This is a genomic window from Candidatus Zixiibacteriota bacterium (genome assembly GCA_035380245.1).
In the GTDB taxonomy this organism is placed as follows: domain Bacteria; phylum Zixibacteria; class MSB-5A5; order GN15; family FEB-12; genus DAOSXA01.
Genome location: DAOSXA010000001.1, coordinates 1 through 230,686, shown reverse-complemented (window position 1 = coordinate 230,686; position 230,686 = coordinate 1). Strand labels below are relative to the sequence as shown.

Annotated in this window: 186 protein-coding genes and 1 tRNA gene (1 of these 187 cut by a window edge); 131 read left to right on the top strand and 56 right to left on the bottom strand. The window is 52.4% G+C overall.

From position 1 onward, the window contains the following. The 3 genes from cmk to rpsA all read left to right on the top strand — a co-directional run. A protein-coding gene (cmk, locus tag PLF13_00935; protein HOP05832.1) for a (d)CMP kinase crosses the window boundary here: on the top strand, nucleotides 1-79 show its end. Its footprint begins 629 nt before the window's first position; only the last 79 of its 708 coding nucleotides appear in the window; its start codon lies off the left edge, out of view; it ends in the stop codon at nucleotides 77-79. Next, nucleotides 76-717 carry a lysophospholipid acyltransferase family protein gene (locus tag PLF13_00930; protein HOP05831.1) on the top strand — a complete coding sequence of 214 codons (642 nt, stop codon included), beginning with the start codon at nucleotides 76-78 and terminating at the stop codon, nucleotides 715-717. Before cmk ends, PLF13_00930 begins: the two co-directional genes overlap by 4 nt. Nucleotides 718-884: 167 nt before the next feature. Beyond that, a complete protein-coding gene (rpsA, locus tag PLF13_00925) occupies nucleotides 885-2,984 on the top strand; it encodes a 30S ribosomal protein S1 (GenBank protein HOP05830.1) in 2,100 nt (699 codons plus the stop codon). A gap of 85 nt (nucleotides 2,985-3,069) precedes the next feature. Here rpsA and PLF13_00920 read toward each other — a convergent pair whose 3' ends face one another. The 3 genes from PLF13_00920 to PLF13_00910 form a co-directional block, all read right to left on the bottom strand. Then, a complete protein-coding gene (locus PLF13_00920; GenBank protein HOP05829.1) occupies nucleotides 3,070-3,966 on the bottom strand; it encodes a DUF4097 family beta strand repeat-containing protein in 897 nt (298 codons plus the stop codon). A 272-nt stretch (nucleotides 3,967-4,238) separates the two neighbouring features. Further along, nucleotides 4,239-6,605 carry a penicillin acylase family protein gene (locus tag PLF13_00915; protein HOP05828.1) on the bottom strand — a complete coding sequence of 789 codons (2,367 nt, stop codon included), beginning with the start codon at nucleotides 6,603-6,605 and terminating at the stop codon, nucleotides 4,239-4,241. Between the two features lie 12 nt (nucleotides 6,606-6,617). Then, nucleotides 6,618-8,051 carry a sodium/proline symporter gene (locus PLF13_00910; GenBank protein ID HOP05827.1) on the bottom strand — a complete coding sequence of 478 codons (1,434 nt, stop codon included), beginning with the start codon at nucleotides 8,049-8,051 and terminating at the stop codon, nucleotides 6,618-6,620. Nucleotides 8,052-8,279: 228 nt separating this feature from the next. On the opposite strand from PLF13_00910, the gene PLF13_00905 reads away from it, so the two are divergent. Next, entirely contained in the window at nucleotides 8,280-8,918 is a 639-nt protein-coding gene (locus PLF13_00905; protein HOP05826.1) for a DUF3365 domain-containing protein, read from the top strand. 279 nt (nucleotides 8,919-9,197) lie between these two features. On the opposite strand, the gene PLF13_00900 is transcribed toward PLF13_00905, so the two are convergent. Continuing rightward, nucleotides 9,198-9,734: a hypothetical protein gene (locus PLF13_00900; GenBank protein ID HOP05825.1), complete on the bottom strand. Its 537-nt coding sequence runs from the start codon at nucleotides 9,732-9,734 to the stop codon at nucleotides 9,198-9,200. 154 nt (nucleotides 9,735-9,888) lie between these two features. On the opposite strand from PLF13_00900, the gene PLF13_00895 reads away from it, so the two are divergent. The 7 genes from PLF13_00895 to PLF13_00865 all read left to right on the top strand — a co-directional run bounded on the left by PLF13_00895 (nucleotide 9,889) and on the right by PLF13_00865 (nucleotide 17,012). Continuing rightward, nucleotides 9,889-10,512 carry a hypothetical protein gene (locus PLF13_00895; GenBank protein HOP05824.1) on the top strand — a complete coding sequence of 208 codons (624 nt, stop codon included), beginning with the start codon at nucleotides 9,889-9,891 and terminating at the stop codon, nucleotides 10,510-10,512. 594 nt (nucleotides 10,513-11,106) lie between these two features. Further along, nucleotides 11,107-11,400, top strand: a complete 294-nt coding sequence (groES, locus tag PLF13_00890; protein ID HOP05823.1) for a co-chaperone GroES — start codon at nucleotides 11,107-11,109, stop codon at nucleotides 11,398-11,400. Between the two features lie 20 nt (nucleotides 11,401-11,420). Further along, complete coding sequence (groL, locus tag PLF13_00885; protein HOP05822.1) at nucleotides 11,421-13,049, top strand: chaperonin GroEL; 1,629 nt, start codon at nucleotides 11,421-11,423, stop codon at nucleotides 13,047-13,049. A gap of 344 nt (nucleotides 13,050-13,393) precedes the next feature. Then, nucleotides 13,394-13,723, top strand: coding sequence for a DHCW motif cupin fold protein (locus PLF13_00880; GenBank protein ID HOP05821.1), 330 nt, complete (start codon nucleotides 13,394-13,396; stop codon nucleotides 13,721-13,723). 134 nt (nucleotides 13,724-13,857) lie between these two features. After that, nucleotides 13,858-15,459: a T9SS type A sorting domain-containing protein gene (locus tag PLF13_00875; GenBank protein HOP05820.1), complete on the top strand. Its 1,602-nt coding sequence runs from the start codon at nucleotides 13,858-13,860 to the stop codon at nucleotides 15,457-15,459. A 143-nt stretch (nucleotides 15,460-15,602) separates the two neighbouring features. Further along, nucleotides 15,603-16,358, top strand: a complete 756-nt coding sequence (locus PLF13_00870; protein ID HOP05819.1) for an FAD-binding oxidoreductase — start codon at nucleotides 15,603-15,605, stop codon at nucleotides 16,356-16,358. Nucleotides 16,359-16,628: 270 nt separating this feature from the next. Beyond that, complete coding sequence (locus PLF13_00865) at nucleotides 16,629-17,012, top strand: CoA-binding protein (protein ID HOP05818.1); 384 nt, start codon at nucleotides 16,629-16,631, stop codon at nucleotides 17,010-17,012. Nucleotides 17,013-17,019: 7 nt separating this feature from the next. Here PLF13_00865 and PLF13_00860 read toward each other — a convergent pair whose 3' ends face one another. Continuing rightward, nucleotides 17,020-17,730: a cytidylate kinase-like family protein gene (locus PLF13_00860; GenBank protein HOP05817.1), complete on the bottom strand. Its 711-nt coding sequence runs from the start codon at nucleotides 17,728-17,730 to the stop codon at nucleotides 17,020-17,022. Between the two features lie 179 nt (nucleotides 17,731-17,909). On the opposite strand from PLF13_00860, the gene PLF13_00855 reads away from it, so the two are divergent. After that, nucleotides 17,910-19,427 (top strand): T9SS type A sorting domain-containing protein, encoded by a 1,518-nt coding sequence (locus PLF13_00855; protein ID HOP05816.1) that lies wholly within the window; start codon nucleotides 17,910-17,912, stop codon nucleotides 19,425-19,427. Between the two features lie 74 nt (nucleotides 19,428-19,501). Here PLF13_00855 and PLF13_00850 read toward each other — a convergent pair whose 3' ends face one another. Further along, complete coding sequence (locus tag PLF13_00850; GenBank protein HOP05815.1) at nucleotides 19,502-19,921, bottom strand: Rieske (2Fe-2S) protein; 420 nt, start codon at nucleotides 19,919-19,921, stop codon at nucleotides 19,502-19,504. Between the two features lie 169 nt (nucleotides 19,922-20,090). Continuing rightward, entirely contained in the window at nucleotides 20,091-21,302 is a 1,212-nt protein-coding gene (locus PLF13_00845) for a glycosyltransferase family 4 protein (protein ID HOP05814.1), read from the bottom strand. A 238-nt stretch (nucleotides 21,303-21,540) separates the two neighbouring features. Between PLF13_00845 and PLF13_00840 the strand changes: the two genes are divergently transcribed. The 39 genes from PLF13_00840 to PLF13_00650 all read left to right on the top strand — a co-directional run bounded on the left by PLF13_00840 (nucleotide 21,541) and on the right by PLF13_00650 (nucleotide 59,494). Further along, entirely contained in the window at nucleotides 21,541-22,884 is a 1,344-nt protein-coding gene (locus tag PLF13_00840; protein HOP05813.1) for a DUF4139 domain-containing protein, read from the top strand. Nucleotides 22,885-22,975: 91 nt separating this feature from the next. Further along, the gene (locus tag PLF13_00835; GenBank protein ID HOP05812.1) at nucleotides 22,976-24,382 is read left to right on the top strand and encodes a tetratricopeptide repeat protein; all 1,407 of its coding nucleotides are present in this window, start codon (nucleotides 22,976-22,978) and stop codon (nucleotides 24,380-24,382) included. Between the two features lie 107 nt (nucleotides 24,383-24,489). Further along, nucleotides 24,490-26,877, top strand: a complete 2,388-nt coding sequence (priA, locus tag PLF13_00830) for a primosomal protein N' (protein ID HOP05811.1) — start codon at nucleotides 24,490-24,492, stop codon at nucleotides 26,875-26,877. Nucleotides 26,878-26,920: 43 nt separating this feature from the next. Then, nucleotides 26,921-28,228, top strand: coding sequence for a tRNA (N(6)-L-threonylcarbamoyladenosine(37)-C(2))-methylthiotransferase MtaB (mtaB, locus tag PLF13_00825; GenBank protein ID HOP05810.1), 1,308 nt, complete (start codon nucleotides 26,921-26,923; stop codon nucleotides 28,226-28,228). Between the two features lie 228 nt (nucleotides 28,229-28,456). Continuing rightward, nucleotides 28,457-29,251, top strand: a complete 795-nt coding sequence (locus tag PLF13_00820) for a hypothetical protein (GenBank protein HOP05809.1) — start codon at nucleotides 28,457-28,459, stop codon at nucleotides 29,249-29,251. Nucleotides 29,252-29,259: 8 nt separating this feature from the next. Continuing rightward, a complete protein-coding gene (locus tag PLF13_00815) occupies nucleotides 29,260-30,867 on the top strand; it encodes a flagellar hook-length control protein FliK (protein ID HOP05808.1) in 1,608 nt (535 codons plus the stop codon). A 9-nt stretch (nucleotides 30,868-30,876) separates the two neighbouring features. Continuing rightward, nucleotides 30,877-31,569 (top strand): flagellar hook capping FlgD N-terminal domain-containing protein, encoded by a 693-nt coding sequence (locus PLF13_00810; protein ID HOP05807.1) that lies wholly within the window; start codon nucleotides 30,877-30,879, stop codon nucleotides 31,567-31,569. A 6-nt stretch (nucleotides 31,570-31,575) separates the two neighbouring features. Beyond that, on the top strand, nucleotides 31,576-31,980 hold the full coding sequence (locus PLF13_00805; GenBank protein HOP05806.1) for a TIGR02530 family flagellar biosynthesis protein: 405 nt from the start codon (nucleotides 31,576-31,578) through the stop codon (nucleotides 31,978-31,980). Between the two features lie 107 nt (nucleotides 31,981-32,087). Further along, on the top strand, nucleotides 32,088-34,040 hold the full coding sequence (locus PLF13_00800; protein ID HOP05805.1) for a flagellar hook-basal body complex protein: 1,953 nt from the start codon (nucleotides 32,088-32,090) through the stop codon (nucleotides 34,038-34,040). Between the two features lie 6 nt (nucleotides 34,041-34,046). Continuing rightward, nucleotides 34,047-34,271 carry a flagellar FlbD family protein gene (locus tag PLF13_00795; GenBank protein ID HOP05804.1) on the top strand — a complete coding sequence of 75 codons (225 nt, stop codon included), beginning with the start codon at nucleotides 34,047-34,049 and terminating at the stop codon, nucleotides 34,269-34,271. Nucleotides 34,272-34,273: 2 nt separating this feature from the next. Beyond that, nucleotides 34,274-34,858 (top strand): flagellar basal body-associated FliL family protein, encoded by a 585-nt coding sequence (locus PLF13_00790; GenBank protein ID HOP05803.1) that lies wholly within the window; start codon nucleotides 34,274-34,276, stop codon nucleotides 34,856-34,858. Between the two features lie 12 nt (nucleotides 34,859-34,870). Beyond that, complete coding sequence (fliM, locus tag PLF13_00785) at nucleotides 34,871-35,866, top strand: flagellar motor switch protein FliM (protein HOP05802.1); 996 nt, start codon at nucleotides 34,871-34,873, stop codon at nucleotides 35,864-35,866. Nucleotides 35,867-35,869: 3 nt separating this feature from the next. Then, the gene (gene fliN / locus PLF13_00780; protein HOP05801.1) at nucleotides 35,870-36,493 is read left to right on the top strand and encodes a flagellar motor switch protein FliN; all 624 of its coding nucleotides are present in this window, start codon (nucleotides 35,870-35,872) and stop codon (nucleotides 36,491-36,493) included. Nucleotide 36,494: 1 nt separating this feature from the next. Further along, a complete protein-coding gene (locus PLF13_00775; GenBank protein HOP05800.1) occupies nucleotides 36,495-37,091 on the top strand; it encodes a flagellar biosynthetic protein FliO in 597 nt (198 codons plus the stop codon). Nucleotides 37,092-37,176: 85 nt separating this feature from the next. Beyond that, complete coding sequence (fliP, locus tag PLF13_00770; protein ID HOP05799.1) at nucleotides 37,177-37,929, top strand: flagellar type III secretion system pore protein FliP; 753 nt, start codon at nucleotides 37,177-37,179, stop codon at nucleotides 37,927-37,929. Nucleotides 37,930-37,948: 19 nt separating this feature from the next. Then, entirely contained in the window at nucleotides 37,949-38,218 is a 270-nt protein-coding gene (fliQ, locus tag PLF13_00765) for a flagellar biosynthesis protein FliQ (protein ID HOP05798.1), read from the top strand. Nucleotides 38,219-38,466: 248 nt separating this feature from the next. Beyond that, entirely contained in the window at nucleotides 38,467-39,255 is a 789-nt protein-coding gene (gene fliR / locus PLF13_00760; GenBank protein HOP05797.1) for a flagellar biosynthetic protein FliR, read from the top strand. Nucleotides 39,256-39,261: 6 nt separating this feature from the next. Beyond that, nucleotides 39,262-40,332 carry a flagellar biosynthesis protein FlhB gene (gene flhB, locus PLF13_00755; protein HOP05796.1) on the top strand — a complete coding sequence of 357 codons (1,071 nt, stop codon included), beginning with the start codon at nucleotides 39,262-39,264 and terminating at the stop codon, nucleotides 40,330-40,332. A 1-nt stretch (nucleotide 40,333) separates the two neighbouring features. Then, entirely contained in the window at nucleotides 40,334-42,424 is a 2,091-nt protein-coding gene (gene flhA, locus PLF13_00750) for a flagellar biosynthesis protein FlhA (protein HOP05795.1), read from the top strand. Next, a complete protein-coding gene (locus PLF13_00745; protein HOP05794.1) occupies nucleotides 42,414-43,610 on the top strand; it encodes a hypothetical protein in 1,197 nt (398 codons plus the stop codon). The genes flhA and PLF13_00745 overlap by 11 nt, the downstream gene beginning before the upstream one ends. Continuing rightward, the gene (locus PLF13_00740) at nucleotides 43,603-44,463 is read left to right on the top strand and encodes an AAA family ATPase (GenBank protein ID HOP05793.1); all 861 of its coding nucleotides are present in this window, start codon (nucleotides 43,603-43,605) and stop codon (nucleotides 44,461-44,463) included. Before PLF13_00745 ends, PLF13_00740 begins: the two co-directional genes overlap by 8 nt. A gap of 7 nt (nucleotides 44,464-44,470) precedes the next feature. Continuing rightward, a complete protein-coding gene (locus PLF13_00735) occupies nucleotides 44,471-45,343 on the top strand; it encodes a FliA/WhiG family RNA polymerase sigma factor (GenBank protein HOP05792.1) in 873 nt (290 codons plus the stop codon). A 33-nt stretch (nucleotides 45,344-45,376) separates the two neighbouring features. Beyond that, complete coding sequence (locus PLF13_00730; protein ID HOP05791.1) at nucleotides 45,377-45,694, top strand: hypothetical protein; 318 nt, start codon at nucleotides 45,377-45,379, stop codon at nucleotides 45,692-45,694. A 19-nt stretch (nucleotides 45,695-45,713) separates the two neighbouring features. Continuing rightward, nucleotides 45,714-46,127: a hypothetical protein gene (locus tag PLF13_00725; protein HOP05790.1), complete on the top strand. Its 414-nt coding sequence runs from the start codon at nucleotides 45,714-45,716 to the stop codon at nucleotides 46,125-46,127. 19 nt (nucleotides 46,128-46,146) lie between these two features. Beyond that, nucleotides 46,147-47,331 carry a DUF2225 domain-containing protein gene (locus tag PLF13_00720; GenBank protein HOP05789.1) on the top strand — a complete coding sequence of 395 codons (1,185 nt, stop codon included), beginning with the start codon at nucleotides 46,147-46,149 and terminating at the stop codon, nucleotides 47,329-47,331. A gap of 11 nt (nucleotides 47,332-47,342) precedes the next feature. Continuing rightward, the gene (locus PLF13_00715; protein ID HOP05788.1) at nucleotides 47,343-48,101 is read left to right on the top strand and encodes a PilZ domain-containing protein; all 759 of its coding nucleotides are present in this window, start codon (nucleotides 47,343-47,345) and stop codon (nucleotides 48,099-48,101) included. A gap of 2 nt (nucleotides 48,102-48,103) precedes the next feature. Beyond that, entirely contained in the window at nucleotides 48,104-48,865 is a 762-nt protein-coding gene (locus tag PLF13_00710) for a PilZ domain-containing protein (GenBank protein ID HOP05787.1), read from the top strand. A 21-nt stretch (nucleotides 48,866-48,886) separates the two neighbouring features. After that, nucleotides 48,887-49,369, top strand: coding sequence for a PilZ domain-containing protein (locus PLF13_00705; GenBank protein HOP05786.1), 483 nt, complete (start codon nucleotides 48,887-48,889; stop codon nucleotides 49,367-49,369). Nucleotides 49,370-49,371: 2 nt separating this feature from the next. After that, on the top strand, nucleotides 49,372-49,998 hold the full coding sequence (locus PLF13_00700; GenBank protein HOP05785.1) for a hypothetical protein: 627 nt from the start codon (nucleotides 49,372-49,374) through the stop codon (nucleotides 49,996-49,998). Next, nucleotides 49,995-50,840, top strand: a complete 846-nt coding sequence (locus PLF13_00695; GenBank protein ID HOP05784.1) for a GAF domain-containing protein — start codon at nucleotides 49,995-49,997, stop codon at nucleotides 50,838-50,840. The genes PLF13_00700 and PLF13_00695 overlap by 4 nt, the downstream gene beginning before the upstream one ends. A gap of 2 nt (nucleotides 50,841-50,842) precedes the next feature. Beyond that, nucleotides 50,843-52,624 (top strand): histidine kinase dimerization/phospho-acceptor domain-containing protein, encoded by a 1,782-nt coding sequence (locus PLF13_00690; protein ID HOP05783.1) that lies wholly within the window; start codon nucleotides 50,843-50,845, stop codon nucleotides 52,622-52,624. Beyond that, nucleotides 52,596-52,952: a response regulator gene (locus PLF13_00685; GenBank protein HOP05782.1), complete on the top strand. Its 357-nt coding sequence runs from the start codon at nucleotides 52,596-52,598 to the stop codon at nucleotides 52,950-52,952. Before PLF13_00690 ends, PLF13_00685 begins: the two co-directional genes overlap by 29 nt. Nucleotides 52,953-52,954: 2 nt before the next feature. After that, nucleotides 52,955-53,314, top strand: a complete 360-nt coding sequence (locus PLF13_00680) for a hypothetical protein (protein ID HOP05781.1) — start codon at nucleotides 52,955-52,957, stop codon at nucleotides 53,312-53,314. Nucleotides 53,315-53,544: 230 nt separating this feature from the next. Continuing rightward, nucleotides 53,545-53,964 carry a response regulator gene (locus PLF13_00675; protein HOP05780.1) on the top strand — a complete coding sequence of 140 codons (420 nt, stop codon included), beginning with the start codon at nucleotides 53,545-53,547 and terminating at the stop codon, nucleotides 53,962-53,964. Nucleotides 53,965-54,017: 53 nt separating this feature from the next. Next, complete coding sequence (locus PLF13_00670) at nucleotides 54,018-54,425, top strand: response regulator (protein HOP05779.1); 408 nt, start codon at nucleotides 54,018-54,020, stop codon at nucleotides 54,423-54,425. Nucleotides 54,426-54,435: 10 nt separating this feature from the next. Further along, the gene (locus tag PLF13_00665; GenBank protein HOP05778.1) at nucleotides 54,436-55,875 is read left to right on the top strand and encodes a FapA family protein; all 1,440 of its coding nucleotides are present in this window, start codon (nucleotides 54,436-54,438) and stop codon (nucleotides 55,873-55,875) included. A gap of 78 nt (nucleotides 55,876-55,953) precedes the next feature. Then, nucleotides 55,954-56,043, top strand: a tRNA-Ser gene (locus PLF13_00660). 696 nt (nucleotides 56,044-56,739) lie between these two features. Beyond that, nucleotides 56,740-58,557, top strand: coding sequence for an RHS repeat-associated core domain-containing protein (locus PLF13_00655; GenBank protein ID HOP05777.1), 1,818 nt, complete (start codon nucleotides 56,740-56,742; stop codon nucleotides 58,555-58,557). A 64-nt stretch (nucleotides 58,558-58,621) separates the two neighbouring features. Beyond that, on the top strand, nucleotides 58,622-59,494 hold the full coding sequence (locus PLF13_00650; protein ID HOP05776.1) for a hypothetical protein: 873 nt from the start codon (nucleotides 58,622-58,624) through the stop codon (nucleotides 59,492-59,494). Between the two features lie 392 nt (nucleotides 59,495-59,886). Here the strand turns inward: PLF13_00650 and PLF13_00645 are convergent, their stop codons facing one another. The 3 genes from PLF13_00645 to PLF13_00635 form a co-directional block, all read right to left on the bottom strand. Next, nucleotides 59,887-60,519, bottom strand: a complete 633-nt coding sequence (locus PLF13_00645) for a hypothetical protein (protein HOP05775.1) — start codon at nucleotides 60,517-60,519, stop codon at nucleotides 59,887-59,889. Between the two features lie 514 nt (nucleotides 60,520-61,033). Beyond that, nucleotides 61,034-61,255, bottom strand: a complete 222-nt coding sequence (locus PLF13_00640) for a hypothetical protein (GenBank protein HOP05774.1) — start codon at nucleotides 61,253-61,255, stop codon at nucleotides 61,034-61,036. Nucleotides 61,256-61,478: 223 nt separating this feature from the next. Further along, entirely contained in the window at nucleotides 61,479-62,207 is a 729-nt protein-coding gene (locus tag PLF13_00635) for a CPBP family intramembrane metalloprotease (protein HOP05773.1), read from the bottom strand. A 195-nt stretch (nucleotides 62,208-62,402) separates the two neighbouring features. On the opposite strand from PLF13_00635, the gene PLF13_00630 reads away from it, so the two are divergent. The 21 genes from PLF13_00630 to PLF13_00530 all read left to right on the top strand — a co-directional run bounded on the left by PLF13_00630 (nucleotide 62,403) and on the right by PLF13_00530 (nucleotide 85,299). Further along, nucleotides 62,403-63,380, top strand: a complete 978-nt coding sequence (locus tag PLF13_00630; GenBank protein ID HOP05772.1) for a D-glucuronyl C5-epimerase family protein — start codon at nucleotides 62,403-62,405, stop codon at nucleotides 63,378-63,380. 172 nt (nucleotides 63,381-63,552) lie between these two features. Then, complete coding sequence (locus tag PLF13_00625) at nucleotides 63,553-64,137, top strand: sigma-70 family RNA polymerase sigma factor (protein HOP05771.1); 585 nt, start codon at nucleotides 63,553-63,555, stop codon at nucleotides 64,135-64,137. Between the two features lie 62 nt (nucleotides 64,138-64,199). Next, complete coding sequence (locus tag PLF13_00620) at nucleotides 64,200-64,556, top strand: hypothetical protein (protein ID HOP05770.1); 357 nt, start codon at nucleotides 64,200-64,202, stop codon at nucleotides 64,554-64,556. Then, nucleotides 64,556-65,161 carry a periplasmic heavy metal sensor gene (locus tag PLF13_00615; protein ID HOP05769.1) on the top strand — a complete coding sequence of 202 codons (606 nt, stop codon included), beginning with the start codon at nucleotides 64,556-64,558 and terminating at the stop codon, nucleotides 65,159-65,161. The genes PLF13_00620 and PLF13_00615 overlap by 1 nt, the downstream gene beginning before the upstream one ends. Before the next feature lie 461 nt (nucleotides 65,162-65,622). Next, nucleotides 65,623-66,690: a hypothetical protein gene (locus PLF13_00610; GenBank protein ID HOP05768.1), complete on the top strand. Its 1,068-nt coding sequence runs from the start codon at nucleotides 65,623-65,625 to the stop codon at nucleotides 66,688-66,690. Continuing rightward, nucleotides 66,690-67,502: a polyphosphate polymerase domain-containing protein gene (locus PLF13_00605; protein HOP05767.1), complete on the top strand. Its 813-nt coding sequence runs from the start codon at nucleotides 66,690-66,692 to the stop codon at nucleotides 67,500-67,502. The genes PLF13_00610 and PLF13_00605 overlap by 1 nt, the downstream gene beginning before the upstream one ends. After that, nucleotides 67,495-68,169, top strand: coding sequence for a DUF4956 domain-containing protein (locus tag PLF13_00600; protein ID HOP05766.1), 675 nt, complete (start codon nucleotides 67,495-67,497; stop codon nucleotides 68,167-68,169). The genes PLF13_00605 and PLF13_00600 overlap by 8 nt, the downstream gene beginning before the upstream one ends. Before the next feature lie 41 nt (nucleotides 68,170-68,210). Then, nucleotides 68,211-71,960 carry a lamin tail domain-containing protein gene (locus PLF13_00595; protein ID HOP05765.1) on the top strand — a complete coding sequence of 1,250 codons (3,750 nt, stop codon included), beginning with the start codon at nucleotides 68,211-68,213 and terminating at the stop codon, nucleotides 71,958-71,960. 190 nt (nucleotides 71,961-72,150) lie between these two features. Beyond that, a complete protein-coding gene (locus PLF13_00590) occupies nucleotides 72,151-73,887 on the top strand; it encodes a carbohydrate-binding domain-containing protein (GenBank protein HOP05764.1) in 1,737 nt (578 codons plus the stop codon). 804 nt (nucleotides 73,888-74,691) lie between these two features. Further along, nucleotides 74,692-75,135 (top strand): DUF4430 domain-containing protein, encoded by a 444-nt coding sequence (locus tag PLF13_00585; protein HOP05763.1) that lies wholly within the window; start codon nucleotides 74,692-74,694, stop codon nucleotides 75,133-75,135. Between the two features lie 54 nt (nucleotides 75,136-75,189). Further along, the gene (kdsA, locus tag PLF13_00580; protein ID HOP05762.1) at nucleotides 75,190-75,978 is read left to right on the top strand and encodes a 3-deoxy-8-phosphooctulonate synthase; all 789 of its coding nucleotides are present in this window, start codon (nucleotides 75,190-75,192) and stop codon (nucleotides 75,976-75,978) included. After that, nucleotides 75,975-76,505: an HAD-IIIA family hydrolase gene (locus PLF13_00575; protein ID HOP05761.1), complete on the top strand. Its 531-nt coding sequence runs from the start codon at nucleotides 75,975-75,977 to the stop codon at nucleotides 76,503-76,505. The genes kdsA and PLF13_00575 overlap by 4 nt, the downstream gene beginning before the upstream one ends. After that, nucleotides 76,502-77,467: a KpsF/GutQ family sugar-phosphate isomerase gene (locus PLF13_00570; protein ID HOP05760.1), complete on the top strand. Its 966-nt coding sequence runs from the start codon at nucleotides 76,502-76,504 to the stop codon at nucleotides 77,465-77,467. The genes PLF13_00575 and PLF13_00570 overlap by 4 nt, the downstream gene beginning before the upstream one ends. A gap of 3 nt (nucleotides 77,468-77,470) precedes the next feature. Next, a complete protein-coding gene (locus PLF13_00565; GenBank protein ID HOP05759.1) occupies nucleotides 77,471-78,379 on the top strand; it encodes a lysophospholipid acyltransferase family protein in 909 nt (302 codons plus the stop codon). A gap of 50 nt (nucleotides 78,380-78,429) precedes the next feature. Further along, entirely contained in the window at nucleotides 78,430-78,984 is a 555-nt protein-coding gene (gene lptC / locus PLF13_00560) for an LPS export ABC transporter periplasmic protein LptC (GenBank protein ID HOP05758.1), read from the top strand. A gap of 168 nt (nucleotides 78,985-79,152) precedes the next feature. Next, nucleotides 79,153-79,584 carry a helix-hairpin-helix domain-containing protein gene (locus PLF13_00555; protein HOP05757.1) on the top strand — a complete coding sequence of 144 codons (432 nt, stop codon included), beginning with the start codon at nucleotides 79,153-79,155 and terminating at the stop codon, nucleotides 79,582-79,584. Next, on the top strand, nucleotides 79,581-80,441 hold the full coding sequence (locus PLF13_00550) for a hypothetical protein (protein HOP05756.1): 861 nt from the start codon (nucleotides 79,581-79,583) through the stop codon (nucleotides 80,439-80,441). The genes PLF13_00555 and PLF13_00550 overlap by 4 nt, the downstream gene beginning before the upstream one ends. 217 nt (nucleotides 80,442-80,658) lie before the next feature. Then, nucleotides 80,659-81,159, top strand: a complete 501-nt coding sequence (gene coaD, locus PLF13_00545) for a pantetheine-phosphate adenylyltransferase (protein HOP05755.1) — start codon at nucleotides 80,659-80,661, stop codon at nucleotides 81,157-81,159. A gap of 84 nt (nucleotides 81,160-81,243) precedes the next feature. Then, on the top strand, nucleotides 81,244-82,827 hold the full coding sequence (lysS, locus tag PLF13_00540) for a lysine--tRNA ligase (GenBank protein HOP05754.1): 1,584 nt from the start codon (nucleotides 81,244-81,246) through the stop codon (nucleotides 82,825-82,827). Nucleotides 82,828-83,399: 572 nt separating this feature from the next. Next, complete coding sequence (yidD, locus tag PLF13_00535; protein HOP05753.1) at nucleotides 83,400-84,695, top strand: membrane protein insertion efficiency factor YidD; 1,296 nt, start codon at nucleotides 83,400-83,402, stop codon at nucleotides 84,693-84,695. Nucleotides 84,696-84,762: 67 nt separating this feature from the next. Then, a complete protein-coding gene (locus PLF13_00530) occupies nucleotides 84,763-85,299 on the top strand; it encodes a hypothetical protein (protein ID HOP05752.1) in 537 nt (178 codons plus the stop codon). A gap of 126 nt (nucleotides 85,300-85,425) precedes the next feature. On the opposite strand, the gene PLF13_00525 is transcribed toward PLF13_00530, so the two are convergent. Further along, complete coding sequence (locus PLF13_00525; GenBank protein ID HOP05751.1) at nucleotides 85,426-86,352, bottom strand: hypothetical protein; 927 nt, start codon at nucleotides 86,350-86,352, stop codon at nucleotides 85,426-85,428. A gap of 278 nt (nucleotides 86,353-86,630) precedes the next feature. Here PLF13_00525 and fumC point away from each other — a divergent pair, with 278 nt between their 5' ends. The 5 genes from fumC (at nucleotide 86,631) to PLF13_00500 (ending at nucleotide 93,107) form a co-directional block, all read left to right on the top strand. Further along, complete coding sequence (fumC, locus tag PLF13_00520) at nucleotides 86,631-88,022, top strand: class II fumarate hydratase (GenBank protein ID HOP05750.1); 1,392 nt, start codon at nucleotides 86,631-86,633, stop codon at nucleotides 88,020-88,022. 291 nt (nucleotides 88,023-88,313) lie between these two features. Continuing rightward, nucleotides 88,314-89,990, top strand: a complete 1,677-nt coding sequence (locus tag PLF13_00515; protein HOP05749.1) for an NFACT RNA binding domain-containing protein — start codon at nucleotides 88,314-88,316, stop codon at nucleotides 89,988-89,990. A 149-nt stretch (nucleotides 89,991-90,139) separates the two neighbouring features. After that, entirely contained in the window at nucleotides 90,140-91,303 is a 1,164-nt protein-coding gene (locus PLF13_00510; GenBank protein ID HOP05748.1) for an ABC transporter substrate-binding protein, read from the top strand. A gap of 449 nt (nucleotides 91,304-91,752) precedes the next feature. Beyond that, on the top strand, nucleotides 91,753-92,292 hold the full coding sequence (locus tag PLF13_00505; GenBank protein HOP05747.1) for a hydrolase: 540 nt from the start codon (nucleotides 91,753-91,755) through the stop codon (nucleotides 92,290-92,292). Between the two features lie 140 nt (nucleotides 92,293-92,432). Further along, a complete protein-coding gene (locus tag PLF13_00500) occupies nucleotides 92,433-93,107 on the top strand; it encodes a hypothetical protein (protein HOP05746.1) in 675 nt (224 codons plus the stop codon). On the opposite strand, the gene PLF13_00495 is transcribed toward PLF13_00500, so the two are convergent. Continuing rightward, a complete protein-coding gene (locus tag PLF13_00495; protein ID HOP05745.1) occupies nucleotides 93,046-93,936 on the bottom strand; it encodes a site-specific DNA-methyltransferase in 891 nt (296 codons plus the stop codon). The genes PLF13_00500 and PLF13_00495 overlap by 62 nt on opposite strands. A gap of 79 nt (nucleotides 93,937-94,015) precedes the next feature. After that, nucleotides 94,016-94,594 (bottom strand): hypothetical protein, encoded by a 579-nt coding sequence (locus PLF13_00490; protein ID HOP05744.1) that lies wholly within the window; start codon nucleotides 94,592-94,594, stop codon nucleotides 94,016-94,018. A gap of 329 nt (nucleotides 94,595-94,923) precedes the next feature. On the opposite strand from PLF13_00490, the gene PLF13_00485 reads away from it, so the two are divergent. The 5 genes from PLF13_00485 to PLF13_00465 all read left to right on the top strand — a co-directional run bounded on the left by PLF13_00485 (nucleotide 94,924) and on the right by PLF13_00465 (nucleotide 103,290). Then, nucleotides 94,924-95,412 carry an HIT domain-containing protein gene (locus tag PLF13_00485; GenBank protein ID HOP05743.1) on the top strand — a complete coding sequence of 163 codons (489 nt, stop codon included), beginning with the start codon at nucleotides 94,924-94,926 and terminating at the stop codon, nucleotides 95,410-95,412. Continuing rightward, the gene (locus PLF13_00480) at nucleotides 95,409-97,025 is read left to right on the top strand and encodes an aconitase family protein (protein HOP05742.1); all 1,617 of its coding nucleotides are present in this window, start codon (nucleotides 95,409-95,411) and stop codon (nucleotides 97,023-97,025) included. The genes PLF13_00485 and PLF13_00480 overlap by 4 nt, the downstream gene beginning before the upstream one ends. Before the next feature lie 188 nt (nucleotides 97,026-97,213). Beyond that, nucleotides 97,214-97,942: a DUF4159 domain-containing protein gene (locus PLF13_00475; protein ID HOP05741.1), complete on the top strand. Its 729-nt coding sequence runs from the start codon at nucleotides 97,214-97,216 to the stop codon at nucleotides 97,940-97,942. 93 nt (nucleotides 97,943-98,035) lie between these two features. Then, nucleotides 98,036-101,455: a hypothetical protein gene (locus PLF13_00470; protein ID HOP05740.1), complete on the top strand. Its 3,420-nt coding sequence runs from the start codon at nucleotides 98,036-98,038 to the stop codon at nucleotides 101,453-101,455. Further along, nucleotides 101,452-103,290: a hypothetical protein gene (locus PLF13_00465; protein HOP05739.1), complete on the top strand. Its 1,839-nt coding sequence runs from the start codon at nucleotides 101,452-101,454 to the stop codon at nucleotides 103,288-103,290. The genes PLF13_00470 and PLF13_00465 overlap by 4 nt, the downstream gene beginning before the upstream one ends. A 2-nt stretch (nucleotides 103,291-103,292) precedes the next feature. Here PLF13_00465 and PLF13_00460 read toward each other — a convergent pair whose 3' ends face one another. Further along, nucleotides 103,293-103,541: a hypothetical protein gene (locus tag PLF13_00460; GenBank protein ID HOP05738.1), complete on the bottom strand. Its 249-nt coding sequence runs from the start codon at nucleotides 103,539-103,541 to the stop codon at nucleotides 103,293-103,295. Nucleotides 103,542-103,712: 171 nt separating this feature from the next. Between PLF13_00460 and PLF13_00455 the strand changes: the two genes are divergently transcribed. Continuing rightward, nucleotides 103,713-106,508 carry a DUF2723 domain-containing protein gene (locus PLF13_00455; GenBank protein HOP05737.1) on the top strand — a complete coding sequence of 932 codons (2,796 nt, stop codon included), beginning with the start codon at nucleotides 103,713-103,715 and terminating at the stop codon, nucleotides 106,506-106,508. 60 nt (nucleotides 106,509-106,568) lie between these two features. Here PLF13_00455 and PLF13_00450 read toward each other — a convergent pair whose 3' ends face one another. Further along, nucleotides 106,569-107,102 carry a DUF2087 domain-containing protein gene (locus PLF13_00450; GenBank protein HOP05736.1) on the bottom strand — a complete coding sequence of 178 codons (534 nt, stop codon included), beginning with the start codon at nucleotides 107,100-107,102 and terminating at the stop codon, nucleotides 106,569-106,571. Between the two features lie 181 nt (nucleotides 107,103-107,283). Here PLF13_00450 and PLF13_00445 point away from each other — a divergent pair, with 181 nt between their 5' ends. The 5 genes from PLF13_00445 to PLF13_00425 all read left to right on the top strand — a co-directional run bounded on the left by PLF13_00445 (nucleotide 107,284) and on the right by PLF13_00425 (nucleotide 111,337). After that, complete coding sequence (locus PLF13_00445; GenBank protein HOP05735.1) at nucleotides 107,284-108,138, top strand: EamA family transporter; 855 nt, start codon at nucleotides 107,284-107,286, stop codon at nucleotides 108,136-108,138. 8 nt (nucleotides 108,139-108,146) lie between these two features. Beyond that, a complete protein-coding gene (locus PLF13_00440) occupies nucleotides 108,147-108,893 on the top strand; it encodes an RsmE family RNA methyltransferase (GenBank protein HOP05734.1) in 747 nt (248 codons plus the stop codon). 102 nt (nucleotides 108,894-108,995) lie between these two features. Beyond that, nucleotides 108,996-109,148, top strand: a complete 153-nt coding sequence (locus PLF13_00435) for a hypothetical protein (protein HOP05733.1) — start codon at nucleotides 108,996-108,998, stop codon at nucleotides 109,146-109,148. Between the two features lie 396 nt (nucleotides 109,149-109,544). Next, entirely contained in the window at nucleotides 109,545-109,940 is a 396-nt protein-coding gene (locus PLF13_00430) for a BlaI/MecI/CopY family transcriptional regulator (GenBank protein HOP05732.1), read from the top strand. A gap of 2 nt (nucleotides 109,941-109,942) precedes the next feature. Further along, entirely contained in the window at nucleotides 109,943-111,337 is a 1,395-nt protein-coding gene (locus tag PLF13_00425; protein ID HOP05731.1) for a M56 family metallopeptidase, read from the top strand. A gap of 72 nt (nucleotides 111,338-111,409) precedes the next feature. Here PLF13_00425 and PLF13_00420 read toward each other — a convergent pair whose 3' ends face one another. After that, entirely contained in the window at nucleotides 111,410-112,204 is a 795-nt protein-coding gene (locus PLF13_00420) for a mechanosensitive ion channel (protein HOP05730.1), read from the bottom strand. 279 nt (nucleotides 112,205-112,483) lie between these two features. Here PLF13_00420 and PLF13_00415 point away from each other — a divergent pair, with 279 nt between their 5' ends. Beyond that, nucleotides 112,484-112,753: a hypothetical protein gene (locus PLF13_00415; protein ID HOP05729.1), complete on the top strand. Its 270-nt coding sequence runs from the start codon at nucleotides 112,484-112,486 to the stop codon at nucleotides 112,751-112,753. Between the two features lie 113 nt (nucleotides 112,754-112,866). Here the strand turns inward: PLF13_00415 and PLF13_00410 are convergent, their stop codons facing one another. The 8 genes from PLF13_00410 to PLF13_00375 form a co-directional block, all read right to left on the bottom strand. Beyond that, nucleotides 112,867-114,144, bottom strand: coding sequence for an outer membrane protein transport protein (locus PLF13_00410; GenBank protein ID HOP05728.1), 1,278 nt, complete (start codon nucleotides 114,142-114,144; stop codon nucleotides 112,867-112,869). A 36-nt stretch (nucleotides 114,145-114,180) separates the two neighbouring features. Then, the gene (locus PLF13_00405) at nucleotides 114,181-116,061 is read right to left on the bottom strand and encodes a hypothetical protein (GenBank protein ID HOP05727.1); all 1,881 of its coding nucleotides are present in this window, start codon (nucleotides 116,059-116,061) and stop codon (nucleotides 114,181-114,183) included. 212 nt (nucleotides 116,062-116,273) lie between these two features. Next, nucleotides 116,274-117,941, bottom strand: a complete 1,668-nt coding sequence (locus PLF13_00400; GenBank protein ID HOP05726.1) for a hypothetical protein — start codon at nucleotides 117,939-117,941, stop codon at nucleotides 116,274-116,276. Nucleotides 117,942-118,256: 315 nt separating this feature from the next. After that, a complete protein-coding gene (locus PLF13_00395; protein ID HOP05725.1) occupies nucleotides 118,257-121,985 on the bottom strand; it encodes a trypsin-like peptidase domain-containing protein in 3,729 nt (1,242 codons plus the stop codon). A gap of 343 nt (nucleotides 121,986-122,328) precedes the next feature. Beyond that, nucleotides 122,329-125,616, bottom strand: coding sequence for a hypothetical protein (locus PLF13_00390; GenBank protein HOP05724.1), 3,288 nt, complete (start codon nucleotides 125,614-125,616; stop codon nucleotides 122,329-122,331). Nucleotides 125,617-125,924: 308 nt separating this feature from the next. Next, nucleotides 125,925-128,807 (bottom strand): TonB-dependent receptor, encoded by a 2,883-nt coding sequence (locus PLF13_00385; protein HOP05723.1) that lies wholly within the window; start codon nucleotides 128,805-128,807, stop codon nucleotides 125,925-125,927. A 239-nt stretch (nucleotides 128,808-129,046) separates the two neighbouring features. After that, on the bottom strand, nucleotides 129,047-130,729 hold the full coding sequence (locus PLF13_00380; GenBank protein ID HOP05722.1) for a serine hydrolase domain-containing protein: 1,683 nt from the start codon (nucleotides 130,727-130,729) through the stop codon (nucleotides 129,047-129,049). A 17-nt stretch (nucleotides 130,730-130,746) separates the two neighbouring features. Further along, nucleotides 130,747-131,454: a response regulator transcription factor gene (locus tag PLF13_00375; protein ID HOP05721.1), complete on the bottom strand. Its 708-nt coding sequence runs from the start codon at nucleotides 131,452-131,454 to the stop codon at nucleotides 130,747-130,749. Nucleotides 131,455-131,818: 364 nt separating this feature from the next. On the opposite strand from PLF13_00375, the gene PLF13_00370 reads away from it, so the two are divergent. The 4 genes from PLF13_00370 to ablB are packed head-to-tail and all read left to right on the top strand — an operon-like array spanning nucleotide 131,819 to nucleotide 135,989. Next, the gene (locus tag PLF13_00370) at nucleotides 131,819-132,355 is read left to right on the top strand and encodes a MarR family transcriptional regulator (protein ID HOP05720.1); all 537 of its coding nucleotides are present in this window, start codon (nucleotides 131,819-131,821) and stop codon (nucleotides 132,353-132,355) included. Then, on the top strand, nucleotides 132,352-133,656 hold the full coding sequence (gene ablA, locus PLF13_00365; GenBank protein HOP05719.1) for a lysine 2,3-aminomutase: 1,305 nt from the start codon (nucleotides 132,352-132,354) through the stop codon (nucleotides 133,654-133,656). Before PLF13_00370 ends, ablA begins: the two co-directional genes overlap by 4 nt. 9 nt (nucleotides 133,657-133,665) lie before the next feature. Further along, a complete protein-coding gene (locus tag PLF13_00360) occupies nucleotides 133,666-135,114 on the top strand; it encodes a sodium:solute symporter family protein (GenBank protein ID HOP05718.1) in 1,449 nt (482 codons plus the stop codon). Nucleotides 135,115-135,131: 17 nt separating this feature from the next. Beyond that, complete coding sequence (gene ablB, locus PLF13_00355; GenBank protein HOP05717.1) at nucleotides 135,132-135,989, top strand: putative beta-lysine N-acetyltransferase; 858 nt, start codon at nucleotides 135,132-135,134, stop codon at nucleotides 135,987-135,989. 120 nt (nucleotides 135,990-136,109) lie between these two features. On the opposite strand, the gene PLF13_00350 is transcribed toward ablB, so the two are convergent. From PLF13_00350 to PLF13_00335, 4 genes are all read right to left on the bottom strand, one after another. Further along, nucleotides 136,110-136,862, bottom strand: a complete 753-nt coding sequence (locus PLF13_00350; protein ID HOP05716.1) for a hypothetical protein — start codon at nucleotides 136,860-136,862, stop codon at nucleotides 136,110-136,112. Between the two features lie 23 nt (nucleotides 136,863-136,885). Continuing rightward, nucleotides 136,886-138,091 carry an ammonium transporter gene (locus PLF13_00345; protein ID HOP05715.1) on the bottom strand — a complete coding sequence of 402 codons (1,206 nt, stop codon included), beginning with the start codon at nucleotides 138,089-138,091 and terminating at the stop codon, nucleotides 136,886-136,888. A gap of 126 nt (nucleotides 138,092-138,217) precedes the next feature. Further along, a complete protein-coding gene (locus PLF13_00340; protein HOP05714.1) occupies nucleotides 138,218-138,868 on the bottom strand; it encodes a response regulator transcription factor in 651 nt (216 codons plus the stop codon). Between the two features lie 4 nt (nucleotides 138,869-138,872). After that, nucleotides 138,873-139,844, bottom strand: a complete 972-nt coding sequence (locus PLF13_00335; protein ID HOP05713.1) for a sensor histidine kinase — start codon at nucleotides 139,842-139,844, stop codon at nucleotides 138,873-138,875. A 428-nt stretch (nucleotides 139,845-140,272) separates the two neighbouring features. On the opposite strand from PLF13_00335, the gene PLF13_00330 reads away from it, so the two are divergent. Next, nucleotides 140,273-141,115: a class I SAM-dependent methyltransferase gene (locus PLF13_00330; GenBank protein ID HOP05712.1), complete on the top strand. Its 843-nt coding sequence runs from the start codon at nucleotides 140,273-140,275 to the stop codon at nucleotides 141,113-141,115. 20 nt (nucleotides 141,116-141,135) lie between these two features. Here the strand turns inward: PLF13_00330 and PLF13_00325 are convergent, their stop codons facing one another. Continuing rightward, the gene (locus PLF13_00325) at nucleotides 141,136-144,552 is read right to left on the bottom strand and encodes a PAS domain S-box protein (GenBank protein ID HOP05711.1); all 3,417 of its coding nucleotides are present in this window, start codon (nucleotides 144,550-144,552) and stop codon (nucleotides 141,136-141,138) included. A 196-nt stretch (nucleotides 144,553-144,748) separates the two neighbouring features. On the opposite strand from PLF13_00325, the gene PLF13_00320 reads away from it, so the two are divergent. Both PLF13_00320 and prxU read left to right on the top strand, forming a co-directional pair. Continuing rightward, on the top strand, nucleotides 144,749-144,880 hold the full coding sequence (locus PLF13_00320) for a hypothetical protein (protein HOP05710.1): 132 nt from the start codon (nucleotides 144,749-144,751) through the stop codon (nucleotides 144,878-144,880). A 60-nt stretch (nucleotides 144,881-144,940) separates the two neighbouring features. Then, entirely contained in the window at nucleotides 144,941-145,651 is a 711-nt protein-coding gene (gene prxU / locus PLF13_00315) for a thioredoxin-dependent peroxiredoxin (protein ID HOP05709.1), read from the top strand. Between the two features lie 251 nt (nucleotides 145,652-145,902). On the opposite strand, the gene PLF13_00310 is transcribed toward prxU, so the two are convergent. The 6 genes from PLF13_00310 to PLF13_00285 all read right to left on the bottom strand — a co-directional run bounded on the left by PLF13_00310 (nucleotide 145,903) and on the right by PLF13_00285 (nucleotide 154,181). Then, entirely contained in the window at nucleotides 145,903-146,583 is a 681-nt protein-coding gene (locus tag PLF13_00310) for an outer membrane beta-barrel protein (GenBank protein ID HOP05708.1), read from the bottom strand. A 382-nt stretch (nucleotides 146,584-146,965) separates the two neighbouring features. After that, nucleotides 146,966-148,084 (bottom strand): hypothetical protein, encoded by a 1,119-nt coding sequence (locus tag PLF13_00305; protein ID HOP05707.1) that lies wholly within the window; start codon nucleotides 148,082-148,084, stop codon nucleotides 146,966-146,968. A gap of 46 nt (nucleotides 148,085-148,130) precedes the next feature. Beyond that, on the bottom strand, nucleotides 148,131-149,486 hold the full coding sequence (locus PLF13_00300) for a TolC family protein (protein HOP05706.1): 1,356 nt from the start codon (nucleotides 149,484-149,486) through the stop codon (nucleotides 148,131-148,133). An 11-nt stretch (nucleotides 149,487-149,497) separates the two neighbouring features. Beyond that, nucleotides 149,498-152,572 (bottom strand): efflux RND transporter permease subunit, encoded by a 3,075-nt coding sequence (locus PLF13_00295; protein HOP05705.1) that lies wholly within the window; start codon nucleotides 152,570-152,572, stop codon nucleotides 149,498-149,500. Between the two features lie 45 nt (nucleotides 152,573-152,617). Further along, on the bottom strand, nucleotides 152,618-153,688 hold the full coding sequence (locus tag PLF13_00290; protein ID HOP05704.1) for an efflux RND transporter periplasmic adaptor subunit: 1,071 nt from the start codon (nucleotides 153,686-153,688) through the stop codon (nucleotides 152,618-152,620). A 76-nt stretch (nucleotides 153,689-153,764) separates the two neighbouring features. Further along, nucleotides 153,765-154,181 (bottom strand): MarR family transcriptional regulator, encoded by a 417-nt coding sequence (locus PLF13_00285; GenBank protein HOP05703.1) that lies wholly within the window; start codon nucleotides 154,179-154,181, stop codon nucleotides 153,765-153,767. A 377-nt stretch (nucleotides 154,182-154,558) separates the two neighbouring features. On the opposite strand from PLF13_00285, the gene PLF13_00280 reads away from it, so the two are divergent. The 3 genes from PLF13_00280 to PLF13_00270 all read left to right on the top strand — a co-directional run bounded on the left by PLF13_00280 (nucleotide 154,559) and on the right by PLF13_00270 (nucleotide 155,953). Next, complete coding sequence (locus PLF13_00280; GenBank protein HOP05702.1) at nucleotides 154,559-154,957, top strand: Fur family transcriptional regulator; 399 nt, start codon at nucleotides 154,559-154,561, stop codon at nucleotides 154,955-154,957. A 100-nt stretch (nucleotides 154,958-155,057) separates the two neighbouring features. Continuing rightward, nucleotides 155,058-155,720: a peroxiredoxin gene (locus PLF13_00275; protein ID HOP05701.1), complete on the top strand. Its 663-nt coding sequence runs from the start codon at nucleotides 155,058-155,060 to the stop codon at nucleotides 155,718-155,720. 11 nt (nucleotides 155,721-155,731) lie between these two features. Continuing rightward, nucleotides 155,732-155,953, top strand: coding sequence for a hypothetical protein (locus PLF13_00270; GenBank protein ID HOP05700.1), 222 nt, complete (start codon nucleotides 155,732-155,734; stop codon nucleotides 155,951-155,953). Nucleotides 155,954-156,035: 82 nt separating this feature from the next. Here the strand turns inward: PLF13_00270 and PLF13_00265 are convergent, their stop codons facing one another. Together PLF13_00265 and PLF13_00260 are read right to left on the bottom strand one after the other, a co-directional pair. After that, the gene (locus PLF13_00265; protein HOP05699.1) at nucleotides 156,036-158,330 is read right to left on the bottom strand and encodes a tetratricopeptide repeat protein; all 2,295 of its coding nucleotides are present in this window, start codon (nucleotides 158,328-158,330) and stop codon (nucleotides 156,036-156,038) included. Beyond that, nucleotides 158,323-158,793: a sigma-70 family RNA polymerase sigma factor gene (locus PLF13_00260; GenBank protein HOP05698.1), complete on the bottom strand. Its 471-nt coding sequence runs from the start codon at nucleotides 158,791-158,793 to the stop codon at nucleotides 158,323-158,325. The genes PLF13_00265 and PLF13_00260 overlap by 8 nt, the downstream gene beginning before the upstream one ends. Before the next feature lie 428 nt (nucleotides 158,794-159,221). Here PLF13_00260 and PLF13_00255 point away from each other — a divergent pair, with 428 nt between their 5' ends. From PLF13_00255 to PLF13_00245, 3 genes are all read left to right on the top strand, one after another. Next, the gene (locus tag PLF13_00255; protein ID HOP05697.1) at nucleotides 159,222-161,243 is read left to right on the top strand and encodes a PKD domain-containing protein; all 2,022 of its coding nucleotides are present in this window, start codon (nucleotides 159,222-159,224) and stop codon (nucleotides 161,241-161,243) included. Between the two features lie 275 nt (nucleotides 161,244-161,518). Next, nucleotides 161,519-161,908 (top strand): hypothetical protein, encoded by a 390-nt coding sequence (locus tag PLF13_00250; GenBank protein HOP05696.1) that lies wholly within the window; start codon nucleotides 161,519-161,521, stop codon nucleotides 161,906-161,908. Between the two features lie 56 nt (nucleotides 161,909-161,964). Further along, nucleotides 161,965-164,346, top strand: coding sequence for a TonB-dependent receptor (locus tag PLF13_00245; GenBank protein ID HOP05695.1), 2,382 nt, complete (start codon nucleotides 161,965-161,967; stop codon nucleotides 164,344-164,346). A gap of 257 nt (nucleotides 164,347-164,603) precedes the next feature. Here PLF13_00245 and PLF13_00240 read toward each other — a convergent pair whose 3' ends face one another. Both PLF13_00240 and PLF13_00235 read right to left on the bottom strand, forming a co-directional pair. Then, the gene (locus PLF13_00240) at nucleotides 164,604-165,725 is read right to left on the bottom strand and encodes a hypothetical protein (GenBank protein HOP05694.1); all 1,122 of its coding nucleotides are present in this window, start codon (nucleotides 165,723-165,725) and stop codon (nucleotides 164,604-164,606) included. Between the two features lie 96 nt (nucleotides 165,726-165,821). Then, nucleotides 165,822-166,313 (bottom strand): hypothetical protein, encoded by a 492-nt coding sequence (locus PLF13_00235; protein HOP05693.1) that lies wholly within the window; start codon nucleotides 166,311-166,313, stop codon nucleotides 165,822-165,824. 281 nt (nucleotides 166,314-166,594) lie between these two features. Here PLF13_00235 and PLF13_00230 point away from each other — a divergent pair, with 281 nt between their 5' ends. Then, nucleotides 166,595-167,491, top strand: a complete 897-nt coding sequence (locus PLF13_00230; GenBank protein ID HOP05692.1) for a DUF4405 domain-containing protein — start codon at nucleotides 166,595-166,597, stop codon at nucleotides 167,489-167,491. A gap of 265 nt (nucleotides 167,492-167,756) precedes the next feature. On the opposite strand, the gene PLF13_00225 is transcribed toward PLF13_00230, so the two are convergent. From PLF13_00225 to PLF13_00215, 3 genes are all read right to left on the bottom strand, one after another. Then, entirely contained in the window at nucleotides 167,757-168,575 is an 819-nt protein-coding gene (locus PLF13_00225; GenBank protein HOP05691.1) for a response regulator, read from the bottom strand. Nucleotides 168,576-168,863: 288 nt separating this feature from the next. Further along, complete coding sequence (locus PLF13_00220) at nucleotides 168,864-170,246, bottom strand: sigma-54 dependent transcriptional regulator (GenBank protein ID HOP05690.1); 1,383 nt, start codon at nucleotides 170,244-170,246, stop codon at nucleotides 168,864-168,866. Further along, on the bottom strand, nucleotides 170,243-171,712 hold the full coding sequence (locus tag PLF13_00215) for an ATP-binding protein (protein ID HOP05689.1): 1,470 nt from the start codon (nucleotides 171,710-171,712) through the stop codon (nucleotides 170,243-170,245). The genes PLF13_00220 and PLF13_00215 overlap by 4 nt, the downstream gene beginning before the upstream one ends. 402 nt (nucleotides 171,713-172,114) lie before the next feature. Here PLF13_00215 and PLF13_00210 point away from each other — a divergent pair, with 402 nt between their 5' ends. The 7 genes from PLF13_00210 to PLF13_00180 are packed head-to-tail and all read left to right on the top strand — an operon-like array spanning nucleotide 172,115 to nucleotide 178,777. Continuing rightward, the gene (locus PLF13_00210; GenBank protein ID HOP05688.1) at nucleotides 172,115-172,741 is read left to right on the top strand and encodes a TetR/AcrR family transcriptional regulator; all 627 of its coding nucleotides are present in this window, start codon (nucleotides 172,115-172,117) and stop codon (nucleotides 172,739-172,741) included. Then, nucleotides 172,738-174,045: a TolC family protein gene (locus PLF13_00205; GenBank protein HOP05687.1), complete on the top strand. Its 1,308-nt coding sequence runs from the start codon at nucleotides 172,738-172,740 to the stop codon at nucleotides 174,043-174,045. The genes PLF13_00210 and PLF13_00205 overlap by 4 nt, the downstream gene beginning before the upstream one ends. Before the next feature lies 1 nt (nucleotide 174,046). Then, on the top strand, nucleotides 174,047-174,934 hold the full coding sequence (locus PLF13_00200) for an HlyD family efflux transporter periplasmic adaptor subunit (GenBank protein ID HOP05686.1): 888 nt from the start codon (nucleotides 174,047-174,049) through the stop codon (nucleotides 174,932-174,934). Beyond that, nucleotides 174,927-175,844 (top strand): ABC transporter ATP-binding protein, encoded by a 918-nt coding sequence (locus PLF13_00195; protein HOP05685.1) that lies wholly within the window; start codon nucleotides 174,927-174,929, stop codon nucleotides 175,842-175,844. The genes PLF13_00200 and PLF13_00195 overlap by 8 nt, the downstream gene beginning before the upstream one ends. After that, complete coding sequence (locus PLF13_00190) at nucleotides 175,841-176,587, top strand: ATP-binding cassette domain-containing protein (protein ID HOP05684.1); 747 nt, start codon at nucleotides 175,841-175,843, stop codon at nucleotides 176,585-176,587. Before PLF13_00195 ends, PLF13_00190 begins: the two co-directional genes overlap by 4 nt. Then, complete coding sequence (locus tag PLF13_00185) at nucleotides 176,574-177,680, top strand: ABC transporter permease (GenBank protein HOP05683.1); 1,107 nt, start codon at nucleotides 176,574-176,576, stop codon at nucleotides 177,678-177,680. The genes PLF13_00190 and PLF13_00185 overlap by 14 nt, the downstream gene beginning before the upstream one ends. Beyond that, nucleotides 177,680-178,777 (top strand): ABC transporter permease, encoded by a 1,098-nt coding sequence (locus PLF13_00180; protein ID HOP05682.1) that lies wholly within the window; start codon nucleotides 177,680-177,682, stop codon nucleotides 178,775-178,777. Before PLF13_00185 ends, PLF13_00180 begins: the two co-directional genes overlap by 1 nt. A 4-nt stretch (nucleotides 178,778-178,781) precedes the next feature. Here the strand turns inward: PLF13_00180 and PLF13_00175 are convergent, their stop codons facing one another. The 8 genes from PLF13_00175 to PLF13_00140 form a co-directional block, all read right to left on the bottom strand. Beyond that, nucleotides 178,782-179,570 (bottom strand): nitroreductase family protein, encoded by a 789-nt coding sequence (locus PLF13_00175; GenBank protein HOP05681.1) that lies wholly within the window; start codon nucleotides 179,568-179,570, stop codon nucleotides 178,782-178,784. An 11-nt stretch (nucleotides 179,571-179,581) separates the two neighbouring features. Then, nucleotides 179,582-180,970: a serine hydrolase gene (locus tag PLF13_00170; protein ID HOP05680.1), complete on the bottom strand. Its 1,389-nt coding sequence runs from the start codon at nucleotides 180,968-180,970 to the stop codon at nucleotides 179,582-179,584. Continuing rightward, nucleotides 180,967-181,419, bottom strand: coding sequence for a hypothetical protein (locus PLF13_00165; GenBank protein HOP05679.1), 453 nt, complete (start codon nucleotides 181,417-181,419; stop codon nucleotides 180,967-180,969). Before PLF13_00165 ends, PLF13_00170 begins: the two co-directional genes overlap by 4 nt. A gap of 4 nt (nucleotides 181,420-181,423) precedes the next feature. Further along, on the bottom strand, nucleotides 181,424-181,681 hold the full coding sequence (locus PLF13_00160; GenBank protein ID HOP05678.1) for a helix-turn-helix transcriptional regulator: 258 nt from the start codon (nucleotides 181,679-181,681) through the stop codon (nucleotides 181,424-181,426). Between the two features lie 154 nt (nucleotides 181,682-181,835). Then, nucleotides 181,836-182,237 carry a hypothetical protein gene (locus tag PLF13_00155; protein HOP05677.1) on the bottom strand — a complete coding sequence of 134 codons (402 nt, stop codon included), beginning with the start codon at nucleotides 182,235-182,237 and terminating at the stop codon, nucleotides 181,836-181,838. Nucleotides 182,238-182,350: 113 nt separating this feature from the next. Beyond that, the gene (locus PLF13_00150; protein ID HOP05676.1) at nucleotides 182,351-183,775 is read right to left on the bottom strand and encodes a hypothetical protein; all 1,425 of its coding nucleotides are present in this window, start codon (nucleotides 183,773-183,775) and stop codon (nucleotides 182,351-182,353) included. A 141-nt stretch (nucleotides 183,776-183,916) separates the two neighbouring features. Next, the gene (cydB, locus tag PLF13_00145) at nucleotides 183,917-184,939 is read right to left on the bottom strand and encodes a cytochrome d ubiquinol oxidase subunit II (GenBank protein ID HOP05675.1); all 1,023 of its coding nucleotides are present in this window, start codon (nucleotides 184,937-184,939) and stop codon (nucleotides 183,917-183,919) included. Beyond that, entirely contained in the window at nucleotides 184,936-186,303 is a 1,368-nt protein-coding gene (locus tag PLF13_00140) for a cytochrome ubiquinol oxidase subunit I (protein ID HOP05674.1), read from the bottom strand. Before PLF13_00140 ends, cydB begins: the two co-directional genes overlap by 4 nt. Nucleotides 186,304-186,828: 525 nt before the next feature. Here PLF13_00140 and PLF13_00135 point away from each other — a divergent pair. The 17 genes from PLF13_00135 (at nucleotide 186,829) to PLF13_00055 (ending at nucleotide 219,556) form a co-directional block, all read left to right on the top strand. Further along, the gene (locus PLF13_00135; protein HOP05673.1) at nucleotides 186,829-187,407 is read left to right on the top strand and encodes a TetR/AcrR family transcriptional regulator; all 579 of its coding nucleotides are present in this window, start codon (nucleotides 186,829-186,831) and stop codon (nucleotides 187,405-187,407) included. Then, nucleotides 187,400-189,289, top strand: coding sequence for a hypothetical protein (locus PLF13_00130; protein HOP05672.1), 1,890 nt, complete (start codon nucleotides 187,400-187,402; stop codon nucleotides 189,287-189,289). Before PLF13_00135 ends, PLF13_00130 begins: the two co-directional genes overlap by 8 nt. A gap of 149 nt (nucleotides 189,290-189,438) precedes the next feature. Next, the gene (locus tag PLF13_00125; protein ID HOP05671.1) at nucleotides 189,439-189,843 is read left to right on the top strand and encodes a hypothetical protein; all 405 of its coding nucleotides are present in this window, start codon (nucleotides 189,439-189,441) and stop codon (nucleotides 189,841-189,843) included. Between the two features lie 142 nt (nucleotides 189,844-189,985). After that, nucleotides 189,986-192,349 (top strand): TonB-dependent receptor, encoded by a 2,364-nt coding sequence (locus PLF13_00120; protein HOP05670.1) that lies wholly within the window; start codon nucleotides 189,986-189,988, stop codon nucleotides 192,347-192,349. Between the two features lie 187 nt (nucleotides 192,350-192,536). Continuing rightward, nucleotides 192,537-193,499, top strand: coding sequence for a glycoside hydrolase family 130 protein (locus tag PLF13_00115; GenBank protein ID HOP05669.1), 963 nt, complete (start codon nucleotides 192,537-192,539; stop codon nucleotides 193,497-193,499). Then, complete coding sequence (locus PLF13_00110) at nucleotides 193,489-194,616, top strand: carbohydrate-binding family 9-like protein (GenBank protein HOP05668.1); 1,128 nt, start codon at nucleotides 193,489-193,491, stop codon at nucleotides 194,614-194,616. Before PLF13_00115 ends, PLF13_00110 begins: the two co-directional genes overlap by 11 nt. Before the next feature lie 68 nt (nucleotides 194,617-194,684). After that, complete coding sequence (locus PLF13_00105) at nucleotides 194,685-196,646, top strand: sodium:solute symporter family protein (protein ID HOP05667.1); 1,962 nt, start codon at nucleotides 194,685-194,687, stop codon at nucleotides 196,644-196,646. Next, entirely contained in the window at nucleotides 196,643-199,723 is a 3,081-nt protein-coding gene (locus PLF13_00100; protein ID HOP05666.1) for a glycoside hydrolase family 38 C-terminal domain-containing protein, read from the top strand. Before PLF13_00105 ends, PLF13_00100 begins: the two co-directional genes overlap by 4 nt. Before the next feature lie 28 nt (nucleotides 199,724-199,751). Further along, nucleotides 199,752-201,263: a beta-N-acetylhexosaminidase gene (locus PLF13_00095; GenBank protein ID HOP05665.1), complete on the top strand. Its 1,512-nt coding sequence runs from the start codon at nucleotides 199,752-199,754 to the stop codon at nucleotides 201,261-201,263. 56 nt (nucleotides 201,264-201,319) lie between these two features. Then, entirely contained in the window at nucleotides 201,320-202,768 is a 1,449-nt protein-coding gene (locus PLF13_00090) for an alpha-L-fucosidase (GenBank protein ID HOP05664.1), read from the top strand. A gap of 3 nt (nucleotides 202,769-202,771) precedes the next feature. Further along, entirely contained in the window at nucleotides 202,772-205,021 is a 2,250-nt protein-coding gene (locus PLF13_00085) for a DUF4838 domain-containing protein (protein ID HOP05663.1), read from the top strand. Then, nucleotides 205,002-207,629: a glycoside hydrolase family 3 C-terminal domain-containing protein gene (locus PLF13_00080; GenBank protein ID HOP05662.1), complete on the top strand. Its 2,628-nt coding sequence runs from the start codon at nucleotides 205,002-205,004 to the stop codon at nucleotides 207,627-207,629. Before PLF13_00085 ends, PLF13_00080 begins: the two co-directional genes overlap by 20 nt. After that, a complete protein-coding gene (locus PLF13_00075) occupies nucleotides 207,626-208,027 on the top strand; it encodes a hypothetical protein (protein ID HOP05661.1) in 402 nt (133 codons plus the stop codon). Before PLF13_00080 ends, PLF13_00075 begins: the two co-directional genes overlap by 4 nt. Nucleotides 208,028-208,720: 693 nt before the next feature. After that, nucleotides 208,721-210,190 (top strand): aldehyde dehydrogenase family protein, encoded by a 1,470-nt coding sequence (locus PLF13_00070; protein HOP05660.1) that lies wholly within the window; start codon nucleotides 208,721-208,723, stop codon nucleotides 210,188-210,190. A gap of 159 nt (nucleotides 210,191-210,349) precedes the next feature. Further along, a complete protein-coding gene (locus tag PLF13_00065) occupies nucleotides 210,350-212,794 on the top strand; it encodes a glycoside hydrolase family 127 protein (protein HOP05659.1) in 2,445 nt (814 codons plus the stop codon). 328 nt (nucleotides 212,795-213,122) lie between these two features. Then, a complete protein-coding gene (locus PLF13_00060; GenBank protein HOP05658.1) occupies nucleotides 213,123-217,553 on the top strand; it encodes an FG-GAP-like repeat-containing protein in 4,431 nt (1,476 codons plus the stop codon). 656 nt (nucleotides 217,554-218,209) lie between these two features. Further along, nucleotides 218,210-219,556 carry an alpha/beta fold hydrolase gene (locus PLF13_00055; GenBank protein HOP05657.1) on the top strand — a complete coding sequence of 449 codons (1,347 nt, stop codon included), beginning with the start codon at nucleotides 218,210-218,212 and terminating at the stop codon, nucleotides 219,554-219,556. A gap of 306 nt (nucleotides 219,557-219,862) precedes the next feature. Here PLF13_00055 and PLF13_00050 read toward each other — a convergent pair whose 3' ends face one another. From PLF13_00050 to PLF13_00040, 3 genes are all read right to left on the bottom strand, one after another. After that, nucleotides 219,863-220,408: a hypothetical protein gene (locus PLF13_00050; GenBank protein HOP05656.1), complete on the bottom strand. Its 546-nt coding sequence runs from the start codon at nucleotides 220,406-220,408 to the stop codon at nucleotides 219,863-219,865. Nucleotides 220,409-220,552: 144 nt separating this feature from the next. Continuing rightward, the gene (locus tag PLF13_00045; protein ID HOP05655.1) at nucleotides 220,553-221,815 is read right to left on the bottom strand and encodes an ATP-binding protein; all 1,263 of its coding nucleotides are present in this window, start codon (nucleotides 221,813-221,815) and stop codon (nucleotides 220,553-220,555) included. A 127-nt stretch (nucleotides 221,816-221,942) separates the two neighbouring features. Continuing rightward, the gene (locus PLF13_00040) at nucleotides 221,943-222,647 is read right to left on the bottom strand and encodes a response regulator transcription factor (GenBank protein HOP05654.1); all 705 of its coding nucleotides are present in this window, start codon (nucleotides 222,645-222,647) and stop codon (nucleotides 221,943-221,945) included. Between the two features lie 197 nt (nucleotides 222,648-222,844). Between PLF13_00040 and PLF13_00035 the strand changes: the two genes are divergently transcribed. The 3 genes from PLF13_00035 to PLF13_00025 all read left to right on the top strand — a co-directional run bounded on the left by PLF13_00035 (nucleotide 222,845) and on the right by PLF13_00025 (nucleotide 226,315). Continuing rightward, nucleotides 222,845-223,663: a hypothetical protein gene (locus PLF13_00035; GenBank protein HOP05653.1), complete on the top strand. Its 819-nt coding sequence runs from the start codon at nucleotides 222,845-222,847 to the stop codon at nucleotides 223,661-223,663. Between the two features lie 46 nt (nucleotides 223,664-223,709). Continuing rightward, complete coding sequence (locus PLF13_00030; GenBank protein HOP05652.1) at nucleotides 223,710-225,326, top strand: glycosyltransferase family 39 protein; 1,617 nt, start codon at nucleotides 223,710-223,712, stop codon at nucleotides 225,324-225,326. A 122-nt stretch (nucleotides 225,327-225,448) separates the two neighbouring features. After that, nucleotides 225,449-226,315, top strand: a complete 867-nt coding sequence (locus tag PLF13_00025; protein ID HOP05651.1) for a phosphatase PAP2 family protein — start codon at nucleotides 225,449-225,451, stop codon at nucleotides 226,313-226,315. A gap of 235 nt (nucleotides 226,316-226,550) precedes the next feature. Here the strand turns inward: PLF13_00025 and PLF13_00020 are convergent, their stop codons facing one another. Then, the gene (locus tag PLF13_00020) at nucleotides 226,551-227,756 is read right to left on the bottom strand and encodes an aldo/keto reductase (protein ID HOP05650.1); all 1,206 of its coding nucleotides are present in this window, start codon (nucleotides 227,754-227,756) and stop codon (nucleotides 226,551-226,553) included. A 921-nt stretch (nucleotides 227,757-228,677) separates the two neighbouring features. Here PLF13_00020 and PLF13_00015 point away from each other — a divergent pair. Then, nucleotides 228,678-230,168: a TM0106 family RecB-like putative nuclease gene (locus tag PLF13_00015; GenBank protein ID HOP05649.1), complete on the top strand. Its 1,491-nt coding sequence runs from the start codon at nucleotides 228,678-228,680 to the stop codon at nucleotides 230,166-230,168. 10 nt (nucleotides 230,169-230,178) lie between these two features. On the opposite strand, the gene PLF13_00010 is transcribed toward PLF13_00015, so the two are convergent. Together PLF13_00010 and PLF13_00005 are read right to left on the bottom strand one after the other, a co-directional pair. Continuing rightward, entirely contained in the window at nucleotides 230,179-230,409 is a 231-nt protein-coding gene (locus PLF13_00010; GenBank protein HOP05648.1) for a diadenylate cyclase, read from the bottom strand. A gap of 77 nt (nucleotides 230,410-230,486) precedes the next feature. After that, nucleotides 230,487-230,686: hypothetical protein (locus PLF13_00005; GenBank protein HOP05647.1), on the bottom strand; the 200-nt coding region annotated here is incomplete at its 5' end.

The window sequence follows — 230,686 nt, the reverse complement described above, 5'->3', positions numbered from 1 at the left end:
CGACACTACCAATCTCTCAATCGATGAGCAAGTTGATCGTATTCTGACGTTGATTCTCAAGTCGCTGAAGACGTCATGAAAATTCTCTATTATACCGGTAAGTCGCTGACCTGGCTTATCTTCAAGATTCTTTTCCGCATTCGTATTCGCGGTACGGAAAACATCCCGGCGGAAGGTCCGTTTATCCTCGCCACCAACCACCTCTCCTATTTTGACCCACCGCTGTCGGGCAGTTTCTTCAAGCGTGAGGTTTATTTCATGGCCAAACAGGAGCTGTTCAAGAATAAGCTCTTTGGCGGGATCATTCGCCGCACCAACGCTTTGCCCATCAGACGCGGCGCCGTCGACCGAGCCGCTCTTGAAATGTGCCTGGGAGTGCTCGAACGGGGAGAAGCGTTAACGATATTCCCCGAAGGCACTCGCTCCAAAGGGGACAAGTTCCTGTCGGCCAAACCCGGTATCGGCATGGTTGCCGTTCGGGCCGGTTGCCCGATAGTCCCGGCCTATATCCACGGTTCCAATCATCTTAGTGCCTGTTTCTTCGGTCGTGATCGGATGAGCATCACCTACGGCAAACCGATAACCGCCGATGAGGTGGCTGCTTACAGCGCCGACAAACAAGGTTATCAGGCTCTGGCTGAGGCGGTTATGGAGCGTATTGGCGCCCTTAAAGCCGAGCGCCTCGAACTCAAGCAGTTACCGGCAAAAACCGACTAAAAAAGTAGACTAAAAAACTCAGAAAGAACTTGTCTTTCCGAAGTTTTTTGTTATCTATATGAGCCGCTGCGGCCGCTGATGTCTGGCCGTTGGCTCTCCGATAGTTTTCCCGTTCGGGAAAAAATCAAAAACTGTCGGAGGCTCGTAAGGAGGTTCTCATTACATCAATGGCGGAAGCCAACAAACCCACAACCACTGCCAAGGTGTCAAAACGTAAGGCAGGCGCTGCTAAGAAGACCAAGAAAGCCAAGACCAAGCTGACCAAGCAGGTTGAGGTCCATGAGGTCGATCGTGAGCAGTTAGACACCCAACAAGCGGAACGAGTTCTAACCGATCGTCACAAGCGTGTATTGGAAAAGGCCAAAGCCCGGTCAACCATGCCCGCTCCGCACGAGGTAGAAGAAGTCGAAGCCGTTAAAATCACCGATGTCTCCGGCGTCGTTTACGATGTCAATGAATGGAATTCCATGGTCGACATGTATGATTCCACTATCAAGGACATCAAGGAAGGTGAAGTCGTCACCGGAACGGTGATGGGCGTGACTCGCGACGATGTGATCGTCGATGTCGGGTTCAAGTCCGAAGGTATCATCTCGATCGGCGAGTTTCCCACGCCGGTAAACATTGCGGTCGGAGATGAAATCGAGGTTTTCCTGGAGGAGATCGAAGACTCCAACGGTCAGTTGATTCTCTCCAAGCAGAAAGCCGACTTTATGCGCGTCTGGGATAAAATCCGCGACGTGCACGACAGCGGTGACCAGATCCAGGGCACTGTTGTCCGTCGTATTAAGGGCGGACTCGTAGTCGACGTCATGGGCGTCGATGCCTTCCTGCCCGGCTCTCAGGTGGCTCTGCGTCAGGTTCCTGATTTCGATGCCCTCATCGGTCAGAACATGGACCTGAAGATCATCAAGATCAACAAGACCCGCCGCAACATCGTTGTCTCCCGTCGAATCGTGCTCGAAGAAAAGCGCGAGACGATGCGAGCCGCTCTGCTTTCCGAAATCGGTGTCGGCCAGATCCGTCAGGGTGTGGTCAAGAACATTACCGACTTCGGCGTTTTCATCGACCTGGGCGGTGTCGACGGACTCCTGCATATCACCGATATGTCATGGGGCCGGATTCGTCACCCCTCCGAGATGGTCAATCTCGGCGAGAAGATCGATGTCAAGATTCTCGACTTCGACGAGAAGACCTCGCGTATTTCGCTTGGTCTGAAGCAGATGACCCCGTATCCCTGGGAGAACATCGAGCAGAAATATCCGCTCGGTCGACAGGTTACCGGTCGTGTGGTTTCGATCACCGATTACGGTGCATTCGTCGAGCTGGAGAAGGGTGTCGAAGGGCTTATCCACATCTCCGAGATGTCCTGGACACAGCACATCAAGCACCCGTCCAAGATCATGAACGTGAACGACCAGGTCGAAGCGATCGTTCTCTCGGTGGACAAAGAGAACGAAAAAATCTCGCTGGGTATCAAGCAGATGGAGCCCGATCCCTGGGCCACTATCGAAGATAAATACCCTCCGGGTCAGATTGTCTCCGGCAAGGTGCGCAACCTGACCGCTTTCGGCGCTTTCGTGGAGCTGGAAGAAGGGATCGATGGCCTGGTACATATTTCCGATATGTCCTGGACCAAGCGTATTCAGCACCCGTCCGAGGTGATGAAGAAGGGCGATAAGGTCGATGTGAAGATTCTCAAGATCGACCATGAAAATCGCCGCATTTCGCTTGGTTACAAACAGCTGATGGATGACCCGTGGCCAGAGATCGCCAAGAAATACTCGGTCGGCGGCGATTGCCTCGGTACGATCACGAAAGTGCTCGACCGTGGCGTTGTGGTTGACCTCGATGGTGATGTCGAAGGGTTCGTGCCGATGGCTCAGCTTGCTCGCAAGGGCGGTGAAGGAGAAGAGGGACCCAAAGAGGGTGACTCGATTCCTCTACAGGTAATCGAACTCGACAAAGGTCAGCGCAAGGTGATCCTGTCCGAGGCCGCTTACTACCGCAAGCGGGAGAAGGGTGATTCGGAACCGCCGAAGCCACAGCCGAAGGCCGAAGCAGCCCCGGTCGAGGATTCGACTCCGCGTGAGCCGGAACGACCGAGATTGCCCGATCCGCCGAAGACTACCGCGATGGAAGACGCCATGCCGGCCGAACTCCGTGCTTTGGCTTCCCAGGTCTCGCAACCTCAGCCCGAGGAACCGAAGACCAGCGAAGAACCTCCGGCATCCGACAAATCCGACTCGGAGGAGAAATCCGAGTAACCTGTCGGAACTATCTTTGATTACAAAAAACCGGCGCCCCTGTTTGTCAAGGACGCCGGTTTTCTTTATACCTGATATCCCTGCGCTATTTGTTCAACTCAGCCCGGCCGCTGGCGGTGCTTATTACGATTAAAGGATCCTCGCTGCCCAGTACGCCGGTAAGGAATTTCCATTTGTCACCGTCGCGCCGGATCACGCGTTTTTTACCAAGATCAAAATCGGTATCGATATCCCCGCTACGATAGTGGGCATACATTTCAACCGTGCCGGTCAATTCGTGTCCGTTGCATTCGATGGCTGCGTTGCCGGATGCTGTAGAGACCTCAATGTCTCCGGTTGGCTTTTCAGCCAAACTGACTATGACATCACCCGAAGCGGTACTGAATGACGATGACTCACTGAGCCGGGCATCTTCGATGTCGATATCGCCTGAGGCTGTTGAGATGTCGGTCAGTCCACTCAGGCCGGTTATGTCGATATCACCCGAAGCCGTTGACACATCGAGACGACCGGTGATCTCCTCGATGTTGATGTCGCCGCTGGCGGTATTGATATCAACTTCTCCCTTGCATCCATACATCGCTATATCACCTGAGGCAGTCTCGATATCGACATCACCTTTGAGATTACGAATCTCCATATCTCCGGAAGCGGTCGAGAACCGGACTTCTGTTCCCTGCGGTACGTAGATCGTCCAGATAATTCGTCCCCGGTTGGATTCATAATGCTCCTCGGTCATTTTAATCGAACTTGACAGCTCTCTGAAAACCGGTTCCCAGCTATCGGCGGGGCGCATTTGATCGACAATCTCTACCCGGATCTCGTTTTTGTCCCAGACTTCTATCCGGCAATCACCGCTGACCGTGTTGACATTAACCGTTTCCTTGGCCGGGAAGGTTTTTTCGATATCCGCTGCCATCACTACCGAGACAACTGATAAAACGAATGTCAGTCCCGACACGATAATCCGTATCAAATTCATTATTGACCTCCTGCCTGCAGCGGAGACGCGTCTGAGTCGGGTATGTTGAAAATGCTTTTAGCGGTGGAGACAAGTCCCTGCTATGCTTTTACAAAACCCGTATTACAAAGCGAGCCGCTTGATATCGCCCGTTTTACGAACAGGTCTTACCAAATGTCGGGGCTTTCAACTTCTTCAACACACCCGTACTCGCCGGTCTCGGCTGATTTCACCGCACTTCTGTTTAATTCGAATATACGAATCGGAGAGCCGCAGGTTGCGCCTGCGGAAGCTCAATCACCGGTCGGGGTGAGGGTGAGCACGGAGACCGCACGAGCCCTGACGGCCGGTCGTGAAAATGGCACCGTCCACGTACGCCCTTCGCGCCAATCCTCGAAAAAGTCAAAGAAGTGCTCGCTCATCGGATTGCCGGAGTTGCCGGCCGGGAGCACGAAGGAGGCGCTGTCAATTCGGGCGAAATCGATTACGAAACGCCAGCTTGGCCCCACTACGACCCGATAGGTTCCGTCCGGGTTGTCAAACGAGAACGAAGCGTTGAGAGTTCCGGCAGAACCGGGCCAGGGCCAGGGGCCGTGCGATAAATCGAGCAGGCTTCCGATTAACGGCACGACCGCCATGGGATGACGCATGGCGAGCGTTTGAAGCTCACCCATCGTACGCCCATCGTATTGCTCCCGGGCTTTTTCGGCTGCAACCAGCGAAGCACCTTGCAAGCGGTGGTTCAAGCCCTGAGCGATAATTATTGAGATGGAGTCATAGTAATTGTTGAACTGACGGTCGAGTAATGCTGTGGGTACTTCCGATGCCAGGTCCCCCAGTTCATCGCCGTAGAGTTTTTCTTTCAGGGCATCGATGAAGTCCAATACCAGCGGCGCAACCTGGTCCGAGGTATCGACCACGCCGTTCCAGTTGTACACCTTTTTGGCCAGCACTGCCGAATCCACGAACGGCATGACATCCGCCAGTCGTTGCGACCATTTAAGCAGACCGAGGTCGGTGCGATCCAATTGCATCCGGCGCATGTCTTCGGCGCTTACCTGTTCGGACTGCGACAGAAGCGCCGTAATGCGCCTGATCCGATCTGAGGCGTAATTACCGGGAATTTTTATAGCACGGGTGCTGAGATTATTGCACGATGCAAGAAATCCGCAGGCCGGATTGGCAACGTGCGGGGTTTGATCCGGTGGCAAGGTGTAAGCCGACCAGGCGATATCATCAAGCCAGCCTTCAAGAGGAAGACCGTTTGCCCCGGAAGGCCGTTGCGGAATCGGTGTCCCGAGTTGATAGCCGATATTACCGCTGCTGTCGGCGTAAATCCAGGCGGCATCGAGCGCCCCGAAACGCACCACCGTATGTCGGAACTGGTCAAACGAGGCGGTGGCACTCAACTCAAAACCGGCCCGAGCCGCATCGGCCAGGTCAACATCATAACCCGCCCAATGGAGAGTGTAGACTTCGTTGGTGTTGGTGGAATCGAACACTACCGGTCCGTGACACGATACCAGAGTCGATTCGATTACCGGACTATCGTCGTTGGCTACGGCGAACGTATCTACGAATATCTCGAAATCCACGAACCCCTGCGGTGTGAGATACTGATGGACGTTGTCAGGATTGAGTTGCTCCGCATAGTAGTCGACCACATCGACCCCGCCAACCGTAAACGCCCATGCCGCACGGCCGTTGTGTCCCATCACGAAATAAGGCATCCCCGGTACGGTAATACCCAAAACGCCGACACTGTCGCCGATATGCAAACCTGCGCCGTACCAGAATTGCGGCAGCCGGTTTATTTCAAGATGCGGATCGGAAGCGAGCATCGCTGCTCCGCCGACGCTTTTTGCCGGACTCACGGCCCAGGCGTTCGAGGCCTCACTCATTCGCCAGGGTGTCGGAATCAAACTGAACGACGGCATCGGTTGCTCTGCCGTGCGACCGGGGTAAGGAGTATCCAGGTTGCCGAGCCTGGTTTCTTCGGGAACTGACGTCGGGGCGTCATCGGGGTAGATCGGCAGCAATTCGGCGGCTCGTTCGGGACCGACTTTTTCCGTCAGTTCCCGCGCGAATTCATCGCGACTCATCAACGCGTTCGAGAACCAGGTTTGAAAGGAAAGGATGCTGAGACAGTCATAAACGGTCCAGGCCTCGAAATCGGTCGGAAGAAGACGAAACTCGAACGGCATCGCCCGGCAGGTAAGGCGATATGAGTTAATGCCGTCGACGTAAGCCTGTATTTTATCGCGTACCGCTGGGTCGAGTTTATCCAGATAAGCGGCGGCGATACGTCCGTGCCCGATCGCTCGTTGTTGTCGGTCCAGGTCGATAGTAATACTCCCTAGTGTTTCCGACAACCGTCCCTGAGCCACCCGCCTGATCAGATCCATCTGAAACATCCGGTCGGCGGCATGCTGACGTCCCAACGCGAACAACGCATCGTGTTCGTTGTTGGCCCAGATCTGCGGGATGCCACGAGCGTCGAACGTAACCTCGACTGTGTCGCGCAGACCGGCGGTTACCAGAACACCTTCATCCGGGGGAACGGAGAGACGAAGCAATCCGTACGCGGCGACAACCACACCGACAATCATTCCGACCAGGCCAATCAGCACCAGTCGCATGAATTTCTTGGCAGGACTCAAGCGAACTCCTTATTATTTTTCGCGGCCTTCCTGCGTCAGGAGGCTCACGATTACTACCGTTAAAAACGCCAGCACGAATGCCGGGACTAACTCATACAGGGCAGCTTTTAGGACCGCGGTTTCTTTCCAGATCACCGTCACCACGGCGCCGACGATCATTCCGGCCACCGCTCCGGCACGAGTGGTTCGTTTCCAAAGCAAACCTAAAATGACCACCGGCCCGAACGCCGCTCCCATCGCCGACCAGGCATAAAGCACGAAGGTGAAAATCATACGATTTTCGGTCAAGGCGAACAACACCGAAAGAATCGCCAGGATCACCAGAACCCAGCGATCGATGAGTTGGGTTCTTGCGAAATCGGCTTTGCCTTTGCGAAAAAGCGGGATCACATCGCGCGAGATGGTCGAGGATACCACGATTAACTGCGAGTCGGCCGTGGAGCAGATCGCCGAGACTATGGCGGCAATGACGAATCCACCCAGCACTGCCGGAAGGAACTGGCCCACCGCCAATGGCAGGGCCTGCTCCGGGTCGGCAATTTCTCCAAAATAGGCTCGGGCAAACAACCCGAACGAAATCGCTCCGGCGTAGACGAGAATAAACCAGCCGAATGCGATCATCCCGGCTTTTTTGACAACCTTCATATCACGTGCGGCCATGAAACGCGACAGGATGTGCGGTTGTCCGGGATAACCGAGTCCGATGCCAAGCAGACCGACCACGAATCCCAGTCCGGCCAGTCCCGCTTTGCCTGAAGACCAGGTTAAAAGAGCGGGGTCGGCCGCTCGCAACGCATCCCCAACCGCCGTGAAACTACCGAGTTTGACAAAAACGATGACCGGCATGAAAAGCAATGCGATCACCATAAAACTCGCCTGTATGATATCCGTCCAGCACACGGCGCGAAAACCGCCGGTGATAGTGTAAGCCATGATGATCGCGGCTCCCGCCAGAACACCCCAATGATAGGGAAGAGCGAATACGGCATCGAATGCCTTCCCGGCGGCATTCATCTGAGCTGCCACGTAACCTAGCATCGCAGCCGTGATGATCAGCACCGGAATTGCTCGCACCATCGCGGATTTTTCCCCGAAACGACTGGCAATGAACTGGGTGAGTGTCACTGCTCCCGACTGTTTGGTGCTCACTCGCAGGCGATCGGCCAGCACGAACCAGTTGAACAGGTAACCGACTGCGATACCGGGAATGATCCAGATGGCCGAAAGACCGTAGGCGTAAGCCTCACCTACCAGACCGAGCATTACCCAGCCCGACTCGGAACTGGCCGAGGCCGAAAGGCTCGAGGCCCAGGGACCGAGTTCGCGATTGGCGAGAACGAAATCGTCATCCGTCTGTTTGCGACGGCTGGTCGAATAGAGACCGAACGCTACGATCCCCAGCGAATAAACGAGGAATGAAATAATCAAGACGGTGTTGTTGTCCATACACGCTCCTGGGGCCTGAATAATCGGAAGTTTTTTGGACCTGTCTCAAGGTAGAGCGGAAGGCGTCATAATCAACAATATAATCCACGAGAGAAGATGGACCGTCGATGGCGTTGTGTATGCGATCAATGACACACAGCGGCGGAGCTTGCCCCCGCCGCCTCCGGACTTGCCCGGGCTCGGTCGACTATGTATACTTGGCGTATTCAACCCGACCAAGGAGGCATAATGAGGTCCGTACTAATCGCTGTTTCGATGCTGTTGGTTCTGTTGGCTTGTTCCAAGGAAGCGGACAAAACCGGCGCCGATCAGGTAGCCCGTGATAAAATGGAAGTAGAGGCTCAATCGGCGGCGATATCCGTTATTCAACAATACTCGGCGCAACTCAAGGCCGAATTGCGCAAGGCGATGGTCGAGGGCGGCCCGGAGTATGCGATACAGGTATGCGGCCAAAAAGCTCCGGAGCTGGCGGCGAAATTTTCCAAAGAAGGCGTTCTCGGCATCCGCCGTGTCAGTGATAAAGCCCGCAATCCGAAAGATGCCGCCGACAGTGTTCAACTGGCCATTCTGAAAGAGTTTGCCACTATTCCAAAAGGAACTGATCTGTCAAAAGGTATTTGGCATAACCGCAAGGGGGGAGAATGGTATTCCTATCATAGCGGGATAAGAACCGAGTTGATGTGCCTTGGCTGTCATGGTCAGGCCGATCAACTGGCTAAGGGAGTACCTGAGGCTCTGGCTAAGTTTTATCCGGACGATGCCGCCACCGGTTATGCTCCCGGAGATATTCGGGGCATGTTCGTGGTTGACATGAAATGGCCCGAGGCTAAGGTCTGGGTAGAGAGTCTGAAGACCGACTCGCTTTAATGTTACCCGTTTGTTGCGGGAACCGGTGGTCTACATGTTTCTCCCTCGTTCCGTCGCTCTGCGGCGGAACGTCGGAATGGCTGGTTTCTTGGATGCTCCGCGTCCTTCCCTGAGATTTGTAGGTCAGGACCCTTGCGGTCCTGACGCTGCATGACTGTCGAAATCCTGTCCGCTGGAGGCTTGGTGCCCCACCCCTCGGGTGGGATTAGCGAATTGAGCAGGGCAGGTGAGACCAGCCAATCCTGACTGTGTAACTGCGATCTTGCCGCCTGTTAACGCCTACCCTTCCGGCGCCCAATTCTCCAGAATCCGCCAGGTAATGCGATTGTTTTTTCCGATATCATAACTCAACAACAACCGTCCCAGACCATTTTCACCCTCATAATATGCCAGCGCTCGGTTGGGACTGAGAATACAGGTGTCGTCCTCAGAAGCAATGTCGATCAACTGCACCGGGATGCCCTCAGCGTTGAGCAACGTTGGATTGGTGACGAGGTCACTGGCGATATCATGGTAAGGATCCTCGAATCCCTGCTTCTGCAGAGTAGCCAGCTCCAGCGAAGTCAGCGTCGGTTCGAGCTGCAGCGGCGGATGTTCGAACGTGTTGACCATCGCCCGCAAGCGACGAACATCGTCCTCCAGAGCGCGATTGCGAAAATATGAGGACGCCAGATTGCTGTTGGCCTCGTCCATTTGCCCCTTGTAGTAGAACGTTACGATCGCCAGGACGATACAGAGCAGCATCGGCCCTACCGTTATGATCAGATTACCGATTGATAAGTCTCGGGTCGGTTGTGAGTCTTCATCTTGGGTCATATCGCGGCGTCTTTCATTTTGACGGTTTTGTCTATGATACAATAAAACATAGGTAACGGTCCCGAATGGAGCAAGTCTGTACCGCGGTTCGTTTGACAGAAACGGATCTTTGGACTATCTTAAATCACTGTTATGCCTTAACTCGGAGAATTGAATGAAATCTATCCTGATGATTATCTTTGGCCTGTCCCTGCTTTGTCTCGGTCCGGCCTGCGGCAACGATGACGACAACGGCACCGGGTCGTCCAACGGCGGCAATGACACGGTTGTCGACTCTCATCCCGATCCGACTAAAAATATCTCCTTGTACGGTGTAAGCGGTTTGTCGGGCGGGAAAATTCCCAGCGGACGAACGATCACCCTGAGCCTCAAGGTGCTCAACGATTACGGCAGCTATGTCAGGGGCATGACCAACGGTTTCCGCATTTATTCTCCCGATGGCGCTCAGTGGGGGAGTACTTCGATGGACACTACCGGTACGATTGGTAAGGAGGAATTCGATCTCGTGGTAGCTATCCAGTATTCCTCGGCGGACGGGATGGGAGTTGATACGGTTGCATTCGGCGCCTCGATAATGCAAGCATCCGGGATTCCCAACGGTTTTGACGAGGTGGCCTTGACGATCGACATCGGTCCGATCAACAGCAGCTATGCGGGCAAGCATGTCTGTCTTGATTCCTGTTACCGGCCTCCCAGCTACAAGTGGAAGTGGGTGGTCAACGAAGTGACTCAATACCCCACCTGGGACGGCCCGCACTGCTGGGAGATTTCCAACTAACAACGTTGATGAACGGCAAACATCCCTCAGTTTGTCTCGCTCTTCTTGCGCCGATATCCGGTGGCCCACCTGTCCGGGTTTTGTTGAAAAAGCACAAGTAGGTCAGGTTGCTTGCAACCTGGCATTTCGATTTTCTATTTCCCGGCAGGTCTCAGGAAGACTTTCCGTACAATGTCGGGACTGTAAACCACAAGGATCCTGACCTGAGATCCAATCTCGGAGCGATAGCTATATCGCGGGATCGCGGGGATCACGCGATACGTGGTGTCGAGCTGTCGTCATAACGCCAAAATGGCAGTCATTTTCGGTGCCGTTGCTTCTGGGCGACTTTGCTGATAGCCATAAATGGTTATAAATCAATGCATTAAGCGATGGCGTCACGGTCTGCCGTTTTCCGTAAAAATTATCAAAAAACATAGAATATCTATGGAAACCTCTTGACAATACCAGTGTTTAACTATACTGTTAGCACTCGCTGAAAGTGAGTGCTAATAAGAGCAGGCTCCAGCGAAGCAGAAGTGAAAAAGACCATAAGGTCTCAATAAAGATAGCAAAATTAAACAGATATAGAACCACTCAAACAGGAGTCTCAAAATGCAGGTAAAACCGCTTGCTGACCGCGTCGTGGTCAAGCCGCTTGAGGCGGTCGAGGTCAAAAAGGGCGGCATCATCATTCCGGATACCGCCAAGGAAAAGCCGATGGAAGGCGAGATCATCGAAGTCGGTCCGGGTCGTCGGACTGAAGAAGGCACCGTGGTGCCGGTCGAGGTCAAGAAGGGTGACCGGGTCCTGTACGGTAAGTACTCCGGTACCGAAGTTTCGATCGAGGGCGAAGAGTATCTCATTATGCGTGAGTCCGACATTTTCGCCGTCATCACCAACAGCTAATCATGCAGGAGCGTTAAGCCATGCCGAAACTTATAGATTTTGAATCCGAAGCTCGCGCCAAGCTGAAGCTGGGCGTGGATAAGCTGGCCGATGCGGTCAAGGTGACCCTCGGTCCCAAAGGTCGTAATGTCGTTATCGATCGCAAATTCGGTTCACCGACCGTCACCAAGGACGGTGTCTCCGTAGCCAAGGAAATCGAACTGGAAGACGCTTTCGAAAATATCGGCGCCCAGATGGTGAAAGAAGTCGCCTCCAAGACTTCCGACGTGGCCGGTGACGGCACCACCACGGCGACCGTTATCGCTCAGGCGATTTATCGCGAAGGTCTCAAGAACGTGACCGCCGGCACCAACCCGATGTCGATCAAGCGTGGTATCGACGCCGCCGTCAAGGCCGTCAACGCCGAAATCGCAGCCATGTCCAAGCCGGTTTCCGGTAAGAATGAAATCGCCCAGGTCGGCACTATTTCCGCCAACTCCGATCGCGTTATCGGTGACCTTATCGCTGAGGCGATGGAGAAGGTCGGCAACGACGGCGTTATCACCGTTGAAGAATCCAAGACCGCCGAGACTACACTTGAAGTGGTCGAAGGTATGCAGTTCGATCGCGGTTATCTGTCGCCGTATTTCGTGACCGATCCCGACAACATGGAAGCGGTTCTCGAAGATCCTTACATTCTGATTCACGATAAGAAGATCGGCTCCATGAAAGATCTTCTGCCGATTCTGGAAAAAGTGGCTCAGACCGGTAAGCCGATGATGATTATCGCCGAGGACGTTGAGGGCGAAGCTCTCGCGACACTGGTGGTCAACAAGCTGCGCGGCACCATCAAAGTCGGCGCCGTCAAGGCTCCGGGCTTCGGCGATCGCCGCAAGGCTATGCTCGAAGATATCGCCGTGCTGACCGGCGGTAAGGTTATTTCCGAAGAAGTCGGTTTCAAACTCGAAAACGCCGTGATGTCCGACCTCGGTACCGCCAAGAAGGTCGTGCTCGACAAGGACAACACTACCATCGTCGAGGGCGCCGGCAACAAGGAAGATATCAAGGGTCGTATCGCACAGATCCGTAAGCAGATCGAAGACACCACCTCCGACTACGATCGCGAGAAGCTGCAGGAACGTCTGGCCAAGCTGGCCGGCGGTGTGGCCGTAATCAACGTCGGTGCTGCCACCGAGACCGAGATGAAAGAGCGCAAGGCTCGTGTCGAAGACGCTCTGCACGCGACGCGTGCGGCTGTCGAAGAAGGTATCATCCCGGGCGGCGGCGTAGCTCTGCTGCGTACCATGCACGTCCTTGACAATCTCGATTGCACGGATGAGGAAAAAGTAGGCGTTGCTATCGTCCGTAAGTCGCTCGAAGAGCCGCTGCGGCAGATCGCTCAGAACGCCGGTATGGAAGCTTCCGTGGTGGTCAACAAGGTTCTCGGCGAGAAAGCTGCTTTTGGTTATAACGCCGCGACCGACACCTACGAAGACCTCCTTAAGGCCGGTGTTATCGACCCGACTAAGGTTACTCGTACTGCTCTTGAAAACGCCGCCTCTATCGCCGGCCTGCTGTTGACCACCGAAGCGGTGATTGTCGACAAGCCGGAGGAAAAGAAGGGCCCGGCTATGCCTCCCGACATGGGCGGCATGGGTGGTATGTACTAATAGATCCTCTCTTAACCCTGCGTATATTATGCCTCTATATAGGCCCGGTCGCCCGACCGGGCCTCTTCTTTGGCTCAAAGGCTTTTTTATATGTTGGATCTGTGGTTATCCATACATCATAGAGATGACACGCCTGGTATCCAGGGGTTTGTTGAAAAAACACAATCGCGGCGGAGACAAGCCCCGCCGCTACGCGTTAATGAGTCGTAACCTCGCGTAGCGGGCGGCCTTGTGTCGCCCGCATTATGGGTGTAGTTTGCTGAATATCTATACGTACAACTTCTTTAACAATCCCCCAGAACTGGGCCATCACTGATGGAACGTAATAACACGCATGGTGACTTATGCAGATGACTGATATTCCTTTTGGTGTGACCGACTGGTCAAAGATAGAACCCACAGAACATAAGGGAGAAACCGGTCGTGCACTTTGGCGCACCGGGCAGTTTGGAACGATCCGCGTTCGTATGGTCGAATACTCGCCCGGCTACAAAGCCGACCACTGGTGTGCCAAGGGTCACATACTCCTTTGCCTTGAGGGAGAATTACACACACGTTTGCAGGATGGACGCGAGTTTGTCCTTACTCCCGGCGTAAGCTATCAAGTGGCCGACAATATCGACCTGCATCAATCTTCGACCTCGACCGGCGCGAAACTTTTTATAGTAGACTAACGTCCCGGTGACCGATATCGGACCGGGGGAAGTCTCCTTTTCCCGCACTGGGCGCGGACCTGGGGCATTGACAAAAATCGTTCGGCTATTATATTACTTCAAGTCTATCGTACATGCCTGAGAGGGTTCGAGAAATGTCTATATCTATGCGGGTTTTGCCGGCGCTGACGGCAGCGCTTCTTTTGTTGCTGGTTGCTGCAGCTTTGGGGGATGACCGCGTCCCGGTCTTCGTGGACTGCCCCGATACAATTCTGACACTACACTGCGATGTCGCCCAATACCAACTGCACGCGACCGACCCCAAACATGACCATCCCAACGACAACAATATCCGCTATCACTTGATCGAAGGCCCCGGCCAGGTGGACGGGCGCACTGGTCTCTGGTCCTGGCGACCGATCGACGACTCGGTCTTTTTCGGCTGGTACGACATCGTCGTGGCCGCCTCCATCGGCAACTCCGATCCGCACACCACACCGCCGGAAGACTGTTGCCGGTTCTCGGTATTTGCCGGAGATCATACTCCCTACATGAGCATCGACGGCCAGGGCGAAGGCTCGGTGTTCTTCGTCGATGCCCCCGGTACGCAGGTCTTCGACGTTGTGCTTACCGATGAGGACCCATGCGATACACCGATCGTCGAAATCGTCAAGATCGAGCCCGAGCCGGCCGGTTCAATCCAGCTTGTCGATGACCAGTTGGTCCTGAACCTGACCGCCGACGATGATGAAACCCGCTTTGTGGTTTACTTCGCCTTCATCCAGAATGAACAACGTCGGACTCGGGCTTACGCATTCGACACTCGCGACAATCCCATGCCGGTATTTACCGTCTGTCCGTCGGATACCACGGCCGTTGTCTGTAATCATATAGACTGCCGGATCATTGCGGAAGACCCCGACTATCCGGGCGATAACCGTTTTATAGAACTTACCCTCGTCTCGGGGCCGGGCGTGGTCTACAGCGAAGATTGGCACTGGTTCCCGGGTTCGGACTCAGCCGATCAAACCTACCCGGTAGAGATCGCCGCCAGCTACGGACCACTTAGCACCTCGGGCGATGAGAACTGTCGTTTTGCGGTTACTGTTGAGGGATACGAGATCGGACTGCATCCATTTGGATTTGCTGACGGAGATACCGTTGATGTTCCGGCCTCGCAAGAGACGGAGCTGGTCATCGAAGCCCTCGGAGAAGATTGCCAGACGATTCGTCAAACGCTGTTCACTCTAACACCCGAACCGGTCGGCTACTATCATGTTGGTGGCCCCTACGGTCTCGATGGGTATCGCTTCTACAAAGCGGTCCTTGTCCCCGACACCGCCGACATTGGTCAGTACTTCGACCTGCTGCTGGTTGGCTCCGAGGGTATCGGCGAGTACTCGGTGCATTGCACGATTCACGTGGTTGGTGTCGACGGCGTACCCCTCGATGTAGACGGAACGGTCTCTGACGGGCTCCCTCAGGAGTTTGCAGTGCGTCAGAATTATCCCAATCCGTTCAACGCCGTCACCGTGGTGAGCTTCGACCTGCCGCACCAGTCCGAAGTCTCATTCGAGGTGTTCAATCTGCTCGGCCAGGTTGTTTATGATATCCGCCGAACGCTGTCGGCGGGAACGCACCAGGTCGAATGGGACGGACGAACCAGCGCCGGTCAGCCCGTAGCCAGCGGCCTGTACTTCTACCGGCTCGCGACCGAGGGATTCGTGCAAACGAAGAAAATGATTCTTATGAAATAGACCGAATTTCGGCCCCGAACGACCGATAAAAAGCATTAGGTAATCCGCTTCTTTAGCGGTGACACTCAATGGGGCAGGTGTTATGCGCCTGCCCTTCTCTGTTTCTGTTGACAATGATGCGTCGGGAGGACTATCTTCGAGCCATGTCGAAATTGAATGAATTCGTTGAAATGGTTCGGTCGGTATTTCCGGATGACCGTATCACCTGGCAGAAATCGGTGCCGACTTTTCATCCCGAAAGCGCCGACGAAGCTGCCGCATTGATTAAGCTGGCGGGGCAGCATAGTCAACCGTTGTTCATCAGCGGCTTCTGTAACAACATAGAGCCCTCGGGAGAATCTTTCCGCGAAGTGATGGCGATCAAAACCGACCGTCTCAACACGGTAGGGGAGATCAACGAGAACGACCTTTACATTACCATCGGAGCCGGCTACCCGTTGCGTGAAATCAATCGCTGTTTGATCACGAAACGACTCATGTTGCCGCATTCGAATCTGCCTTATGTCGGTTCGGTCGGCGGCGCCGTAGCGGTTGGTCTCAAAGCCTCGTTGCACGAACAACCGTTGCCGTTAAGTCGTTATCTGCTCAAGGCGCAGATAGTAACAGCGGCGGGGGAGATCATTAAGCCCGGTTCGGTCTGTTTTAAATCCGTTTCCGGCTATGATATTGTCAAGATATTCGCCGGTTCCTGGGGATTGCTCGGTCTTATTGTCAGTGCTACCTTTCGAGTAATGCCTACCACCGCGGCCGATGATTATGCTCCGGCGCGACAGCTTCCGGTCGACCGTCAGAATTTCCTGAGTGGTTTATCAGAAAGCAGCAACGAGGCCGATGTCGTCTACAGCCGGAAGATAAAAGCCAAATTCGACCCGGCCACAATCCTGCCGATACTCGGTTGATGATCCGCCGAAGGTGTCCGTTGAAGAATCCGTACACCCGGATAATCAACATGAAACGGCTGTATCGCGGGCGACACAAGGCCGCCTGCGACGCGAGGTTGGGCTCCCTGGCGCGTAGCGGCGGGGCTTGTCTCCGCCGCGGAGGGGAACTTACAATATTCTCAAGACGGATGAACCCAACGCCCCTTCCTGCGGTTAAGGGATTAGTCTAATTTGTTATAAGATAACTTAATCGGTCGCAAGTGACCGCCCAGAAACGAGGATATCGATATGACCGTCAGAGCTAATCCCGGATCAACCGTCGCCGTGCTGGGGGCTTCCCCCAACGAAGAGCGCTACTCTTTCAAGGCTGTCCAGATGTTGAAGGAATACGGCCATAAACCGCTGCCGGTGCATCCCTCGGGTCATGTGGTCGACGGCATTGTCTCCCTTAAGTCCCTTGACGACATTCACCAGGATATCGATACCCTGACCGTCTACGTCAATGCCAAAGTCTCCGGCAGTGCCGGCGAAAGCATTCTCAGACTCAAACCGCGCCGGGTGATTTTCAACCCCGGAGCGGAAAATCCCGAACTTGCCGCTGAGTTGAACAAAGCCGGGATAGAAACTATCCAGGCCTGCACTCTCGTAATGCTTCGCACCGAGCAGTTCTGAAGCAGCTTCAATTACCGGCTTGATCGACTGCCAGTCGCTCGAATTTTGATTTAATCGCCAGTACCGTCGGTTCGATCAACTCCTCCAGCTCCAGCATGGCCAGGTTTATCACCAGGTCATAATGGTGCGGATTGTCGATATCCTGACCGAACAACTTACGGATCATCTCGCGCCGTTCCTGGTCGACTCGCTCGATTTCTTCCTGGGCGGCCTCATGACTCAAGCCGCGGTATTTTACCAGGTTAGTGCAGCGTTGCTCAACCGGTGCAATGAGGCGCAGATGAAAACCACGCAACGGTCCTAAAATGAAGCCGCCGCCTCGACCGACCAACACCACTCCGCCCAAACGAGCCATCGACAGTACGATCTTTATCAGGTAGCGGTGATAGTCGGAATGATCCACCGACTGTCCGGTTACGAGAGACTCGGCCAGGATGTCGAGATTGGAGCGAAAACGGTCATCGAGCGATTCGATAATCCGTCGCCGATATCCGGACGACGCGCAGATGGCATCGATTACCTCGCGGTGCAGCAGTTGAAAGCCCATGCGCTCGGCCAGTCGACCGGCGAAAAAGCTCCCCCGACTGCCTATCTCGCGACTTACCGTTACTACCTGTGGTCGTCTCGGAACGGATGTTTTGCGCTCGATTCGACGACTACGTTCGATCTCCCAGCGCATTAACTGACGATTTATAATTGCTTCTATGGAAGAGGCCACCGTGTATCACCTCCACTATAACATACGCCGGTTTTTAGACTGTTGCAACTGGAATCGGAGACATTGTATCTGATTTCACTTGCAAAAAACGGCCCCTCTGGATATGTTAAAACCGAGGGAGATATCTTATTTCGATTCTATTACTCATCCTTACGGGCATGTCTAAAGGAAAAAGAGCAATGAAAAAGACAATCGGAATTGTACTGACCGCTGCTTTGTTGATGGTGTGCTCCATCGGCGCTGCTGAGTTGCAAATTTCTACCGATAACCTCGCCATTCCGGGCGAATGGACTGAAATTAGTATCACCGCCGACGGACTTGAGAATCCGATCAAATCGTTCTCACTCAGCCTGGCCGTGCTCCAAAGCCGCTATGCAATAGTCAACATCACTCCGGGGGCTGATATCGATGCCTGTGACTGGGAGTATTTTACCTATCGTTTTTTCCGTCAGGATTCGATTCCCGAATATGATCTCGGTGATGCGCGACACCTTCTCACTGTAACGGCAATGGCCGGTAATAGCGGTTGCTCCCCGACCGGGGATGACCTGGAACTACTGAATCTCCGAATGTTGCTCGACTATGAAACCACCCGGCCATTCACACCGTTGGCCTGCTCTTTTCATCCCGTTCGATTCTATTGGCGTGATTGTACCGACAACGTTCTTTTCACCGCCGGTGGTGACAGAGTTTTTGCCGTAACCGATGTCGTCGATCCCTATGATACGGAAATAGCGCCGACTCCCGGCTATACCCCCCCGCAGGGGCCATGCGATGCGTTCGATCCTGTGATCTACGACCAGTCGCTTAATGCCGTCAACGGCGGGATAGATTTCGTTTGTTCCGATACCTTGTACGACGGACGCGGCGACCTGAACGTCAACGGCCGTCCTTATGAGATTGCCGATGTCATTTTGTACAATTGTGTTTTCTTGTGGGGATTAACTTGTTTCGACATCGATCTGAGCTGGCAGTTAACGCAATCCGATGTCAACCGTGACGGATACCCGGTATCAGTTTCCGATATGGTTTATATGATGCGGCTGATGACCCACGAAATCATGCCGATCGAACGTCTCAATCCGGTTGTTCCTTCGGCGACTGTTTCGATCATGGATATCGGTTCCGATCAACGGCTGACGGTTGAAAATGATCAGCCGATAGCGGGATTATATGTGAAGCTCGCCCAGGCCGAATCGGCGCAGATAAACGTCATACCGATGGATAACGATTTTATACAGGTCGGTCGCATCGGCGACACTACCACGATTCTTATATTCGATACGGAAACCGGCGAGGATGTTCTCTCTGCCGGTCTGAATGATCTGGTCGATTTGCCGGGACAAGGTTGGGAAGTTGTCGGAGTTGAAGCTGTCACTTCGACCGGAAACCCGTTCAATGTTTTGACTTCGCAAGTATTGCCGGAATCGCCGGTAGTGCTAAACAACTATCCTAATCCGTTTAATCCGACTACGACTATTGTTTTCAACCTGGCTAAACAGACCGAATGGACTGTCTCCATCTACGACATTACCGGTCGAGCCGTGAGGACGCTATCCGGTTTTGGACAGGGGAATATCGCGGTGGACTGGGACGGTCTGGACCAGGACGGTGCGGCCGCTTCGACCGGTGTTTATTTTTACCGTCTGACCGCCAACGATAAGACTGCCGCCCGCAAGATGCTTTTACTGAAATAAGGTTGTCGGCTGTGTAAATGGCAATCGAGCACGCTGGTGGAAGATTTGCCTGCCGGTGATGATTCCAAACCGGATTATCCGATATTGACGATCAGTTTCCCGTCGTTTTGTTCGGCGGGAAATTTTTTTATATCCAATTTAGCCGAACCGGATAAGCGGTGTCCCTCCAAATCGAACGTCGATCTCCCTACCGAGCAACACTGAACCAGATCGTGGCCGAAGACCGGATCCATACGACGCTTGCCGTGGGTACAGGCATTTTCAAAGACATGAAAAACCTGGTGTTGATCCCGAATTATAAGCAAACGGACAGGCAGGTTATTTCCTTCCAATCGTACTGCTCCGTTGGGAAGGTTGCCGAGTGCCTCAAGGTCGATTGTTACACGATGGCCTTCGACCGTGAAACAATTGTCGTTTTCCGGTAGTGCCGTAATGCACTTGCCGAACAAGCGTTGAAAGAAACTGCGCTTATTGACGGGAAGTTCCTCAGACATGGGTCACCTCCTTTTTGGGACTGTTGAAAAAGTCATACATTCGGATATTCAGTAAAACACTACTGTAATATGGGCGACACAAGGTCGCCCGCTACGCGAGGTTAGGGTCTTTTAACGCGTAGCGGCGGGGCTTGTCTCCGCCGCAAAAGAGGTTTTTCAACATTCCCCTTTATAATTGCGGACGGCCGTAATTGCTCACACACTCCTGAAGAATCCCGGCGTAACGTTCCGTCAGGGGGCCCGAGGCATAATGCGACCGTGCAAATTCAAGTCCGGCTCGAGCCAGGCGATCGCGATAATCGGCGTCGGTCAAAAGGCTCTTGATTGCCTGAGCCAGATAGTCCACGGCGTCCAACTCAACCAATAGCCCTCGTTTCTGATGCTCGATAATGTCGACAATCCCGCCCGAGCGTGTCCCTACCACCGCTGCGCCGCAGAGCATCGCCTCGGACAGCGCCAATCCGAATCCTTCATGGTAGGAGTTGAGTACCACAATCGAAGCCCGGCTGTAGACTTCCCTTAGCTTTTCCTGCGGGATCGGTTCGAATATCCGGACTTGATGGCTCAGTCCCTGGGCCAAAATCTCCCGCTCGATTTCCTTGCGTAACGGTCCCGACCCGTAGATCTCCAGTCGGGCGTTGGGTACACCGGTAGTCACCCGGGCAAACGCCTTGATCAGGTTGCGTACCCGTTTCTGTTTGGTGAATCGCGTTACGGCTGCTACCAGCAACCTGTCGCGTGTTATTTTTTCGTCGGGATAAAATACTCTCTCGTCATGCGGCAGCGGGAGTACCTCGATCAGCGGATCGAGGGTCGGATCGATCAATAGCGCCTGGCTGCGCAACCAACTTGAGACCACCGTCCAGCGACCGAGGCGCAGGCACATCGGCCGCAGATACCTGTATGGGAGTTTTCCGTATTTGCTTATTATCCGCAGATCGGAGCCGTGTGATGACAGGATCATCGGTCCCTTGAACTTCCGCCGTAATCGTTTCATGACAATCCCGGTCGGGACTAGCCAGTGGCCGGCGAGACAATCGAACGACTCTTTTTCAATTAATGTCCGAGCTTTATTCTGAAATGCTTTCAGGAAGCGGCGCAACAACATCAGTCCCTTGACCGATCCGAGGGCCACCTCGTGCATATTGCCGCGATAGGCGAGTGTTTCGCCCTCATCGTCGGCATAACGAAAACGGTGAATCAGCACTCCGTCATGTTCGTCTTCTTCGGGAATACCGGCGTCGTGAGGCGCCACGACATGCACTATATGACCCAGCTCGGTGAGTCTTCGGGTCAGCAGCGAAAGAAACACACCGCTGAAATCACCTTGGTAGCGGGGGTAATTGTGAGTTAAAAGAAGAACTTTCAATCTGCCTGCCATACCTCTCAATCTGCCCTACAACAGTTTACCCGTAAACATAAAAAACGTTCCCCAATGATCGTCCTAAGATGCCTGATTGCAATAACTTCAGTAATTTTTAGGAAGATTTAAATATGTCCTGGGTAATATCGTTAAAACTTGATCCCGGACCGTCTCGGCGAGACCATGAAGCAGTTAAAAGGTCAGATCCGACTCCGGATTCGGGATGGTCGGTGTATAAGGCACGAAGGAGAAAACAATGAGATTTGTAGCAATTGTCATCCTGATTCTCACGGCAGCCATGGTTTCGGCAGAAGATTTAGCCGTGACGGTCTATAATTCCAACGTCGGTGTGGTCAGTGAAATCCGCCCGATGGAGTTCCAGTCCGGCACTCACCAGATACAATTCCGTGATGTTCCGGCTCAGATCGATCCTGCCTCGGTTCGGTTCGAACTGGTCGACCATCCCGGTCAGGTGGCTATTCTGGAACAAAACTATGCTTATGATCTGGTCAGTCCCGAGAAACTTTATAATCGGTATCTTGACCAGCAAATTGAACTGATTGATAAAGACGGCCGTCTCTATGCCGGACGATTGCTGGCTTACAGCAGTGGTCTGGTAACGTTGCAGGATGACTCCGGTCGCATTAAGCTTATCCGACTGGATAATATCGCTGAGATCAACTTCCCGAGTCTTCCGGAGGGATTGATAACCCGTCCGACCTTGTTCTGGTTATACAACTCGCAAACTTCCGGAAAACTCAAGGCTCAGGTCGGGTATCAGACCAGCGGCATGGACTGGAGCGCCGAGTACGTCGGCGTACTCAGCTCGGATGAAGGTAAATTGGGTATGTCGGGTTGGGCTTCGATAACCAATCAATCCGGCAAGACCTATAATGACGCTAAGCTGAAGCTCGTTGCCGGTGACATCAACCGGGTGTACGACAATAGCCCCCGACGCATGGCCAAAGGGATTGTTATGGAAGCGATGGCATCCCCCAGCTTTGAGGAGAAGGCTTTCTTCGAATATCACTTATATACATTGCCGCGTACGGCGACAATCGCCGATCGGGAGATAAAACAGGTCTCTTTGTTTGATCCGGCCGAGACTAAGGTAGAGAAATTGTTCACCTATCGTCCGGATCAGGACCCCAGCAAGGTTGATGTCTCCCTTAAGTTCATTAATTCAGAACAAAGCGGTCTTGGCATGCCCCTTCCGGCCGGTCGAGTGCGCGTGTTCAAGGCCGATGACGACGGTTCCCTGATCATGCTCGGCGAGGAGTCCATTTCTCATACTCCGCGAGATGAAGAAGTCAATCTTTCCATCGGGAATGCGTTCGATGTCGTGGGTGAGCAACGTGTCATGGCCGAAGATAGAATCTCGCGACAAGTTACCGACCGCACCTTCGAAATAGAAATAAGAAACAGGAAAAATACCGATATCACCGTGCGTATCGAAAAACTGATGTATGGTGACTGGGAAGTACTGAGCTGTAACGCCCAATATGAACGTAAAGATGCCTCCCGGCTCCATATTAACCTGCCGATTGCCGCAGGGCAGGGGACCACGGTTACCCTGAAAGTGCGCTATACCAACCTGTAAGGCTGGTAATCGGCAGTTGACAAACTAGGGACCTTCTGTTAGATTCTCGGACGTTGTTTGTGAGAATCCGCAGTGAAGATTGGAGGTTGTTGTGAGAAAGACAGTTGTATTATTTCTGGTGATAGTGGCGAGTCTCGGTTTCGTCCTTTCCACTCATGCGAAAGACCGAAAACTCCCCCCGGGCGCCTACATCAAGTCAGCCAAGATTGACATTATTTCCGGCGATTTGGATAGGTATCCTTCGGCTGAGGCTATGCTCGACTCACTTATAATGTATTACGGCCCTAATGCCGAGGCACTTTTCCTGCTGTCGCAGATGCAGGTCGACTACATGGAAAATCAGGCCAACCCGAATGCTAAGCTCCCTTATGTTAAAAAGATGGTAGCTTTGGTCGATTCTCTCCATGCCTGTTGCGACAACGAGGAGATTGATAAAAAAAACCGCAAGGATTGTGACGTGCATACCTCAGCGGCTGACTCAATCAAGGTCAAATACTGGCGTGAGTTCTACAATGCCGGTATCGCTCAGGTCAATGAGATGGTCGACATGAACCAGGAAAAAGCTCAAACGACCGACTCCACTCAAATTGCATTCTATGACGAAAAGATTCAGGCGAAATTCGATACCTGCGTAGCCAATATGGAAATCGCTATGGCCATTGATCCGGCCCAGAATCGTTCATATATCGGCCTTGGCAGTGCTTATCAGGAAGCCGGGCAGACAGAGAAAGCGGTTGAATGGAAAACTAAGGGATTGGAAGCCGCTACCTCCTCGACCGATTCCTCGGCGCTTGAATTCTCAATCGGCTATGACTACATCAAGATTGGTCAGTATTGTGAAGCGGTTCCATTCCTCGAGCCATATATTAATTCCGAACTTGCTAAGTTGAACAATGATCCGAGCGCAGCCATTGACACGGTAACGATGTTCAATCTGACTATTTGCTACAATAACTGCGGCCAATACGAGGATGCTCTTAATACTTATCATAAGATGTTGACCCTTGATCCCGCCAATCTGGATGCTCTCAACGGTATCGGTCGGTATTACAACCAGATGGGACAAAATGCCGGTAACGCAATGTCCGAAGCCGGAGATGACGCCGCCAAAGTAACAGAGTACAAAGCGGAACGTGATCGTTTGCTTGACTCGGCCAAGGTTTATTTCGGCAAGGTGTTTGACGTTGATCCCTCTGAATTGGTAGCAACGGAAATGTTTGCTGTTCTCAGCGCTATTGATTTGGATTTTGAAAGCGCAGCCAAAGCCTTTGATGAACTCACCAAGCTGCAACCGACTAATCCCGATCATTGGGTAGCTCTGGGCGACTGCTATCTCAATCTTGATCAGTTCGACAACTCCATAACGGCTTACGAAAAAGCAGTCGAATTACAACCGACCAAGAGAGATCTGTGGGAGCAACTGGAAGGCCTCTACAAGCAGGTGAATAATAAAGAGAAGGCCGCCGAAGTAGCCAAGAAGCTGAAGGAACTCCAGTAAATCGAGCGTACTACCGCTGATTCTCTGATCGGCAACAACCTCAAATTATCCATGAACGGCGGCAGGCCCTATAATCCTGCCGCCGTTTTTAGTCAGGCAGAAACGATATGAGTAACCCGTCCGCATTGGCCGAAGTCGCGGTTTCAGGACCGATGCGACGGACTTTTACCTATCTCCGTCCTGAGCATTTACCTGATTTGCAACCGGGACAGCGTCTGGTTGTCCCGTTCGGTCGTTCCAATAAGATCGGTTTCTATGTTGGTCCAGGGAGCAAACCAGAAGGCGTCAGCCTTAAAGAAATTCATTCTGTTCTGGATGCTGAAACTCTCTTCAGTCAAACGTTGTTCGACTTCTGCCTTTGGCTTTCGGATTACTACTTTGCTAATCCTGCCGACACTCTGACCCTGGCTTTACCGCCAACCATGAAAGGTCGCCGGACACTCCGCTATTGTTGGGAAAAACCACCGAACTGGGCCGATCAAACTCGCCTCGGTCAGGTAAAGGCCGGTCGATTACTGTCTTCGGTGCGTGAAAGAGAACTTCGCAGGGACCGCAAGCTCTGGCAAAGGCTTATCGAAGAGAAAGTGATTACCGAGGTATGGCCGGAAGTTAATGATTCCGGACCTAATCGTTTAGTTGGTTATCGCACAGGTGCTGCCGATATCTGGACTCGCCATTTCCAAACCCGCCGATTCCAACCGGAGTTGTTCGAGGGGATCAAGTCCGCATCGGATCTAAGCGAACAGGGGTGGACCAACTACCAGATTCGTGAAGCCGCCAAAACAGGCGCATTGCAACCGGTTTTTCGCGAAGCCCGTGTCTCCGTACAGGAATTCGTACCGCCGCGTGACGATGTTATTTCATTCCGTTTGAATGAAGAACAGCAATGCGCAACGGACCAGATGATTGCCTCTCTCGATGCCGGATTCTCCGTTACACTCCTTCATGGTATTACAGGCTCCGGCAAAACCCTCGTCTATTGCCATATCTGCCGCGAACTCCTGAACAGAGGTAAAAGCGCCTTGTTAATGGTCCCGGAAATCGCTCTTTCCGGACAGGTGCTGGCTTTCTGCCGGGGATTTTTCGGCGATCAGGTTACGATAATCCACTCCGCTATGTCGGATTCCGAACGGGCAGAGAGTTTTCGCGGTATCCGCACCGGCCGTTATCGTTTGGTGATCGGTCCCCGATCAGCACTCTTCGCGCCGTTATGTGATCCGGGGCTGATTATTGTCGATGAAGAACACGACTCCTCTTACAAACAGAGCGACCCGGCTCCTCGTTTCCACGGTCGTGATGCTGCTGTTATGAGGGGTAAAATCAGCAACATACCGGTGTTGCTGGGTACCGCTTCACCGTCGGTGGAAACCTATTATAATGTGCAGAGAAAACGCTATCGACTTCTTGAATTGAAAACTCGTCCGGTTGGCGCCAGGCTGCCGTCGGTCCGAGTTATCGACATGAGGCGCGACCGTCTTGCCGGTGATCTGTATGCCTTTTCTTATGGCTTGAAAAAAGCGGTCCAGGACCGGTTGGACAATAATCGTCAGGTGATTCTCTTTTTGAACCGACGGGGATTTTCACCACAGGTAAAATGCGCCCAGTGTGGTCATGTCCCCGGGTGTCCCAATTGTCGGGTTAATCTCACGTACCATAAAGCGGGCGCTCGTCTGACCTGCCATTACTGTGGTTATACGGAATCGGACTACCGGGTTTGTTCTGCCTGCGGTAGCTCTGAATTATTACATCTGGGCGCCGGAACGCAAAAAATCGAAGATATCATACCTCGCTTGTTCGAGAATGCGGTCCCCATACGTTTGGATTCCGATTCAGCCGGTGGTCGCAGTCGCGCTTTTAAAATTCTGTCCGATTTCGGCGCTCGCAAACAGAACATCCTTCTCGGAACTCAAATGGTTACAAAGGGACTTGATTTCCCCGACGTAACACTGGTTGGCGTACTTTCTGCCGATGCCAGCCTCTATCTGCCGGATTTCCGGGCATCGGAAAAAACCTTTGACCGTTTGCTCCAGGTGGCGGGGCGAGCCGGTCGCACCGATCAAGCCGGGGAAGTGATCTTGCAGACTTTTCAACCGGAAAGCCCGTTGATTGACGATGCCGCGCGTCAGGACTACCATTCGTTCTATGAGCGTGAGATCGAATCGCGCGAAGCGCTAAATTATCCCCCTTTCTCGCACCTGGTCAACTTCGTTTTCAGCTCCGCACGCGAGGATCTCGTAATCCGGGCCTCGAAATCGTTTCGCTCTTCGCTCGATAGAATTGTTGAACAATGCGGGATTTCGACTCAGATACTAGGCCCGGCTCCCTGTACTTTCGGATATCTTCGCGGACGTTTTCGCCGACACCTGTTCGTCAAAACCGGTCAAATAGTCAAGCTGATCAAGGCACTGACTGCTTGGGAACGAAGTCAGACTCGTTTTAATCTTCCGGCGGCCGTAAGAATCGGTGTCGATGTCGATCCGGAGGATATGCTGTGAGTCTTTCAATGTTCATCGCCTTTACGTTTATATGGGAAATGTTATGACTGCTGAGAAACGCCGCAAGGTCTCGTTTCAGACGGTAGGGTGTCGACTCAACCAATACGAAACGGAGAAAATGGCCGCCGATCTATCCCGATTCGGTTTCGAACGAGTTTTGCGAAACGAACCGGCGGATCTGTACATTATAAACACTTGCACCGTCACCCACAAAGCCGACAAAGACAGCCGCTATCTGGCCCGTAAGGCGAAACGGGATAACCCCAGGGCCAAAGTAGTTCTGGTTGGTTGTTATGTCGAAACCGACCCGGAAAAGGTTCTGGCTTTGCCTGAGGTTGATGTCGTCATCCGCAACAGTGAGAAAGAATTCCTCTGTGACCTCTTGCCGCCCCGTTTACCGGATCTTTTTTCTGGCCTCAGTTCGACCGAGCCGACCGGCCTGGCGGAGTTTTATCAGCGTAACCGAGCCTGGATAAAAATTTCCGATGGCTGCAATCAAACCTGTGCTTATTGTCTGGTCACAATCGTACGCGGCAATCTGAAATGTCGACCGGCTGATGATATCGTTGCCGAAGTTAAATCACTGGTCGGTGCGGGGTATCGTGAAATTGTTCTGACGGCAGTCAACATGGGTTATTACCAGGATCCGGAGCACCAGCCCCCGATTCGTAATCTCGCCGGATTATGTCGGCTATTGTTAAGCGAAACTGAGATTTACCGCCTCCGGCTTTCTTCGATAGAACCGCAAACGATTGACGACGACCTGATCGAGCTGTACCGCACCGCAGGTCATCGCATTTGTCGTCATTGGCATATTCCTCTTCAGGCCGGATCGGATCGGATCCTCAAACTGATGCGACGGCCCTACAACCGCGAGCAATTTGCCGCCAAACTGAGCCGACTCTATCAGGCTCGCCCCGGAACGGTGATTGGCGCCGATGTGATTGTCGGTTTTCCGGGGGAGACCGAAGCGGAATTCGAGCAGGCCATTGAACTGGTGGAACGCGCAGGATTGAATTACCTGCATGTTTTTTCCTATTCCGATCGCCCCGGCACCGCAGCGGCTGCAATGCCGGATAAAACGGCGCCGGAGGAGATCAGGCATCGAGCTAAGCTATTGACAGCTTTATCACGGGAACGCCTGCGTCTTGCTCATTTGGATCAAGTCGGTGATACACTTGAGGTTATCTCAGAATTCAAACACCGTATTGACGGTCGTCATCTGGGCATTTCCGACAATTATTTGAGAGTAACGCTGCCTTCGGACCTGGATTCAGGAAAAAAGATCGTAAAAGTTCGCATCGAATCAGCTACTCCCGAGCATCTTCTAGGTTCTGTCATAGATTGCTAGTCGTCTGCCGCTCGCATCACATCACATCGCATCACTAATTCGAGATTAGTGGAACATCTGACCGGTTATTTCCGGAAGTTTTTTCCAGAAGACTCCTTTTACCTATCCGCATCACTTCCGCCTTCCAAGTATTAAGTTGGTGTACAACAGCGCGTTAGCGCTGCGCGGTTGATGTTGGCACGCTGCATGCTTAGGATCAAGCCGGAGAATTAGGTTAGGAGTATATCTGTGACTGAAGAAAACAACAACGCTGAAGCCCAACAGGCGACACCAGAACCAGCTCCCGCCAAGTCCGGCGGCATGATGAAGTATATCATTATAGGCCTGGTGGCGGTAGTCGTTGTGGCCGGTGTTTCAGTAGTTGCTCTTAAGATGATGTCAGGCGGTGATACTGTGTCGCAAACCGAAGAAGCGACTGAACCGGCTGAGCATTCAGAAACCACTAATCATCCTGACAGCACCAAAGCCGCCCAGGCTGAAGTTGCTCATACTCCCACAGCGGAAGAGATCGCAGAAGAATTGACCGAGGGCATGACGGCACAGACCGACGACCCGAGTCTTCTGGGCGACATTATGGAAAACCTGGCTTTTCTCGATTATCAACCCGAGGCTGAGGATATCCCCGGGATGGAAATGGGAATGTCTCAGGAAGACTCCATTGAAAATATGAACTGGCTCGACCGTGAGAAAGCCCGGTTGGCCGATCGTGAAAAAGGACTCGACCAGCGCGAACAGGAAGTCAACAACCGTTACCGTGAGTTGCAGAAGCTCGAAAACGAAGTCAATCGCAAGTTGCTTGTGCTCGAACAGGCCGAGACTGCTCGCATCAGCTCACTGGCCAAACTTTATGACGGTATGGATCCGCGGTCGGTAGCCCAGTTGGCTGAGAACCTTGATGATGAAACGATGGTGGCGCTGATCCCGCGCATGAAAACCAAGAATGCTTCGTCGCTGCTTGCCTTGATGCCTCCGCAAAGGGCGGCGCGACTGTCGCAGAAGATGATCACGATTTCTGAGAAATAGTATATATAATGAATCCCGGACTGAACATACTCGACCAGCTCTTCCTGCCAACCGGTGAGGGTAAGCCCGAAACCGGGCAAAGCGCTCAGTCGACCGGTAATGTCGAAGGCAATCCGTTCGCGGTGCTTTTCGACGAGTTGTTCGGTCAGTCGAATACTGATATTACCAACGTCCTGCCGGGGAATGCGGAGAATTTCTCCATGGCGCTTGATGAGGCCAGTCAATCCTCTGATACTGATTCGGCCAAATCACTGCTGGCGGCGCTTTCCGGTCAAGTTACACTGCCTGTTCAAGCCCCGACCGCCAGCCTGGAGAACGGCATATCCCTCAATCCGGGGGATCAAACAGTCAGTTCTTCGTCGATACCGTCGCTTGATGCCGTAACCGTTGGCATCGATGGAACAATTGCTCAGGATCAGGCGGCTGACGGTTCCATGTTCATGCCGACCGATGAATCTCTGTCATTACCGGAAAACCTGCCGCTGACCAATGATTCGCTCCGTCGATTGCTGCAGGAAGTTCCGACCGAGATCAAGACCGGTGCGTACACGGTTGAAGACAGTCAAGTGATCGACAAGAAGCTCAGCTTGAGTGTTCACCCTTCCGAACAACCGTCTCAAACTGTAAAAATCACTCTTCCGGCGCAGATTCTCAACGATCTGAATCAGACTACTTCGGTTCAGCGAGTGAGTTTGGATGGTATGTCTCAAACTGAGCAACGGATGGAGCAGCTTCTTAGTGATCTCAATTTTAAGCAACTTGAAATCAGTCAGGGCATCGATACCGAGGCCTCCGAAGCTACCACGATCGACACCCAGAAACCGGTTACAGTCACGCTGATTGCCGAAGAAAACGGCAGCGCGTTTGAAATAAAAAGCCGCCTGATGCCGAGCAATATCACGGCTGTTGAAAATCGGCAGGCCGCTAAAAATGATTTGTCCGTAGATAAAGTTGCCGCCGACACGGCCGGCTATCAGCCGCAAAACAACACGGACCAGGAAAATTGCTTGGTGTTACGCCCGGCCCAGCCGCAGTCGGCATCGGTGTCGCCGGAGCGTAACACTTCCGAATTCACCACCGGCTCCGTTCAAACGAACAATACCGCAGTCGTCGATCCGGGGCAGATGGAATTTACGGATAAGACTAGCGACATCTCAAGCGACACCGATTCGAAAACGACTACCCGACAGGTTCTGTTCGATATTCCGGACCGGCTTAATCAGACACTTAAGCCGAACGGCCAGTCGGTTATGATTCGCATCCAGCCGGATCATCTTGGCCCGGCTCGCTTGAAGTTGAGTCTTCAGAACGACACGATTAAGGCGACCTTAACCGTTGAGACTCACGAAGCCAAGGCCTTGATCGAAGGCTCACTCGATAAGCTGAGCCAACAACTTGACAAAGCCGATATCAAGTTCGATCAAATCGATGTCAACGTCAGCAGCGATGATCGGGGGGACCAGTTATTCAATCGTCAGTCCGACTGGTCACGTCGCCCGCGCTTTATAAACGAAAAATTGGATTCGCTATCGTTCTCGACCACGGAATCTTCAGTAGCGATGCCGATCTACGAAACGGCACAACTGGGTTCTTCGGGCGTGAACCTTTTAGCATAGGAGAAAACCATGACTGAAATTCCTTACGTAACCTATACCACGACGAGCACGACAGATACGACTACAGCTTCGTCGGATTTAGGCAAGGATGAATTCCTGCAACTGCTGGTTACCAAGCTGGAGAACCAGGATCCACTCGATCCGACAGACGACACGGATTTCATTGCCCAGCTCGCTCAGTTCTCATCACTCGAGCAGATGAGTAACATCGCCGACGCCATCACCGAATCGAACGAATGGGATTATCTGCAAATGCAGTCAATCAATAACACCATGTCTTCGACTCTGATCGGCCGTGATGTCAAGGCTACTTTTACGGGTGTTTATGTCGAGGATGGTGAAGCCTCCGACATCAACTACACCACCGATATTTATGCCACTGAGATAACGTTCACGATCACCGACGAGGACGGCAACACTGTGACCACGCTCACGGCTGAAGATGTCGTGCCGGGTGTCAACTCGATCGAATGGGACGGACGTGATTCCATCGGTAATCGTGTCGACGACGGTTATTACTACATCGAGGCTACCGCGACAGCCGCTTCCGGTGAAACGTTCGAGCCTTCGATGGAACTGACCGGTACCGTCGAGAAGATCACCTATCGCGACGGCGGTGCTTACCTGACCGTGAACGGTGTCGAAGTCGCTCTTGGTGATATCAGTGAAATTGCTGAATCGGGCGGATTCGACGAGGAATAAATAGTTATGTCGGCGATTTCCGGAACAAGGATCATTCAGCAGCAGCGTCCGGTCGATCTCATCGAGATCGCTCAGCGTACCCAGTCTCAGAACCAGACCGAACAAACCGAGAAGACCTCCTTCAAGGATATGTTCTCGCGGGAACTGGCTCAGTCGCGGGGTATCGAATTCTCCAAGCACGCCCATGACCGTATGTACTCGCGTGGCCTGGAGTTGTCCGACGACCAGCTTGATAAGCTGGCCGGAGCGCTGGATCGAGCCGGTGACAAGGGTTCCAAGGAAACCCTGGTTTTATCCGAGGATGCGGCTTTCGTAGTTTCTGTTCCGAATCGCACTGTTATAACCGTGTTCGACAAGAATAACCTCCGTGACGGAGTTGTCACATCGATCGACTCGGCGGTGATTATCTGACATGGTTTCGAGAATAAGATGAAGAGAATAAACAATAGGATTACAACCAGAGCTGGACTCCATTTTGATGGAGAGGCGCTGGGCATAATTATGGAGGTATCCCTACCATGATGGCATCACTTTTTGCTGGTGTGTCCGGGCTTACCAACCACCAGGTCAAGATGAACGTGATTGGTAACAACATCGCCAACATCAACACGATTGGCTACAAAGGAAGCCGGGTAAATTTCCAGGAGGCGTTGGTACAGACGTATCGCGGCGCCGGTCGACCGACTTCCGTATCGGGTGGTACCAATCCGGTCCAGTTGGGCCTTGGCATGCAGGTCGCTTCGATTGACAGCGTCTTCGAACAGGGCGGTCTTGAAACGACCGGTCAGATCACCGATCTGGCGATCCAGGGTAGCGGCTTCTTCATTCTGGGCGACAATAACGACAACCGTTATTATACTCGCGCCGGTGCGTTCGGTTTTGATGCCGATTCCAACCTGGTCGATCCGTCGTCCGGTCTTTACGTACTTGGAAAGATGGCTGATTCCTCCGGCCGTATTCCGTCGCTGGCGACGATTGATCGCATCACGCTGCCGTTCGGACAGCAGGATCCGGCTCGTGCGACGGAGATGATTACGCTGGCCAACAACCTTGATGCCACCGCTACCGATTCTGATGCTTCCCTGATTTCGGCGGGATCATCCAACGTGATTGCCGTTACCGGTACTGCTGAAGACGGTGTCGGAGGTACTCACACGATATCGATCACCGGCGCTCAGGCGCTACAAGCAAGTTATTCCGGTGCTCGACAGGGATTGGCTTCTACATCCACTTTGGGTGATCTCGGTGTGACTGATTTTACCGGTTTCAACATTACGATCGACAACAGCCGCACTGAATCCATTACCGGTCTTACAGCCGATTCGACCGTATCGGATCTTATTTCGGCAATCGACGAGATCGCCGGAGTGAGTTGTGAGCTTGACAGCAACAATGCAATTCAGATTACACGCGATCGCGCCGGGGATCCGATCGAATACGGTTTCGAATCATCGGCTTCCGCAGCGGGCAATATCGTGGATCAGCTTTTCCTGCCGGCCGGATCACCGGTTGGTACCACTTTCACTTCCACGGGTGGCGCTGCCTCTACTTTCGTTGCGATCGATTCTTTCCAGCCTGATCAGGGTACCGGCGTTGCCGCCGGTCCGGTGGAAACCGATCTCTCGCTGGTGTACGATGAAACGACCGGTATGGTAATCGGACTTGATGATATCGGCGGAGACGGTATCTCACTCCGAACCGGTACGGATGGAATCGAGGCTACTTCGGCCGGGCAGGAGTTGGTTATTGACACTCTGCCGACCACCCACACCGCGTCCCTGTCTATCTATGATTCACAGGGTACCAAACATACTATTTCGATTGAATTCTTCAAGTCGGTTGTCAGCAACCGCTGGGAATGGACTGCTTCGATGACGGGAACCGAAAGTGTTACCGCCGGGGGAAGCGGCTATGTAAGCTTCAACTCCGATGGTTCGCTTGAGTCGTTCGCCTACAACGGCGGCGCCAGCGGCATCACGATCGACCCGCAGAACGGCGCGTCCAATATGACCATTCAGATCGATGCCGGTACTGTCGGTAATTTCGACGGACTCACCGGCTTCGGCAGCGGTTCGCACACTGCCGCCATCGTTGGTCAGGACGGCTATGGACTCGGTATTCTCGAAGAAATCAGCATTGATCAGGCCGGTAATATCTCCGGTATCTTCTCCAATGGTATCACCCGTGTTCTGGCTCAAATCATGGTGGCTGATTTCACTAACGAAGCCGGCTTGCGCAAGACCGGTAATACGCAATACCAGCCGACCGGTAACTCCGGTGAGGCGCTCGAAGGTGTCGCCGGTGAAACGGTCAGCGCAACCTTGTTCTCCGGTGCGCTGGAATCTTCCTCGGTGGATATTGCCGAGGAGTTCACCAGTATGATCACGGCTCAGCGCGGTTTCCAGGCAAACGCCAGGATTATCACCACTTCCGACGAAATGCTCGATGAGCTGGTGAACATCAAGAGGTAATAGGCAATGATTAAAGTTACCCGTATCAACAACTCGCCGCTGGTGGTCAACGCTGAACTGATCGAGTTCGTCGAGACCACCCCCGAGACAATTATCTGTCTGACCACCGGGAAGAAGATCATGGTCAAGGAGTCGATCGACGATATCATCGAGCGGGTGGCTGAATTTAAGAGAAAGTCCGGTGTCCGTCCTGAAGAGGTGGACACCGAACAGATTATCGAAGGGAGCTGATTATGGCAGCGGACGACGAAAAGACTACGGTCCAGACGGGCGACGCTGAAGCCGCTCCGCCGCCGGCCAAAGGCGGCAACAAGATGATCCTTTTCGGAGGAATAGGTGTCGGAGCTATCGTTATCGGTGTGCTCCTGGCTTTGTTCGTGATAAAGCCGATGATGTCCGGTTCTTCGGAGGAAACTCCCGCAGATGAGGAAGAAACCGAAGTGGTTGAATCCTCCCACGACTCCCACGAAAGTGAAGGTCACGGTGGTCATGGCGAAGAGGGGAAAAGCAAGGGATCATCGATCATATATGCAATGAAAGATATCGTGGTTAATCCGGCCGGTACCGGAGGCTCACGCTTTCTCTCGGCCTCGGTCAGTTTCGAACTGGGTTCACCTTCATTGGAAGCCAAGTTTCAGGACCGCGAACCGATAGTACGTGATGCCTTGATTACGATTCTTTCGTCGAAATCGGTTACGCAGTTGACTGATCCCAAGCAGAAGGAAATCGTGCGGTATCAGATTAAAAAACGCGTAGCTGCTCTTATGGAAACTGATAAAATCAACGGTGTCTATTTTACCGACTTCGTGCTGCAATAGGAAGGAACCGACGTGGCGAAGATTCTCTCTCAGGATGAGATTGATGCTCTATTGACGACCGTGACGGCCGGAGACGACGGGCCGGATGAAGACAGCTTTGACCATGACAAATTACGATCGGTCATTGCCTACGACTTCAAACACCCCAACCGTGTCTCCAAGGATCAGATCCGGACTCTTGAAAACATGCATGACAACTTCGCGGGTCACTATGGCTCGACGTTGTCGGCTGTGCTCAGGACGATCGTCGATGTGGATCTGGTCTCGGTCGATCAGATCACATACTCCGAGTTCATCATGTCTCTGGTGACACCTTCGTGCACGTATACCTTTGCCGCGCCGCCGATGGAAGGCGGTTGCCTGGTCGATTTCAATCCGACACTGACCTTCTCGCTGATCGATCGCATGTTCGGCGGCAACGGAAAGATTCTCGAAACCGAACGTGAGTTGACCGGTATCGAAAGAACGGTAGTAGGACGTCTGGTCGGCAAGCTCTACGCCGATCTGGAACGAGTCTGGGAAAACATCCTGAAGATCCAGATCGAGCAGAAGAGCTTCGAGACCAATCCGCAGTTCATTCAGATCGTTCCCCCCGGTGAAACGGTGGTGGTGGTATCGTTCCAGATCAAACTGTTCCAGTCGACCGGTTTGCTGACGATTTGCTATCCTTATGTTTCACTCGAACCGATTATCACCAAACTCTCGGCGCAGAACTGGATTGACGCCACCAAGCGCCGGGTGCATGAAGTTGACCGTGAGACCAACTACCGCAACGTCTCTCGGGTGGATGTCGATATCTGGGCGGAACTGGCCAAGACCAATCTGAAGGTAAAGGATTTTCTGCGGTTACAGGCCGGTGATATCGTTTCGGCCGACACCCGCATTTCTACCCCCGTCAACGTGTTTGTCAACAAACGCAAAAAATTCCTGGCGCGCCCGGGTTTGTCCGGAAAAAAGAAGGCTATTCAGATCACCGAACGATGCGATCTGGAACAGCAGGAGATATAGGAAATGACCGAAGAAAACAAACTGGAAACCCCGGAAGAAGTTCAGGCTGACGCTGTCGCTCAGGATGAGTCGGCGGCCGCGGCCGCTTCCGAAAACGATACGCCGAATCTCACGGCCGATGACGATTCCATCGATCCTGAGGCTGAAGCGCTGCTTAACGATCTGCCGCGAGGCGGTCGTGGACCGGTGATAAACAAGGGTGATGTCTCGGAGGAGGATGCCGAGGCGGCCATGCTGGCAATGCTTGATGAGTTGCCGCAGGATGACGCCGGTGCACGCCCCGAAGATATTGACTTCGGCGCCGCCACCGCAGCCAAGGCTGAATTTCAGCAGTTGACGGAGTCCTCCCACAAAGATGATAAACAGAACATCGATCTGCTTCTTGATGTCAATTTACCGGTTTCGATCGAGTTGGGTCGTACCAGGATGACCATTGAGGATATTCTGGCGCTGGGACCGGGTTCGGTGGTCGAGCTTAACAAACTCGCCGGTGAACCGGTTGATCTGCTGGTAAACTACAAGGTGGTGGCTCGCGGTGAAGTGGTCGTCATCGACGAAAACTTCGGCGTTCGTATCACTCAGTTGCTCAGTCCCGAAGAACGTCTCCGGGCGCTCGGAGAGCAGTAAGATGAAACCGAAGACCTCATGGAAAACCATGCTGGTAATTCTCGGTGTGGCTTTCGCCGGTCTGGCGCTGTTAAGTGTCGGCGACGGTAAAGCCGCCGGTAATGCGGCCGTGACGGCGATTGAGCAGACTGCCCCGACCGCTGAAGCGCCGGCATCAGCCGTTGCGGAGGAGAGTGACACGGCTCTGGCCGAGGAGTTCTCCGGGTCCGTTACTCCGGCTTTGTTGCGTATGGGGATCGCCCTGGTTGCGGTAGTCGCCTGCATCTATCTGGGTCTGCTGTTGCTGAAAAAGACGATGGGCAAGAAATTCAGCAGCAATCGTTCCGGCAAGAGCCTGGAAGTGATTGAAACCACCTATCTCGCACCTAAAAAACAAATATCCCTCGTTCGTGTTGCCGGGAAAGCGGTTCTCATTGGAATGACTGAATCGCAAATCTCGATGCTGATCGAACTGGATGAAGACCAAACCGCCGAGCTGCTGGCGGCCGATAAGGAAGAACCTCTGCCCGCGCAGGGATTCGACCAGTTGATCGGAAAAGCGGCAAAGCATCTGGCCAGGATGGGCCTGAAACGAAAAGAACCGGCGTTGGAATCGTAACTGTTTCCAGGTCGGAATAATAGGATCACCGCAGGGCGGTGTTCGCAATATGGATGTTGCGAATCCTGCGGAGAAGATATAGGACATGAAAAAACTGATCACCACATCTATGCTCGTACTGCTGGCTCTTATGCTGGTTCCGAGCAGCGCTTCTCCTCAAACACTCCCGAGTGTCTCGGTCGAGGTCGGTAAGGCCGAAGACTCCGACAGCCTTTCCACTACTCTCCAGATAGTTATCCTCATGACCGTGCTGGCCCTCGCGCCGTCGATCCTGATAATGATCACATCGTTTATCAGAATTGTGGTAGTGCTGGCATTTCTGCGTCAGGCTATGGGGATTCAACAAATGCCGCCGAACCAGTTGCTGGTGTCGCTGGCTCTGATTCTGACCTTCTTCATCATGTCGCCGATTATCGGTGATGCCTACAACAACGGTATCAAACCGTTCATGGAGGATCAGATCAGCAAGGAAGAGGCGTTCGATCGGGCGGTCGATCCATTTAAAAAGTTTATGCTGGCCCAGACGCGCGAAAAAGATCTTGCCCTGTTCGTCAATGTTGCCAAGCTCGAACGTCCCGAGACCGCCGCTGATGTTCCGCTTGAAGTGCTCGTGCCCGGATTCGTGATCTCGGAGCTGCGGACTGCGTTCCAGATTGCTTTCGTTCTGTTCATCCCGTTTCTGGTGATCGACATGGTTGTGGCTTCAGTACTCATGTCCATGGGTATGATGATGCTGCCGCCTGTAATCGTATCTTTACCGTTTAAAATCCTGTTGTTCGTCCTGGTTGACGGCTGGTATCTGCTGGTCAAGTCGCTGGTCGAATCGTTCCACATGTGAAGAAGGAGAGAGGTCAAACATGACACCGCAAATGGTTGTAAGTATCGGGCGTGAAGCCCTCATGTTGACGGTTATGATTGCCGGACCGATGCTCCTTTTCGGACTTGTGGTCGGCGTTCTGATAGCCTTGTTCCAGGCCATTACCCAGATTCAGGAAATGACCCTGACATTTGTCCCCAAAATCCTGGCCGTGGCTACGGCTCTGTTGATTTTCCTTCCCTGGATGATCAACATGGCGACCGATTTCACCCGCCATATCTTCGAGTTGATTCCAACCCTTGTCGGATAGCCCCAATTTTAGTTAACGACCGGCCGTACCGGCCGGTTGCTGTCTCTTTTTTGCTCACTGGTCAAAACGTTCCCAGCATAACCTGAGAATTCTTCCAAAAACAGACCGATCAATTTCTCGGTTAATTTTAACGATCTCGTAAGCGATTGAATCATTGGGGATTACCGCGGGATAATAGTGCGTTTCAGATTGGCACAGGGTTTGAAATACAGTTTGACCGAGTAACCACAAGTGTATGGGATACAGCCTTGTTTGAGTTCATAAACTACGGGTCCGATAAACTGCAACTACTGCTTCTGGTGATCATGAGAGCCAGTGGGTTGTTCGTCATCGCTCCGGTTCTGGGCGAGCGTCAGATTCCGAGATTGGTCAAAGCCGGATTGTTGATTCTGCTGTCGATGCTTCTGATGTCATCGCTCTCGACACAGGCTGTTCCGGTGGCCGGGTCGGTCTGGCAGTTGGCCGGGCTTGCCGTTAAGGAACTCCTGATCGGTTTGATCATCGGCTTGATTTTCAAGCTGTTGTTCATCGGCGTTTTTACGGCCGGTTCCATAGCCGGTTATCAGATGGGTTTTGCCATCGTGACCGTTTATGACAAGAACCTCTCCAATCAGGTATCCATTCTCGGTCGGTTCTGGAATCTCCTGGCTGTGCTGATATTTCTGACCATTGACGGTCATCACCTGGTGGTCTCGGCCTTGGCCAACAGCTATACGGTTATCCCGCCCGGCGGCATGGGGCAGGGGGCGGCTGTCGGCGAAATGGTGATCAAGTACACTGCTTATCTATTCGTAATCGGATTGAAAATTGCCGCACCGGTAATGATCACGCTGTTCCTGACCGATGTCGCCCTGGGCACGATTGCCAAGACGATGCCGACCATGAACGTGTTCTTTGTCGGTTTCCCGATCAAGATTGCTGCCGGTCTCTTAGTGATGGGTATGTCGCTGCCGATTTTTGCCTACGTGCTGAAGCAGTCGACCGCTTATCTCGACCGGCAGATGTTCATCATTTTCCATGCTCTTGGGGAGGCGTAGCCGTACATGGCCGACGAGAGTTTCCAGGAAAGAACTGAAAAAGCGACTAACAGGCGGCGCCAGAAAGTCCGCGAGGAAGGTCGTGTTCTCAAATCGCAGGAGGTTAACGCCGCCGCGATGTTGATTTTCGGTTTCCTGACTCTGTATGCCCTCGGTCCGTATATGGCTGCTCAGGCTCAGATGCTCATGAGGTATACCATGGCTAATGCGGCGACTATCGCCGCCTCTGACCCGACTTTTGCCACGGTTTTCAGCCAATACGTGATTCGCTTCTTTACCATAATGGCGCCGGTTCTCACAGTGGTAGTGATAGTGGCGCTGGTAGCGAACGTCGTGCAGGTCGGTTTCCGCATCACGCCCAAGTCGCTCGAACCGAAATTCGAAAAATTAGACCTGGTCAAGGGCTTCAAGCGTTTATTCTCGGCTCGTTCCGTCGTCCAACTCGGCCGCGATCTGATCAAGCTGACGATTGTCGGCATCGTGGCCTACAAGGCGATCGATGGTGAGTTTGAATCATTTTTCCTGCTTCCCGATATGACCGTGGCTCAACTCGCTTCGGCCATGGGCAAGCTGGCCATAATGCTTGGTCTCAAGGTCGGCGGCATCATGGTCGTGATAGCCGTACTCGACTACGCTTACCAGAAATACGAGTTCGAGAAATCAATCCGGATGTCCAAACAGGAACTGAAGGAAGAGCATAAAGAGACTGAGGGTTCCCCGCAGCTCAAGTCTCGTGTACGTCAGATTCAACGCCAGATGGCTCGCCAGCGCATGATGCGGACGGTGCCGCAAGCCGATGTCGTGGTAACCAACCCTACCCATCTGGCGGTAGCTCTAAAATACGATCCCGAAGAAATGTCCGCCCCGATGGTTGTCGCCAAAGGCGCGCGCCTCGTGGCTCAGCGCATCAAGGAAATAGCTCGTCAGCATAACATCCCGGTTATCGAGGATAAACCGCTGGCTCGTTCCCTGTTCAAGTTGTGCGAGATCGGCGAGGTCGTGCCTGAGAAGCTGTTCAAGGCTGTGGCTGAGTTGCTGGCTTATGTCTATCGCCTCAAAAAGAAGGTAGTCAGGTAACATGGCTGAGCAACCCGGACAACAATCAGTTATGCAAATCCTGAACAACCGGTCGGATATCGTGCTGGCTATGGGTGTGGTTGCCATCATCGGCGTCCTGATCATTCCGATCCCGACCGTAATGCTGGATTTCGCCTTAGCCTTCAACATCACCTTTTCACTGGTGGTGTTGCTGACCACACTCTATATCACCCGGCCGCTGGATTTGTCGGTGTTCCCCGGCATGCTTCTGATTGTCACCCTGATGCGGCTCTCCCTCAACGTTGCCTCGACCCGCCTGATCCTCGGACAGGCGTTCGCCGGTGACGTGATCAACTCCTTCGGTAATTTCGTGGTCCAGGGTAACTATGTCGTAGGTTTCATTGTCTTTGTCATCCTGGTCATTATCCAGTTCGTTGTAATTACCAAGGGCGCCACTCGTATCTCGGAAGTGGCCGCTCGTTTCACTTTGGATGCCATGCCCGGCAAGCAGATGGCTATCGATGCCGATCTCAATGCCGGCATTATCACCGAGCAGGAAGCCCGCCGTCGCCGCGAGGATATAGCGCGTGAGGCCGATTTCTACGGTGCTATGGACGGTGCTTCCAAGTTCGTCCGGGGTGATGCCATCGCCGGTATTCTGATCACCGTTATCAACATCATCGGTGGTTTTATCATCGGTATCGTTCAATCCGGCATGACGTTGCCGGAAGCTCTCCGGACCTATTCGTTGCTGTCGATTGGTGACGGTCTCGTTACACAGATCCCGGCTCTGCTGATTTCAACCGCGTCCGGTATCATCGTCACTCGCTCGGCGGCCTCCGGCAACATGGGCAAGGATATGTCAGGTCAGTTGACCCGCCAACCTCGTGCCATCATGGTGGCTGCCGGAGTTCTGGTGGTTTTCGGTTTTGTTCCCGGCATGCCCACCATGACCTTCGTATTGCTGGGTGCTCTTGCCGGAGTGGCCGGTTATTTCACTAATCAGGCTCAGAAGAAACAGCAGCGGGTGGAACGGGTTCGTGAAAGTCAGCAGGCTCAGCAGAATGCAACCCCGCCGGAACCGCGTGCCGAGGATCTCCTCAAAGTCGACACTCTCAGTCTGGAAATTGGCTATGGTTTAATCCCGCTGGTCGACGCCAAACAGGGAGGCGATCTGCTCAAGCGCGTGGGGGCGATCCGTAAACAGTTGGCTTCAGAACTCGGCATCATCGTGCCGCCGGTGCGTATCCGTGATAATGTTCAACTTAAGCCGAATGAGTATCGCATCAAGGTCAAGGGAGTTACCGTTGACAAGTACGAACTGATGATTGATCACCTCCTGGCTATTAATCCCGGTTTTGTCGACGACAAGATCGAGGGCTTCAGTGCCGTCGAACCGGCTTTCAAGCTCAAGGCAACCTGGATCATTCCGAATCTCAAGGAAATCGCCGAGGCCAAGAATTACACCGTGGTGGAACCGACAGCCGTACTGGCGACTCATCTGACCGAAATCATTCGTACCGCTGCGCCGGAAATCATGAGCCGTCAGGATGTCCAGCGCCTGGTTGATAATCTCAAGCAGGATTCTCCGGCCCTGGTCGATTCGACCATTCCCGACGTCGTTTCGCTCGGCAACCTCCAGAAAGTTCTCCAGTCGCTATTGAGTGAACGTGTTTCTATCCGCGATCTCGGATCCATAATCGAGACGGTTTCCGATTACATCGGCGCGACTAAGGAGCCTGATGTCCTCGCCGAGTACGTCCGCATGAATCTGCGTCGCCAAATAACCGACATGTACCGCGATAAAAACAATCGCATCCATGTCTTCACCATAGACCCGGCCGTCGAGCAGAAACTCTCCGAATCGGTCCAGAATACCAAACAGGGGCTCATGCTGGTCATGGACCCGTCGCTGACCGATCGCCTGCTGGGCAAAATCGAGAAGCAGACGGAGAAAATGCAAACCGAAGGTCATACCCCGATTTGCATTACCTCGCCGAACGTCAGGCTGGCGTTGCGCCGCCTGGTTGAAGCCCGGGTATCCAGTCTGGCCGTGGTCTCCTACAACGAAATCATGCCGGATGTCGAATTGATCTCCACCGGAGTCGTGAGGTTTGACGATGATCATTAAGTCTTTCGTAGAACGTTCTTCGAGCGCCGCTCTCAAGCGGGTGCGCGAACAAATGGGCGGTGAGGCGATCGTGCTGAAGACACGGCAAATTACCGGCAGCGGCGGTCGTCTGTCGGTTGAAATAACCGCCTGCCTGGAAAATCCCACAGTCGAGCAGTCAACTCTGCTTTTGACCTCACCGGTGGGGACGGTGATCGACAGCGTATTCGATGATAACCGTCCTGATGCCCTGGCGGCAGCTTTGGAACTGGCTGAGCAAGCTGGGTCCGCCGCGACGGCCACGGCCGTGATGGATGAAGAAGATACCGACGTTGTACCGGAAGATGAATATGCTGAAACGCCCCGCGAGAACAAGACAAACAATCGGATTGCCGGGATTGATAAAACATCGGTCGAACAGCGTATCGAACGCGAGCGTCGTGATGGTTTTTATGTCATTGAACAAACCCTGCGCGACGCCGATTTCCCGAAACCATTTATTCAGCGCTTGATTGAAAAGGCCAATCGCTCAGCTAAAATCGGCGATGACCTGACGGCGGTGACGCGCTCCATACTGGTAGAAGAGACCGCCTGCCTGATGGCTCCGTCAATGCCGTTTGCGCCCGGTGATCGCGTTCTGTTCGTCGGGCCTGCCGGCGCCGGCAAGTCCAGCGTCGTAGCCAAACTGGCCGCTCAATTGATCATGCTGCAGAAGCTGCCGGTCAGTTTGATTACCCTCGATACGGTTAAAATGGCTGCCTTCGACGAGATCGCCGGATACGGTCGTATCCTCGGCGCCGATGTAGTCGATGTCCAGTCTCAGGATAAAGACCTCTATCTCAATCCGGACAGCATCACCCTGATCGATTCTCCTGCGTTGCCGGGCGATCCTGATCGACTGGAACGTTTGGTGGAACAGGCTCGCTCGCTCGATCCGACGCACGTGCTGGCGGTTTATTCCGCCCTTACCCGGTCGAGTGATATCCCGCATCTGGCTCGTAATGCCGCCGTTTTTGAGCCTACCAATGTCGTTGTTACGATGCTTGATCTGACCGATCTCTGCGGTACCGCTATTGCTGCGGCCGAAGCCTCCGGATGTCCGATCGGTTTCATTACCGAATCTCCTTCCGGTATCGGCGAGATCAAGACGCCCGATCCGGATCGGATGATTCGTAACCTGTTGCAGGTGGAGGCGTTCCTTGTTTAAGCAGACTTTCACCCGCGCCCCGGAACATGGCCGTGCTGCCGTGGTGATTTCCATTCTGTCCGGTAAGAACGGCGTAGGCAAGACTGTTGTAACGTTCAATCTGGCTGACCGGCTGGCTGCTCGGGGGCTCCGCGTCCTGATGGTCGACGGTGACCTTTACAGCGGCAATCTGCATGTTCTCGCCAAGGCAACCTGCGATTTCGGTTTGGGCGAGTTCGCCGATCGAAGCCTGAGCCTTAAAGAAGCGGTATACCGAATCAAGCCGGGTTGGGACTTATTGGGAGGATTCCGCAACAGTGAAAATCTGGATCCTGAAGATGAAACCGCTTCCCGTCGCCTGATACGCAACCTGCTCAAACAGGCTGTTGATTACGATTTCATCCTGGTCGACCATTCTTCCGGTGTTACTCAAACCGCCATTATGGCCGCCCATACTTCAGATTTGAACCTGTTGCTGCTGGTACCGGAGCTTTCCTCTATCAGCGATTGTTACGGTCTGTTCAAGTTTCTCAAACGCAGCAATCCCCGCCTTGACTGCCGCCTGTTGGTCAATCGGACCGAAGGGGTCGAAGAGGCTGAATATATCATCCGCAAGTTCTCAGCGCTTTCCGAGCGGTTCCTCGGCGTTTCCCCGCAAACCGTGGGCTTTTTGCCGGAGGATGAATCAGTACGCCGGAGCGTAGCCGGTCAGACCACCCTGGCAGGGCTGGATCAGCCCAGCGATGCGCTATATGCGTTCGATGAACTCGCCGCCCGGCTGCTGACCGATTTCGGGATAACTCCGACCGGGACGCGGCTTTCAAACAGAAAAAGAATCAATGGCTTAACGATAAAGGCCGATACAAGGGAATAGCAATCAAATGGCTACGATGCAAAAATCGACGACCAGAAAACACCCGGCTGATGCCGATATGACCCAGATGGCTCAAACGGCTGTGACCGCCAGGGCCAGGAAATCTCGCAAGTGGGAAGTCACTGAACGGGATTGGTCCCGCTATCAGAAATGCCGTTCCGAGGAAATGCGCCAGCAACTACTCGAAAAATACCTGCCGCTGGTTCGCAATGTTGCCTCGCGCATGGCTATGGGTTTTCCCCGGTCGGTGGAATTATCGGACCTGGTTAACACCGGCGTCATCGGGTTGATCGAGGCGTTTGGAAATTATGACTCCGCTCGTGGTGTGAAATTCGAAACGTACGCCGTACCGCGTATCCGCGGAGCCATTCTTGATGAACTGCGTGCTCTGGACTGGGTGCCGCGCTCGACCCGTGCCAAGTCGCGCGAAATCGATCGCGCCTACACCGGTCTCGAAAACGAACTCGGTCGTAAGCCGCAAAATGCAGAAATCGCGCACCGCATGAACATTTCGGTGCAGGAGCTTCACCTGGCTATGGATGATGTCCACGGAACTAATGTCCTCTCGCTCGACGAAGTTGTCTACCGTGAGGATGACAACCGCCAGGTCCCCCGAATCGAAACGATTGTCGACGGCTCGGTGGGGAATATCCTGAGCGATATCGAAAAAGGCGAACTGCGCTCTTTCCTGGTGGTGGCCATTGACCGCCTGACCGACCAGGAGAAGCTGGTTATCGCTTTGTACTATTTCGAAGAATTAACCCTGAAGGAGATCGGTGAGGTGATGCACATCTCCGAATCACGCGTATCGCAGATTCACACCAGGGCTGTCGCCAAACTGCGCGGCATGGTGAAAGAGAGATTTGCCCTTACCGGTTGATAGGATTAGCTCAAGGCTCGGAAAGGGAGTGCCATGGCACAGGAAATTGAACGAACCGAACCGTTGTTCGGAACGCCCCCCGACGAGAAAGTCAACCCGTTGGTGCGCTCCAAGCGGGATGAGAACGAGCGGCGCTTCTTGAAGGAGTTGAAGGAAGAACTCAAAAAGAAGAAACGACGCGAGGATGAACTGATCATAAGCGAAGAAGCCACCGATCAGGAGAACACGGAAGCACAACCGGACGAGCCACAGGAAGAACCGAACGAAGAGACGATTGAAAATGAAACGGATGACCGGACATCGGAAGAGCCGGCTCCCCAGGCGGGTGACCGCATAGATCTGGAAGCATAAACAAGACAGGAAGCTGAAAATGGAACTTTCAAGCAACATCATACTGGACATGGCCCTTAACATCGCGGGCTATCTGGCGGCCGGAGCGCTGTCGTTAATCGTTTACAGCGCTTTTAGCAACCGTCGCACCGAAACTGCTGAAGCTGCGGCATCGCCGACTTTGGCCGCTGCTGCACCTGGTGTGATGCCGCCGAAACCGACCGAGCAGACCGGGAGTTTCGTGAATCTCTCGAATCCGAAAGCTCCCGAAACGGCGCCGACACCGACCAGGCCTGCCGTTGTTCCGACAACGCGTATGGCCCGCACCGACCGTAACGATATCCATCGTATCGCCCGGGAGATGCTTAAGGCCGGTGCTTCCGCTGAGAAAATTCAGCGCGTGCTCCCAATCTCAGAGACGGAGCTGCAACTGCTCACTTTAAAGGCTAATTAATTATTCTCTGGAGATAAACATGGCAACAGACAGCCCATTTTTCATCTCGCGGATCGAATGCCCGATCTGCAAAACGATCAACGAACTACAGACGGTTCGGGTCGGGGCTTATACCGAGCAGGGGAGAGATACCGATTTCTGCCCAACCGACATCGAATGGCGCTTCAAACGCTATCAGAACCACAATCCACTGCTCTATTTCACCGCTACGTGCAGTAACTGCTTCTACACTCGCGAGTTCAACAACAGCTTCAAGGAGTGGAAGAAAGATACCAATTTTATCACGTACCGCTTGAAGAGCATCAAACCTCAGCACCTCGATCAACTGGCACAGGCTGGTTCGGTTCTGAAGCTGATGGGTGAGGCGATCGACACCCAACGTTTTCCCAACGAGTCAGCCATCCTGAAACTGCATTTGGCTGTTTACGATGAACTGCTTGCCGATCACCCGTCGAACCTCGACCTCGGTCGTTTCTATCTTCGCATTGGCTGGGTGTTCCGTGCGATGAACCGTCTCGGTAATCCTGCTACCAATGCTCTCGGTAATCTGACCTCTGACATTGACAACCGCTTCGCCGGTATGGATTCCGCTCTGGAATCGTTCGCCAAAGAGATGCGAGCTTTCGAGCGGCACTGGCAGGCGCAGTTCGATAATGCCGAGATACCCTCGGAAATTAAAGCTCAGATGGTACCGTTCCAGGAGTCGATCGCGTCCGGTGTCAACGGTTGCCGCCAGGCATTCGGTGATATGGAAGCACAGTTGAATCAACTGGGGCAGGCTCTCAATGAATACAAGGGGACGGTGCTGGACGAACAGGATGGAGTCACCGGCGTGGGCTTTGCCGGGCGCAATTCCTTTACGGATTATCTCAAGGAAGTCCGCCTGACCTGGGACGGTGTGACTATCAACGAACGTACCGCTTTGGAAAAGGCCGTCAGTTATTATCAGGCTGCTTTCTCCGATGGCCGCGATATCTCGCCCGGTTATCAGCAGCTACAGGCTTCGTACTTGATCGCGGAACTTTCACGTCGCGTGGGGGACTACGACGGTGCTCGTCAGTACTTCAACAGCACCATCAAGTACGGCCAGGATTTCATTTATCGCAATCGGAACGACCGCTCCCGAACCGCGCTTGCTCGTAAGATTCTCGAACTGGCAATAGAGCAGGGTCGGGCCAACATGGAAGCACTTAAAACGGCTTAGGATAGGATAACATGGCTGTTGCGGAACTACCGCTGCCCAGACTTTCAAAACCGCTTAAAATCTGGGAACGGATCGAAATCGTTATCGGTGAGGGTAGTGAGGCGGGCATTTATACCGCCCGCGTCGAGGATTTCGTCAACTCCGGTATCCTGGTTGACGCGCCGGAGTATGTGCGAGGAAATACCCTCCTCCGCAGCAACGCCGCGGTTTCGATTCTGATAACTCGTGAAGATGCCGTTTATCAATGTCAGTCGGTTGTCAAGAAACTCATTCGCGCCAACGGTGAAGCTTATATCCTCACTCCGCCGAGCAACGTTAAGCGCGTACAACGCCGCCAGTTCGCTCGTATCGAGGTCACGGAGAAGCTGTCCTGGGCACTCATTAAACCGGTTATGGATTACGAATCGTTCGAGGAGTCACTCACCTGGCATGATTCTACCACCGTTGATCTCAGCGGCGGCGGCGCCCTGATCCATATCAATGATGAACCGCGTGTGGATGATCGTCTGTTGCTGAAATTTGCTTTTTTCCCGGGTATCGAGCTTCCCGAAACGGTGGTTGCTGTCTGCCGCCGTGAAGCTCTGGATGAACGCCAGCGCATGGTTGGCGTTGAGTTCATTACCTCCGACAATCTCAGAAAATTCTTTGAGAGTCACGAACTGGAGCAATTACCGACATCGGTCAGGCATTTTGGCCGCGTGGCTCAGAATCGATTGGTCAGTTTCATCTTCCATAAACAAGTAGAACTGCGCCAGAAAGGATTGCTGTAGATATGGTCACCCAGGCCGTCAGAGATCAGCATGATGATGTCATGTTCAACACTGCCTTGTTAGATCTCTCGACAATGGTTGGTCGTTCCGTTACGGTACATTCGGAACAATTCCCCGGAAGACCGCTGGCCACACGAGTGATTGAAGCTCGCGAAAATTCTCTCACCCTGGATCGCGGCGGCGCCGAGAGAAGCATCGATACGCTCGTCAGCAATCAACAAATTGCCCTCTGTTTCCAATACAAGGGAGAAGAAATCACTGTTGCTGCCCTGCTTAAGCGCACCTCCGGCGGTCGTTGTCGTATTTTTCTGGACGATAAAGCTCTTCCGCTCATGCGCCGACGTTTCATTCGGGTTCGCATGTCGTTCCCGGTGCGCATGGCCGTTATGGCCGGACCGGCTTTTCATCCCAAGAAACTCAAGAATATGCGCTGGATGGAAACCGAATCCGTCAATCTCTCCGGCGGCGGTCTTTTACTTGATCTCTCCAGTCGCCTGGAAAAAGGCACCAAGTTATTCGTTAATCTGGCCCTCGATCAATTCGAATTCCCGGTTCTCATGATCGGATGTGTCAGACACAGCATACAGCCCGAAACCGGGCATTTCTATACCGGTGTGGAATTCCTCACCGACATGCAGGCGCGGGTCGAAGTACCTGAGAACATTCTCAAGCTTCTACCCCCGGCCGTGTTTGAGTTTACCGCCCCTAAGCGGGCCGAGATGAACCAGGCGCTGATTGCCTGGAAAAAGAAAAATAGATTGTAGCCATCGATACAGGAGTTAATCATGGGAAAATCACCCACGCAGGATGCCAACGATAACAAGGTCGCGACTGCTCAGGAGCATACGACCGAAAAACGTCAGTTCGTAAGAATCGAGATAACCTCTCCCGCTTCACTGAGTCGCATTAAGGACATTTTCGGAAACTACTGGCCGCAGGGAGATGAGTATCGCATTCAGGGAAATATCCTGAACATTTCCGCCGGCGGCGTACTGCTCGATCTGGAGCAGCCGGTCAATGAAGGCGACATCGTCGCCATGCGTTTCCTGCTTCGTGACACCGGCACCCTCAACGGTATTCTCGGTCTGGTCAAACGTTGTGATACGGATGAGAGCGGCAATCTTGCCGGTGTTCAGTTCGTTACACGCGAGAATTTGAATGACATTCTGTCGGCTTCCGAGATGGATCTTCTGGACGAGCAGTTTGACCATTTCGACAAGACCGTTCGTGAGGTCGTCAACCGGTTCGTAGCTCGGGAACAGGTGTGATTATGATTGCCCGACTGGTCAAGATCGGCATAGCTCTGGCATTACTGATCATGGTATTGAACGGAGTTGCCCTGGCTGATTCGTTCGCACGTAAAATCATAATACGTGTCGATCAGGCCGAGTCCGCCTGGTCACAACCGCAAATCGAACAAATTCTGGCTGCGGATATCTCTCGCAACGAACAACTGCGACCGGTGCTGGCAGAACCCGGACAGGATAACCTTCCGCCTTTCCCGACCAATCGCTTTGATACCGACTCGCTGGTCAACTGGGGACGCGAAGTGGGCGGGCGTTATTTGCTGCTGGTCGATGTTAACTCCGAACGGCTCGAACGGCGTAAAAGCTGGCATATCCCGCTGGTTTTCCACAAATATTCGACTGTCGGAGTGATCGAAGGTGAGTTGCGCCTCATCGATTTGTCCTGGGGGAGAGTCATTACCGCCGAGCCTTTCAAAATCAGTAAAGAAGCCAAACGGATCATGCAAATGTCCATGGATGACAACATCAATGATCCTGAAATTCATGTCTCGGCACCGGATAAACAGATCTTCTTCCATGAGCTGGAACAAAAACTGTGTCGCCGGATAACTGAGCACCTGGAGCAGGCTACTGTAGGAGAGGAAGGGTGACCACGACCGCTAGTGACATCCCGACCGTATCAAACGATGCGGATCGTCTCAATAAGCTTCTTCGATTGTGCAGCCCGATCGATATTAAGGGCTCCCTTTCGGATAAAAGCGCCTCGCTGTTGAAGAGACTCAAGGATTTGATCCCGTTCGATGGCGCAACGGTGCATCTGGTGTCCCGTGTGAGCCGTCGTCTTGAAGAATTGGTCAGCGTCGGACGCCGTGTACAATTCCTGAGTTATCTGTCACTGGGATCCGGACTCGGCCTCGAAGGCTGGGTGGCAGCCAACCGTCGCCCCACTCGGATTCCGTTACGTAAGAAAGATTTTCTATCCGAACCGGACGGTCATTATCGCAGCATTTTGTCAATTCCGTTGCTGTACGGTGAGGAGTTGGTCGGAGTGGTCAATCTCGGTTGTTTTGCCGCGGATATCTACGACGACGAGAAATTACGGATGGCCGAGATGGTCGCCGGGCCCCTCGGCGTCTCGTTACAGATGCTGCAACTGGACGAAGAACTCAATCGCACACGGGCTGAAGTGCAGCAGCATTCCACTGGTGAACGGAATGTTTTATCGGGCGCCAACCTCATGGTGCGGCTGCGAGAAGCTGCGCGTCTGGCCGCCAGTGTCAATCATGAAATTAACAACCCCCTGGCCGTAATCGTGGGCAATATCCAATGCCTGGTAATGGAGAAATCTGCGGTCAGTCAAAAGGAACTGTCGCGTATGAGACGTATCGAAGCTGCCGCCCTTCGCGTTTCCAAAGCAAATCGCCGCCTGAGCGGGATATGCAGTCTGGTCGAAGCGATGGATCGATGCGTCGAGACGGAAGACAAGGATTAACGATGGACAGACTGTTAGAGCAAGTCACAAATATCCCGACAACCGTCGGCGACGAACTGCTCAGTCGGTTCGAGATCGGTCAGTTCGTGGTCGACCGCGATCGCTATATAGTGCATACCAACGAAACCGCCGCACGACTTCTGGGTATCGATGAACAAGCTCCGGGAATCGATTATTCTCTGGAACGAATCGACAATGTATTCGACTCAGATGTCCAGGAACATTTCAATGAAGTCCTGAACGGCGATCGCCCCTTCTGTCTTTCCGAAGTGCATTGTACCAATCGGAGAGGTCAATTCTGCGAGTTGGATTTCTGCTGTCAGGCTTTTGGATATAACGACGATCGCCGCATCGTCGCTCTCGTCCGCCAGACTCGCAAACTGGAAAATCAAGCGGCCTATGCCGAGCTTCAGGATGAACTGCAAATCCTGGCCGAAGTCGCCACGGCGCTTTCATCCACGCATGACCTGGATCATATTCTCATGGCCATCCTGACCGGTGCTACGGCTTCTCAGGGACTCGGTTTCAACCGGGCTTTCCTGTTCCTGTACGATGAAAAGCAACGATTGCTCCAGGGGCATCTGGCGGTGGGGCCGACCTCGGCCGAAGAGGCCGGACGCATCTGGCACGATATGGACTCGAATAGACTGACCTTGTCCGATCTGCTGACCGCCAGCATCCATGACGAGGTCGGTGTCGAAGGCGGAATTACCGGGCTCATCAAAGATTACAGCATCGATTTCAACCAACCGTCGGATATTGAGAATGCCTGTCATCTTGGTCAATGGTTTATTCTCGATCCGAACGACCCGGTCGATGAAATCACTCAGTCGCTTATACTACGTCTTGGCTCGCGCGAGTTGGCTCTGGTCCCGATGGTCAGCAAGGGAAACCTCCAGGGTTTACTGGTCGCCGACAACCTTTTCACCGGGCGTACGATCACCGATGAAGATGTTCGCCTGTTGCAGGTATTATCGAATCAGGCTGCCGTTGCGATGGAACGCGCTGAACTATATGAGATACAGCTTCAACGTGCTCAGGAGATGGAGCGTATCAATCGCCGTCTGGCCGAGACCCAGGATCAGATCATCCAGTTCGAGAAAATGTCGGTGATCGGCGAACTCACTTCGGCGATAGCGCATGAACTACGTAATCCGCTCACCATCGTCGGTGGCTTCGCCAACCTGTTGCTCAAGTCCGACCTGGCCGATCATCATCGGGAATACCTGAATATCATTGCCGGTGAGGTTCGTCGCGCCGAAACCGTTCTTGCTCATGTGTTGGATTTCTCCAAAGCCAGCCGTGCCCGGAACGAAGTCGTTGATTTCTCCGCCCTGATCGAGCGCAGCTATCGTACGCTCGCTGGTCGGTGCCGTGGCGCTTTTGATGATATCAATCTGGAACTACAGCCGGGAATTGAAGTGTTTGGCAACAGCGATCAATTGGCTCATGCCGTCTATCAACTCCTCAAGCTGGTTGCCGAGGAGCTGATTCCACCCGGAGATGCCGTGGTTCACACGGAAATTGTCGATGGCCAGGCTTGCATGACTATCGATGTGCACACTCCCGAGGAAAACCGCGACAAGATGCACAAACTGCTGACACAGATATTCTCACAGAAGGGGGCCTCACAACGACTGACCGTCATGGTTGCCGGTGAAACGATCCGTTATCATGGCGGTACTTATGGTTTGCAAACCAACCTGCAGTCGTTGCCGTCGCTCTACGTCAAGATTCCGATTCACAGGAGGAAAAATGACTCAGAAGAGAATCCTGGTAGTTGACGACGATCCGCATATCCGGTTGCTCTATCAGACCGAACTGGAGGAATGCGGCTACCGGGTCGAGACAATGGATTCTGCGGTGAAGCTGCTTCAGGCCGGACCGCCCGAGTCGTTCGATCTGATCGTCCTCGATATTGAGATGCCGGAGATGACCGGAATCGAAGCGCTTCAGGAACTCCGCAAAAAATTACCCGATACTCGGGTCGTGATTAACTCCGCTTACAGTATCTATAAGGCGGATTTTCAAACCTGGCTCGCTGATGATTACCTTGTCAAGTCGTCCGATCTGTCCGAGCTAAAAGAAAGTATCGCCAAGCTATTGGAATAGATATGGAGTCAAAAACAAATCGCCGCAGAGAGATTACCATCGTCAACAAGGTGGACCGTCTCAGCGAAGAAGTAAAAGTCCTGGCTCTGAACCTGGCTATATACCTGGCCAAGGCCAAACCCAATTCCAAAGAACTGGGCAAAATGGAACCGGACTTCGTTCGTCTGGTCAACGGCACGATCAAGGCGGTACAGGAGATCACACATCTGGTAGGTGCTGCAAGGCATTTGGAAACAATGGCTTACGATGTCCCCTCCGGAGCTGTCTCCAGAGATCGAATCGAACTGAAACTGAATTCGATTTTGGATCAGTGTTCCTCGATCATGGATACATTGTCCAAATCTACCGACCTGACCGTGTAATCGGACGGTTAAGATTATGCCGGTCCGGCCGTTTAGGATGAGATTGAGATGACGATAATAACAGAAAGGCGTCGTTTCGGCGCCCTGGCGACAGCCCGTACCAGCGTCCGGATCGGAATAAACCGCTTCGGGCGAAATTGCCGAGGTTGCGACGCACCAAAAGGGGCCGAAAGATGCAATATACCGGTGCCAACCACCGGATCGATAGACTTACAGAACAGGAGACAGGTTTGAACAGTTCTCCCGAAACCGAGGTGCTGACCCAACTGGTCAGGCAAAGGGGCAAACCGTTCCGGGTGTTGATCGTCGATGACGAAAAATGGGTTCAGGACGTTTTCAAAGATTTCTGCGAACTTACTCAGGCCTTCGATATAGACCTCGCCGGCGACGGCCAGGATGCCATCGCCAAAGTACGCGGCAGTCAATACGATCTGATCACTCTGGACCTCATTATGCCGGAAATGTCCGGATTGGATGTCCTCTCGGCTATCAAGGATATCTCACCCGAGGTGCCGGTCATGATTATTACCGGTAACGCTACCGAGAAACTGGTAACCGAAGCCGGGATTATGGGCGCCTGCAGGGTGATGTACAAACCGGTAATGATGGAGACGTTCATCTCCGAAGTAACTTCAGCGTTGCAACGCTGAGGTTGGGGACGGAATCTGAGCGAGCACTTGTGCTTGATTAAGGAGACGGATAGATGAAGAGTTCGATATCGATATTGATCGTCGATGATGAATTGATGATGCGTAACCTGCTGATGAAGATCCTCTCGCGTGAGGGGTACCGGATCAACACGGCGGAGGACGGCGTTGCCGCTCTGGAGTATCTTAAAAACAATAAGGTCGATATCGTTATCTCGGATATGAAGATGCCGCGCATGGACGGTTTCGAGCTGCTCAGCATCATCAAGAAAGACCACCCTGAAATCGGTGTCATTATCATGACCGCTTATGGTGACACGTACACCGTAAAAGATGCTCTTCTTCTGGGTGCTGATGAATATGTGACCAAGCCGTTCAAGAGCTACGAGATATCGCTGGTTGTGGAGCGGGCTTACTGGCGCATCCTGTCCGCTTCGAACCAGACTTCCAACGAACCGACCTAGAGGAGCCCCGATGACGCCGGCCGAGACTCCCGACATACAAAACAAGGACAGCGTCGTAAGACGTAAAAGGGTCCGGGTGAATATCACCAAGGATCGCCTGATTGCTACAATTGCGATCAGTCAGCCTACTACCGGAGAACCGCCTGTCACCGAAGAGGAAATTCGCCAGGCGATCAGTTTGGCCGGGGTTACCTATGGCTTGAACGAAGATGCCATTGTCGAAGCCGCTATCGGCCAGGCTTACGGCCAAAGCATCGAGGTGGCCAAGGGCAGCCCGATGGTTCAGGGCAAGCACACTGAATTCGAGTATTTTTTCCAGACTGAAAATCGTTTTCAGCCCCAGGAAGGTCCCGACGGTCGCATCGATTATCGCGACATGGGTTATATTCAGAACGTCCACAAGGGAGATCTGCTGGTCAAGCGCACGCTTCCCGCCGATGGTATCTCCGGCACCGGTGTCGATGGTCGCCCTATTTCGGCGCCGCGCGGTCGTAACATCCCGTTCAGTCCCGGCGAGAATGTAGAAATCGTGGGAGGTGGGCTCGAAATGAGAGCGCGTTGCGACGGGGCCATTATCTTCAAACAGGGGCGTGTCTCGGTCAAGGATGTCATGCAGGTCAAAGATGTCGATTTTAACGTCGGCAATCTGGACTGTGTCGGTTCGCTGCGTATTACCGGGCACATACATACCGGCTTTGAGGTCAAAGTAGGGGGGGATCTCGAGGTGAGCGGCAATGTCGAGGATGCCAAAGTCTTCTGTAAGGGGAACATCCTTGTTCGAGGCGGTTTTTACGGCGGCGGTGATGGGGTTATGCACGCTGACGGCGATGTTACGATTAAGTACGCCCAGGGGCAGACGATTACGGCCGGAGAGCATGTAATATCCGGGGGAGAACTGGTCAACTGTCATGTTACCGCTCATGAGCGGGTGATGGTCAAGGGGCGTAAGGGTAAAATTGTCGGGGGTGAAATCAACGCCGGCAAAGAAATTCGCGCTACCGATATCGGCTCCGATGCCGGTACCCAGACCGTTCTGACGGTTGCTTACGATGAGAAACTGTTGCGCCAGTACCATGAAGCCACACACGAAATAGCTCGCCTGAAAACCGACGCCGCCCGTGTCAAAGAGAAGCTATACGACCTTTATAAGCTCCAACTGGACAAGAAACTCACTCCGCAGCAGGAGGAGGGGCTGGCCAAACTGGAGCAGTTCGGGAAACATGTCCCGGTTGCTCTTGAGGCTCTGGAGAAGAAGAAGCGTGAGACCGAAGAAAAACTCCTGGCTCTTCGCGATGCCCGCGTGATTGCCGTCGGTAAAGTCTATCCGGGGGTAAAAATCCACGTCGGTTGCCTGGTCAAGGAAATCGAAGAGGAAATGGACGGTGTCATCTTTTCCCAGGACGGGACTCACGTGGTAACCGCCAAGCTGAGCCGGTCCGACCGCAGTTAATTCATCAATCGGGCGGAAAAAGGGCTTGAAATAACCGAGCCGGTCCGATATATTCCATCCTCGTAAGTTCTTATCGCCGGAGAGGTGGCCGAGAGGCTGAAGGCGGCGGATTGCTAATCCGTTATAGGGCTAATAGCTCTATCCAGGGTTCGAATCCCTGCCTCTCCGCTTTTTTATGCGCAGGATTATAGCGGGAGTATTAAGGGGTGGCCCATCCGTCCACGGGTGGGAATTGCAGCCGAATGGCCCACCCGTCCACGGGTGGGATAAATCTGAAAGTTTCGGACAAAGGTGCCCCACCCCTCGGGTGGGATTTCGTGGGCGACAGATGTCTCGTCTGCCCCTGCAGCAGCATACCTCCGAAAGCGTCTTTCCGCGAAAGCGGGAATCCCTCTTCATCTTTTTGGTGCCCCACCCCTCGGTGGGATTTGCGAAGCGACGCAGCGAAGTTTCGCTGTCATACCGCTATGCACTACGGCACAATTATCATATATTCCATTTATTATGAAACCATGTAGAACGAGCGGGAGTTTTCTTCTGGAAACCCTGGGCAAGCCCAGGGCCACCCGGCCTCGGGTGGGATTTGCGAAGCGCCGCAGCGAGGTTTCGCTGTCATACTGCTTTGCACTACGACACAATTGTCGTATATTACATTTATTATGAAGCCTTGTAGAACGAGCGGGAGTTTTCTTCTGGAAACCCAGGGCAAGCCCTGGGCCACCCGGCACTCGGTATTATGCATACAACGCCCTGGGAAACAGGACTCAGACCATTTTCGATGGCGACACCATTACATATGTGTACGATACCACGACCGGGTCCTCGAGATTGGCCAGAACGAGCGATATGCCTGTCGGTGAATCTATGTACTATGATGCGCTGGGAAACTTGGTTGCCGACTCGGCAAAGGGCCTTGATTCAATGTACTACGATTATCGCAATCTGGTCACACGAGCGGTGCAGCCCCCAAACACAATTCCAGGTGTCAATTGTACGGTCGACTGTAGCTACGACCACACCGGTCAGCGCATCATGAAGAAGTACCGTTACAACTACTGGACAGAGTGTGACGATGACACTGTGCCCGGAATAGAATTCGGAGTCAATAGCCTTCCTGAATTAGGGGGTGTTACAACCGAGGCGATTGGAGGTGGTGGAGGCACGCTGTGCGTCAAGCAGAACACTGTGTACACATACTATCTGTATGAAGGCAGCACTCTTATCGCCACGTTCGATCAAGACGATGATGTGATAGACCTATATGTTAACGGTCCCAGTGGCCGAATTGCGACTTTCCACGAGAACGACAATGCTCAGCTGAATTACTTCATAGGCGACCACTTGGGGTCCACGAGGATTGTCATGAACGATCCTTCAGGAATATTTGACACAGCCGCGGTGGTCCAATTTTACAACTATTACCCTTACGGTGGCACCATGGAGGCATGGGGTAACTACAAGACAGACATGCGCTTCACGGGAAAAGAGAAGGACGATGAGGGTTCATTCGATTATTACTACTTCGGTGCCAGGTACTATGATTCAGATCTTGGACGTTTCACCTCTATAGATAAGGCTTCACAGTTCGCATCCGGGTTTGTATATTGTGCCAATAACCCTGTGTCTATGGTCGATCAGGACGGAAACTGGGCTGTCGCTGCGTTGGCTTGGGCACTAAAGGCATATGCTGCGTACAGTGCGGCTAAGCAAGTCGGCAACATCTACAATGCCTTCAAATACGGCGGGCGTGACGCAGGTTGGAGCGCATTAGGCTTAGCGCTTATGAGCCAGGCGGAAGGAAAGCTACTGGGGTGTATAGGAGGACTCAAAGGACACGGGATAAGGTTTGGCTATAACAGCGCCCGGCAAGGCAAATGGGATGTCGGCGGTTTGGCCTTTACGGCAGGCACCACTCTCGCCAATATAGGGGCGGCAAAGCTGGATGCCTGGACGGCAAGTTGGGGGGCAGCATCACCGAGCACTGTCGCTCCTTCTTCGAGCGATGGAGATGGTGAATTGCCGCCGTCCGTGTTGTCGGCGTCGAGCGTAGAGGCTGATGCCTTATGGGGCAAGTACCATGATACGAGGGAAACAGTGATCACGTCGTTCATGGCCGACGCAGGACAATTCGTGCACGATGAACATATTGGCGAGAAACTGGCATGTGTCAGAACAACAATTGAATTCACTCAGATCCTCGCTGCACATGAATCGGCATCTTCTGACCCCATGAAGTTCCCTACTGCGTTCGAAGGGGCAATGAAAGACGACGGGATAACTCAAACCAGGTCAGCGAACGAGCTATACGACGACATCAGCTCGTCTGGCGAGTGGTCCGCTTGTGCCGAGTCGCGTGTAGGGGATCTGGTGAACTCGGGCCACCTAGTGGTGGCTGCTCAGAAGGGAGACGTGCTGCCAGGCGGGCAGCAATTGAGCGGTCATCTCGACGTGGTTCTGCCTGGTGCTGTGCAGAACCCTAGCCGGAGTGGTTCATTTCAGGCTGGCGTGCACATTAACCCTACAACGCTATGTAACTCTGAGCCTGGCTTGGCCGAAGCGTGGAAGCCTGATCACAATAAAGCTAGCTTCTCGTATAAGAGGCCGCCTGAGTATTTCCTCTACACGCGCTGGAGGATGCCTAAGCCGCCTCTTTTGTGGTTGAGTGCTGCTTCGGCACATTGACCAGCATTGTACATATGTTGCGAGAAAACGTATTGATGGAGTGCTATCGCTAAAGGAGTCAATCATGAAGAGTGCTATAGCCTTGGTCGCAATTGCACTGGTCGTACTCGGTGCATCATGTGAAGCAAGGGTCGGGGGGGTGCCCATAGATGGATCTGTAGAGTGCATTTCTCCTAACCGTGGACTAACCGCAACTGTAGTACTTGCCAATGACTCCTCTTACCTGAAGGTGCTGCTTCCTAGCGGCGACCTCATGGCAACCGTAGAGTCGTGGCCTCGCGGCACAGATTGGCCGTTTGTCAATTGGCTCGACGACAGCACCCTGTTCATTGGTAGCAAGGACATTGCATACCATACGCTGAACATCAACACCGGCGGGCAGACGCAACTGGAGATGTTGCTGGGAATAAGTGCAGACGCGGCATGTATCGACAGCGGACTACGACGGCTCTACATTCTCTTCGGGGGGAGAACAGATGAAGGACCTGAAACATATGTTTGGGTTTACGACTTCGACAGCGGAGCCTTGGAGGAGTTGCACCTCGGAGTGCTCATGGACTTCTGTTTCAGCCTGGCACCTATAGGGAAGGACTCTTTGCTGTACAACGGAACTCGAATCAAGGTCGTGAGCCTCCGGGACGATAGCGAGGCAGTGCTGGTCGACGATTCGGGTAGTCCACTTTTAGGCGCGGATTCTAGATGTAGTTTGATAGATGGCAACCGCAAGCTCGTCTTCAACGCCTCCGGGGGGCAGCCCGCTCTGTATGATTTCACCACGCATAGGGTTACCGAAATTCTTGGATTGAGCGGCTTCTTTGACCCGGTCATCGCTCCAGATGCTTCCTTTCTGTATGTTACTGATACCATACCCCCTTACCGCACCTACCGGTTTGATGGATCGGTATTACACGTGGTTAGTGGAATAAAATCGCACTAGTCGGAACACGGTTGTTTTTTCACAGCGTCTGTTTCTGTCTACAGCGCTGACAACATGGGATCCGTGGGAGACTGCACCTTCGGGCCGAGACTAATGAGTGAGGCCCCATGTGCTGAGCCCACCGGTCGTGTACGGCCGAACCGGCGGCAAGCTCGCCGAGTTCGGGAGCGAGGTCCATCCCGTCTCGCGGCGATCCTGTGCGCTTTTCTAACGATTTTCTAACGGCGTGACGCTCTGAAACGTGCTGAAACTCACTCAAACTAACCGAAACTCACCGAAACTGATCTTGCGTTTCTCGTTGTCCGGCAGATAGTTGGCTGTCATTCAACGACTTGTGCTGCAAAGTGGGCTGAGAATCCCTGCCTCTCCGCTTTTTTTAAGGTATTACAGGGCTATTCCGTCTCGGTGTAATCCTCCGGAACAACAAACAGCGAATCGGGCAGGTCCTCCAGCTTGATGTTGCGAATTTCCAGAGTCCCTGCGACCGGTTCATAGATGAAGGCGGAAGCGGAGTCAACTCCTACGGCGATCTTAGTGTCGGCCTCGATCCTGATCGGTCGCATCAGCGTGTCGGCCACCCACCAGCGGGCCGTGATCGGGTCCTCCTCGGAATATTTGAACTCATAGACCGTACAGGAGAATCCTGATATCGTATCCGTGCCGGCCGTTCCGCCGCGCATGTCGTTGCGGTAGTCGGTCCAAAATGTCCAGGGCTCCGTCCGGGTGGCAAAGCCCGGTCCGATCACACGAAATTGTTTGTTGGCCGGATTGAGAATCCAGATTCGTCCGCGCGACGACGAAGGCTTCAGATACACCTCTCCGCCGTTTTCAGGCGTTATTTCGAATCGGTGGACACGCGGATCGTGAACGTAGATTCGACCGAGAACGGTCGTTGAGTCGGCTTTCGTGATCACCACATCCCCGGAAAACTCGGGAACGGCGGTCTGAGCCGCCACTCCGCCCCACCCGGCCACGACGGTAAGAACGATTGCTATGGGCAAGCAACGAGTTAGAATGGAACGCATTATCAAGCTCCTTCGATTTAAGTTAACCGGCGATTGTTGTGCGATGACGGGAATCCGTTTGAAGGGGGAGCCACCCGTTCCTATCGCACAAACCTAATCTATGTCTCGAACACGGTCGGCACAACGAGAATGGCGCATGAATGGAAGAAGTCGAAACTCCTGTCCACCGAAGGGGGATCGTGAAGCGATGTTTCGATAATGTGTGGTCGGATTCGAAGACGGATCCGACCTGCGGAGAACTCAGGTTACATCCTCATAGAAATGGTTGAAAAAGTCATACGCTCGGATATTCTTCGAGACATAACTGTAATGCGGGCGACGCAAGGCCGCCCGCTACGCGAGGTCAGAGCCACTGAACGCGTAGCGGCAGGGCTTGTCTCCGCCGCAATGTAACGGAACAAGTGTCCAGGCGTACACATCGGGCAAACCGGCGGTTTATAGCATAAAACAAGCGGCAGGTCTGGTAGGAAACCTGCCGCTCTACAGGAGTGCTGCGGTGTTTAACAAACAACCGTCAACGGTTTTGTGCTTTGATTCTGCGGCTGTAGATATTGACCATCGCGTACAGGACGCCCATCGTTATCGCCAGATAGAAAGAGGTTACCCAGTTAATGATGCCGTCGCCGTGAGCAATCAGCTCGTATCCATAAGTCGCTCCGGCCGCGATCACCAGGGTGACTACGAAGATCACCACGAAGGTGATCACGAAATCTTTTAGTCCATTCTTGAAGTTCATTTCCCAACCTCCTGCCTCGCCCCCGAAGTCCTGTGTTGTTTTCTGTTTTATCCGGCTAAGTTTTCTTTTCCGACTCAGTCGGTGGTCCGTTTATTCGGGCCGTTCTGAAACAGGTACGCGGTAACTCAGAAATTATTCGAGAAAATCGGAGATTAGACTCCGAATCCTTATAAGTCGTTGGCATTAAACATGATATCTTGGGTTAAACAAGATGACATGCCTCTCAAAGACCGGGCAGACGACCACCGCTGAGAACGGTGTAAACACTGTAAAGAATACCTCCGATCATCCCACCGACATTTCCCAACATGTGGACCCCGATAGCAGGATAGAGACTTCCGGTTCCGGCGCGGGTATGCCCGGCCAGGAGTCCGATGGTAAACGTGAAAAGCAGCACCGTGATCATCGTAACGGCGTCCACTCCGGCAAACAGCAGCACCAGGTGCATAGCCGCGAAAAAAACCGCTGAAATGAAAGCGGGCAGTTCAATATGCCAAAAGAGAAAATGAATCCGTCGTCCGTTCATGGGACCGAGGTGGCTCTGTAAGAAACCGCGCGTGAAGAGTTCTTCGATAGTGCTCGAAAGAATCCAGATAAAGAGGATAATTTCCGGGAGTGTCATTTGTTTAGCCGTTGGATTCCCGCTGCCGCCGCAGGCTAAAGTCAGGATAGAAGCTGCAGCTCCGACTACCGGCGCAACCAGGACGGGTACCAGCCATTGGATGCGACCGTAAGGATCACGAGCCGGGCGACAGAAGCCATACGCAATGAAATCACCACGACCGACTACAAGAATTGCCCCCAGCGACAGAATCAGCTCCAGCGCCTGAGTGGTGGCAATCTTGAGCGTACCGCCGTCGATCAACAATCGCGGCAACACCACGGCGGTGAAGAAAATTCCAAAAGAAATAGACAGTGTCTCGATAATTCTGGAGGAGTTGTTGTCTTGCATGAGGTGAATTACGGCTCCTTAAAGAAGAAACAATTCGTTAATAATAGACGACCCCGCCTTTATACTGTCCAATACAATCTATACGATCGGGGGCATGGACGCAATTACTCCTCATGAAATACAATCGGAAACTTCGGGCTGACCCGGTGCGACAACCAGATTGACAAGATAATCCAACAGGGCTAATATGTTCGCATGACTCTCAACACCAACACACTGAAAATACCGGCAGTGGTGTGTCTGGCGCTGCTGTTGTTGATCTTATCATGTCATTCCGACCACAAAGCCAAAGGACGTGATGATCGACCGATAGAATATCCGGACTCGTGCGTACAGTTCCAATTCGAACTGGTTAATCTTCCCTGGGATTCTCTCCCTTACACGGACGCCGGATTGAATCTTCTCCCCGATACTGCGGGACCGCGCGATTCTTCGGGAATTCTCCTGTTCGAATGGCATGACACGCTCTATTACCACCCGGTTATGATGTGTCACCGAGCGCTGGCCTATATTGATTTGTTTCACGATCACGGAGATTCGGCATTCCTGACTACAGCTCGGCGGTATGTCGATTGTCTGGTGACACAGGGGATTCATATCGACAGCGCCCTGTATTTCCCGTATCAATTTGACTACCGCGTACACGGCCGCGACGACGCTTTAATAACGAAGCCGTTTTTCTCAGGTATGGCACAGGGGCAGGCGTTATCGGCGCTTTGTCGTTTATATTCATTAACCAGCGACGAGCGATATCGGCAGTTGGCCGATGAAGTGTTTCAGACCATGCTGCGTCCGCGTGGGGAGTACACTCCCTGGACGGTTTTTTACGATACGCCTGGTTGTTTTTGGATCGAGGAATACGTTACTGAACCGATTCCCAGCATGACCTTGAACGGTTTTATTTTTGGGATTTACGGGCTTTACGATTATTGGCAAATGACGGGTAATGCCGATGCCGACAGGCTTATTCAGGAAGCGATAAGTACTGTCCGAAACTATATCCCGTCTTATCGCCGACCGGGAAATCCGAGTTTCTACGGTTTGACCTTTCATCATTACGATGCCAACTACCATAAATTACATATCAGACAACTCCGGCAATTAACTCGTTTCACCGGAGATCCATTCTTTGAGAGCTGGGCCGACACACTGGAATCGGATTACCGGGAATAGAGTCGTATCATACTCGGTAACCGGATTGTAGTTAACAAATCACGACGTTCTTCTATTTTAATCGTTATAAATTTCGCAAGAATTGTATCAAACAAACCTGAATCTTTTTCCCTTGCAGTTTTAATGCCTGTTGTCGAATCTTGGAGGGGGCAGACGGTCGCTTGGATTCCTTATGAACGAAGAGCAGTTGTTAAGTGACATTCAGGAAGGGAAATCAGGAGCTTTTCAGCGCCTGGTGGAGTTGTACCAAAACCAGGTGATTAATATCTGTTACAGGTTCGTACGGGATAAAACCGATGCCGAGGATCTCGCTCAAGAGACATTCATTGAAGTATACTTCTCAATCAATCGGTTTCGACAACAATCCAGTTTGGGCACCTGGATTCATCGGATAGCTGTCTCAAAATCACTGGATCTGCTCAAGCAATACAGCCGCCTGAAAAGAGGCGGCGGATCGCAGGGAACTGTCAGGTTGGATGCCAGGGCTGTCGATATCCCGGCGCCCTCATGGACCGGCCCCGACAGGATTTTGGAAGACAAGGAAAGTCTCGATATATTGACCCAAGCTCTGAATTCTCTTCCTAAAAAGCAGCATGTGGCATTGATCTTGAGTACATACGACGGAATGACATACCAGGAAATTGCAGACACTCTCGGAACTTCGCTGTCGGCGGTAGAATCTTTGATATACCGCGCTCGCGAGAACTTGAAGAAGAAACTTCGTACTTATTACGAGAGAAGTGTTAAAAAATCATGAGGAAACACAAGTAACGGTGCTGATTGTCGTCCAAAGGATTGAAGTTTCACAGAGGGCTATATATGAAAAGAACTGATAACGACCTGGCACAAATCGACCGTAAAATTGAACAAACGCTTGCCGGACTTGATACTACGGAGAGCATTGAGACTGGGCCGCATTTCTACACGCGGCTCATGGCAAAAATCAAGGAAACCGAGTCCGGCGAAATTAATCCAGTCTGGTTGTCTCTTTTTCGAGGTCGCCTGGCAGCATCGTTGCTTTCGCTTGTCATCCTGCTCAATGCCGTAACTACTATAATGGTAATACGGAACGTCCAGGAAGACCGGAATGAATATAGAAGAAACAACGTGGAAGCAGTGGCCAACGAATACTCTTTGCCCAGTGTTTCCGAGACACTTGATCTGGCCCAGGAGTAATGACCGAGGTGCAAAAGAACAATCAAACCAGGTATGGTATCGGAATTATCATTGTACTGGTATGCCTGAACATCGTCTCGGTGACGTTGCTTTGGTTTCAGTATTTTGATCGACCGCCACAGCCGCAGGAGCGCGGCAATGATCCACAGGATTTTCTGATTCAAGAACTCCAGTTCGACGCACAGCAGGCTGATTCTCTGAGAACGATGCGTTGTGAGTATATGCACTTCACGGACTCGATAAGACTTCAGGTGGCTCAGTTGAACGAACAGCTTTTCAGTGAGGTATTTGCCGATAATCCCGACACCGTACTGGTCAATCGGGTGGCTGAGGAAATAGGCTCCAGGCAGTCGGAAATACAGCAGATGCTGTTCGCACATTTCGAGCAGATAAGGCAGATATGTCGACCGGAGCAGGAAGAGCGACTGAAAGGTCTCATTCTTAACATCTTCCAGGGAGGACGTATCCCTCCTCCCGAACGCATGGAAGGTAATCCGTTCACTCCTCCCGAACCGCCAATGGATGGTCGAGATGGAAGAATGCCGCCCCCCATGGGTGACAGAAAACCACCGCCACAGGATAAAGAACGCACGCAGGACCGCTAGAAATCTGAAAAGCAGCATATATATGGGAGGCAGAAAAACGGATTACGCCAAGTGGTCTGTTACGTGAGATATTGACCTTCCAGCGCAGATTCTGCTGCAATAGAATCCAACCAGGTGTTCAATAGGGATTAAACAGGCATAATCGTGCCGATTGATACAAAACAGTTGTCCTCGTCACCTCTTTCAAGCGTGTAACGTATTGTCTTGCAACAAGTCATAAATCGGCCAGGGGTGCGGCTTTTCACCTTTGATAACGCAAGTATCCGGACAGGATGTCGTCCAATTGGAGAGAAGCTTCGGCAAGCGTAGTTCTCTTCAGACATTGTTAAGCGTAAACGTTGGCAAGATGGATATATCACAGGTGTCGGTATAATCAAGCCGAAGCGAGTTAGTAATACCGGTTGCGTCTCATCACACAATCGTTTTTACACGATCACACAAGGCTGGCAGATTTCTTGAGAGTGACAAACAAACGCCCGTATTTGTTTCTCATTTTTTTACTGATAGTCGTTGGACTGTTGGTAGTACCGATCAAGATCCCCTGTACTTATCATGCGGTTGGCCGTATCCTGGCCGCCCGCAGTTGGGTTCTGGTACGCGGCAACGATGGCCAGCTTGCGGCCACGCTGCGTAACAACTACACCGGATCGGTCGAATCTTATGTCGTATTTCAGGCCTCGACCGAAGGCCAGATCGGTTTGACAATTGATGATCGAGTACTGCTGAGAGGTCATGTCAATTTCGGTGATACCATCGGTTATCTTCAAGCAAGTGAGGCAACTGAAGAACTGACTCGACTCAGATCGGAGCTGGCATTGGCGCAGGCCAACTTGAAGGTCAGTGCATCCGGGGTGAGACCGGAAGAAATCCGCGTGGCTGAATGCGAAGAACAGTATGCCTCGGCAGCCGCGGATGATAAGAAACGGGTGGTTGACCGCCTGGAAGCTCTTCAAGAACGTGGTATGGTTTCGCCGGAGGAATATGAGGTGGCCAAAGGCGAATTAACCCTGCTTGAACTTGACCGAGACCTTGCCTCAGCCAAATTAACGGAAGCTCGAGCCGGCGCCAAGGCCGAAGAATTAGACATGATTCGTACGCAAATTGCCGGGCTCAAGGAACAAATCTCTGTTCTTGAGGAGCGGATTGCGTCCTTTACCATCATCGCTCCTATCACGGGTATGATCTGCAGGGCACAGGTAACCGATACTGTACTGATAATCCATGATGACTCCGATCGTTTGGCATTATTGGCCCTGGAGTGGAACGACAGCCGAACAGTAGCGAGTTCCGATTCAGTGATAATAGGGTGGCAGTCGGATATATACACGGGGACAGCTAAGTTAAAACGGGTTGAAGAACAAGTACAAGTGCTGGAAGGCAGACAGGTAGCTTATGCCCTGGCCCAGGTCCCGTTCAGCACCAACACCCCACCCCCCGGTACGGTGATACAATGTGACGTACGTTGCGGATCCAAGAGCATTGCGCAGGGAGCCAAAGAAATCCTCATATCAGCAGCGGGGATTTTCTGATGGAAGCACCGTTTCGTCTCGAATACAAGTACCTCGTTCCTGACTATCTACGGGATACGATTCGCGATGAAATCAGGCCATTCGTCGAATTCGATCCCTTCGCCCGAGACAGGGCCGAACATGAATACACCGTTCGCAGTATTTACTTCGACACCAGGCACATGGCCTGTTATTGCGAAAAAATTGAGGGACTGAAAACACGTAAGAAGTTTCGCATACGGGGCTACGATCGCCCAGCCAACGACAACATAGTATTTTTGGAGATCAAACGTAAACAGGTCAATTACATAGCCAAGAACCGAGCGGCGTTGCGGTGGAAGGATGTTCCATCGGTGTTAAGTTCACATACTCCGGAAAGATACATCCTCGCCGACGACAGCAACGGTGATTCGCTTAATAATGCCGCTCGCTTCCTTTATAATTTCCATCGTTTCGCTCTCGGGTCGACGATATTGATCGTATACGAACGCGAGGCATTTCAAGGTGTCTTCGATCATGCTCTCCGTATTACATTCGATAAGAATATCCGCAGCAATCCTTTCCCTTCGCTTGAGGATCTCTTCAGCGACGAGCCGCTGAGAAGTGCTCTTCCCGGTTATTTCATAATGGAAGTTAAATTTGCCGGCGGTCTTCCTCAATGGATCATGTCGCTTATCGAACGTTATCAACTGCCACGACTGGCTCTTTCGAAATATGCAATATGCCTGGATTCACACGGTCGCTGTTCAAGTGCTCATCTACGGTCATTTGACGATTCTACAACAGGGAGAGCCGTGAACATGACTAACCCACGAGGGGCTCGCTATGTTTAACGACCTGCAGGGATTGAACCTGTTCCCTACGACAACAGCAGATATCATTGTAAACATCATTGTAGCCCTTATATGTAGTTTGTTCATAGCCTGGCTCTATCGACGGACACAACAGGGGCCGGGTTATTCCGCCAACTTTGCGCATTCGATTGTTTTGCTGTCGATGATTACGGCGCTGGTGATAATGGTGATCGGCAACAATCTCGCCCGGGCGTTTGGATTAGTGGGGGCGATGTCGATCATCCGTTTTCGGACTGCCGTGAAAGAAACTCGCGATATCATTTTTATATTTTTCGGCCTTGCGGTGGGAATGGCAGCCGGTGTCGGTTATCATCGACTGGCAATCCTCGGTGCTCTGGTAATCGGTCTGATCGTTTATTTGTTGTCGAAAGCAGCGGTCGGAGTACCACAAAAAAGAGAATATCTGCTTCAGTTTTTCTATACGCCCAACGGGGATACCTCACCGCCGTATTTATCGGTTATGGATAAACATTGTCGACATCACAAGGTCATCAATGTGAGGTCCTCGGGAGCATCGGATACCCTGGAGCTGGCCTACTACGTTCAATTGCGACAGGAAAACCGAAGCAACGAATTCATTAGCGAATTGAAACATCTGCGTGATCTGCGCGGAGTTAGCTTATTTTTCGACGAAGAGAAATTTTAGTATTATATTGAGGTCAACTGCTACTACAGAGGAGAAGAATCATGCATAGGAAACTGACCCTAACCTGTCTGCTTGTATTGCTGCTGTCGCCGGTACTGTCGGCCAGTCTGGCGCCAGGCACCCATCCCATGTTCGACGGCGACGCCGTACATGAAATTCACCTTACTTTCTACGATAGCAACTGGTACGATCTATGTGCTTATAACTACGAGCATTATGACGACATCCCATACATCGCGGCTCAGTTCGACTGGGAAGATGTGCACTTCGACAGTATCGGGGTGCGTTTTAAGGGATTGAGCAGCTATTCCTATCCGGGAGTGAAGAAACCGTTCAAGCTGGATATCGACGAATACGTCGAAGGACAGACTGTTTACGGTTTAGATAAACTCAACCTGAATAACTGTTATTCCGATCCCAGCTTCGTACGTGAAATTTGCGCTTACGAGTTATGTGAAGCGCTCGGCCTGGCGACGGTTCGCACCAACTACGCCAACCTGTATATCAACGGCACCTTATGGGGTGTCTATGTACTGGTTGAGCAGTTCGATCAGGAAATGATCGAGAGCCGTTACGGTGAGAGCGAAGAAGGCAATCTCTGGAAAGGTGACGATCACGGTTCGCTCGAATATCTCGGCACCAACCAGTCATCCTATTACAGTTCTTACGAACTAAAGACCAATGAAGAGGAAAACGACTGGTCGGATCTGATCGAGTTCTGTGACGTGCTCAACAACACTTCGCTGGCGATGCTTCCTGATACGATGCATAACATAGTCGATGTCAACTCCGCTATGGCGATGCTGGCGATCGACAATTTTACGGTCAATCTTGACAGTTATGTCGGGCGTTGCGCCAACTACTACGTGTATCACCGTGATGTCGATGACCGCATGGTTTTCGCCAAATGGGACTTGAATATGGCCTGGGGCGTGTATAATGACGGCATGACCTCAACACAGTTAAAACAATTATCACCGTATTATTACAATCAGCAGTTCGGCCAGGAACGACCGTTGGCCGAACGATTTTATCAGATTTCCGCTTATGATTACCTCTACCTGGGGCACATGAAAAAGCTCATGGCGGGTCCGGCTTATCCCGACACCCTGTTTGCCCGGATGGAAGAACTGCGCGATCTGGTAAGACCCTACGTTTATGCCGATCCCAACTGCATGTACACAACCACCCAGTTCGAGAATGCCATGACAACCGACATCGGCGGTGGCCCGGGCGGCGGCGGCGGTATGGCTGCTCCCGGCTTGCAACCTTTTATCCAGGCCCGTCATACCTATTTGACCAACCTGATTGGCTCCTGGACACGGATCGACGGACTGGTAATCAACGAACTGATGGCCTCCAACAACACGACGGCATCGGACGAATTCGGTGATTTCGATGATTGGATCGAAGTAGCCAATATCAGCGAAAGTGCTATTTCGCTTAACGGACTCGGACTGACCGACCATTGGGAAGGCAGCCCCGATTATGTGTTTCCCGATACTACCCTCCAGCCCGGCGAGTACATCGTGGTATGGGCGGATGAAGAGCCGGGCGAGGGTAGTCTTCACGCCCCGTTCAAACTGGACGGCGACGGCGAAGAAGTTTTTCTGATTGACGACGATGTTGTGGTCGATCAGGTGACATTCCCGGCGCTGGCCTCCGATGTGAGTTGGGGTCGCTGGGCTAACGGCACCGGGGCCTGGCAATTGATGAGTGTTGCCACTCCCGGCGCTGAGAATCAAAACTCCAGCAATCCCGAAACGGTAGTCCTGTATATCAACGAATTCCTCGCCCTCAACGACAGTGTCATCATGGATGAGACCGACACCTACGAGGACTGGGTCGAGATATACAATCCCGGACCGGACCCGGTTGACATGCTTGGCCTGTTCCTGACCGACGACCTGACCAACACCACGCAATGGTCCTTCCCGGACACGACGCTCGAAGCCGGCGGTTTCATGCTGGTCTGGTGCGACAACGATGAAGAAGACGGCCCGTTGCATACCAATTTCAAACTGAGCGGGGACGGTGAAGAGATCGGTCTGTTCGGACGACTGGCCTCGGGCAACGAACTGATCGACAGCTACACCTTCGGAGTGCAGACAACCGACACCAGTGAAGGCCGGTCGACCGACGGAGGCGCAACCTGGGTTTTCTTCGATACGCCCACACCGGGAGCATCGAACACGGCGTCGGAAACCGTCACGCTCTACATCAACGAATTCCTCGCCGACAACGCCAGCATCAACATGGATGAGACCAGCTCTTACGAAGATTGGGTCGAGATATACAACCCCGGGCCTGATCCGGTAAATATGCTCGGGCTGTACCTGACCGATGATCTGACTAACACCACCCAGTGGTCCTTCCCGGATACCACGCTCGAAGCCGGTGGCTTCATGCTGGTCTGGTGTGACGATGATGAAGAGGATGGGCCCCTTCATACTAATTTCAAGTTAGGCGCCAGTGGTGAGGCAATTGGCTTGTTCGGACGACTGGCTTCAGGTAATGAACTAATCGACAGTTATACTTTCGGAGCCCAGACAACCGACATCAGTGAGGGACGTTTACCCGACGGCAGCAGCAACTGGATTTTCTTCGACACTCCCACCCCGGGAGCCTCGAACGTGGTGTCGGAAACGGTCACGCTCTACATCAACGAATTCCTCGCCGACAACGCCAGCATCAATATGGATGAGACCAGCTCTTACGAAGACTGGGTGGAGATATACAATCCCGGACCGAACGCGGTGGATATGTCCGGCCTGTACCTGACTGACGATCTGGCTAACACCACCCAGTGGTCTTTCCCGGATACTACGCTCGAAGCCGGCGGCTTCATGCTGGTCTGGTGTGACAATGATGAAGAGGACGGTCCCCTTCATGCTAATTTCAAGTTAGGCGCCAGTGGTGAATCAATCGGCATATTCGGACGCTTGACCGCAGGTAATGAACTGATCGACAGCTACACCTTCGGAGCTCAGACCACCGATACCAGTGAGGGACGTTTACCCGACGGCAGCAGTAATTGGGTATTCTTTGGCACCCCGACGCCGGGAGCCTCGAACGTGGTACCGGAAACGATCACACTCTACATCAATGAATTCCTGGCCGACAACGACGGCGTCAATATGGATGAGACCAGCTCTTACGAAGACTGGGTCGAGATATACAATCCCGGACCGAACGCGGTTGATATGACCGGCCTGTTTCTAACCGATGACCTGGCTAACACCACCCAATGGCCTTTCCCGGATACTACACTGGAAGCCGGCGGATTTATGCTGGTCTGGTGCGATGATGACAGTGAAGATGGTCCTCTTCATGCTAATTTCAAGTTAGGCGCCAGTGGTGAGGCAATCGGTCTGTTCGGGCGACTGACGGCAGGCAATGAAGTGATCGACAGCTACACCTTCGGGGCTCAGACCACCGATACCAGTGAGGGACGTTGGCCTGATGGCGGCTCCAGTTGGATCTTCTTCGATACACCGACTCCGGGAGCATCGAACGTAGTGATCGGTGATGACTGCTGTTTGAACCGGGCGGACATCAACCACAGCGGCGGCGCTCCCGATATCGCAGACCTGGTTTACCTGGTAACCTATATGTTCCAGAGTGGACCGGCGCCGTTATGCGACGATCCCGACGGAGTGGTTTGCATCGACCATTACTATGCGGAAGCGGACATCAACGGAGACGGGGGCTGCGATCCGGATATCTCTGATCTGGTTTACCTGGTCTCCTACATGTTCAGCTCCGGCCCGGCGCCGGTGGCATGTCCGTAAGGAAACGGAAAAGGAAGTTAAGAAAAATCCGTGAATAACGTTCACGGAACTGACTGAGAAATAACGGGGGCTCTCTGCTTGCCAAAGAGCCGTGCGTCAGGCTACCGACGCTCGGCTCTTTCCCCCTCATGATATAGACATTGATGTGCGTTTCGGATTTTAACCTGAATGTGCTGGAAAGAATGCGAATATGAAAATGAACAAGTTGTGGCTGTGGCTGATGTGCGCCATGGCGACAATCGCACTGACGGCCTGCGACAATGATACAGTAACGGACACAAACGATGAAGAGAACAACAACAACGACTACGATTCGGTCAATGTTACTGATCATGAAGATTTGAACGACTATGTCTGGGATGAGTCGGAGGTTGTCGAAGTCCAGTTCAACGGCAGCAGTATTCAGGCGAACGATGATGGAATCGAGATTAACGGCAGCGTGATGACCGTGACTGCGGCGGGGACATATCGTTTCAATGGGAACCTTAGCAACGGACAGGTTATTGTCGATACCGATGACGAGGAAGTGGTAAGGCTGATCCTGAACGGAGCATCGATAAATTGCACTACCAGCGCACCGATACATGTCGCCGATGCCGAGAAAGTGGTGATCATCCTTCCGGAAGGAACCGAGAGCAGTCTTGTTGACGGATCATCCTACTACTACGATGACCCGGGTGAAGATGAACCAAACGCGGCTCTGTTCAGCAAGGCCGATTTGACGATATACGGCGGCGGGTTGTTGCGCATCGATGGTAATTACAACGACGCCGTCGCAAGCAAGGACGGTTTGATCATTGCCGGAGCACAGGTTGAAGTGACCTCGGTCGACGACGGTATTCGCGGTAAGGATTATCTTATCGTCAGGGGGGGAGAAGTAACGGTCAACGCCGACGGTGACGGTCTCAAATCAACCAACGATGAAGATAGCGGTCGGGGATATGTGGCAATCGAAGAAGGCACCGTTGATATTACGGCGGGCGGAGATGCTATCGACGCCGCCACCGATGCATTAATTACGGGCGGGACAATTTCCATAGTCTCGGGCGGCGGCAGCAGCTACAGCGTCAGCGGTGATGCCTCGGCTAAGGGGATCAAGGCGGAGGTGTTGGTACAAATCGATGGCGGCACGATCGATGTGAGTGCGGCCGACGATGCTGTTCATTCCAATAATGTCCTGATCGTTAACGGCGGTTCACTCACTCTGTCTTCCGCTGATGACGGTATCCATGCCGACAGCGATTTGACAATCGAAGATGGAAAGATAAACATCACAAAATGTTACGAGGGAATCGAAAGCGCGGACGGGGATATCACTATCAACGGCGGTGAGATGCATATCGTATCGAGTGACGACGCAATCAACGTGGCCGGCGGCGGCGATTCCGGACCGGGTCAGCCGGTAGCCTCAGGCGATTATCTGTACGTCAACGGTGGCTACATAGCGATTACCTCGGTCGGGGACGGTATTGATATCAACGGGTCCATTCGCATGTCCGACGGAATCATCATTATCAACGGCCCTACTTCTTCCGGCAACGGTGCTATCGATTATGATGCTTCGTTTTCGATAACCGGCGGGTATCTGCTGGCCCTGGGAAGTTCCGGCATGGCACAGGGGCCGGGGAGTTCCTCATCGCAATGCTCGGTCATGATGACTTTCTGGAGCACACAACGGGCGGGGAAACTGCTTAATCTGCAAACGACCTCGGGTGAGACGCTCTTTACCTTCATGCCGTCCAAGTCGTACCAGTCGGTGGTGTTCTCGTCGTCTTCGCTTAAAACGGGATCAACCTATAACGTCTACACCGGCGGCAGCACGACCGGCACGGCGGTAGACGGTCTTTATAGTGGGGGAACTTACACTCCCGGCAGCCAGCTAGTGAGCTTTACTCAGAAAGCAACCGTTACGAAGGTGAGTATGTAGGATTTATTTCTTAGGACGGAATCCTAGTGGTCCTGTCATCAACCAGGCATCGCGTTGGTACATAGCCGTGATCTTGGTCGGGTGGCCCTGGGCTTGCCCAGGGTTTCCAGAAGAGAACTCCCACTCGTTCTACAAGGCTTCATAATGGATGTAATATACGACAATTATGCCGTAGGCAAAGCGGCATGATGCGGGGAAATACGGCACTATCGCATCACTGGGGAGCCGATCATTGGTATTTGACACTGTTAACCTCACGGCCGTCATGCCGGCGAAGGCCGGCATCCAGAGATAAGGTCGGAACCTGAGGGTTTCGACAATTGTAATTGCCGGTCTCTCCGAGACCTGCAGCACCGCTGGCCCCCGGTCTCCGGGACTGTTGAAAAAGTCATACATTCGGATATTCAGTAAAACACAACTGTAATGCGGGCGACTCAAGGCCGCCCGCTACGCGAGGTTAGGGTCCTTTAGCGCGTAGCGGCGGGGCTTGTCTCCGCCGCATAAGAGGTTTTTCAACATTCCCCACCACCGGGGTGACTTTTTCCGGATATTGTCAATCTCTATATATCCCGAGACAAACGAGTATCTTTGCTGCTCACCAACCGTCCGCACAGGTTCGAAGGCGGACTTGCGGACTCGATCGAGGCTGAAAGATGCTAAACCTCGTTTTGCGAGCGGCCTTCCCTTAGCGGACAGGAGTTTGGACCTGCCATAAAGAGCCCCCCAATCACAAACTTGACTGAAGGCTGTAAATCGGTATCTTGACCTGTCTTGAAATAGAACACTCAAGGTTGAGGTGCGTGTATGAGACCGATTTTGCAGCCGGAGCTATCGAACCAGAAGGCTCTCCTTGGAACCAGGTCATTAATCCTGCTGGCGATGGCTGCCCTGACCGTTACCATGATCCTCGCGGCCTGTTCCAGCGACGATCAGCCGGAACCACCCGGTGGTGTGGATTTTGTCTATCTCCAGCCCGATAACCCCCGCGACTCGGTCGTGATCGAAATGACCGGCGTGGACTCCCTCACTGTTCTGCAACTGCTTCAAAAAGCGTTCAAGGTCAAGAACATGACTTCAGTGCAGGGAGCATTCGTGACTCATATCGACGAGGTCGGCGGGCCGGACGGGTATTTCTGGATTTACACCGTTAACGATGAAATACTCCCCACCGCCTGTGACCGGGTAACTCCCGACAACGGTGATGTGATTCGATGGTATTATCGCCATGGTGGAATGAAAGAAGAATAACCGGCGCGGGTTCGAAAATTTCAGGGATACAGCTTGCCTAACAACGACCAGACCATGGAGCGTGTCCAGCGTGGGGAGTTTTTTCTCATTGCCGGACCGTGCGTTATCGAGTCGGAAGAAATCTGTCTCCGAACCGCCGAAAAAGTAGCCGAATTGGCCGCCAAACACGGTATTCCCTACATTTTCAAAAGCTCTTACAAAAAAGCCAATCGCACTTCACTCAACTCACCGACCGGACCGGGGCTCGATGAAGGGCTCAAAATCCTCCAGGCCGTAAAGGAAAAAACCGGTTTACCGGTTCTGACCGATATTCACGAGACATCTGAGATCAAAGCAGTGGCCGAAGTGGCCGATGTCCTCCAGATCCCGGCTTTTCTCTGTCGGCAGACCGACCTGATCGTCGCCGCCGGGCAAACCGGCCGCTGGGTCAATATCAAAAAAGGACAGTTCTTGGCCCCGGACGACATGACCAAGGTGGCGGCCAAAGCTCAATCCGACAAGGTGATGCTGACCGAGCGCGGATCGTCATTCGGTTATCACAACCTGGTGGTCGATTTCCGCTCGCTGTTGATCATGCGTCGCACCGGATTCAAAATCGTCTACGATGTGACCCACTCGCTGCAGCTCCCCTCGGGAGCCGGGGAGACCTCGACCGGCCAGCCCGAGTTCGTGATTCCAATGGCTCGCGCCGGGGTAGCGGTGGGGATCGACGGTCTCTTTATCGAAACGCACCCCAATCCCAAAGAAGCGCTGTCCGATGCCGGAGCGATGCTTCCCCTGGACCGGATGCCGCACCTGCTCGATGAAATCAACCGCATTCGGCAGTCAGGACCGAACGTATGAGCCGTCTTACCCGTGAACAGTTTGTCGAGCGTTTCAAAACGATTAAAATGCTGGCGCTCGATGTCGACGGTGTCCTGACCGACGACAGTATATATTTCGGCCCCGACGGTTTCGAGATGAAACGGTTCAATATCTCGGATGGTTTTTTTATCGTATTGGCGATGCGTTCCGGGCTCGAAGTGGCGGTGGTTTCGGGACGTTATTCGGCGGCGACCGACACGCGCATGAAAGACCTCGGCGTCAAACATGTTCTCCAGGAAATGAAAAACAAGGTGGATCAGATCACGCCGCTGCTGAAGAAACTGGGGATTAAATTCGAGGAATTGGCCTTTGTCGGCAACGAGTTGCTCGATATTCCGCTGGTCGAGAAAGCCGGCCTGGGAATTGCCGTTGCTGATTCCGCCACCGGTTTGCTCGAAGTCGCCGACTATGTAACTGCAATCAAGGGTGGTCATGGAGCGGTGCGAGAAGTTGTGGAAGCATATTTTGAATCGCGCGGAAAAAGCCCGAGGGATTTCGTAATATGAAAGACCTTATCGAATACGCCCGCGAGGTGATTCGCCATGAGGCGAAATCGGTCGCCGCGATGGCGGATCGGATCGGACCCTCGTTTGCCGATGCGGCCGCCGAGGTGTTGCGATGTCGAGGGCGGGTAATCGTGGCCGGTATGGGAAAATCCGGGTTGGTCGGAAAAAAGATCGCCGCAACGTTCAACTCGACCGGGATATCCTCGTTTTTCCTGCATCCGGCCGAAGCCATGCACGGCGACCTGGGCCTGGTGCGAGCCGATGACATCCTGTTGCTGATTTCCAAATCCGGCCGGTTGGGGGAGATGGAGATTATTGTCTCGACCGCCAAACGGCTTGGCATAAAAATAATCCTTCTCACCGCCACGCTCGAATCGGAGTTGGCCGAGCGAGCCGATATCATTCTGGACTGCTCGATCGAACGTGAGGCCTGCCCCAACAACCTGGTGCCGACTTCATCCTCGACCGCAGCACTGGTCATGGGTGACGCACTGGCGCTGGCTTTGCTTGAGGCTCGTGATTTTTCCGCTGAGGATTTTGCTCAGCTTCATCCGGGCGGATTTATCGGGCGACGCCTTCTCAAGCGGGTTAACGAAGTGTACCACACCGGTGAAGCGATGCCGCTGGTCGGAGCGGATGCGACAATGAAAGAGATGATTCTCCAGATGACCTCAAAGCGGCTCGGTTGCGTGGTGATGGTCGGTGACGACGGTCGCCCGGCGGGGATGTTCACCGACGGCGATCTGCGGCGACTGGCCGAGCGCGAGGAGGATATTTTCCGTTTCAGAGCGAGCGAGGTGATGAATCCACGACCGAAGCTGATCCGGGATACCGTCCTGCTGGACACCGCTCTGGCTACCATGGAGCAACATGCCATCACACAACTGGTGACGATTGACCCCGAGGGCCGCCTGTCGGGTTTGATTCATCTGCACGACATCCTCAAATCCAAACTGGTCTGAGCTATGCGACTGACCAAGCGACTCAAGCGAGGTCTCACACTTTTTCTGACCCGGACCATGAACTCCCTGCTGAATTGCCTGCCGCGTAAAGCGGCGCTCTTTGTCGGAGCGACACTGGGGCTTATGGCCTGGGGATTGTTGCCGAAGGAGCGCTATAAAATAGTGCGGCATCTTTCGCTGGTTTACGGCGACGAGATGAGCTATCGCGAAAAGGAGCGTACGGCCCAGCGTTTTTTCGTCGGTTCGGGCAAGAGCCTGGTCGAGGTCCTGCGCTTTCGACGGCACTATAACTCGGAGATCAGGGAATTGATCGAGGTCGAGGGGCTGGAACATCTGGACCGGGCCTACAAAGCGGGAAAAGGGGTAATCGGCTTTACCGGGCACCTGGGAAATTTCGAATTGTTGGCAGTTCACGTGGCTGGTCTAGGGTACAAGACTGCTGTGATTGGCCGGGAAATGTACGACCGGCGTCTCGATAAAATGCTGGTCGAGAATCGTGAGGCGCTCGGCGTCCACAATATCTCTACCACCGACTCCGCTCGAAAAATCCTGACCTGGCTGAAAAACGGAGGGGTGTTGGGGGTGCTGATCGATATCGACTCAATCCGTATTCGCAGCACCTTCGTACCGGTGTTCGGTCGACTGGCCCTGACTCCTATCGGCCAGACTAATATCGGACTTAGGGCTGGATCGGCGTTTGTCCCCTGCGCCTGTCTTCGGACCGAGCGAGATCGCTATCGGTTGATTTTCCGGCCGGAAGTGAAGATTGAGCGTAGTGATAATTTCGATGCCGATGTGGACCGGATGACCGCCGCCTGTACGGCTGTTCTGGAAGAGATAATCGATCAATATCGGGATCAGTGGATCTGGATGAAAAACCGCTGGCTTACCTCACCGCGAAACTCTGCTTGACTTTCTGCCGATATTATTAACATTGCAGGTCCCGAACCGTATAATAGAAGATGATTAACCGAATTCTGACATATTTGGCCCCGGCAGTTCTTCTGGCCGCCGTTGGGTGCTCGGAACGTGAGGCTGTCAGCGACCGAGGCGATGCCGACTCCGTTCTGGTGCCGGATTCGGAGATGTTTCAGGCGATCATCAACCTCTCCGATAAAGGAGTGGTGACTTCCACCATTCAGTTCGAGCATTATGTGCAGTTCGAGGCCATCGATTCCGGCATGGCCTATGTCGTGAATATCAACGGTTATGACTCGACCGGGATGCCCAGCGGCATGCTCAAGGGGGACTCAGCGGTGATCCGTGAGGGTACCGGCCTGATGGATATCTACGGCAATGTGTTGCTGGTCAGTCGCAACGGTTATAAACTGCAGACCGAGTATTTGCGCTGGGATTCGTACGGCGATGAAATTTCCACCGATGAGTTCGTGCGGATAACCAAAGAGAATGAATGGGCCACCGGCTATGGATTCCGCTCCGATCAGGAGATCACCCGGTTCAAGATTATGCGCGAAGTCCGAGGGACGCTTTTCGGTGCGGGCGTTGAACAACCCTGACTTTCTTCTTCATAAAATACCTTACGATGTATGGCAGATATCTTCCCCCGGGACCTGCCAATGAGCGAAGTGCACGTATCCCCGTAGTGCAGGTCCGTCTTCGAACCTGCGCCGAATCAATATCTTCCACTCGCCGTTGATTTCAAGCCCCCCGGTTGCTTTTACAGAATGCGTTTAGTATCTTTGCGCGTCTTTTTTACAACGAAGAAATGTGAGGATGTTTTGGGCCTGAACCGCTATTTCGATTTTACCCGCCGTCAACTTTGGTTTGTCGGTCTGTTGTCGGCTACGGCGGTGATGTTGGCGACCTTTACATTCATTCGCAGTCATGCCTCCTCGCAGCAGGCGCCGCCGGAATATGCCCCGATCACGACCGAGACCGAAAACAATTACGAGGGCTTTTTCCAGGTCGATATCAACACGGCGCCGCTTGATTCGCTCGAATTGGTCCGGCATCTCGGTCCGGTGTTGTCGCGACGTATCGTCGAATATCGCCAAAACCATCGTTTTGACAGTCTCGCTGACTTGACGAATATCCCGGGGATCGGACCGGCCACGCTTGAGAAGATCAGACCGTTTTTGAAAGTGAGCGCCGAATGAGCGATATCCCTGCTGTTATCGGAGTTGATAATCGAGGCGATTTCTTCTATATCGCACGGGTGCATGATAACTCCGGCCGACCGGAAATACGGGCGCTGGCGCGGTTCGACCGGGCCAATCTGGGAGAGCATCATCTGGTACAGGATGGACAGGTTCGTTTTTCGGTGGCGGATAACCGGGCCATCTCAAAAAACTTATTACTGCCGAATCCCGGGAAACATGATCCGTTGTTGTTGGCACAGTTCGAACTGTCGCAGACATTGATCGAGGACGAACAGGTGTTTCTTTATTCTGCCTATGAAACCGCCCAACCGGACCGATGGCTCGCCACGGCGATCAGGGGTGAATTGCTCGATCAATTGACGGGACTGTTGCCGCCGCGCGACAACGGCAACCGGGGTACCGTTCGCTCGCGCGGGGTTGCCCTTGCCCTGGGTTATCTGCATTTTTGTAAACAGACCTCGGGTGATTTCGTTTGTCTGGTTGATGTTGGCCGGGAGATTATCTCGGTTGCCTTGATTTATAAAGGGCGACCGGCTCAGGTGGCGCATCTTGCGGCGGGACGGTTCGATCTGGATGATGCCGGAGGGATAGGCCGAATGGCGACCGAGTTGAAGATGCTGGTGGGGCTTAAACTGTCGGCTCTGTCAGAAAACGGTATCAGTCGGCCGCTATCGGGATTGGTATTGTCCGGGGATTGTCTTAGCGAACCGATCCGGGCGGCAATTACCGAGCTGTTTCGAGTCGAGGTGGCCTGGCCGAGCATATCCGGGGGCTTTTTCCGCAATCCGGGACAAGCCGAGAAAATACCGCTGGAAAAATACCTGGTTGCTCTCGGTCTGACCGTACCGGAGTGACGAATGGCCGTGCGGTTCTATATCCAATTCAAATAACAACCTCAATGCCGGCGATACAAAATCGCCTGCTAAGGGTTCCAGGCGGTATAGCAAAACGGCCTGTCTTTGCCGTGAAGGAGCGTTTTCGACAGGGTCTGTCAGGCGCGGAATGTTTAATCGTTTGCACTTTGGCGATCAATCGTTATATTGTCCCGCCTTAAGAGGATAAGACGATACGATGAGTCAACAGCAACGCATAGCAATATACCCCGGAACTTTCGATCCGGTTACCAATGGTCATATCTCGCTGATCGAGCGCGGGCTGAATCTTTTTGACCGGCTCTACGTAGCGGTGGCCAGGAGCGAAGCCAAGGACCCCATGTTCACTTATGATGAACGAATCGAAATGGTCCGCCAGGTTGTCGCGCTGGAGGGGTATGAAGATAGGGCCGAGGTAATCGGTTTCGACGGACTCCTGGCTAATCTGGCCATGGAGTTGAACGTGACGGCGATTGTTCGCGGTTTGCGAGCCGTATCCGATTTTGAATTCGAATTTCAAATGGCTTTGATGAACCGCAAACTGGCTCGGGATATCGAGACGGTGTTTTTAATGCCGGCATTGTCCTGGGTTTATTTGTCCTCGACTATCGTCAAGGATGTCGCTTTTCACGGTGGCGATATCACCTCACTGGTCCCGGAGCTGGTGGCTGCGGCTATCGTTAAAAAAACCTCGCGCTAAGCAGCGCTGTCGCCCTCATGAGGAATCCCGACAGGCAGAACAAATGATCTATATAACGTTACCTTCTTTTTCAGAGATTCTATTATGACCCATTCTCAGGATGAGCCCCAGGCCAACAATCAGGTCCCTTCCGACAGTGAGACCCAGATTCCGCTGGCGGAGTTGATACGCACCCGTCTGACCAAAGTTCGTCAGTTGCGGGAGGAAGGGATCAACGCCTACCCGTATCGTTACACACGCACGCATGATATCGCCGAGTTGCGGGAGAAATTCGAGCAGTTCGCGGCCGATGCAACCAAAGTGCGCGTGGCGGGAAGAATCATGCTCAAACGGAAAATGGGTAAATCGACCTTTGCCGACATTCGCGACGGTTCCGAACGAATTCAGGTGTACGCCAAGCTCAACAACGTGGGTGAGGAGGCTTATGCTCTGTTCGACTCGCTTGATCTCGGCGATATTCTCGGTTGTGAAGGAACCTTGTTCGTTACCCGTACAGGTGAGAAGACCCTTTCGATCGAATCATTCGAGTTGCTCTGCAAGGCGCTTCATCCGTTGCCGGACAAGCACGCCGGGCTGACCGATGTCGAAACGCGGTATCGTCGGCGCTATGCCGATCTGATCGTCAATCCCGAGGTGCGCGATGTTTTCCGGCAACGCACTCGGATTATTCAATTGATCCGTGATTTCCTTAACGAGCGCGGTTTCCTTGAGGTCGAGACGCCGATTCTGCAGCCGCTCTACGGCGGCGGTAACGCGCTGCCGTTCAAGACCTACCACAACCGCCTGAGTCGTGAGTTGTATCTGCGCATTGCCGACGAACTTTATCTCAAGCGGTTGATCGTGGGCGGTTTCGAGAAGGTCTGGGAGATGTGCAAGGATTTCCGCAACGAGGGGATCGACCGTCTGCACAATCCGGAATTCTCGATGATCGAACTCTACTGGGCTTACGCCGACTATCGCGATATCGCCCGGCTGATCGAAGAGATGTTCCGGCACGTGGTGTTCGAGCTCCATGGGACTTATCGCATTCCCTACGGCGACCACATGATTGATTTCGAGCCGGAGTTCCGCTGGGTGTCGATGATCGACTCGATCAAGGAGGCGACCGGGGTCGATTTCGGTCCGATGAGTTTCGAGGAAGCCAAAACTGCGGCTAAGCCGTATGTCGAGGATGTCGAGAAGCTGATCAATTGGGGCAAGGTGGTCGAGGCGGTCTGGGAGAGTGCGGTCGAGCCGACGTTGGTTCAGCCGACTTTCATTACCGATTTCCCCAAAGAAATCTCACCGCTGGCCAAGGCTCATCGCGACCACGAGCGGTTGACGGAGCGCTTCGAGCTGTTTATCGCCACCCAGGAAATGGGAAACGCTTTCAGCGAGTTGAACGATCCGATCGACCAGATCCAGCGTTTCCTCCAGCAGGGAAAAGCGCTCGAAGCCGGTGACGAAGAGGCCCAGCCGCTCGATGATGATTTTATCACCGCGCTGGCTTACGGCATGCCGCCGACCGGTGGACTGGGATTCGGCATCGATCGTTTGATCATGTTGCTGACCAATCAGCACAACATCCGCGACGTCCTGCTTTTCCCGCAGATGAAGGATATCAAGGAAGGCAACGTACCGGTCTCGAAAATCCTCGTCCAACTGGCCGAGGAAGAGGGCGAAGACTAAGACAGGAATTGTTGGGCACGTCTCTCCGAGACGTGCCCAAGTCCGTAGCCCGGTATCCCTGTCCTACTGGTGATGCTGTGGTTTTCAGCACCGGCAACAACCGCCGTAGCCCGGTATTCCCGAGATCCCGGGCGTTTTCATGCGAGCTCTCCGGCTGGTGACCCATCCGTCCACGGGTGGGAACTCCGCCGCTGTCGTAGGTCGGATTCCGAAGTGAGCGGGGGTGAAGCCCCGGGAACACAGAAACCCGACACCTCTCGAATCATTTGATAATGACCAACCAGGCGTCAGTGATTTACCTTGACGCCTAGCTTATTAATGGAGCTGTATTAAATGCCGGTCAGGTTGTTTGCCCCCTGATAGAAAAACTATCGTTGCGCAGAAACGCTTACCATTATATAAAATCGTCTTGATCGTGAAAGTCGGAGTCGATGAGACTCCGGCTTTCTGTTTTCAACATTGGTTCTTTTGTCTATCAATGATACTTGACAAAATACCCCATAATCATGTAAACTGTAATCAAACCTACTGATAATCCTTCATCGGAGGGTAGCATTAGAAGCTTCTTAGTTTTGCTCATCAGTGTTGTTGTTCAACTATTAGGCTTTACGGCTAACGCTTGTTGTCAAGCGAGCCAGGTGGTTATCTCAAAGCCGGCATATGTCGAGAGTGAAGGTGGATCAGGAAAGAATCAGCTAAAACAACCGACTCCCGTTTCACCACAACGATTACTCGCATCGAGTAGTTTATCGCTGTATCAAACACTAATAAGTCCAAGCAAAGGAACGGGATGTCCAATGGTGCCTCACTGCTCCGCATACAGCAGATTGGCTTTTGAACGATTTAATCCAGTGAAGGCATGGCTGTTGACAGCGGACAGGCTGCTACGTTGTGGTCATGATTTGGATTATTATGAGTCAATAACTGTCGCCGGTCACCCGAGATTTATTGATTCACTAGAACTTCAAATATCCGAAGTAATTGACTCAACTGGTATGGACATAGACGCTCGCGAAGAATCTGTGACAAGTAATCCTTCTGCTGAATCAATAGGTGATAAAGCTTCATGTGTATTAACTTCAAATGTCGGATCATCTGACAGTCTGCAATGGGGCTTTGCAAATCAACTGATGATGACTGACAGTTGGATTGAAGCAACAATAGAATTCAAGAGACTCCTGTGGCAATATCCTATGAGTAGCTATTGCAGGTCGGCATCACTGTCTATTTTCCTATGTTACATGCGTGCAGAGGAATTTCAAGAAGCAGCCTGGTGGGGACTGAGTTTGATTGAGGGACCTGATTCAGTTTATTTCCAATCCAGGCTTGGTGTGGATATCGCACGTTGTTATCTGCTACTTGGAAATTACAGATTGGCTTTTGAATACTTGAGTCAGCTTGAACCATCGTCTGACATGACTAGTAATGAGATTTCTTTTCTTCAAGGAATAGCCCTCGTAAACCAACACCAGTGGGATGAGGCCGGTAGGTTATTTAAGACAATATCAAAGTCTTCTAAATTTTCGTCAATTGCTGTCGATGATGCGAATCTCTGTCGTGAACGAAGTATTATCGGTAATAAAAGTGCTACGAAGGCCGGAATACTCTCGATAGTACCCGGTCTAGGTTATTATTATGCCGGTTACAGGGGGACGGCCATATCATCGTTTCTTGTAAATGGTTTGTTTATTCTATCAACATATGAAGCATTTTCGAGAGATAATGTTGGAGCGGGAGTGTTGCTGAGCGTGCTATCAATTGGTTGGTACACTGGCAATATATATGGCGCGGTTGCAAGTGTTCAGAGACGAATGAATCACTATGATTCACAGATTTGTACTATGGTGAACTTCGGCATAAGATTTTAATCGAAGCAAATAGTTATTTAATATCTATATGGATGAACTAAATGTGCAGTTACGGAGGATGAGAAGGATGAAACTTGTTACATCTGCAAAATTAATCATGAGAAGACTTAGATACATAATTGCTATTATAGCTGCGGTGCATGCGTTTACTCCAAAACTTGCCTTTTCTGCGGAGTCTATTACTGTACCGGCAGGAACTGTAGTCAGTTTGCGTACCGTTGAGGAGCTTCACCCTAGGAATCTGCATATCGGTGATCGGGTTGTTTTGAGAGTTGCCTCTGATGTAATAATCCAGGGTAAGACTGTCATCGCTGCCGGTGCCTCTGCACATGGTGAGATTACAGCGGCTAAGAAGAAAGGCATGGCAGGTGTCAATGCTGAAATAGGATTATCAGTCCGGTCTGTTGAAGCTGTAGATGGAACTAATGTTGCGCTCTATGGGACGAAGTATTCAGGTGGCCAATCTAAGACAACGGAAAGTGTAATCTTCACTATTCTCTGCTGTGTGCTGTTCTTACTGATGCAGGGTGAAGATGCATCGATTCCGTCTGGAACGCTGATAGATGCTGAACTTGCAGGTACTGTACAAGTACAAGTTGAGTAATAATCAGAAGCAGTTGTAGGACAGAGCAATCCCTCATGGGAGCTCTGTCCTGCGGTTTATATTACCTTCTACTTCTAACTGTATTTTACGGACTGCTGAAGCTGTTCACGGGCGAAATTACCCGAATTAAAGATGAAACGACAATCCCGCCCGTAAAGACACGACATGGGCGAGTTGAGCGGAACCATAGCCAAAATCGTCCAGTTCTTCGTCCGCATAGACGACACTCCAATGCAGCGCGACATCACCGGAGATATTCCGATATATCTTCCGTACCATGCCGATACCGCAACACCCGGCAAACCGTGACTCCGAGGCACTGACCGATTCGGAAGATGTCTGTCCGGTGTTATCCCTGATGACGACATCGAGACTGCGCGAGACGGTGGCCGATCCCAATCCGCCATAGATGTAAAACATGGATATGTCGTTTGTGTCACTGGCGTTCATGTAGCTGTTGTACTGGCCGCAGATTAAATATCTCCAGATGTTGCCCGAGAAATCCTGGTCAACGACACTGTGATTCTGATCGGTTTCATAGGTAATGGCATCGGATTCGCCTGAGAGACTGGTGCGTCCGGCGCATAAACGAAGTGAAAAATCCCTGGTAATGGAAAAAACGAGAGCGATGTCGAATCCGAAACCGGCGTCCAGTCCATCGAAATAGTCACCGCTCAACAGGCTGTATTCAGCCCCAACACAAAACATGGTTTTCCATCGGCGATCGGGAGTTTCTTTCTGGGTGTCACCTTTGTCGTCACCTCGGTATGAACCACTGACAACTTCGGCCGTAATATCTTTTCCCGTCGGATCGAGCACCGATGCGATGTCGTTGAGAGAGATAATGATTTCATCGGGGAATTTATATTGAGTGCGATCCGGCTGGATGATCATCTCCTGTTTGACCTGATCCAGCCTGAAACTCACGTCGGCATAAATGACGCCGTCTTTGAGCTCCACACGTCCCCGGTAAAATTCGGCCCGGGCAGCGCCGGCCGACATGAACAGGATCAGAAATAATACAACGCTTCGAATGCGAATGGGACGTTTCATGCGTGGATATACCTCCTGAGAACTCTGTATTGATTTGAAACAAGATAGCGATCTTTTACCGTAAGTCAAGGTGCTGAAGATACATACCTCGATAAGATGGTGCTGCTCCGGACGGTGGTTCATATCGGTTGTTGTTGGCCGGATCTCCGGATTCCGTTCTCTCCGCTCTGAATTTTCAGGCTAATCGACCTTGCCTCACGCCGGCCAATTCGTATATTGCCCGGCATAAATGTGAAGTTCTGATTATTAAGAAAGCCACCATGTGGCCCGGAGGAGTTATGGAATTCCGTGTAGAAACAGATACTATGGGCGAGATGAAAGTCCCGGCCGACCGCTATTATGGTTGTCAGACCGCTCGCTCGCTCGAAAATTTCCGCATCGGCGGCGAACGGATGCCGCGCGAGTTGATTCGGGCTATGGGTATCCTCAAGAAAGCCGCCTGCCTGGTCAATATGGACCTGGGCAAGATGCCTGCCGACAAGGGCGACCTGATCGTCAGGGCAGCCGATGAGGTGATCGACGGCAAGCTCGATGATCATTTCCCGCTGGTGGTCTGGCAGACCGGTTCCGGCACTCAGTCCAACATGAACACCAACGAGGTGATTTCCAACCGCGCCATCGAAATGGCCGGCGGCACGCTCGGTTCCAAGGACCCGATTCACCCCAACGACCATGTCAACATGGGGCAGTCCTCGAACGATACCTTCCCGACCGCGATGCACATCGCTGCCGTCGAGGAAATCCATCGCCGGTTGATCCCGATGGTGACCCGGTTGCGCGATGCCCTCGCCAAGAAATCCGAGGAGTTCAAAGATATCATCAAAATCGGCCGCACCCACCTCATGGATGCCACACCGCTGACCTTAGGCCAGGAGTTTTCCGGCTACACGGCCCAGTTAACCCTCGGTCTCGACCGCATCAATGACTGTCTCAAGCGGCTTTACCCGCTGGCTCTTGGCGGCACTGCGGTGGGAACCGGTCTTAACGCCCATCCCGAGTTCGCCGTGCGCTCCGCGGCCAAGATCGCCGAGTTGACCGGCCTCAAGTTCGTGACGGCGCCGAATAAGTTCGAGGCTCTCGCTACGCACGATGCGATTGTCGAGGCCTCCGGCGTGATGAAGACTATCGCCTGTTCGCTCATGAAAATCGCCAACGACATCCGCCTGCTCGGCAGCGGTCCACGTTGCGGTATCGGCGAAATTACTCTCCCGGCCAATGAACCGGGTTCCTCGATTATGCCCGGTAAGGTTAACCCGACCCAATGCGAGGCGATGACCATGGTTGCGGCGCAGGTGATCGGCAACGATGTGTCGGTCAATATCGGCGGCGCCACCGGCCATTTTGAGCTGAATGTCTTCAAGCCGGTGATGATCTACAACTTGCTGCAGTCGATCCGCTTGATTTCCGATTCCTGTGAGATGTTCACCGAAAAGTGCGCGGTGGGGATCGAGCCGAACAAGGAGAACATCAAGCACAACCTGAACAACTCGCTCATGCTGGTGACCGCGCTCAATCCGCATATCGGTTACGACAACGCCGCCAAGGTAGCCAAGAAGGCTTACAAGGACGGTTCCACGCTCAAGGCGGCGGCGGTAGCACTTGGGCTGCTGACCGAGGCTGAGTTCGACGAGAAAGTTCGTCCGGAGAAGATGATCGGCCCGAAAGCCTGATCTTTTTCTTCATAGAGACTACATATATCAAAAAGGCCCGCCGTCCGGTGGGTCTTTTTCATATCGGTCGACTGGTCTACTCGACAATAAAAAAGCGGGGCTTCCGTACCCCGCTTCAGGTTCCTTTGCCGTTGAGACCGTCCCGGTCCCGGCGCCAACCAGGAGTTACTAATCCTATAACAGATTCCAGTTTGGATTTGTTCACGTCTACGGTTGAATTACAACCTTTTTCCGCTCCCTTCAGCAGATATCAAGATTGCCGTTCAACCGTCAACGCCCTATATTCCGCCCGTGCAAACATCGCTTCACATACTCAATCTTGTCGCGGAATTAAAACGCGAGGTGCTCGGAGCGGAAGTTGTCGCGACCGAGTTCTATAAAAAGGAACGCGCAGCCTATCTGGTTCTGAAAAAAGACAAAATCCGCCTGGCTCTCGGATTCGTCTATCATCCGGCCGGACACGGCACTTTTCTAATTCCAGCCTCCAAGATTGCGATCGAAACGCGTGAAAAACCCTGGCCGGTGTTCGATATCGCGGGAGGGCATATCGCCGAGATCCATCAGTTCGGCCTTGATCGTGTTTTTGAATTGACGATCGTCAAGGGTGATACGACCGGCTATGTAATCTATGAAGCACTCGGTCCCAACGGCAATTTATGGTTACTCAATACGGAACGTAGGCGCACCGCCACCTTGCGCAAGCGGCAGTATGACCCGAACGAGGAATATGCCCCAATGCCGCTCCCGGCGAACCGGATCGATCCAAGGAAATTCGACCGGGCTGCTTTTGAACAACTCGTTAATGCCAATCACGATCAACGTCCAACTACGGTTCTGGAGAAAAACCTGCTCGGATTCAATCGCACGCTTGCCCGTGAAGCTGTTGCCAGAGCTGATCTTGATTCAACCGTGTTCAATGAGATCAGCGAAAGCGAAGGGGAGAGGTTGATCGGCGCCGTATCCTGGCTGACCGGGCAATTTGCACAGATTGGCGCCGGATACCTTTACGATATAGCGGGCGGTTTTCAGGCTTATCCCTTCAAACTCAAGTCATCCGAGGAGCAACCCCGGAAATTCAAATCGCTCTCGCTCGCCGTGCAACAGATTGTCATTTCTCGCCGCTCGGGAGTTGAAGCCGACGACGAAGAAAAGTGTATTCGTGATGCCGTCAAACGTGCTCTTAAACGGGTTGAACGCAAACTAGCGAACATCAAACACGATATCGACGAGGCAGAAGATTTCGAAACTTACCGCCGCACAGCCGAATTGCTGCAAATACATTTTAATCTGCTGAAAAAAGGGATGACCTCGGTGGTTGTCGTCGATGTCTACACCGATCCGACAGTTAAAATCGAAGTAGCGCTCGATCCGGCACAAACCCCACAGGATAATATCGAATCTTATGTTCGTCGCTATCGCAAGGGACGCGACGGCTATGATCTGCTAAAGCGAAGACTTGAAATTACCGCGCAGGAAATCGACCGGCTACGATGTTTGTCCGAGGCTCTCGATACCAACTTCGGCAGCGCTGTCAAACAATACGATGAGGAACTTCAGTCGCTCCTGCCGCGCGAGGCGGGACGGCGCGAATCTCAGCCGCGTTTGCCGTACCGGGAATACAGCCTCAGCTCGGGTTTGATCATATTCGTCGGACGGGACGGAGCCGATAACGACCGCACGACGTTCGATTTTGCCAAACCCTACGAACTATGGTTCCACACCCAGCAATGTCCCGGTTCGCATGTTGTCATGAAATTCCCGAATAAATCATTTGAGCCCTCCAAGGCCGAAATTACCGAAACGGCTGCGATTGCGGCCTTTCACAGCAAGGCTCGCCGTGACAGTCTCGTGCCGGTAATTTACACTCAGCGGCGTTATGTTCGTAAACCACGCAAAGCCAAACCAGGTTTGGTGACGGTCGAGCGTGAGAAATCCATCATGGTTGCACCTACCCCTCCAAAAGCATAAAGATCTTTTTCTCTGCCGATAAAAGAATACCAGGGAGAGTTGTTTTACCATCGTTTTAAGGATTCCCTGGACCGTTAAAGGATTCAGGGTATATAGTCGAATTATAAGTAAAAGGGTGTTTATCTCAATAAAGCGATTAGTCTATAATAATGTCCATGATCAGGCGTTACTCAAAAATTATCGTGGCGATACTGTCGTTGATGGTAATTGTCTCGACAGTTTCAAGTGAAGTCGGTGTTACCGAAAATCGTATACTAGTGGGCCAGTCGTGTGCCCTGAGCGGAATTGCTTCCGATGTCGGTCAGGCTCTCAATCGGGGTGTTAATGTCTATCTCGATTACATCAACGCTCACGGCGGGATCAGAGGCCGTTCAATTGAGTTGATAGCCTATGATGATGGTTATGATCCTCTTAGAGCTGCCCAGGCCACTCGCAAATTGGTCAGTATCGACAGCGTCTTTTGCCTGATCAGTGAGTTTGGAACGCCTACCTCGCAAGCTGTTCTACCGCTTATTACTCAGGAGAAGATCCCTTTTCTGGCTCCATTCTCGGGCGCGGTACAACTGCGAGAGCCATTCAATGAATGGGTGGTTCATATACGTTCCAGTTATAGACAGGAAATGGAGAAAATCTGCGAGCACCTGATAGATCATCTTGGATACAAGAACATAGCCTGTTTTTATCAGGCCGACGCCTTCGGAAATACCGGACTGATTGACCTTCGGGAGGCTTTGGCTGACCGCGGTATGGAATTGGCAGCAGAGGGCAGCTACATACGCAACAGCCTTGCGATTCAGCAGGGACTTGCTACTATCCGGGAGGCCAAACCGGAAGCGGTCGTTCTGATCGGCGTCTATATGCCCTGTGCCGTGTTTATAAAATCGGCGCTCCATACCCCTGAACTTGAGAATGCCGTATTTTGTGGTGTTTCATTTGTTGGGGCGACTTCTTTTATGAATGCCCTGGGTGATATGGGCAATGGCTGTATAGTTTCAGAAGTTGTCCCATTCCCGTGGGATACAACTCTTCCCGTAGTAGCAGAATATAATCACCTGATGAAAGAAGCAGGTTACGGTCCCGGGCAGATTGAGTTTGTTTCGCTCGAAGGTTTTCTTACCGCCAAATTCTTCTGCCGGATACTGGAACGAATTGAGGGAGAGCCTACTCGGGAAAAACTCATCGAAGCCATTGAAAAGCCCGGCGGATTCGACCTGGGCGGCTTCAAACTTTCTTTCAGTCCGAATGACCATCAGGGATCGGATGAAGTATTCCTGATTGAGTTCCGAGACAACAAAATCGTACTTCTGGAATAACGATCATCTGATCAGAAAATTAACGAAGCGCATTCATTCCAATGCGCTTTTTTAATAGAATGTCAGTATAGTCCATTTATTGATAACTGACCTGTTCATGAATGGGATCAAAAACGAATGCCTCACCTTTTGTCGCTTCTGCGGAAGTACGATCTTTCTTTTGATTATTTGAATATAGGGTCAGAGAATGTCATAGAACGGATATGTCGGACACTACTTAACTGGTCTATCTGTTCTTCAAGAAAAATACTTCTTTTGTATGTTATTTATGTGTTTGACAACACATCAGAAAATGTCTGGACTTAAGAACTCTGTCTGAGGTATTTTAAGAAAAGCTGTTACTTTTCGAATCCGAATCAACCTTCACGTATTTGCAGGATTTCTGGAGTATGCTGGATTGATGCGTAAAATGATGGAAGAAATTACAATTAGATCATATAGGTGACAGAATGCTGATAATAGACAATGCGGTTTTGGTCGTGATCGATATTCAGGGGAAGCTCGCCACGCTGATGGACAAGAAAGAGGATTTTTACGAGGCGGCCTCGCGGATGATCCGCGGTTGTCAGATACTCGAGATTCCGATCCTCTGGAACGAACAACTTCCGGATAAACTCGGTCCAACGATCGATTCAATCAAGGAGCTGTTCCCGGGACAAGAACCGCTGGTCAAGAAAACCTTCTCCTGCTGCGGTAACGAGGTGTTCATGACGGCGCTCAAAAAGACCGACCGCTTTCAGGTGCTCATCGTTGGGATGGAGACTCACGTCTGTGTCTGGCAAACGGCGCAGGATTTGATCGAAGAGGGCTACGAAGTATATCTCGTGGCGGACGCGGTCTCATCGCGCTTCAAGGGGAACAAGCGAATCGCAATTGAGGCAATGCGCGATCTCGGCGTCAACGTGACCGCGGTGGAGCAGTCCTTGTTCGAGATGCTGGTGACTGCCGAAGGGGACAAGTTCAGGCAGATTATCAAGCTGGTGAAGTAACTATTCTCATCGGTTTATAGGGAGTGCCGGAGGGAATCGAACGATCCGCTGTTTGCAAAAAAGGATAGTCTTGTCCTTGTCAGTCTTGTGTATAAGCTGCATGAGGGAGTTTCGTTCATCTACATAACAGGGAGTTCGTGTTGGGTGCAGGTTTTGTCTTGATGGCCATGGGGTTGATATTCATGATTGTGTTTTCTCCGGTGGCGTTCGTCTTCTGGTATGTCAGTCAGCGGATACAGAAGAAGTCTGGTGCTCCGGAGAACACCGCGCGTCCTCTGGCAGCGGCTGCACTTCCCTATGTGCTGCTTTTCTACGGTTTTATCGCTTTCATTGTTTACGCCTTGATCTGTGAACTGGGTCGCGGTGTGGATATGGGGATCGGGGACGGCTTCAGAGTACCGATTACAAACGGATACTCCCTGGAGATGATAGATGTTACGACCGAGGGATTTATCACCTACGGAGGGATCGGAGGCAGACCTCTTCTGACGAACGTCACAGATCTGGCGGTCGATGGCGACAGCATCGTTTTGGTGAGCGACGACAAGGGATTCATTATAGATACTCGTGAAGATTCTCTCTACAACTTCAGCGATGCGGCCGAGGCACTGGCGCAGTTCGACGAGGAACCGGTGTTGATGTCTGTGGATCGCTTCTACAGCACAGAGCGGTTAAACGTCTGGGACATGGTGCTGTTTTTGCTCCTGCTGCTGCCGGCGATCGGAATCTTCGTTTTCTGGATAGAGCGCTTTATCATGGCGCCGAAAGCCTACCGGCGAAGGGATCGTCGCGTTGCCAGCCAGTCTTGCCGGTAGCGCGGAAATGTTCGAGGCGGCGGATCGTTATCTCGGCAAAATAAGAGTCGAGATCGCAGGTGATACAACGACGACCGAGTCGCTCGCACGCGATCAGAGTCGTGCCGCTGTGGGAGAAGAAATCGATCACGATATCGCCGGGCGCGGAGGAGGTTTCAATAATCCGCTCGATGGCCTTGAGCGGCTTCTGGGCAGGACAAGGCTCGACGTTCTCCTCCATGCGATAAAACACCTGCTGGATATCCACCCAGACATTGCCGGGACGAATGCAGTTGCTTTTCGAGCGCTCCAGATTTTCAGTACGTTGCCCATTTACTTTCTTATAATAGCCTCGGAGGATTTTGGGGATGTCGGTATAACCGACCGCAAACGACGGATTGCCGCGAGTGTAGTAGAGCAGCTCCTGCCGGATGGCCATCCAGTTCTTCTGTGTACCGTAGCCGCGCTGGTTGCGCATGGTAATGAAGGAGCGGGAGTCGAAATCGGTTTCGGCCATCATGGCCATGAACTGCGGCAGCGGCTGGAAATGTTTTTTCTGGTCGGCGCCGAGCCAGACGTAGAGCGAGGCCGGATCGGTCAAATGTTCGGAAGTTATCGCGATCCATTCGCGGCACCAGTCGATAAACTCCGCCACCGAGCGTTTCTTGAACATGACCAGATTATAGGGCGGGTCGTGCACGGCCAGCGTTGCGAGATTGCCGTGCATCAATTCATGGATAAAGCCGGGATCGACAGCATCGCCGCAGCCTACGACATGGCGGTTTTCGGGGTCACGCCAAATCTGTCCAACCGTGAGCCGGTTCTGAGTTTTTGCCGTCGCTGTTTTCATGACGAAATCAAGAAGCGGTGGGAACGAGCAGGGATCAACAAAAAGGAGAGGACACGAAAGTCCCCTCCATCAGGTCAAATCAGAAGGCCACGGCCGAGATATACAGAGCGATCTGGGTATGCGTGTAGTCATACAGGTCGCTGGTACTGCCGAAGGAAACCGTGCCGTGGATCTGGACATGGCGGGCGAACTCATAGCCGCCGCCGATCAAAACCCCGATGCCGGCATCGTTACTTTCGTAGTCGCCGTCGATGAACGTGAACCAGTCCTGAAGGCCCAATCCGCCGACAACGTAGAAAGAGCGCCCCACCGGACCGAAGTAATGGTAAACAGCCGCGCCTCCAAAGCCCTGACCGAAAGTCTCTTCACGCACTTTGTAGAAAACGGCCTCGCGAAGGTAGACGATCATATTGTGCTCGTCCCAGGCGTAACCGATCAGGACGCTGGTGGCCGGTCCTGAGTTGTTCAGGGAGGCACTGCCGGAGTTGTCGTAGTTGTCGTTGCTGGAATAGTCGATGGTCAATCTGGCCAGCGGTCCGTAGCCCAGTCCGCCGCCGAGCACGAAGCCCTTGCGCTTGCCGTCGAAGGCGTTGGCGGCAGATGCCGCGAGTAAGATGCACAGGATTGCTGTGATGATTGCGTACTTACTTACTCTCATAGTCTCCCACCATTCCAAAAATAATTATCGTTGGTATCTCGGTATCAATGTAATGATGATAGAGAAACTGTGTTGTTTGGTCAATGCAATTATCGTAGGGTTTCCAATTCAAGCATGACTCCGGATGATTGACGATGAATCCGGCGGTTTCCGGTTCACTGTCAGCAGGTTACGATGGATGTGGCCGCGTTGTTCTGTTGTAGCGATAGAATACCGAAAGGATATCTGGCAACCCAAGTAACTTTTTATGATCTAAGCGGATAGCTCAGTCAAAAAAAACTAAAGCGGTCGATGGACAAACGGAAATAATTTGTTTATTATACAACGCTATGTCTGACAATACCATCTGGGCGCCATGGAGAGCCGGGTTCGTACTCGGCAAGAAAGAAGAAGGTTGTGTTTTCTGCAACCGTCTCAAGATGCCGGATACGATCGAAAACTTGATCGTTTATCGCGGCAAGACCTGTGCGATTATTCTGAACAAATACCCGTACAATTCCGGTCATACGATGATCATCCCTAATCGCCATGTTGGGAATGTCGAGGACCTGACTGAAGAAGAAGCGATCGAGTTTTTTGAGTTGACGCGACGCACCGTGCGTGCGATCAAGAGCGGTATCAAACCGCATTCGCTTAATCTCGGGATGAATCTCGGCGAAAGCTCCGGGGCCGGGATCCCGGAACACCTGCACATGCACGTGGTGCCGCGCTGGAACGGCGACACTAATTTCATGCCGGTGATCGGTGAAACCAAGGTGATCTCGGTACCGCTTGAACCTATCTACGAAATTCTCCGGAAGGAGTTAGCGGCGCAATGACCAGGAAGCGCCGGATCCCGACCAAGGCAGAGTTGGTGCAGCTTCAGAAGCTGTACAAGACCGATGAAAAAATCGGCGAACGCCTCGGCGGTGTGCCGGCGTATCTGGTGGCTTATTGGCGGCGGAAGAAAAATGTCCCGAGACATTCTCAGCCGAAATTTTCAGAGCGGGAGATTCGCAGTCTCTGGGAGCGGTTCGGCGACGACGACCGCTGCGGGCTCGAGTTGGGTATTTCCAAAGCCGCGTTCTATAACTGGCGGCGCAAATACGGCATCCGCGAGAAACCGGCGTTTCTGAAACTGGAACAGCTCGAGCTGGCGTTCCCCGGTGAAAAGACGGCCTCGTCCGGTCAGTCGTTATGGGGGCAGCAAACAGCGGTGCAGAAGCTGTTCGCACGAGCGGCCGGTGAAGGCCGGGTGGAGGCCGGCCAGGAAGTTGAGATCGAGCCGGATTTGGCGGTAGCGCACGAGAACGGTGTCGATCTGATCGAGGCGTTCGGGAAAATGGGGGTCGAGTATGTCTGGAACTCGGCCAAGATCGCGCTGGCGCTGGATAATGTGATGGGGGCGGTGGATGTCGACATGGCCCGAGCGCATAAAAAAATTCGGGATTTCGCCGGTCGCCAGCGACTGAAAGCGCTGTTCGATTTCGTGGAGGGATGTCCGCACCAGGTGATGGTCGAGTCCGGGACGGTAGCGGCCGGGCGACTGGCGGTCGGTACGGATGAGCGGATCAGTTCGCTTGGATGTCTCTCCGGGATTGGAATACAATTGGCGCCCGAGGCGATGGCCAGGCTCTGGGCTATCGGCAAGACCGCCGCGGTGGTGCCGGGCACTATGCGAGTCGATGTCAACGGCCGCAGGATGCGCGGGGTCTATACCAAGGACATTGCGCTTTCGATCCTGGCCCAGATGGGCAAGGATGATGTCGCCGGAAAGGTGGTCGAGTATCACGGTTCATCGATTACCCAGATGAATATAAGCGAGCGGTACACGTTGTCGCTTCTGACGGCGGCGATGAGAACGGCCGGAGCGATGTGCCAGTTCGACTCGACGACGCGGCGGTTTCTAAACGGCCGGGCCACGGGACCGTTCGAGCCGGTGATGACCGATAAAAATGCCACCTACGATCAGATATATCAGATCAACATCGAGCACATACCGCCACAAATTAAATGCCCCGGCGGACTCGATCAAATCAAGCCGGTGGCTGAAACGACCGATGTGCCGATATCGCTGGTGCTGATCGGGACCGGTTGCAACGGCCGGTTCGATGATCTTAGAATAGCGGCCGATATCCTCAAGGGAAACCGGGTACACGAAAATGTCCGCCTGATCGTTTATCCGGCTTCGCGAACGGTTTATCTGGAAGCGCTCAAGAAGGGACTCGTGCGGGTATTTGCCGAGTCTGGGGCGATCGTGGCGCAACCCGGATTCGGGATTGCCGGGGAACGACCCTGGTTGCAAATGGGGCCGGGGGAGCGCTGCCTCGCGACCTGTGGGATTGAGTTAAGCGAAAAGGCTCAGGCGGCGGATTTATATATCTCTTCTCCCGCCACGGCAGCCGCCACGGCGCTGACCGGCGTCATCACCGAACCGAACCGGTTCATGTAGTTTTTTCCCCATTGTTCGAAGGAGAGGGAAGCATTGGTCGAAAGAAGTGCGTTTGTTATGGAGAGTGTTAACATCTCCGCAGGTTCTTATTTGTCCACTTATGCAGTTGGGGAGAGGTACCCTGAATAAAACATGATCACAACGACTTTTTATCAACAGTTGGGGCGGTTCATTTGTATATTAGGTATATGAGGCACAAGTACGTCTTTTTCATTCTGATTGCGGTGTCGGTGGCGTTTATAGCCGCGGCCGTTTCAGCTCAAAGACCGACTCGTTCGATTGCGCCGATGGCCGGTCTGGTCGAGACGAAGGCCGGGTTCCCCTCGGACGTCAAGGTGGCGCGGCTGCATTATTCAGGCGGCGGCGACTGGTATTGGGGCGGATCGGCGGTGCCGAACTTCCTGCGATTTATTAGTGATAACAGTTCATTCGCGGTCGATACGATGGAGCACGTGGTAACGATCGACGATCCCGACCTGTTCAAATATCCGTTCCTGTTTGCGACCGGTCACGGCTCGATAGATTTTACGGCTGAGGAAAAAGAACGATTACGGCAGTACCTGTCGGAAGGCGGATTTTTGTTCGTCAACGACAGTTACGGTATGGATGAGTCTTTCCGGGCGGAATTGAGTGATTTGTTCCCGGAGCGAGAGGTTGTGGAACTGCCTTTCGATCACGAGCTTTATCATTGTTTTTACGATTTCCCCTCGGGACCGCCGAAAATCCACGAGCACGACGGCAAACCGCCGCGTGGTTACGCCGTGATTCTGGACGGACGGGTGGTGGTGTATTTTCTGGTCGAGGCGGATATCGGCGACGGCTGGGAAGATCCCCAGGTGCACAAGGACCCGGAGGAGAAACGTCAGGAAGCGTTCCGGATGGGTTTGAATCTTCTGACTTATGCCTTGTTGTATTAAGACCGATTATATTAGTACCAACCGATGATAACGGGCCTCTTTTCGCAGCGTCTTTGATTCGGACAAACCTAGAGAGTTGTTTAAGGACGGCAGATGAGCATCCAGCGATCCGAAACAGGATTGATCAACAGGCTCAAGGGGATACTTTTTAAACACCGGGTACTTCTGGTCAGCGCGGGAATCATCGCGACGATGGCGGTGGTTCTGGCGGCAATAGTATTGCTTGCGCTCATTGCCAATGTGGCGGTGTTACCGGTTTGGCTGAAGATAAGTCTTCTGGTAGTTACCGGTGCGGCAATGCTGTTCGTATTCGGGCGCTACGTGGCGGCAAAGATCCTGGCCGGATCGGTGGATATGATGGCGTTGCGCCTTGAAGAGCGATATCCGGAGTTGAAAGGGCGTCTTATCGCGGCCGTGCAGTTTTCGCGCCAGGCTCGCCGTGAAGGATATTCCGAAGAATTGATTGCCCTGACCGAGCGCCAGGCGGTTGAGAAAACTTCGGGACTTAATTTCAACCGGGCATTGAGTTATTATCAACTTCTGAAGACCGGCAAGATGCTGGCGGTGGCGTTGTTCACGGCAACATTGCTTTTAACGCTGGCGCCGGGGATGTTCAGTCATTCGTATGTCGTTTATTCGCATCCGACCGAAGTTATTGCTCCGCCGCTGGGCTACAGCCTTGAAGCCTGGCCGGGATCGATTCAATGGATCAAGTATCGTGATCTGGAAATCGGAGCACGCCTGATCGGGGACCAATTCCCGAAAGAGGCGGTGATTCATCATCGGCTGGCCGGCGGCTCCTGGCAGGAGACGAAAATTGATATCGAGCGGGGGGGGAGTTTTTCAGCCGGTGCGGTCGATACGTTGCCGGTTACTATCAAGCTGCGCCAGGTCAATAAGTCATTAGATTATTGGGTCGAGGCGGGACGACTGAAAACGGAGATTCAGGCGGTTGATGTCGTTGACCGACCACGTGTGACCGGGATCAAGCTGTCGCTGTTTTATCCCAGGTACACCGGCCTGGAACCGGCGGTAATAGACGAGAACAACGGCTCGTTTTCGGCCGTGGTCGGCAGCCGGGTGAATATCGACGTCACTACCAATCTGCCGATTACGCAGGCGTTTTTGGTGTTCGAGGATTCCAGTCGGACACCGCTCGAGGTGAACGGCGTCCGCGCGAGTACCTCCTTGCGAGTCGATGAATCGCGAGCTTATTACGTGCGGCTGATTGACGGCCTCGGTGAGCAGAATCCGGATCCGATCGAGTATTATATTACAGCCGTACCTGACGAATATCCCTCGGTCGATATCGTGCGGCCGGGATTCGACATCAATCTGGGTGAGCAGATGGTCGTGCCGCTCAAAGCGCGTATTTACGATGATTATGGGTTTTCTTCGCTGGCGTTGAAGTACACGCTGGTCAGCGGCGGGCAGGCTTCGGAAGAACACGTGGCGGTTCTTCATTTTTCCGACCGCATCAAAACCGAGGGTGAGATCGAGTTCAACTGGGATATCAACCAGTACAATCTCTATCCGGGCGATTACGTGGTCTATTACATGGAGGTTGCCGACAACGACCGTATTACCGGACCGAAGACTTCCATCTCACGCAAATACGTGGCGCGGTTCCCGTCGCTGGAGGAGATCGTAGCGGAAACCGAGGCTGAGGCGGCTCAGCGGATCACACAAACCCAGGAGATGCTTCAGCAGGGAAAAGAAGCTGCCGAACGGCTGAAGAATATCACGCGTAAAATTCAGGCTCAGGAGAAGAGCTCTCGCCAAACCGACTGGCAACACCAGGAAGAGTTGAAAGATATCGCCGAGCAAAACTCCGAGTTGATGGATCAGATCCAGAAAACGGCCGAGGATATGGACAAGTCGATCGACAAGGCGACCGAAAACGCTCTGTTGAGCCGCCAGATTCTGGAGAAGATGGCCCAGGTGCGAAAGCTGTTCGAGGAAGTAGCCACGCCGGAGATGAAAAAAGCTCAGGAAAAGCTGATGGAAGCACTCAAGAATATGAATCGGGAAGAGCTTCAGAAGGCGATGCAGGACTATCAAATGAGCCTCGAAGAGATGCTTCAGCGACTGGAACGCACGATGGCGCTGCTCAAGCGGATGCAACTCGAACAGAAGATGGAGGCGATGCTGCGTCAGCTCGAACAACTGGCGGAACAGCAGGAAGCGGTCAACAGCGAAACCGACTCGACGCAAAAGGGTAATCTGCCGAAACTCGGGCAGACCGAGAGCGGACTAAAAAAAGATCTGCAGCAGTTGAAGAAGCAGACGTCCGATCTGAGAGATGTTGCCAAAGAGGCGGAGATGGACAAGGCCGAGGAACTGGAATCGTTCGCCCAGGCACTGGAGCAGACCGATGCCGATCAGAATATGGAGCAGATGTCGCAGTCACTGAGTGAGCAGCAACGTGATAAGGCCGGCGAGCAGGGAAAGCAGGCGCTGTCGAAGCTGTTACAGATGATTGACCAGATGCAAAAATCGCTGGCCTCGATGCAGCACAACGATGCCGAAGAGATGATGCGAGCGATGCAGATGGCTATCGATGATGCCAACAATCTTTCGCAGGATCAGGAAGACCTTTATCGTCAGCTCGAAGATCTGGACAGTCGTTCCATGGCGATGCACGACCAGGCTGAAAAGCAGCAGGATTTGGAATCTTCCTGTAACGGATTGAAGAACCGAATTTCAGAGTTAGGCAAGCAGTCGCCGTTTATTGCGGCTGAATTACAGCGGTTGGTCGATGAAGCCACGGCTAAGATGAGTCTGGCGACCGAAGAAATGGCCAATCGTCAGAAGTTACAGTCGATGAGATCGCAACGTGAAGCTATGTCCCGGTTGAATCTTGCGGCTATTCGCCTGATGGAGTCGCTCCAACAACAATCCCAGTGCAATAACGGCAGCAACTGTAACAAGCCGAGCCAGAAGCTGTCCAGTATGTGTAACAAGCAGAACCAGCTTAACATGCAGACCCAGCAGCAATGTAACAATCCGGGTCAGTCGAATCCGTCACAAGGAGAATCGGCACGTCAGACACTGCAACGATTAGCGTCTGAACAGGGGACTTTGAGGAAGTCGCTAGAGGACCTCAACAAGGAGTTCGGTGATTCGCGCCAGATTCTGGGTCGATTGGATGATATCGCCCGTGAGATGAAAAAGGTCGAAGAGGAATTGGCCTCGGGTAATGTCGGCGCCGAGACGACCGAACGGCAGTTGAAAATCTACTCGCGTTTGCTGGAGGCTTCGCGTTCGTTGCAGCGGCGCGATTTCACGGAACAGCGGCAGGCTACCAGCGCGAAGGAAAATATCTTTGCCCCGCCGCCGGCACTGCCCTCGGATATGCTGGATGATCGTGTCAAACTCGAAGACCGTTTGCGGCAGTATCTTTCAGAGGATTATCCGGCTCAATACGAGGAGCAAATCAAGGCGTATTTCAGGGCATTGCTCAATTCCGGCGCCGACCGTACCGGCGGAAACGAAGAAGGAGCCCGCCCTTGAGAAAGTTGCTTGTTCTTCTTTTTGCCGTCTCGCTTTTATTCCCGATGGGGGTAGTCCGGGGAGGGGAGGTATCGAAGGAAACGAAGTCATCGAACAGCGACCAGACTCCCACGGCAGATTTTGATCGCAAGCTGAGAGTGGCGCGAGAATTGATGCGCAACGGTGACTATTTCAGCGCGGCCGATTTATTCGAGTCGATGCAGGAGGAACGTCCGGACGACCTTTCCCTCTACAACCAGTTGAAAACCTGTTATCGACAACTTTCGATGTACGATAAACTGGAGCTGTTGATCCGCCAACAGATGGCAGGTCACCCGGATAATCATCGCTTTCCCATCGATTTGGGGGAGTGTTTCGCCGTACAGCAAAAATCCGATCCGGCTCATAAGGCTTACGACCAGGCGCTCGATGCGGCTTCGGACGATGCTGAGATATTGGCGGTACTGGCCAGCATGAGTCGATCAGGTCTGGTCGATGCCTCGCTGAAAATCATGGACGGATTGGACGACACCACGCAGGCTTCAGCGGCATACGTATTCGAACGCGGCCAGGAATACGAGATGCTGAAGCTCTATGGGAAAGCGGCGGGGGAGTATCTTGAGCTTCTATCCGACACCGGGAGGGTAGCGACCAATGCCGAACGGCGGATTGTATCGTTGTTGTCTTATGAACCGGCGGCCGCCTCGGTGGAAACGGTTCTGGTCGCACGTATGGAAACCGTACCGGGAGGCGGGCTTTTGGAGATTCTGTCGAGTCATTTCCTCAAGGAAGGGCAATTCGATGTCGCATACAACCTGGCACTGCGACAGGATTCGATAGACGGGTTCTCGGCGCAGGCGCCGCTTCGATTCATGGTGACGGCGAAGGAACAGAAACAACCCGAACAGGTGATTAGAATGGCCGCCTGGGTGCTGGAACACTATGACAGCAGTTCGGTGGAAGTACAGACGCGGTTCTCGCTGGGTGAGGCGCAGGTGAAGTTAGGACAATACCGGGCGGCGCTGAACAACTACCAGACGTTGATAGATCGATCTCGTGATGTGCGTGATTCCTGCGAGGCAATCTACGAAATGGCCGGAATATATCTCGATTATCTGAATCAGTACGATTCCGCTCTGATCCTGTTCGATGCGGTTGCTAACGCAAAACAGCGTACTCAGGCATCGTTGCTGTCGCTTCGTGAAATTCCCTTTTGTTATTTGCGAATGGGGGATTTCAGCAGGGCATACGACCAATTCGGACAACTGCGTAATAATCGAGCCATGAATCGCGAGGACTGGCTGGAGGAATTCGATTATTATCGCGGTATGATCAGATTCTGCGAGGGCCAGTACGATTCGAGCGAGGTGGCCCTGAGGCGATTGATGGTCGATTTCCCGATGGGATTTTATGTCAACGATGCGCTGCAAATGGTCATGATAATCAGCCGGGCGGCAGGGAATACCACCCTGTTGGATAGTTGGGGGGCGGTCTGCCGGGCGGATTTGCAACGACAATCGGATTCACTTAAGCAGGCGCTGTTGGCGGTGGCGGACTTATCCAATACGACTTTGGCTGATTTAGCGTTACACCGGTTGATCGAGATAGCCGTTACCGAAGGGGCCGAGGACGTAGCTTTAGGTTTTGTAGAGCGAATGGGCGAAGAAGCTCCGGAGTCATATTATTATCCGTTCGCCTTGAAAACCAAGGCGGATTTACTGAGCCGGAGGCCCGATCGAATCGACGAAGCCGGAGAAATTTACCTGCAGTTGTTGCAGGGGTATCCCAATTACCCGTTTGCGTCCGAGGTGCGGGAGAAACTCAGAAATATGCACCCGGACGATGAAATCGGATAAAACTAGAATTTGGAGAGTTTCTCTCGACCGTCGCGCAACGTTTTTACCTGCTGCTCGAGGTTGAACACTCTCTTTTCGTAGTTCTCGATTCTCTGAGATTTCATCTTGGTTGTGGTACGGACCAATAATCCGAGTGAAATCAACATGAACATGATCGAGTTTACTCGGCGAAATATCTCTCCCATATTCAGGATCGAATCCACGAAAGCCAAAATGCCGAGTCCGAACAGGACGGCACACCAAACAAACATAAATACCTCCGGATATTGGGCCGATTTCAGGCTCTCTGGTCGACCGAAATTATCTGTTGTGATCTCTGTCGCCAGTGTTATATTTATCGACTGATTTAGTGTTTGTATTATGCCTTCAGGCCCGATATCTGTATAATTGATAATGTCTTGTTCCGTTCATAGGAGGCTGATTTGACCGACCCCGTCCTGATTCGCGATAATAAACCGGACCGCGGAAATATCATCGTTGCCGGCCTGGTGTTCCTGATATCCTTTATAGTTTATGCCATGACCGTCCAGCAGTCGCTCTCTTTTTGGGACTGCGGAGAGTTCATTGCCTGTGCAAATATCCTGGGTATCCCGCATCCGCCCGGAACACCGCTGTTTGTGATTATTGGAAGGATTTTTGCGATAATTCCATTTGTCGAAGATATTGCCCATCGAATCAACTACATCTCGGTAATTTCATCGGCTTTCACGGCCATGTTCAGCTATCTGCTGGCGGTTCGCCTTATTCGGTATTTCTTTGCCAAAGACGATCATTCTCCCTTGTGCAAGCTTATCTGTTACGTGGGCGGTTTCGTCGCCGGTCTGACCGTGGCCTTCGGGAGAACCAACTGGGGGAACTCGGTTGAGGCGGAAGTATACGGACTCGCCATGGCGCTTTCGGTGATGATTATCTGGCTGACGGTACGATTCTGGGAAGAACGGGGTTCATCCAAGGCCTTGCGTTATATGATCCTGGCCATGTTCCTGGCAACGCTGGGAATTGGCATTCATATGACCGTTTTTCTGGTGGTGCCGGTTTGCGCCATATTCTGGATTCTCAAAAAGGATGCGACTAAGAGAGATTTTATCCTTATATGTGCTTTTGCCCTGATAGAATTTCTGCTGGTCATGTTATTTGCCGATAATCGTGGCGGTCCCAGAGCTTATTATATCGCCTCGGGATTGTTGGCAATCGGTTTGTTGGTGCTGCTTTATAAGAGAATCAACTGGGCCATCGTAGTAGCGGTGGGATCGGTTTCTTCGGTAATGATGAGCTTCTCCGCTTATCAAAAAGCGACACCGGTGGCGCTGTTGGTTTTGCTGGGAATGGCGTTATTCAGCAAGCGGACCGGGGTAGACCTCAAATGGAAAACCGGCCTGACGCTATTGGTAATAGGATTCATGGGGATATCGGTACATGCCTTTATCCCGATTCGTTCCAGTATCAATCCGCGAATCGATGAAAATAATCCCTCACGAGACTGGCGCACCTTCACGAATTTCCTGGATCGTCGTCAATACGGCCAGGAAAGTATGGTCGAGCGCATGTTTCATCGGCGGGGAGAATGGTCGAACCAGTTCGGTCGCCATGCCCACATGGGATTCTGGTCCTATTTCGAGGAACAATGGTCGCAGGGCGGAGCACAGTTCGTTTTCGTATTTTTCCTGCTCGGTATGATTGGAATGATCGTAGCGATCCTGAAGCGGGCGGAAATAGGCATGCCGTTCTTCACGCTCTTCATAGTCTGCTCGGTGGGGTTGATCTTGTACATGAACTTCGCCGACGGTACTCAATACAACGAGATGAGCGGTGATGCTTACATGGAAGTGCGCGACCGTGATTACTTCTTTACGCCGGCGTTCGTGTTTTTCGGAATTGCCATCGGCATGGGCGTAGCTGCGATTCTGACATTTCTTAAGGACAGCCTGGCCGGAAACGAAGGAACGCAGAAAATGCTTGTTCGAGCCGGGGTGGTGCTGGCGCTGTTGCCGGGGATAAGCCTGGCGCACAGTTATCATACCAACGACCGCTCGAATAATTTCATCCCGTATAACTACGCCGCCAATTTGCTCGATACCTGCGAGCCGAACGCTATCTTGTTTACCTCGGGCGACAACGACACTTTCCCGGTGTGGTGCCTCCAGGAGGTGTATAATTATCGCAGAGACGTACGAGTGGTGAATTTATCGCTGCTTAATACCGACTGGTACGTGGAGCAGATGAAAAACCGCTACGATGTCCCTATCTCGCTCAGTGAAGAAGAGATTCTCTGGTATCCCTATGAGGTGGCTCCGGGCGTCGAAACGCAGCGTCCCAAAAAGCAATTCTATGACAGAGCTCGTCGTCGTCATACTTTCCTGCAGGCGCTGCCGTACGGCGGCAGGTTACTTCGTGTGCAGGATATGATGGTGGATGATATCGTCTGGGAAAGCACGATCAAGGATGGAGACTCACTGGAGTTGAAGAATCCGATTTACTTCAGCTCACAACCGTACGCCGAGTCACCGCTGGGTCTGCGCCAGTACACTTATTCGATCGGGCTGCTTTATAAGTTGGATTGGACTCCGCCGCCGCGATTGATCGATGCCGATGCCGGGTACGATCTTTTCATGAACGATTATCGGTATGACGGTTATCAGGATTCGAAAGTCTATCGTGATGAAAATGCCACCGGGGTGTTTGTCACTATCGGTGTTAATTCCGGAAAAATCTTCGATGATCTGATGTTTAGCGGGGATACCTCGCGAGCGATGGCTCTGGGTGAAAAGATGCTCGAGGTTTATCCCGAATACTGGCAAAACACACAGATGATGGCCTATCAATACGAACTGGCGGGCGACACCGTCAAAGCCAATGAGTTGTGGTATCGTCTGCGTGATACTCTCACGGCATTTTGCGAGTCGAATCCGGAAAACCTGTTTTATCTGCAGGATCTGGGTTTGACCGATATGGAGATGGGGCTTCGTTTCGGCGACAGCCAGATGGTTGATGAGGGACTGGATCTTTCCTGGCAAGCCTTTATTGCCAATCCGAATTCCAATTTTGCCTTCCGCAAGTTGGTAACGGTGATGGCTCGCTCGGGCCGCGATATAAGACCTCAGTTGCGTGATGCGATCGAGTTGCAATGGAAATACAAGGTCAATCAGGCCGATCCATTCCTGCAGCAGATTCGGCGTGAGATGTTTATGCCCTCGACTGAAGCGCCTGTCGGTGGATAAGGCACATCTGTTTATGTGGATAGAGATGAGAAGTCCCGGTCGAGAAGGCCGGGACTTTTTTTAGTCGGTAAATTTGTAGCCGGCGCGACGGCGATATTTTTCACCGGCGTGGTCCATCATCCGCTCCAGAACGAACTCTCTTCGGATGGTTTCGTAGTCGTTATGATAACGGGCAATGATCATGTTGACTTCATCTTCGGCATAGGAGCGTTCCGGCTCGAACTGAGCGAGGATATACTCGAGCAGATACATCCGCTTGGAACGAAGATCATTCTTTGCAGACAGAGCGGCGGACATGGGCGGAATCGGCTGGAGCTGGACTGTCTCGTTTTTGGCTGCGATAGATTTACCGTTGCCGTTGCCTTTCCCATTGCTGTTGCCGTTACCATTGCCTTCGGTCTGGTTGGATAGCTCTTCGAGCCAGGAATAAACGGACTGTTCGGGAATGCGCCAGTCCTTGCCGATTTTATAAGCGGATATCTCACCTGCTTGTACTTTGCGGGTGATCACCTGAGCGTTCATCTTGAGTTTCTTGGCGAGTTCGGAAGTGGTAAAAAACTCGGTATTCTTGATTATGCCCTCGTAGTAGGCCACTCGTAATCTCCTTATGGTTAGTACCTATGAAGATCAAGACTAAGCCGTATTGTGCAGTAGCGTCAACTACTTTTTTTTGTAATGAGGCATTATTCGGCGTCTTTTTAGAGACAGGTAAAGGTATGCGGTTTCATAGGTAGATTTGTTGACTTGACACGCCGGGAATAGGTTAATTGTCGCGATGATTTATCTCGTTTACAGTGTATTGTGCGCGATCTGGGGCTCGACCTGGATGGCGATCAAAATAGGAGTAGCGGAGGCCCCGCCCCTGTATTCCTCGGGATTTCGCTTCGCGATAGCAGCGACGGTGATCTGGGGAATAATCCTGGTCCAGCGACGGCGTTTGCCGGACACTGTGGAGCGCTTTGTAAGACGAGGTATTCCGGGTTTGTTCATGTTCGGGATTAGCTATGCCATGGTTTATCTGGCGGAGGAACATCTCAGTTCCGCGCTGACATCGGCGCTGTTTGCCTCGTTCACGTTTTTCATAGCGTTGTTTTCGATATTTATGCTGCCGGCGGAGCGTTTGAGATTGCTGCATTGGTGCGGTTTGTTGATCGGATTTGTCGGAGTTGTGATCATTTCGCTGGATTCCATGCAGGTGTCGCAGTCGCTTTTATGGGGGGTGATACTGGCCGTAGGGGGAGCTGTGACTTCGGCGTTCGGCACGGTTTTACACAAACGATGCTTCAGCCGCGATGATATCGTGGTGTCGGCCGGAATCCAGATGCTGTTCGGTTTCGTACCGTTGTTGCTGGCGGCGCTGTTGTTTGAAAATCCGGCTGATTTTTCCATGAACGCTCGCTCGGTTGGTTCCTTGTTGTACCTGGCGCTGATCGGCACGGTCGTAACCTTCCTGGGTTATTATTGGCTCCTGGCCCGTATCAGGGTGGTGGTCGTGTCGGCAATAGGTTATATTACACCGGTAGTGGCGATTGTGCTCGGCTACTTGGTGCTGGGGGAGCAATTGACGTTATTCGAGATGTCTGGAGTAGTGCTGGTACTCGGGGGAGTAATTATGGTTTCGCATAAGTGATCTTGAGTATGAATCTCGTAATTCTGATAAATACAGATCAAACCGATGAACGACGATATGTCCTGGGGGATCATCGAGCGGAGCATATCAGGTCCATTCTTAAGCTAAAAGTCGGTGATGAGTTCGAGGCCGGACTTCTGAACGGACCGATCGGAAAAGCTCGGATATTGTCGGATGACGGTGTTGTAATAGAGGTGGAGATCGGCGGCCTGAGGGAGCCATCGGCTGATCCGGTTGCCATTCATCTTATTTGCGCCCTGCCGCGACCGCAAACGGTCAAAAAGGTGCTTCAGACAATAGCAACTATGGGGGTAGAACGGTGTGATTTCATTCGAGCCAACCGAGTAGAACGAAGTTTCTATCAGTCACCGCTGATCGCAGAGCAGAATTTTATGTCATACATATTGGAGGGTCTGGCTCAGGGAAAACGTACCAAATTGCCTGAGGTTGCGGTGCACGAACGATTTCGGCCGTTTATGGAAGATGTTTTACCGACGCTGGACTCCGGCCGTGAACGAGCATTGAGACTCTTGCCGGACCCGGAAGCGGCTGAGACATTGGATAAGGTATTCGAGCAATCCTCGCGGGTAATCCTTGCGATTGGACCGGAGGGAGGCTGGGTGCCGTTTGAGACGGAGCTGATGGAATCGCTGGGATTTGTCCGATATCGGTTGAGCCGTTCGATCCTGCGAGTAGAGACGGCTGTGACGGCGGCGTTGGCGCAGATGGAATTGCTGACGATGAGGCCGAGGTGATGGTCGAGTTTATTATTAGTCTATGCGGGGGACAGTTATATATTCCTGCTAACTAGTAAGGGGATTTACGACAGGCATTCCTTGTAAACGGGAGGTTTTAATATGAAAGCTCTTATACTGCTTCAACTGGTGCTTGTTCTATCCGGTTTTATAGCGATGTCGGTAGGAGCCTGGAAGAAAGAGGCGGGAAAACCTGCGTCGGCGACCGATGATCCGGTTGAGATTGAGACTGAGCGGCGTCGGGGGAGCGTGTGATCTATCTATTGGGACAGATTATGGTGCCGACTGGCTGCCTGATCGGTGTTATTTATTACTTCCTGAAGTGATTGAGGAAGAACGCAGAGCGTTCAATCATCACGCTCTGACGCATAGCATCGACGAGTCGGTATGGCTGATTCCTCGGATACGCCGCGTCCAACGTATCAACAATCCCTCCCCCGTAGACCGGGAGCCCTGCAGCCCCGGCCATGAGACGCGGTCGCCCAAGTTAAATGGGTGTCACTTAAGGGGATACGCTACCAGTCCCGCTATCGCTGTAAAAATCAAAGAAAATAAATGCAGATTTTTTAGCATTTGCGCTTGACAAATCGACCGGTTTATCCGTCTCTAATGATAGATGCTAAAAATTTAGCAATACTCAAATTAAGGACGGTGTGTTTGGCTCAGAAAAAACTATCAGATCTCAGCCGCCGGGAACGACAAATCATGGATGTTGTCTTCCGCCTGCAGGAGGTATCGGTCTCGGATATTCTCGAAAGCCTTACCGATCCCCCCAGCTACAGCGCTGTGCGGGCGCTGGTGGGGATTCTTCAGGATAAAGGATATCTGAGGCATCGTAAGGAGGGACGCAAGTATGTCTATTCCGCCACGGTGCAACGGGAACGAGCCAGCAAGAGTGCATTGAAGCATGTCATGAAAACTTTCTTTGACAATTCAGCGGAACAGTTGGTGGCAGCGCTGGTGGATCCTTCACAATCAGATTTGTCTGACCACGATTTGGAACGGTTGTCCCGGCTAATCGAGCAGGCGCGGAAGGAGGGTAAATAGCTGTGACATCATTTCCAGCGGATATAATTCAAGCTGTAGTGGGGCTTGAGATCAGGATCGGTCTGGTTCTGATTACAGCAGTTACCGCCTACTTATTGACGCGGCGTTGTTCACCGAAACTGCGAGGGGCTTTCATTCAGACCGGCATTATCGGTTCGTTGTTGTTGCCGTTGTTGTACTTGGTTGTGCCTTCCATAGGTCTTTCCGTTGGAGATATGGTAAGTCGTGCGATTGACGGCGGAGCTGTTTTGGTTTCCGGAACACGTTTGGCGGCAGGTGGTCAGCCGGTTTACGGGATTGAATCAATAGCTTCGTTCATGGTGCTGATTGTATGGATGGCGGGAAGTACGTTGTTGCTTATTCGGATGGTGGTGGGCATGCGGTATAACAGTCGGATAGCACAACGCGGGACGCAGGTGTCACGGCGGGTGATGTCGGTTGCGACCGAGCTGTCCGAGCGAGCCGGGCTCCGAAATGTTCCGAAGATGGTCATGAGTGATGATACGACAGTGCCGTTTGTCTGGGGCTGGAGGCGACCGCTAGTGGTTCTTCCGGTTGATGCGGAGAATTGGGAAACGGGTCGAATCAAGATCACGCTCATGCATGAGTTCAATCATATCGTTCGCGGCGATCAGAAACTTCTCATAATAGCGACTATAAGCACGGCGTTGCATTGGCCTGATCCGTTGGTTTGGCTGGTGCGTCGCCTTTTCCGCAACGAAGCTGAACGAGCTTGTGATGATAGTGTAATGCGACTCGGCGGGCGGGCTTCCGACTATGCCGGGCACTTGTTGATTATGGCGACGGCGTTGGCGCGTAACCGGATGCGTACGCCGCTAAGTATGACATTGTTGAACAAATCCCTTTTGGAGGGCAGACTAATGCGAATTATGTCAATGAACGGCGCCGTTCGGACGGCGCGCCCCTGGGCTTTAACCGCGGCGGTGCTGTTGTTGGCGGCCATTACGGTCGGGGCCGCTTCCATTCAGATCCAGCCAATGGCGGTCGTGGAACAGAATAACGAGATTTCTTCGGCAAGTGCGATTGAAGCTTCGAGCGGCGATGAAGAAAAACTGCCCGGGCCGGATGAGTTCGTGCCGGTCGAGAAGATGCCGGAAATGGTGGTCATGCAACCTCCGGTCTATCCCCCGGAAGCCAAGGAAAAAGGTATCGAGGGATCGGTTTATGTCCAATCGCTCGTTGATAAGAACGGCGATGTCCTGGAGGTGAAGTTGGGAAAGACCTCCGGGAATAAACTGCTGGATAAAGCGGCTTTAGTGTCGGCGAAAGAGTGCAAATTCAAACCGGGGATTCAGGACGGGAAACCGGTAGCGGTCTGGATATCGTATCGAGTCGATTTCGTCCTGGACGGCCAAGCTGACTCGACCGAGAACTAGAGCACACGGAGAGCGAGTGACAAGAAAGGGTGACCGCATGAAGCGATCACCCTTTATTAATTTGCTGCGAAATCAAGCGGCTGTGATCTGATGGACGTGAACATCCTGCTGTGGGAATGGAATGGAGATTCCTTCCTGATCGAAGGTTAGTTTAACCTTTTCGGTCAAATCCCAGTAGACAGTCCAATAATCGGCAGTGTTAACCCAGGGGCGGACGATGAAATTGACCGAAGAATCGGCTAGTTCCGAAACCGCCACGACCGGTGCGGGATCCTGGAGGATACGGTTGTCCTCGGTGAGGATCCGCTCCAGAATCTGCTTGGCTTTTTTGAGATCATCGTTATAACCGATACCGAACACCATGTCGATACGGCGGGTTTCTTTGGCGGAATAGTTGGTGATAGTGGAACCGGTTATGGCTCCGTTGGGGATAATAACTTTTTTATTATCACCGGTCTTCATAACCGTGCTGAAGATGCTGATCTCTTCAATCACCCCGGCCGTTCCGGCTGCCTCAACGAAATCACCCGCGCGGAAGGGATGGAAGATAATCAACATCACGCCGGAGGCGAAATTAGCCAGAGAGCCCTGAAGAGCAAAACCGACAGCCAAACCGGCAGCGCCGAGAATAGCCACGAACGAGGTAGTTTCAACGCCGAGTTGGCCGAGCACGACGATAACGAGGATCGTCAACAAAATGGCGCGGACCAGGCTGGTCAGGAATTTCGACAAGGTTTCGTCCGTATGAGACTTGGCCATCAGTCTTTTGGTCGTTCCTACCAGCATGCTGACAACGATACGACCGACGATGAATATGACAATCGCCATGAGGACTTTAAGTCCATAAAGTTTCACGTAATCGGTCATTTGCCCCAGTAAATCTTCCACTTCTTTTCTCCTTTTATTACAAGAGTTCAATTTATTTTCGGATGTACAGAACAGCCCGAAAGGAACATGCCAACTATGCGAATAACCGACCTGGGTGTCAAGTTCTTGATTGTCATATAGATCTTGTTGGTTCTTGATACGAATCGATACAGGTGTTATCATGTTCCACGGAAATATACGATAAAAGAAGGTTTGCTTTTTATGCCCGAGAACAAGAAGCTTCGTGTAGCTATTGAATACTGCGTTGAGTGAAATTACATGCCCAAAGCCGCCAGGTTGGCGGCAGCGTTCGAACGAGCATTTGGAATTAAATCCGAATACATCAAAGGCGGCGGGGGGATTCTTCAAATAACTCTGGACGGGGAGATAATCTATTCCAACAAGATCGCTAAGTACGGTCCGGAGCCGACCGACGATCAGGCAATAGCGATTTTGGCCGAGGCGACCGGTCTCAAGCCGCGCGACAGCTCTGCGCCGGGCGATGAGGAAGGTGAGGTTCCGGCCTGTCGTTTGCCGCGTAAGAAGTAGCAGGGCAAGTTTTCCCTATACCTGCCATCGCGGATGTTTGTCGAAACTTCTTCTCGTTCCGTCGCTTTGTTCAAGCATAGGTCCGTCATCGAACCTGTGCTTGCAGAATTAACCTAGAAGGCGAAGCCCAACACGAACTCCCATTGGTGCATCTTGAGTTCGATCTCCTGCTGATCCTCAACTTCCATCGTATTAGGACCGGTGACGGAGTTGGAGAGGGCGTGAGTTATAGCCAGACTGACTTCACGTCCCTTACAGAGTTTGCGGGTAAGGCCGAAGGTGAGGTGTTGCTCGATGACGCCGGGAGCGAGGATGTTGAACATCATTTCGCTTTCCGGGATCGGCTGCTCACCGTAGGAATAGCCGAAGCGCAAGGGCATATCGGCGAGGCCTTCCCAGGAAAGACCGAATTTGAAAATGGTCATGTCTTCCCAGCCGAAGCCGGCGCCGTCGTCGTCGCCGAGAAGAATACCCTGGTAAAACGCCGAAGGAACCATCGGATTACCAACCGCGTTGACGTCGGAGTACATAATGGTCTGGACATCGGCGGCCAGCGTGAGATATTTGGAAGCGTCGTACGAAATACCGACGGTCCAGTTGGCGGGGACATCGAAATCACCCTGTTCGGCAAACAGACCGGCGTATTCGTTGAACTCGCTCATCCTAATTTTGGTTTGGTAGCTTGCTCCGATGCGAAAACGACCTCCGAATGTTCCGAGATAACCGAACCGAGCTCCGAAGCCGCTGCTGTTATTGGTGTCTTTGTTGGTCAACTTGGGTGGGTTGGAGGAGAAGTATTCGAACGCACTGAGGCCTTCGGCCTTGAACGTTTGGTAACCGAAAATGCCGGTCACGCCGAGGCTGTGATTCTTGTTCAGATAGCGGGAGACGGTAGCGGCAATGAAGAGCTGCATGAGGTTGACACCGGTGTTGCCGCTGCCGAGGTGGTACGTAGACGTCGGGTAGTTGGTGTTCATGCCGCCGTTGCCGTAGATGGAGAGACCGATGGCGCATTTGTCGTTGATCATGCGGTTCATACCGAAAGCCGGGATGACGAACGCCTTGGAGCCGGATTCGACCGTACCCGGGGTGAGGCCGAAGGTCCCTTCGTTGCCGGAGGGATTGCCGGTGATAGTGTATTCGCGGACCGGATTGAAAAGACCGACGACGAGATCAAAGCGGTTTCCCATGTAAACCATGCCGGCCGGATTGGAGGCTGCGGCCAGAGCGCTCTGCGGATAGGCGACGCCCGCACCCGCCATCCCTTTGGACTGGACACTGTAGCCGTGGCTGAAATAGCCGTTGGTGGCCTGAACCTCGGCGTTGAATAAGAGACCGGCCAGGATGACCAACAGCATTGTCAGAGTGGTTTTATAAGTAGATCGTTTCAACTTATTATCTCCTCAGGATATTCTCATTCTTGTCCGTTACATTCTCGGTTCCTGCAAGTCCTTTACGGTGGCGTCATCGTAGCCGAGGGCTTTGAAATCCATGACGCCGTTCTGAGAATGGCAGTTGTTGCAGGTAAGGGCGCCTTCACGACGGATCGCATGGCTGATCTCAAGAGAGGCATCCTGCGGAATCCAACGCGGCTCGACCTTGCGGTTGTGAGCGGCATCGTCGTAGGCGCAGCCGTTCCAGTCATCGGCATCCATGAAGGCCATGAACTTGCGCATCATGTAGACCTTGAACATCCAGCCGTACATTTTCTTCATCATCGGATGGGCCATCTCGACCATGGCGGCCGAGTCGGGATTGCCGGTGACGTAGTAGGTGGGCAGATTGTAAGGCAGATACATGCCGCCGAACGGGGTGATGTTCTGCAGGTCGATGTGCTGGCGGCCGTTGAAAACCTTCATCGGATATATCTTGCTCGGGCGGCCCTTTTGGGCGATCGGTCGCATGGTCTCTTCGTACCAGGCGTCGTAATCGAAATCCTTGAATTCAGGCCAGACGTGGGTAGGATTATAAAATTGGTAGAGATTGAGCCCGTTGGGATTGTCGCCGATCGGATTACCGAGGAAGGTTCCGTCGCCGTTCCACCAGACATAACGAATCGCCTCGCCTGGCTCAGTTTTTTTCTCGATGTCGGTGTAGACGTAGATACCGGGATGTTCCTCGAACTCCGGCGTGGCGAAATCACGCATGGTGGCGTTGTCAGGATGCAGGCTTGGGATATGGCAGGTCTGGCAGGCCATGTATTCAGTATGAGCGTTGTAGAAGTCAGCCAATTCATCGTTTCCCTGGTGCGGATCGGCATCGTGGCAGTTGGTGCAGGAAACTTCGAAATCCGGCAGGTCGTTGGCCATCATAGTCGTAGTGTGGGTGCCCTTGGCGATGTAGTGACCTTCGGTGCGATGGCAGTCGATGCAGTTAACCCCGGCAGCGGCGTGGACATCCCAATCCGGGGCGAACGGCGTACCGCGCTTGGAGCCGGGGTGAGCGATACGCGGACGTTCGTGGCCTTTGTTCATGAGGCTCTCGAAATACTCCGGATTGTTCTCGTCAACATAGATGTCTCCACCCAAATTGTGCTGATGGCAACGTAAACAGGAAGCGGAGTTGGGCCGAGTAACCGCTACCGCGGCTCGTATGGAGCGATCCTGATCCCAGTAATAGCGGCCTTTGCTGTCCGGAACCACCTGCTTGCGGTTCATGTCGTAAGCGACCGAGTGACAGATCAGGCAGTCAATAGCGTTCTTTTCATCGTTACCGGTGTGATAGCCGGGCATCATCTCACCCAATGGAGCGGTTGGTTGACCACCGATGTGACACTGGCCGCAACCCTCGGAAAGGGTGTCGCCGTTCTTGAGGACGACCGGTGCGGCCCAGGCGGTCATGGCGAACGATCCGGGTTTGGGACAGGGGCGATTAATTTTGCCCATGCGGAAGTTGTCGGCTTTCTTACCGTTAAAACCGTAAACGTTGGGATGGTGCGAGGTATAGAAGGTGTAATGAGCCGACGAGGTGACGTTGTCCATCAAATTGACGGTTTTTGTTTCGCCTGTTTTAAGATCATCATATTGGATATCCTTGTGACAGGTCAGGCAGGTCGCAGGACCTTCGTAAGAAGAGATCCCGGCTTCCTTGAACCTCTGAATGTGGGGGAAACTCTCGCCGTAGGTTTTCTTCAGTTCGGCAGCCAGTGCATCGAATTGATCCGGTGCGATAGGTTCGCTTTTGAATCTGACTTCCCCCGGACGATTTCTTGAGGGGAGCATCTTGTTGATACTGCCGGACCACATAGCGCAGCCTCCAAGGAGCAGAATAACGGCGCTGATGACTGCTATTTTCATTGAATGATTCACAAATACCTCCTAAGCCAACCCTTAATCCCGCAAACAGGATTGTGAAACACGTCACATTAGGACTGTGAAAAAGATAGTGAGTCCTAACTAACTTGTCAAGGGGGAATTATGTGAAAAGTAGGTCTCTGTGACCTTTGTTCAGGTTTCTCCCCGGGTCGTTGTTCGACCCGAGGAGTTATGGTAGCAAGATATTGTCAGACAGTAAATTATGGTTAATTGGTAGTGCACCCTACCATGACGGTGAATTCATAAGCGATTGGATTCTCATCGTCGGTGGTGTCATGGCCGGAGCCGCTGAAGGAAGCACCTGGCTCCAGAATGATAGGATACTCGCTGAATGCCTGTCCGGCGATGATCGACGGCAGCAGATAAGTGTAAGCCGGTATATCGTAGTCGGAGGTGTGATCGTCGTAAGTGCAGGTCATGGTGAACTCGGCGGAGAAGCCGATCGGTGCGATTGTTATATACAGGGTTTGTCCAACGATGTTGCCCTGGGCGTAGACGGTAAAGTCCGGAGTGCTGGAGCTGGATACTTCGCAGTGTTCGTTGCTCGAGCCCATGACGGCAATCTGGGATCCCTCACCGGTGGCGCAGGTCACGTAATCGTTCTCTTCAATCGTCAGGGGGACGAGCATGTCAACCTGATCAATGAATCCCCAGTTTTCGCAGGTGTGAGTGAAAGTGATGGTCACAGCCAGGTACCATTCTTTGCAGGCGACCACGTGGATCTGAGCGCCGCCGGTGGCGATCTGAAGGCCGCCGCGTGCCAGACAGGTTTTCGCTTCACCCTCAATTGTCACCTGGCCGGTGTCGGAGGTGGTGTAGGTGGTAGTGGCGATGCCGGTAGCGCCGGTATTGGCGTGTTCTACCGACAGGTTGCCGGGTCCGTATAGGTCGAAGTCGAAGGGGATGTTGACCATCAGTTTTTCGCCGCAAATGGAGCGGCCGGTTATTGCCGCCTGATAGGTAACGCCGCCGGTGATGTCGAACCAATCGTTATCGGTGCGAACGTCAACCTCGTCAGGAGCCTGGTTGGTCCAATAGACATCGATGGTTACCGAGACGTAGTAGCCGCTGCCAAACGCGCCGTCGGAGGATTGGTACGATTCTCGATAGTCATAATCCTCGAGATCTCCTTCGGAATATGTCCTCGGATAGCTGTTCGATGGGCTCTGGTAGACAAAGTGATATTCAATGCCGGTGACACGAGTGCAGCAGTCCACGAATTGCTTCTTCATGTCCACATGCCGCCAACCGGACATCCAGGATATCCAACTGTTGAAGGCCATCATTATAGTCATGGTGTTGACGGGACTCACGTTGTTGAAGTGACCACCCAGATCAAACCCGGTGGCTGTCGAGTACGACGAGAAATGGCGGATCGGGGCGGTGACCGAGAGGCCATCGGCGTTGACGATGGCCGTATCCTGGGTGTCTTCCCAGGCCTGGGCCGAATCGTTCCAGATCCACAGGGCCAGCGCTGTGCCCGGAGCTGTGGATTGGTTGATCGGCATAGTCATGGAGACGGGCGAGTTGAAGGTCTGTCCTTCAGGACCGAAGGTGACTGCGCCGAGTTCACCGCAGTGCGATGAGGCCATGCTGTCGGGGAGGTCCCATTGGTCTTCATGGTAGTCGACTGTTACGGTGATACTGTTGTCCAGCGCTCCGGCCGGGAAAACCAGCGTGACGCCTTCGTCGGTGACAGTGCCGCCGTCCGGGCCAACGGTCATACCGGTATTGCCGCCGCTGCCGGAATCGGTTGAAGAATCATCGCTGCTACAGCCGAGATTGAGTCCAAGGACAACGAATCCGGCTGCGAATATAGAGATCACGAAGATGTAAAACAACGTACGCATCAGACTATAATTATATCTACTCATAAGAAACCTTTCTAAACATACAGCCTCCGAACATAGTGGGTCATTGTATCAATAATATGTGGAGAATTGGTTAAAAGTCAAGACAGGTGCGGGATAACGGGAGAGAGGGGAGTATCGCAAGGCCTTCTTCGGGTGTGTCAAGAGGTAAGGAAGGACGCAGAGCGTCGGAGAAACCGGTTGTTCCGGCATTCCGCCGCAGAGCGACGGAACAAGGATATCTTAGAGGCTGAGTTCGGAGCCATTGTGGCGTGAGTGCATTAAAAAAAGCCCGGCTGGTTAGCCGGGCTTCTTCGCATTTCAGTATGACATTCGCATCTATGGACAGTTGAGAGCAGGACCTTCCTGGAACATATAAGTAACCAGGTAGACCAAATCGGAAATGTCCGGGCCGGAGCCACTGCCGTTGACGTCTGTGGCAGCCATCACCTCCGGAGCGGGACCGTCGGAGAACATGTAGGCGACCAGGTAGACCAGATCGGAAATGTCCGGACCGGAGCCGTCATTGTTAACATCACCACAGACGATGATCTGTTCGCTCGTGACTGTCAGAGTAATCGGGATGGTCCAGGGATTGTTGGCGGTGTTGGGATCATTGGAGGAAACGATCACGTTAGCGCTGTAGCTGCCGGTGTCGAGAGCGGCGGCGCTGAGCGTTAAAACCGGATAGTCGGTCAGGCCGTGTTCAATCTGCCCGGCAACTTTGTCAACGTGTAACCACTGGCTCGGTTTGGCGATCAGGACGGCGAGATTGTCGTGCAGGTAGCTGGTGGCATAAGCGATTTCGAGACCATCAGAGCCATCGTAATTCTCAATGCCGACCGTGCCGGAGTTGGCGTCGAAACCGGCGGCAATGGTCAGATATTGGAGGGTGATCGAACCGCTTTGATCCAGAATTACCTGCGCGGTGATAACATCACCAGCCGAGGCCCCGTATTCGGGATAGTCAATGAAGGAAACAACACACCGGCCACCGGTGGTATCGATCCAGATTTCGGCGTCGGTGTTGTCGCCGTCGGTCGGGTCGAGATCATCCCACAGCCAGCAGATCATATTGTTGGGAGTAGCGGCGGTGGGGATTGTCGTTTTGTAGCGTGTGTCGAGATCGGCGGCGGTGAATCCAATCAAGCCGTTGGAGCCGATGTAAAGCTGATTGTAGGAGCCGTCGTAGAAGGGGAAACTGAAACCGATGTCGAATGGCCCGAGATAGTTGTCGTCGTCAATGCCGGAGGTGATATTTTCACCGTAAACAGTGGCATTCACCCAGCTAAAGACAGGACCGTCGGGATCGTCCGAGTCAATCCAGAAATAACCGAACTCATCGGGACCGCCGGCGTCGTACAAAACCGGCGCGCCGATGTCGGGATAATCGACTCCCTTAATATCCTCGAAAGTACCATCGAGAGCAGGCTGTTCGTGGGTGGCCGGTTCGAGGTCGGTAACGGGATTGCCGTTGTTCAGTGTGGGCGTGAGGTCAAGCTGGATACCAAGGCTGTAGCTGGCGTCGCCGTCGCCGATGTTGCCAAGATTCAGGGTAACTTGTGTCGAGTCACCCGAGATAAGATTCTCCGTAACGGTAGTCGGCGTAATGTCGATTACCGGGGCAAAATCGACGCGGATATCATCGACGAACCAGTCATCGCAACCGACACAATCACCCTCGGAACGGAAACGGATCTGGAAATCGGTATCGTAGGCAGAGGAGGGAATCTCGATAGTGTTGTACTCGAAAGCGGTCATGCGAGAACCGTCGCCGGAATGATTGGCGACTTCGATCCAGGTTCCGATCTGATCCTTGATGTCGACCGAGAGGTCATCACCGGCGGAGGGCATGGAACCGTTACCGCCGCGCTCGAAACCGTACGACAGGTAATAGCCGGAAGTGACGGCGGATATGTCGATTGGCTGCGATACGAGGGTATCATTACCGCCGTCGAAGTTGAGAGCATAAGGTCCCGATGGAGGATCCTGCGCTTCGGTCGAGGATTCGACTCCCTGGTTGACAACCCAAAGAATTTCGTCGACGGTGGGATTCTCGACATAATCCGACCAGGGAGCTTCGGAAGTGGAACCCAGAGACATGGTGGTAAAAGTTCTGCTGTCGGTGATGGATGGATCACCGTCGGAGGTGACGGTCAATTGCGCCATGTCCTGATCGCCGTAGATGTTCGATTCGATGTCGACGGCAATCATGATGATACCGGTGTCGCCGGCAGGAATCGGACCGATTTCGGTAAGCGGCAGGCTCATGTTTTCATCGAAAACGGCGGAAGCCCAGGAATACCCGCTGAGATCAAGGTCGTAGGTGTCTTCGTAAAGGCCGGTGTTGGTGATGGCCACCCGATACCAGACTGTGATAAGGTAAAGGGCACTGTCGCCGAGCGCCTCCGGCATCACCGTCATTTCATAATCGATAACGCGGAAGGAATAGGTGTCGGTGGTGGCTTCGTGTCCCGACAGGTCACGGGCGTGGATGTAGTAATAGATTGAATCACCCGGTGATTGAGCGGGGATGTCGGCATAAAATTCGTCGGTAGAAGCACCCGGGATCATGGTTAGCTCTTGCCAGCCGGAACCGGCATTGTAATAGACCAGTAGAGAGTCCTCGATTAAATCTGAAGCGGATGTAATCACCGCCTCGACACGATAGGAATTCAGCGTATCCCTGGTGTCGATCAGAGGCGTATGGTCGATGGTGATGCCGGCGAAAGGATCGAGCCCATCAAGTGTAGTCGCGCCGGTGTTGTCGGGATCGAGCCAGTCGCGCAGGCGACCGGATGACGAGGAGCCGATGCTCCAGGAAAGCGAAAACTTGCCATACCAGTCGGAAGTAAGGCTGTAACAGGAAGCGTAGCCGCCGTGAAGTTGCCCGACCACGCGATGGTTCTGGTCAAAGAGGGGAGAGCCGGAAGAACCGCCCTCGGTCGTGCCGTCGTCCCATTGGATGATCCGCCAATGCGTAGTGCCGGAGGTTTCGAGATAGTCGGCCGAGGTCGCGGCATCGTAATCGAACGAGATTTTTTTGATGTCACCGGAGGGATGATGGATGGCTACGGAACTGGTCGGGGCCGTGTTGATGTTGGACCAGCCGTTGTAGTACGGATCGTAGTTGTCGGGAACCGACTGGCTCAACTGGACGAGGCCGAAATCAGCCGTGGAATTACTGGCCCGGAGAGTTGAACCCGAAATGGTGTAACCGGTGGGGCCGTCCTGGTTGGTGCAGGTGGGGCTCTCGTATTTGAACATGAACAACCACGTGCTTTCGGAGCCGAGGCAATGGTTGGCGGTCAGGAAATACGGGGTTTGATCCTGGCGAACGTTGTTGACGAGAGAGCCGGAGCACCAGCGATAACCGCCGGAGAGAAGCACCATCGCGACACCGCGCTTTTCGTTTTGCCAGTCGTCTCCTACGGAACAGTTGATATTGTTGTTACAATATCCTGATTCGCCGTAGTCCTTCTCGGCATGAGTGCCGCCGTAGTTGAAAATATCGCGGTAGGCGTGAACAATGCGGGAGATGCTGACCTCACCTTGGCCTAAAACCTCAACCGGTTCATAATACTCGACAATGGTCACATCCCCTTTGACCGGCGCCGTCGAGAATTCTCCATGACTCTTATTGTTAAGTTCGGTAAAGGCTCCGATGATCATGCTTTGGTCTTCGCTATAGACCCACATCCGGGCTCCTTTGGGCATGACGAAGCGATCATAAAGCAGATTTATGGAATAAGCTCCCGGTGCGGAGATTCTGAGACGCCAAACGCGGCTGCCGTCTTCCAGCTCATCCCAGCGGCCGGAGTTGGACAGGTTGTACTTGACGTCGAAAGGATAGCCGAAACGATAGGGAAGACCATCGGCTGCTTCAAGGGAGTCTTCAACCAGAAGAGTCGGCAGATTGATGCTCTCCATCGTTCTTGTGGGAATATCTTTTGGCAGCGATTTGAGAATGCTAACCGGTGTTCCTCCCTGACTGATCTGGGCCGCGGCAGGCACGGCTAAAACAGTCAGCAATAGCAGTCCTATGCTTGCATTGCGTAGCTTGTGCATGTTAACCTCTCTGAATAGCGGAAACGAAATACGTATACTTACGATATCGACTGTATCCCTGTATTATTCGACCTCAGAAGTATTCCGGACAGCAGCGTCCTAATGGAGGTCACTTTTATAAAATCCATAACATACTCAATATACGCGGCCTCTAAGTTTATTGCAGCAAGAATAACCACGGGTATCCCGTTTATCGGCACCCCGGTGTTTGCATATAGATGCGGAATATATCAGGCTCTTGCCGAATGAAAGATGGATTTATCGGAAAAAACAAGCGGAGAAGGATTAACCTTCTCCGCTTCGGATAGGAAAGCCGGTTTTGAACCGGGTAGAAAGGGCCTGATTACAGGCAATCCGCCGGAGCCGGGCCGCCGGAGAACATGTAAGTGACGAGGTAAACCAGGTCGGAGATGTCCGGACCGGCGCCGGAGCCGTTAATATCGGCTTCTTCTATGCAGTCAGGAGCCGGACCGCCGGAGAACATGTAGGTGACGAGGTAAACCAGGTCGGAAATGTCCGGACCGGCGCCGGAGTGGTTGATATCGCCAACGATCTGGCAGCAACCACCACCGTTGAACGGATTGTCGCCGAGGAAATCACCACAGGAGAGGAACGACCAACCGGCCGCCCAACACTCATCCATGGAGACGTTGGGATCGAACGCACCGGCGTAGTCGACTTGCTCGAAATCCTTGTAGTTCGAATAATCGATACAGCCGCTCGGATCGGTGATCTCCGGATGGTAGCCGATGAAGTTATCGGTATTGAACGGATTGGTCCATGACCACGGAGCGGAGCCGTCGTTGAGGAACAGCGAGTCGAAGTTGGTCGCGCGCGGGTCGAGGGAATTATCGTTCGTACGAGTGCCGGAGTTGTTGATAACGTCGATAGTGGACAGGTAGTTATGGTTGTCGTAGGCGCCGGAGAACGGGCTGGCGCTGCCGGCGTTCCAGTAGTTGCTCGGATCGAAGTTGTGGAAGAGAATCGAATCCACGGCATTGACGTTATGAGAAATGTCCAGCGACGAGTTGCCGTTGCCGAAGCCGTACCAGATGTTGTTGTACATCTTCAAATTGCCGTTCTTGAGATTGTCAAGAGTGCTGCCGGCGGCATTGTCTTCAACGTTCAGACCGTAGGTGCCGTGTTCGGTGAAGATGGAGTTATAGTAAGCGCCTGACATATTCTCACGCAGTTCGAAACAACGCTGGGTGCCGGTCTGCTCGGCGCCGCGACCGATGTAGGTAGCGTTGGAAACAACGGCGCTGGTGTGCGGGCAGGTGGAAAGTTCGCTGCCGTAGGTGCCGTCGTGCTCACCGCCGCGATCACCGACTTCGTGATCGTGAATGGCGAACCAGAACTGGCCGGTACCGCGGAAGCCCTCGTCCCAGTCGAAACAGTCGTCACCGACGAACGCTGCGATCAGGTGGTCGGGACTGACGGTGCCGCCGAACCATTCATAGCCGTCGTCGAGGTTCATGAAAACTTCGACATGGCTGATTTTGGTGCCGGAACCGACTGCGCCCATGGTAAGGCCGTTGATCTCGTTGGCTTCGCCAATCTCGGAACCGCCGTGACGGATGGAGACATAGCGCAGCACACCGGAGTTGTCTTCATCGTCGGTGCCGCCGTAAGCGCCGCGGGCTTCGGTCTCAGGGATACCTTCGATCTGGCCTTCACGGATGACCTGAGGTACGGCTGTCAAATCGGTGCCCGGCAGAACGGCGTAACCGAGGAGGATAACGCCGCCCCAGAGACCGCGACCGAGGTCACTGAACGGAATGTCATTTGGATCGTCGACGATATCATCGATCGAAGTGAAGATGATCGGGCAACATTCATCGCCGATGGCAAGAATACGACCGCCGCGAGCGACGATCAGAGCCGTGGCGTTTTCAGCCTGGCCGGGATTACCCTTAACGATGGTGCCCGGCTCGATCATCAGAGTGTCGCCATCCTCGACATACACGAAACCATCCAGGTTCCAAACGATGTCCGAGGAGAAGTAGGTGAAGCCGTCGATGTCGGCATCGGTAACGACCACTTCCGGCTTGGCGCCGTCGAAATCAGTAGCGCAGTCGCAGTCGGCGGTCTGAGCCGAGAACAGATATCCGTACTGATCGAGAGCCGTCCACTGGTGAGCCCAGGTCTCGGATGCGTTGGGGTCAAACGCACCGGCATAGTCGACTTCTTCGAAGTCTTTGTAGTTCGAATAGTCGATGCAACCGCTCGGGTCGGTGACTTCCGGATGGTAACCGACGTAATTGTCGGCGTCGAACGGATTGGTCCAGGACCAGGCATCCGTACCGTCGTTGTAGAACCAGGAAGCGTCGTTGTCCGCACGCGGGTCGAGGGAACCGTCGTTGGTCCGAGACCCGGTTGCAGCGACGACGTCGGTGGTTGACAGATAGTTATGATTGTCGTGAGCACCGGAAAACGGGCTGACGCCGCCGGCGTTCCAATAGTTGCTCGGATCGTAGCTGTGGAAGACGATCGAGTCAACGGAGTTAACACTGTGGGCAATATCCAGCGACGTGTTGCCGTTGCCGAAACCGTACCAGATGTTATTGTACAGCTTGAGATTGCCGTTCTTCAAATTATCCAGGGTGCTGCCGGCGGCATTGTCCTCAACGTTCAGGCCGTAGGTGCCGTGATCGGTGAAGATGGAGTTGTAGTAAGCGCCGGACATATTCTCACGCAGTTCGAAGCAACGCTGGGTGCCGGTTTGCGCGGCGCCGCGACCGATGTAGGTGGCGTTGGAGACTACACCGCTGGTGTGCGGGCAGGTGGAAAGCTCACTGCCGTAGGTGCCGTCGTGCTCACCACCGCGGTCGCCGACATCGGAGCCATGGATGGCGAACCAGAACTGGCCGGTACCGCGGAAACCTTCGTCCCAGTCGAAGCAGTCGTCGCCGACGAAAGCGGCAACGAGGTGATCGCAGGAAACGGTACCGCCGAACCATTCGTAGCCGTCGTCGAGGTTAAAGAACACTTCGATGTGGCTGATGGTGGTTCCGGAACCGACCGCACCCATGGTAAGGCCGTTGATCTCGTTGGCTTCGCCGATCTCGGAACCGCCGTGACGGATGGAGACATAGCGAAGAACGCCGGAGTTATCTTCATCATCGGTGCCGCCGTAAGCGCCGCGAACTTCCGTCTCCGGGATACCTTCGATCTGACCTTCGCGAATGACCTGTGGATTGGCGCTGAGATCAGTGCCCGGGAGGATGGCCCGACCGAGAATGATCAGACCGCCCCAAAGGCCGCGACCGAGGTCGTTGAGCGGGATGTCGTCGAATTCATCGACATCGTCATCGATCGAGGTGAAGATAATCGGGTTGCATTCGGTTCCCTCGGCGTAGATACGACCGCCGCGAGCGACGATCAGAGCCGTGGCGTTTTCAGCCTGACCGGGATTACCTTTGATAACGGTACCCGGCTCGATAATCAGGATTTCGCCGTCTTCAACGTAGCAGAAACCGGATAAGTTGTAGACAGTGTCGGCCGACCAGTAGTTATAATGAATAATATCGGCATCGGTGATAACCTTCACCGGTTTGCCGTCATCCGTGGTACCGAACGCCATGACCGGCAGGACGAGAACCATCAGAATCATGAGCATTTTCTTAAACACTTTGTTTTCCTCCTTTAACTGCCGCAACCGTCCGGAGGGCAGCCAAGATACTTACTTCAACTTCTTGCATCGGAATTGTTTTACTTCGTGGATTACATAAGAAAGCGATCTTCCTCTGACTTCGTCCTTTCTTTCGATTAACGGTTTGCTCTTGTTGTTGTCATCGTCGAGGTGTTGGTCAGGGCCGTCTTCAAGTTGGCTCTCGCAGTCGGCGCTAACTCTATTTACACGCGCTCTGTTTTTGTTTCCATGTAACTCGATACAAAAGTCGTTTTGTCCAGTATCCTGGCGGGAGGGTTCGCATCGGTTTACCAGATATCGTAGGCTATGCCGACCGAGTAAGTTACGCCGCGGCTGTAGCGTTTATAGATAGCATCGCTGCCATCCGGGCGGGTGCCGTCGTACTTGAACAGAACGTCTTCATCCAGCACGTTTTTGGCGGCCAGCTTAAGCCTGGTACCGCTCATGAGTCGCTGCGTAAAGAGCAGGTCGAGCTGGGTGCGGGCTTCTTCGTAAACGTCCGGAGTCGGCGGATCGGAGTTAACCGCGAGGCGACGTCCGAACACGTTGTAGTATATCGATGCGGACGTCCCCGTCCGCAGGTTGTCATAGCCGAGATCCCAGTTGACCACGTAAGGGGACTGGGACGGCATCGGTCGTTCATGCTCGTTGAAGCTGCCGGCCGAACCGGAGATTTCTGAGGCGGCGACATCGATCTTCGAACTTACGAGAGTGAGATTGCCGCCGAAGATGAAATTAGCCAGGCCGCTGTAAATCCAGTCGAGGTGACGGCGGAATTCGAATTCGAGGCCGTATACGGTACCGTGGTCGACGTTAAAAACCTGGATGTTGCCGTTGTTGCCTACGAAAGCCCGTACGATGGGATGGCTGAACGCCTTGTAGAAACCGCTGATAGCGATCACTTCACCCGGCCGAATAAACCATTCCAAACGAGCGTCGTAGTTGTCGATGCGGGTATGGACCAGGGTGTCGTTGCCCATGAAGAGCGCTCCGGTTCCGAACTCCTCGGTATGGGAGGGAGTCAATTCACGCATAGTCGGGCGGGCCAGGGTTTTACCGTAGGACAAACGCATGTTGGCGTTATTGCTCAGGTGATAGATCAGATTGAGCGAGGGAAGCCAATCGGCGTCGTCAATTCGTCCCTCGTTTTTGGTCGTATCGTGAACGGCGCCCCACATATCGGTGGTTTCGTATCGTACGCCCCCGACGAAGTCGAGATCCTTTATGTACGGCACCGGTGCTTCGATCATGCCGTAACCGGCCGCAATCTTCTGGTAACCATCGTATTGGTTGATGTCCTGAGTGCGTTCCTCGATGTAATTCTCGAGGGTGATATAAACGCGACCTGAGCGAGTGGTGTCGATGGATTCGATGCCGAGCGTGTTTGTGTACGTATCTATGTTGCCGTCGTAATCGTTATAGCGGACGTATTCGAAACGGCGATCGCGGTAAGTGCGGTTCTTTTCGAGGTAAGATGCGCCCGTTTTGAACTTCATCGTGTGTGACAAAGGCAGCTCGAAATCGACGGCGTAACTGTCGTTCGATTCATTAAGATCTCGCCAGGAACGAGAGGGGGAATCAGTCGATGTCGAGTTGATGATATACATGTAATCATCTTCGCTCAGATATGCTTTGATATCCCCGAAGTAGCGTACATCGGGTTCGTTTTGTTCGGTGCGCGAAATGCTGAGCTCCCAGTTGGTTCGGAGTTGCCCGAGCAGGTCGTTCATGAACGGAGCTCCGAGGTGTTCACCGGAGATCTGGAAAGATTTGAGTAGTTGCTCCGAGTATTCAAGCCAGCGGTAGCGCAAGGAGTCATATTGGGACTCGTTGTAATGGTAAGGATAGCGACCGACGAGATATTCGTTCCGGGTTTCGCCGTGACGAGTGTACATGAAGGTCGTTTTGAATTTGTGGTTCTCATGCGGGCGGTAGGTCAATTCAGCCAACCCGCCCCAGAGTACCTCATCGGTTCCGACGAAGTACTTCATGTCGTTATCCTGTGTGACGGCATCAGCGCCTTCGTACAATCCGGTGATGCCATCGCTGATAGAGCTGTACTTACGGTTGTAGCTGAGACTGGCCAGTACGCCCAGGGGATTGTCCCAAAGGGAGTACTGGTTCCCGAACGAGAGTGCATAACTCTGATTGACGGGAGCTTTGGTTTCATGCGGTTGCATTTCAGTCGTGAAAGCGCGACTCGAATTAACGATATAGTTGGCCAGCGTCGTGATGGAGTCATAGCTGGCGGAACTCGTATCGCCAAGAATGCGACCACGCAAATCCTGAGAGGATTCCTGAAGCTCCGGATTATCTTCAACGATCTGAGGCAGGTCGCGCATACCGTCGTCGATACCAAGCCAGTCGGTGCTGGAATGATTCTGGACGAGAAGACCGTCCTTGAGGGTGGTGTTGCTGTTAAAACCGGTTGAGACCGAGAATTTGAGGGTGCGCTGGTCGGGGTAATCCTTGGTAGCCAGGTTGGTGCTGCCGCCGGCGAAGTTACCGGGTTTGTCTGGTGTGAAGGTCTTTTCGACTACTATATTATCGAGCAATCCGGCCGGGATGAGATCCATCGGCACGGATTGCTTGTCGGGGTCGGGACTGGGCAGCGGGCGGCCATTCAGGTGGGTTGTTGAATAGCGATCGCCAAGGCCGCGAACGTAAACGAACTTTCCGTCGACGACGGATGCGCCCGTTACCTTGCTCATAGCTTCCGCGGCGTGCCCGCTGCCCGATCGGGAGATGTCTTCGGAGCTGATAGCATCGGAAACCGTGGTCGATTTCTGACGCTGTTTCAGCAGAGAGGCCTCGGTGTTATGTACCGCCCGGGCCGTGACTTTTATCCCCTCGGTTTGCAGATATACTTTTTTCAATGAGACGTCGATATCGACCGGCTGATCCGGGACGACCTTAACGTCGATAATTTCCGTGCTTTCATAGCCGACACTGGAGATGCGGAGGTTATAGATTCCCTCCGGGATATGCTTGACCCAGAAGTTGCCGTCGAGGTCGGCTTTGGCGCCCATGGTGGTGCCGATCAGCATCAGGGTGGCGCCGATAACCGGTTCACCGGTTTCGGCATCGCTGATGGTGCCGTTGATCTTGCCGGTGGCGATTTCGGCGGCAAGAGCGGTTGCCGACAGAAGCAGCAACGTAACGACGAGCATGACTAACAAGCTTGGATACGGTTTTCCGTATCCTGGTTTAGACTTCCGTGTCTCGAAAGACGAGTTGTTTGGGGTTGGCATTTGTCAAGATCTCCCTTGATAGTCCCAAAATTGTTCTGTTCCACCTTAAATCAGAGTCAACGCCTTCTTGGCATGCGCTGACTACGGCGACAAAGAAGTCGTTCGAGTGTTAGAGTAGTATTAGGGTAAGTTTAGCAGTTGGTTAGAAATGAAGCCGGTCATGGGACGCGACGGCCCACGACGGTCTGATTGCCCATGTGAATCAGGCAGGTGTCGATGTTGCCTGATTCATTACGATTGAATACGATAGAGAATCCGCCGGTGCGGTGGAAAAATTCCAGGTCGGAGCGCGGAACAAGCTCGATCCGTTCGAAATTCCCGACCGAAGCGAAAAGGTGACAGTCTTCCAGAGTAATCGTGATGTACAGACTCGAATCGGCCGGAACCATTTCGGAACGAATACGATAAGTCCCGACCACAGCTCCGTGAACGGCGGGATCGACAGGTTGTGCTCGAAACATCTCAAGGAGTCTGAATGCCTCCTCAGTTTCGATCTTGAAAGCTTTAATCGTGATACCCTCGTCCCAGAGATGGTACCCGACCGGTTCGTTGAAAGCATCCCGGAAGAAAGTAAGAGAGACGGTGTTGTCGGTAAGAAGGAAAAAGCTGTCTGTGGCGACGGGGAGGAGGCGGTCGCGTTCGTGTTCCGGTAGCTGAATGAACAGGCTGTCGCCGTCGGCGGCAATGACATGTTCCGGGCCGTTGTTGGGCTGATAGACACCGTCGTATTGGCTGAAGTCGAGATTGTCGAGATTGATCGGTTGATGTTTTTCCGGCCAGACGTAAGGACGGTCGAAAAGGCAGATCGAAGCCAGGCCGCGCGCCATTTTTTTGACCGGGGCTTCATCCTCGTTGCTGAAGATGATAACCAGCAATTTATCCTCGGGCCAGCGTTCGACGGTGGTGTTGAAGCCGTCGAGAAATCCGCCGTGGAAATAGTGGGGGCGACCGTAGACGGAATCGATGTACCAGCCATAGCCGTATCCGAAGCCATGGTCGGTGAACATCATGCGCATAGAGGACCGGCTGAGGACGCACCCTTCGTCGAGACACCGGTTCCAGCGAAACATGTCGCCTACCGTGGAATAGAGCGCCCCGGCGGTGTGAAGTACCGAATAGCTAATCGGTACGGCGGCGATCGGTTGGTTGTTTTCATCAACGGTGTAACCGTCGGCTCGTTGAGGCAGACCGGCCTCGCGGCGACCGTAACCGCTGGAATTCATGCCGCACGGTTTGAAGAGCTCATGATGAAGGAATGCCTCATACGATTGCCCGGAAACACGCTCGATTATTTCTCCGAGAACGATATAGCCGGAGTTGGAATAGGCGAAACGAGAGCCGGGTTCGAATTCAAGCGGGAGGCTTTTAAACAGATTCATGATCTCCGGGGGACTTAACTCGTGAGTGCGACCGAATTGAAGCTGAGGCAGAGCGGTGTAATTGGGGATGCCGGAAGTGTGGGTCAGAAGCTGGCTGACGGTTACGGTGCTGCCGGCGGGCTGGGGGTAGTCCGGAATAAAGTCGTCAATAGTCCGGTTAAGATCAAGTTTACCCATGTCGTGTAGCTTGAGGATGGCGGCGGCCGTAAACTGCTTGGTTATGGAGCCGATGATGAACTTCGTGGCGGTGTCGTTGGGGAGATTGAACTGCTCGTTGGCCGGGCCGTAGGCGTGACTTATAATGACGTCCCCGCCGCAAGCCACAAGAGCAGCGCCGCGAAAGTTCCAGGCTTCTACGGCAGCTTCAAGGTAACGGTCAAGCTCTTCCTGCGGCCGGGTGCGAGCTGTTGCCGTCGAGATCATAAGAAATAAAGAGAGGAAAGCAGCTATCAGCTTTTCCATAAGCTGATCCGGTCGGGCTAGCGTACGCCGACTGATTCGCGACAACGGTAGCCGAAGCCGCGTACGGTTTCGATATAATCGGCGCACCCCCCGAGTTTTTTACGCAGGCCGACAATCTGAACATCGACGGACCTGTCGGTTACGACCGCCTCACCGCCGCTGACGGCATCTACGATTTCGTAACGGGAATAAACCACTCCGGGTTTGCCCGCGAGCAGGAGCAGGATACGGAATTCGGTTGGTGTAAGGGTCAGGGATTGGTCATCGAGTTTGACCGAATGACGCCGGGGATCAATCTGCAATCGACCGTAACTGACAGGAGTATTACGGTCGGCGCCGGAGGTCTCCTCTCCGGCCAGGCGCAAGCGCGCCCTGATGCGGGCGCCGAGAACACGGGGAGAAAATGGTTTGGTGATATAGTCGTCGGCTCCTATTTCCAGCCCCGTGACGATATCGTTTTCTTCAGTGCGGGCGGTTAACATAATCACCTGGGGGCCGGTTTTGTCTTTGTCGGATTTGAGCTTGCGACAAACCTCGAAGCCGTCCTGGCCGGGGAGCATGATATCCAGCAGAACTAAATCGGGGGAAAAATGATCAGCCAGATCAAGACCCTGCTCGCCGGAAATAGCCACCTCGACGTCATAACCCTCGCGTTGCAGGTTGTATTTTATCAGTGAGCCCAGATCGGGGTCGTCCTCAATTACCAGTATTTTGGCATCTGCCATTTGCGTACCGCTCTGCTTAACCGGTTAACGATCGTTTCAATCCTTAAAATGTATCTCTCGATTCAAGACTTGTTAGGGTCATGTTAAGAATAGATTAAGAATTTGGTGCTGAAAGGCACGTTCTCTGATGTGAAGATCCTGACGAAAGCCTCACAGACGCCTGTCGTTGTCGGTTAAGTGCATGTATTATAAGGATATATGTGGTTCTATTCCAAGGTTAAGTGAAAAGTAGGAATTAAACTGTCTTGTTTTTGGGGAAGATTGAAACTTGACAGGCGAACATCGGGGGATATCTTGTATAAAATTATTACGTATAGAAATGATTCGTTCGGGAAATATATGTAACATAAAGATAAACAATAAGATGCAAGACAAAGAAGAAATTATTTCTCCCGACCCGTTTTTCGAAAGCTGCGGGATGCGGGTTCTTACAGCGCTTCGTCGTATTATTCGAGCGGTCGATCTGCACTCACGACGATTGTACGCGGAACATCAGGTTACAACACCACAGATGATCTGTCTTTATTCATTGGTGCGTGCCGGTAGAACCACTCAATCGAAGTTGGCTGCCGAGGTCAACCTTAGCATGAGTACGATTAATGGAATTATCGACCGGCTGGAAACCCGAAAACTGGTAAAGCGCCGCCGGGATAATTCGGACCGTCGGCGTGTCTGGCTGGAAGTAACCGAATCGGGTCGCAAGTTAGCGGAGTCGGCTCCTATTCTTTTACAGGATCGTTTGTCGAATGCTTTACGCCGTCTTCCGGTTCTGGAGCAGGCGGCGATCGCGCTTTCGCTCGAACGGGTAGTAGCGCTTATCAGGGCTGAGGGAATTGATGCTTCTCCCAACCTGGTGCCGGACGGCCAGTTGACGGAACGTGGCGAGGAGGCGAGCCCATGACCCTGTCGTCAAATCAGAAAAACATCATTCAAGCTATTGACGAAGAGGCCAAAACCTCCAACTGGCGAGACTGGCAATGGCAGGTCCGGAATACGGTTCGCGATCTTGATACGTTCGAGCGAATTCTCGACGTAAGGCTCGGATCGGAGCAACGTGAGAGTTTCGAGCGAACGATTGAAAAATTCCCCATGGCGGTTGTGCCTTACTACTTATCTTTGATCGATCAAAACAATCTCGAAAACGATCCTATCTTTCGTCAGGCATTTCCTCAGCCGCAGGAGTTGATCCTGACCGAGGCGGATATGGCCGATCCGTTACACGAGGATGCCGACAGCCCCGTTCCCGGTCTAACTCATCGCTATCCTGACCGAGTGTTGTTCCTGGTGAGTAATATGTGTGCTATGTATTGCCGCCATTGTACGCGGAAGCGACGCGTGGGAGACCGTGACTACATCCCGGTAAAGGAACAACTACAACAAGGTATCGATTACATTCGCGATAATCCCGTAGTCCGGGATGTGCTTCTAAGCGGCGGTGATCCGCTGATGCTTTCGGACGATCGTCTGGACTGGCTTCTGACCGAATTGAGATCGATCGACCATGTTGAAATTATTCGTATTGGGACACGTACTCCCGTGGTATTGCCTTATCGTATTACCGATAGCCTGGTCAAGGTACTTAAGAAGCATCATCCGTTATGGATCAACACCCATTTCAATCATCCGCGCGAGATCACCGACTCCGCTCGTGAGGCATTGGCGCGACTGGCCGATGCCGGATTGCCTTTGGGGAATCAGTCGGTTTTGCTGGCCGGAGTGAATGATTGTCCCCGGATCATGAAGGCTCTGGTTCACAAACTGGTGGCCAATAGGGTGCGTCCTTATTACCTGTACCAATGCGATTTAGCTGAAGGTTTGTCGCATTTCCGAACACCGGTGGGGAAAGGTATCGAGATACTGGAGAGCCTTATCGGTCATACCAGCGGTCTTTGTGTCCCGACCTATGTGATCGATGCTCCCGGCGGCGGCGGTAAGATTCCGGTGATGCCTCAGTATTTGATTTCATGGTCTACCAATAAGGTGGTGCTGCGTAACTATGAGGGGGTGATTACCACTTACAAGGAGCCGGATTCCTACGAACCGATTTTCTGCGACCGACATTGCGACAGATGTGACCTGGAGTTGAATCTCGATGACGCCCAGGAGATCGATCCGTTGGGAATCGAGAAGTTGTTGTCTGACGATGACTCCATCGCACTTGTTCCATCCGATAACGAGCGATACAGACGCCGGGATGACTGACGCCGTGGCATGACTATTCTCGATTTTATTATATTCGGTATCTACCTGACGGCGGTGCTTGGTGTAGGATTCTATTTTTTCCGTCGCAATAAAAGCACCGAGGATTATTATGTGGGAGATCGTTCCGTTCACTCTGCTCATGTAGGTTTATCGATCGTGGCGACGGATGTCGGCGGCGGTTTTTCGATCGGTCTAGGTGGGGTGGGTTTCGTTATGGGACTTGCCGGCAGTTGGTTGCTTTTTACAGGTCTGGTCGGAGCATGGCTTTCGGCCGTATTCATCATTCCCCGCATTAAAAAGATCGATGCGGCAAAGGGAATGATGACCTACCCGGATTTTCTTCGTTTCCGTTACAACGACCGTGTGGCGCTCGTAGCCGCGGTGATTTCGGGGATCGGCTATCTTGGTTTTACCGGGGCGCAGATGCTGGCCGGGGCAAAGCTGGCCTCGGCTACGATTTTACAGACTAATCCGTTCGGTGTAGATCCGATCACCTTCGCTCTGGTCGCTATAGCTCTGATTACGATCCTGTATACCGTGATAGGCGGCCTCAAAGCGGTGATTTATACCGACACTTTCCAATGGGTGCTTTTGCTAAGCGGCCTGATACTGGTGACGATTCCGGTAACACTGTATGAGATAGGGGGCTGGTCAACCTTGCGGAGTGAATTGCCGCCAGGTCACTTTTCTCTCGGCAATATAGAGGCGGTAACGTTTATCAACTGGATGGTGACAATCATCCCGATCTGGCTGATCGGAATGACTCTTTACCAGCGTATGTACGCCTGTCGTTCCGAGAAGGAAGCCCGGCGTGCCTGGTATATTGCCGGTCTGTTCGAGTATCCGGTGATGGCTTTCACCGGGGTGTTTTTAGGAATGTGTGCCCGGGTGATGTTTCCCGAAGCGGAGCCGGAAATGGCGTTGCCGATGCTGATCAGAGACGTGTTGCCGATCGGTGTGACCGGTATCGTAATCGCCTCATACTTTTCTGCGATCATGTCCACGGCCGACAGTTGCCTGATGGCTTCATCGGGGAACTTCGTCAAAGACCTGATCGAACGTTACTGGCTTAAGAATCTTTCCATGAAGAAATCAATTCGTTTGTCGATGGCGGCCACGGCGGTAATCGGTCTGATAGCGGTGATTCTTGCCGCTCAATTCCAGACAGTGCTCGATGCCATTCTCTACGCGTATGCATTTATGGTGTCGGGATTGTTTGTCCCTACATTGGGGGCTTATTTCTGGAAACGGGGCTCTTCGATCGGAGCCATAGCAGGAATGTTGGCCGGTGGAGGTTTGACATTATTGCTTATGACGGGGGTTATTTTACCTCCGGTGGCTATGGGAAATTGGGGGCTTGATTTCAGTGTGTACGGGATTATAGTCTCGGCGTTGTTTTATACGGTTGGCTCACTCATGGCGCCGGACAAACAGGCGGTTGCTGACGGCAATGCTTAACGATTTTGGAGATTCAGATGACCTCTGCTTTACAACAACAAGACACGATAGAGAAGTTTCACGGTTCGATAATACAACACGGGCCACTCAGCAATCGCATTTACCTGATGAAGATTGGTGAAGCCGATCCGGATGAATTGGTGGCTGAATTGGCAAAACTGGCTCATGAGAGAGGATACACGAAGATTTTCGCCAAGGTGCCGGTAGGAAAAGTGACGCCGTTCGAGGCTGCCGGGTATACCGTGGAAGCAAAGATTCTCGGATTTTACAACGGCGTCGAAGCTGCTGATTTTCTTGGTTATTATCCCGACAAAAAGCGTCGGGAGCTATCCAACGAAGATGAGTTGAATGAGGTGATAGACATTACTCGTCGCAAAAACGAAGGAGGGGCAAGTAATCGAATCCTTCCGGAACACGGGGTACTCAGGTTATGTCAGCCTTCCGATGTCGCCCGGATGGCGTATATTTACCGAGAAGTATTTCCGTCGTATCCGTTCCCTATCGACAATCCCGATTATTTGTTACGGACGATGCGAACACACGTGTTATATTTCGGAGTAGAGGTCAGCAACATCCTAGTGTCGCTGTCGTCGGCCGAGATGGACGAAGCGAGCGGAAATGTGGAGATGACCGATTTTGCAACCTTGCCAAACTATCGTGGAAATTCGTTTGCGACAGTGCTCCTGGAGCAGATGGAGAATGCCATGAGAGTTCGGGGGGTAAAAACAGCCTATACTATTGCGCGGGCAATTTCCCCCGGTATGAATATAACTTTCGCGCGTTGCGGCTACGCTTTTGGGGGGAGACTCATCAATAATACCAACATCTCCGGCAGCATTGAGAGTATGAATGTCTGGTATAAGTCGTTAGTCTGATTACGCTTTTCGCGAAATTATAAAACCGGCTCGATTCTGGGAAATCGAGCCGGTTTGAGTGGCTGGTCAGATCAGCTTCCGTTGTTGCTGACGCAACGTTGTCAAGTAAGTGTAGTGGGCCTAGAAGCTCATTCCTACCAGCAGGTAATGCATCTCTGCGTTCGGGTTTATTATGAAAGACACGCTGAGAGGCAGTGAGAAATTGTCGGTAACCTTGATGTCTTTCGAAGCATTCACCCCGATGTTAATAACCTGGAGATCGTCAGTCCCGTAGTAGTCGGGATTGTCTTCACTGCCGCCGGTAGCGCCAACGAAGAAATTCAACGAAGTCTCATTGACGGTAAGCGGGTAATCGACCTGGAAATAGGTGTTGTTGCCGCCGTCGTTGTAGACATTGATGAATCCGGAAAGTGAAATGGGGAACGATTCCGGTCCGGTGAAGATACCGCCGACCTCGATCGTGTGAGCTCCGGGATCCGGTATGGTGTCGTCAATCACAGCGTCATAGTCGTTGAAATTGAAGAACTTGATACCGGAGTTGGGGAAGGTGTAGTCGGTTACCAGAGCGGTTACGGATGCGCCGTTGTTGAGGTCGAGCGTATAGCTCACCCAGAGGTCGATTTCATCGTTGTCTGAGGCTTCATTTGACATGGTGTATGCACCCCAGGCGCCCAGTTCGAATCCGGCATAGCCGACGGCGAAGGTAGGTTGCAGGCTAGGGGCATTGCCGAAATCCATTCCGCGCCAGACATAGCGATTGTAGAGATCGACGCCGGTTGTTATCGAGAAGTCGTTCTCGGCGACGGCGATCTGGGCCCAGCTGAGCGTTATCATGGCTAACAACAGGACAGTAAGGCTCATTTTACGTAACATTTTCTTCTCCATTGCTTAGAACACTAACTCAAATAAGCGGATTCACCGTGCAGTGACTCGTCCAAAGTTCCTTCTTCAGTCTCGGTGGTCTTAACAGTGGTGACCTTGTTGATCAACCAGAGCATGACGTAGGTGAAGATGAAGGCATAGATGGAAGAAACGATGATGGCCACCAACTCCTTAACGAAGAAATCAGCGCCGCCGAAAAGAAGACCGTCAGCGCCGTTGGGGTTGATCACGGTGCTGCCGAGGATGCCCAACATAACGATACCAAGAGCACCTCCGACACCGTGCACGCCCCAGACATCCAGAGCATCATCCCAACGCAGCTTGTTTTTGAGACTGACCGCAGTGTAGCAAACGAGCCCGGCCACTATGCCGATGACTGCGGCACTACCGGTCGAGACGAAAGCGGCTGCGGGAGTGATGGTAGCGAGACCGGCTACGGCACCCGTGAGCAAACCGACGAATTTCGGCTTCTTTTCCAGAATCCAGGCTATGATGAGCCAGGAGATAGCGGCAAACGAAGCCGCGACATCGGTATTCAGGAAAGCCAGTGCGGTGATCTCATCGACCTGTAATTCTGATCCGGCGTTAAAACCATACCAGCCGAACCATAGCAGACCGGTGCCAAGAGCAACCAGCGGAATGCTGTGGGGGCCTTTTTCGGCAACACGTCTTCGTCCCACGAAAAGGACTGATGCGAGTGCTGCCATACCGGCGATGTTGTGAACCGCGATACCACCGGCGAAGTCAAGCACGCCCCACTCGGCCAGAAGGCCGCCGCCCCAGATCATGTGGACGAACGGGAAATAGACGAACAGCAACCATGCTACCAGGAAAAGCAGGTAAGCAGGGAAGCGGACGCGGTTGGAAAACGCTCCGGTGATAAGGGCCGGGGTAATAATGGCGAACATCATCTGATAAGAGATGAAAACAATCATCGGTATCTGACCATCGGCGAACGGAGTAAGCGGATTTACGCCGTTCAGGAAAGCCATGTCCAGGTTACCGATAATGCCGCCTTCACCGCCGCTGAAACAGAGTGAAAAGCCGACCGCATACCAAAGAATCGTAGTAACGCCCATCGACACGAAGCTCTGAATCATGATCGAGAGCACATTTTTACGCCCTACCAGTCCTCCATAGAAGAACGCAAGGCCTGGTGTCATGAGCATGACCAGACTTGTGGCGACCAGCATAAAACCGGTATTGCCGGTGTCGAACATATCGAACCTCCTTTGCTTGGAATAAGAAATATGAGGTTTTTATTGAGGAGGGAAAATCAGGGTTTCCCCGGTTTTTAGCGGTGAAATCCCTGAGTAGTCAAGGTGCAGTACGACAACGACTTACTGCTATTCGAGCTGTGTCAGCCCTTCACGTATAGCGAATTTGGTGAGTTCGGCAATCGAGCGCAGGTTGAGTTTGTCCTGGATCTGTTTACGATGTGATTCAACGGTTTTGATACTAACGTTGAGGATGTCTGCGATCTCCTTGGTTGATTTCCCCTCAGCGAGTAGTTGCAGCACCTCTCGCTCGCGTCCCGAGAGACTGGCGAAAGCCGTTGTCTGGTTGTCGGGGATGCGATCGATATAGTCGCGAAGTACGATATCTCTGATTTGTCGACTAAGAAAAATTTCGTTGCGCAGGACGGTGGCGATTGCTTCGGTCAGTTCGTCGAAAGCGGAGTCCTTGAGAATATATCCGCATGCCCCCGCCTTGAGGGATTCGGAGATAAAGCGACGATCGGAGTGCATCGAAAGCATAAGGATGCGGATGTTCGGTTGTTCGGCAAGAATTCGACGAGTCGCCTCAATACCATTCAGGCGCGGCATGGAGATATCCATAAGCACGATATCCGGTTTCAACTCGGCTGCCAGGTCAATTGCCTGGGAGCCGTCGGTTGCCTGCCCGACTACTTCGAGATCACTGCGGTTGTCGAGCAAGTTGTGAAGGCCGTCAATCAGCAGCTTATGGTCATCAGCCAACAGGATGCGGTAGGCCATGATATCAGTCCTTCGTCCATCGCGGGGCGGTAATCGTTACGGTTGTACCGTGTCCCGGTTGTGATTCGATCTGTAGTAAGCCACCGATGTACTGGATTCGCTCACGGATGCTGAACAGACCGAATCCTTCGTTTTGTGCTACCCGTCGCTCCAGGATGCTGGTGTCAAAACCGCGACCGTCATCGCACAGCTTAATTTCGAGACCGCTGCGGGTGTAAGCCGCGGAGAGTTCGAATCGCCTGGCGGCAGCGTGCTTACCGATGTTATTCAGCAGTTCCTGGATCGTTTTGAATAAGATAACGCGCAGGTCCTCTCCAAGCGAAGAAAAATCTCCCCTTATTGTCAGGGTTGCCTTTAGATCGTATTTATGTTCAGCCTGTTCAACGAGCCATTCGATAGCCGGAGCCAGTCCCAGTTCGTATAAAACAGGGGGGCTGATGGTAACCGTCAGATTACGAATATATGCGATAGTCTGATCGATCAGGCGCAGCGATTCGGAGAAGTCTTCCTCGAAACCATGGAAAACCGAGTTACCCTGAAGGCGGGCCAGCCGAGTACGAACGAAAGCAAGAGCCTGACCGACGTGATCGTGCAGGTCCTCGGCGATATTGCGTCGTTCGCGAGCCTCTGCCAATGAGAGCTCAGAGGCGAGCTTCTGCAGAAGGGAACGGTATGCGGCAATACGAGCTTCGGATCGTTTCAACTCGGATGCGGTGTTATCGTTCCCATGGTGTTGCAGCGACAAAGCTACGGTGTCGACGATGGTCTGGAGGCATTCACGGGTGTCTTCCATGATCTTCTTTTTACCCGAACCCGAAAGAGAGAGTCGGGTGGTCGAATTACCGCTACGCGGAGAGAAGGATGCAATCGTTTGCGAAGAATCAAACGAACCGGCTTCGGCATGATGTTCGGCGAAGTCGACCGAAAGCCCTGAAATGTTTTCAGTTTCGAGGGCCGCTAAGAGTGTCTCTGCCAACCAGTGAAGAATTTCTGCGGTTGAATTGTTCGAGGAATCGACGAGGCGATCGACTATGCGTAATAGAAGATGACACTGCTCGGAATGTCGGCCGGGTGGAGATGGTTCGTTCAACGGTTGGATCACTTTCGTTTCAAGGCAATCGATCAATATCACGGGCAAAAAAGCCCGGACACAAGATAGTGTCGTTGAGGAATATGGGCAAGTGGCCAATCATTCTCGGCACTAAAGCACGCAACTCGTTGTCGCGATTGGGCTGAAGCCTGCTGGTTGATTTCAGGGAATATGCTATTTTCCACGATGGTCCGTTGAGGCTATCCCTGCTCCGATCGCAGCATGAGTACCCGGTGCGGTTCGTGCTTTATTTCGTCCGGTGTTTATTATATTTTGAGGATGACAAAAGTGTCTCTTAAATCGGGGAATAATGGATGTTTGACCAATTGCGCTTAATTGCCGACCGGCCGCGGCCATACCAGTTTTATACCGCCAACCAGCTTTGGGCTGATCCCCACATTTCTCAGAAAATGCTCGAGTATCATCTGGATAATTCGGTTGATCTGGCCTCGCGCAATAAGCAGTTCGTAGAACGATCGGTCGATTGGTTAGTCCGGGAATGCGATCTCAAACGAGGAGCGGCTGTGTGTGATTTCGGTTGTGGTCCCGGATTCTACACAACGCTCCTGGCCTCCCGGGGGATGAAGGTAACGGGCCTCGATTTCTCGGAACGATCTCTGAAATATGCCCGCCGTATTGCTGAGGAAAAGAAGTTGGGGATCGACTATCGCCAGCAAAACTACCTCGATTTCACCCCGGACCGGCAGTATGACCTGGTAACCATGATCTTCTGCGATTTCTGCGTCCTTAGCCCGGAACAGCGCCGACTATTACTGGGGATTTTCAGACAATGTCTGAAACCGGGCGGGAAGCTCGTTCTCGATGTCGTCACCATGAACCAGTTTAACCTGACCGAAGAGAAGAATGTATTCGATTTTTATACAGGTGAAGGATTCTGGTCTTCGCAGCCGCATTTCATTTTTCAGAGTACGTTCAAGTATCCGTCGGAGCAACTCTATGTCGACAAGTGGACCATAATCGAGAGGGTGCGAACGCGGGAGATCTACAACTGGATGCAATGCTTCACGCCGGTAAGTCTTGATGGTGAACTGGCGCGTTCAGGATTTCGGTCGGTGAAGAAATTTGCAAATGTCGCCGGCGATCCGTTCGACTCGGAAGCGACCGAGATGGCGGTCGTTGCCGAGGTGATCGGTTAGTTAATTCACAACAACTGGATTCATCTGAGTAAACGATGCAATACGCCGGCGAGATCGGCTGCGCGGAATGGTTTTCCGAGGCGAGCGCTGAATCCGTATTCCCGATAATTCGACATGATGGGATCGGTAGAATAACCGCTTGATACGACGGCTTTCACGTCGGGATTGATTTGCCGGAGAGCTTCGAGAATATCGCATCCTCCTATGCTTCCGGGGATGGTCAGATCGAGAATCACGGCATCGAACGGATGTCCTTGTGTATGCTCCCGTTCGTATAGATCGACAGCTTCATGACCGTTTTCAACGGCCGCTGATTCATACCCGTGTTGCGTAAGGATTCTAGTCGTAATATCTCTTATGGCGGCCTCGTCATCGACAACCAGGATTCGGCCGTGACCCGGGGGATTGACGTTGTTTGGTTCAACCGGTGTTATCTCGGATTTCTCGGATGCCGGAAGAAAGAAGGTAAAGGTAGTGCCTTGTCCGGGGGATGATTCCACTTCGATATGGCCGTCATGCCGACGAATGATCGAATAACAGGAAGCCAGTCCAAGACCGCTGCCTTTCTCTTTGGTAGTGAAGAACGGATCGAACACTTTCTTTAGATGTTTATCCTGAATGCCAATACCGGAATCACTAACTGACACACGGATGTAACGTACGGCCTTGAGCGGCAGTCCCGATCCGGAGCCGATATGATCGTAGTTGGAAGCTGTGATCCTGATAATGCCGCCATCCGGCATGGCCTGGCTGGCGTTAATCACGAGATTGTTTATAACCTGGCTAATTTGTCCCACGTCAATATCAACCAGCCTCAGGTCCGAGGGGATCTCGAAATCACAAATAGTGTTGGATCCGTGCAGACTGAAAATAGCAGATTCACGAAGCACCGTATCGAGATTGCTGGTTTGTCTCACGGGGGCTCCGCCTTTGGCGAAGGTGAGCAGTTGCCCGGTTATGCTTTGGGCTCTTTCAGAAGCACGCATGGCCTGTTCGATTGCGATATCTACCGGTGAATCGAGTTCACAATCGAGTCGGGCGAGCGACAGATTACCGGTAATGGCAGTGAGGATGTTGTTGAAGTCGTGGGCAATGCCGCCGGCCAGGACACCGATCGATTCCAGTTTCGCCTGTTTCTGAATCTCGACTTCGAGACGACGGCTCTCAGTAACGTCTTCCACCGTCTCAATGACGGAGATGACTTCGCCTGCCTCATTACAGACGGGTGAGGCCACCAGCCGGTAATTACGTATGCCATCGGCTGTAGGCGTGTTGGATACGGTTTCGTGTACCTGACCGTCTTGTAATGCCTTGATCACTGCGCAGTATTCGCATGGAGTGTCTCTATGAGGATCATTAAAGACTTCATAGCATTTATGGCCGATTAAGGTGGAAGCATCCGGATACCAGTCAGTCATCTTGCGATTGACGGACATAACCTCGAAATCGGGACTTATCATGGATATCCCAAGATCGATGGATTCGATCAAGCTGCGGTATTTCTCTTCGCTTTCAAGCAAAGCGCTTTCGGCGCGCTTCAGATGGGTTATATCCTGAACGATCCCGAAGACATCGACTATTTCACCATTATCGTTTTGTTTCGGAAAACCCTGGGTGTTGATCCAATGGATTGAGCCGTCCGTATGCACGATTCTGATGACCATGTTGTACGGCTTGCCTATAGTGCAACTGTACATGGCTTTGGAGAAGGCTTTGCGGTCATCCGGATGTATGAACTGATGGAGTCCGACATACTGGGGAATACCGTCCGACGGATTGAGGTCCAGGACCTCAAACATCTGGGGTGACCAGGAGCCTGTCTGGGTAGCTATGTCGAACGACCAATAACCGATGCGCGCCATTTTCTGTGCGACTGCGAGGGCTTCATGAGCTCGGGCTAGTTCTATTTCACTCTTCTTTCGTTCCGTGATATCCTCGACAGCAACCACGAATTTTTCCGGTTTATTCTGCTCGTTGCGGATAATGCTGACGGTAAGGTTGACCCAGGCAACGGAATTGTCCTTGCGAATATAGCGCTTCTGTACGACAAAATTGTCGATCTCACCATTCATCAGTAAATCAATTCGGTCGAGTTTGTCGGGGATGTCTTCTGGATGAGTAATGTCCCGGAAGGACATATTCAGCATTTCATCGCGGCTATATCCGACGATGTCACAGAGTCGTTGGTTGACATCAAGCCATCGACCTTCGAGTCCGGCCAGTGCGATTCCAATGGCGGCGTTTTCGAACACGGAACGGAACATCCGATAACTTTCAACGCGAGCTTTCTCAGCTTTCTTACGAGCTGTTATATCATGTGAAATCATCTGAACGGCAATGATAGCTCCGTTGGCGTCATGCATGGCGTTCATACGAGAAAGCAACCAACGTCTGCCGACGGGAAAGGTGGTTTCGACCTCGGACTCAATCGGACCGCCTCCATCAAGGATTGCTTGTCTCAACGTCTTGAAGCGAGCGGCGTTCTCTGGATGTAGCCGGTCGAAGTGAGCACCAACCATTTCTTCCGGTTTTTTGCCGAAAAACCGGGCTGCTTTACGATTCATCATGATACAGACACCATCAGGATCGAAAACAGCAATCAATACCTGAGCATTATCGAAAAGATACCGGTATCTCTCTTCGTGCTGTTGCGCCTGTTCTGCCGCGGTTTTATGAACGTGAATGTCCTGTAGAGTTCCGCGTAGCTTAATGCATTGACCCTGGTGAAAAACAGGTTCTCCGTACGATCGGAACCAGCGCCGTTGACCATCGGCTCGGATTAATTGTAATTCCAGATCAAACGATTCTCCGAAATTGACCGCTTTATCATGGGCTAGCTTTATTAAGGCCGTATCTTCGTCGCTAAGATATTGTCGGAATTCATCGGGGCCCGGCGGTTCCTTGTCTTCGGGGCAGGCCATGATTTTATAGAGCGACTCCGTCCAAATACTCTTGCCGGTTCTCAGATCGTATTCCCAACCGCCTATTTGAGCCATACGGCCGGTCTCCCGGAGAATACGACGGCTTTCTTCATTGGCTCGTTTAGCCAGTGTTTCGGCAGTAATATCATAGACAACGAAACCGATTCCTTCGCCGACTTTGAAAGCATGGAAGCGATGAAACAACTGCAGTGAGTCGCTGTGGACGGGCAGTACATCGAAGGCAGCGCTTTTCCCGGTTTCTATGACTTCGCGATATTTGGCTATATGATCCGGAGGTGGGGGAGGAGACACCAGTTGATCGAGCGTAAGTCCGACAAGTTCATCCAAATTCTTCGCGCCGATTGTTTGTACTACCTGCTCATTGGCGAATGTCAGACGGAGATCTCGATCACAGAGAATAAAACCTGCGGATGAGGATTCACAGAATGCAAGGAGATATTTGAGACTCTCATCGTTTGGCTGGTTTGAACGGGCTGTTGCTTGGTCGAATTTCATATCATCGGCGTCCCTGTTCTTCGAATCCTCGGTAGATGGAATCCCTTTCATCGCTCCCATAGATTCTGAAGGTCCGTCTTTAACTGGCATAGATGCCTTAACCCCCGTTGTTAAACAGCCCCGGTAGAAGCTAGCTCATTGCCGTCTAATAAATATCTTATATCTATATATTTTCGGCATTTACTGATTTAACTTCATGGATAGCAAGGTCCTGGCTGTGAATTATCAGTCGCTTCAGGTGCTCAATCAGTCAGGCTTGACAGTCATCGGACAGCTCGATACCTTAAAACTCGATGAGACAGCCTATTATCTCCGGGATTTGTATTAGCTCAAACGAACAAATTTCGTTGTCGATCTGCGTGTCGGCAGCCGATTTCAGGAGGTATTTATGCCGGAAAAACCAGTGGGATGCGCCAAACCAGCCGGTACGGTCGTAGGTGCGGTGAAGGACAAGAAACCGCCCACAGAGGGCGACAAGGTGGAAGGAGTAATGGATATGGTAACGGTGCGGGTAGGAGAAAAGGCGCCTGATTTCGATGCGCCTGCCTACAATAAAGGCAAATTCTTAAACGTCAAACTTTCTGATTACGCCGGGAAATGGGTTCTGTTGTGCTTCTATCCCGGTGATTTTACCTTCGTTTGACCGACGGAGTTGTCGGCGGTCGCCGGCTCGCATAAGACACTCAAGAAACTGGGTGTACAGGTACTCTCCGTCTCAACCGATTCGACTTTCGTGCACAAAATATGGGAGGAAGAAGAGCTTTCGAAAATGACTCAGGACGGCATTCCCTGGCCTATGTTATCTGACGGCACCGGGAATATTGGCCGAGCTTACGGTGTTCATGACGAAAGCGGCGGCGTGAATATCCGAGGCCGTTTTTTGATCGATCCGGATGGAGTGGTGCAGGCTATGGAAGTATTGGCGCCTCCGGTGGGACGAAAGATCGAAGAAACAATACGACAGGTGCAAGCCTTCCAATACGTACGCAAGATGAAAGGGACGGAGGCTTGCCCGGCCGGTTGGGAACCGGGTGATAAAACTCTTAAACCAGGTCCCGAACTGGTTGGCAAGGTCTGGCAGGTCTGGCAGCCCAAATGATATCGTAATAGAGATAACGGTAAACTCATCGGCGCCCCCGGCGGTATCTCGTCACCGGGGGTTTGCTTTTGATGGTGAGGTACGATTCGAGTCCCGGTGTTGTGGGGAGGCATGTTGTCGCAATAGTCGGGACTGGATGTCTGATTCCATCTTCATACGACTATGCTGCGGATGAAAAGTGGGGTGCGAGGGTGGCCGAAGCCACCCCCGCACGAGGAGGGAGAGAGAGGGCTTTCACCCCGCCGCGCCGGCTAGTTCGAGCCGAGCGGGAAATGGTAGGTTAGTCCGGCCTTGAGGCCAATGACTCCGAGATTACCGAAATCATCACCGAAGGTGTCTTTGTCCTCGGTGAAGATCATGTGGTATTTTCCTTCGACCAGGATCGAAATGTTCGGGGTAGCGTAGATTTCCACCCCACCGCCGAATTGAAGGCCGAAGCTGGTTTTGCTGAAATCATCGCCGGCTTCGTTGATAACGAGTGCATCGCCGCCGGCGCCGTCGTCGGTCACTTTCCAGAAGTACAGCCCGCCACCGGCCAGCAGGTACGGATTGACAGTATTGGATTCACTCTTGAAAAACGGGGCCATGTTCCAGATGCCGTTGAGATAGATGTTGGGAGCGACGAAGTACGGTTCACCGTCGAATTCATCCCGAGTGATCATATCATCCTTCATTTTCATGAAGGTGTAATCGAATCCGCATTGTACCGTGAGATAATCCATCGCCAGGTAGTTGACGTGAGCACCGAAAACCGGGCCAACATCGAAATAATCACCGAACGAGTTTTCAGTGTCGATATCACCTGAAGCGGGTAACATCAACCCGCCGCTAACGCCGACTCCAAGGTCGCCTACCTGGGCAATCTTCTGAGCCTGGACCGTAGTACAAGCGTACAGTCCAACCAGCACGAAAAGCAGTGAAAGACGTTTCATGATAGTTCCTTCCATAGTTTCAGGTATCCGTAGTTTATATTTTGTCCGCAGTTCATGTATGAAGGTCAAGAACTGCAGATAGTCTCTATCCTTTGAATTCATTTAATCCATCAATCGAATGAGCTATTTTTTGATATGTGTGTTTTCACCTCCGTTGGAATAGTCTTGCCGGGAGTGGCAAAGATATTAGATATATAACGTGTATATGCACGTATTTTATCTAAATTGATATTTCTCCTGGTTGGATTATAACCACCTCTGACGGTAGTGGTTATCCCTGGACTAGATATGGAATCAAAACGATCATTTGTCAATAAATGCTCCGTCACTGTCATATTGCATGTAGGTACACATACTATATCTAAAAATATGGGGTACGGTCTCATAACGTAGCCTCAAAAGCTTTGATAATGTCGGTCATACGTCCAAGGATCAAGTCGCGTTGATCGGTCGGCATGTTGGCAATGATCAATAATGCCGGGACTAGTTCGGCATCGGCCGGGTCTCGTCCCAGAGTTTGACGAGCGACAGACGAAACCAGCTTTATATTATCACGCGTGAGAGCGTGACGCAAGTCTCTGACAGTTTTAATATCGCACCCGGTGGCGATTTTTAGGAGGCCGTTCAGGTCGTATTGGGAACAGGTAAGACCGGCTGCCGCCAGAAGTCCGGGCAGGTTGTCGGCCGTCAAAGGGGTGGTGTCATTGGGCGGTTCAAGCGATTGAGAACGGGCAAGATCGTCGGCCATGGCGTCGAAGTACTCATCGATTGTCCCAAGTAAATGTCCGATCAAATTGAGTTGGGCTCGAACTGCCGGGGTGCTGGTGCGGTATTTATAGCCTAGCAGATGTTCCACTTCGGCCCAGAGATCCTGCGTAAGGGTTCGAAGTTGCAGCTCGAACCAGGGAGAAGAGTGCCCCTCGCTGTATTCCTGCTTCAGTTGCAGGACATAATGAATAGAATTATAGCCACTGGCCTTGGTATGGCATTCCATGTTCAAACCCAGGGAATCGGCCGTGCTGCGTTGCAGGTAAGCATGAGGTGGATGCTTTTCGGATATGTTGAACCAGCCGCATTCACGGATTTCCCGGTCAATCAAGGGGAGTGATGATAGAAAATATGCGACCACTCTGACGCCGAGCGCATCGGTGACCTGTTCGAAAATCCTTTCCTGCAGACCATCGGGGAAACGTTCGGGTCGGGCGAGGACCTTGCGCACCACGGCGCCGGGTTGCTTGATTCGTGTTTGAATCCGTTGTATCGGAGACGGTGCCGGCTCACCGGCTCGTATGACCAGTTTATTCCAGTAGTTGGCGCGACGCCACCTTGACAGAAGCTCGATTATACGCGCTCGAATCGGTATCAAAGAAGATTCCGCGTATCGCTGGTAGCTCTCAACGAATCGAGGCAGATCGTTGAGACCGAACAGCAGCTTATTGCGGTCGTCATCGGAGGCTGAGATCGAGTTGTTCCTGTTCTCGGATTGTGGCATCTCAGTCATGGTTATCTCCGTCTATTTCCGGTCCATCCACACGCATTAATGGTTATCACTTGCTTTCATCATCAGTCAGGGCTCCCGAGACCATTTGCCAGTCGTACCAGGCGGCAAGATACTCGAACACGGCCGTGTAATAAGCGACACTGGCCTGGTCGAGAACCACTCGTGTGTCCTTAAGTTCCAACTGGGTGGTAAGGCCAACCCGGGTAGTACTCTCGGCAATGTTGTGAGCCTTGGTTGCCGTTTCCAGAGCGGCCTGAGCCGAAGCGATCCGGGCATGGGCTTCTTCGAGTCTGAGTCTCACGCTGCGGAGATCTTTTTCAATCTGATCACGCGATTTAGCCAGTTCGAGTTGTGATTTATCGAGTTGGATCGAAGCCTGGCGCACCTTCGCGCGAGTATCACCGCCCTGGAAGATCGGTATCGATAATTGCAGGCCGATGGTCCAGGCATTGTTTTCTTCTTCCAGTTTGAAATCATTGGACTGAGCCGAATAACCGTAAGCCGCGACGGCTGCCAGCGAGGGAAAATACCCTGCGCGCTCGGCCGAAACCGCTGTCCGGCGAAGGCGCTCTTCCCAGACCAGGGCGTTATAATCCGGCCGTGTATCGAGAGCTTGATCCAGTGAGATGGGACCAGGCATTTCGGGATACGTCTCGAGTGATCCGGTCAGGGAGAGTTCTTCATCGACCGAAATTCCGGCCAGGTTTTTCAGATCCACCAGAGCCAGTTCGAGATTCCGTCGGGCCGAGGCGGTCTGCGGTACGGTCTCACGATAGCGGGATTCCGCCTGAAGCAACTCGAATTCGGAGGCGAGGCCGTTATCAAAACGACTCTTGGTGTCGTTGTAGTTGTCCAACGCGTTTTGCTCCGATTGTTCCGAGACCTCCAGGACTTTCCGAAGCAACAGCGTTTGTGCAAACGCCTGTTTGGAGAGTGTAACGATCTGCTGGAAGGTGGCATCGTAGGCAAAATCAGTCAGTCTCCGATACTGACGAGCGGCGGTAATGGCATTCATCACCGTTCCGCTGAACAAGGTCTGCGTCAACGAAACCGCGGCGCTGAATTCATTGTTGCGGCTGCTTACCGACTTGGTAATACCGGCGTCCTCCTCACCGGTGAGACTGGACATATCAAGATACATGTACAGGTCGCTTAAATTGCGGGTGTAACCGGCCTGAGCCCCTACATGCGGCAGCGCGAGAGCAACCGCTTGTGATTTCTGGGCATCGGCTTCCTCGCGGTCCTTGGAGGCTATCTGTAAATCCTTGGAATGCTGTCTCACGAGCGAAACGAATTGATCCATGTCCAGAGTTCGGGACCATGTCTCGCCGGGCAGCCATGCCACTACGATGGCGAGGATCAACAGGAGGAGGGCAGTATGTGTGTGTTGAAATAGTCTCATGTTATCCGTACTCATTGTTTTTTCGTTTTTCTGGTCATGATCATGTTGGACACGACCGGAATTATGATCAGGGCCAGCAATGTCGAAGATACGAGTCCACTGATCGAAACTATTCCCATGGATTGTCTGACTTCACGACCGGAGGCGCCCATGCCAAGAGCCATTGGCAGCATACCGAGGATGATCGCCAGGGTGGACATGAGGATCGGGCGAAGTCTGGCCGGACAGGCAATCAGAAGGGCTTCGGTCGGATCCTTCTTTTCTTTGCGCACGAGTTGATTGGTATAGTCCAGTTGCAGGATGGCGTTGTTAACCACGATTCCGAGCAACATCACGATGGCCATCATCGAGATAGCGTTCATCGATATCCCCGACACGACCAGACCGATAAAAATCCCGATAAAAGCAAGGGGAACGGTGGCCAGAATAACCAGAGGTTGGGTGAGGCTTTCGAGAACGGCGGCCAACAGCATGTAAGTCAGAATGAGAGCAATGATGAACGTTCTTCCCATGTCAACGATCGTCTCGTTCATGAGCTTCACGTTACCTTCCCATTTCAAATGATAACCGGCGGGCAAATAGACATCTCCGATTCTCTCGTCGATTTCGTTGGTGATATCTCCCAGGGCATAGCTGGTGGAGTTGTTGCCGGTAATCATGACCATTTTAACACGATCCAGATGGTCTATCTTCGAATATCCTTGAGAAAATACCACACGCGCCAGTTGACCGAGGCGGAATGTCCCTTTCTGTGTTACCACGGCCAGGTTCTCGACTTCTTCGGGGGTGTCGATAGCGTCATCGTTCAAACTCACGCGAATGTCATATTCTTCACCGGACTCACGATACTGGGTCGCTATGATACCTTCGATGGCGCCGCGCAGGGTCATGGCAAGTTCATAGACGGTAATTCCGGCATCGGATAGTTTCTTACGATCGGGGTACAAGGCTATTTCCGGTTTGCCTTCGCGAGAACTGGTGTTCAATCCAACCAGTCCGGGGATATCTTCGATCCTGTTGATGATGCGTTTGGTAATGACATTCAACGTATCCATATCCGACCCGGTAACGGCGAGCTGCACCGGGGACTGGCCTGATCCGATCGATGCGACGGCCAATACGCGGATGTTGGCGTTGGGGATAATGGAAAAATCCTCAATGAATTTGGTGACCATCTGATCGGTGGTTTCTTTGCGCTTGGCGGCCGGGATGAGTTTAACCTTAACCTTCGCAACGTTCGTCCCCTGATCGACCTGGGTAATCTGTCCAATAGTAGTCAGGATATATTCGACTTGATCGTAGCTGCGAAGTTTTTGCTCAATCTGATCAACCAGCGCACCGGTTTCTTCGATACGATAACCGAGTGGCAATTCCACCTCAATGTTTATATCACCTTCATCCATGCGAGGGATGAAGTCAAAGCCGACATGTCCGCCGATCCAGAAGCTACCAATGAGTATAGCGGTTGCCAGCCCGATAAAAGCCAGGCCGTTTCGCTTGTTCGCCAGAACCCATTTGAGGGAGACGCGGTAAGCATCTTCTGTTTTCTTGATCAGGTTGTCGGACCAGCGACCGAAGGCGCCGCCGTCACTGATTTTATTCGGAAGAATCCTGGAAGCCATGGCCGGAACCAACGTGAAGGACATGAGCAGGCTGAAGAGAGTAGCGTAGACCACCGTCATGCCGAACGGTGCGTACACGGTACCGATGATACTGGTCATATTGGCGATAGGAAGAAATACGACGAGGTTGGTCAAAGTTGCGGCCACTACGGCCGCGACAACCTCGTTAGTCCCGCGTGATGCGGCTTCGGCTTTACTGTCACCGGCCTGCTTCCGCGTGAAGATATTTTCAATAACAACTACCGAATTCGATACCAAAATGCCGACCGCGGTAGAAAGCCCCATCAACGTCATCATATTGAGAGAATATCCCGAAATCTTGATCAACAGAAAAGTCGAGATAACGGACATCGGCATGGACAGTCCCACAATAATCGTCGATCGGATGTTGTGCAGGAAAAGGAGCAGGATCAAAGCGGTCAGAATAATTCCGAGGAAGATCGTACTCATGGTGTCATCGGCGGTATCTTCAGCGAAGACCGAGTCATCGGTTGCCAGGCGTAGACTGACTCCGTCCGGCAGCAGCTTACTCAGCTCGGGGAGGTTGTCCTTGATAAGGTGAGCCATTTCCACCGTGTTGCCGTCGTCGGATTTCATAACACCGAGAATGACGACGTTGTCGTTCATTTTTTTGTCGATGTTGTTGAAGAAGGAAGTACGCATCCGGACATCAGCTCCGGTATCGGTGACGGTGGCCATATCATCCAGACGGCGGAAACCGTTGCCGGTAGGAATTTCCAGAGCTCTCATCTGATCGAGGTCGGTGAATTCGCCTTTGAGACGAACTGAAATGTCCTGCGATGCTTGTTGGAAATACCCCCCCGGCATGTCGAGATTCTGCCCGGCGAGATATTCGGCAATTTGTGACAGCGACAGCGAGTTCTGATAGACGACTCGGTTGTCCATCCGAATCCGAATTTCGCGTTCCTGACCGCCGGTAATGGATACCGATGAGACGCCGTCGGTCTGCGAGATGCGATTCTTGAGGATTTTATCGGCTAGATCGTAGAGCTCGGTCGGCGGTAAATCGCCGGATAGCACCAGTTCGACCACCGGTTTACCGGAGGGATCGAACTTCTGAATGATCGGACGGTCGGAGTTGTCGGGAAGATCGTTAAGGATACCGTCGATCTGATCTTTTACCTCCTGGTTGGCGACATTCTCATCCTTGTCCACTTCGAACATTATAACTACATAGCTGACCCCCTCCATAGAATAGGATCTGATGTAGTCGATTTTTGATATGGAGGAAACGGCGTCTTCAACTCGCTTGGTGACCTGAGTCTCGATTTCCTTAGGTCCGGCTCCCTCGTAGACCGTCTGCACCGTCACAACCGGCAGGGTGATGTCGGGGAACAGTTCCAGATTGAGGGCGTAATAAGCCAGGCAGCCGAAAAGGAGGAAGACGATCAGGACCATGCTGATCATGATCGGGCGTTTTATTGATAAATCAGACAGAATCATTTCGTTTTCTCTTTGTCTTCTTTTCTGAGCGTCTAATCGGTTGCTCTATTCCTCGGTGGCCTGAGCCACAGCTTCCTTGCTTCGATCGGACATGAGTTTGACTTTTGTGCCTTCTTTGATCTGGGTTTGACCTTCAACGACCAGTTGATCACCCGGCTTAAGCCCTTCGATGATTTCAACGTCCAATCCATGAGCGGTGCCGACTTGGACGCGTTGTTTATGGGCAAGAGAATCGCGGATCACGAATACATATGAACTCTCATTGTCGTTGAGGAGGTTCTTGCGAGCGGTCACTATGGCCGAATCGTTTACATAAGTGGCAACTTCTACGAGGGCGGTTACTCCGCTCTGGATATAGGGCTCGACATTTTCCATTTCTACGTCTACGCCGAAAGCCTGTTGCTGACGGTTAAGCGAGCGATCTATCTGGGTCACTTGGCCGTCAAGCGTGCGGTTGTCCCAGATGGCCTTGACCGGCATGCCGAGTGTGACCTCATGGATTTCCGTGTCCGGAACCCATACCCGGGTTTTAAGTCGATCCGTGCGAGAGATCGTGAACAACTCATCGTCCTTGTGGACGTTATCCGACTCGCGGACATTGATACGGCTGATGGTGCCGCTGATAGGCGCCCTCACCAGGACTGACTGCCGAACCGAACGCCAGTTGGCCTCGGCGACTCGATAGGCCGCCTCGGCGTTATCGAAATCCTGTCGGGAAAGCCCACCTGTTTCCAGATATTGCTTCATTCGATTATAGGTTGCCAGGGAGTTCTCGTATTGAACTTTGGCCTGGTAATAATTGGCCGAGGGATTATCGGCCGGGAACATAATGATTACGGAATCCTTTTTAACGTAATCACCGACTTTGGCCGTGATTTTATCGATACGATCCGCAATCATGGCATATTCCGATGATTCCTCGATTCCGGTCAGAACCGCTGTGAATTCGAGTGAACTGGAAAAATGCTCGGGTGTGACCTCGACCGTCCGGACGGGTACTCCTTCTTCAGCGTGGATCTGTTCCATGCTGCGTGTCTCGGTATTGCCGCCGCTACAGCCGAGTCCCATAAGGGTGAGTAAGGTTATTGAAATCAGGCCGCTTTTAATCAACTCCATAGTCTCTTTCCTTGATATCTAAATAGCGATATTTTCATATAAAATTATTGTTGCAGCTACAGCTATTGTGTATCAGTTATTGATCGTATCCGAGGTTTGCAGTTATCTTCAGGAGCACTTTAACAGTATCGTTGATCTGTTTTTCGGTTAAATCAATTTGAGCCGTCTCCTCGAACTCGATAGCATGTTTCTCCAAATTTTCAGTTATTTGTCGCCCCTTTTTGGTCCGATAGACGAGTTTCAGTCGTCCATCGCTTCGGTCCGGAACGCGTAATACCAGATTACGCTTCTCAAGACCGTCAATCATTCGTGTCATGGTTGTTTTCTCTCTATCGGCTTTCTCGGCCAGGTCCCTTAGATTCTGACCGTCTCTATCTCTGAGGATGAAAAGAACCATCAGTTGTTCCATGGTCAGATCAAGCTCGTATTTAGCCAGAACCTTTCGACCGGCATATTTAACCGACAGCCAGCAGCGGTTGATTGCCTTTATCAAATTTCCAAGATCCGTGGGGCGCTTTGTTGGCATCCAGGTGTTTTCTTTCAAACACTGATACGCTGCACATCAATTATGGTTGCACATACAACTAAAAATTCGGCATTTGTCAAGATGTTTTTTGTAATAAAATCGCAAAGAGTAAAACCACACAATCTTGGATAACGGCTAATCGGTTGACCAGGGCCGGAATGGGTGTATTACGAGCTTGCGGCTTGGCTTTATGGGACATCGCCTGAATTACAGAATGTTGAAATAGTGAGCATGGAGCGACTTGTAACTTAAGTTACTGACTTCATAAAATTATTTTCAGAAAGAAGGCCTCGGATAAAAAAAGCCGGAACAATTTGACAATGTCTAATGTTAAATGGATTACTATGGAAGACGTGATAAACATACTCAGACAGTGCAGTATTCAACCGACTCCGCAAAGAATCGCGGTGGTGGATTATGTCCTTCAAACCAACCAGCACCCGTCGGCGGATGATGTTTTTAACCATGCCCGGGAAAAATGTCCTACAGTTTCGAGAGCAACTGTCTACAATACCCTTAACTTGCTTGTGGATAAAGGATTACTGCAGTCACAGGTAATAAAAGAAGGAATTGTGGTCTTTGATCCTAATACCAAGCCACATCACCACTTCGTTGATAATAATACCGGGGAGATTCATGATATTCCCTGGGATGTCCTTGAGATAAAAGGCAAAGAGAAACTCAATGATTTCGAGATAGATGAATACCAGGTCGTTATGCGCGGCAGATTGAGGAAGAAGTAAGCTCTCTTTTTTTACCTTGGTATTAAAAAGAGTCTAAAATTAGAAAAATTCTAAAACTGACAATAAGAAACTTATTAACTAAACACAATGGAGTATTGCCATGCAGGAAAACAACGAATATCAGGAAATGTCGGTAGGGCTGCCTCGTCTGGGAGCGCCGGCCCCGTCGTTTGAAGCCAAAACCACCCACGGCGTTCTTAAGCTGGAGGATTATAAGGGTAGCTGGCTGGTGCTGTTTTCACATCCGGCCGATTTCACCCCGGTCTGTACGACCGAGTTTATGGGCTTCGCCGAGATTTATCCGGATCTACAGAAACTCAACACCCAGTTACTGGGGTTGAGTGTTGACAGTGTCTACTCCCATATTGCCTGGGTACGCAATATCGAGGAAAAGATGGGCGTAAAGATTCCATTCCCGGTTATTGCCGATCTCGACATGAAGGTAGCCAAAACCTACGGGATGATTCACGAGGGCGAGAGCACCACCGAGACCAGCCGGGCGGTGTTTATTATCGACGATAAACAGATTCTCCGGGCAATGATCTACTACCCGCTGAGCACCGGCCGCAATATGCAGGAAATTCTCCGTGCCATCAGGGCGTTGCAGACGACCGATGCCAACGGAGTCGCGACACCGGCCAATTGGCAGCCGGGCGATAAGGTGATCGTGCCGCCGCCGTTGACCCAGGAGATGGCCGAGGAACGTGTCAATGATAAGAACGTCGAATGCACTGACTGGTACTTCTGCAAGAAGAACCTGTGAGGAGAACAGTCATGGCTTGTGTGAATCCCGATGGATCGATCTCCGCTACGGCGCGAGCGATGCTGAAGCTGTTGGCCGAAGCGATGACGCCCGAGGAAGCGGCCGAGAAATCCGGCCAGCCGCTGTTCAAGGTACGCAGTTCGCTGCGTGAAATGAATCAGGCGGGTTTGGTCGAAACCGATGGTGAGAAATATCGAGTCTCTGAAAAGGGACGGGCAACGGCACAGAAATAACTCGGCGAGATCGGACGCCGTTATAACGAAACAGGGACAGGCAAAAGCCTGTCCCTGTTGTTATGTCTTAAAATGAAGTAATTTATAATCCCTGTTTCAAGGCGTTTATACGTTCTCCGGCCTGGTCAAGCAGAAGAGGACGCGGATCGGCGTTCTGCATGAGGGCGACATATTGCTCGTATTGGACTAAGGCTGAATTCGGTTTACCCGTTCGTTCCAATGCCTGGCCTAAATAGAAATGAGCTGCGCTTGCCCAGGCGCCGCTGAAGAACATACCCCAATCATTATAGTTGGAGGTTATTTCTTGTAGCTCTGCCGCCGCTTCATAAGTATCTCCTCGGGCCAGATGCGATCTGGCTACAACATAACGACTATCGAAGGTGTGCCATTTGGGGTCCGTTAGTTTCGTAGCGTAGTCGATAGCCGTCGAGTAATCGGATTCGGCATAGGCTATCATGGCTTGCGCTCGCCAGAGAGGTTGTTCATTCATACCGGCGCGTGCCAGGGCGGCTTTTAAGTCAGATATGATGGCGTTGGCGCTGTCTTCGAATCCGGCTTGTGCATAATAATAAGCTCGTTGAACTTGACAGATACCGAAAGCCGGATCGGTTGCCGGGATATCTGTCGGTATGACTGCCGCAGCTTCGAGAGGTTTATCCATAGCCTCCAGGATTCGTCCTTTGGTCAGTTGCTTAAGGAGCCGGCCCCAGGAGTTGACCGAAGAGGCTTCCTCGAGACGGTCGGCCGTGATGACATCGTTGCTTTCGGTGAGGGCGCGTTCCAGTTGCCCCTCGTGGAGTGAAATCATCGGCAGATAAGCCCGGGCCATTACACGGCTGGTGACATCTCCTTCGGTCACGATTTGCCGGAAGCATCGACGTGAGTCTTCATATCGACCGGCAAAGGTGTAGAGCTTACCTAATTTGGTAAGCGAAAGATACCTGACAAAAGCAGAGTCAACCGTTACCGCATGTTCATAGGCGGCAATCGCTTCCTCAAGATCACCTTGTCCGGATAGAATATCTCCCTTGGTATCATAAGGGGCCGGTTCGTTCGGTTCCAGGGCGATATAGGATTCAACGGTGGTCAGAGCGGCTGAAGTATCACCCAGATCGAGATAGACATAAGATAACAGATTGAGGGCATCACCGTAGGCCGGGTCGGCTTTGAGCGATTGTTCCAGCTCTTTCCTGGCTGCTTTATAATCGCTCGCTTCTCGGGACATGGAAGCCAATTCCATCCAGGCGATTTTTTCATCGGGGTAGCGTTGTACCAGTTCTTCGAGAATGGCTCGCGCCTGCGCCGGATCACCATCGCGCTGAGCTTTGAGACTGGTAATATAGAGTCTCTCTTTCTGGCCGGCATTTACGGAATACCTGACGGCTTTTTCCAGGGCATAGGGGATGTTGTAATACACCAGGCAATACCAGCCCATAGCAAAGGTTGAATCGGCGGCCACGGCTCGTTGATAACAGTCTTCTGCGGCATCGTAGTGCTTCTTGCCGTATAGCTCGACGCCCTCGAGGTACCAGCGATAAGCTTCGGCCGAGTGTGTCGTGACGTCGGCAACGGAGGGATCGAAAGTATCTATTAAACCGGAAGGGGAGAGCAGGTCCTCACGCACCCTGGCTGCGAGACGATCTACGGCCGCGAAGATGTTTCCGGCTTCGGTCGTTATCCGATGCGAAGCGACAATCGCCCCGGTGGCGCCGTCGATTATTTGTCCGGTTATAACAAGATTGGGATCGTTCTGGATAATGTTCCCGGTCAATAACCAACGGGCGCGAGTCGCCCGGGCAATAACAACGGGATCGTTGACGCCGCCTGAATCCAGATCTCCTCGAGTTAGCAATCTCTCGATATCGTGCAGATTCTGGCTGGGGATAACTTGAAAATACTTCGATTCAGACAGGTCGGTGGTAGTCAGGTTTGATATAACGGCTGCCAGTCGGTTAGAATCCGCCGGATCGGATAGATTCACGAAAGGAGCTACCGCCAGTCGGTTTTCAACGGCAATGGCGGTATCATCCGGCTCCAGTCGATATTGCCATGGTTTAAGCAGGAGGACGATCAAAACCGCTGCGGCAACGGCCAGGGACCGCCAGAGGGTACGATGTTTTGCCGGTCGAATATCCACAGTTGTTGTCTCGGGTGTGGAGACCGGTTGGTCCGATTCATCAAGATCGCCGATCAGAGTTTTAATATCCCGGTCGTTACGTAACAGCCGTGAGGTCTCGGCCATCTCCAGACTCTGACGGGCGCAGTACGGGCATTCGAGCAAATGCGTCTCTACCCGACGGGCGTCATCATCGTTCAACAGCCCCAGTTCATAGGCATGCAGCAGAGCCCCGATCTCTTTGTTGTTACATTCAGTCACCGAGCAATCCTTGTTTCATTAAGCATTCTCTCATCCGGGCTCTGGCGCGCGACAACAATACATACATGTTGCCCGGTGTGATATCCAGTTTGCGGCAGATATGGTCCGTATCATATCCCTGGTAGTGCAGATTGAGTATGCGAGCATAAATGGGATTGTATTCGTGTAGACTGCTGAGACAACGTTTCAGTCCCATTTTCAGCTGTTCGTCGGGAGCGAATTCGGCCTCTGCGGATCGATTTTGGGCAATACTATCCAGTTTACGTCGGATCATCGATTGCCTGCGATAATACTCCGCAATAGTATTGGCCAGCACCTTCTGCGCCCAGGCGGCAAAACTAGTATGTATTTCGGTCGCCAGGTACTGCTCCAGAATTCTGGTCAGGGCCTGTTGCACGATATCTTCACTTTCGCTTTGCTCGACATCTTTTAGATGCATGAGAAGACCGAATACAACTTTCAGTCCCCGAAAAAGTTCATCATTTGCGGAATGATCGCCCGCCCGGACACGAGCATAAAGGGCGTTTATGTCTCTCGCCTCGTAGATGGTAATAGCCGCCGTTTCTTTATTCAGCCGTTGCAGCCGGGATTGTCGGCCTCCATTACTTGCCCTGCTGTCGGCGTTGTCTCAAAGCCGATTGTTTCATAACGCGATTCGTTAAGATTCAATACGAAAGACGTACTTACAAGTTTTGTGTTCAACAACCATGAGAATACTCAGAAGAATATCGGTGGAGAATATAGAAAGATAATCTGGACCGGGTCCCGTAAGGTTCTCGGGTCTTCTGCATCATAATTCCGACGGCGTTTAAAAAATGAGCGGGCTGTGACCGGCTAACGGCGTCTACGGCAGTTGTACTGAATAAACATACAATAAAGAGGATTCCGGCAATGAGGCCAAATTATCATTCTCATGGGAGTGGAGTTATCTGGCTTATCGTGGCGCTGGTCATGATGGGAGACGTTTTCTTGACCACCACGGCCGAAGGAAGCATCATTGAGATACCGGAGGATTATGCAACCATTCAGGAGGGCATTAACCATGCCCTCGGATATGATACCATTCTGGTTGCTCCCGGTACCTATGTCGAGAACATAACCTTCGGCAGCAAGAACATCTTTTTAACCAGCCATTTTCTCTATGACCAGGACCCGCAGTATATTTTCAACACAATTATCGACGGCAGTAATCAGACTTTTCCCGACTCTGGAAGTACTGTCAGGATTATGGGGGGACAGTCAAATGTCGCCTGTCTTCAGGGTTTTACGATCACCGGTGGAACCGGAACCCTGTGGGAATGGTCAAGCGATCATTTCGATCGACAAGGTGGAGGAGTGCTGATAATCTACTCAGCGCCGACCATCCGTTACAATTACATTTGTGACAACCACGCCACCAACGATGCGGGAATCTATTCCGCCGGGGGAGGCGGCATTCAGATCCAACAGGGATCACCGATCATCCGAAACAATATGATCATTGCCAACGAGGGTAAATACGGAGCCGGTATCGCGATGGCGGGAGCCGCACCGACTATTAAGAACAATGTCATTGCATACAACTATGGCGGTCAGAAATACGGTGGCAGCGGTATTCAGATCAACGCCGGATATAATATCGTAATCGAGAACAACACTCTGGTTTACAACCGTTCAACCGTAACCGGTGGCGGAATCAGAGTATTTTCGGCATCACCGAGAATCCGCAATAACATCATCTGGTACAATGAGGCGCCTTCTGCTCCGCAAATCTATGGATATACCACTACCTATTACTGCAACGTTCAGGGCGGAGGTGTGACCGGTGAGGGAAATATCGATGCCGAACCTCAACTTACACCGGATATGTGGTTGTATACATATTATAACTCTCCATGTATCGATGCCGGTGATACGGCAACATCGGCCCAGGATATAGAAAACCCCGCCCTGTCCGACAGCGCCTGGTGGCCTTCGTATGGCGGTTTACGAAATGACATCGGTGCTGCCGGGGGGGCCTGGGCTTTCCCTCTTTCTCTTGCTGCTTTATATGCCAATGAGATTTGTGGACAGGTTCCGTTTGATATCTCGTTTAACTCATATTCTCGGGAAGCCATGGATTCCTGGGATTGGAGTTTTGGCGACGGGGGAAGTGATTCGGTACAAAATCCCACCCATCGTTATGAATCGCCCGGTTTGTTCGATGTAAGCGTACAGGTTAATTTCACTGCCGGCGGCAGCTATACCGTTTCAAGCGAAGACCTGGTGACGGCGCTGGCGGATTCGCTGTACGGCGATACCGTCGAAACAAAGGACTGTCTGCAAATCGGGAGTGTGATTGGAGTGCAGAATTCTCTGGAACTGGATTCACTTACCATTCCGGTCGTGTACAACGGTGATCTCAACCTGTGGTTCGATTCGCTCTCAACGGCAGGGTGCCGGACGGAATCATTCGGTTCCTGTACGGTCCTGGAGCAGGACAGCACGGCGAAGACAATGACAATTCAGCTCATTGCCTCGTCAGAGCCTCTGGAACCGGGGAACGGTCCGGTAGTGAAGCTATATTTCACGGTCGATACGAGCACGGCCGAACTTGGCCAGACCACGATTCTGGGGCTGGACGGTTATGCCGAACAGGCACCGTCGTTCGAGGGCATCATATCGTATACCCCGGCTTGTTTACCCGGGCTGGTTGTTCATACTTCTTGTTGTGTGGGAATGAGGGGTAACATTGACGGTGATCCGGAAGAAGTGATTGCGATCAGCGATCTGGTGCACCTGGTAACCTATATGTTCCAGGGAGGACCGGAACCGGTTTGTTTCCGCGAAGGGAATGTCGACGGTGATCCGGAGGAAGTGATTGCGATCAGCGATCTGGTTCATCTGGTAACTTATATGTTCCAGGGAGGGCCGGAGCCGGCAAGTTGTCCGTAAGATTATGAGAGAGCCGTGAGGCCGGATCGACTCGGTGATACGGATTCATTGATATATATGAACCTTTATTAATCCGAACGACCCGACTGAAAATCGAGAAAAGAACATTCCTTGTCATGCACTTCTGCTTGGAAGCGACACCGAGGCGGATCGAGAGCCGCTTCGGTGTTTTTTAATTTAAGTGACATTATTCACAAAAAATCTGTTGACAGTCTCGGCCGGATTGGTTATTAAGGCTACATGAAAATGAATTTCAATTTCATTTAGCGGTGAAGGTGAGACTGGACCATTTCCACATAAAAGATGTCGGCCTTGGACAACTGACAGCGTTGTTGCTCGTTTTCGCCATTGTCTCCTTCAACGTCGGTCAGATGCACGGATTACATCTGCATGTGCTGGAAAACGGTCGGGTCATCGTTCACAGTCATCCGGTAAATGACGGTGATCGCCACGGCGATCGCCACGCTCACTCTACCCATTCTTACACTGTAATCGGTGCGGTAGGGAAAATACTCCTTACCGATTGCCCGGATCGGGCCTTTGAGGCCCGAGTTCCGGGCGGCACCGTTGCTGTCGCCGAACAATTTCGATTTTATCCATATTCCCGAATTGTCATAATCGCTCGTGATAAGCGGGGGCCGCCCGACCTTTTCTCGTTGTCATAATACGATGCGAGCGCCGTAAAAACGCTCACCGAACAATACCAATGAGATGAGGATAGATGATGCTTAGGCAACTGCTGATTTGTCTGGTGGTTCTGACATTCGCTGCCGGGTCCGTTCTGGCCCACGGCGGTATTGCCGCCGGAACGGTGAAGAACAAAAGCAATGCAGAGGGGATTCCGTTTGCGTCGGTGCTGATCGAGGGCACCAACCTGGGAGTAATGGCCGATTCAACCGGCCGCTTCGAGTTGAAACATATACCTGTCGGCAAACAGCGACTGATCGTTTCGGCCGTTGGGTATGTGACGTATCGTCATGAAATAGATGTCGTCGACGGCCGTACGCTGGAGTTGTCTCCGGAGCTGGAACGTTCAGAAATAGACGCCGGCGGGATCGTGGTTACCGGCACCAGAACGCCTCGATATGTAAAAGAAAGCCCCGTGTTTACGGAAGTGGTGTCGAAGGCGGCTATCGAGGAAAAATCGGCCCGGAATATATTCGAGGCGCTGGACGGTGAACCCGGAGTCAAAGTCGAACAACAATGCCAGGGATGTAATTTCACAATTCTCAGAATGCAGGGCCTGGGAGCGGACCACACCCAGGTGCTGTTGGACGGTCAGCCGATCTATTCCGGTCTGGCCTCGGTGTACGGTCTTCAGCAGTTGAGCACAGCCGATGTCGATCATATTGAGATTGTCAAGGGAGCCGGATCGGCGCTGTATGGCTCGAATGCTGTGGCGGGTGCCATTAATGTGGTTTCTACGGTACCGATGAAGACCGAGGGACAGGTCGATATGGAATTCGGCGAAGCGGGAACGAACAAGTACAGCATTACCGCGAGTTCGCGGCGCGATAAGGTCGGCTTGTTCCTGTACGCTCAGCAAAGCGAACAGGATGAGCTGGACGAAACCGGTGATGTCAATGCCCCCGGTGGTGTCTATGAGCCGGACGGCTGGATCGACCGCGTTCGTTCATCGGTGAAAAATCTCGGCTTCAACCTCTATCGCAACGATCTGTTGGGAGCCGACCGCCTCATTTTGCGTGGTCGGCTTCTGGCAGAATCAAGAATAGGCGGCTGGTTGACCGATCGGCAGTTCGAAAACCCGTTTGCCGAAGGAACCGAGCGGATCAATACCGACCGTTTCTCGGGTCAGGCCGAATACCGGATCGGTCTGGCAAACGGCTCTGAGGTGAACGCCAGTGTCGCTTATTCCAATCATAAGCGTGATGCCACCAATGATACGTTCCTCGGTGATTATATCGAAGCCTATGGCGTGGAGCCCCCGGTGCACCTGCTGCGTCCTTATCTGGCCGAAGAAAAATTGCTGGTCACCAATCTTAATCTGGTACAGCCGCTGGGTAATCGCCATCGCCTGCTGGTCGGATTACAATACTCTCATAACAGCCTCGAAGAGACCGGCATGTATCTCGATGCCGAGACGGCGACTCCATATTCCTCTCTTTCTCACAAGAAAGCGGATGAATTCGGCGCCTACCTGCAGGACGAAGCAAAATTATCGCGTAAACTGGAAGTAGTGGCCGGACTGCGGTTCGATTATCACAGCTCGGAAGATGAATTCCACGGTTCCGGTGATATTCTCGCTCAGGGACTGGACCCGCTCGAATACGATGAATCGACGGTCAATCCCCGTTTTTCCGTTCAGTATAGTTTTTCCGATTCATGGAAACTGCGTGGATCGGTCGGCAGTGGATTCCGGGTACCCTATGGATTTTCCGAAGACCTGCACCTGTGCAGTGGTTCACCCCGAGTCTACAAGGGGAGCAATTTGAAACCGGAAAAGTCGATCAGTTATTCGATGACCGCTGAATATACGGCACGGCGTGCCACCGTCAGCATAAATGCTTACCGCACCGAACTTACCGATGCTATCGCTTTTGTCGAGGCTGACGAGGATGTGTCCCGGATGGGTTATGACTATCAGTGGGAGAATATCGACGATGCTTACGTGTCCGGTATCGAGACAAACGGTTCCGTGTCGCCCTCCGAGGGCCTAGTGCTGAGCGGACGCCTGGAGCTTTTTAAAGGCAAATACGACAATCCTCGCGAGGACTGGCTGGGGACGCCCTATAAGGAAATGAGTCGGGATATTCCACGTTATCCCAACATCTCCGGAGGTTTTAAGATCGACTATACTTACAACGGCTGGAGTCTCACGACCGATGCCGATATCAAGGGCTCGATGAAAATCGATCTGACGGAGCCCGAGGACCCGGCGGATATCCAGATATACGAAACCGAGTCTTACGTGTTGTTCAACGCCCGTATCAGTCGAACGATTATGAATCGTTATAAGCTGTATGCCGGCGCGAAGAATCTTGGCGACTATACCCAGAAAGTAAAACACATCAGTGACGCGGCCTTCATGTATGCGCCGGTCTACGGCCGCTTGTTGTATGGGGGGATTCAGATAACGCTGTAGATTTTGGGATCCTTTTACGGCTTGGGATCGCTTCTGAGGCGGGGCAAGCGTGGTTTGTCGGACACCGCGCAGCCCCGCCGTTCAGTTTCGCTATAAATCGATTAATAAAGAGACACCATTTGCATGGTGTTATGAAAACCGGTCGTGGTGTTAAGGAACCACGACCGGTTTGTTCGTTGACCGAAAATTGACCGGACCGGGAACGAGTCGGCAGAGAGGACGACTCGAATCCCGATCCAGGCCACAGAGGGGGATTTTTATAAGTTCATAGCCAGAGACATCGATACTACCATGTCATCGTAATCATACAGCGCCGCGGTGGAGTTATTATCGCGGTAGCTGAAATTGAACGACGGCGTTACCAGGCGGCCGTCGCTGAGAGAAAACGGTCGTGAAAGAGACAGAGTTATCGCGGTTAGTTTGTCGTCACGAGACTCGAACCAAAAGCTCTCTTCGGTCTCATCGACCGATTCAATGATATCAACGAAACTCTTATCGTACCGGGCGACGGATAAATCCGCCTTGATCTGGTGTGGGAAAAAGTGCTTGAGCCCGGCAGAGAAACTCGGCCCTTCCCACATGTCGGCCCAGGGTGAAAGGTAATCGATAGTATAGCCGTACACGGCGAAACCCTGGTCGACGTGCATCCAGCGATATCCGGCCGAGAAACTAAATCCGGTGCGAGCGCTGAGGGGACGCGAATAGCGCAAAGAAACACCCGCAGTTCGATAATTGTCCGAATTGTCCTGCTCGTTGCCGGAGCCATGACCGGAGCCGGAAGTCGATGCGGTGATCAATTGATCGATTGACCGGGTGGTAAAATCTCCCTTCAGGGCAAAGCTGTTGGCGCCGAAGAGGGTCAGGTTTATTCCCGTTGAAAGATCGAGGCTGCGACTGGAACCGTAATCGGCGTTGGTATAGCTGGTGTTGACGAAAGCTGCCGAGGAGTGCAGGAATATACCGGGGGTGAGGCCGTAACCGAGACTGGCCGATATCAAAGCGCCGATCTGATCGTAGAGTTCGTAAGCATCACCGAAATGCCGGATTGAGAAAGCTCCCGACAGAGAGAGGTTCGTGCGTGACTGATTTCCGGTTGGGATTATTACCACCGATAAGTCACCGATGAAGTTGGACAAATCCTCGTATTCAATGAAATGGTTATAATGGCCGCTTGCGGCCAGTTGTACCGATCCGGAGGGATAATGCTGTAAGTCGATCCCTAAAGTTGCGAAGGCATCACCGGTGCTGTTGGAATCGGCAAAGAGATTGCCTTGATAGCCGCTGCCGAAAGACAGGTCGGTTTTGGTCTCAGCCCGGGCGGTTGCCAGGGCCGTCGCGCTGAGGAGTGCCAGGATCGACAAGGTGATTTTGTTTCGCATGATGTTCCCTCTGCAAGACATCTTCCGTTAACAAATCTCGACCGGGCGGTTCACGCGCCGCCCGATCGAGTTCTAGAACCAACGATCAAGAGAACATTACTTGCCGCCGTTGCCGTTACGCTGACCGCCGCCGTGCGGGCCGGTGCCGTCGCAGATACCCGTTCCGGCGCCACTACCGGAACCGGAACCGTCACAGATACCGGCGCCGGAGCCGTTCATACCGCCAAGGGCGCTGATCCGGTTGCGCAGGATGTTTCCGGCAAACATCTGAAGGCGCTTGAACTGCTGGGACTTGGTCATGGACTGAGCCTTGGCCGGATCCTGCATGCTGTTCTGACCGAGTTGACCCTTCTTGTACGCGTTCTTGTAGCCGGTTCCGTCCTGCGGATTCTTAATCCAGTCTTCATCCAGGCCGTTCGGAATACCGTCGCCGTCAGCGTCGGGCGCGTTATCGTTAAAGCCGTCTCCGTCGAGATCGATGAAATTGCCGCCGGAACCGTTACAAGTCTGAGCCTGTCCGACCGGGGCAATCAGCAGAGCCATTCCAAAGATGGCTATCGCTGTCAAGAGGCTGCTGTTAATCTTCATGGTTGTGCTCCTTTCGAGTCTACGATGTATCAATTCCCTTTGGGAATAGTCTAATTTCGTTCTTGTCCGGGGAGATATACAACTGCCGTGCCAAACATGTCTGACTGTAATTATCCCGTTGTCGTGGTTGTGAATACGGGTGAGGGTGTCATCTGCGAGAGCCGCTCAGTGTACGTTAGTGATCACTAACCGAAGCGGTGGTGAACCGTACGGTACAGTCATTGAATCATTTTTGACCGGTTTGTATCTAAAGTAGAAAACTGAAATATATGGAGCAAAAAATGGCCTCAGGAAAAATACATACTCGCGGGTTGACTTCCTTTTTCACCCTGTTCGGTTTTATAATCATGGCAATCACTGGTCTGGTGTTGTATGTCGAACCGGCTGGGAGGGTTGCTTATTGGACTACCTGGTCGATGCTGGGACTGACCAAGACTCAGTGGGGCAACATTCATATTCTGTCGAGCATCCTTTTCATCATAGCCGGTGGTGTTCATATTTATTTGAACTGGAAGCCGTTGATGAACTACTTCAAGGACAAGGCCCGTAGGGGAGTGAAATTGCGCCGGGAGCTGGCGATTTCATCGGTGTTGTCGGTTTGGGTTGTGGTCAGCGCCATCTGGCCGTTTCCGCCGTTGTCGTATCTGCTCGATTTCAATACCTGGTTAAAAGATGTTTGGGTTGTTCAAAATGAATACGAGCCACCGTTCGGGCATGCCGAATTGCAATCGCTGAAAACCTTTACGACCAAAATGGATATCAACTTGGCCAGGGCCACGGCTGAATTGAAGGCGAACGGAATCAAATTCTCAGGAGTCGATGAGACGCTCGAAACGATTGCGGAACGCAACGATATTGCGCCGATGGAACTCTATCTCATGATAAAGAAATTCGAGCCTGAGCCTGAACCGGAGAAATTAGGGCAATATACGCCGGAGACAATAGAGGTCGAGTTTGCTGGGACCGGGATCGGTAATAAATCAATCGGTTCGGTTTGTTTACGTCTGGGGCTCGATACGACGACAGCCGCGTCACGATTGCGAGCGGTCGGAATCACTCCCGACATGGAAATGACGATGAAAGCCACGGCCGAAACGATTGGGACGGAGGCTATCGAAATAATGAAAGCGATGCTTATTGAAGGGTATCAGCCTGAACGCTCGGAGACGGGAAAGTGAAAATCGACCCCCCGGGGATTGTTGGCAAACTTCAATTGCGGCGGAGGCAAGCCCCGCCGCTACGCGTTGAGGAGCCATAGTCTCGCGTAGCGGGCGGCCTTGTGTCGCCCGCATTACAGTAGTGGTTCATCGAATATACAAGCGTATGGCTTTTTCAACAGCCTCCCCAAGGGAGAACGGTCCGCCGAAACGGGCCGGTAATCGGAGCGGCATGGTTTTGAAATCGTCCCGGCTGCTTCTGCAGCCGGGACGATGTGTGGCAGGGTTAGTCAGGTCGACTAGCCAAAAACTTTTTGATCTTGCCGAGAGTGATCTCGAAGGCAAGCGGAATAGCGGCGTTAAGTTCCTCTTCGCTTTTAATCGACTTCAGATTGGATCTTACCACGAATACCCTGTCGGGGAGAGTGACCATGATCTGGACATGGTACCGGAGCGGACGTCCCGGGCTGGGGCCGGTGATTACGGCACGGCTGTACAGGATCTGATAGTTGATATCGCGCAGGATCGCGGCTGCTTCATGGACTTTCCGTTCGATATGTTGAATCGGTTCCATGTGATCGAATACCACGTCGATGCCGAGTTCGGCGGCTGCCGGTCGTTTGGCGGGTTTCCAGTTGTGTCCGAGGGGAGAATCGAGCACCAGCACCTGACGGATGCGTTCGATCAAGTCCTGCACTTCGAACGGCTTGTCGAAAATTCCCGCCGCGCCCAGTTCTTCGGCTTCACGATGTACCTGATCGCTGCCGAACGCAGTGATGAGAATCATCGGAACGAACCATTCCGTCTCATTGATTCCCTCGAGTACTTCGAGCCCGGTAGCACCCGGCATACGAATATCGGAGACGACGAGATCGAAATCATCGGGATCGCCGTCGAGCACCGGCTTGCCGAGATGGTCGAGCAATTCCCAACCATCGGAGCACTCTACCGTTTCAAAACCCTCCTTGCGCAGATTCCAGACAAGGAGGCGACGCATTTCGGGATCATCCTCGGCAACGAGGATGCGCGGCATCGTGCGTACGGCTGTGGCGCTATCGGTATGTTCAGTGATGCGCTGTCCGGCTTCTTGTTGCTGCTTGTTCATGATTTGTCTCCTTCATATAACCGACTACCTGAGCGGTCGGTAAAAACTCTTCTTTTTCTGTGCGGTTGTTTCAATTGACTCCAGGTCATTCATAGTCGACTTACCGTTGGCATTTTATTAACTGATAATTGTAATAGCATGGTGTGTGCCGGGCAGCGTAAGTCATAGAAATGTAACGATATAGCTATTGCAGAAAGCGGTGCTGAATCAGGCGATTTTGTGGCGTTATGCCACACTGGGGCAGATGTCTACAATGTGATGCTTTTGAAAAGGTGATCTGTGAACAGATCAATCCGCATCGGAAGAGGGCTCGACTGATATCCCGTAGCGCTCAATTTTCCGATAGAGCGTCTTGCGATCCATCCCGAGAATCGTAGCCGCGGTCGACTTGTTGCCGCCGGCGGCCGTCAGAACATGGGTAATATAGCGCCGCTCGACTTCGTCCATCGGGACCAGTTCACCTGGGATGTTGGACATGACGATCGGACTTGATGCGGTGTGTCCGGAGATTTTGTCGGGCAGGTCATCGATCACTAGTTTGTTGTGCTTCGTAAGAGTTACCGCGTGTTCGATACAGTTTCTCAGTTCACGAACATTTCCGGGCCAGGGGTAGGCAAGCAGCTTTTGGGCAACCGGTGTTGACAAGCCGCCAACTTCTCTTCCGGTGCGGGAGGCGAATTCCTTGATAAACCGTTCGGCCAGAAGCAGGATATCGTTGTCTCGTACTCTCAACGGCGGCAGGTTGATCGGGATGACGTTGAATCGGTAAAACAAGTCTTGACGGAAATAGCCCTCGTGGACCATGTGTTCGAGATCGCGATTGGTGGCGGCGATAATGCGGATATCGAAACTCTTCTCCTGGGTACCGCCAATCGGGCGCACCGAACGCTGTTCGATAGCACGCAGCAGTTTTGGTTGTAATGATAGAGGCATTTCACCGATCTCGTCCAGCAGCAGAGTGCCGCCGTTGGCCTGAACGAAAAGGCCGTCATGATCGGTGCGTGCGCCGGTGAATGAGCCTTTGACATGACCGAACAACTCGCTTTCGAGGAGCGTCTCCGGCATGGCCGAGCAGTTAACGGCCACGAACGGAGCCTCACGGCGGGAGGAGTTGTTGTGCAGGGCGCGGGCAACCAGTTCTTTTCCGGTTCCGGATTCACCGCTGATCAGGACAGAGGCGTCGACGGCCGCGACGCGGCGAATCAACTCGAACAGCTCACTCATCGGATGGCTGGCTCCGATAAGACCGTCGAAACGGGAAGGGGCATCGATCGTCTCATTCAAAATCCGTATTCGTTCGAGTAACCGACGGTGTTCCACGGCACGTTTGAGGATCAAAGCGAGGACATCGAGGTCAATCGGTTTATTGACGAAATCGTACGCTCCGGCCCGAAGCGCCGAAACCGCTGTTTCCATGCTGCCAAATGCCGTTATAACGACGACCGGGATATCGGGACGGCTTTCGACCAGTCGACGACACAATGAAAGGCCGTCCTCTCCCGGCATGTTCATATCGGTGAGCACGACGTCGTATTCTTGCGAATTCAGAACGGAATCTGCTTCCCGGACCGATGTGTGCCAGGATATTTCTAAACCTTTGCGGCTGAGCGAGGCCGCCAGCATTTCGCAGGTGCTTTGGTCGTCGTCGATGACGATCGCTTTTCCGATCATACCGTCTTTCCTAAAGGTAAATAAAGTGTGAATTTAGTGCCGACACCGACAGTGCTGTCAACGGTCAGCCAGCCGCCGTGTTCGGTTGCGATGCCGTGCGCGATAGACAGCCCGAGCCCGGTGCCTTCGCCTACTTGTTTGGTCGAGAAGAACGGAGTGAAGATACGTGAGAGATTTTCCTGGGGAATACCGACGCCGTTATCGATCACTTCAATATACCCATATTCGCCCTCGTCGTCGCCTCTGTCGGCCGGTGGGCAGACGGTTCGTTGACCGTATCCGATAGTGATTAGGCCGCCGTTCGGCATGGCATGTATGGCATTCACGACGAGATTGGATATGATTTGCTGGATTTGCCCGGAGTCCATCATGACCTGGGTAGTGTTCCCGTCGCTGTCCGTCTTGAGTTCCACTTTACTCTGAGAGGCGATTGGGGTTAAAACATGCAACACGTTCCTGACGGGCAACGCGATATCTTCGAGTTTCTTCTCGGAGCGCTTGCGTCGTGCGAAATCCAGTAACTGTCGAATGATACCGGTCATTCGCTCCGCCTGGTTTCTGATGACGGAAGCACTGTCGACTATTTCGTCCCGGGACATTTCCTCATCGGCGATCATCTTGGCGCGACCGGCCACGACATTGAGCGGTGTCCCCAGTTCATGGGCCAAACCGGAGGCAAGTTTGCCGACCGTGGCCAGCCGTTCGGCATGATTGAGCTGCTCGATCGCTTCGATTCTCCGGGCCGTTTCGTGCTCTACCCGACGGTGGGCTTCACCGAGCCTCTCGACCATGTCGTTCATCCCTCGCGCCAGTTCTCCGATCTCGTCGCTGACCTCCGTGAGGTTGTTGCGAACGTCAAGATCACCTTCACCGACAGTATGAGCCTGACGAACCAGAGTGTGAATAGGTCGACCTACCAAATGTATCCCCAGCCACCAGAACAGAAGACTCCCGACAAGGATAAAAGAAACAAAAAGGACGACATGTCGCAGGACCGTCGCTCTCACGTAATTATGCATCAGGGAAAGCGGCTGGGACAGCTCCAGGGCGGTGATGTAAGAAGTGCTCGACTGAACCGGGAAATAAGCAATGTGGAATGACTTCCCCTTAACCTGATATTCGGAGAACAATAGTTCATGACCGGTTTCCAGCGGGCGCAGATCCGGTATGGTTGCCAGGGGAGCATCGGGATTATCCGGGGGAACATCGAATCGAACCCAGCGGACGCGCACCAGATTCTCGGAACGATTGGCATCGGCAACGATGCTGCGTACCCGCTCAGGACCGGTGGAGCGCCAGATATCGCTGGCGGAACTGGCCAGAACACTGCCCAGCAGGTAAGCATGCAGGTTCATATCGGAACGAAAAAGAGCCACCTCTCGCTGCACGACAAGATAGCTGTTGATAGCCATCAGAATCGCCACGACGATTATCAAAGCCACCATTATCTTGAATGCAAGTCTCATTGGTCAATCTCCCTATTACAACCGGCTGCCCCTATAACCCTCTCTGCCGGGCATCGGAATTTTATACACACCGCGTTTCCGGTCGTCACGGTGTATTCGTTTCTCCGGTAGTTACCTGTCGAGACTATCAGCCTGTTGTAATAGAGGTCGGCGATTGCGCTCGATCCGGTAAGCCCAGGCGATCAGGAGCCATTGAGACATTCCCTCAAGTAACAAGCAAAGTTAAAAACAGGTCCATAGTGAGCGCAATAGGCCGATATCCGGGACCGTAGGATAATAAATTTATCCAGTTAACTTGTTTTATAGCAACAACTAAATAAAATAATGAAAAAAGTCATAACGTTTCCGATAAATGATCCGTATATTTAACTAAATAGTTGGTTTAACTGAAAGGTTAGTTAAATGAGTAGTGATCCCGAGAGGACTGAGGCGGAATCAACTCGAGCGAAAATTATCAATGCCGCTGTTGAGGAGTTCGCCGAATATGGTAAAGCAGGCTCTCGGGTTGACCGGATAGCCGGACGAGCCGGGGTGAACAAAGCCATGATTTACTACCATTTTCAGTCAAAAGATAACTTGTACGATGAAACGATTTCCGATCGCATCACATCGGTTGCCCAGCGTATATACGACCGGGTGGTCAAGCTGGACACTCTCAGAGATGTTATAGGGGCGATATTGGAATCACATACGATGATTTTTACTGCCAACCCCGCCCTGCGTAAAATAATGTTGCGGGAGTTGGCGAACGACGACAGCGCGATCATTGATAAGGTGGGGGAGACTTTCCGCCGGTCCGGAGTTCCGGAAGTTCTCCGTATGCGCCTTTTGGACGGTGTAAAAAGCGGTCATCTGCGGAATGTCAATGTCCTCCATACCATGACGTCTTTGATATCCATGAGTGTCGGATTCTTTCTGATGCTTCCGATTATGCAGCGGGTCATGGAATTCCCCGATGCCGAAAAGATGATTGCCGAACGTAAGGAGGCTGTAGTGGATCTGCTTCTGAACGGAGTGTTAGCACGATGAAAGCGATATTACTGATAACCATGAGCTGGTTTTGCCTGACGGCGGGTTTTTCAGGAGCGGTCGATCTGACTTCAGCTCAGGCGGAACAGATGGCGCTGAATCATTCCTGGGACCTTAAAAAAGCTCGAGCCGAGAGCGAGGCGTACCAGGCTGATCTTAAAGCTGCCCGAGCGGGTCGTTTCCCGAATATCACGGCCGATGCCACCGCTCTCCACAATAGCGATATTTCCCAGCTTGATATGGAGATACTCGGGAACCGGATCCAACGCGATATCGGGCTGCACGAAAACTATCAGACTAACGTGAAAATAAGTCTACCTCTGTACACCGGCGGGAAAATCTCATCGTCGATTGATCTGGCCCAAGCTAATCTGGCGATCAGGAACGCGCTCGAACAGAAATCCTCGGATGATATCCGTTATCTTGCCCGGCAGTCCTGCCTGGAGCTGGCTCGGGCGGACGAACTGGTTGACGCTGCCCGATCATCGCTAACGCGAACGGAATTGCTCCGCCAGGACGTACAGTCGATGTATGACGCGGGCACGGCCGATTCGGTCGATCTTTACGAAGCCGAACTGGCGGTCAACAACGCCTCGCTGGCGGTGGATCAAGCCGCAAGCGGACGACGGAGTCGGGAAATTGTGTTGTCGATGTTGCTCGGTTTGGAGCCGGAGGTTTCGATCAGACTGACCGAAGCATACCCCGCTCCTTCGGAAGTACCTGAAGAACAAGTCGTACTCAACGACAACAAGGCGGAACTGGTGGGGGCGCGATCGGCGATTGAATTAAATCGATCTATCATCAGACTCAATAAGGCCTCTTATATGCCGGACCTGGCTGTTTTTGCCGGGTATGCGTACGGCAAACCGAACCTCAGTCCGTTTGAAAAAGATTTTAACGGTAACGCAACGGTTGGGGCGACGCTCAATTGGTCGTTCAATCTGGGTGGTCGTACCGGAGCACAGGTACGAGCGGCGCGACAACGTCTTGAGGCGAGTCGTCACGAGTACGATCGAGTCCATGAGGCGTTGCTGCAGCAAGCCCGGATTGCTTATGAAAGTCTCAAACTAGCTTATACCGGATACCGCACGGCGGAAACGAGTTATCGCATTGCCGCCGATAACTACCGCCTGGCCAAAGTGAAAAATCGCGAGGGAGTGCTTTCACCCAATCATCTGCTGGATACGGAAGCGGCCCTGAGTCAGGCTGAGGCGATGCTTGCTTCGTCCGAGGCCGACTATCGCCTGGCGCTGAATCAATACGAATACCTGGTTGGCAAGCATGTTCAAGCCAAAGGAGAATGAAATGAGACGGTTATTTGCCATAGTATTGTTGCCGGTTCTGTTGTTGGCTTTCGGTTGCAGCGGTGAACAAGACCGAGCCGGTAGCTCCGGTATTCTGGAAACGGATGAGATAATCGTTTCGGCCGAAGCTGCGGGACGTGTTGACCGGGAGCTCTTCAATGAGGGGTCCGAAGTCAAGGCGGGAGATACGCTGGTAGTAATCGACGCCACCAAACTGGAACTGGAGCACCAGGCGGCATTGGCCGGTAAGGCTTCGGCCGAGGCGCAGTTGAATGCGGCCGAGGTTCGACGGCAACAGGCGGTCGAGTCAGAAAGCTATTTGGAAAAAGAATATGCTCGTATTGCAGCGTTGGTGCAGTCTGGTACCGGAACTACGGCGCGTATGGATCAGATCGAACACGAACTGGCCCAGGCTAAATTGGGAACGGCTACGGCGCGGACAAGTATCGAGTCCATTAAAGCCGAGTTAATGAAAATTGAGGCGGAAATAGCGCGTATCGAACAAGCGATTGCGGATTGCTACCCGGTAAGCGGAATCGACGGGGTGGTGACGGAGAAATTTGTCGACAAGGGCGAGCTGCTTGCACCCGGCAAACCGATTGCCAAGATATCCAATCTCAACCGCTTCCATGTCAAGGTCTACCTGCCGCTGGAAGAATTCTCCCGCATCAAGGTTGGCGATAAAGCCACGGTTGACACCGAGACCGAAGCGGGCCAGTATCCCGGCACGGTCGTCTGGACATCGGAGGAGGCGGAGTTCACCCCCAAGAATGTACAGACTAAAAAATCACGCGCCAATTTAGTGTATGCCGTGAAGGTCAGTGTGGACAACAGTGAAAGAATGCTGAAGATCGGCATGCCGGTTTACGTGACGCTTGACCATGAATAATGCGCTTCAGATAAACGATGTCTCGCGTCGATACGGTTCGATTGCGGCGCTGACTGATTTTTCGCTCGATCTGCCGACGGGACAGATCACGGCGCTGGTCGGACCGGACGGCGCCGGAAAGACCACGCTCATGCGCCTGATCTGCAACCTGATCGACATGGATAAGGGTGAAATCCTTATCGGCGGGCGCAACATGTCCGACCGGTTCGATGAAATCAAGCCGGAGTTGGGTTATATGCCGCAGGTGTTTTCGTTGTATCCGGACCTGTCGGTCGAAGAGAATCTACGTTTTTACGCCGGCATTTTCGACGTTTACGGGGAAGCGTTCGAGAAGCGGGCGGAAGAGTTGTATCGGTTCTCCAACCTCAAGCCGTTTCGCGGTCGACGCGCCCAGGCGCTGTCCGGCGGGATGAAGCAGAAACTGGCATTGTCGTGCGCTTTGATGCACGATCCTAAATTTCTATTTCTCGATGAACCAACCACCGGTGTGGATCCTTTGTCGCGACGACAGTTCTGGGAAATTCTCTTGAATCTCCGTAACGAGGGGGTAACGATTCTGGTCTCCACGCCTTACATGGACGAAGTGGCGCGGGCCGATCGGGCTTGTTTCATTTTCGGTGGCAAAAAGCTGGCGGAGGGGACTCCCGATGAGTTGCGGCACTTGTTCGAAGGGCGCTTGTATTATCTCGATGTGGAGCCTGCCTCGACGCTGGTTGAAAAACTAAATAACATCGAAGGGATTACAGCTCGTCGATTCGGGGCGGGATTGCATCTCAGTATCGATCGTGATGATGATATCGAGCATTATCGCGCCGGGATAGAACGTTTGGGACTTGATTTCAATGCGATAAATCCGATCGAAGCGGATCTCGAGGATTGTTTCATTCAACTCATGGAGCGGTTGTCATGAACAACGCCGTTGAAGTTGTCAATCTGACTCGGCGGTTCGGTGATTTTACCGCTGTTGACAATATCTCGCTGACGGTCGCGAAGGGGGAGATATTCGGATTCCTCGGAGCCAACGGCGCCGGTAAGACCACTGCGATCCGTATGTTGTGCGGATTGCTCATGCCGACCTCCGGCAACGGTCGCGTGGCGGGTTGCGATATCATAAAGGAATCGGAGCGGATCAAGTCACGAATCGGGTATATGTCGCAGAAATTTTCGTTATACGGCGATCTGACCGGACGTGAAAACATGGATTTTTACGGTGCGGCGTATGGGATGAGCCGAAAAGAAGTGAAGCAAAGACGCGATGAACTGGCGGCGCGCTTGCATCTGGAAGATATCCTGGACCGTCAACCGGTCTCGTTACCGATCGGCTGGAGACAAAGACTGGCGCTGGCGGTATCGTTGCTGCATCGTCCGGAAATCATTTTTCTGGACGAACCGACCGGCGGCGTCGATCCGGTTTTCCGGCGCAAGTTCTGGTCGATTCTGTACGACCTGGCCGAAGAGGGTGTGACGGTGTTCGTAACTACTCATTACATGGACGAGGCGGAGTACTGCGGACGAATCTCGATCATGCACTGCGGGAAAATCGTTGAATTAGGCAAGCCGTTCGATTTGATCGCCAAATATAAAGCGCCGAATCTCGAAACGATGTTTATCGACTTGATCGACAGCCGGGGAGGCGAATGTGCGAAAGATTAAATTTATTGCCGTCAAGGAATTCTATCACATTCTTCGCGATCCCAAATCGCTGGCTATCGCCATCGCCATGCCGATCATAATGACGCTGCTGTACGGTTATGCCATCAACCTCGATATCAAGAACATCAACATAGCGATAGTCGATTACGACAAAACGATTGAGTCAACCGAGTTGATTGACGCCTTTTACGCGTCACCTTATTTCTCGCGTCCCGAAAATCCGGTTTCTCTGTCCGATCCTCAGGCCGCCATGCGTTCTGACGACGTAACGGCGGTGTTGTATATCCGACCCGGGTTCGCCGAAAAACTGCGTAATGGGCAAACGTACGAGTTGGGGATGACCGTCGACGGCTCCGACAACAACCTCGGCGCGGCGGTGATGAACTATTCCAAGGCGCTGGTTAATACGTTTATTCTCGAACATCTGCCGGTCGGCGTGGAAGTACCCCAGGTCAGGCTGGCAATCCAGAACCTGTACAATCCGGATCTGGAGTCCTCGCATTTCTTTGTCCCGGGTCTGGTGGCGATTATCCTGATGATGATCTCGGCTCTGCTGACCTCGATCACCATCGCCCGTGAAAAAGAAACCGGCACGATGGAGCAGTTGTTGACGGCGCCGGTGACGCCCTGGCAGATTTTAACCGGTAAGATCATCCCGTACATCGGTCTGGCATTGCTCGATGCCGTCCTGGTGCTGGTTGCCGCCAGGTTGTTGTTCAATGTACCCTTCGTCGGTTCTCAAATACTCCTGCTGGGATTTGCTTTGATATACGTGGCGACGGCTCTTTCGCTTGGCGTCCTTGTCTCCGCGATGGTAAAGACGCAACAGGTGGCGATGATGCTGGCCATGATGCTGACGATGCTTCCGGCAGTGATGCTCTCCGGATTCATTTTCGCTGTCAAAAACATGCCCGTAGTACTGCAACTTCTTTCGAACGTAATACCGGCCAAGTTTTTCGTGACGATTATTCGCGGCATCGCCCTCAAGGGGGCCGGGCTTGACGTTCTGGCCATGCAGGGCCTCTACTTGATTATTCTGATGACGGTGTTGATGCTGATTGCCGGCAAGAAATTTACGCGGAGGATTGCCTAATGAGTCGGGCTTTGATCGGAGTCGTGAAAAAAGAATTCATTCAGATTCTTCGCGACCGCAACATGATTCGCATCATCTTCCTGATGCCGGTAATTCAGTTGCTGCTGTTCGGGTATGTCGTGAATATCGACGTTAAAAATCTGAGCCTCGATGTATATGACTTCGATCGTACCCATGAGTCTCGCGAGCTGGTCCGATCGGTAGGGGCCTCCGGGTATTTCACGCCAAACGATACGATCATGGCGCTGCAACATCTTGAAGATAATTTCAAGCGCAGTTCTTCGGATATGGCAATCGTTATACCGCCGGGTTTTGCCCATGACTTGATGAATCGTGAGAACCCGTCTGTTTCACTTATAACCGATGGCTCCAATGCCAACCAGACAGCTATCGGGATCGGTTATATGGGGCGGTTGATGCAGATATTTATCAGTGCTTACTACGGTGTCAGTATCCCGCTGGATCTGCGTTTCGATGTCCTGTATAATCCCGAGGCGGAATCGGTCTATTTCATGGTGCCCGGGATCGTGGCGACCTTATTGACGATGGTTACGGTTATGCTGACCTCAATGGCGATCGTACGAGAACGTGAGTTGGGTACGTTGGAACAACTCATGGTGACACCGATCAAGGGGCGGGAGTTGCTCCTCGGCAAACTGATACCTTTCGCGATCCTGGGCTTTCTGGAGACGATTATCGCCTTGACCTTCGGCGTACTCTGGTTCCAGGTACCGTTCGTGGGATCTTCGGTGCTGTTGTTCGCTTTGGCCGGACTTTACCTGGTCACCCCGTTGGGGATCGGGTTGTTTTTCTCGAATGTGACCTCGACCCAGCAGCAAGCGATGTTTTTTGCCTGGTTCTTTTCGGTGTTCGCGATTCTGACTTCGGGATTCTTTACGCCGATTTCTAATATGCCGACCTGGATGCAGTACCTTACCTATCTCAATCCGATGCGGTATTTCATCGAGATCACCCGAGCGATCATGATGAAAGGAGCCGGGCTGCAGGACCTGGTGTTCCAGGTAGTGATGCTGGCAATCTATGGCGTGGCGGTTTTTGGGTTGTCGGCGATGCGCTTTTCCAAGCGAGTGTCGTAAGCGACTAATCCTGATCCAGGCCGGTGCGTAGATCGAAACCTGACTGCCTGAGATTCTTCAATATCCCACGGCTTCGCTTCTCTACGATTTCACGTGAGAATTTCTGCACCGACAGGGCTTCGGCAATGCCGTGGATGTTCTGTTGGGCCAAAGTATTCTTGCGCTCTTCGGGGACTTTGTCCCATACATGGTCGCGCTCGTCGTACCAACGATTGATATCCTCGGCTTTGGGAAGGTGATAGCAATTGCGATGCACGACCGCCTCGAGCGGCAGCCGCATGCTTTTTTGAGGGAGAGCCTCGGGATATCCAAGACATACCAGACCGGCCGGGAAGACCAACTCGGGCGCACCGAACAGTTGCTGTATGTCGAGTTCAACGCCACTGCCGAGGCAGCAAGTACCGAGCCCAAGGCTTTCGGCGGCAGCGACGGCATTTTGCATCGCAATCAAAGCATCCCAGATCGCCATGAAGAAGTTGTAAGGTCGATTACAAACGATTTCCCGTTCGGTATGGAGATTGATCCAGCTTTTTACACGATGCAAATCCACCAGCGCCAGGATCGCTGCCGGACAACCTGAACGCTCGATAAACGGGACTTCAAGGGCTTCATCGAGGCGTTTCAAGTCCTCCGGTCGATCGATTACGAGCAGAGTGTACATCTGAAGGTTTCCGGCCGTAGCGGCTCGGGTAGCAGCTTCCAGGATCGCATCCATTTTATCCGGCTCAATCGGCTGCGGGCGATATTTCCGTACCGAACGATGGTTCGTCAGGCTTTCTATCACAGCGTTCATAGAATCCGCCCTTAATCCGTTACTATCCAGGCGGTGTCGAAGTCAAAGGCTTGTTGCACGATATGCCCGGTAATGTTGCCGTTGCTGTTTCTGATGAATGTGATTGTGGTCATGGGATCGCGAGCGAAATAGAACCGATCTTGTCCCTCAGGCAGTATTGGTTTCCCCGTCCCGTAACCGAGTTGAGACATCAGGTTACCTCGATACAGCTCTATCGTTCTGATTTCACCGTTGGTTGTTTTGTATCGGCCCTCGTATTGAGTCAGGCCGGCCGAGTCTATAGTGATCGGAGTTTTTACCCTCGGTTCGTCACAAACTTCACCAAGCGCCAGAGCTGCCAGGCCATTGGCGACGGCATGAGTCGGAACGGCCACATTGTTGCTCAAGACGACTACGCAAACCCGGTCGTCGACCCAGCGCTGAAACGTTGAGACATATCCCGGTACTCCGCCGCCGTGAGCGGTGAGTCGATAGCCGCCGAAGTCATCGATCAGCCAGCCGTAGCCGTAGGTCGGGGAATAAGGGGTAAGCATGGAGTCGATCCACACGTGAGGCAGAAGTTCTGTACTGTACAAAGCCTGGTTCAATTTGAACAGATCGTCTACGGTCGAGGCCAGTGACCCGGCGGCATAACCTGCGCTGGGATTTATTGGCGGAACTTCTACCAATTGACCGGTTCGGTCGGGAGCGTAACCTTTGGCGAAGTCCTCGCGTTGGGCATAATCCTCGAAAACGCCCGTGTTGGTCATGCCGGACGGTTGGCAGATCGCGGAGTCGATGTATTCAGCCCAGGGCATTCCCGTGACTTTTTCAACGATAAGACCAAGAAGAACGTAGTTAGAGGAACTGTAAGTATACCGGCTGCCGGGTTCGAATTCCAAGGGCTGGTTGCCAAAGAACGCGACTATTTCCTCGGGTTCGATATGTTCATGTATCTTCATGGCGTATTCGCGGTTGTTGATCAAGTCCGGGATGCCCGAACGGTGACAAAGCAGATCGTGTACGGTAATGCGTTTGGCTCGCTCGGCAGGGTAGATGTCGATATAGCGGTCCAGCGTTGCGTTCAAATCGATCAAACCGCGATCGGTCAGTTGCAACACGGCTATCGCCGTGAACGGCTTGGTCATGGAGCCGATCAGGAATTTAGTGTCAGGCCGGTTCGGGATGTTCGCCCCTCGGTCGGCACAGCCAACCGCTCCCCGGGCCAGAACCGAATCTCCCCGGGCAACGAGATAAGCACCTTGAAACTGCCATACCTGAGCGGCTTCCTCCACGAAAGCCCGGTACCTGGATTGGTCCGAGACGGTGTTGTCACATCCCAGTGATAATAGCGCGAGCACGAGTAGAAATGCTGCCGACAGCAACGTAAATCGAGTAACGGTTGAATGTGGCCTGTTCATGATTCTTCCTCCGTTTCGTTCGGCAGCCGTGATACCGTCCAGGCAAGGAAGGCCGAGGGGAGGGTATGCGCTGAGTACAGCAGCACCCAAAATACGACCAGCAGTTGGATACCCTTGCCGAGTCCGAAAACGACCAGTGTCAATATGATTAACAGCGACAGAATGCTGAATACGACGTAGGCCTGCCTCAGCGATCGCAAGGTTTCTTGAATCTCACGCTCATCGAGTGCATCGGCGCGGGAATGAACCAGACGCCAGAGTCCCGAACGAAGATGGACCGGTACGAATGTGATAACAACGATACCGACCGACAACCAGAATCCGATCTTGATCGTGAGGCTCCAGCCGTAGAGATTACCGGCGACGCTTAACAGGAGACCGGCCAGCAGGAGGGCATAGTTGATCAGGACACCTGTTCGACGTCTGGTCAGGGTATTGGATACGGACATGTCTTCAATCCTCTTTGTGTTTGGTGCGGTACAACTCTTCACTCAGGGCGGGCATCGGCCGGGGAGAGAAGATCATTTCTACCGGCAGACCGAAAACCTCGCTCACTCGGAAAGCAAGATCAAGGCTGGGATTGTATTCGCCTCGTTCGAGGTATCCGATTGTCTGCACGTTGACGTCGATTAACTCCGCCAGTTGTTTTCTGCTCAGGCCTCGTTCCTGACGAAGCACCGCAATTCGATTGTATAGTTTTCTGCTCTTCATGGCGTTAATATATATTCATTTGTTGTAAATATACAACAATTAGTTGTATAATGTTTCATTTTATTGAGGTAAATATCTATTCTTCCGCTCCGCTATGAGGTGGTAGGATAGTTATCGTGTTAGATAATAATAGCTTACAGCGATCATGTCGGTGCTATTTATTCAGACCGGTGCGCAAAGCCAGGATGGCCAGGATGACCGTTATCGGGGCGAAGATTGTGTTTTCCGCTGCAACTCCCGAAGCGAGATTACCTATAAGATTGACTGCGAAATAGGCCGCGATGATCCATACGCCGATACGAGGTCCCCTACGGTCGAGGCGCATGCGGATATCGCGCAGGCGCAGCGTCACCACCAGCAGGAACATCAGGGTGACGAACAGAGCGATGGCCTCTTTGATAATGAGTTCGGTGGAGTCGATTATCTGGCCGCCCAAGACGATCTCAGCCGGTACAACTCCCGCAAGCGTACCCACGTGAAAAATCGCTAGTAGAACAAGGGCAACCTGCAAGGTGCGACCGGCCGCGGCGGGAGTGAAGATTTGCTTAAAATTCAACAAGGAATGGTTCCGAGCAAAACGTTGCTGGTGGTGTCGAACATCGGGTTATTATAACCTTCGCATCGGACCAAAGCAACGAGATTGCGGCCGTTCGGACTGTTGCTTCGCGGTTACTGCTTTCGGAGGTTAACCGCTGCCGTGCTGTCGCTCGATATTTCCGAGCGCCGACCGCAAAGCCCCTCGCCGCTTAAATGAAGTTGATAGCGGCTCACCAGGGCGGGATCGGTCGCGGCGACGGTGAAGGTCAGGAATCCGCCCTGAAATCGCAGGTTGGAGAGTTCGCTCCGGTCCGCTCCGATCGTGATGATGCCGGTAAGAATGTTTCGTTCAGAGTCGAGGGTGAGGTCGACTGAGATCGAATCGGCCTTTTCGGCGGTCGTGATCGTGCCTGTCCAACGACCCGCGATTTCAAGAGCTTCGGAGCTGATGTTCTCCATTCGAGTGTCGATGACGTGCGCCAGCGTCGACAGATCGGTATTCTGATCCTCGATCAGGTATTTTCGGAAACCGTCGTCCATATCGCACAAGAGACCGAATATATCGGCTAACAGGCTGTCGTTGCGCTCCGACCGGAAGGGGATCAGCGATGCACGGACATCTCCCTGCTCCGGATCGTTTACATCCAGGATCAACAGGTCTGAGCCCGGCGCGAAATCCTCCGGACCGAACGAGAAGAAACGGATCTCCGGGCTTACGTTGGTGCGGAAGTAGACGGTCGACCGGACGACATCGAAAACGACCGACCAGCGGACGTTGGAGCTCATTTCATCGAGCACATGGAAAGAGTATTCGACAGGATCCTGTTTGTCATAATCAGCAAGCAGTTTGGCGCCGTAGATGAAACGCGGAATTTCTTCATGCACTTGATGAATTTCGAGATCACCTCCGAATCCCTCGTATTGCCGGAGCCATTCTAATGCTTCGGGATAAATGGAATTGCAGCAGAGCGGGACCGGCATCTCCGCGCCAGTGTAGATCACCGGTGAGCCGGCGATGAAATCGACGATTGCCGTTGCTCCGGAGCGGTCGGCAAGGAAATAGTGCCAGCCCCAGCCATCGAGATTGATGTGATCGATATGGGTGATTACCTCGGTCACGCTATGGTAGTTGTCCAACAGATATTGCATCCATTGAGTCTGAAAAAGCGTGGGGCAAAGGCTGTCGCCAGGGTACTCGGTGTCGAAACTCATTTCCCATACGAACAGACCGGCCTCGTTCATACCGCCGTCCGGCAGTTCTTTGCCGAAAGGGCTAAATGTTATCGAGCCGTACTGAGATCGCCAGATAAGTGATACCGTCGGAGTCTCGTTAACACGTGTGAGATCGGACCAGGCAAATCCCTGTTTGACTTCGCCCCGGGGATTGACAAAGACCAGGCCGGGAACGGAGGCGGAGTTGCCTTGATTGAGGCTGTGGACATAATACAGGCTGTTGTCGGTTGTCAGCCGAAAGCTCGTGCAGGGGAAGGCGCTGCATGTTAGGAGTATGATTGTCAGGATTGCCGCAGCCGTAGTGCGGTTGAAAATATGGGACATGCCGACGGCCTCTCGTTTGTCTTTTTTATTCTGCCTATAGCAAACGTCGCTGAAATTCAGCGACGTTCACTTTTTTTCAATCAGATTAGACGCCCGAAAAGGCGATATGTTGCAGCGGTGGTTCAATCACCGAAAAGCTGCTTAGTAGCTATGGTTGTCCAGCTTAACCTTACCCCGGAATATCCAGTAGACGGCTGAAGTGTAGGCTATTACCAGCGGCATGCCGATCAGGGCGATGATGGCCATGATCTCCAGCGTTTTTTCCGAGGAAGCTCCGTTATAAATAGTCAGACTGTTGGCGGCATCGGGACTGGAGAGGATCAGGTTCGGATACATGTTGACGGCGAACAGCAGCAGCAAAGCCGCCAGCGTTGCGCAGGACGACAAAAACGCACGGAAATAACGTTTATTACGAATCTCACGCAGGATATTGACGATTACCAGCACGTTCAGGATCGGTATGATGTACAACCATGGATGCTCACGGATGGTAAGCGTCATGTGAGGGACAAAGAGCATAGTGACGACCGTAAGGGCAACATAGCAGATGATGAAGATAGTGGTCGTTTTGTTGATCCAGCCGGTTACTCTTTTAAGGAGTTCCCCTTCGGTTTTCAGGGTGAGGTAGATCGATCCGTGCATCACGAAAAGCGCCACCGTTGTGATGCCAACCAGGACCGCATAGGGATTGAGCAGGCTCAGGAAGCTGCCGGTGAAGACATGGCTCTGGTCGAGGGGAACACCCCACGCGATATTGCCTAAAGCCACGCCCAACAACAAAGCGCCAAGAGTGCTACCGATACTGAATCCGACGTCCCAGGTTTGACGCCAGCGTTTACTCTCGCGTTTGGAACGGAACTCGAGTGCCACGGCGCGGAAGATCAGGGCAAGCAGAAGCAGCATCATCGCCAGGTAGAAGCCGGAGAACGAAGTCGCGTAGACTTCCGGGAAAGCCGCGAACAAAGCGCCGCCGCCGGTGACGAGCCAGACTTCGTTGCCGTCCCAGACCGGTCCGATGGAGTTGATCATCACCCGTCGCTCGGCATCCGACTTGGTGAACAGATGCAGGGCGCCGACACCAAGATCGAAACCGTCCAGGATCGCATAACCGGCCAGCAGCACGCCGACCAGGGCAAACCATAATGTATTAAGGTCAATACTCATGCCTGATGTCCTCCCGTAGCGGCGTCATCGAGAGCCGGTTGAGGGTGAAGCTCCGGACCATGCTGAATTTTCCCGTTCAGCAGGTAGATGAACAGGACGAACAACAACAGATAAACCAATCCGAAAAGAATCAATGAGGTCCATATCTCACCGGCCGTGACAGCTTCGCTGGCGGCGTCTTTGGTCCGCAGCAGACCATAGACAATCCAGGGCTGGCGGCCGACTTCGGCGCTCATCCAGCCGAGCTGATTGGCCATCTGAGGCAGCAGTACCGAGAACACCAGAATCCATTGCAACCAGCGGGCGTCACCCAGTTTACCGCGCCAGTCGATTACCAAAGTTAACAGGGCAAGTGCGATCAACCCCATGCCGATCGCTACCATAATGTGGTATGATTGGAAAACGATATTAACCGGCGGACGATCCTCCTCGGCGAAGGCCCTCAATCCGGCCACCGGGGTGTTGCTGTCAAAATGAACCAGCCAGCTTAAAAATCCCGGAATTTTTATCCCATAGGCCTGTTGCCCCTCATCGTCGACCCACCCGAACAGATACAAATCGGCCGGAGCTGAGGCCTCGTAATGTCCTTCAAACGCCGCCAGCTTGGCCGGCTGTGTCTCGGCTACTGTTTGGGCCGAACTGTGACCTGTTACCAACTGCATAAGTGAAGAAACCAGGGCGATGGCGACGGCAATTTTAATCGAGCTAAAAGCGAACTCACGGTGTTTTCGTTTCAGCAGATACCACGCGGCGACGCTGAGAACCAGGAACGCCCCGGTCTGCCATGCCGCCATGTATACATGGCTGATGCGGTCAATCGTCGAAGGATTGAAAACCAGAGCCCAGAAATCGGTGATTTCGGCGCGGATGCCGTTGGCTGTTTCAACCAGATGATATCCGGCCGGAGTTTGCTGCCAGGAATTGGCAACCAATATCCAGACCGCCGATAAATGTGCCCCAAACGCTACGAGTATCGTGGAGATGAAGTGTGTTCGAGGTTTGACCTTGTCCCAGCCAAACAGGAGAATAGCCAGAAAACCGGATTCGAGGAAGAACGCGAAAACACCTTCAGCCGCCAGAGCACTGCCGAAAACGTCTCCTACGTAGCGTGAATAAATCGACCAGTTGGTGCCGAACTGGAATTCCATTACGATTCCCGAAGCGACACCGAGGGCGAAAATCAGCCCGAATACCTTTACCCAGAAACGAGTGATCGTTTCATAGAGCTTGTTGCCGGTCTTGAGGAAAAGTCCCTCGGATATGACCAGAAAAAGCCCAAGTCCGATCGACAACGGCGGGAATAGGTAGTGGAAGGCTATCGTAAGAGCGAATTGCACTCTTGAAAGGAGAACCGGATCATCCACAGGTGTGTCCCTTACTTGGTATTTATTACGTTTATTTGTGGGTGCGACGAGCACGAGACTCGCAACAACCGCCGTTTCATACCTGCGCTATTTCATAATTTGAAGTAGCGGGCTCAATTTTTTACATGCCAGTTAAAAGCCATAACGCTATGGAGCTTGTACGGTTCCTTCACAAATGAATTAGTGGGTTATTTTCTTCGTTTTTCTACGCTAGATTGACCTGAGATACGAAGTGATCGATCTACGATTATGATAGGTAGCCAAATCCGACAATACGTGTGAGTCGGTTAGGAGATATCTCGGTGACTTCATTCAAGATATTATGAGGAGAGGATGTTGTCGTTGTGTTATTATATTGTTATACAATATGATAACATGTAATATAAGCCCGATGACGCTGAATGTTGATATGATATAATCGAAAAAAACTGGAACATCTGTGCTTGACTTGCGGTACAATAGTACATATTATGCAAAAAACGTACTCTTGTACTATATATCAATTTGGAGTAGTTAAATCGGATTATGGATAAAAAGCCTCATATAATCTCATGTGCACAGATTCTTTTTGCCCAGTTCGGGCTTAAAAAAGTCACGATGGATGACATTGCCCGTGAAGCCCATGTTTCCAAGGCTACCCTGTACAAGCATTTCAAGAACAAATCAAGCATTTTCGATACGGTAGTGCAGGGAGAAATCGACTCACTCGTGCAAATTATCCGGGATTCGGTCAATGCTCAGAGTGGGGCCAGGGGAAAACTCCGCGCTCATTTGTCCACGCGGCTCGGTAAGGTCGGCGAGTTTGTCAATTTTTATCGTGTAACTCAGGAATCGTGGGGTGAATACTGGCCTCATTTCGCGCGGATACGCAATGCGTTTGTTAAACGTGAGCATGATCTGGTGCTTGGGATTCTCCGGGGTGGAATCGAGATGGGCGAGCTTGAGATCGATAATCCGGACATGGCGGCCTGGGCGCTGGTGCTGGCGTTAGCTTCGGTGGAATATCAATGGGCCTCAATAGAGGGTGAATTCTCTCTGAACGAAATGGTGGATATGATGATAGACATGATTTTCAACGGGATAGGAGTGCGCCATAATGACTGAGATCGGTCTCCCTTCGACTACGGCAACGGTAAGGCCGCAATACCGGCCGAGTTACATCGATATCGGGCCGCACCATTTCTTCATTCCGGTTATGGGGACAGGCTTTACGGTCGATTCGCCCTTGCGCGTGGCCCGCTACGGGATATGCTCAGTGATGTCGATTGGCGACGACATCTTGTTGGAGCAAATCAGACGCTATTATACCTCTCTATGGTCGAAGCCGTTCACAGCGATCCGAGGCCGCGATCCTGAAGCCAGAGTGGAGCGTATTCGTACGTACCTGAATTTCGTTCATGATGCCGTTGACGAGCAGATGAACCGGATGCAGGCCGAGTCGTTCAGTTCTTCTGATGATATTGCAAGATATTTCGCGTTATTACCATCGGGTTCATTGCGATCGTTTTATGATACGTACAAAACTTGTTCGGATACGGATAAAAGCAGGTTTGAAGCCGGCCTCCGAAGCGCTTTGCGAGCTGGTAGCGCCGATGTCAATATCATGACGAGAGTCGATGCCGAACAAAGGTATGAAAACGGCAAAGGCATACCGGAAACCGGACTCGCGATGACAGCCCTGCGCGGTTTTGCCACCAGCAAACTGCGGTCCAGCGTGGTTCTCTCGGCCGGCATCAACAAACGGCTCTTCGCCTATATGGCGCAGTTCGAGGATTTTTTCCCAACCCTGCAGGCGCCGCCGACAAAGAGTATTATTCTTAAGGTGAGTGATTATCGCTCGGCACTGCTGCAGGGAACCATTCTTGCCAAGCGTGGATTGTGGGTGTCCGAGTTCCGGATCGAATCCGGTCTTAACTGCGGCGGACATACTTTTCCAACAAAGGGACAGTTGCTGGGAGCGGTTTTGGAGGAGTTCCGGGTGAAACGGGAGCGCCTGCAGGATGAATTGAGGAACTACTATGCAACTGCCTTACAAACACTTGGGAAAACACCCTTCGGTACACCGTCGTTTCTGCTGTCGGCGCAGGGAGGAGTGGGTACGGCATCGGAACATCACATGTTGCGGGAATGCTACGGCGTGGACCGGATTGGCTGGGGGACGCCTTTCCTTTTCGTGCCGGAGGCAACCAATCTGGATGGCCGACATCTGCGGAAGCTCGTTGCCGCCGGCGACAATGATGTAACTTTAAGTGAGGCTTCTCCGCTGGGAGTGCCTTTTTGGATTTTGAAGGGTACCACCAGTGATGAACATCGCCTCAATCGCATCGCCGAGGGAACTCCGGGGCGAAGATGCCGGAAACATTTTCTGGCGATGGACTCAGAGTTTGCACGGCCGCCTCTGTGCCGTGCCTCGCGGCAGTATCAGACCAGGAAACTTGACCAAATTGAGGCGGGAAACTTGCTGCCGAACCTGAAAGAAGCCGCCGTGCGAATTCTACAGAGCAAAACCTGCCTGTGCATGGACCTGGCCGGCAGCGCTCTCAATCGACTTGGCATCGATAAGGATGTACATACTGCCGTGTGCTGTGGCCCGAGCGCCGTGGATTTCAGCGCCGTCTATACGCTTCAGGAAATGGTGGATCATATCTATGGGCGCTGTGCGCTGAGTCTTCGTCATTCCAGACCCCACATGTTTATCCGTGAATTGTCGCTTTATGTGGATTATCTGAAAAAACAAATCGCCGATTGCACAGTTGAGATCAACGAAACCCGAACCCGGTATCTCGATGAATTCAAACAGGGGCTTCTATCGGCGATAGCATACTACCGTAGTTTGTCCAACGATCCCGAGACGTTGAGTGTATCGTTTCGTACCGCATTGGCCGAGTTCGAAGAAAGGATTTCATCCATGCTAAAGGCTGCAACGGAGGGATTAGCCGGCAGCGCCGAGGGATTTTGCCTTATCCCGGCCGGTGGAACGGTGTGAAATGTCAGGGCGGCTGTAGTTCTGAATTGGGGCAACGAAGTAACGGTTCATAACCGGTGGTTTCTTTTTCGGGCAATCGGTAATCAGTTAAAGCCATCTCTTGCGTTTTAGTGCCGGATTCGCGTAATTGCTGCGAAAGGCACTAAACCATGTTTTTATTCGACCGTCCTCATACATCCGGATTAACCCGTAGCCTGGTATGGCTGATTGCGGTCTGGCTGTTCGTGGTGGTGGTCGATATCGATCGTTTTCACAATCACAATTGCCTCGAACATCCCACCAACTGCTGCGGAGATCACGATTGCTGTGGTACGACACATTGTACTGCCGCCGACGGAATTTACTGCTTCAATGAAGCCGGTGAGGCCACTCACGGATCGCATGGTTGTGCCGCCTGTCGTTTCTGGACGACTCTTTCATCGTCGGATTTTGTTGTTTTAGCCGGGGATCCCTGTAATGACGGAATCTCGGCTTTGAGTGTCGCCGAAGAGATCATGAGTCCGGTAGCGGACCTGGTCGTCTGTTTTGGCCGCTCTCCTCCCGTCTCCATCTAGCTCTACATATTAAAACCGCAGTCGATAAGGAGGGCTTGATATTGACTGTTGTCATAACGAATGCGCTCGACCGATGGAAGTCATTTGACGTTTCCTGTTGTGTCGAACGGATATCGTGTATTTATCCCATGAAAGGTTAAACATGTTCTTAAGAGCTGAATGGAGAATAGTAACTTATATATTAGCGGCGGTATTTTTAGTAACCGCGGCCAACGTTTTGGCTTTCCCGTCGGCCGGCTCCAACGGCGTACGAGTCGAGGGAGTGGTTTTGAATGAGGCCGGTCAACCGGTCGGCAATGCCACTGTGAATGTACCGGCTCTCGACAGAACCGTGCGTACCGATTCGGACGGCCGGTTCATGTTGGCAAATCTACCCGATACGAAGATGCTGGTGGAGGTGAGCTACGTCGGTTATGTCTCCGCTACGGTTGAGGTCCAACCCGGCGATGAACCGATCACGGTGAAGTTGAAAGAACGAGCGATCGAACTCGGACGGATTACCGTCACCGGGTCACCGAATGCCGCCGATCCCCTCGCCACCCCGCAGGATATTCAGGTAATGTCGGGACAGGCATTGACGGCCAACGAGACAGCCTCCTTAGGCAAAGTTCTCGAAAACCTTCCCGGAGTTTCCAGCATCAGCACCGGTCCCGAGGCGGGCAAGCCGGTGATTCGCGGATTGAGCGGCAATCGCATCCGAGTTATGAAGGATGGCGTGCCGATGGAGCACTTCCAGTTCTCGTTCCGCCATCAACCGGTCTTAAACGTGAGCCAGGCGGAACGAGTCGAGGTGATCCAGGGAGCGGCGAGTATTCTCTACGGTTCTGATGCCCTCGGCGGTGTGGCGAACGTCATTACCAAGCGCCTCCCGAGCAGCCAGCCCGGTTTATCTTATATGACCGGTCAGGTCAAGGGGCAGTATTTCTCCAATAATAAAGAGCGAGCCGGAACGGTTGAGCTCGAGGGCGCTTCCGGGATGTTCGGCTACCGGGCCGGATGGACCTCCCGGAAGGCCGATGATTTTTCCACTCCCGAAGCGGCCACCTATGCCGAAACAGGTGAAGCCGGAACGCCTAAATTCACGGGGAAACTTCCGTACACCAATTTCGATCAGATTTCCGGTTATGCCGTGGCCGGTCTGACCGGGTCGTTCGGAAACCTCTGGGCCGAATACGACCGTTACGACAGCGAGCAGAACTATTTGCTCGGCGACGGCAGCCCGATCGGGCAGAATCTCGAGAACGACAATCTCAAACTGCGCGGTAATTTTCTGCTGTCTCCGAAGGTCGTTCTCAAGCCGACGCTCAGTTTCCAGCGCAACGTCCGCCAGGCGAAGGAGGGGGTAAGTTTCGAGGATGATCCGGACTGGGCGGTTGATCTGGTGCGAACGGTTTATGTGGCCCGGTTCGATCTGGTCCATAACGCGATTGCCGGATTAAACGGAACGGTTGGGATTGATCTGAACGTTCAGAACCAGGACACGCGGGCGTCAGGTTTGCTCCCGGACGCGGATATCATGGATATCGGCGTTTATGCTTTTGAGGAGCATTCCTGGCGCCGCTTGACTTTGAACGGTGGTCTTCGTTTTGACTATCGTAAGCATGATGCCGATGCCAATCCGGCGATGAACCTGCCCGACACGGCCGCGGGTGAGACTGATGATGTTCTGAAGCAGGATTATTCGGTCATGTCCGGTTCGGCCGGGGTCAGCTATCGACTCACGGAAAATCTGACAGCGGCATCCAACCTGTCCATCGGTTTCCGCGCGCCCGACCTGTTCGAGTTGCACGCCAACGGCGTTCACGGCGGCGTGCAGGCGTTTCAGGTCGGTGATCCCTATCTTGATCCAGAACGAAGCTACAACATTGACGCTGGTCTGCGTCTGCGCACTGAGCGAGTGCTGGCGCACGCGACGGTTTATTACAATCGGATCGACAACTACATCTTTTTACGCAACACGGGCCTTGACACCACGATCGGAACGACCACGCTGCCAATTCTCAAGGCGGACCAGACCGATGGTACGATCACCGGGGTGGAATTGTCGCTCGAAGCGGATCTCCTGTCGTGGCTGCGGTTGAGCACGGCTTATGCCGCCTTGACCAGCGACAACAAGGAGACCGGCGAGGAACTCCCGCTGATGCCGGCCGATCGTCTTACGGCCGGGTTGCGCTTCAATCTGCCGGGAAAGGGGATTCTTCGGAGTCCGTTTGCGGAGGTTCGGGTGAAGCATGCCTGGGCCAAGGAATCAGCCGGGACTTATGAGCCGTTTTCCCAGTTCGATGTGATTGCGTTCGGTACTGCCAGCACCGACGCCTACACGGTGCTGAACCTGGCTTTCGGCGCGACGTTGTCGTTCGAAGGCCAGCCGATTACGGTAAACCTCGAAATCGAGAACGCACTCGATGAGGAGTACGTTGATTTCCTCGACACTTATAAAGGGTACGCGCTGTCGATGGGCCGCAACGTTAGTTTGCGTCTGACCGCGCCGTTCCGGATAATGTAGTGCTATGGCATTGGAAGCCCTGTCCGAAGAGACGGGGCTTCCTGCCTATTAACGGATTCCGAGGCGACATCACGTTCAGGGGAGCGGTCGACGGCCTTGCGAGAGCCGTACGGCAACAAACCGGTTGCCATTCTGTCCTGTCGGGCCTATATTCCAGCCATGAAAACTCACTTTTCTGCCAAACCTTATGCAGAGAGACCCACGGAATCCGATTCTAACGCGGAGTGATATCCCTTCCCTTGGCCCCGATCTGATCGATGTCTCATCGGTTTTCAATCCGGGCGCTGTGCGCTATCGTGAGCAGATCCTCCTTCTTCTAAGAGTCCAGAATCGTGGACGCGAAACTTATCTGCTACCTGCCGTCAGTAACGACGGGGTTAATTTCGAACCCTCTCATGATATTGTCCGATTTAAAGGAATAGAAAAACTCGATTTTCGCGTCTACCACGTGTATGACCCCCGGATCGTGCGAATCGGAGATGTATTCTACATCACTCTCGCGCTCGATACTGACCACGGCTGTCGAGTCGGTCTGGCGCTGACGAAAGATTTTCGGCAGTTCGATTTCATAGGTGTAATGCTTGACGAGGACGCCCGCAACGCGGTGCTTTTCCCCGCGAAAATCAACAACCGTTACTATATGCTCTATCGTCCCAATCGCGCAGATGTCGACGGTGGTGTAAAAAGCGGCAGTGTGATCGAGCTGGCCTCCTCCGACGACCTGTTACACTGGCGGAACGAGGGTAAGGTGATGGAGGGACGTTTCCATTACTGGGATGAGTTGATCGGTTCCGGTCCGCCGCCGATCCTAACCCAACGCGGCTGGTTGCATATCTATCACGGTGTGGCCACTCATTTCGCAGCCAGTAATATCTACCAGGCCGGAGTAGTTCTTCTCGATCCGGAACAACCGCAGCAGGTACTCGGCAGGAGCCGCTGCAACATTCTCGAACCGCGTGAACTTTACGAACAAGTCGGTCAGGTCTCTAATGTTGTTTTTCCGACCGGTTTGGTTCCTGAAAGAACAAACTCCGAGGGGATCATCGAAGAAGATACAAAACTGTTCGTCTATTATGGTGCGGCGGATTCCTCGGTCTGCCTGGCTACCACAACGGTCAGGGAACTGCTGGAGGCATGTGATGAGGATTAGATCAATCGGGAAGCATTCTATAGTTTTCGGTGTCGTGCCTCTGCTGATGCTGTTGTCAATGTCGGCTCTCGCTGCGGATTTGCTCCCGGTTCCAGAGATTCCTTATGCCCCGCGTCACTATGTCTGCTATCAAACGGCTGAGCCTTTGACAATCGACGGCAGGCTGGATGAGACCGCGTGGCAGGCAGCCGCGCCGACTGAAGTGTTTGTCGATATCGAAGGCGACCTAAAACCTTTGCCGCGATTCCATACTCATGCCCGGATGTTGTGGGACTCGACTTATTTCTACGTCGCTGCCGAGATGGTCGAGCCGGACATTTGGGGTAAACTCACCGAGCGCGACGCCGTCATTTATCATGACAACGATTTTGAGGTGTTCATTGATCCGGACGGCGACACCCACGAATACTATGAACTGGAGATGAACGCACTCAACACTGTCTGGGATCTTCTCCTGATCAAGCCGTATCGCGACGGCGCCCCGGCCGTCAATGCCTGGGATATCCAGGGACTGAAGACAGCAGTGTCGATCAACGGTAGTCTGAACGTACCCGGCGACATCGACTCCGGGTGGAGTGTGGAAATAGCGATCCCCTGGAAGGTATTGTCCGAATGTGCGCATCGCTCTTCGCCGCCGCATGAGGGGGATCAATGGCGCGTGAATTTCTCCAGAGTCGAATGGCAGACTGAGGTCAAAGACGGACAGTATATCAAACTGCTTGATTCGACTACCGGCAAATCGCTGCCGGAGAACAACTGGGTTTGGTCGCCTCAGGGTTTGATTGCGATGCACTACCCGGAGATGTGGGGAATCGTGCAGTTCACGCAGACCGTGGTGGGCAGCGAAGCAGTTCCCTTTGTTGAGGATATTTACGAGCCGATCCGATGGGCGCTCCGGCTGGTTTATTACGCGGAGACGGATTATCGGACGGAGCACGGCCGGTTCACTTCAGACTGGTCCGATCTCGGTCTGGATGTATCGCTTGAAAATTGCACCTGGCCTCCCCTGATAGAAGCGACCTCGAACCAGTTTGAAGCAATGACATCGAGTAATGACGGCATCGTGGATTTTTATATCACACAGGACGGTCGTCTGCGCCGGGAGAACCGTAGGTGAACTTCTTACACAACAACCCGGCGACAACTCGCCCGGTCAGCGATGACTCTCAACCCGACGGAGTATAAATGAATTTAGGATTTCTCGACTGGACAATCGTAGTAGTATCTCTGGGGCTGATGCTTTTTTCCGTAGAAGCCGGACGACGCGTCATGCGCAGTGTGGCGGATTTCCTGGCAGCCGGTCGGTCGGCGGGGCGGTATATTCTTTGTGTCGCCAGCGGCGCCGCGGGGATCGGCGCTATTACCGTAGTCGGTAACCTTGAGATGAATTTGATTGCCGGTTTTTCGATGTCCTGGTGGGGTATGACAACCGCGCTGGTCGTTCTGATCATTACCGTATCCGGCTGGGTGATCTATCGCTTTCGCGAGACTCGCTCGCTTACCCTGGCGCAGTATTTCGAGGCCCGCTACAGTCGTGAGTTCCGTATTTTCACCGGTATTGTCGCGTTCATATCGGGTATCGTTAATTTCGGTATTTTCCCTGCCGTGGGAGCACGCTTTTTCATCTATTTCTGCGGCATCCCGGAAAGCATCGCCGTTCTGGGATTTCAAGTAAGTACGTTTCCGCTCGTGATGATATTTCTGTTGGGAGTAGCGCTTTACTTCGTACTGGGCGGCGGCCAGGTTTCGGTTATATATGCCGATTTCTTCCAGGGTGTTTTGATGTACAGCGTCTTCGTGGCCATGGTCGTGTATTTCTTTTTCGCCTTCGATTGGAACACGATTCAGTCGGCTCTCATGTCCGCACCGCAGGATGCCTCACTTATCAATCCGTTCAAGACGAGTCATGTCGAGGATTTCAACTTCTGGTATTTTCTGATCGGAATTATCGGAGTGATCTACGGTACCATGTCCTGGCAGGGAACACAGGCGTACAACGCTTCGGCGAAAAGTGCTCATGAGGCCAAGATGGGTCAGGTTCTCACTTCGTTGCGAAATCTGCCGATGGGCATCATGTATTTGTTCGTACCGATCGTTGCCTATACCGTTCTCAATCATCCCGACTTCGCTAATATCGCCCAGGCTGTTGCCGATAAACTGACCACCATTGACGGTGATGCGGTACAGAGTCAGGTTAAGGTACCGCTCGTTCTGACTCATATTCTGCCGCGAGGGCTGATGGGGGGATTCGCCGCCATGATGCTGGCCGCGAGCATAAGCACCCTTGACGCCTACATGCACTCCTGGGGTAGTATCGTCGTGCAGGATGTCATCATGCCGCTTCGTAAAAAACCGTTCGAGCCGAAAACACATTTGCGGGTGCTGCGCCTGGCGATCGTAGGCGTGGGAGTGTTCGCTTTCTTTTTCAGTCTCATTTTCGAGCAGGCGGAATATATCTTTCTTTTCTTTGCCATAACCGGGGCAATCTTTGCCGGCGGTTCGGGAGCGGTTATTATCGGCGGACTCTATTGGAAACGTGGAACCAACGCCGCGGCCTGGGCGGCGATGATCACCGGTTCCGGTATCGCCGTGGCCGGCATTATCATTCACCAGATCATCCCAGATTTCTTTATCAACGGCCAGTGGTTCTGGGGCATAAGTATGGCCGGAGCCAGTATCGTTTACATTCTCTTTTCGTTGTTCGGGAAAAAGCGTGAGTTCAATCTCGATAAACTCCTGCACCGCGGTGAATACTCGCTGGCCGGGGAGAAGGAAGTAATCGAGGCGGCGCCGTCGAGGGGGTGGAAAATGCTCGGGATGGGCAGGGAGTTCACACGCGGCGACAAAATCATCTATATCCTGAGTTATATCTGGACCGGCGCCTGGCTTCTGGTCTTTGCAGTCGGGACTATTTACAATCTCACGCACGATGTCGCCGATACCACCTGGGCCGCCTTTTGGAGATACTACCTGATAATACACATAATTGTTTCGGCGGTCATCATTGTTTGGTTCATTGCCGGCGGTTTCCGTGATCTCCATCGCATGCGAAGCAGGCTCAAATCCGAAGCACGAGACGATGCCGACGACGGCTTTATCGTCAACGATCAAGCCGATCCCCTCCAGCCCGAGGAAAACAACCGATGAACGATAAAGAACTATCAATAAATACCAGGCGCTTCGAGCGTTTCTATGCCCGGATTCTCAGGAAAATCATGCCGTACTCGACACCGTTCACGGTTCGTTGTGCTCGCTCTGAGAAACAGGTGACTTTCGAGGATCGCTTAAAGCTGGAGTACAACGATTTGCATCAGGGCGATATCTGGGGCAGACGTTGGGATTCCGGCTGGATGCATCTGACCGGCTCGATCCCCTCGGATTGGCGCGGACGACAGACGGCAGCGCATCTCGACGTCGGCGGCGAAGGACTGGTGTTTCTCCCCGATGGAACGATTCTTCAGGGAATCACCAACGGCTCGGTGTTCGATACTGAGTTCGGGCGTGATATCGTTCAACTGTCAGACTCGTGCGACGGCGGTGAAACGGTCGAATTGTGGGTCGAGTCGGCGGCCAACGGTTTGTTCGGAATGTTCTGCGATCTGGACCCCGGACCGGATTCGACTAATCGCTATGGGCAGTATGAAGCACGCTTGAATCAAGCCCGTCTGGTCGTTTTCGATACGGATATGTGGGCGCTTTCACTGGACGTGCGTGTGCTATTGGGGCTGATCAAGTCCTTGCCGCTGAATTCGGTTCGTCGCGCTCGCATCGTGCAGAATGCGGTCGAGGCAATGAACGCTTTCGCCAAAAGCAACGATGCCCCTCGCGTCGCACGCGAAATACTCGCCACCGAGTTGAAAAAGCCGGCGACCGCCTCGACTCTGACCGTGGCTGCCGTGGGACATGCTCATATCGACACCGCCTGGCTCTGGCCGGTAAAAGAGACGATCCGTAAGTGTGCGAGGACTTTCGCCACTCAGCTCGATTTGATCGACCGTTATCCGGAGTATGTTTTCGGCGCTTCACAACCACAGCATTATCAATTTATCAAGGAACGTTACCCTCAACTCTACGAGAAAATAAAAGCCGCCGTCGCCTCGGGGCGCTGGGAGGTTCAGGGGTGCATGTGGGTTGAAGCGGACTGCAACGTAACCGGTGGTGAATCGCTGGTGCGTCAGATTCTGCACGGCAAAAATTTCTTCATGGACGAGTTCGGGGTCGATGTCGACAATCTCTGGTTGCCCGATGTGTTCGGCTATTCGGCCGCCTTGCCGCAGATTCTCGAAAAAAGCGGTGTGCGTTATTTTTTGACGCAGAAACTTTCGTGGAACCAGATCAACGAATTCCCGCATCATACTTTTATCTGGGAGGGGATCGACAGCAGCCGTGTGCTGACGCATTTTCCGCCCGAGAACAACTACAACAGCCAGTTGGCGGTGGAAACACTGAATGCGGCGTCGGAGCGATTCCGTGAAAAAGAATACGTGGATGAATTCGCCAGTCTGTTCGGAGTGGGTGACGGCGGCGGCGGACCCAAGGCCGAGCATATCGAAATGGGACGACGTCAGGCCGATCTCGAGGGCGCGTCGCGGGTACGATTCGGTGCAGCGGGTGATTTTCTGCGAGGTCTGGAACGATACCGCAATCGGCTGCCGGTCTGGGCCGGTGAATTGTATCTTGAACTTCATCGCGGGACATTGACTACTCAGGCGCTCGTGAAACGGGCCAACCGGAAATTGGAGCACGAACTCCGAGCCGTTGAAATGCTCTGGTCGTGCTTGTCCCTGGATAAATATCCGCAAGAGGATATCGACGATATTTGGAAAACGGTTCTTCTCAATCAATTTCATGACATTATCCCCGGTTCCAGTATTACCGAGGTCTATCGCGTCACTCACGAGCAACACGAGCAGGCGCTCGATCGTTGCCGTCGTTTGATTCAGGAGGCCGGGGCGCTGCTTGGCGAACGGGACGAAAACAACCTTACCCTTTTCAACAGCCTGCATTACACCTATGACGGGGCCGTGACATTGCCGGAGAAATGGTCGGGTTGTTGTGTTAAGGACGATGAGGGACATGAACTTCCTTGTCAGACGGCAAACGGTCGATCTGTCGTGCGAGTCGTTATCCCGCCCTACTCGTTTTTGACTTTGTGCAAAGTTGAAAAAACACCGCCGAAAGTTGCCGACCTGGATGAGCTAGTGCTCGAAAATGATTTGATCCGTTATGAGTTCAACCGGCAGGGGCAGTTGATCGGGGCGTTTGATAAAGAAAAGAACAGAGCGGTAATCGACTCGGGAAAACCGGGTAACGTACTCACCCTTTACGAAGATTTCCCCAATGATTGGGATGCCTGGGATGTCGATGTTTTCTATCGTGATGTCCCGCTCGAAACAGCAACTGTCGTTGAGGTAAAGGCGGTGGAAGCCGGACCGGTTCTTTCGCGTTTGTCGATGAAATACCACCTGGGAACATCCACGATAATTCAGAATGTCAGCCTTGGTCGCGGATCGCGCCGCCTCGATTTCGAGACTCGAGTCGATTGGCGGGAGAAGCACAAGATGCTTCGCGTTGCTTTCCCGGTAACGGTGCGTTCGGATCAGGCGGCGTTCGATATTCAGTATGGTTTCTTACGGCGTAACACGCATCAAAATACATCTTGGGAGCAGGCGAAATTCGAGGTAGTCGGCCATCGCTACGCCGATTTGTCGGATGCCGCTTACGGGGTGGCCCTGCTCAACGATTGCAAGTACGGGTATTATGTCGAAAACGGTTTGCTGGATTTGAACCTGTTACGCTCGCCCAATTACCCCGATCCCGACGCCGACCAGGGAGAACATCGTTTCGCATACAGTTTGCTTCCTCATCATGGGGCGCTGATGGAGTCTGATGTCATAGCCGAGGCCGCTAGTCTCAACCAGGGACTGGTGATGTTCGATGGTTTGCGAGTCGATTCCACCCTCGGTTTACCGGTCAGGTTGACCGGTGAGGGCGTGTCGCTCGAAGTCGTCAAGAAGGCCGAAAAGGAGGCCTGTTGGGTGCTGCGTGTGGTCGAGACGCGAGGTTGCGAAACGACCGCGCAATTGGAGCTTACCAATCCGGACGCCGTCTTGCAGGAAACCGATCTAATGGAATGGAACGACAATACTCCACTGTCGGACGATGATAAGATGGCGCTGCGCTTCAAGCCGTTCGAGATTCGTACGTTCAAGCTGAGATTCTGAGACCGTAGATGCGAGAGGTAATGTTGCTGTGACTCCATCCGAACCATCGTCACCGGTTTCCTTAATTCCGCGTCCGGTGGATTGCCGCATCACCGGGGAACTGCTTCGTTTGCCGTTGCCGGTGCCGGTGTATGCCGAGGTGACTCCGGCATCTCTGTCCGTTTTGCAGACCTTCATGGACGAAACCGCCTCCGCTGACGGGGTGCCGATGAAACTGATGGGGCGCGCAAGAAATGCCGATGACCCGATCGGTCTTTCGATTGTGATGCCGCCTGATGAACTTGCCCGGGAGGCGTACGAATTGTCGGCAACCGCTGACGGCGTTTGCATCAAGACGTCAACGTCGTCCGGTTTGCTGTACGGCCTGCATACCTGGTTGCAGCTTGGGCGAGTGGAATCGGGCGAGGTGCTCGTTACCGGAGCGGAAATCGCCGACTATCCGCGTTTCGCCTGGCGCGGGATGCATCTCGATGTCAGCCGCCATTTCTTCCCGGTCCCCTTTATCAAGAAATTCATTGACCTGCTCGCGCGTCACAAGATGAACGTATTTCACTGGCATCTGTGTGACGATCAGGGTTGGCGGATCGAGATTCCACAATATCCCCGCTTGACTGAAATTGGCGCATGGCGTATGGAAAACGGCGAACGCTACGGCGGTTTCTATCGTCAGGAAGAAGTTGCTGAAATAGTCGATTACGCATCCCGGAGATGTGTGACCGTAATCCCCGAAATCGAAATGCCCGGTCATGCCACTGCCGCCCTTGCCGCCTATCCCGAGTATTCATGCACGGGAGGGCCGTTCGAGGTTGCCGTGACCTGGGGAGTGTTCGACGATGTTTACTGCGCCGGGAACGATAAAACCTTCACGTTTCTGGAAACGATCCTGGCGGAGGTGGCGACTCTTTTCCCGAGTCAACTGATCCATATCGGCGGCGATGAATGCCCCAAAGAACGCTGGCGCAATCATGCCCTTTGTCGGGAGCGCATGCAGCAGGAGAAGCTGCACGACGAGGACCGACTTCAATCGTATTTCATCGCTCGCATTGCCGGTCATCTTCATGCCTTGAAAAAACAATTGATCGGCTGGGACGAGATACTCGACGGCGGTGCGCCTTCAGGTTCAACGATCATGGCCTGGCGGGGAATCGACAAAGGTGTCGAGGCTGCACGAGCGGGACACGATGTCGTTATGTGTCCGATGTCGCATTGCTATTTCGATCATTATCAAGCCGATCCGGACAAAGAACCGAAGGCTATCGGAGGTTTTTCACCTCTGGAAAAAGTGTATGCCTTCAATCCGATACCGGACGACCTGCCGGATGAATATCACGGTCGTATTCTCGGCGCACAAGGGAATGTCTGGACCGAGTACATGCCCAACAGCGACCATGTCGAATATATGACCTTCCCCCGAATGTGTGCTCTGTCCGAGGTCCTTTGGTCTCCGGTTGACTCGCGTTCGTGGGATGATTTTCTTGAACGAATGCGATCCCATTTGGGGAGACTCGAAAAACTCGGCGTGAACTATCGCCGGGAGTAAACCGCTTTGGAAAAACAGACTGAGCCGACGACAGGGCTCATTTGGAGGAGTAAAGAATGATGTTTTCCGTAACGTTCACACGAATCGTTACCTGCCTGATGATCGGCGGTTTGTTATGGCTGGGAGCAACCGTTGCAGCCGAATCGGATCCGGCTCATGAGGTTGAAACCGATCCCCAGGTTCTGCAGAAGCTGGAATGGTTCCAGGATCAGAAGTTCGGTCTGTTGATGCACTGGGGGATATACAGTCAATGGGGCATTGTCGAAAGCTGGAGTATTTGTCCGGAAGATGAGAACTGGACCATTCGGCGCGGTCCTTACGCCGATGATTATTACACCTACGTCAATGAATACGAGAAGCTGCAAACGGTTTTCAATCCGGTCAAGTTCGATCCGGAGGCCTGGGCGGCGGCGGCCGGAGCGGCCGGGATGAAATATGTCGTTTTCACGACCAAGCATCACGACGGTTTCTGTATGTTCGACACCAAAGAAACGAACTACAAGGTTACCGATTCCGCCTGTCCGTTTAGCGCCAATCCTAGAGCTAATATAACCAGGGAGATTTTTGACGCCTTTCGCAACGAGGGCTTCGGCGTCGGGGCTTATTTCTCCAAGGCCGACTGGCATTGTCCCGACTATTGGTGGCCTTATTTCCCGCCGTTCGATCGCAATGTGAACTATGCCATCGACCGCTACCCCGAGAAATGGGAAGCGTTCAAAACTTTTACCTACAATCAAATCATGGAGTTGATGACTGCCTACGGGGCGGTTGATATTCTCTGGCTCGACGGCGGCTGGGTCCAGCCGATGACGCCGACATCGCCGCGCTGGGGGAAAAATCCCTGCAATCAGGATATCGACATGCCGAAAATCGCCGCCGATGCCCGCGAGCTTCGGCCGGGCTTGATAATTGTCGATCGAGCGGTCGAGGGCCGCTATCAAAACTATCGCACACCCGAGCAGGAAGTCCCAGAGGAAGCGCTCGACTATGTCTGGGAAACCTGCATGACCATGGCTACTTCGTGGAGCTATGTCAAGAACGATGAGTACAAACCGACCGGACGATTGATTCATTTGCTGGTCGATATCGTCTGCAAAGGCGGTAATCTCCTGCTCAACATCGGGCCGAGTCCGGAAGGGGAGTTGTCGCCGGTGGCGCTGCAGCGCCTGGAAGATATCGGTGAATGGATGCAGATCAACGGCGACGCGATTTACGGCACCCGTGCTGTGGCTCCGTACAAGGAAGGGGAAGTATGCTATACCCGGATGCCCGATAGCTCTATCAATGCTATCTATCTTCCGGTTGATACTGCAGCATCGCTTCCGGCAACGATTACGATCCCATCGTTCGCTCCCAGGGCAGGCAGCGCAGTGACAATGCTGGGGGTGGCTGAGCCGATAACCTGGGAGAAAACCGGCGACGGCTGTGTGATCCATGTGTCCGATGCGATCCGCGACAATCCGCCGTGTCGCTATGCCTGGGCGTTCCACTTTATGCCGGAGTAAATCGTGCGGCGGCGCTGTTGTTACATTGTTTTCGTTTTTTGTCTGATTCTTTCGATACTCATCGGACAAACCGATGCTGCTGAAACGATCAGGTTGACGGAAGACGGACATAGTTCGTATATCATCTGTCTGCCGGTGGATGCATCCCCACAGGTCGCGGCTGCGGGGGAGACACTCAAACAGTATATCGAAAAGGTGTCGGGGGCAATCCTGCCGATAGTTGATACGAGTGTCTCTGTTAATAATCGCATCGTGATTGAAGTCGGTGCATCGATTGATTCTGCCATCAATCCGGCGGCGTTGGGCGAAGACGGCTTTCGCGTCAAATCATTCGGCCATGACCTTTATCTGACCGCCCTGACCGCTCAGGGTCTTCAAAACGCGGTTTATTCGTTTATTGAAACTTATCTGGGCTGCCGTAAGTACAGCCTGGATTTCGAGGTGATCCCTCATACTCCGACCATTGCCCTGTCTGAGATCGACGACACCCAGATCCCCCGACTTACGTTTCGCATGCAGGATGTCCGGGACTCGGCTTACAGCGCCTGGCACAAGCTGGACGGTCTGGAGGACTGGGGGCTGTTTGTGCACACCTTCAAAACACTCGTACCGCCGGAGAAGTATTTCAACGATCATCCGGAATACTTCTCGGAGAACGAAGGCGTCCGGGTGGCCGACGCCCAGCTTTGCCTGACCAATCCCGAGGTATTTCGCGTCGTCGTCGACGAGTTACGCCGCTGTATGGATGAAAATCCAACAGCTCGTTACTGGTCAGTATCACAGAACGATACGTACGTGCCGTGCACTTGTCCCAACTGCCGAGCGCTTGACAGCGCCGAGGGCTCACCGTCCGGCTCGATCCTGTCTTTCGTGAACCGTGTGGCGGCGGAATTTCCGGACAAAACCATCTCGACCCTGGCTTATCTATATTCGCGAAAACCTCCCGCGCATTTGAAACCGGCTCCCAACGTCAACATCATGCTGTGCAGTATCGACTGCAACCGGAGTCTGCCGATAGCGGATGATCCCAAGAACGCCTCGTTCGTACGCGATCTCAAGGACTGGGCGGCTCTGACCGACAATATCTTCCTTTGGGATTACGTCGTTCAATTTCGCAATCTCGTCAGTCCTTTCCCGAATCTCCGCACCCTTCAGCCCAACATGCAGTTTTTCGTCGAGAACGGGATTACTTCGGTGTTCGAACAGGGAGTCGCCTCGATGGAGGGGGAGTTCGCCGAATTACGGATATATCTGCTGGCGAAACTGCTTTGGGATCCATATATCGACATCGACTCGGTCATGAACGATTTTCTCAACGGTTACTACGGCGCCGCCGCACCGTATGTGCGTGAGTATATCGATGCCGAACATGATGCCCTGGCGCGTTCGGGTGAGGAACTTTCGATTTACGGTTATCCGTATCCGTCGGACGATGGCTATCTTTCGGTGACTATGCTCGACCGATACGAGCGGATATTCACTCAGGCTGAAGCAACCGTTAAGGACGAGCCGATATATCTGCACCACGTTCAAACAGCTCATCTCCCGGTTCAATATGCGATCATCGAACAAGCAAAAATGCTTGGATTTGCCGAACGGGGATTGTTTATGATCGATGATGACGGCGCTCCCCGCGTTCGCCCGGAGATGGACTCACTCCTGCAGACGTTCTACGATCGTTGTAAGCAAGCCGGCATCACGCGACTCTGGGAGCACGGCAATTCACCGGACCATTATCTGGAGACTTCGCGGGCATTCATTGATCGCGCCGTGCAGGGACATCTAGCCCGAAACTGCTCGACGGTTTTAGCGTCGCCGGCCAGCCCGAAATATCACAATGGTGAAGTTACCGCGCTGACTGATGGCCTCAACGGGTGGGACGACTACCATTTTCACTGGCTCGGATTCGAGGGAAATGAGATGGATGCCACGGTTGACCTCGGTTCGATACAACCGATCACGCGCATCGAAACTAATTTTCTTCAGGACATTCTTTCCTGGGTGTTCCTGCCGCAGTCGGTCGAGTTTCTCATTTCCGAAGACGGCGAGACGTTTGAGCGCGTGGGAATCGTACGGAATTCTATTTCACCGCAACAGAGCGGTCCCATTGTGGCTCCGTTCAATGTCGAATTCCCAACTAAGTCGGCGCGGTATGTCCGTGTTAAAACTGAGAGTTATTTAACCTGTCCCGCCTGGCACAAAGGCGCTGGTGGAAAGGCCTGGATATTCATTGATGAGATCAGGGTGTTGTAAAGGTATTCTCTGTGCCCTTTTGTTGCTGTTAGGCGCTGAAGCGCACGGGCAGTTGTATCGAGATTCGACGGCGACGGTCGAGGATCGTGTTCAGGATCTTCTTTCGCGCATGACGCCGGAGGAGAAGTTCTGGCAGTTGTTCATGATTGCCGGTGATTTCAACGGCGATGAATCCCGCTACAGCGAGGGCTTGTTCGGACTGCAGGTTTCGGCCGATACCGATGGGATCGACCCGGTCGCACGCGCCAACGCCGTCCAGCGCCATTTCGTGGAGCACACTCGTCTCGGTATCCCGATCATTTTCTTTGCCGAAGCGCTGCACGGTTTGGTGCAAAGCGATGCTGTGGTTTTTCCACAAGCTATCGGACTGGCGGCCTCGTTTGATATTTCGCTGATGCATGATGTCGCTTGCACCGCGGCCCTGGAGTGCCGGAACCGTGGTGTCAGGCAGGTGCTTTCGCCGGTGGTCAACATTGCCTCGGATGTCCGCTGGGGGCGAACCGAGGAAACCTACGGCGAGGATCCTTTTCTGTCGGCGGCGATGGGTGTCGCGTTCGTGTCGGAGTTCGAGTCGCACGGGATTATCACAACCCCCAAGCACTTCATCGCAAACGTCGGCAACGGCGGCCGCGACAGTTATCCGATACACATGAGCGAACGTCTCCTGAAAGAAGTTTACTTACCGCCGTTCGAGGCCTGCATCTTACGCGGCGGCTCGCGTTCGATAATGACCTCGTACAACTCCTTCGATGGTGCTCCCTGTTCCGCGAGCGATTGGTTGAACAACATCGTGCTTAAGCAGGGATTGGATTTCAAAGGTTTCATTATATCCGATGCCGGGGCAGTGGGCGGTGCCAACGTTCTACATTTCACGGCGGCGGATTATCCCGATGCCGGAGCGAAGGCGATTTCGGCCGGGCTCGATGTGATCTTCCAGACCTCGTACGATCATTACGCTTTATTCATGCCTCCGTTTCTGGACGGACGAATCGACCGCGCCGTGATCGATTTGGCGGTTGCGCGGGTGCTTCGTGCGAAATTCCAATTAGGTTTGTTCGAGCATCCCTACGTAGACGTTGATGAATCCCACGCGGTTGGTTCTCCCGAGCATCGTGTGCTCGCTCGTCGGGCTGCGCAAGAGTCAATCGTGCTGCTGAAAAACGACGATGAGGCCCTTCCGTTTTCCGGGACAGGGGAAACTATCGCCGTTATCGGACCGGATGCGGCCGAAGTGCGTTTCGGCGGCTACAGTGCCCCCAAGGGAAGATTGTGCAGCATCCTTGAAGGCATCAAAGAGGCGGTTGAGCCACAGACAGTCGTCCGGTATGCTCTGGGCTGCCGGAGGCTGGACACGACTTATGTAACGATTCCCACGGAGTGTCTCTCTTCTCGATACCACGACTCGACGGTAACAGGTTTGATCGGCGAGTATTTCAACAACGTGTCCTTCTCCGGGCCACCGGCAGTCTCACGTGTCGACTGTACGGTGCAGTTCCATTGGACGTTGTTTTCGCCCGACCCCGAACACTTGACCAACGATTTCTACGCCGTGCGCTGGACCGGCGCTCTGACAGCACCTGTTTCGGGGAGTTATAAACTGGGTGTCGAGGGTAATGACGGCTACCGCTTGTATGTCGATGACTCCCTGATTATCGACCGGTGGACCAAGGCTTCTTATCACACGACCATGACCGACTTCACCCTCGAAGCCGGACGCTCTTACAGTCTTCGTTTGGAATACTACGAGCCGACCGGGACCAACAGTCGCATCCGGCTGGTGTGGAATGTGGGCGTAGCGTCCGATGAAGAAAATCTGATTCAGGAGGCGGTCGATCTTGCGACTGAGTGCGAGCAGGTCGTGCTGGTAGTTGGCCTGGAGGAGGGAGAGTTCCGGGATCGCGCCTCGTTGGCGTTGCCCGGACATCAGGAAACGTTGATCCGTCGGGTGGCTGAGCTCGGTAAACCGACCACAGTTGTAATCGTCGGTGGAAGCGCCGTTACGATGACAAACTGGCTCGATGATGTCCCCGCCGTGCTGTGTGCCTGGTATCCCGGAGAGGAGGGAGGTCGCGCCGTGGCCGATGTCCTGTTCGGCGAATATAATCCGGCCGGGCGATTACCGATTACTTATCCGATTTCCGATGGCCAACTCCCGCTAACGTACAACCATCTTCCGACCGGGCGCGGCGACAACTACTACGATCTGACCGGTGAGCCGCTTTTCCCGTTCGGTTACGGTCTCAGTTACACGAGTTTCGAATACGATAACCTCCGGCTGGATACTCCACAAATCACTGCCGGTGAGTCTACCCAGGTTCGTTTCACCCTGAAGAATATCGGTGCCCGCGAGGGTGACGAAGTCGTGCAACTTTACATCCGCGATGAACTGGCCTCGACGGCGCAACCGGTCATGGCACTCAAGGGCTTCGAGCGGATTCATCTTGAGCCGGGGGAGACGCGGGAAGTCGTGTTTGCGATCACGCCCGATCTCTTGACCGTCCTCGATGCCGACGTTCGCCCGGTGGTCGAGCCGGGGGATTTCCGCATCATGCTCGGCAGTTCCTCGAAAGATATCCGCCTGCGCGGTGTCCTGACGGTTGTTGAATGATGGTAGCTGAAAACAGAACTACCCCGGGCTGGAAGATTGTGTTCTGGGTGTTGTTCGTTTGCTGGGTAGTCGGAGCGGCACTCAACATGACGCGCGTGCATGGCGGTTTCTTTACCGATTACCTGGCCGATCTTACCTTTCCGCCTTTTTTCTACATAGTTCTTCGCGAAAAAGTCACCGGCCGACCGATGGTTATTCGAGCGGTTCAGCGGTTCGGCAAAACACCGCTGCTTGCGGCCGTTTCGATCTTCCTCGTTGGTGCCATTGCCGAGGTAAGTTCATATTTCTGGCCGATCGGTCCTTTCGGAGGAACCTTCGATCCCTGGGATATCGCAGCTTACGCGCTCGGTCTTGGGATTTGCTATGTGGTTGACAAGCGGGAAGCACTCCCGGCCTGACGGCAGGGCCGTGACAGGAGACTCCCTACGCTTATGGGAGTGTTGAAAAACCTCTCCTGCGGCGGAGACAAGCCCTGCCGCTACGCGTTAAGGAACCCAAACCTCGCGTAGCGGGCGGCCTTGTGTCGCCCGCATTGCGGTTGTGTTTTGCTGAATATCTGCGCGTAAGACTTTTTCAACAATCCCTTATGTTGTAACACAACAGCTTATATACTACTGTGATCAGCTCGTGATCGGAATCGAGGTGTTCGCAGGCAGGCACATTCACGCTTGACTTGTCGAGTAATTTAATGCATTGTTTTGGGGAGGATAGGTATTTTGACGTCGCGCTGCGCCGGGAATTATATAGGTGTCAGAACGATGCATATTATCTGTGACTTATCGGAATCATCGACGGAGGAAGGGGATAGTTCGCCTCCGTGATTATATCACAATGAAAATCATTATACGCCAGCCGCAGTCTTAAAGGGAAGCCGATGAGCCCGCGGTGTCGACGATCGGGCCGAATGCCCGAGAGTGAGGCATAGATTTTCTTCTACCTATGAATGCCGGCTCAAGCTCGGTAATCCCCAGGATGGACACCCCCCGTGCTGACCGGCCCATGTATCGTGTCGCCTCAATAAGTCATCGAGTTTTCAGGTTGCGTTGGCTGTTCAATCCTAAACGATCTTACTCTGGTGAAAGGAGAATGCCATGAGTGAATACATCGACAGCAATTACAAGCTGTTAATTGACGGCAAGTGGAAGGATGCCAAATCGGGCGCAACGTTCACCTCCAGGAATCCGGCGAACGGCGAGGTTCTGGCCACATGCGCCAATGCCGACCGCGAGGACGTTGACGCCGCCGTGAGTGCCGCCTGGCGTGCCTACGACCAATGGAAACAAACCAGCCCTACTGAACGCGCCATGTACCTGAACAAAATCGCCGATGCGATTGAGGCTAAGACGGAACATTTCGCCATGGTCGAAACTCTGGACAACGGGAAACCGATCCGTGAGACATCCGGGATCGATATCCCCTTGAGTGTCGATCATTTCCGTTATTTCGCGGCGGCCATTCGCACCGAGGAAGGGACCGTCAGCCGGATCGACAAAGACACGCTGAGCCTTATCATGCGCGAGCCGATTGGTGTCGTCGGGCAGATCATTCCGTGGAACTTCCCGTTTCTGATGGCGGCCTGGAAATTGTCTCCCGCGATCGCGGCCGGCGACTGCGTCGTAATTAAACCTTCGTCGGACACCTCGCTCAGCCTTCTCGAACTCGGTAAGGTCCTTACCGAAATCCTGCCTCCGGGAGTAGTCAACATCGTTACCGGCAAGGGCTCGACCACCGGCAATTACATTTTGCAGCACGAGGGTTTCCGTAAACTGGCCTTCACCGGTTCGACCGAAATCGGTTACACTATTGCCGATGCGGCAGCCAAAAGGCTGATTCCCTCGACGCTCGAACTCGGCGGTAAGTCGGCCAACATCATCTTCCCCGATGCCCCCTGGGACAAGATGTTGGAAGGAATTAACATCGGTATTTTGTTCAACCAGGGTCAGGTCTGTTGTGCCGGGTCACGTATTTTCGTTCACCGGAGCATTTATGATCGATTCGTGTCGGAGATTAAGCCGGCCTTTGAAAAGGTCAAAGTCAATCTCCCCTGGCTGAAGGATACCCAGATGGGAACGTTGGTCAACGAGCATCAACTGGAGACTGTTACGTCCTATATCGATATCGGACGCAAGGAAGGCGAAGTGCTGGTTGGCGGCAATCGGATCATGGACGGCGAACTTGCCAAAGGTTTCTTTGTTCAGCCGACTTTGATCGCTTGTGACAACAAGGCTCGTGTCGCGCAGGAGGAGATATTCGGTCCGGTTGGTGTCGTTATTCCGTTCTCGGAAGTGGACGAGGTTATCGCGATGGCCAACGACAACGAGTACGGCCTCGGAGGCGCCGTGTGGACCAGGGACCTGAACGTTGCTCTGAAGGTGGCGATGGGGGTAGAAACGGGACGTATGTGGGTCAACACCTACAATCAGCTCCCGGCGCACGCTCCTTTCGGAGGTTATAAGAAGTCGGGTATCGGTCGTGAAAACCACAAGATGATGCTGGAGCACTACACTCAGTGCAAGAACATCTTCATCAGTACTACCGAAACCAGGATGGGTCTTTACTAGATCCGTCTTTGAATCTGAAAATGAGGGGGCGTTCAACCGCCCCCTTTACTATACCGCTTTCAATACCAAAACACTGGAACTAGTCTCTCAATGCCGTTATACTTGATTTGGTGTCACCAACGAAATACCGGGCCATAGGAAATATGAGAGGACTATATCATGAAATTACGGCGCCCATTCGCATCACGGATTGGCGGGCAGGTAACTCTGGTGAGTTGCGCCCTGATAATGTTGCTGTCAATGTTTCTACTTATGTCATGTGCTAAGATGGAAGCTCCGCACTCTTTGACTCCCGTGGCTTTTACGGCCGTCCATATAGACGATGCTTTCTGGGCTCCGAAGATTGAGACCAACCGTACCGTGACTATCCCCTCGGCCTTCAAACAATGCGAAATCAACGGTCGTATCGACAACTTTGCCCTGGCCGCTGGAAAGAAGAAGGGTGAACATAAGGGAGATTTCCCCTTCGATGATACCGATGTCTACAAGGTCATCGAAGGAGCATCGTACACGCTGGCCGTGAAATACGACAAACAACTGGATGATTACCTCGACAGTGTGATTGCTCTCATTGCGGGCGCTCAGGAAGAAGACGGCTATCTATATACCTGTCTTACCAACAAATGTGAGCGGCTTCGACCCTGGTACGGCGAGGGACGCTGGGATCGGCTCAACAGCCATGAGCTTTACAACTGCGGGCATCTCTATGAGGCGGCCGTGGCTCATTATCTGGCGACCGGAAAAACCAGTCTGTTGAATGTCGCTCTCAAGAACGCTGATCTGATAGACAAGGTGTTCGGTCCGGCTGAGAATCAGAAGAAAGCTCCCTCGGGACACCCCATTATCGAAATGGCCCTCGTGAAGCTTTATCGGGTTACCGGTGAGGAACGCTATTTGAAATTGGCTCGGTTTTTCATCGATGAAACCGGCAAGGGGACCGACGGTCATGAACTGAGCGAATACAGCCAGGATCACAAACCGATTGTCGATCAGGATGAAGCGGTCGGTCACGCCGTTCGGTTCGGTTACCTCTATTCCGGTGTCACCGATGTCGCCTCGCTGATGAACGATTCCGCGCTGTTGATCGCCTCGCAGAAGGTCTGGGACAATGTCGTCTCCAAGAAGCTGTATATCACCGGGGGGATCGGCTCGCGGGGAATGGGGGAGGGATTCGGACCCGATTACGAACTGCCCAACATGTCGGCCTATTGCGAAACATGCGCTTCTATCTCCAACGTCTATTGGAACTATCGCATGTTTCTCAACCGGATGGACTCTCGCTACTACGATGTCCTCGAACGAGTGCTCTACAACGGCGTGATCTCGGGCGTCTCGCTCAGCGGCGACAAGTTTTTCTACGACAATCCGCTCGAATCAAGCGGACAAGACGAACGGCAGGAATGGTTCGGATGTGCCTGCTGTCCGGGGAATATCACCCGGTTCATGGCCTCGATTCCCGGCTATGTTTACACCACTACGCACGACGCCGTCATGGTGAACCTCTTCGTCAACGACAAGGCGGAGATTCCGGTCGGCCCGGATACGATCGGAATATCGCAAACCACCAACTATCCCTGGGACGGCGAAGTAACGATCGTGATCGACAAGCCGGGCGCGGAACGTCTGAATCTGATGGTGCGCGTGCCGGGCTGGGCCGGCAACGATCTCGGACCGTCCGATCTTTATCGTTTTGCCGACTCGATTGCCGAAAAGGTGCGTTTTGCCCTGAACGGGGAAGAGGTCAATCCGGACATTATTAACGGTTATGCCTGTTTTAGTGAGAACTGGCGTAAGGGGGACAAAATCCATATGTCCCTGCCTATGTCGGCGCGGAAGATACGGGCGAACGATCAGGTGGAATCCGACCGGGGCAAGATAGCATATCAACGCGGGCCGCTGGTTTATTGCTTCGAGGACAAAGACAACGACGACGGCTGGATGTTCGATCTGTTCATCCCCGGCGATGCTGCGGTCAACAGCCGGTTCGAAAAGGATCTTCTGGGGGGCGTCACGACTCTGACTATGGATGGTTACAAGGTTGCCGTTAAGGACGGGGACACCACCGCTGATAAAGTGACGTTGAAGGCTATTCCGTATTATTCATGGAATAATCGCGGGAAAGCCAACATGCTGGTCTGGATGCCCACGGCGCAGGATTTGGTTTTCACGGAAGACGCCGGCGGCAAGGAGAAGGGGGCGACGAGGTCGTCATCGCTTCAATGGGTCTGGGGCCTGAATCAGCCTTTCGAGCCGAAAAGTTCCACCGACATCGACAAGGGTTATTTCTACTTCTACGATGATGAACATCCCGAGGACTGGGTGCAATACGACTTCGACAAACCGGTCGTACTGTCCGAGTCTGACGTTTACTGGCTGTATCTGGATCATTACGACGGCAATTTCCGTCCTCCCGAATCCTGGCGTCTGTCGGTCAAGGACGCTGCGGGCCACTGGAAGGATATCGTCACCGGGGACTCTTACGGAACGGAGCTTGACAAATACAACCGGGTGACTTTTGAGCCGGTCAAAGTAACGGCGATCCGATTGACGGTGAAACGTCAGAAGGACAACACCCCCGGCATCCTCGCCTGGCGAGTGGGCTGAAGCGGTTGTTGTCAATCATAGATGTCTCCTGAACGCGGAAGAAGTTGCTGCGATGCCGGGGAGTGAGGAAGTCCACGATTTACCAGCGGTCGCATGATGGCTTTATCTCGCATTTCAAGTTTAGGGATATTGTCAGATTTGATGACGATAATATCGGCAAGTGGATACTATGATCCCAGAAGGGTAGGTATACTACGAGGAGGATTGATGTTGGGTAACTTGGTCTGTGAGAACATCTCTATCCTCGATAAAGTGATTGCAAGTTGGACTGATTTGCTGTACATTGGATGCACTTACCGCAACTATAATATGTGCTCAGAGGTTTACCATGAAGATCAGTGCTCATGTCTGCTTTGTTATTCTGATCCTAACACTTGTGTTTGCGATCTGTTTTATATCAATAGCTGCAGGTGCAATGCAGCCAGGCGGAAGTACCCCCTCACGAATTATTACAACACTCTTAAAAATTGAAACATGTGGGGCAGATCAGACCAAGGATGGCTTCTGCTTTAATGAGCCAAGTTACGATGTAGTCATAACTAATCCTACATCAGTGATCTCTGTCGATCTGGATGGGAGTGTGGATCATGACCTGTCAATTGCTAATGTTGGAGACAGCGATATCTCATTGTTGACAAAAGTCGGGGACGAAAACTTTTTGGCTGCCAGTAGCTATGATGTCGGTAACCGACCGAGAACAGTTGCTTCAGGTGACTCCAATAATGGCGTGGATGTCAATTTAGCCTCAGTAAAAAACGATTTCAGTGATGAAACTATGTTGTTAAATCAGAGCAGTAACCAATCCACCCCACAGATAGTGTCCCTGTCACCGGCTCAGAATGCGATTAATGTACCTATTGATGCGAATATCGCCGTAACCTTTAATACCGATATGAATCCGTCATCTTTCGACAGTTCAACCATTGTCATGTACTCACGCTACTGTGGATTCATCCATGGCGCTATCGCATATGATTCCTTAACGAAAACGATGATCTTTGATCCAACTGACGATTTTGGCGCTGGAGAGATAATACGCTGCGTATTGACAACAGGGATTGTTTCTGCCAGCGGAATACATCCTTCTCTGAGCTGTGTATTCTCATTCACTGTTGAAACCTTAAATGGTGACATGAAGTTTGTTACGGATACAGCCTACGCAGGTAGAGCAGACTATGACGTAGTTAGTGTTGACTTGAATAACGATGGTTTGATCGACCAGGCTTCAGTCGGTTTGAATTGGGACTCTGTTCACATAGCGTTGAACAGCACTCTCAATCCGGGTTCATATGGACTAATCAGTAGTTACTCCGTCTCTGGCGAACCCAAATCGATCACCTCAGGCGATTTTGACGGAGACGGTGACGTCGATCTAGCTGTTGTGCGACAGGGCGGTGTACTGATCATGGATAATGATGGTACCGCGAGTTTCACGCTTCATTCCCAGAGTGTAGGTGATGGAGTCAGGTCTATATGTACAGGAGATTTCGACGGTGATGGTTGTATTGATCTGGCTCTTGGATTACAAGGATCGATTGCGGTTCTTTATAATGCATGCGATGGTATGGTTAATTCATTCGAGCTCGTCTTTGATGATATGGGAAGTCCCGCTGGATCAGCCGAAGATGTCCTTTCGGTAGATGTGGACAATGATATGGATCTTGATCTTGTTATGGTGTTTGATGTTGGCAACCCATCACCGAATCATGGGTTCTTCAACACTTATCTCAACAGAGGCGACGGTACAAGGGTTAATCCCTTTGATCAAGGTTATGGCGGAAGCTTTGGTCAGGACGCCAGATGGGGATGTGTTGGAGATATTAACAACGACAATTATATTGATGTAGTTGTCGCAAATCTTTGGTGTGGCGATTCTACTGTATCAGTGTTCCTGAATGCGGGGTCGGTGAATCCAGGATTCTACCAAGCAGGCGTGGCATACGTCACTGACACACTTCCTGGTTCTGCTTCACGAGTGGTTGCCTTGTCCGACTTTGACAATGACGGTGACTTGGACATGGCCGTGGGAAACGGAACAGGTAACCTGGGTATCTTATCGAATAATGGAGCTGGCGTATTCGCTCTGGATACTCTTATAACAGCTGGTGTTGGTTATGCAATTGATGCAGGTGACTGGGATAACGATGGTGATGTGGACCTTGTCACTACTCCCAGTAGCCTACAGGTATTCCTTCAAGGTTGCTTTGATTCGGACGGGGATGGTTATGGAGACCCTGGCCATATCGAAAATGAGTGTCCCGATGACAATTGTCCAGATGTCTTCAATCCCGACCAGCTCGACACCAATGGAGACGGAATCGGAGATGCGTGCCAACTTCAACATACTCTGATTGTGGAGTCGAGTCCAGAGAATGGAGTTCCGATAACAGTATCTCCAGACAACTGCCCTGGTGGAACAACAACCCCGTTTTCGTGTGACTATGTCGATGGGATAGAGGTGACACTAACAGCTCCTTCAACTTCTGGAGTGAATACATTCCAGAAGTGGCAGATGGATGGAGAAGATTGGGGATTCAGTACCACGAGTCCAATCGTGACGATGGACGATGATCACTTGGTGATTGCAGTGTATGACTTTGTGTTACCGCTGGTGGTCTCACACTCACCTGGCTCGAATGAGCTCAATGTGTCCCGATCAACTCTGATTACAGCCACTTTCAACACTGACATGAATCCCGCAACGATAAACGCGAACACGTTTGCAGTAATCGGCAACACCATGGGATTTGTCCAAGGTCTGATTACATATGACAACGGAACCCGTATTGCCACTTTTACACCAAATGAGGAGTTCCCTGCTGGTGAAAACGTGACTGTAGTTCTGACAACGAGTATCGAGTCGTCAAGTGGTTCCGTCCTTGAGCAACCCTGCTATTGGTCATTCATGACTGCAGTTGGAAGCACGTCTGGTTACTTCGGCGCATCCGTTGGAGTCCCGACCGGTGTCACAAGTGTCGATGTAGAGCTTGCAGATTTCAATAGTGACGACTACATCGACATCGTTCATGTCGGACCGGAAGGTTATATCTCGGTTGTTCTAAGCGATGGTGTTGGATGGTTTGAATCCTATGTTCTTTATGAAGTTACCGATGGTCAGGTCATGTTAGACGCAACTACTGGAGACTTTGATGGCGAGAATGGAATAGATATCGCAGTAATGAGGACAATATCCCCTTCAAGCGGTTCTCGAATTACCTTGTTGCTGAATGATGGCAGCGGATCCTTCAGCGTTGAGCCTTCATTCTTGGTCCCCGGATTGGGGAGAGGGGAGATTTCTACGACAGATTTCAACGCAGACGGCGTTGCTGACTTGGTGTTCGGCACTCAGACCTATAATCCAGGTCCCCCAGGCACGTTTTGGGGGAAGTTCGCTATTCTTCTGGGAAACGGAGATGCAACATTCTCGGCATCGACTTACGGGATTCATAGTTGGTCGGACGTTTCCGGGGTTTGGGTTGGTGACGTCGATGGCGACGGACTCGTTGATGTTCTGGCCGGATATGCGAACCTTTCCACAACAGCCGTATATTATGGCGATGACTCAGGTTCCTGGACTTGGGGTACAGACCTTGCAACTCTGTATGTAGGTGAAATCCAGCTAGCGGATTTCGATGGTGATTACGACGTTGACATCCAGGCTTTTGGCTTTGGGAGCCATGGGTTCATTGGCGGACATAATGGCAGGTTCCAGTTCTTCGACAATATTGGCGGACGGGAATTCGTTGAGAATCCCAACTATGTTGATGTTAGTGCTTGGGCTAATGCAGGTACGGTTGGCGATGTTGACGGTGACGGAGACATTGATTTGCTATATACAATTGGCGGACCTTCATATTATGCTGGCTTGATGCACATTGTCAGAAACTTCGGTGATTTCGATTTTCAGGATATTGATCAAACGTATTGGATATCCCCAGGGCCGTGCGATATAGCCGTTGCAGATTGTAACAATGACGGAGCTCTGGATATATTCACGGGCTACGCGTACAATTGCTCCGTATACATTACAAGGAACTCTGACTGTTTCGATACTGACGGTGATACGTACGGCGACCCAAATCATCCCGAAAACGAGTGCCCTGATGACAACTGCCCATACACATATAATCCCGATCAAAATCCTGATGCTTGTGTATTCTCAGAATCTACATTAGCAGGTGAGGACTCGGAAACCGACTTGGGTATTGTGAGCCTAGTTTTCAGCAGTGTTACACAGGATGGTACATCAGAGATGATAGTATCCAGTGTGGGACCGGAAATGGAGGGAAGCGGCTTCTTGGTTGTTCCCGCAATGGCACCGATGTACTACGATGTTTCTACTGACGCTGCTTACGATGGGACTGTAGAGATATGTGTATACTATGATGATACACTGTTCAATCCCGAGCAGGAGGCGATTCTCTGCTTATTGCATCATAATGGTGTCGGATGGATTAACATCTCAAGTTCACTCGACACGAATTCAAATACGATCTGTGGTTATACATCAACCCTATCTCCATTTGCCTTAGCGATACACGACTCTTACAGTTGTGGTGATATTAATGCTGATGGCGTTGGTCCAGACATCACGGATTTGGTATTTTTGGTCACATATATGTTCCAAGGGGGACCGGAGCCACCTCTCATGGAGCTGTGCGACGTGGATGGAAACGGTGCAGAGGTGCCAGACATCGCTGATCTTGTCTATCTGGTATCATATATGTTCCAAAACGGCTCGCCATTGCAATGTCCATAGATGGATGGACTAAGTCGAGCTGTCTTTGTTGGATTATAGGCTTACTGAAAGACAGTTTGATAGTGATCTTAGCGAAGTGCTCAGGCACTAAGTGTGCGTAGATCATCGTAGTTTCGATATCGGAGTGGCCCATGAACTTAGCGACGGTCGGGAGGTTGACACCGTGCATGACCAAATGGCTCGCGAAAGTGTGACGTAGGGTGTGGATTATGGGCAGGTCGTTGATACTAGGAATCTGATCGATCCTATTCTACTCCGTCCAGCGTGTATGGTCTGGCTATCACTGTGTCTACCCAAACCTTCCAGAATAGTTCTCCCGCATAGAACGCCACGCTGTAATTATTAGCTCAAGATACGATTATTCCGTCGACAGTTCAAGGCAAAAGAGACAGTACCCCGCCCGGCCCGAGCCTTATGTAACGCGCTTCCGCACGATGTGTCATAAATTTGGCGGAGGTGGGGGGGATCGTAAGAGGGCATTTCCTATGCCTTTTGATAACCACCAAATGCGAGCATTGAGCAATCGTCCGAAGTCCTTCTGTAATCCCTTTAGCTCGTCCATATCTCGAATACTAATTTATCAGTATTGGCAATTTAACGATGTTTTAGTAAACACCGGTGTCGAGATAGAACACTGAAGAGATTGGAGGAGACAGATGAACACGAAAACAAATAGACTTAGCGTGAGATACAAACGATCCGGCATTCGCACCCTTTGTGTAGCGCTGTTAATAGCTCTCAGTCTGTGCGTTGTCAATCCGGCACTAGGCCAGGCGAACGATCCTGATAACATCCAGGTCGGTTCCAAACCATGGTATGAACTCAACATGATGGATGACTCGATTCTCGATCAGACGCTTCTTTTCTATCTTGCGATGACATACTCCGGTCAGGCCGATATCGGCGAGTGTCTCGAAACAGCTTCACGAGTAAAACCGGCCGATCCCGATTCCTGGCCGCGTGAATGGACGGCAACAGCAAATCGCCTTAGAAATCTGGCGGTTTCTGCGGAAAAGGACGGACATACTGTAAGCGCCGGTGAGCTATATTTGCGAAGCGCTACATACTACACCGCTGCGTTGCACCGGCACAATGACCCGCGAGCTCCGATGATCATGGAAAACACGCGCGCCGCATCCGCCTCATTTCGGAAGGCTCTCGAACTCCTGAAACTTCCTGCTGAACCTGTGGAGATTCCATACGAGAACACAACGCTCCCTGGTTATTTCTTTCAGTCGCCGCTGGTTAAGGGGCCGGCGCCCGTATTGATTGTCCATCAGGGGCGCGATGGATGGGCGATTCACGACAAGTACATGGCCGATGCTGCCGTCAAACGAGGATATCACTGTCTGTTGTTCGATGGCCCGGGGCAGGGAGAAACACTCCGACTCCAGGGATTGGTTTTTCGCCCTGACTGGGAAAACGTCATCACGCCGGTTGTCGACTACCTTCTGACGCGAACGGATGTCGATCCCGATCGGATCGGACTCATGGGTGTGAGTATGGGAGGATCGTTGGCTCCCCGAGCCGTGGCTTTCGAGAAGCGCATCAAGGTTTGTATCGCTGATCCCGGCGTGCTGGCATGGAAAGATGTGATTTACGGATTTTTGGGGCAATTTGATTCTGAACTGACTAATCTCTGGAAGTCTGATTCGGATAAATTCAACACCCGGATTGCTGAAATTTCAGCACAGATGCCCTTGGTCAAATGGGGTATCAATGACGAGATGTGGAAACACGGCTCAACGTCTCCTGCCGAGTGGGTAGCTGAAACTTCAGCCTACTCCAATCGCGAGATTGTCACCGATATCACGTGCAAAATGCTCATAATGGACGGCGCCGCCGATGAGTGGAGTCAGGGAAAAGCTCTGTACGACGCTCTAATTTGCCCCAAGGATTATATGATGTTTGGAGCTGACGGTCCCGGCTCGCAACATTGCCAGGTCGGTGCTCAGGCATGGTCTTCCGAGTGTATTTTTGATTGGCTGGACAAGAACCTGTAAATGAAGCGGGGAAGGCTGCACGATATGCGGTGTTATTCGTGGCGGACAAGACATGAAAGCGCCTGTATCTCAGGCACTTGCCGTTGATTTTTAATGACTTAGAGAAATAGAAGTTTTATGGAGGTGGGGGGCGAATCCCTATTCTCCCGTTACGGCACAAGGAATTACACCACATTGCGACCAAAACCACATAGTACAGCTTCTCTTGGGCACACACAGAATCGCAAACGGTCAGGCGGACCAGACTATTTGTCAGTTCCGCCTTCGGATCTTAGAAAGCGCGCTAATCGCTTCGTCTGGATAGGCTTAATCTTCGTCGGCTTCATCATTTTCGCCAGCATCTGATTCTTCATCATGATCATCTACCGCGGCTTGAGAAACTATGGCCCCCTTAGAATCGAGCAGGATCTCCAGGTTGTCTTCTCCGTTTTCTAGCAAAACCTCAAACTGGATCGTATTTCCATGGGTAATCCGCTCCGCTTTCTGCAACTTCCCATAGGGGAATTTTGACTTGAGAGTGGCGGTCACCTCTTTGGGGAGCGCACTAATATCCCATGCTTCCTCGATTTCGAAGACGGTGCCGTTGGCCATATAGAGCAAATCGCGACGCTGACTGTCGTCCATACTCTCAATCTCATAATATGTCTTGCCGTTTTTAACCTCTTCCAAAATATCGTGGATAACCGCATGTGGATAGGCTTTGTGGAAGGAAGCTAGAATAGCTTCCGGGACGTGAACGCTTCCTTCTTCTTCCTTTTTGGCTTTCTCAGACTGCCCCACAACGATAGAGCTAGTCGAGAGAGATAAAGCAAGCGCGATCCCTATGAATATGGTAATCCTTGACGTTTTCATGACATCTCCTTTCATACCGGTTAGTCACATTCCGCTGTTAGATTGAGATAACAGCGGCACACATTCAGAGGGAACCTACAAAGCGAAAATGAAACAGGAATGAAAATGGAGCGGGAATATTAAAAAAAATATGGAAAAATCAGATCATTGTGATATATCGGTTGCGTTGCTGGATTGGCGAATGGGAATCGCTATCTTCACGGTGGTACCGCTTGAATCTGACTGAACAATATACACTGACCCTCCGTGGGCTTCTATCAAATCACGCGCAATGCTTAAGCCAAGCCCACTGCCTTCGTATTCACGGCGGCTCTGGGGAGAGCGGTAAAATCTCTTGAAGACTTCCTCGCTTTCAGAGTTTTTTATACCCGGCCCCTGATCGCTGATTGTCATACTAGCCACGTCCGAATCTCGTTGGAGTCTGATCGCGACCTCACCCCCTTCGGGCGAGAATTTTACAGCATTATCAAGTACGTTGATAAGGGCCCGTTGCAGGTGTTCGCGATCCGCATTTGTCTCTACCACATCGCTTATCTGAACGGATATCCCAACATTCTTGTTGGCTGCGATTGCTTTTTCCAGTTGCACACAATCGGCAATTAGTTCGTCAAGTCTGACCGGGTGATAGTCCATGGTCAATTTCCGTGCATCAATCCTTGCCAGGAGCAGCAACTGCTGTACCAGGCGTGTCATTCGGTCAACTTCCTTCAGTGAAGAATTGATACTCTCCGATGACTCCTGGTCGTTAAGACGTCGTTTCAGGAATTCCAACTCGCTGCAAATGACAGTAAGCGGTGTGCGCAATTCATGGGAAGCGTCGGCGACAAATTGGCGTTGGCTCTTAAACGCATCTTCGATTCGATCCATCATGGCATTAAGGGCAACAGCGAGGCGGTGAACTTCATCTTGCACTGAAGGTAGATCGAGTCGCTGGTCAAGAGTTGAAGCCGAGATCTTCTCAGCGGCGTCTACCATCCGGCTCACCGGACGAAAGGACTTGCCGGTAAAATGGTAGACAGATAGAGAAGAGACTAGTAACGCTAAGACGACACTCAGCAGAAGAACACTTGTTAGATCGGCGAGCCGCTCTTCAACATCAGTTGCAGGCATCGCAACGGCAAGTACAAACCCAACCCGCTCGTCTTCTTCAACTGGTCTGACTAACTGGCGGAACCACTCGTTCTTAATGCTTATGTCTTGAAATGAGTACTGATTCGATAGTGCTTTTTCACGCCATTTCTGAGATATCGGAGGCAATTCGCCCCGTGAAAAGAGCAAGTGCCCTAGTGTATCGCAAAGTTGGACTTGTACATCCTTCCATTGACGGCCGACAATTGCCTCTATTTCACTACTTACGGGGAACTCCTTATCCTCCCACTGATCTTCGAACTCAGCCGCAAACTCCACGGAAACGGCCTCCAAGTGGGAGTCCAGTTTAGTGATCTCCGATTCTCGAGTCCTTTCGTATACAATTACCGCGAAAACTATAAGAACGGCAGCAAATATGAGTACATTGGTGACAATCAGTCTTGATCTAAGAGTCATGGTCATTCTTTTCACTATTTGCATTCGCGTCGGAGAAAATATATCCAGCCCCTCTCTCTGTGTGAATCAGCGGGTGTTTGAACCCATGGTCGATCTTCTTGCGTAGAAAGCGAACGAATGACTCGATGACATTGCTGCGGGGATCAAAGTTCATGTCCCACAAATGCTCTGAAATCGCCTGGCGGGTCAGGATGTGATTGGGGTGTAACATGAATAGCTCAAGAAGAGCGAATTCCTTGGCACTCAAAGAGATCTCCTGACCTTCCCGGTACGCCTTGTGAGTTTTCAAGTCAAGCTTCAGGCCAAATTGCTCAATTTCTGTGGATCGTACGGTAGAATGTCGCCTGATGAGGGAACGTATCCGAGCGAGTAACTCACTAAAATGAAATGGCTTGGTTAGATAATCGTCAGCCCCGGAATCCAGTCCCCGGACTTTGTCCGTGACATCGTCCAAAGCAGTGAGCATCAGTATGGGAATCAACAACCCATCGCGCCGAAGATGGCTACAAGTCTCCCAACCGTCCTGGCCTGGCAACATGAGGTCTAACACAATGACATCGTAGTCATTTATTTTCGCCAGTTCTTCGCCATTCTCTCCGTCACGGGCTATATCGACCGCGAAAGCTTCAGCCTTCAAGTTCTTAGCAATCGCATCAGCCACGTGCTTTTCATCTTCTATCAGCAACACGCGCATTTTTCATTCTCCTGAATCAAAATAACAAAAACAAACATGAAATGCAGATGAAAAGGGCGGTATGATAAATGTCAGTCGTTCAAGGTCCGCAAGAACGTCTAAAATCAGTGAAACTGAAAAAAGCATGGTTCTTTCATCTTGATTTCATCATAACCCTCAATATTGAGCACGATAACAAAATTGGAAACGAGGGAAATATGACATCAACGAAAACGAAAAGGCTTGTAAACAAGTCGCTTTCTGAGACCTTTGCTGACAATCGGGTTCCTGAAATCGTCATATCATACTGGGCTATCAAAATCGCTGCAACGACTCTGGGTGAGACCGGAGCCGATATGCTTTCAATGACTTTCAACCTGGGGTATGCCACGACCGCAATGATGTTCTTTGGTTCGTTTATCCTGCTTTTCACGCTCAAGCAATTTATGAAACGGTACAATCCTTCAGTCTATTGGCTGGTGTTTACCGCTACGAGTCTGGCCGGTACTGCCATGTCCGACTTCATGGATCGAACCTTGGGATTCGGCTATGCCACCGGTTCGATGGTTCTAATCGGAGCTTTACTGGCGATCCTTGGTATCTGGCGCATCGTGGAAAAGTCAATTTCAGTTGAAAAGATCGTGACTCCGCGTGCAGAGAGCTTCTATTGGTTGGCCTTCTTGATTGCCAATACTCTGGGAACCGCATTAGGTGACTATCTTGCGGATACCTCAGGAATCGGGTTTGCTGGCAGTGCCATTCTTCTGAGCGGCGTGCTTATTGTTACTGCGTTGCTGTATTATTACACCAGAATCTCAAGGATATTGCTGTTCTGGATTGCTTTCGTGCTTACTCGCCCGTTTGGAGCGACATTTGGTGATTTCCTCACAAAACCTCTCGCATCCGGTGGACTCAACCTTGGGACAATTGGCTCCTCAGTGTTTTTCGTTGCGATCCTATTGGTGTTGGTTCTAAGGGAACATAAGAAGAGCGATAGTATCCGTGTTGAAGAAGGTGAGTTGGAAATAAGCCGGTGAATAAGTGGATAAGCCTATTATATGTTTCTCAGGATAGAGCCAGATTGTGATCAATAGATTTTCACGAAAACAGCTTCGAACATCATTACCGATGATGTTCAATTCAATAACTCAGGGAGGTGTCGGTCTTATCTGGCTGATAATCGCTGTTGCCGTACTGGTCAGGCTCGTTTTCATGGGAATGCTGAATCTCCTCCCCGAAGAGGCCTACTACTGGAATTACGCCCAGCACCTGGATATCGGTTACCTGGACCACCCGCCTATGGTAGCGTGGCTTATTCATCTATCCGAAACAGTCCTCGGACGCAGCGAATTCTCGGTCCGTCTGCCGGCGTTTCTTGGCTGGTTTGGACTGGCCTATTTCATGTTTCGACTTTCTGTTGTTATTGTCGGAAGGTCTACGGGCAAAGTAGTGCTTCTGCTCCTCGTGACACTACCCATATATATGTCAGTCGGATTCCTTATGACGCCTGATGCTCCTTTCTACGTGTGTTGGGCGAGTGCCCTTTATTTTCTCGCAAAATCCCTGACACAAAATCAGTCTCGAGCCTGGTACGCTGCCGGTGTCTTTCTCGGTCTGGGTTTATTGTCAAAATACACCATGGGGCTGATTATACCCGCGACACTTGGGTATATGTTAATTGACAGAGAATCCCGTAGATGGTTCCGAAAACCTCAACCTTACATTGCTCTTGTCATTGGGTTGCTTCTTTTTTCGCCTGTGCTCTACTGGAATGCTGAACACCAATGGATGTCATTTGCCTTTCAGGGAACGCGACGATGGTCAGGAGGAATGGACTTCCATCTGCACATTCTGATCGGAAGCATACTGGTACTTCTCAGTCCGCTTGGATTCTACGAGGCTGTGCGAGTTATATGGGACGTCGGCAGGCGTCGAATAGCGATAAAGCAGGATGACCTGCAGCACTATAGGCAATACCTTTTCCTTCTGACATTCTCAGTTGTGCCGCTTGCTGTATTCATGATTCACAGTATCCAGGGACAACCGAAACTCAATTGGACCGGGCCGGTGTGGCTATCCCTCCTTCCGCTGATAGCAGCGAGGATTCACGGAATCGAGATATGGCACAACAAATCGACCGGCGGTTCGCTTGCTCGATGCTGGCTTGTTACAGCAAGTATCTTGGTCGTGTTCTACGCCGCCGGTTTTACTTATATGGTTGGTGGAATGCCGGGAATTGAAAAAGAAAGCGGAATGAAGTTCCCAATAGCGTGGAAAATCTTTGGCGATAAGGTCGAGGAAATCGAGACTCGTCTCGAAGACAGCACCGGTACCGAACCGATCATAATTGGTCTTGATAAGTACTGGCTGGCCAGTCAGGCAAACTTCTATGATCCCGATCATAATACTGACATCGATAGTCTTCAGGAAATCGGTGGGCAGAATCTCATCGGAAGGAATGGACTGATGTGGGCCACTTGGGTTACACCGGAGTCCATCAACGGTCGGGATGCGTTGCTCATCAGCTTTGGAGAAAGCCAACTAAACCAAACTTCAATTGTCGAACATTTCGCTGATTTGGGCATGATAAACACTGAACGGCTCTACAACTATGATGGTGAAGTAGGGCATTTCTATTGGCGGGTTGGCTATAGATACACATCGAAAGCACTACAAGAGACCAGACCTTTGGCTCTTTGAAAGTGAAAGGAGCAAGAGAGATATTTGACTGCTAATGTGACAAAATATGATTCCAACTATTGGTGCATTCTTTCGCACCGCATTTTGTCCGCCGTATTAGGTGGAGGAAAAGAGGTCCACTGATGCAGTCAAATCGAAGCGCGTTCAACATCCTAATCCTATCGATCATTATTGCTTCCGCTGTTAGCTTTGCTTGGGGAACATCTGCATTCGCAGGTGACATTCTCACCACTCAGGGACTCAGTTCTTTTTATCAGTCCCCATCGCCAACGGACTACATACATCAAATGAGCTTCTTGCGTAATCCAAGCAATGAGCCTTCCAATCGACCATTCATCTTGCACCAGCTATACGACGACATTGTATACTTGGTTACACAACGTGACTTCTATGGCATTGTAGGCGGAATCGCTGCAGCCCCGTCTGTCTTCTCTCCTTCCTTCCGCCGAGAATCTCCCGAGTTCACCGAGCTGTGGGGGCCCTCGATGTTTGCAGACAATTTCTTCGAAGTTGGAGAAACTATTGGTAATGGCGCCTTTCCCGTTGCTGCATCTGTGCTATCATGGGGTATTGGCGAAGCAGCCGGTTCCCAGCGATTGAGTGAATTCGGCTCTGACCTCTTCCGGGCCCAAGCTGTCAACGGATTTTTAACTATAGCTCTAAAGGCCAGTATCAACAGAACTAGACCAAACGGAGGATCCTACTCATATCCTTCAGGCCACACGTCGTCTGCTTTCGCAGCCGCGAGTACAGTATATGCCGATTTCGGCAAGACATGGGGTATCCCGGCTTTTGTCTTGGCCGGTTATGTAGGCTTGTCCCGACTTCAGGAAGGCAGGCATTATGTGAGTGATGTTGTCGCTGGGGGAATTCTCGGAACCTATGTGTCATTGAAGCTGGCGCGACGGAAGAAGTCCGAAAACAAAATCTCGATTGCTCCACTGATAAATGACGGTGTAGTTGGTTTTTCGTTTGCCATGAGGTTTTAGTTTAGCTGCTACGGGTCGGGCTTTACACTTGCGTCGTGGCACAATGATGCTCACCTCACTGTGACCAAATTGTGGCCACAATTGTTGTAAGTTATTGCACGATATTCGGTGTTATTCAGGTGGGAGAAAGCGTAAAAGCGCCCTTATTTCAGGCGCTTACTGTTGATTTTCAATGGCTCAAAGATATGAGCCTGCTCCAGTCAAGGTCGTCAGGGGGGAAACGGCAGCATGATACCTAACCGTTCAGTTCAGCATAGGCTTCTTTCATTAAATGCGATATTGGCATTTTTTGCGGGCATAGCTTTTCAGCAGTTGAAAAGTCACTTTCGGATATCTTGCTGCGAATTGCCGCCGGTATCCGTGCGAACATCTTTGTCGCCATATCCGTCAAGCCATAAGCCCTTGCGTACATGAGTAATTCCATAATTTCAAATATCGGGATATTATCTGCATTTGCCGTACCGCATTGTCCACAACGTCTGCAGTAATATCTTCCGGTAGCCTCGGCGTAATCCTCAAGCAATTTGATGACTTCGGCATCAAGTGGTTTTTCATCGGCCGCCTCAACATTCAACCTTAGAATCTCCGGGGTTGACATAAGGGAGCAGACGGAAGTCAAACTGGAGTTCTGCCAGATTGCTTTCAGTTTTGCCTGTTCGAAAGACAAATCATGGGTGTTCAATTCTGAATTGACTCTTTCATCGTTGAGTGGAAGCTTTTGAAGTTCTTCCTTTTTCACCGAGCAGAGCCCCATGGATTTGACAGCTATGATTCCAATACCCTTTTCATGGCATTTTTGCAGGGCATTTTCCATGCTGTCAATACCCTGCATTCGATAGTTATAGGCTACCTGTATTCCATCAATCCAACCCAGATCCGCTCCTCTGTTGAGACAATCGGCAATATTCCGGTGAGTACAGAACCCGAAAAAGCGAATCTTTTTCTCTCTTTTGGCTTGCTCAGCCCATTTTCTTACATCCTCATTCATCATCTCGATATTATCTATCACATGCACAGCCAGGAAATCTATAACTGAAGTCTGGTTCTCCATGAGAATCTTGTCCAACTGCTCCTGCATTACGGATGGATTGGTTGAATAAACCTTCCCGGATAGGAAAATCCTGTCTCGCGCGCCGGGATTCTTCTTGAAATATTCGGCATACGCATTTCCGGTGAATGACACAATTTCCCAAAAATCCACATCGTATTTTAGAGCTTCTGCCAATATCGGCTCGCTCGCTGTGGCCATAAACGATCCTCCGCCCAGGCAGAGTTTTGATACCATTACGCCGGAGTTCCCGAATGCTCTTTTAGGGACGATGCTATTCATTTGTTGATCCAAATTCTCCACATTTGCGAATACCTGATTCCCAAGCCACGGGGATGATACAAGAGCGGCTCCCGTTCCTGCTGCCAGAGATATAAATTTACGCCTGTTCATTTTTGCTTTTCATACCGTCTGTTTCATTCAAAGATTATTGACAAGTAGCCCGTTGCTTCAGCCACGGGATTTATTGTGCTCGAATCTCTTTTGAAGGCCTGGATTATTTCTTATGTTGTTCTTTATAACAAGTTCCACGGGTAGCCGATGAACCGTCCACGTCGCATTTTCTTTGACATTATGTCTTGCCACCCGTTGTCTCAGATCAGAGATCATATCAGCATAATAGCTTTTGTTATAACATAATAGAACGTAAAAGAAGTAAGCTGCTTGTGAAGGCGAGTATATTTATCGACTTGCCTTACGGGACATCCAGTGCTCTTTCTCCGGTTCGCTTAGACCGAGTAACCCGGAGCTTGTTTAGGATTCCCACGGGAACCCTATCTCCCCGAGCTTCAAGTAACATATGGCTATGTGATGTGTTATAAATTTGGTGGAGGGAACGCCGCCTTCCGGTAAATTCGTCTCATACGCGCTGACACATAAAAAACATTTGATTACAACGCTTTAAGATGTTTCAAGGCCTCATTCTCCGCGTCCATTTACGGGAAATCGTTTTCTCCACATTTTCCCCAAACAGAGAACGGACGTGGGTTCGATTCCCGTTTGCACTTCAAATGAAGCGATATCACAATCCAGGTCTCCAGTATCCTGTTACTTTTCATCTGCATCTAATCGAAACACTCCAATATCGAATGGTTATCAAAGATCAGGCCATTCTCGGGGATGCGGAGGTGGTGTCAGTATGAATTTCCTTGTGATTGATGAAATGTGTCCGTTTTATAAAAAATGACCATTTTCAGTCTCTCTCCGATTGAGCTATAATGGCGTGATTGCCAATGTGCAAAATTATTAACAACTAATTGTAAATTAAGCAAAAAAATACATGTTCCGGATCGTCACCGAATAAATTTTAGTGCCATGGAAAAACGGATCACGGCCTCGACATTATACAATTATGTTCAATGCCCCCGCCGGGTTCAGCTTGATTTCTTTGGGGACCCCTCCAAAAAGGATCGCGTCAGCGCATTCGTCGAGCTTTTGTGGGAGCGGGGCAATGCCTTCGAGCGTGAAACAATGGAAAAGTTGGACGTACCGTTTGCCGACCTTCGCTCCCTTGAACCGCGGGAAAAAGAGCGGCAAACGCTGCGGCTGATGCGCCTGGGCGAAAAAATCATTTATGGCGGCAGAATTCGGACCGACACGCTTGTCGGGGAACCAGACCTCCTGGTTCAAAAAGGTAGCGGCTATGTGGCGGGTGACATAAAGAGCGGCGCAGGTATCGAGGGAATGGATGATGAGTCCGATGGCAAACTGAAGCGGCATTACGCTGTCCAGCTTGCCTTGTATACGGATATCCTTGGTCAAGTGGGTTTTTTGTCACGAGACCGTTTTCCGTTCATATGGGATGTCCACGGCCAAGAGGTCGATTATGATCTGGATACCTCGATTTCAAAAAGGGATGACCGCAGCCTGTGGGATCTCTATCAAGAATGCCTCGATGCCGTTATTGCCATCAAAAATCGGGAGCAAGAGCCCCTCGCAGCCTTGTGCGCCGTCTGCAAGCTCTGCCACTGGCGGTCGCATTGCCGCGCCCAGCTCAAGCAAGATGACGATCTGACCTTGATACCCGAATTGGGGCGGGCCAAGAGGGACGCCATGTACCGCCATTTGAAAACCGTTCATAATCTGGCCCAAGCCGACTTGACCGGCATTGTCCAGGGAAAAAAAACGATTTTTCCTCGGATCAGCGCCAAAACGATTCGGCGGTTTCAGGCACGGGCCGCATTGTTGGCGAGCCCCAGTTCCCAACCCTATCTAAAAGAACCGATCACATTTCCGGAAGCCGATATCGAGCTTTTTTTCGATGTTGAAACCGACCCCATGCGCGACTGCTGCTATCTTCATGGGTTCATTGAACGCAACAGGTCCAAACCGAATGAAGAAACATACCATGCCTTCTTTGCCGATCGGCCAACCGAGGGGCAGGAACGAAAAGCCTTTGATCAAGCCATAAATTTTCTGCGGAGCCGTGACGCATATGTAATCTATTATTATTCGCATTATGAAAGAACCACGTTGCGCAAGCTCCAGAAGCGTTTCGCGGATATTGCTTCGGAGGAAGAGATTGAAAACCTGTTCTCACCCTCGGTAGCCATAGACCTTTACACGGATGTCGTAAGGAAAAAAACCGAGTGGCCCACCAATGATTATTCCATAAAAACCCTGGCGACCTATCTCGGATTCAAGTGGCGGGACAAGGAGCCGTCGGGGGCCGCATCAATAGAATGGTATCACCGCTGGGTGGAGACGCAAGACAGCTGTCTGCGCCAACGCATCCTGGATTATAACGAGGACGACTGCATCGCCATGCGGGTCTTGTTGGATGCGTTGCGCGGCATGGCGATATGACAACAGCGACTTATTTTGCCTTCTCAATTTCCATATAGAGTTTGCCGCGACTAAAAATCCGGACATCGCCGGTGGTTTCGGATACCACCACCGCGATGGCATTGGTCAATGCTGTTATGCCGGCGGCGCTCCGATGCCGAGCGCCGAGCCCCTGGGGCAACTCGGACGTTTCCACTGATGGGGCCAGGTGCCGACCTGCCGCCAGGGCGACACCGTCATCGCGGTATGACAAATGCCCCATCGAGGCGTCCTTCAGGCTTGCGCCAGCAGTTCCCCTTTGCTGCGGTGTATCATTCACCTTCCTCATGCCGAGGCCTGTCAACTCGATACGTCCAGCGAATCCCTTTGGAGTTTGTCCATAAAGCGGTCCATATCGCTTGTGTAGCTGGAGTCAAAAAGATCTCTGCGCTCATCTTCAACGACTGCTTGGCCCATCAAGGCGTCGCGCTGTGCGTCATACAAGGACCATCCGCAGAAATGACAGTTCCACGCTTTTTTGGGCAGCAAATGGCCGCACT

Bases quoted from the DNA above. Each gene is read 5' to 3' on its own strand.
- PLF13_00175 (HOP05681.1), bottom strand. From the start codon at position 179,570: ATGAACGCTGTGATAGAAAGCCTGACGAACCATCGTTCGGTACGGAAA.
- PLF13_00190 (HOP05684.1), top strand. From the start codon at position 175,841: ATGAACAACGCCGTTGAAGTTGTCAATCTGACTCGGCGGTTCGGTGAT.
- PLF13_00295 (HOP05705.1), bottom strand. From the start codon at position 152,572: ATGATTCTGTCTGATTTATCAATAAAACGCCCGATCATGATCAGCATG.
- PLF13_00600 (HOP05766.1), top strand. From the start codon at position 67,495: ATGTTTAACGACCTGCAGGGATTGAACCTGTTCCCTACGACAACAGCA.
- PLF13_00120 (HOP05670.1), top strand. From the start codon at position 189,986: ATGTTCTTAAGAGCTGAATGGAGAATAGTAACTTATATATTAGCGGCG.
- PLF13_00370 (HOP05720.1), top strand. From the start codon at position 131,819: ATGCAAGACAAAGAAGAAATTATTTCTCCCGACCCGTTTTTCGAAAGC.
- rpsA (HOP05830.1), top strand. From the start codon at position 885: ATGGCGGAAGCCAACAAACCCACAACCACTGCCAAGGTGTCAAAACGT.
- PLF13_00505 (HOP05747.1), top strand. From the start codon at position 91,753: ATGCTGATAATAGACAATGCGGTTTTGGTCGTGATCGATATTCAGGGG.
- PLF13_00730 (HOP05791.1), top strand. From the start codon at position 45,377: ATGGCACAGGAAATTGAACGAACCGAACCGTTGTTCGGAACGCCCCCC.
- PLF13_00130 (HOP05672.1), top strand. From the start codon at position 187,400: ATGACTGAGATCGGTCTCCCTTCGACTACGGCAACGGTAAGGCCGCAA.
- PLF13_00630 (HOP05772.1), top strand. From the start codon at position 62,403: ATGACTCTCAACACCAACACACTGAAAATACCGGCAGTGGTGTGTCTG.
- PLF13_00345 (HOP05715.1), bottom strand. From the start codon at position 138,091: ATGTTCGACACCGGCAATACCGGTTTTATGCTGGTCGCCACAAGTCTG.
- PLF13_00300 (HOP05706.1), bottom strand. From the start codon at position 149,486: ATGAGACTATTTCAACACACACATACTGCCCTCCTCCTGTTGATCCTC.
- PLF13_00570 (HOP05760.1), top strand. From the start codon at position 76,502: ATGAAAGACCTTATCGAATACGCCCGCGAGGTGATTCGCCATGAGGCG.
- PLF13_00150 (HOP05676.1), bottom strand. From the start codon at position 183,775: ATGTCCCATATTTTCAACCGCACTACGGCTGCGGCAATCCTGACAATC.
- PLF13_00625 (HOP05771.1), top strand. From the start codon at position 63,553: ATGAACGAAGAGCAGTTGTTAAGTGACATTCAGGAAGGGAAATCAGGA.
- PLF13_00025 (HOP05651.1), top strand. From the start codon at position 225,449: ATGCAGTCAAATCGAAGCGCGTTCAACATCCTAATCCTATCGATCATT.
- PLF13_00910 (HOP05827.1), bottom strand. From the start codon at position 8,051: ATGGACAACAACACCGTCTTGATTATTTCATTCCTCGTTTATTCGCTG.
- PLF13_00850 (HOP05815.1), bottom strand. From the start codon at position 19,921: ATGTCTGAGGAACTTCCCGTCAATAAGCGCAGTTTCTTTCAACGCTTG.
- PLF13_00350 (HOP05716.1), bottom strand. From the start codon at position 136,862: ATGTTACGTAAAATGAGCCTTACTGTCCTGTTGTTAGCCATGATAACG.
- PLF13_00225 (HOP05691.1), bottom strand. From the start codon at position 168,575: ATGAACAAGCAGCAACAAGAAGCCGGACAGCGCATCACTGAACATACC.
- PLF13_00795 (HOP05804.1), top strand. From the start codon at position 34,047: ATGATTAAAGTTACCCGTATCAACAACTCGCCGCTGGTGGTCAACGCT.
- PLF13_00875 (HOP05820.1), top strand. From the start codon at position 13,858: ATGTCTATATCTATGCGGGTTTTGCCGGCGCTGACGGCAGCGCTTCTT.
- flhB (HOP05796.1), top strand. From the start codon at position 39,262: ATGGCCGACGAGAGTTTCCAGGAAAGAACTGAAAAAGCGACTAACAGG.
- PLF13_00895 (HOP05824.1), top strand. From the start codon at position 9,889: ATGAAATCTATCCTGATGATTATCTTTGGCCTGTCCCTGCTTTGTCTC.
- PLF13_00665 (HOP05778.1), top strand. From the start codon at position 54,436: ATGACGCCGGCCGAGACTCCCGACATACAAAACAAGGACAGCGTCGTA.
- PLF13_00380 (HOP05722.1), bottom strand. From the start codon at position 130,729: ATGGAAAAGCTGATAGCTGCTTTCCTCTCTTTATTTCTTATGATCTCG.
- PLF13_00290 (HOP05704.1), bottom strand. From the start codon at position 153,688: ATGGAGTTGATTAAAAGCGGCCTGATTTCAATAACCTTACTCACCCTT.
- PLF13_00470 (HOP05740.1), top strand. From the start codon at position 98,036: ATGAGCATCCAGCGATCCGAAACAGGATTGATCAACAGGCTCAAGGGG.
- PLF13_00845 (HOP05814.1), bottom strand. From the start codon at position 21,302: ATGGCAGGCAGATTGAAAGTTCTTCTTTTAACTCACAATTACCCCCGC.
- PLF13_00400 (HOP05726.1), bottom strand. From the start codon at position 117,941: ATGAGTAGATATAATTATAGTCTGATGCGTACGTTGTTTTACATCTTC.
- PLF13_00135 (HOP05673.1), top strand. From the start codon at position 186,829: ATGGATAAAAAGCCTCATATAATCTCATGTGCACAGATTCTTTTTGCC.
- PLF13_00485 (HOP05743.1), top strand. From the start codon at position 94,924: ATGTCTGACAATACCATCTGGGCGCCATGGAGAGCCGGGTTCGTACTC.
- PLF13_00100 (HOP05666.1), top strand. From the start codon at position 196,643: ATGAACGATAAAGAACTATCAATAAATACCAGGCGCTTCGAGCGTTTC.
- PLF13_00435 (HOP05733.1), top strand. From the start codon at position 108,996: ATGAAAGCTCTTATACTGCTTCAACTGGTGCTTGTTCTATCCGGTTTT.
- PLF13_00445 (HOP05735.1), top strand. From the start codon at position 107,284: ATGATTTATCTCGTTTACAGTGTATTGTGCGCGATCTGGGGCTCGACC.
- PLF13_00275 (HOP05701.1), top strand. From the start codon at position 155,058: ATGCAGGAAAACAACGAATATCAGGAAATGTCGGTAGGGCTGCCTCGT.
- PLF13_00680 (HOP05781.1), top strand. From the start codon at position 52,955: ATGGAGTCAAAAACAAATCGCCGCAGAGAGATTACCATCGTCAACAAG.
- PLF13_00385 (HOP05723.1), bottom strand. From the start codon at position 128,807: ATGCTCGTCGTTACGTTGCTGCTTCTGTCGGCAACCGCTCTTGCCGCC.
- mtaB (HOP05810.1), top strand. From the start codon at position 26,921: ATGACTGCTGAGAAACGCCGCAAGGTCTCGTTTCAGACGGTAGGGTGT.
- PLF13_00720 (HOP05789.1), top strand. From the start codon at position 46,147: ATGGCAACAGACAGCCCATTTTTCATCTCGCGGATCGAATGCCCGATC.
- PLF13_00125 (HOP05671.1), top strand. From the start codon at position 189,439: ATGTTTTTATTCGACCGTCCTCATACATCCGGATTAACCCGTAGCCTG.
- PLF13_00605 (HOP05767.1), top strand. From the start codon at position 66,690: ATGGAAGCACCGTTTCGTCTCGAATACAAGTACCTCGTTCCTGACTAT.
- PLF13_00305 (HOP05707.1), bottom strand. From the start codon at position 148,084: ATGACTGAGATGCCACAATCCGAGAACAGGAACAACTCGATCTCAGCC.
- PLF13_00105 (HOP05667.1), top strand. From the start codon at position 194,685: ATGAATTTAGGATTTCTCGACTGGACAATCGTAGTAGTATCTCTGGGG.
- fumC (HOP05750.1), top strand. From the start codon at position 86,631: ATGGAATTCCGTGTAGAAACAGATACTATGGGCGAGATGAAAGTCCCG.
- PLF13_00110 (HOP05668.1), top strand. From the start codon at position 193,489: ATGAGGATTAGATCAATCGGGAAGCATTCTATAGTTTTCGGTGTCGTG.
- PLF13_00705 (HOP05786.1), top strand. From the start codon at position 48,887: ATGGGAAAATCACCCACGCAGGATGCCAACGATAACAAGGTCGCGACT.
- PLF13_00585 (HOP05763.1), top strand. From the start codon at position 74,692: ATGAGACCGATTTTGCAGCCGGAGCTATCGAACCAGAAGGCTCTCCTT.
- PLF13_00775 (HOP05800.1), top strand. From the start codon at position 36,495: ATGAAACCGAAGACCTCATGGAAAACCATGCTGGTAATTCTCGGTGTG.
- PLF13_00865 (HOP05818.1), top strand. From the start codon at position 16,629: ATGACCGTCAGAGCTAATCCCGGATCAACCGTCGCCGTGCTGGGGGCT.
- flhA (HOP05795.1), top strand. From the start codon at position 40,334: ATGGCTGAGCAACCCGGACAACAATCAGTTATGCAAATCCTGAACAAC.
- groL (HOP05822.1), top strand. From the start codon at position 11,421: ATGCCGAAACTTATAGATTTTGAATCCGAAGCTCGCGCCAAGCTGAAG.
- PLF13_00360 (HOP05718.1), top strand. From the start codon at position 133,666: ATGACTATTCTCGATTTTATTATATTCGGTATCTACCTGACGGCGGTG.
- PLF13_00375 (HOP05721.1), bottom strand. From the start codon at position 131,454: ATGGCAGATGCCAAAATACTGGTAATTGAGGACGACCCCGATCTGGGC.
- PLF13_00060 (HOP05658.1), top strand. From the start codon at position 213,123: ATGAAGATCAGTGCTCATGTCTGCTTTGTTATTCTGATCCTAACACTT.
- PLF13_00905 (HOP05826.1), top strand. From the start codon at position 8,280: ATGAGGTCCGTACTAATCGCTGTTTCGATGCTGTTGGTTCTGTTGGCT.
- PLF13_00555 (HOP05757.1), top strand. From the start codon at position 79,153: ATGCGTTTAGTATCTTTGCGCGTCTTTTTTACAACGAAGAAATGTGAG.
- PLF13_00020 (HOP05650.1), bottom strand. From the start codon at position 227,756: ATGAACAGGCGTAAATTTATATCTCTGGCAGCAGGAACGGGAGCCGCT.
- PLF13_00210 (HOP05688.1), top strand. From the start codon at position 172,115: ATGAGTAGTGATCCCGAGAGGACTGAGGCGGAATCAACTCGAGCGAAA.
- PLF13_00050 (HOP05656.1), bottom strand. From the start codon at position 220,408: ATGAAAACGTCAAGGATTACCATATTCATAGGGATCGCGCTTGCTTTA.
- PLF13_00075 (HOP05661.1), top strand. From the start codon at position 207,626: ATGATGGTAGCTGAAAACAGAACTACCCCGGGCTGGAAGATTGTGTTC.
- PLF13_00855 (HOP05816.1), top strand. From the start codon at position 17,910: ATGAAAAAGACAATCGGAATTGTACTGACCGCTGCTTTGTTGATGGTG.
- PLF13_00080 (HOP05662.1), top strand. From the start codon at position 205,002: ATGAGATCAGGGTGTTGTAAAGGTATTCTCTGTGCCCTTTTGTTGCTG.
- coaD (HOP05755.1), top strand. From the start codon at position 80,659: ATGAGTCAACAGCAACGCATAGCAATATACCCCGGAACTTTCGATCCG.
- lptC (HOP05758.1), top strand. From the start codon at position 78,430: ATGATTAACCGAATTCTGACATATTTGGCCCCGGCAGTTCTTCTGGCC.
- PLF13_00195 (HOP05685.1), top strand. From the start codon at position 174,927: ATGAATAATGCGCTTCAGATAAACGATGTCTCGCGTCGATACGGTTCG.
- PLF13_00420 (HOP05730.1), bottom strand. From the start codon at position 112,204: ATGACCGATTACGTGAAACTTTATGGACTTAAAGTCCTCATGGCGATT.
- PLF13_00270 (HOP05700.1), top strand. From the start codon at position 155,732: ATGGCTTGTGTGAATCCCGATGGATCGATCTCCGCTACGGCGCGAGCG.
- PLF13_00065 (HOP05659.1), top strand. From the start codon at position 210,350: ATGAAATTACGGCGCCCATTCGCATCACGGATTGGCGGGCAGGTAACT.
- PLF13_00395 (HOP05725.1), bottom strand. From the start codon at position 121,985: ATGCACAAGCTACGCAATGCAAGCATAGGACTGCTATTGCTGACTGTT.
- PLF13_00715 (HOP05788.1), top strand. From the start codon at position 47,343: ATGGCTGTTGCGGAACTACCGCTGCCCAGACTTTCAAAACCGCTTAAA.
- PLF13_00685 (HOP05782.1), top strand. From the start codon at position 52,596: ATGACTCAGAAGAGAATCCTGGTAGTTGACGACGATCCGCATATCCGG.
- PLF13_00790 (HOP05803.1), top strand. From the start codon at position 34,274: ATGGCAGCGGACGACGAAAAGACTACGGTCCAGACGGGCGACGCTGAA.
- PLF13_00090 (HOP05664.1), top strand. From the start codon at position 201,320: ATGATGTTTTCCGTAACGTTCACACGAATCGTTACCTGCCTGATGATC.
- fliP (HOP05799.1), top strand. From the start codon at position 37,177: ATGAAAAAACTGATCACCACATCTATGCTCGTACTGCTGGCTCTTATG.
- PLF13_00200 (HOP05686.1), top strand. From the start codon at position 174,047: ATGAGACGGTTATTTGCCATAGTATTGTTGCCGGTTCTGTTGTTGGCT.
- PLF13_00220 (HOP05690.1), bottom strand. From the start codon at position 170,246: ATGATCGGAAAAGCGATCGTCATCGACGACGACCAAAGCACCTGCGAA.
- PLF13_00235 (HOP05693.1), bottom strand. From the start codon at position 166,313: ATGAAGATTAACAGCAGCCTCTTGACAGCGATAGCCATCTTTGGAATG.
- PLF13_00480 (HOP05742.1), top strand. From the start codon at position 95,409: ATGACCAGGAAGCGCCGGATCCCGACCAAGGCAGAGTTGGTGCAGCTT.
- PLF13_00215 (HOP05689.1), bottom strand. From the start codon at position 171,712: ATGAGACTTGCATTCAAGATAATGGTGGCTTTGATAATCGTCGTGGCG.
- PLF13_00320 (HOP05710.1), top strand. From the start codon at position 144,749: ATGGATAGCAAGGTCCTGGCTGTGAATTATCAGTCGCTTCAGGTGCTC.
- PLF13_00310 (HOP05708.1), bottom strand. From the start codon at position 146,583: ATGAAACGTCTTTCACTGCTTTTCGTGCTGGTTGGACTGTACGCTTGT.
- PLF13_00015 (HOP05649.1), top strand. From the start codon at position 228,678: ATGGAAAAACGGATCACGGCCTCGACATTATACAATTATGTTCAATGC.
- fliQ (HOP05798.1), top strand. From the start codon at position 37,949: ATGACACCGCAAATGGTTGTAAGTATCGGGCGTGAAGCCCTCATGTTG.
- PLF13_00725 (HOP05790.1), top strand. From the start codon at position 45,714: ATGGAACTTTCAAGCAACATCATACTGGACATGGCCCTTAACATCGCG.
- PLF13_00815 (HOP05808.1), top strand. From the start codon at position 29,260: ATGAATCCCGGACTGAACATACTCGACCAGCTCTTCCTGCCAACCGGT.
- PLF13_00880 (HOP05821.1), top strand. From the start codon at position 13,394: ATGCAGATGACTGATATTCCTTTTGGTGTGACCGACTGGTCAAAGATA.
- PLF13_00115 (HOP05669.1), top strand. From the start codon at position 192,537: ATGCAGAGAGACCCACGGAATCCGATTCTAACGCGGAGTGATATCCCT.
- PLF13_00635 (HOP05773.1), bottom strand. From the start codon at position 62,207: ATGCAAGACAACAACTCCTCCAGAATTATCGAGACACTGTCTATTTCT.
- PLF13_00490 (HOP05744.1), bottom strand. From the start codon at position 94,594: ATGAGAGTAAGTAAGTACGCAATCATCACAGCAATCCTGTGCATCTTA.
- PLF13_00565 (HOP05759.1), top strand. From the start codon at position 77,471: ATGCGACTGACCAAGCGACTCAAGCGAGGTCTCACACTTTTTCTGACC.
- PLF13_00710 (HOP05787.1), top strand. From the start codon at position 48,104: ATGGTCACCCAGGCCGTCAGAGATCAGCATGATGATGTCATGTTCAAC.
- PLF13_00415 (HOP05729.1), top strand. From the start codon at position 112,484: ATGCCCAAAGCCGCCAGGTTGGCGGCAGCGTTCGAACGAGCATTTGGA.
- PLF13_00205 (HOP05687.1), top strand. From the start codon at position 172,738: ATGAAAGCGATATTACTGATAACCATGAGCTGGTTTTGCCTGACGGCG.
- lysS (HOP05754.1), top strand. From the start codon at position 81,244: ATGACCCATTCTCAGGATGAGCCCCAGGCCAACAATCAGGTCCCTTCC.
- PLF13_00670 (HOP05779.1), top strand. From the start codon at position 54,018: ATGAAGAGTTCGATATCGATATTGATCGTCGATGATGAATTGATGATG.
- PLF13_00440 (HOP05734.1), top strand. From the start codon at position 108,147: ATGAATCTCGTAATTCTGATAAATACAGATCAAACCGATGAACGACGA.
- PLF13_00340 (HOP05714.1), bottom strand. From the start codon at position 138,868: ATGGCCTACCGCATCCTGTTGGCTGATGACCATAAGCTGCTGATTGAC.
- PLF13_00735 (HOP05792.1), top strand. From the start codon at position 44,471: ATGGCTACGATGCAAAAATCGACGACCAGAAAACACCCGGCTGATGCC.
- PLF13_00615 (HOP05769.1), top strand. From the start codon at position 64,556: ATGACCGAGGTGCAAAAGAACAATCAAACCAGGTATGGTATCGGAATT.
- PLF13_00550 (HOP05756.1), top strand. From the start codon at position 79,581: ATGAGCGATATCCCTGCTGTTATCGGAGTTGATAATCGAGGCGATTTC.
- PLF13_00640 (HOP05774.1), bottom strand. From the start codon at position 61,255: ATGAACTTCAAGAATGGACTAAAAGATTTCGTGATCACCTTCGTGGTG.
- PLF13_00170 (HOP05680.1), bottom strand. From the start codon at position 180,970: ATGAACAGGCCACATTCAACCGTTACTCGATTTACGTTGCTGTCGGCA.
- PLF13_00325 (HOP05711.1), bottom strand. From the start codon at position 144,552: ATGAAATTCGACCAAGCAACAGCCCGTTCAAACCAGCCAAACGATGAG.
- ablB (HOP05717.1), top strand. From the start codon at position 135,132: ATGACCTCTGCTTTACAACAACAAGACACGATAGAGAAGTTTCACGGT.
- PLF13_00330 (HOP05712.1), top strand. From the start codon at position 140,273: ATGTTTGACCAATTGCGCTTAATTGCCGACCGGCCGCGGCCATACCAG.
- PLF13_00230 (HOP05692.1), top strand. From the start codon at position 166,595: ATGGCCTCAGGAAAAATACATACTCGCGGGTTGACTTCCTTTTTCACC.
- PLF13_00620 (HOP05770.1), top strand. From the start codon at position 64,200: ATGAAAAGAACTGATAACGACCTGGCACAAATCGACCGTAAAATTGAA.
- PLF13_00690 (HOP05783.1), top strand. From the start codon at position 50,843: ATGGACAGACTGTTAGAGCAAGTCACAAATATCCCGACAACCGTCGGC.
- PLF13_00525 (HOP05751.1), bottom strand. From the start codon at position 86,352: ATGAAACGTCCCATTCGCATTCGAAGCGTTGTATTATTTCTGATCCTG.
- PLF13_00745 (HOP05794.1), top strand. From the start codon at position 42,414: ATGATCATTAAGTCTTTCGTAGAACGTTCTTCGAGCGCCGCTCTCAAG.
- PLF13_00920 (HOP05829.1), bottom strand. From the start codon at position 3,966: ATGAATTTGATACGGATTATCGTGTCGGGACTGACATTCGTTTTATCA.
- PLF13_00070 (HOP05660.1), top strand. From the start codon at position 208,721: ATGAGTGAATACATCGACAGCAATTACAAGCTGTTAATTGACGGCAAG.
- PLF13_00810 (HOP05807.1), top strand. From the start codon at position 30,877: ATGACTGAAATTCCTTACGTAACCTATACCACGACGAGCACGACAGAT.
- PLF13_00055 (HOP05657.1), top strand. From the start codon at position 218,210: ATGAACACGAAAACAAATAGACTTAGCGTGAGATACAAACGATCCGGC.
- PLF13_00240 (HOP05694.1), bottom strand. From the start codon at position 165,725: ATGCGAAACAAAATCACCTTGTCGATCCTGGCACTCCTCAGCGCGACG.
- PLF13_00255 (HOP05697.1), top strand. From the start codon at position 159,222: ATGAGGCCAAATTATCATTCTCATGGGAGTGGAGTTATCTGGCTTATC.
- PLF13_00595 (HOP05765.1), top strand. From the start codon at position 68,211: ATGCATAGGAAACTGACCCTAACCTGTCTGCTTGTATTGCTGCTGTCG.
- PLF13_00655 (HOP05777.1), top strand. From the start codon at position 56,740: ATGTACTATGATGCGCTGGGAAACTTGGTTGCCGACTCGGCAAAGGGC.
- PLF13_00575 (HOP05761.1), top strand. From the start codon at position 75,975: ATGAGCCGTCTTACCCGTGAACAGTTTGTCGAGCGTTTCAAAACGATT.
- PLF13_00645 (HOP05775.1), bottom strand. From the start codon at position 60,519: ATGCGTTCCATTCTAACTCGTTGCTTGCCCATAGCAATCGTTCTTACC.
- PLF13_00475 (HOP05741.1), top strand. From the start codon at position 97,214: ATGAGGCACAAGTACGTCTTTTTCATTCTGATTGCGGTGTCGGTGGCG.
- PLF13_00160 (HOP05678.1), bottom strand. From the start codon at position 181,681: ATGAAGAGCAGAAAACTATACAATCGAATTGCGGTGCTTCGTCAGGAA.
- PLF13_00930 (HOP05831.1), top strand. From the start codon at position 76: ATGAAAATTCTCTATTATACCGGTAAGTCGCTGACCTGGCTTATCTTC.
- PLF13_00040 (HOP05654.1), bottom strand. From the start codon at position 222,647: ATGCGCGTGTTGCTGATAGAAGATGAAAAGCACGTGGCTGATGCGATT.
- PLF13_00495 (HOP05745.1), bottom strand. From the start codon at position 93,936: ATGAAAACAGCGACGGCAAAAACTCAGAACCGGCTCACGGTTGGACAG.
- PLF13_00010 (HOP05648.1), bottom strand. From the start codon at position 230,409: ATGGGGCATTTGTCATACCGCGATGACGGTGTCGCCCTGGCGGCAGGT.
- PLF13_00510 (HOP05748.1), top strand. From the start codon at position 90,140: ATGTCCATGATCAGGCGTTACTCAAAAATTATCGTGGCGATACTGTCG.
- PLF13_00650 (HOP05776.1), top strand. From the start codon at position 58,622: ATGAAGAGTGCTATAGCCTTGGTCGCAATTGCACTGGTCGTACTCGGT.
- PLF13_00870 (HOP05819.1), top strand. From the start codon at position 15,603: ATGTCGAAATTGAATGAATTCGTTGAAATGGTTCGGTCGGTATTTCCG.
- PLF13_00035 (HOP05653.1), top strand. From the start codon at position 222,845: ATGACATCAACGAAAACGAAAAGGCTTGTAAACAAGTCGCTTTCTGAG.
- PLF13_00180 (HOP05682.1), top strand. From the start codon at position 177,680: ATGAGTCGGGCTTTGATCGGAGTCGTGAAAAAAGAATTCATTCAGATT.
- PLF13_00700 (HOP05785.1), top strand. From the start codon at position 49,372: ATGATTGCCCGACTGGTCAAGATCGGCATAGCTCTGGCATTACTGATC.
- groES (HOP05823.1), top strand. From the start codon at position 11,107: ATGCAGGTAAAACCGCTTGCTGACCGCGTCGTGGTCAAGCCGCTTGAG.
- PLF13_00280 (HOP05702.1), top strand. From the start codon at position 154,559: ATGGAAGACGTGATAAACATACTCAGACAGTGCAGTATTCAACCGACT.
- PLF13_00530 (HOP05752.1), top strand. From the start codon at position 84,763: ATGAAACTTGTTACATCTGCAAAATTAATCATGAGAAGACTTAGATAC.
- PLF13_00590 (HOP05764.1), top strand. From the start codon at position 72,151: ATGAAAATGAACAAGTTGTGGCTGTGGCTGATGTGCGCCATGGCGACA.
- cydB (HOP05675.1), bottom strand. From the start codon at position 184,939: ATGAGTATTGACCTTAATACATTATGGTTTGCCCTGGTCGGCGTGCTG.
- PLF13_00900 (HOP05825.1), bottom strand. From the start codon at position 9,734: ATGACCCAAGATGAAGACTCACAACCGACCCGAGACTTATCAATCGGT.
- PLF13_00805 (HOP05806.1), top strand. From the start codon at position 31,576: ATGTCGGCGATTTCCGGAACAAGGATCATTCAGCAGCAGCGTCCGGTC.
- priA (HOP05811.1), top strand. From the start codon at position 24,490: ATGAGTAACCCGTCCGCATTGGCCGAAGTCGCGGTTTCAGGACCGATG.
- PLF13_00800 (HOP05805.1), top strand. From the start codon at position 32,088: ATGATGGCATCACTTTTTGCTGGTGTGTCCGGGCTTACCAACCACCAG.
- PLF13_00460 (HOP05738.1), bottom strand. From the start codon at position 103,541: ATGTTTGTTTGGTGTGCCGTCCTGTTCGGACTCGGCATTTTGGCTTTC.
- kdsA (HOP05762.1), top strand. From the start codon at position 75,190: ATGGAGCGTGTCCAGCGTGGGGAGTTTTTTCTCATTGCCGGACCGTGC.
- PLF13_00165 (HOP05679.1), bottom strand. From the start codon at position 181,419: ATGTCCGTATCCAATACCCTGACCAGACGTCGAACAGGTGTCCTGATC.
- ablA (HOP05719.1), top strand. From the start codon at position 132,352: ATGACCCTGTCGTCAAATCAGAAAAACATCATTCAAGCTATTGACGAA.
- PLF13_00245 (HOP05695.1), top strand. From the start codon at position 161,965: ATGATGCTTAGGCAACTGCTGATTTGTCTGGTGGTTCTGACATTCGCT.
- PLF13_00840 (HOP05813.1), top strand. From the start codon at position 21,541: ATGAGATTTGTAGCAATTGTCATCCTGATTCTCACGGCAGCCATGGTT.
- fliN (HOP05801.1), top strand. From the start codon at position 35,870: ATGACCGAAGAAAACAAACTGGAAACCCCGGAAGAAGTTCAGGCTGAC.